Source organism: Sanguibacter suarezii NBRC 16159 (assembly GCF_001552735.1).
In the GTDB taxonomy this organism is placed as follows: Bacteria; Actinomycetota; Actinomycetes; order Actinomycetales; family Cellulomonadaceae; genus Sanguibacter; species Sanguibacter suarezii.
Window position 1 is genome coordinate 57083 of sequence record NZ_BCRT01000015.1, and the last position, 230686, is coordinate 287768.

General features: G+C 71.0%; 210 protein-coding genes and 5 tRNA genes (1 of these 215 only partly in view). 66 read left to right on the plus strand and 149 right to left on the minus strand.

The genetic code is table 11. The annotated features are described in order from the left end of the window. From SS2_RS09550 to SS2_RS09600, 11 genes are all read right to left on the minus strand, one after another. On the minus strand, positions 1-273 hold the 5' end (the start) of the coding sequence (locus SS2_RS09550) for a UDP-N-acetylmuramoyl-tripeptide--D-alanyl-D-alanine ligase (RefSeq protein WP_066463442.1). 1128 nt of this gene lie to the left of the window's left edge; 273 of the gene's 1401 nt are visible here — the first part of the coding sequence; it begins with the start codon at positions 271-273; the stop codon falls past the left edge of the window. Next, positions 270-1919 (minus strand): UDP-N-acetylmuramoyl-L-alanyl-D-glutamate--2,6-diaminopimelate ligase, encoded by a 1650-nt coding sequence (locus SS2_RS09555; RefSeq protein WP_066463444.1) that lies wholly within the window; start codon positions 1917-1919, stop codon positions 270-272. Before SS2_RS09555 ends, SS2_RS09550 begins: the two co-directional genes overlap by 4 nt. A gap of 77 nt (positions 1920-1996) precedes the next feature. Further along, positions 1997-3733 (minus strand): peptidoglycan D,D-transpeptidase FtsI family protein, encoded by a 1737-nt coding sequence (locus SS2_RS09560; protein WP_245643488.1) that lies wholly within the window; start codon positions 3731-3733, stop codon positions 1997-1999. Between the two features lie 130 nt (positions 3734-3863). Next, on the minus strand, positions 3864-4349 hold the full coding sequence (locus tag SS2_RS17960) for a hypothetical protein (protein WP_066463446.1): 486 nt from the start codon (positions 4347-4349) through the stop codon (positions 3864-3866). Continuing rightward, entirely contained in the window at positions 4315-4743 is a 429-nt protein-coding gene (gene ftsL / locus SS2_RS09570) for a cell division protein FtsL (protein WP_066463448.1), read from the minus strand. The genes SS2_RS17960 and ftsL overlap by 35 nt, the downstream gene beginning before the upstream one ends. A gap of 2 nt (positions 4744-4745) precedes the next feature. Continuing rightward, complete coding sequence (rsmH, locus tag SS2_RS09575; RefSeq protein WP_066463455.1) at positions 4746-5765, minus strand: 16S rRNA (cytosine(1402)-N(4))-methyltransferase RsmH; 1020 nt, start codon at positions 5763-5765, stop codon at positions 4746-4748. Between the two features lie 209 nt (positions 5766-5974). Continuing rightward, entirely contained in the window at positions 5975-6409 is a 435-nt protein-coding gene (mraZ, locus tag SS2_RS09580; RefSeq protein ID WP_066463860.1) for a division/cell wall cluster transcriptional repressor MraZ, read from the minus strand. A gap of 497 nt (positions 6410-6906) precedes the next feature. After that, positions 6907-7410 (minus strand): SCO2097 family morphological protein, encoded by a 504-nt coding sequence (locus SS2_RS09585; protein ID WP_369405211.1) that lies wholly within the window; start codon positions 7408-7410, stop codon positions 6907-6909. An 83-nt stretch (positions 7411-7493) separates the two neighbouring features. Beyond that, the gene (locus SS2_RS09590) at positions 7494-8312 is read right to left on the minus strand and encodes an aggregation-promoting factor C-terminal-like domain-containing protein (protein ID WP_066463462.1); all 819 of its coding nucleotides are present in this window, start codon (positions 8310-8312) and stop codon (positions 7494-7496) included. A gap of 588 nt (positions 8313-8900) precedes the next feature. Next, positions 8901-10040 carry a DNA polymerase IV gene (gene dinB / locus SS2_RS09595; RefSeq protein ID WP_439646299.1) on the minus strand — a complete coding sequence of 380 codons (1140 nt, stop codon included), beginning with the start codon at positions 10038-10040 and terminating at the stop codon, positions 8901-8903. 77 nt (positions 10041-10117) lie between these two features. Beyond that, positions 10118-10639: an SAV_6107 family HEPN domain-containing protein gene (locus tag SS2_RS09600; protein ID WP_066463464.1), complete on the minus strand. Its 522-nt coding sequence runs from the start codon at positions 10637-10639 to the stop codon at positions 10118-10120. 420 nt (positions 10640-11059) lie between these two features. Between SS2_RS09600 and SS2_RS09605 the strand changes: the two genes are divergently transcribed. Beyond that, complete coding sequence (locus tag SS2_RS09605; RefSeq protein ID WP_245643490.1) at positions 11060-11887, plus strand: spermidine synthase; 828 nt, start codon at positions 11060-11062, stop codon at positions 11885-11887. A gap of 63 nt (positions 11888-11950) precedes the next feature. Here SS2_RS09605 and SS2_RS09610 read toward each other — a convergent pair whose 3' ends face one another. From SS2_RS09610 to SS2_RS09625, 4 genes are all read right to left on the minus strand, one after another. Beyond that, on the minus strand, positions 11951-12904 hold the full coding sequence (locus tag SS2_RS09610; protein WP_174523196.1) for a PAC2 family protein: 954 nt from the start codon (positions 12902-12904) through the stop codon (positions 11951-11953). A gap of 134 nt (positions 12905-13038) precedes the next feature. After that, complete coding sequence (locus SS2_RS09615) at positions 13039-13488, minus strand: response regulator (RefSeq protein WP_066463468.1); 450 nt, start codon at positions 13486-13488, stop codon at positions 13039-13041. A gap of 31 nt (positions 13489-13519) precedes the next feature. Next, the gene (locus SS2_RS09620) at positions 13520-15100 is read right to left on the minus strand and encodes a sensor histidine kinase (protein WP_066463470.1); all 1581 of its coding nucleotides are present in this window, start codon (positions 15098-15100) and stop codon (positions 13520-13522) included. After that, positions 15097-16359 (minus strand): PP2C family protein-serine/threonine phosphatase, encoded by a 1263-nt coding sequence (locus SS2_RS09625; RefSeq protein ID WP_245643492.1) that lies wholly within the window; start codon positions 16357-16359, stop codon positions 15097-15099. The genes SS2_RS09620 and SS2_RS09625 overlap by 4 nt, the downstream gene beginning before the upstream one ends. Before the next feature lie 175 nt (positions 16360-16534). Between SS2_RS09625 and SS2_RS09630 the strand changes: the two genes are divergently transcribed. Both SS2_RS09630 and serA read left to right on the plus strand, forming a co-directional pair. After that, on the plus strand, positions 16535-18781 hold the full coding sequence (locus SS2_RS09630) for a HelD family protein (protein WP_066463474.1): 2247 nt from the start codon (positions 16535-16537) through the stop codon (positions 18779-18781). Positions 18782-18844: 63 nt separating this feature from the next. Continuing rightward, positions 18845-20056: a phosphoglycerate dehydrogenase gene (serA, locus tag SS2_RS09635; protein ID WP_066463479.1), complete on the plus strand. Its 1212-nt coding sequence runs from the start codon at positions 18845-18847 to the stop codon at positions 20054-20056. 163 nt (positions 20057-20219) lie between these two features. Here serA and SS2_RS09640 read toward each other — a convergent pair whose 3' ends face one another. Continuing rightward, the gene (locus SS2_RS09640; protein ID WP_066463482.1) at positions 20220-20408 is read right to left on the minus strand and encodes a DUF5302 domain-containing protein; all 189 of its coding nucleotides are present in this window, start codon (positions 20406-20408) and stop codon (positions 20220-20222) included. 146 nt (positions 20409-20554) lie between these two features. On the opposite strand from SS2_RS09640, the gene SS2_RS09645 reads away from it, so the two are divergent. Then, complete coding sequence (locus tag SS2_RS09645; RefSeq protein ID WP_066463486.1) at positions 20555-21595, plus strand: aldo/keto reductase; 1041 nt, start codon at positions 20555-20557, stop codon at positions 21593-21595. A gap of 80 nt (positions 21596-21675) precedes the next feature. Here the strand turns inward: SS2_RS09645 and nrdR are convergent, their stop codons facing one another. Next, positions 21676-22212 (minus strand): transcriptional regulator NrdR, encoded by a 537-nt coding sequence (gene nrdR, locus SS2_RS09650; protein ID WP_066463488.1) that lies wholly within the window; start codon positions 22210-22212, stop codon positions 21676-21678. Between the two features lie 392 nt (positions 22213-22604). Continuing rightward, the gene (locus SS2_RS09655) at positions 22605-22994 is read right to left on the minus strand and encodes a hypothetical protein (RefSeq protein WP_157607282.1); all 390 of its coding nucleotides are present in this window, start codon (positions 22992-22994) and stop codon (positions 22605-22607) included. A 682-nt stretch (positions 22995-23676) separates the two neighbouring features. Here SS2_RS09655 and lexA point away from each other — a divergent pair. Further along, positions 23677-24405 (plus strand): transcriptional repressor LexA, encoded by a 729-nt coding sequence (lexA, locus tag SS2_RS09660; RefSeq protein WP_066463863.1) that lies wholly within the window; start codon positions 23677-23679, stop codon positions 24403-24405. 77 nt (positions 24406-24482) lie between these two features. On the opposite strand, the gene SS2_RS09665 is transcribed toward lexA, so the two are convergent. From SS2_RS09665 to hflX, 3 genes are all read right to left on the minus strand, one after another. Further along, positions 24483-25487: an L-lactate dehydrogenase gene (locus tag SS2_RS09665; RefSeq protein ID WP_066463492.1), complete on the minus strand. Its 1005-nt coding sequence runs from the start codon at positions 25485-25487 to the stop codon at positions 24483-24485. Between the two features lie 43 nt (positions 25488-25530). Continuing rightward, on the minus strand, positions 25531-27633 hold the full coding sequence (locus SS2_RS09670; protein WP_066463494.1) for an ATP-dependent DNA helicase: 2103 nt from the start codon (positions 27631-27633) through the stop codon (positions 25531-25533). Between the two features lie 96 nt (positions 27634-27729). Then, on the minus strand, positions 27730-29277 hold the full coding sequence (gene hflX / locus SS2_RS09675; protein ID WP_066463495.1) for a GTPase HflX: 1548 nt from the start codon (positions 29275-29277) through the stop codon (positions 27730-27732). 132 nt (positions 29278-29409) lie between these two features. Here hflX and SS2_RS09680 point away from each other — a divergent pair, with 132 nt between their 5' ends. Beyond that, positions 29410-30057: a class I SAM-dependent methyltransferase gene (locus SS2_RS09680; protein ID WP_066463496.1), complete on the plus strand. Its 648-nt coding sequence runs from the start codon at positions 29410-29412 to the stop codon at positions 30055-30057. 77 nt (positions 30058-30134) lie between these two features. On the opposite strand, the gene dapF is transcribed toward SS2_RS09680, so the two are convergent. Together dapF and miaA are read right to left on the minus strand one after the other, a co-directional pair. Further along, positions 30135-31136: a diaminopimelate epimerase gene (gene dapF, locus SS2_RS09685; RefSeq protein WP_083942099.1), complete on the minus strand. Its 1002-nt coding sequence runs from the start codon at positions 31134-31136 to the stop codon at positions 30135-30137. Beyond that, complete coding sequence (gene miaA, locus SS2_RS09690) at positions 31133-32101, minus strand: tRNA (adenosine(37)-N6)-dimethylallyltransferase MiaA (RefSeq protein ID WP_066463497.1); 969 nt, start codon at positions 32099-32101, stop codon at positions 31133-31135. Before miaA ends, dapF begins: the two co-directional genes overlap by 4 nt. A gap of 161 nt (positions 32102-32262) precedes the next feature. Between miaA and SS2_RS09695 the strand changes: the two genes are divergently transcribed. From SS2_RS09695 to SS2_RS09705, 3 genes are read left to right on the plus strand one after another with little or no spacing between them, the layout of a single operon-like run. Further along, on the plus strand, positions 32263-32733 hold the full coding sequence (locus tag SS2_RS09695) for a type III secretion system chaperone family protein (protein ID WP_066463498.1): 471 nt from the start codon (positions 32263-32265) through the stop codon (positions 32731-32733). Between the two features lie 24 nt (positions 32734-32757). Continuing rightward, the gene (locus SS2_RS09700; protein ID WP_066463500.1) at positions 32758-34650 is read left to right on the plus strand and encodes an HSP90 family protein; all 1893 of its coding nucleotides are present in this window, start codon (positions 32758-32760) and stop codon (positions 34648-34650) included. Then, complete coding sequence (locus SS2_RS09705) at positions 34647-36560, plus strand: hypothetical protein (RefSeq protein ID WP_066463503.1); 1914 nt, start codon at positions 34647-34649, stop codon at positions 36558-36560. Before SS2_RS09700 ends, SS2_RS09705 begins: the two co-directional genes overlap by 4 nt. 24 nt (positions 36561-36584) lie before the next feature. Here the strand turns inward: SS2_RS09705 and SS2_RS09710 are convergent, their stop codons facing one another. After that, on the minus strand, positions 36585-37211 hold the full coding sequence (locus tag SS2_RS09710; RefSeq protein WP_157607283.1) for a hypothetical protein: 627 nt from the start codon (positions 37209-37211) through the stop codon (positions 36585-36587). Between the two features lie 103 nt (positions 37212-37314). Here SS2_RS09710 and SS2_RS09715 point away from each other — a divergent pair, with 103 nt between their 5' ends. Then, the gene (locus tag SS2_RS09715; protein ID WP_066463505.1) at positions 37315-37947 is read left to right on the plus strand and encodes a type III secretion system chaperone family protein; all 633 of its coding nucleotides are present in this window, start codon (positions 37315-37317) and stop codon (positions 37945-37947) included. Then, a complete protein-coding gene (locus SS2_RS09720) occupies positions 37944-38501 on the plus strand; it encodes a type III secretion system chaperone family protein (protein ID WP_066463506.1) in 558 nt (185 codons plus the stop codon). Before SS2_RS09715 ends, SS2_RS09720 begins: the two co-directional genes overlap by 4 nt. 31 nt (positions 38502-38532) lie before the next feature. Here the strand turns inward: SS2_RS09720 and miaB are convergent, their stop codons facing one another. Continuing rightward, entirely contained in the window at positions 38533-40242 is a 1710-nt protein-coding gene (gene miaB, locus SS2_RS09725; protein WP_083942100.1) for a tRNA (N6-isopentenyl adenosine(37)-C2)-methylthiotransferase MiaB, read from the minus strand. 135 nt (positions 40243-40377) lie between these two features. Here miaB and SS2_RS09730 point away from each other — a divergent pair, with 135 nt between their 5' ends. The 4 genes from SS2_RS09730 to SS2_RS09745 all read left to right on the plus strand — a co-directional run bounded on the left by SS2_RS09730 (position 40378) and on the right by SS2_RS09745 (position 43686). Then, positions 40378-41157: an amino acid ABC transporter ATP-binding protein gene (locus tag SS2_RS09730; RefSeq protein WP_066463507.1), complete on the plus strand. Its 780-nt coding sequence runs from the start codon at positions 40378-40380 to the stop codon at positions 41155-41157. A gap of 57 nt (positions 41158-41214) precedes the next feature. Continuing rightward, complete coding sequence (locus tag SS2_RS09735) at positions 41215-42087, plus strand: glutamate ABC transporter substrate-binding protein (RefSeq protein WP_066463509.1); 873 nt, start codon at positions 41215-41217, stop codon at positions 42085-42087. A gap of 106 nt (positions 42088-42193) precedes the next feature. Next, positions 42194-42844: an amino acid ABC transporter permease gene (locus SS2_RS09740; RefSeq protein WP_066463867.1), complete on the plus strand. Its 651-nt coding sequence runs from the start codon at positions 42194-42196 to the stop codon at positions 42842-42844. After that, positions 42841-43686: an amino acid ABC transporter permease gene (locus tag SS2_RS09745; RefSeq protein ID WP_066463511.1), complete on the plus strand. Its 846-nt coding sequence runs from the start codon at positions 42841-42843 to the stop codon at positions 43684-43686. The genes SS2_RS09740 and SS2_RS09745 overlap by 4 nt, the downstream gene beginning before the upstream one ends. A gap of 50 nt (positions 43687-43736) precedes the next feature. Here SS2_RS09745 and rny read toward each other — a convergent pair whose 3' ends face one another. The 4 genes from rny to SS2_RS09765 form a co-directional block, all read right to left on the minus strand. Then, positions 43737-45203, minus strand: coding sequence for a ribonuclease Y (gene rny / locus SS2_RS09750; protein WP_066463868.1), 1467 nt, complete (start codon positions 45201-45203; stop codon positions 43737-43739). A 134-nt stretch (positions 45204-45337) separates the two neighbouring features. After that, entirely contained in the window at positions 45338-45859 is a 522-nt protein-coding gene (locus SS2_RS09755) for a regulatory protein RecX (protein WP_066463516.1), read from the minus strand. 62 nt (positions 45860-45921) lie between these two features. Then, a complete protein-coding gene (gene recA / locus SS2_RS09760) occupies positions 45922-47004 on the minus strand; it encodes a recombinase RecA (RefSeq protein WP_066463518.1) in 1083 nt (360 codons plus the stop codon). A 203-nt stretch (positions 47005-47207) separates the two neighbouring features. Further along, positions 47208-47441 (minus strand): DUF3046 domain-containing protein, encoded by a 234-nt coding sequence (locus SS2_RS09765; RefSeq protein ID WP_066463520.1) that lies wholly within the window; start codon positions 47439-47441, stop codon positions 47208-47210. A 155-nt stretch (positions 47442-47596) separates the two neighbouring features. On the opposite strand from SS2_RS09765, the gene SS2_RS09770 reads away from it, so the two are divergent. Further along, positions 47597-52645: an Lhr family helicase gene (locus tag SS2_RS09770; protein WP_157607295.1), complete on the plus strand. Its 5049-nt coding sequence runs from the start codon at positions 47597-47599 to the stop codon at positions 52643-52645. A gap of 97 nt (positions 52646-52742) precedes the next feature. Here the strand turns inward: SS2_RS09770 and SS2_RS09775 are convergent, their stop codons facing one another. The 3 genes from SS2_RS09775 to pgsA all read right to left on the minus strand — a co-directional run bounded on the left by SS2_RS09775 (position 52743) and on the right by pgsA (position 54446). Beyond that, entirely contained in the window at positions 52743-53078 is a 336-nt protein-coding gene (locus SS2_RS09775; RefSeq protein WP_066463521.1) for a helix-turn-helix domain-containing protein, read from the minus strand. 295 nt (positions 53079-53373) lie between these two features. Continuing rightward, a complete protein-coding gene (locus SS2_RS09780; protein ID WP_439646300.1) occupies positions 53374-53862 on the minus strand; it encodes a CinA family protein in 489 nt (162 codons plus the stop codon). Beyond that, positions 53859-54446 carry a CDP-diacylglycerol--glycerol-3-phosphate 3-phosphatidyltransferase gene (gene pgsA, locus SS2_RS09785; RefSeq protein WP_083942103.1) on the minus strand — a complete coding sequence of 196 codons (588 nt, stop codon included), beginning with the start codon at positions 54444-54446 and terminating at the stop codon, positions 53859-53861. The genes SS2_RS09780 and pgsA overlap by 4 nt, the downstream gene beginning before the upstream one ends. Positions 54447-54504: 58 nt before the next feature. Between pgsA and SS2_RS09790 the strand changes: the two genes are divergently transcribed. Continuing rightward, positions 54505-55830 carry a CapA family protein gene (locus SS2_RS09790; protein WP_066463525.1) on the plus strand — a complete coding sequence of 442 codons (1326 nt, stop codon included), beginning with the start codon at positions 54505-54507 and terminating at the stop codon, positions 55828-55830. Positions 55831-55893: 63 nt separating this feature from the next. Here SS2_RS09790 and SS2_RS09795 read toward each other — a convergent pair whose 3' ends face one another. The 4 genes from SS2_RS09795 to dapA all read right to left on the minus strand — a co-directional run bounded on the left by SS2_RS09795 (position 55894) and on the right by dapA (position 62873). Further along, positions 55894-58590 (minus strand): FtsK/SpoIIIE family DNA translocase, encoded by a 2697-nt coding sequence (locus SS2_RS09795; protein ID WP_066463526.1) that lies wholly within the window; start codon positions 58588-58590, stop codon positions 55894-55896. A gap of 324 nt (positions 58591-58914) precedes the next feature. Then, positions 58915-60054, minus strand: a complete 1140-nt coding sequence (locus SS2_RS09800) for a hypothetical protein (protein ID WP_157607284.1) — start codon at positions 60052-60054, stop codon at positions 58915-58917. Positions 60055-60282: 228 nt separating this feature from the next. Further along, on the minus strand, positions 60283-61974 hold the full coding sequence (locus SS2_RS09805) for a ribonuclease J (protein WP_083942105.1): 1692 nt from the start codon (positions 61972-61974) through the stop codon (positions 60283-60285). Next, the gene (gene dapA / locus SS2_RS17755; RefSeq protein ID WP_066463532.1) at positions 61971-62873 is read right to left on the minus strand and encodes a 4-hydroxy-tetrahydrodipicolinate synthase; all 903 of its coding nucleotides are present in this window, start codon (positions 62871-62873) and stop codon (positions 61971-61973) included. The genes SS2_RS09805 and dapA overlap by 4 nt, the downstream gene beginning before the upstream one ends. A 183-nt stretch (positions 62874-63056) precedes the next feature. Between dapA and SS2_RS09815 the strand changes: the two genes are divergently transcribed. Next, a complete protein-coding gene (locus tag SS2_RS09815) occupies positions 63057-63842 on the plus strand; it encodes a polysaccharide deacetylase family protein (RefSeq protein WP_066463535.1) in 786 nt (261 codons plus the stop codon). 6 nt (positions 63843-63848) lie between these two features. On the opposite strand, the gene SS2_RS09820 is transcribed toward SS2_RS09815, so the two are convergent. Continuing rightward, entirely contained in the window at positions 63849-64379 is a 531-nt protein-coding gene (locus SS2_RS09820; protein ID WP_083942106.1) for a dihydrofolate reductase, read from the minus strand. Then, positions 64376-65197, minus strand: coding sequence for a thymidylate synthase (locus SS2_RS09825; protein WP_066463537.1), 822 nt, complete (start codon positions 65195-65197; stop codon positions 64376-64378). Before SS2_RS09825 ends, SS2_RS09820 begins: the two co-directional genes overlap by 4 nt. A 128-nt stretch (positions 65198-65325) precedes the next feature. Here SS2_RS09825 and SS2_RS09830 point away from each other — a divergent pair, with 128 nt between their 5' ends. Beyond that, the gene (locus SS2_RS09830; RefSeq protein ID WP_066463539.1) at positions 65326-66798 is read left to right on the plus strand and encodes an NAD-dependent succinate-semialdehyde dehydrogenase; all 1473 of its coding nucleotides are present in this window, start codon (positions 65326-65328) and stop codon (positions 66796-66798) included. Between the two features lie 32 nt (positions 66799-66830). Continuing rightward, complete coding sequence (locus SS2_RS09835) at positions 66831-67340, plus strand: GNAT family N-acetyltransferase (RefSeq protein ID WP_066463541.1); 510 nt, start codon at positions 66831-66833, stop codon at positions 67338-67340. A 140-nt stretch (positions 67341-67480) separates the two neighbouring features. On the opposite strand, the gene SS2_RS09840 is transcribed toward SS2_RS09835, so the two are convergent. From SS2_RS09840 to SS2_RS09875, 8 genes are all read right to left on the minus strand, one after another. Beyond that, positions 67481-67927 (minus strand): hypothetical protein, encoded by a 447-nt coding sequence (locus tag SS2_RS09840; RefSeq protein WP_066463542.1) that lies wholly within the window; start codon positions 67925-67927, stop codon positions 67481-67483. A gap of 7 nt (positions 67928-67934) precedes the next feature. Continuing rightward, positions 67935-68711, minus strand: a complete 777-nt coding sequence (dapB, locus tag SS2_RS09845; protein WP_281178681.1) for a 4-hydroxy-tetrahydrodipicolinate reductase — start codon at positions 68709-68711, stop codon at positions 67935-67937. Positions 68712-68905: 194 nt separating this feature from the next. Further along, the gene (locus SS2_RS09850; protein ID WP_066463543.1) at positions 68906-69511 is read right to left on the minus strand and encodes a DUF4126 domain-containing protein; all 606 of its coding nucleotides are present in this window, start codon (positions 69509-69511) and stop codon (positions 68906-68908) included. Between the two features lie 132 nt (positions 69512-69643). Continuing rightward, positions 69644-70969: a M16 family metallopeptidase gene (locus SS2_RS09855; RefSeq protein WP_066463544.1), complete on the minus strand. Its 1326-nt coding sequence runs from the start codon at positions 70967-70969 to the stop codon at positions 69644-69646. A 1-nt stretch (position 70970) separates the two neighbouring features. After that, positions 70971-73190, minus strand: a complete 2220-nt coding sequence (locus tag SS2_RS09860; protein WP_066463545.1) for a polyribonucleotide nucleotidyltransferase — start codon at positions 73188-73190, stop codon at positions 70971-70973. A gap of 231 nt (positions 73191-73421) precedes the next feature. Further along, a complete protein-coding gene (gene rpsO / locus SS2_RS09865; RefSeq protein ID WP_066463546.1) occupies positions 73422-73691 on the minus strand; it encodes a 30S ribosomal protein S15 in 270 nt (89 codons plus the stop codon). A gap of 128 nt (positions 73692-73819) precedes the next feature. Then, positions 73820-74497 (minus strand): LuxR C-terminal-related transcriptional regulator, encoded by a 678-nt coding sequence (locus SS2_RS09870; protein WP_066463548.1) that lies wholly within the window; start codon positions 74495-74497, stop codon positions 73820-73822. Beyond that, positions 74494-75738 carry a sensor histidine kinase gene (locus tag SS2_RS09875; RefSeq protein ID WP_066463877.1) on the minus strand — a complete coding sequence of 415 codons (1245 nt, stop codon included), beginning with the start codon at positions 75736-75738 and terminating at the stop codon, positions 74494-74496. The genes SS2_RS09870 and SS2_RS09875 overlap by 4 nt, the downstream gene beginning before the upstream one ends. 160 nt (positions 75739-75898) lie before the next feature. Here SS2_RS09875 and SS2_RS09880 point away from each other — a divergent pair, with 160 nt between their 5' ends. The 3 genes from SS2_RS09880 (at position 75899) to SS2_RS09890 (ending at position 78397) form a co-directional block, all read left to right on the plus strand. Beyond that, a complete protein-coding gene (locus SS2_RS09880) occupies positions 75899-77020 on the plus strand; it encodes an FtsX-like permease family protein (protein WP_066463550.1) in 1122 nt (373 codons plus the stop codon). 59 nt (positions 77021-77079) lie between these two features. Continuing rightward, a complete protein-coding gene (locus SS2_RS09885; protein WP_066463552.1) occupies positions 77080-77790 on the plus strand; it encodes an ABC transporter ATP-binding protein in 711 nt (236 codons plus the stop codon). Positions 77791-77869: 79 nt separating this feature from the next. Next, the gene (locus SS2_RS09890; RefSeq protein WP_066463555.1) at positions 77870-78397 is read left to right on the plus strand and encodes a DinB family protein; all 528 of its coding nucleotides are present in this window, start codon (positions 77870-77872) and stop codon (positions 78395-78397) included. 15 nt (positions 78398-78412) lie between these two features. Here SS2_RS09890 and SS2_RS09895 read toward each other — a convergent pair whose 3' ends face one another. The 9 genes from SS2_RS09895 to rimP all read right to left on the minus strand — a co-directional run bounded on the left by SS2_RS09895 (position 78413) and on the right by rimP (position 88444). After that, positions 78413-79984, minus strand: a complete 1572-nt coding sequence (locus tag SS2_RS09895; RefSeq protein ID WP_066463558.1) for a DUF6297 family protein — start codon at positions 79982-79984, stop codon at positions 78413-78415. After that, positions 79984-80712 carry an ABC transporter ATP-binding protein gene (locus tag SS2_RS09900; RefSeq protein ID WP_066463560.1) on the minus strand — a complete coding sequence of 243 codons (729 nt, stop codon included), beginning with the start codon at positions 80710-80712 and terminating at the stop codon, positions 79984-79986. Before SS2_RS09900 ends, SS2_RS09895 begins: the two co-directional genes overlap by 1 nt. A 6-nt stretch (positions 80713-80718) precedes the next feature. Continuing rightward, the gene (locus SS2_RS09905; protein ID WP_066463561.1) at positions 80719-81678 is read right to left on the minus strand and encodes a bifunctional riboflavin kinase/FAD synthetase; all 960 of its coding nucleotides are present in this window, start codon (positions 81676-81678) and stop codon (positions 80719-80721) included. 109 nt (positions 81679-81787) lie between these two features. Next, a complete protein-coding gene (truB, locus tag SS2_RS09910) occupies positions 81788-82759 on the minus strand; it encodes a tRNA pseudouridine(55) synthase TruB (RefSeq protein WP_066463563.1) in 972 nt (323 codons plus the stop codon). Positions 82760-82791: 32 nt separating this feature from the next. Beyond that, entirely contained in the window at positions 82792-83274 is a 483-nt protein-coding gene (rbfA, locus tag SS2_RS09915; protein WP_066463565.1) for a 30S ribosome-binding factor RbfA, read from the minus strand. A gap of 116 nt (positions 83275-83390) precedes the next feature. Beyond that, the gene (infB, locus tag SS2_RS09920; protein WP_066463567.1) at positions 83391-86276 is read right to left on the minus strand and encodes a translation initiation factor IF-2; all 2886 of its coding nucleotides are present in this window, start codon (positions 86274-86276) and stop codon (positions 83391-83393) included. Positions 86277-86366: 90 nt separating this feature from the next. Further along, positions 86367-86801, minus strand: a complete 435-nt coding sequence (locus SS2_RS18135) for a YlxR family protein (protein WP_369405212.1) — start codon at positions 86799-86801, stop codon at positions 86367-86369. Continuing rightward, positions 86779-87906, minus strand: a complete 1128-nt coding sequence (nusA, locus tag SS2_RS09925) for a transcription termination factor NusA (RefSeq protein ID WP_066463569.1) — start codon at positions 87904-87906, stop codon at positions 86779-86781. The genes SS2_RS18135 and nusA overlap by 23 nt, the downstream gene beginning before the upstream one ends. A 1-nt stretch (position 87907) precedes the next feature. Next, positions 87908-88444 (minus strand): ribosome maturation factor RimP, encoded by a 537-nt coding sequence (rimP, locus tag SS2_RS09930; RefSeq protein ID WP_066463572.1) that lies wholly within the window; start codon positions 88442-88444, stop codon positions 87908-87910. A 160-nt stretch (positions 88445-88604) separates the two neighbouring features. Between rimP and SS2_RS09935 the strand changes: the two genes are divergently transcribed. Next, a complete protein-coding gene (locus SS2_RS09935) occupies positions 88605-89774 on the plus strand; it encodes a ferritin-like domain-containing protein (RefSeq protein WP_157607285.1) in 1170 nt (389 codons plus the stop codon). Positions 89775-89937: 163 nt separating this feature from the next. Here the strand turns inward: SS2_RS09935 and SS2_RS09940 are convergent, their stop codons facing one another. The 12 genes from SS2_RS09940 to rpsB all read right to left on the minus strand — a co-directional run bounded on the left by SS2_RS09940 (position 89938) and on the right by rpsB (position 102604). After that, a complete protein-coding gene (locus tag SS2_RS09940; RefSeq protein ID WP_066463579.1) occupies positions 89938-91713 on the minus strand; it encodes a proline--tRNA ligase in 1776 nt (591 codons plus the stop codon). 54 nt (positions 91714-91767) lie between these two features. Beyond that, the gene (locus tag SS2_RS09945; protein WP_066463581.1) at positions 91768-92679 is read right to left on the minus strand and encodes a GNAT family N-acetyltransferase; all 912 of its coding nucleotides are present in this window, start codon (positions 92677-92679) and stop codon (positions 91768-91770) included. An 84-nt stretch (positions 92680-92763) separates the two neighbouring features. Next, complete coding sequence (gene ispG / locus SS2_RS09950; RefSeq protein ID WP_174523198.1) at positions 92764-93897, minus strand: flavodoxin-dependent (E)-4-hydroxy-3-methylbut-2-enyl-diphosphate synthase; 1134 nt, start codon at positions 93895-93897, stop codon at positions 92764-92766. A gap of 106 nt (positions 93898-94003) precedes the next feature. Continuing rightward, positions 94004-95320, minus strand: coding sequence for a M50 family metallopeptidase (locus tag SS2_RS09955; protein ID WP_066463592.1), 1317 nt, complete (start codon positions 95318-95320; stop codon positions 94004-94006). 82 nt (positions 95321-95402) lie between these two features. After that, positions 95403-96590 (minus strand): 1-deoxy-D-xylulose-5-phosphate reductoisomerase, encoded by a 1188-nt coding sequence (dxr, locus tag SS2_RS09960; RefSeq protein ID WP_066463594.1) that lies wholly within the window; start codon positions 96588-96590, stop codon positions 95403-95405. A gap of 4 nt (positions 96591-96594) precedes the next feature. Continuing rightward, complete coding sequence (locus SS2_RS09965; protein WP_066463601.1) at positions 96595-97146, minus strand: DivIVA domain-containing protein; 552 nt, start codon at positions 97144-97146, stop codon at positions 96595-96597. Next, positions 97143-98234 carry a dual-specificity RNA methyltransferase RlmN gene (rlmN, locus tag SS2_RS09970; protein WP_066463602.1) on the minus strand — a complete coding sequence of 364 codons (1092 nt, stop codon included), beginning with the start codon at positions 98232-98234 and terminating at the stop codon, positions 97143-97145. The genes SS2_RS09965 and rlmN overlap by 4 nt, the downstream gene beginning before the upstream one ends. Before the next feature lie 147 nt (positions 98235-98381). Continuing rightward, entirely contained in the window at positions 98382-99236 is an 855-nt protein-coding gene (locus SS2_RS09975; RefSeq protein WP_066463603.1) for a phosphatidate cytidylyltransferase, read from the minus strand. Beyond that, positions 99236-99793: a ribosome recycling factor gene (gene frr, locus SS2_RS09980; protein WP_066463604.1), complete on the minus strand. Its 558-nt coding sequence runs from the start codon at positions 99791-99793 to the stop codon at positions 99236-99238. The genes SS2_RS09975 and frr overlap by 1 nt, the downstream gene beginning before the upstream one ends. A 78-nt stretch (positions 99794-99871) precedes the next feature. Next, positions 99872-100627 (minus strand): UMP kinase, encoded by a 756-nt coding sequence (gene pyrH, locus SS2_RS09985; RefSeq protein WP_245643497.1) that lies wholly within the window; start codon positions 100625-100627, stop codon positions 99872-99874. A 133-nt stretch (positions 100628-100760) separates the two neighbouring features. Continuing rightward, positions 100761-101600 (minus strand): translation elongation factor Ts, encoded by an 840-nt coding sequence (tsf, locus tag SS2_RS09990; protein ID WP_066463605.1) that lies wholly within the window; start codon positions 101598-101600, stop codon positions 100761-100763. A gap of 89 nt (positions 101601-101689) precedes the next feature. Next, positions 101690-102604: a 30S ribosomal protein S2 gene (rpsB, locus tag SS2_RS09995; RefSeq protein WP_066463607.1), complete on the minus strand. Its 915-nt coding sequence runs from the start codon at positions 102602-102604 to the stop codon at positions 101690-101692. A 512-nt stretch (positions 102605-103116) separates the two neighbouring features. Between rpsB and SS2_RS10000 the strand changes: the two genes are divergently transcribed. After that, positions 103117-103779 carry a M23 family metallopeptidase gene (locus tag SS2_RS10000; RefSeq protein WP_066463609.1) on the plus strand — a complete coding sequence of 221 codons (663 nt, stop codon included), beginning with the start codon at positions 103117-103119 and terminating at the stop codon, positions 103777-103779. 7 nt (positions 103780-103786) lie between these two features. On the opposite strand, the gene whiG is transcribed toward SS2_RS10000, so the two are convergent. From whiG to ileS, 30 genes are all read right to left on the minus strand, one after another. Next, entirely contained in the window at positions 103787-104749 is a 963-nt protein-coding gene (gene whiG / locus SS2_RS10005; protein ID WP_083942110.1) for an RNA polymerase sigma factor WhiG, read from the minus strand. 17 nt (positions 104750-104766) lie between these two features. Beyond that, on the minus strand, positions 104767-105699 hold the full coding sequence (locus SS2_RS10010; protein ID WP_066463612.1) for a tyrosine recombinase XerC: 933 nt from the start codon (positions 105697-105699) through the stop codon (positions 104767-104769). Between the two features lie 159 nt (positions 105700-105858). Then, positions 105859-107073 carry a DNA-processing protein DprA gene (gene dprA, locus SS2_RS10015; protein ID WP_066463613.1) on the minus strand — a complete coding sequence of 405 codons (1215 nt, stop codon included), beginning with the start codon at positions 107071-107073 and terminating at the stop codon, positions 105859-105861. Then, positions 107070-108605, minus strand: coding sequence for a YifB family Mg chelatase-like AAA ATPase (locus tag SS2_RS10020; RefSeq protein ID WP_066463614.1), 1536 nt, complete (start codon positions 108603-108605; stop codon positions 107070-107072). Before SS2_RS10020 ends, dprA begins: the two co-directional genes overlap by 4 nt. After that, complete coding sequence (locus tag SS2_RS10025) at positions 108605-108961, minus strand: YraN family protein (RefSeq protein WP_066463615.1); 357 nt, start codon at positions 108959-108961, stop codon at positions 108605-108607. Before SS2_RS10025 ends, SS2_RS10020 begins: the two co-directional genes overlap by 1 nt. 130 nt (positions 108962-109091) lie before the next feature. Beyond that, on the minus strand, positions 109092-109391 hold the full coding sequence (locus tag SS2_RS10030; protein WP_066463616.1) for a DUF2469 domain-containing protein: 300 nt from the start codon (positions 109389-109391) through the stop codon (positions 109092-109094). 7 nt (positions 109392-109398) lie between these two features. Beyond that, a complete protein-coding gene (rnhB, locus tag SS2_RS10035; RefSeq protein ID WP_066463617.1) occupies positions 109399-110142 on the minus strand; it encodes a ribonuclease HII in 744 nt (247 codons plus the stop codon). Further along, on the minus strand, positions 110139-110858 hold the full coding sequence (gene lepB / locus SS2_RS10040; protein ID WP_083942111.1) for a signal peptidase I: 720 nt from the start codon (positions 110856-110858) through the stop codon (positions 110139-110141). Before lepB ends, rnhB begins: the two co-directional genes overlap by 4 nt. 190 nt (positions 110859-111048) lie before the next feature. Continuing rightward, a complete protein-coding gene (gene rplS / locus SS2_RS10045) occupies positions 111049-111408 on the minus strand; it encodes a 50S ribosomal protein L19 (RefSeq protein ID WP_066463622.1) in 360 nt (119 codons plus the stop codon). A 223-nt stretch (positions 111409-111631) separates the two neighbouring features. After that, complete coding sequence (trmD, locus tag SS2_RS10050; RefSeq protein WP_066463624.1) at positions 111632-112408, minus strand: tRNA (guanosine(37)-N1)-methyltransferase TrmD; 777 nt, start codon at positions 112406-112408, stop codon at positions 111632-111634. Further along, positions 112409-113002, minus strand: coding sequence for a ribosome maturation factor RimM (rimM, locus tag SS2_RS10055; protein ID WP_066463626.1), 594 nt, complete (start codon positions 113000-113002; stop codon positions 112409-112411). A 186-nt stretch (positions 113003-113188) separates the two neighbouring features. Beyond that, a complete protein-coding gene (locus tag SS2_RS10060) occupies positions 113189-113428 on the minus strand; it encodes an RNA-binding protein (RefSeq protein WP_066463628.1) in 240 nt (79 codons plus the stop codon). Beyond that, the gene (gene rpsP / locus SS2_RS10065) at positions 113428-113883 is read right to left on the minus strand and encodes a 30S ribosomal protein S16 (protein ID WP_066463635.1); all 456 of its coding nucleotides are present in this window, start codon (positions 113881-113883) and stop codon (positions 113428-113430) included. The genes SS2_RS10060 and rpsP overlap by 1 nt, the downstream gene beginning before the upstream one ends. Positions 113884-114106: 223 nt before the next feature. Next, complete coding sequence (locus tag SS2_RS10070; protein ID WP_066463636.1) at positions 114107-115210, minus strand: amidohydrolase family protein; 1104 nt, start codon at positions 115208-115210, stop codon at positions 114107-114109. A 32-nt stretch (positions 115211-115242) separates the two neighbouring features. Next, positions 115243-116826 (minus strand): signal recognition particle protein, encoded by a 1584-nt coding sequence (ffh, locus tag SS2_RS10075; protein WP_066463637.1) that lies wholly within the window; start codon positions 116824-116826, stop codon positions 115243-115245. An 81-nt stretch (positions 116827-116907) separates the two neighbouring features. Beyond that, entirely contained in the window at positions 116908-118749 is a 1842-nt protein-coding gene (locus SS2_RS10080) for a [protein-PII] uridylyltransferase family protein (protein ID WP_066463638.1), read from the minus strand. Positions 118750-118762: 13 nt separating this feature from the next. Beyond that, positions 118763-119101: a P-II family nitrogen regulator gene (locus SS2_RS10085; RefSeq protein ID WP_066463641.1), complete on the minus strand. Its 339-nt coding sequence runs from the start codon at positions 119099-119101 to the stop codon at positions 118763-118765. Continuing rightward, on the minus strand, positions 119098-120408 hold the full coding sequence (locus SS2_RS10090) for an ammonium transporter (protein ID WP_066463648.1): 1311 nt from the start codon (positions 120406-120408) through the stop codon (positions 119098-119100). Before SS2_RS10090 ends, SS2_RS10085 begins: the two co-directional genes overlap by 4 nt. A gap of 145 nt (positions 120409-120553) precedes the next feature. Next, the gene (ftsY, locus tag SS2_RS10095; RefSeq protein WP_066463649.1) at positions 120554-121798 is read right to left on the minus strand and encodes a signal recognition particle-docking protein FtsY; all 1245 of its coding nucleotides are present in this window, start codon (positions 121796-121798) and stop codon (positions 120554-120556) included. Positions 121799-121869: 71 nt separating this feature from the next. Next, complete coding sequence (locus tag SS2_RS17400) at positions 121870-122391, minus strand: hypothetical protein (protein WP_066463651.1); 522 nt, start codon at positions 122389-122391, stop codon at positions 121870-121872. A 102-nt stretch (positions 122392-122493) separates the two neighbouring features. Next, entirely contained in the window at positions 122494-126117 is a 3624-nt protein-coding gene (gene smc / locus SS2_RS10105) for a chromosome segregation protein SMC (protein ID WP_066463653.1), read from the minus strand. A 179-nt stretch (positions 126118-126296) separates the two neighbouring features. After that, on the minus strand, positions 126297-126731 hold the full coding sequence (gene ndk, locus SS2_RS10110) for a nucleoside-diphosphate kinase (RefSeq protein ID WP_066463655.1): 435 nt from the start codon (positions 126729-126731) through the stop codon (positions 126297-126299). 64 nt (positions 126732-126795) lie between these two features. Next, positions 126796-127131, minus strand: a complete 336-nt coding sequence (locus SS2_RS10115) for a DUF4233 domain-containing protein (protein ID WP_083942112.1) — start codon at positions 127129-127131, stop codon at positions 126796-126798. A 121-nt stretch (positions 127132-127252) separates the two neighbouring features. Further along, positions 127253-129010 (minus strand): MDR family MFS transporter, encoded by a 1758-nt coding sequence (locus tag SS2_RS10120; RefSeq protein WP_083942113.1) that lies wholly within the window; start codon positions 129008-129010, stop codon positions 127253-127255. A 33-nt stretch (positions 129011-129043) separates the two neighbouring features. Then, positions 129044-129649, minus strand: coding sequence for a TetR/AcrR family transcriptional regulator (locus tag SS2_RS10125; protein WP_169796288.1), 606 nt, complete (start codon positions 129647-129649; stop codon positions 129044-129046). Positions 129650-129778: 129 nt separating this feature from the next. Continuing rightward, positions 129779-130495 (minus strand): dihydroxyacetone kinase phosphoryl donor subunit DhaM, encoded by a 717-nt coding sequence (gene dhaM / locus SS2_RS10130; RefSeq protein ID WP_066463659.1) that lies wholly within the window; start codon positions 130493-130495, stop codon positions 129779-129781. After that, positions 130492-131133 (minus strand): dihydroxyacetone kinase subunit DhaL, encoded by a 642-nt coding sequence (gene dhaL, locus SS2_RS10135; protein WP_066463661.1) that lies wholly within the window; start codon positions 131131-131133, stop codon positions 130492-130494. The genes dhaM and dhaL overlap by 4 nt, the downstream gene beginning before the upstream one ends. Before the next feature lie 57 nt (positions 131134-131190). After that, a complete protein-coding gene (gene dhaK, locus SS2_RS10140; RefSeq protein WP_066463663.1) occupies positions 131191-132186 on the minus strand; it encodes a dihydroxyacetone kinase subunit DhaK in 996 nt (331 codons plus the stop codon). Positions 132187-132249: 63 nt separating this feature from the next. Continuing rightward, positions 132250-133650: a bifunctional folylpolyglutamate synthase/dihydrofolate synthase gene (locus SS2_RS10145; protein ID WP_066463665.1), complete on the minus strand. Its 1401-nt coding sequence runs from the start codon at positions 133648-133650 to the stop codon at positions 132250-132252. Beyond that, positions 133647-136991: an isoleucine--tRNA ligase gene (ileS, locus tag SS2_RS10150; RefSeq protein WP_066463667.1), complete on the minus strand. Its 3345-nt coding sequence runs from the start codon at positions 136989-136991 to the stop codon at positions 133647-133649. Before ileS ends, SS2_RS10145 begins: the two co-directional genes overlap by 4 nt. Positions 136992-137342: 351 nt before the next feature. Between ileS and SS2_RS10155 the strand changes: the two genes are divergently transcribed. Next, complete coding sequence (locus SS2_RS10155; RefSeq protein WP_066463668.1) at positions 137343-140090, plus strand: cation-translocating P-type ATPase; 2748 nt, start codon at positions 137343-137345, stop codon at positions 140088-140090. A gap of 6 nt (positions 140091-140096) precedes the next feature. Here SS2_RS10155 and SS2_RS17405 read toward each other — a convergent pair whose 3' ends face one another. From SS2_RS17405 to SS2_RS10170, 4 genes are all read right to left on the minus strand, one after another. After that, on the minus strand, positions 140097-140273 hold the full coding sequence (locus SS2_RS17405) for a hypothetical protein (protein ID WP_157607286.1): 177 nt from the start codon (positions 140271-140273) through the stop codon (positions 140097-140099). A gap of 276 nt (positions 140274-140549) precedes the next feature. Beyond that, complete coding sequence (locus SS2_RS10160) at positions 140550-140780, minus strand: helix-turn-helix domain-containing protein (protein ID WP_066463669.1); 231 nt, start codon at positions 140778-140780, stop codon at positions 140550-140552. Then, entirely contained in the window at positions 140780-141451 is a 672-nt protein-coding gene (locus SS2_RS10165; protein WP_066463670.1) for a hypothetical protein, read from the minus strand. The genes SS2_RS10160 and SS2_RS10165 overlap by 1 nt, the downstream gene beginning before the upstream one ends. Positions 141452-141558: 107 nt before the next feature. Then, positions 141559-142353 (minus strand): SDR family NAD(P)-dependent oxidoreductase, encoded by a 795-nt coding sequence (locus SS2_RS10170; RefSeq protein ID WP_066463671.1) that lies wholly within the window; start codon positions 142351-142353, stop codon positions 141559-141561. Between the two features lie 164 nt (positions 142354-142517). On the opposite strand from SS2_RS10170, the gene proC reads away from it, so the two are divergent. The 5 genes from proC (at position 142518) to SS2_RS10195 (ending at position 146951) form a co-directional block, all read left to right on the plus strand. Continuing rightward, complete coding sequence (proC, locus tag SS2_RS10175) at positions 142518-143342, plus strand: pyrroline-5-carboxylate reductase (protein WP_066463676.1); 825 nt, start codon at positions 142518-142520, stop codon at positions 143340-143342. Positions 143343-143529: 187 nt separating this feature from the next. Further along, positions 143530-144615: a putative F420-0 ABC transporter substrate-binding protein gene (locus SS2_RS10180; protein WP_066463889.1), complete on the plus strand. Its 1086-nt coding sequence runs from the start codon at positions 143530-143532 to the stop codon at positions 144613-144615. 2 nt (positions 144616-144617) lie between these two features. Then, positions 144618-145703, plus strand: coding sequence for a putative F420-0 ABC transporter permease subunit (locus tag SS2_RS10185; protein WP_083942114.1), 1086 nt, complete (start codon positions 144618-144620; stop codon positions 145701-145703). Then, positions 145700-146482 (plus strand): putative F420-0 ABC transporter ATP-binding protein, encoded by a 783-nt coding sequence (locus SS2_RS10190; protein WP_369405213.1) that lies wholly within the window; start codon positions 145700-145702, stop codon positions 146480-146482. Before SS2_RS10185 ends, SS2_RS10190 begins: the two co-directional genes overlap by 4 nt. A 103-nt stretch (positions 146483-146585) precedes the next feature. After that, positions 146586-146951, plus strand: a complete 366-nt coding sequence (locus SS2_RS10195; protein WP_066463891.1) for a VOC family protein — start codon at positions 146586-146588, stop codon at positions 146949-146951. A gap of 42 nt (positions 146952-146993) precedes the next feature. On the opposite strand, the gene SS2_RS10200 is transcribed toward SS2_RS10195, so the two are convergent. The 4 genes from SS2_RS10200 to SS2_RS10215 all read right to left on the minus strand — a co-directional run bounded on the left by SS2_RS10200 (position 146994) and on the right by SS2_RS10215 (position 151426). Next, positions 146994-148025 (minus strand): LacI family DNA-binding transcriptional regulator, encoded by a 1032-nt coding sequence (locus SS2_RS10200; RefSeq protein WP_245643503.1) that lies wholly within the window; start codon positions 148023-148025, stop codon positions 146994-146996. A gap of 24 nt (positions 148026-148049) precedes the next feature. Next, positions 148050-148988: a carbohydrate ABC transporter permease gene (locus SS2_RS10205; protein ID WP_083942115.1), complete on the minus strand. Its 939-nt coding sequence runs from the start codon at positions 148986-148988 to the stop codon at positions 148050-148052. A gap of 2 nt (positions 148989-148990) precedes the next feature. After that, entirely contained in the window at positions 148991-149962 is a 972-nt protein-coding gene (locus tag SS2_RS10210; RefSeq protein ID WP_066463685.1) for a carbohydrate ABC transporter permease, read from the minus strand. Positions 149963-150094: 132 nt separating this feature from the next. Beyond that, entirely contained in the window at positions 150095-151426 is a 1332-nt protein-coding gene (locus SS2_RS10215) for an ABC transporter substrate-binding protein (protein ID WP_066463686.1), read from the minus strand. 192 nt (positions 151427-151618) lie between these two features. Between SS2_RS10215 and SS2_RS10220 the strand changes: the two genes are divergently transcribed. Next, positions 151619-153712 carry a beta-galactosidase gene (locus tag SS2_RS10220; RefSeq protein WP_066463687.1) on the plus strand — a complete coding sequence of 698 codons (2094 nt, stop codon included), beginning with the start codon at positions 151619-151621 and terminating at the stop codon, positions 153710-153712. Positions 153713-153796: 84 nt separating this feature from the next. Here the strand turns inward: SS2_RS10220 and SS2_RS10225 are convergent, their stop codons facing one another. Continuing rightward, positions 153797-154228, minus strand: coding sequence for a CoA-binding protein (locus SS2_RS10225; RefSeq protein WP_066463688.1), 432 nt, complete (start codon positions 154226-154228; stop codon positions 153797-153799). 64 nt (positions 154229-154292) lie between these two features. Further along, a complete protein-coding gene (locus tag SS2_RS10230) occupies positions 154293-155966 on the minus strand; it encodes a DHA2 family efflux MFS transporter permease subunit (RefSeq protein WP_066463690.1) in 1674 nt (557 codons plus the stop codon). Between the two features lie 105 nt (positions 155967-156071). Between SS2_RS10230 and SS2_RS10235 the strand changes: the two genes are divergently transcribed. After that, a complete protein-coding gene (locus tag SS2_RS10235) occupies positions 156072-156656 on the plus strand; it encodes an HhH-GPD-type base excision DNA repair protein (protein WP_066463692.1) in 585 nt (194 codons plus the stop codon). A gap of 18 nt (positions 156657-156674) precedes the next feature. Next, on the plus strand, positions 156675-157724 hold the full coding sequence (locus SS2_RS10240) for a zinc-dependent alcohol dehydrogenase family protein (RefSeq protein ID WP_066463693.1): 1050 nt from the start codon (positions 156675-156677) through the stop codon (positions 157722-157724). A gap of 77 nt (positions 157725-157801) precedes the next feature. Here SS2_RS10240 and SS2_RS10245 read toward each other — a convergent pair whose 3' ends face one another. From SS2_RS10245 to SS2_RS10255, 3 genes are all read right to left on the minus strand, one after another. Continuing rightward, complete coding sequence (locus SS2_RS10245; protein ID WP_066463696.1) at positions 157802-158596, minus strand: coenzyme F420-0:L-glutamate ligase; 795 nt, start codon at positions 158594-158596, stop codon at positions 157802-157804. Then, the gene (locus tag SS2_RS10250; RefSeq protein ID WP_066463697.1) at positions 158593-159591 is read right to left on the minus strand and encodes a TIGR03557 family F420-dependent LLM class oxidoreductase; all 999 of its coding nucleotides are present in this window, start codon (positions 159589-159591) and stop codon (positions 158593-158595) included. The genes SS2_RS10245 and SS2_RS10250 overlap by 4 nt, the downstream gene beginning before the upstream one ends. Before the next feature lie 148 nt (positions 159592-159739). Next, the gene (locus tag SS2_RS10255; RefSeq protein WP_083942117.1) at positions 159740-161668 is read right to left on the minus strand and encodes a DUF4914 family protein; all 1929 of its coding nucleotides are present in this window, start codon (positions 161666-161668) and stop codon (positions 159740-159742) included. Between the two features lie 204 nt (positions 161669-161872). On the opposite strand from SS2_RS10255, the gene valS reads away from it, so the two are divergent. Genes valS through SS2_RS10270 form a run of 3 tightly spaced genes read left to right on the plus strand, consistent with a single transcriptional unit; the run spans position 161873 to position 166882 of the window. Beyond that, on the plus strand, positions 161873-164584 hold the full coding sequence (valS, locus tag SS2_RS10260; RefSeq protein WP_066463698.1) for a valine--tRNA ligase: 2712 nt from the start codon (positions 161873-161875) through the stop codon (positions 164582-164584). Between the two features lie 48 nt (positions 164585-164632). After that, positions 164633-166432 (plus strand): AMP-dependent synthetase/ligase, encoded by a 1800-nt coding sequence (locus tag SS2_RS10265; RefSeq protein ID WP_066463699.1) that lies wholly within the window; start codon positions 164633-164635, stop codon positions 166430-166432. A gap of 3 nt (positions 166433-166435) precedes the next feature. Further along, on the plus strand, positions 166436-166882 hold the full coding sequence (locus tag SS2_RS10270) for a hypothetical protein (RefSeq protein ID WP_066463701.1): 447 nt from the start codon (positions 166436-166438) through the stop codon (positions 166880-166882). Between the two features lie 56 nt (positions 166883-166938). Here SS2_RS10270 and SS2_RS10275 read toward each other — a convergent pair whose 3' ends face one another. The 7 genes from SS2_RS10275 to SS2_RS10305 form a co-directional block, all read right to left on the minus strand. Next, the gene (locus tag SS2_RS10275; protein ID WP_066463703.1) at positions 166939-168138 is read right to left on the minus strand and encodes a baeRF2 domain-containing protein; all 1200 of its coding nucleotides are present in this window, start codon (positions 168136-168138) and stop codon (positions 166939-166941) included. A gap of 115 nt (positions 168139-168253) precedes the next feature. Continuing rightward, positions 168254-168607, minus strand: coding sequence for a chorismate mutase (locus SS2_RS10280; RefSeq protein WP_066463704.1), 354 nt, complete (start codon positions 168605-168607; stop codon positions 168254-168256). A gap of 4 nt (positions 168608-168611) precedes the next feature. Further along, the gene (gene clpX / locus SS2_RS10285; RefSeq protein ID WP_066463707.1) at positions 168612-169892 is read right to left on the minus strand and encodes an ATP-dependent Clp protease ATP-binding subunit ClpX; all 1281 of its coding nucleotides are present in this window, start codon (positions 169890-169892) and stop codon (positions 168612-168614) included. Between the two features lie 178 nt (positions 169893-170070). After that, complete coding sequence (locus SS2_RS10290) at positions 170071-170769, minus strand: ATP-dependent Clp protease proteolytic subunit (RefSeq protein WP_066463708.1); 699 nt, start codon at positions 170767-170769, stop codon at positions 170071-170073. Positions 170770-170809: 40 nt separating this feature from the next. Further along, positions 170810-171433 (minus strand): ATP-dependent Clp protease proteolytic subunit, encoded by a 624-nt coding sequence (locus SS2_RS10295; RefSeq protein WP_066463714.1) that lies wholly within the window; start codon positions 171431-171433, stop codon positions 170810-170812. A 190-nt stretch (positions 171434-171623) separates the two neighbouring features. After that, complete coding sequence (gene tig, locus SS2_RS10300) at positions 171624-173009, minus strand: trigger factor (protein ID WP_066463894.1); 1386 nt, start codon at positions 173007-173009, stop codon at positions 171624-171626. A 296-nt stretch (positions 173010-173305) separates the two neighbouring features. Continuing rightward, positions 173306-173379 (minus strand) — tRNA-Pro (locus tag SS2_RS10305). Positions 173380-173551: 172 nt separating this feature from the next. Between SS2_RS10305 and SS2_RS10310 the strand changes: the two genes are divergently transcribed. The 7 genes from SS2_RS10310 (at position 173552) to SS2_RS10340 (ending at position 178824) form a co-directional block, all read left to right on the plus strand. Further along, positions 173552-173625, plus strand: a tRNA-Gly gene (locus tag SS2_RS10310). Between the two features lie 188 nt (positions 173626-173813). Further along, positions 173814-174119 (plus strand): hypothetical protein, encoded by a 306-nt coding sequence (locus SS2_RS10315; RefSeq protein ID WP_157607287.1) that lies wholly within the window; start codon positions 173814-173816, stop codon positions 174117-174119. 474 nt (positions 174120-174593) lie between these two features. Beyond that, the gene (gene cysK / locus SS2_RS10320; protein WP_066463718.1) at positions 174594-175529 is read left to right on the plus strand and encodes a cysteine synthase A; all 936 of its coding nucleotides are present in this window, start codon (positions 174594-174596) and stop codon (positions 175527-175529) included. Between the two features lie 110 nt (positions 175530-175639). Then, the gene (gene epsC / locus SS2_RS10325; protein ID WP_066463719.1) at positions 175640-176224 is read left to right on the plus strand and encodes a serine O-acetyltransferase EpsC; all 585 of its coding nucleotides are present in this window, start codon (positions 175640-175642) and stop codon (positions 176222-176224) included. A 144-nt stretch (positions 176225-176368) separates the two neighbouring features. Next, the gene (locus SS2_RS10330; protein ID WP_066463721.1) at positions 176369-176722 is read left to right on the plus strand and encodes a GntR family transcriptional regulator; all 354 of its coding nucleotides are present in this window, start codon (positions 176369-176371) and stop codon (positions 176720-176722) included. Next, the gene (locus SS2_RS10335; protein WP_066463723.1) at positions 176719-177717 is read left to right on the plus strand and encodes an SdpI family protein; all 999 of its coding nucleotides are present in this window, start codon (positions 176719-176721) and stop codon (positions 177715-177717) included. Before SS2_RS10330 ends, SS2_RS10335 begins: the two co-directional genes overlap by 4 nt. A 63-nt stretch (positions 177718-177780) precedes the next feature. Further along, complete coding sequence (locus SS2_RS10340) at positions 177781-178824, plus strand: LLM class F420-dependent oxidoreductase (RefSeq protein ID WP_066463725.1); 1044 nt, start codon at positions 177781-177783, stop codon at positions 178822-178824. On the opposite strand, the gene SS2_RS10345 is transcribed toward SS2_RS10340, so the two are convergent. Then, on the minus strand, positions 178821-179144 hold the full coding sequence (locus SS2_RS10345; protein ID WP_066463730.1) for an MGMT family protein: 324 nt from the start codon (positions 179142-179144) through the stop codon (positions 178821-178823). The two genes, SS2_RS10340 and SS2_RS10345, sit on opposite strands and share 4 nt — an antisense overlap. Positions 179145-179224: 80 nt before the next feature. Between SS2_RS10345 and SS2_RS10350 the strand changes: the two genes are divergently transcribed. Continuing rightward, the gene (locus SS2_RS10350) at positions 179225-180544 is read left to right on the plus strand and encodes a GNAT family N-acetyltransferase (RefSeq protein ID WP_066463732.1); all 1320 of its coding nucleotides are present in this window, start codon (positions 179225-179227) and stop codon (positions 180542-180544) included. A 19-nt stretch (positions 180545-180563) separates the two neighbouring features. Here SS2_RS10350 and SS2_RS10355 read toward each other — a convergent pair whose 3' ends face one another. After that, entirely contained in the window at positions 180564-181565 is a 1002-nt protein-coding gene (locus SS2_RS10355) for an Fpg/Nei family DNA glycosylase (RefSeq protein WP_066463733.1), read from the minus strand. Between the two features lie 3 nt (positions 181566-181568). After that, the gene (locus SS2_RS10360) at positions 181569-182018 is read right to left on the minus strand and encodes a ribose-5-phosphate isomerase (RefSeq protein WP_066463735.1); all 450 of its coding nucleotides are present in this window, start codon (positions 182016-182018) and stop codon (positions 181569-181571) included. 102 nt (positions 182019-182120) lie between these two features. On the opposite strand from SS2_RS10360, the gene SS2_RS10365 reads away from it, so the two are divergent. Beyond that, positions 182121-184121, plus strand: coding sequence for a M13 family metallopeptidase (locus SS2_RS10365; RefSeq protein ID WP_066463737.1), 2001 nt, complete (start codon positions 182121-182123; stop codon positions 184119-184121). Between the two features lie 21 nt (positions 184122-184142). On the opposite strand, the gene SS2_RS10370 is transcribed toward SS2_RS10365, so the two are convergent. The 3 genes from SS2_RS10370 to SS2_RS10380 all read right to left on the minus strand — a co-directional run bounded on the left by SS2_RS10370 (position 184143) and on the right by SS2_RS10380 (position 186007). Then, positions 184143-184745 carry a DUF6636 domain-containing protein gene (locus SS2_RS10370; RefSeq protein WP_066463738.1) on the minus strand — a complete coding sequence of 201 codons (603 nt, stop codon included), beginning with the start codon at positions 184743-184745 and terminating at the stop codon, positions 184143-184145. Between the two features lie 93 nt (positions 184746-184838). Further along, positions 184839-185366 (minus strand): pyridoxamine 5'-phosphate oxidase family protein, encoded by a 528-nt coding sequence (locus tag SS2_RS10375; RefSeq protein ID WP_217995590.1) that lies wholly within the window; start codon positions 185364-185366, stop codon positions 184839-184841. After that, a complete protein-coding gene (locus SS2_RS10380; protein WP_066463740.1) occupies positions 185363-186007 on the minus strand; it encodes a mycothiol-dependent nitroreductase Rv2466c family protein in 645 nt (214 codons plus the stop codon). The genes SS2_RS10375 and SS2_RS10380 overlap by 4 nt, the downstream gene beginning before the upstream one ends. Positions 186008-186250: 243 nt before the next feature. On the opposite strand from SS2_RS10380, the gene pepN reads away from it, so the two are divergent. Continuing rightward, on the plus strand, positions 186251-188803 hold the full coding sequence (gene pepN / locus SS2_RS10385) for an aminopeptidase N (protein WP_066463743.1): 2553 nt from the start codon (positions 186251-186253) through the stop codon (positions 188801-188803). A gap of 103 nt (positions 188804-188906) precedes the next feature. On the opposite strand, the gene SS2_RS10390 is transcribed toward pepN, so the two are convergent. The 3 genes from SS2_RS10390 to malQ all read right to left on the minus strand — a co-directional run bounded on the left by SS2_RS10390 (position 188907) and on the right by malQ (position 193924). Beyond that, complete coding sequence (locus SS2_RS10390) at positions 188907-189638, minus strand: DUF5701 family protein (RefSeq protein WP_066463745.1); 732 nt, start codon at positions 189636-189638, stop codon at positions 188907-188909. Between the two features lie 110 nt (positions 189639-189748). Further along, a complete protein-coding gene (locus SS2_RS10395; RefSeq protein WP_066463747.1) occupies positions 189749-191677 on the minus strand; it encodes an ABC transporter ATP-binding protein in 1929 nt (642 codons plus the stop codon). 105 nt (positions 191678-191782) lie between these two features. Further along, positions 191783-193924: a 4-alpha-glucanotransferase gene (malQ, locus tag SS2_RS10400; RefSeq protein WP_066463750.1), complete on the minus strand. Its 2142-nt coding sequence runs from the start codon at positions 193922-193924 to the stop codon at positions 191783-191785. Positions 193925-194022: 98 nt separating this feature from the next. Between malQ and SS2_RS10405 the strand changes: the two genes are divergently transcribed. After that, complete coding sequence (locus SS2_RS10405; protein WP_066463755.1) at positions 194023-194934, plus strand: mechanosensitive ion channel family protein; 912 nt, start codon at positions 194023-194025, stop codon at positions 194932-194934. A gap of 13 nt (positions 194935-194947) precedes the next feature. Here the strand turns inward: SS2_RS10405 and SS2_RS10410 are convergent, their stop codons facing one another. Both SS2_RS10410 and SS2_RS10415 read right to left on the minus strand, forming a co-directional pair. Then, positions 194948-195409, minus strand: coding sequence for a PTS sugar transporter subunit IIA (locus SS2_RS10410; protein WP_245643505.1), 462 nt, complete (start codon positions 195407-195409; stop codon positions 194948-194950). 88 nt (positions 195410-195497) lie between these two features. Then, the gene (locus SS2_RS10415) at positions 195498-195728 is read right to left on the minus strand and encodes a PTS sugar transporter subunit IIB (protein WP_066463756.1); all 231 of its coding nucleotides are present in this window, start codon (positions 195726-195728) and stop codon (positions 195498-195500) included. Between the two features lie 114 nt (positions 195729-195842). Between SS2_RS10415 and ptsP the strand changes: the two genes are divergently transcribed. The 4 genes from ptsP to SS2_RS10435 all read left to right on the plus strand — a co-directional run bounded on the left by ptsP (position 195843) and on the right by SS2_RS10435 (position 200049). After that, positions 195843-197534 (plus strand): phosphoenolpyruvate--protein phosphotransferase, encoded by a 1692-nt coding sequence (ptsP, locus tag SS2_RS10420; protein WP_066463757.1) that lies wholly within the window; start codon positions 195843-195845, stop codon positions 197532-197534. 114 nt (positions 197535-197648) lie between these two features. After that, complete coding sequence (locus SS2_RS10425) at positions 197649-198050, plus strand: globin (protein WP_066463759.1); 402 nt, start codon at positions 197649-197651, stop codon at positions 198048-198050. Positions 198051-198085: 35 nt separating this feature from the next. Next, positions 198086-198988 carry an acyl-CoA thioesterase gene (locus SS2_RS10430; protein WP_066463900.1) on the plus strand — a complete coding sequence of 301 codons (903 nt, stop codon included), beginning with the start codon at positions 198086-198088 and terminating at the stop codon, positions 198986-198988. A gap of 20 nt (positions 198989-199008) precedes the next feature. Beyond that, the gene (locus SS2_RS10435; protein ID WP_066463760.1) at positions 199009-200049 is read left to right on the plus strand and encodes a DNA topoisomerase IB; all 1041 of its coding nucleotides are present in this window, start codon (positions 199009-199011) and stop codon (positions 200047-200049) included. On the opposite strand, the gene SS2_RS10440 is transcribed toward SS2_RS10435, so the two are convergent. The 9 genes from SS2_RS10440 to SS2_RS10480 form a co-directional block, all read right to left on the minus strand. Further along, positions 199976-200479, minus strand: coding sequence for an acyl-CoA thioesterase (locus SS2_RS10440; RefSeq protein WP_066463762.1), 504 nt, complete (start codon positions 200477-200479; stop codon positions 199976-199978). The genes SS2_RS10435 and SS2_RS10440 overlap by 74 nt on opposite strands. A gap of 64 nt (positions 200480-200543) precedes the next feature. Further along, positions 200544-202163 (minus strand): GTPase, encoded by a 1620-nt coding sequence (locus SS2_RS10445; protein WP_066463765.1) that lies wholly within the window; start codon positions 202161-202163, stop codon positions 200544-200546. Then, on the minus strand, positions 202160-204295 hold the full coding sequence (locus tag SS2_RS10450; RefSeq protein ID WP_083942118.1) for a dynamin family protein: 2136 nt from the start codon (positions 204293-204295) through the stop codon (positions 202160-202162). The genes SS2_RS10445 and SS2_RS10450 overlap by 4 nt, the downstream gene beginning before the upstream one ends. Positions 204296-204342: 47 nt before the next feature. Next, positions 204343-206025, minus strand: coding sequence for an energy-dependent translational throttle protein EttA (gene ettA / locus SS2_RS10455; protein ID WP_066463769.1), 1683 nt, complete (start codon positions 206023-206025; stop codon positions 204343-204345). A gap of 261 nt (positions 206026-206286) precedes the next feature. Next, a complete protein-coding gene (locus SS2_RS10460) occupies positions 206287-206865 on the minus strand; it encodes a single-stranded DNA-binding protein (protein ID WP_066463771.1) in 579 nt (192 codons plus the stop codon). Between the two features lie 78 nt (positions 206866-206943). Beyond that, positions 206944-208518, minus strand: a complete 1575-nt coding sequence (locus SS2_RS10465; RefSeq protein ID WP_066463772.1) for a GTP-binding protein — start codon at positions 208516-208518, stop codon at positions 206944-206946. Positions 208519-208556: 38 nt separating this feature from the next. Continuing rightward, positions 208557-210149 (minus strand): GTPase, encoded by a 1593-nt coding sequence (locus SS2_RS10470; protein WP_157607288.1) that lies wholly within the window; start codon positions 210147-210149, stop codon positions 208557-208559. A gap of 184 nt (positions 210150-210333) precedes the next feature. Further along, positions 210334-211257 carry a tyrosine-protein phosphatase gene (locus SS2_RS10475; protein WP_066463777.1) on the minus strand — a complete coding sequence of 308 codons (924 nt, stop codon included), beginning with the start codon at positions 211255-211257 and terminating at the stop codon, positions 210334-210336. Positions 211258-211330: 73 nt separating this feature from the next. Beyond that, positions 211331-212368 (minus strand): NAD(P)/FAD-dependent oxidoreductase, encoded by a 1038-nt coding sequence (locus tag SS2_RS10480; RefSeq protein ID WP_083942119.1) that lies wholly within the window; start codon positions 212366-212368, stop codon positions 211331-211333. A gap of 100 nt (positions 212369-212468) precedes the next feature. Here SS2_RS10480 and SS2_RS10485 point away from each other — a divergent pair, with 100 nt between their 5' ends. Beyond that, entirely contained in the window at positions 212469-213065 is a 597-nt protein-coding gene (locus SS2_RS10485) for a helix-turn-helix domain-containing protein (RefSeq protein ID WP_066463779.1), read from the plus strand. On the opposite strand, the gene SS2_RS10490 is transcribed toward SS2_RS10485, so the two are convergent. The 3 genes from SS2_RS10490 to SS2_RS10500 form a co-directional block, all read right to left on the minus strand. Next, the gene (locus SS2_RS10490) at positions 213066-213881 is read right to left on the minus strand and encodes a phosphatase PAP2 family protein (RefSeq protein ID WP_083942120.1); all 816 of its coding nucleotides are present in this window, start codon (positions 213879-213881) and stop codon (positions 213066-213068) included. Between the two features lie 197 nt (positions 213882-214078). Beyond that, complete coding sequence (locus SS2_RS10495; RefSeq protein ID WP_066463781.1) at positions 214079-214471, minus strand: DUF1048 domain-containing protein; 393 nt, start codon at positions 214469-214471, stop codon at positions 214079-214081. Between the two features lie 2 nt (positions 214472-214473). Beyond that, on the minus strand, positions 214474-214836 hold the full coding sequence (locus tag SS2_RS10500) for a PadR family transcriptional regulator (protein WP_066463783.1): 363 nt from the start codon (positions 214834-214836) through the stop codon (positions 214474-214476). A 170-nt stretch (positions 214837-215006) separates the two neighbouring features. Here SS2_RS10500 and SS2_RS10505 point away from each other — a divergent pair, with 170 nt between their 5' ends. Both SS2_RS10505 and SS2_RS10510 read left to right on the plus strand, forming a co-directional pair. Beyond that, positions 215007-215303: a DUF2277 domain-containing protein gene (locus tag SS2_RS10505; RefSeq protein ID WP_066463785.1), complete on the plus strand. Its 297-nt coding sequence runs from the start codon at positions 215007-215009 to the stop codon at positions 215301-215303. 44 nt (positions 215304-215347) lie between these two features. Beyond that, a complete protein-coding gene (locus tag SS2_RS10510; protein WP_066463787.1) occupies positions 215348-216373 on the plus strand; it encodes a zinc-dependent alcohol dehydrogenase family protein in 1026 nt (341 codons plus the stop codon). A 30-nt stretch (positions 216374-216403) separates the two neighbouring features. Here the strand turns inward: SS2_RS10510 and SS2_RS10515 are convergent. After that, positions 216404-216476 (minus strand) — tRNA-Arg (locus SS2_RS10515). Positions 216477-216543: 67 nt separating this feature from the next. On the opposite strand from SS2_RS10515, the gene rnhA reads away from it, so the two are divergent. From rnhA to SS2_RS10540, 5 genes are read left to right on the plus strand one after another with little or no spacing between them, the layout of a single operon-like run. Further along, a complete protein-coding gene (rnhA, locus tag SS2_RS10520) occupies positions 216544-217032 on the plus strand; it encodes a ribonuclease HI (RefSeq protein WP_066463789.1) in 489 nt (162 codons plus the stop codon). After that, positions 217029-217709: a class I SAM-dependent methyltransferase gene (locus SS2_RS10525; RefSeq protein ID WP_066463791.1), complete on the plus strand. Its 681-nt coding sequence runs from the start codon at positions 217029-217031 to the stop codon at positions 217707-217709. Before rnhA ends, SS2_RS10525 begins: the two co-directional genes overlap by 4 nt. A 3-nt stretch (positions 217710-217712) precedes the next feature. Further along, complete coding sequence (locus SS2_RS10530) at positions 217713-219173, plus strand: class I adenylate-forming enzyme family protein (protein WP_066463793.1); 1461 nt, start codon at positions 217713-217715, stop codon at positions 219171-219173. A 10-nt stretch (positions 219174-219183) separates the two neighbouring features. Beyond that, entirely contained in the window at positions 219184-219951 is a 768-nt protein-coding gene (gene map / locus SS2_RS10535) for a type I methionyl aminopeptidase (protein WP_066463794.1), read from the plus strand. Positions 219952-219982: 31 nt separating this feature from the next. Next, the gene (locus tag SS2_RS10540) at positions 219983-221188 is read left to right on the plus strand and encodes a thiolase family protein (protein ID WP_066463795.1); all 1206 of its coding nucleotides are present in this window, start codon (positions 219983-219985) and stop codon (positions 221186-221188) included. Between the two features lie 33 nt (positions 221189-221221). Here SS2_RS10540 and SS2_RS10545 read toward each other — a convergent pair whose 3' ends face one another. After that, the gene (locus SS2_RS10545) at positions 221222-221920 is read right to left on the minus strand and encodes a phosphatase PAP2 family protein (RefSeq protein WP_066463796.1); all 699 of its coding nucleotides are present in this window, start codon (positions 221918-221920) and stop codon (positions 221222-221224) included. Positions 221921-222064: 144 nt separating this feature from the next. On the opposite strand from SS2_RS10545, the gene SS2_RS17410 reads away from it, so the two are divergent. From SS2_RS17410 to SS2_RS10555, 3 genes are all read left to right on the plus strand, one after another. After that, a complete protein-coding gene (locus SS2_RS17410) occupies positions 222065-222232 on the plus strand; it encodes a hypothetical protein (protein WP_157607289.1) in 168 nt (55 codons plus the stop codon). Between the two features lie 81 nt (positions 222233-222313). Then, on the plus strand, positions 222314-222973 hold the full coding sequence (gene orn / locus SS2_RS10550) for an oligoribonuclease (RefSeq protein ID WP_066463798.1): 660 nt from the start codon (positions 222314-222316) through the stop codon (positions 222971-222973). 94 nt (positions 222974-223067) lie between these two features. Next, positions 223068-223143: transfer RNA gene (locus SS2_RS10555), tRNA-His, on the plus strand. 187 nt (positions 223144-223330) lie between these two features. Here the strand turns inward: SS2_RS10555 and SS2_RS10560 are convergent. From SS2_RS10560 to SS2_RS10575, 3 genes are all read right to left on the minus strand, one after another. After that, complete coding sequence (locus tag SS2_RS10560; protein ID WP_066463800.1) at positions 223331-224242, minus strand: ATP-grasp domain-containing protein; 912 nt, start codon at positions 224240-224242, stop codon at positions 223331-223333. Positions 224243-225255: 1013 nt separating this feature from the next. Then, complete coding sequence (locus SS2_RS17415) at positions 225256-225954, minus strand: hypothetical protein (protein WP_157607290.1); 699 nt, start codon at positions 225952-225954, stop codon at positions 225256-225258. 108 nt (positions 225955-226062) lie between these two features. Then, on the minus strand, positions 226063-226629 hold the full coding sequence (locus SS2_RS10575) for a hypothetical protein (RefSeq protein WP_157607291.1): 567 nt from the start codon (positions 226627-226629) through the stop codon (positions 226063-226065). A 215-nt stretch (positions 226630-226844) separates the two neighbouring features. Here SS2_RS10575 and SS2_RS10580 point away from each other — a divergent pair, with 215 nt between their 5' ends. Both SS2_RS10580 and SS2_RS17760 read left to right on the plus strand, forming a co-directional pair. Then, the gene (locus SS2_RS10580; RefSeq protein WP_066463806.1) at positions 226845-227378 is read left to right on the plus strand and encodes a hypothetical protein; all 534 of its coding nucleotides are present in this window, start codon (positions 226845-226847) and stop codon (positions 227376-227378) included. 144 nt (positions 227379-227522) lie between these two features. Next, positions 227523-228536 (plus strand): DUF2510 domain-containing protein, encoded by a 1014-nt coding sequence (locus SS2_RS17760; RefSeq protein WP_217995591.1) that lies wholly within the window; start codon positions 227523-227525, stop codon positions 228534-228536. 217 nt (positions 228537-228753) lie between these two features. Here SS2_RS17760 and SS2_RS10590 read toward each other — a convergent pair whose 3' ends face one another. Next, complete coding sequence (locus tag SS2_RS10590; protein WP_066463809.1) at positions 228754-229200, minus strand: hypothetical protein; 447 nt, start codon at positions 229198-229200, stop codon at positions 228754-228756. 163 nt (positions 229201-229363) lie between these two features. Between SS2_RS10590 and SS2_RS18245 the strand changes: the two genes are divergently transcribed. Beyond that, complete coding sequence (locus tag SS2_RS18245; RefSeq protein ID WP_083942121.1) at positions 229364-229720, plus strand: tyrosine-type recombinase/integrase; 357 nt, start codon at positions 229364-229366, stop codon at positions 229718-229720. Positions 229721-229734: 14 nt separating this feature from the next. On the opposite strand, the gene SS2_RS10595 is transcribed toward SS2_RS18245, so the two are convergent. The 3 genes from SS2_RS10595 to SS2_RS10605 form a co-directional block, all read right to left on the minus strand. After that, positions 229735-229810, minus strand: a tRNA-Lys gene (locus tag SS2_RS10595). 127 nt (positions 229811-229937) lie between these two features. Beyond that, positions 229938-230159, minus strand: coding sequence for a hypothetical protein (locus SS2_RS10600; RefSeq protein ID WP_066463810.1), 222 nt, complete (start codon positions 230157-230159; stop codon positions 229938-229940). A 179-nt stretch (positions 230160-230338) separates the two neighbouring features. Then, positions 230339-230635, minus strand: a complete 297-nt coding sequence (locus SS2_RS10605; protein WP_083942122.1) for a GroES family chaperonin — start codon at positions 230633-230635, stop codon at positions 230339-230341. Positions 230636-230686: the final 51 nt, after the last annotated feature.

The window sequence follows — 230686 nt, forward strand, 5'->3', positions numbered from 1 at the left end:
GAGCAGACCCAGGGCGCGAGGCACGTCGTCGACGACGACGGCAGGGACGCCCTCGACGTGGCGTCCGGCCAGGACCAGCGTCGCTCCACCTGCCACCGCGGCAGCGGCGTGGTCGTGGCCGTCGGAGGTCTCTCCGACGAGCGCGACGAACAGGCTGCCCGGGGCGACTGTGCGTGAGTCGATCACCGTTGGACCGGCAACCCGGGTGTCAGGAGCCGCCTCGAGGCGGCCACCCGTGAGCTGCGCAACTTCCGCTGCGGTCAGATCGATCACTTGCTGAGCTCCTTCATCATGTCATTCCTGCGAGCCGCAGCTGCGGCTCGCGCCTCGACGCGGTCGTCGAGGGGGTGGTTCACCCCGTTGATCTCCTGCCACACCTCGTGGCCTCGACCCGCGACCAGCACAGTATCCTCGTCCCGCGCGGCGGCGATCGCCTGGGCGATCGCTCGGGCACGGGGAGCGATCTCGAGCACCTCGACCTCGCGTGCACCGTCGTGACCGGCGTGGGTCCCCTGGGCCAGGCCGGCTGCGGCCGCCCGCGCCCCCGCCAGCACCTGCTGACGGATCTGCGAGGCGTCTTCCCCGTGCGGGTCGTCGTCGGTGACGACGACGACGTCCGCCAGGCCCGCGGCCACCGCACCCATGATCGGGCGCTTGGTCGTGTCACGCTCGCCGGTCGCGCCGAAGACCACCACCAGACGTCCTGCGGTGGTCGGGCGCAGGGCCGAGATCGCCAGCCCCAGCGCGTCCGGGTTGTGGGCGAAGTCCACGATCACTCGCGGGTCCCGCGCCACAGGCTCCATCCTGCCAGGAACGGCGGCGTCCACTCCCCCGGCGGCGTCCAGCGCCGCTGTGAGGACGGCCACGTCGACCCCGCTCTCGATGATCATCACCAGAGCCAGGGCCGCGTTGGCCACGTTGAACCCGCCCGGCAGCGACGTGGCGGTCCTCAGCGTGCGGCCGTCACGGTGGCGCAGGGTGAAGGCGGAGCCGAGCGGCTGAGCCACCACGTCCAGGACGGACCAGTCCGGCTCTGGAAGCGCGGGGCTCGCCGGTCCGCCGTCGGCGGTGCGCAGCGTCACCATGGGGATGGGCGCCTCGGCGGCGAGCCGCTGTCCCCACTCGGAGTCGACGATCACGACGCCGCGGCGGGCGCGTGCGGGGGTGAACAGCTCGGCCTTGGCGCGGAAGTACCCCTCGAGGTCTCCGTGGAAGTCGAGGTGGTCCTGGCTGAGGTTCGTGAAGGCCGCCACGTCGAAGACGATGCCGTCCACCCGGTGCTGGACCAGCGCGTGCGAGGACACCTCCATGGCGAGGGCGTCGACGTGGTCCTCGCGCATGACCGCCAGCACACCCTGCAGGGCCGCTGCGTCAGGGGTGGTGAGCCGACTGGGCAGGACGCGGTCGCCGGAGCGCGTCTCGACCGTGCCGATCAGGCCGACCGTGCGACCGAGCGTGGAGAGGACGTGGTCGAGCAGGTAGGTCGTCGTGGTCTTGCCGTTGGTGCCGGTGACCGCGAAGGTGGTCAGGGCGTCGCCCGGACGGTCGTAGAACCACACGGCGACCGCACCCAGCAGCGTGCGCGGGTCAGCGCCCGCGGGCATGGTCAGGACGGGGAGGTCGGGGCAGGTGCCGTCCGCGACGGCGGCGGCCACGAGCTCCCGGCCGGCGGCGTCGGTGAGCACCGCAGCGGCCCCGGCGCGCACGGCCTGGCCGGTGTACCGGGCGCCGTGGGCGGCCGTGCCCTGCAGCGCCACGAAAAGGTCCCCGGGGACGACGTCGGCGCTGCTGGCGGCCACCCCGGTGATGCTCACCGCGGCGTCGGCGGGCGCGGACCCGAGGTCCAGGGCGAGGGCGAGGTCTCCTAAGGACCGTTCGCGTGGCGCGGTCGGACGCATCGGGCCCTGCTCGGAAGTCATGGGTGCCAATCTATCGCGGGTGAGGCCACATCCTGGGGTCCGCACCCACCCGCCGGGTGAGCGCGGCACCCCGGCCGTCACCAGGTTGTCGGGTAGAGATCAGGGGTGGTCCCGCTCGGCACGACGCCGAGCTTCTGCAGGGCGAAGGCCGTGACCTCGGCAAATACCGGAGCGGCGACCACGCCGCCGTAGACGGAGGCGGTGGGGTTCTCGATGAACACACCCACCGCGATGCGTGGGTCGTCGGCCGGAGCGACGCCGATGAAGGAGGCGAGGATGCCGTCCAGCTGGCCCGAGGGGCCGGGGATCTGAGCCGTGCCCGTCTTGCCAGCGACCCGGTAACCGGAGATCTCCGCGCCCGCACCGGTGCCGTCCAGGACGGCCGACTCGGTCATCTTCAGGACCTGCTCCGCCGTGCTCGGGGAGACCACCTGGACCCCCTCGGGCTGGACCGCGGGCGTGTAGACCCCTGCCGCGTCGGTCGTGCCGGCGACCAGGTGCGGGGCCATCCGCACCCCCTTGTTGGCGATGATCGCGAAGACGTTCGTGGCCTGCAGCGCGGTGACCGAGAAGCCCTGGCCGAAGAGGACGGCGTACTTCGTGCTGCCGTCCCACTTGTCTGCGTCAGCGAGCAGGCCCTTCTCCTCACCGGCCAGCTCGATGCCGGTCTTGGACCCGAACCCGAACTTGGTGAGGTAGTCGTGGCGGACCTGCTGGGGCAGCTCCTGACCGATCATGACCGTGCCGGTGTTGGAGGACTCCGCGAGGATGCCGGTGAGCGTCCACTGCGCGTCCTCGTGGTCGTGGGAGTCCCGGAACGTCTGGTTGTTGACGGTCGTGTAGCGGTCCGGGACGAGGAACTGGTCGGTGGGCGTCGCCAGGCCGGTCTCGATGAGCGCGGCCATGGTGACGATCTTCGCCGTGGAGCCGGGGTCGAAGATCGACGAGATCGCCTTGCTGCCACCGAAGCCGTCCGGGTTGTTCGGGTCGATCGACCCGGCGTCGGCGAGGGCGTAGACCGCCCCGGTCTTGACGTCGATGACGACGAGGTATCCCCCGGTGCCACCCATCGTGGCGATCTGCTCCTCCAGGGCGGCTGCGGCCATCCACTGCAGGTCGCGGATCATCGTCAGGGTGACGTCGTCGCCGGGGACCGCCTCGGTGGAGGACTGCTGACCGGTGGGGATGACGTGCCCGGAGCGCCCACCTTCGTAGGTGGTCGAGCCCGACGTGCCGGAGAGGATGTCGTTGAGGGAGTACTCCAGCCCGGACTGTCCGTTGCCGTCCTTGCCCGTGAAGCCCACGATGTTGCCACCGGTGGTGCCTGCCGGGTAGGACCGCTGCGGCTGGGACTCAGCGAAGATCCCGGAGATCTTCAACGCCTTGACCGCGTCCCACGTCTCCTGAGAGACGTCGAGCTTGATGACCTTGTGCTGGTTCTTGTCTCCGTTGAGCTGGGCGGCCAGCTCGGGCGCGGAGAGCCCCAGGACCGGCGCGAGCAGGCGCGCTGCCTCTGTCGGTCCACCCCTGACCGTGCCGTCGACCGAGTGCTTCCACGCGGCGATGAGCGGCTGGTCGGCGAAGATGTTGTACCGGTCCACCGAGGTCGCCAGGACGTTGCCGTCCAGGTCGGTGATGTCCCCGCGCACCGCGGGGATGACGATGGTGCGCGTGCGCAGGTTCTGCGCCTCGGCCGCCAGCGCAGGACCGAGGTAGGTCTGCACGTAGACCAGCCGGCCGGTGAAGACCATGAGCACGACGAGCACGACGATGCCCAGCACCCGGATCCGGCCGTTGGGGTCGCCGGTGCGCACCGGCTTGGGCGGCTTCGGGGGTCTGGGGGGCCTAGGAGGCTTGGGGCCTCGTCGCGAGAGGGTCGAGCTCGCCTCGCTGCGCAGGGTCACAGCGGCCTTCGTCCGCGCCGTGGCACCGTTCCGGCGGCGCTCAGGCTCGCGCGGGGTGCGGGCGCCTGCTGCCCTGGCCTGCGCGCTGCGTGGGGCGCGCGACGTCCGCGGGGACGCCTCGCGCTGGGGCGCGCCGCGTGGGGTAGTTGCTCGTGGCGTGGTGGTTCGCGGCGTGGCTGAACGCTGCGTGGCTGAACGCTGCGTGGCTGAACGCTGCGTGGCTGAACGCTGCGTGGCTGAACGCTGCGTGGTGGACCGCGCTGACGTGGTCGCCCTCGGGGTGGCTGGCTTGGAAGCGGCTGGCTTGGAAGCAGCCGATTTGGAAGCAGCCTGCTTGGAGGCTCCCGATGGTGAGGAGGTTGCCTTCGAGGTGGTCGATCGCGCCGAGGCAGGCCGTGGCGCGCCAGAGCGCGGTGCGGTCTGCGACGTCGTCGTGCGTGCCCGCCCCGCCGACGACGAGGTGTTCCCGCCGCCCGGAGGGCGAGCAGCCGTCACTGCGCCGCCCCCGCAGGAGCGGCAGCACCACCGAAGATCGACTCGTCGGAGAGGCGGAGGATGCCGGGGTTGGCGACCTGAACCATCCCCAGGTCCTGAGCCTGCGCGGCCAGCGCCTGCGGCGAGGTGAGAGCGTCGAGCTCAGCCCGGAACCGGTCGGCGACCTGCGCCTGCACGGCGAGCTCACGCTTGATGCGCTGCGCCTCGTAGGAGCCGTCAGCCATGGCGGTGTTGAGCACCAGCGTGCCCAGCAGCGCGGCCGCGAGGATCGCGATGCAGGTGAGCACGAAGGGGACCCGGCTCCGCGCGTGGACGGGAGCCTGGACCAGCCGCAGCCGCGGGGCCGACTCGCTCGGGCGTGCCGCCGGCGCCGTGGTCTCCCGGACGGGAAGAACGCGCGCAGCACTGGCCTGTGCAGAACTCATGATCAGCGCTCCGATCGATTCTTCATGTGGGCGGGGGTAGGACGGACACGTTGTGCGGCCCGCAGCCGGACCGATGCCGAGCGGGGGTTGCGCGCGAGCTCAGCCTCGTCGGCCTCCTCGGCGCCACGGGTCAGCAGCGTCAGGTACGGCTTGTGGGTCTCGGGCTCGACCGGGAGGTCCGGTGGGGCGCTCGACGTCGCGCCACGGGCCAGCTCGCGCTTGGTCAGGCGGTCCTCGAGGGAGTGGTAGGACTCCACGACGATCCGTCCGCCGACGGCGAGGGCGTCGACGGCCGCCGGGAGCGCCCTGGCCAGTACCTCCAGCTCACCGTTGACCTCGATGCGCAGCGCCTGGAACGTCCGCTTGGCCGGGTTGCCCTGGCCCTTGCGGGTCGCTGCCGGGATGCACGCACGGACGAGGTCGACGAGGGCGGCTGACCGCTCCCAGGGAGTCGTCTGGCGACGCGCCACGATGGACCGGGCGATCTTGGAGGCGTAGCGCTCCTCGCCGTACTCCCGCAGGATCCGTGCCAGGTCACGCTCGTCGTAGGTGTTGAGGACCTGCGCCGCCGTCAGCTCGGCGGTGGAGTCCATCCGCATGTCGAGCGGGGCGTCCTGAGCGTAGGAGAAGCCCCGCTCGGACTCGTCGATCTGCAGCGAGGAGACGCCCAGGTCCATGAGGATCCCCTGGGCAGACGGGATGCCGAGGTCTGCCAGGACCTCACCGATCTCGTCGTAGACGGCGTGGACCCCGGTGAACCGGTCGCCGAACTGCGCCAGACGACGTCCGGCGAGGGCGAGGGCCTGAGGGTCACGGTCGATGCCGATCGCGCGCACCTCGGGGAACCGGCGCAGCACCTCCTCGGTGTGCCCACCCATGCCCAGGGTGCAGTCCACATAGACCGCTCCGGGCGCCTCGAGGGCAGGGGCGAGGAGATCGACGCACCTCTCGAGGAGAACAGGAACATGACGGTCTGCGGCATCACCGGACGGCTGCGTGCCGTCCTCGTCTGCTGGCGCCATGCTTCGTCCTCCTGCTCTGCCGATGGTCGGTCCTCGGGAACCGCTCGTTGTCCGGGTCTCACGCACTGTCTGCACTTCTGGTTCTGCTGGCACTGCGTCCAGGACGCCCGATCAGGTCTCCCTCCGCGACTTTCTGACACCGGGGAAGTGCGTCAGACCGAGCGGGAGGAGGCCTCATCGTGCGTACTGCGTAGTGCGTGCTGCACCTGCTAGAAGCGCAGGTTCGGCAGGACTTCCTCGGCGGTGTCGGCGTATCCGGCTTCCTGCTCTGCCAGATAGGCGTCCCACGACGGGGCGTCCCAGATCTCCACGCGGGTACCGGCTCCGATCACCGCGACATCCCTGCCGAGCCCCGCGTACTCGCGGAGATTGGCCGGGATAGAGATCCGTCCCTGCTTGTCGGGCATCTCATCACTGGCTCCCGAGAGGAAGACACGCAGGTAGTCACGCGCCTGCTTGCTCGTCACGGGGGCCTGCCGGATCTGCTCGTACATGCGACGAAACTCGTCCATCGGCAACAAGAAGAGGCAGCGTTCCTGTCCCCGTGTCATCACCAGGCCCGGCGCAAGCTGGGCCCGGAACTTCGCGGGGAGGATCAGTCGTCCCTTCTCGTCAAGACGAGGTGTGTAGGTCCCCAGGAGCAGGCTGGGCGAGCCGCCGAACAATTCGCTCACGGCCCTTCCTTTCTGCTCCAGGTGGCTCCACGGTACTCCACTTCCCTCCACTCCTCTCGAGCGAACACGAAAAATTCACCCATGGACCATCAAAGATGCAGGTCACATGGGTGGAGAGAAGTGGAGGGAGTTGCGCCAGCCGGGGTGTCGAAGGGGCGCTGACACGCCCTCCAGGTCCGCCTCACCACGAATCCAGGGCAGGCACATCCCGACGAACGGCGCCAAACCGGCGCCTCGGCACTGCGGTGTGCGGACCGGTGGAGGGATGTGGATGGGACGGGTGGAGGGATCTGGACACCGGCGATCCGGACCTGCGCACCGACCGAGCCAGACGGCGACACAGACAGAAGGAGCCAGCTGCTCAGCAGCTGGCTCCTTCTCGAAAAAGCTCTTGATCTAGGGGAACATCTGAACGGAGATCGGATCTCGTCGACCGGATCGACGAGCGCTCATACCGGCGCAGCGGATCAGGCCCCGCGACGGCGGTCCCACCGTGCCTCGAGACGCTCCATGAAGGAGCCGTGGCGCTTGGACTTGCCCTTCGAGGACTTGGCGACCTTGGCCGGGGTGACCCGACCAGACTCGGAGACTGTCCCTAGCGGCCCCACAGCACGCCGCTTGGGCGGCGTGAGGGCATAGGTGACGGCGGCGAACATGATGATGAATCCAAGGACCCCCACCCAGGGCACCGACTGTGCCGCACCGAGCACCAGGGCGAGAAGACCGGCCACCAAGCCGAGGCCGGCGACGACATATCGCGCACCGGAGCGCGATGTCGTCGAGGTCAAGGTCGTGGCGAGCCGTGGATCGTCAGACGTGAGCTCTCGCTCCATCTGTTCCAGAACACGTTGCTCGTATTCGGACAGAGGCATCGCTACCCCCGCACATTTCTTGAGGTGGACCTTGTCATACACCAGGATAGTTCGACATCCCAGAAGACGGTAGTCGTGCCCGCGCCCGTGACGGGACATGGTCGCGTCACGGGCGCAGGCACCTCACCGGTCGAGCACGCCGAGCCGTCGGATCAGGCTCGGCGACCCGGGGACGGGCTCGCTCAGTACCAGTTCACAGCCACGCTGTGGTTCCAGGCGGCGCACGGCGTGCCGTAGGTCGACTTGATGTAGCCGAGCCCCCAGATGATCTGGGTGCGCGGGTTCGTCTGCCAGTCGGCGCCCGCACTGGCCATCTTCTTGCCAGGGAGAGCCTGCGGGATGCCGTAGGCGCTCGACGTGGGGTTGTCGGCGTTCACGCGCCAGTTGGACTCCTTGGTCCACAGCTTGTCGAGGCAGGCGAACTGGTCCGAGCCCCAGCCATACATGCTGGCAGCCAGCTCTGCACCGAGGGCGCGGGCTGCGGCCGGGGTGCTCGCCGCGGCGGCAGCCTGAGCAGCGGCAGCCTCAGCAGCAGCGGCTTCCGCAGCAGCAGCCTCAGCAGCGGCAGCCTCAGCGGCAGCAGCTTCCGCGGCCGCAGCCTCAGCAGCGGCAGCCTCAGCGGCAGCGGCCTCAGCAGCAGCAGCCTCGGCAGCCGCGGCCTCAGCAGCGGCGGCAGCCTCTGCGGTCTGCTGGGCTGTCGTACGTGTCTGGTCGGTCAGTGCGACGACGTGGTCCAGGCTGAGTGCCTTGTAGTCGGCGAGCTGGGTGACGCTTGCCTCGAGAGCGGTCGTGTCGACCTTGGAGGCGGCGGTCGCGAGCACGTCGTTCGCGGACGTGATGGTGGCCTCTGCCTCTTGGTGAGCGGCGGCAACCTCGGCCTCCGAGGGCCCCGTGGCCTCCTCGACTGCGGTCTCGTCCTCCGCTTCCGACTGGTCGGTCGAGGCGGGCGAGATGAAGAGGAGGGCGACGAGGGCGGCGACACCGACGAGGCCAGCCACCATGAGGGTGATGATCTTCGTGACGTTACTGGTCGTTGCGGTAGTGAGATGACGCTGCACAGAATTCCAATGCTTGTTCGGACCTGGCGCGGGCCGCTCTCAAGCGTGACCGCAGCGGCGCACGACAGATACGTGCTCCGCACAGGCTGAGTCGGCACACGAGCGTGCCGGTCGGCCGGCGCGTGGTGGCATCCGTCGACGTGCGAGAAAGCCGCGCTGGCCACTGCCGGCGGCCTCGCGGGAGCGAGCCGGGGCAGGGCGGTCCACCGACGGGCGGCGGACGCTGGTCACCTTGGACATCAGGGCCGGTCGCGATCTGCGACGGACCTGAGCTGGTACCCACTCCGTGGTGGGACCTCGTCGCTCAGAGGCGACGTGCGGACGAGGTCGAGGTGCTCGACACCATCCTGTGTCTGTCCGAGGACAGCCCGACACAGAGCCAGCTGCTCGTCGTCGGGCCTGGTTGACGCTCGGACCGTCGCGGTCCTCATCGGTACCGCAACTCAAGGTGACATAAATATGCTACACGTCGTTATCACGAAGACAAGGGGTCTGCTCAGATCTCTGCGCCTGGCGCGACCGGGCCCTGGATCAGCCCGCCGCAGCCGGCCCGATCGCCGAGCGACCGAAGCGGGACCTGACCTGGTCGATCGCAGCGTCAGCAAGTCGCTGCTGGTCCGTCTTGCCCTCGACCGCATCCTCGAGAGTGAGTTGCAGCACAGCACTCGACCGCCGCTCGAGCCCTTCCCCCCGCACACCCACGAGCCGGACCGGGAGGCCGCGCAGGTCGACAGAGGACATGAGCTCGCGGGCCACGAGGTAGATCTCGTGACCGCTGTCGGAGGGAGAGACCAGCGACCGCGACCGGGTCAGAGTCCGAAAGTCGCTCGTGCGCACCTTGACGCTCACCGTCCGCGCGAGAACCTCCTGCGCCCGCAGACGATGACCGCACCGGTCCGCCAGCTCAAGAAGCTTCGACTCCACCAGGGACAGGTCGTAGACGTCCTTGGCAAAAGTGGTCTCCGCCCCGACGCTCTGTTCGGTGCGCGTCGGCTCGACCGGTCGCGGGTCACGACCCCATGCGAGGTCGTGCAGGTGGGCGCCTGCGGCCGCTCCGAGGATCTGGCGCAGCACGAGCGGGTCCGTGTCCGCGAGCTCGGCGACCGTGGTGATCCCCCACCGGGCGAGGTTCTCCTCCGTCTTGCCGCCGACTCCCCACAGGGCGCCGACCGGCAGCGTCCGCAGGAAGGGCACGGTCGCCTCCTTGGGCACGAGCATCATCCCGTCGGGCTTGGCGTGCGTCGAGGCGAGCTTGGCGACGAACTTCGATGACGCGACCCCCACCGAGCACGTGATGCCGATCTGGGTCTGGACGCGTTCCCGGATCTGCTGGGCGATCGCCGTCGACGAACCGAGCCGACGGCGAGCACCGCTGACGTCGAGGAATGCCTCGTCGACGCTGATCGGCTCGACGAGCGTGGTGACCTCGCGGAGGATCTCCATGAGCTGGGCAGAGGCGTCCCGGTACGCGGCATGGTCGGGCGGGATGTAGATCGCCTGCGGGCACAGGCGTCGAGCGGTGCTCACCGGCATGGCCGAGCGCACTCCGAAGGCGCGGGCCTCGTACGTCGCGGCGAGGACCACGGAGCGCTCCGCCCCGGCCACCACGACAGGACGCCCACGCAGGTGCGGACGCCGAGCGACCTCGACCGAGGCGAAGAAGGCGTCCATGTCCACATGGAGGATGGAACAGTCGGAGTCTTCGGTCCCCCAGGACCTGTTGGCCTGGGGGGAGCGTGGACCTCGGCTCATGACGCCCACGCCATGCCGGCCCTGGCGGAGCGCAGATCGGCGTAGGGGTCGATGCCGATCCGTCGGCACACCTCGTCCCTGAAGTCTTCGGTGGCGTTGACCCACGTGGTCGCGAGGGCGTCGTCGACGCTGTCGACCCCGGCGTCGAGGGAGGCTCGGATGGGGGCGCCGGTGGTGAAGAACGCCGCCCACGGGGCACACTCAGGCACCGCGGCAGTCAGCCTGTCCCATGCGCTGCGCGGGCGGCCGCGAGGCGGCCGCGCTCCCGCGGCCGCCAGCAGTGCGCCGGCGAGACGCAACGCACCGAGGTGGGCGTGCAGGAACCGGTCCGCAGGGTCAGTGGCGAGCTGCGCGGCGACCAGCTCTGCGTCGCACCGCGCGACCAGCTCGACCGCCGCCGGGTCGACGGCTGCCGGGTCGACGGCTGCCGGGTCGACGGCTGCCGGGGTAGCGGCGGGCGCGTCAGTTGGAGCCGTGCCAGCACGAGCAGTGTCAACGGCAGCAGCCTCGGCCGGCACGGAGCCGGGGCGAGAAGTGGCTGCGGCCGCACGCCGGTCGAGAACCGTGGAGGGCGGGGCTGGTCGATCGCACCCGCCCGGGGCAATGCCGTGGGCCGGGCGGGCGGACCGCGCGGCGTGGGCAGCGCGCCCATGACGCGCAGCGCCGACCGGGCGCGCAGGGGAAGCGGCCGTCGCGGTCGAACCCGCTGACACCACCGCGGTCGTCGTCGTCCCTGACCGATCCATCCCGACCACCTCCTGTATCCATTCTCGAACGGGCGTTCGACTCCTGTCAAGAGATCGAGCGGCGTCTACCCTTGCGTCATGGCCCGTCGCTCTTCTCGTCACTCATCATCCACCGGACCACTGACAAAGAGGTCGGCGCAGCCCGCACTCCCCCAGGGACCGATCGAGACAGACTCAGGAATGGTCGAGCTCGTGCCCGACCGCGACGACCCACGAGCCCTCACGGTCATGATCAACGGCGTCCCCAGCTCGTTCATCGACCTCGACGACCCGCGCAACGTGGGCTTCGAGTACATGGACATCATGTGCGCGGTCCTGGACCACACCCGGACCGGGGCCCTCGACGTCGTCCATCTCGGGGCCGCCGGCTGCGCGATGGCGCGATCCATCGACGCCACCCGCCCCGGGTCACGCCAGATCGGCATCGACATCGATGCCCGGCTCATCGACCTGGCCCGGACGTGGTTCGACCTGCCGCGCTCACCCCGGCTGCGACTGCGGGCCGGGGATGCTCGCGCCCAGCTGGCGACGCTGGCCACGGCGAGCGCCGACGTCGTCATCCGGGACGTCTTCGCCGGGGACACCACACCCGCGCACCTGCTGACGCAGGAGTTCGTCGCGGACGTGCTGCGGGTCCTGCGCCCCGGTGGGATCTACCTCGTCAACTGCGCCGACCGTCCTCCGCTGGACGGAGCACGCGCCGAGGTCGCCACGTTGCGGGCAGCCCTCGAGGCGGCGCGCCCCCCGGTGGAGGATGTCACGATCCCCGGTGAGGTCGGGATCATCTCAGAACCGGCGCTGCTCAAGTCCCGTCGCTACGGCAACCTCGTGCTCGTGCTCGTCGCTGCGTCGTCGGGCACCGACGCGCAGCAGCCAGGGCCCGACGGCGTGCTCGGCTCGGCGGGCCTGGCGCGCGCACTGCGCACCCTGGCCGTGCCGGCGCAGATCTTGCACACCGAGGCCGAGACGGCGAAGTTCGCCGGCCAGGCCCGGGTGTTCCATGACGCCGTGACGCCGTAGCTGCCGGGGCGGCGGCCGCGGCGTCCGTGGCGAGGCCACGCCCGCCAGGCTGCGAGCGCCGGGTCAGGCGCTCGGGCTGTCCGGGCTCTGCTGGGCGAGGAACCGCTCAAACTCAGCGCCGATCTCGTCGGCGGTGGGAATCGGGGCGGAGTCGGCGAGCAGGCTCTGGCGCTCGGCGGCGCGGGTGAAGGCGTCGTACTGCTCCTCCAGGCCGCGGACCACCTCAGCGACCTCCGGCGACTGCTCCACCTGACGGGCGACCTCCTCGCGCGCCTCCTCGGCCGCCTCCTCGAGGTCGGTCACCCGAAGGTCGAGCCCGGTCGTGGCCTCCACCTTGGTCAGCGCGATGATCGCGGCCGGCGGGTAGGAGGACTGGGCGAGGTAGTGCGGCACGTGCACGGCGTAGCCGAGGGAGTCGTGACCGCGTTCGCCGAGGCGGAACTCCAGCAGGTTGGCGACGGTCGCCGGGACGGCGACGCGGCCGAACCACGAGGACGCGTTGGCGATGAGCTCGTCGCGGGAGGCGTGAGGGGTCACGGACAGGTCGCGGGTGTGCGGGACCCCCATGGGGATGCCGTACATGCCGATGGTCATGGACACGTCGAAGCGGTCGACCAGGTCGATGACGGCCGCGACGAACCGTTCCCACTGGAGGTCGGGCTCGGTGCCGTGGAGCACGAGGAACGGGGTCTGCTCCGCGTCGTGGGCCAGGTCGATGGCGATGGTCGGCGCCTCGTACTCGACCCAGGCGTTCGTGTCGAAGGTCATGGTGGGGCGCTTGGAGCGGTAGTCGACCAGCTGGTCGGCGTCGAAGGTCACCAGGCGGGTCGTCTCTCCCAGGCCGAGCAGGTGCTCGACGGCGATCGTCCCGGCGCTCCCGGCGTCGACAAACCCTCGCAGCGCGTTGATCAGCACCGGTCCGGTCGCGGGAGTGTCACTGCGGACGTCGGCGTCACGCACGCCGAGCCTCGCCTCCACCTCGGTGTCGATCTCATAGAGCCCACGGGGGTCGAGCACGATCTACCTCCAGTCCACAGTCGGTCAGTCGTTGACAAGAACGCCGTCCGCACTGCATTTCTTCCCGGGGCACCCAGCGCCCTCCACCCGCGCCGTCGGGGCCGAGCGCGAACCAGCCGCGACCGCAGGCGTCCTCACCGGCTCGGTAGGCGCACCACGCTGACGAAGAAGTCGTCGATCCGATGGACCACCTCGGCGAAACCGTCGAAGTCGACGGGCTTGGTGACGAAGGCGTTGGCGTGCAGGGAGTAGCTCTGGATGACGTCCTCCTCCGCCTCGGAGGTCGTCAGGACCACGACCGGGATGATGCGCAGCACAGGGTCCGACTTGAGCTCGGCGAGCACCTCACGGCCGTCCATGCGCGGCAGGTTGAGGTCGAGGAGGATGAGGTCGGGCGTGACCGCCGCGGTGTGCGTGCCTCGCTTGCGGAGGTAGTCCATGGCGCTCTCGCCGTCGCTGACCACCGTCACCCGGCGGGGTGTGGCGCTCTGGTCGAAGGCCTCGCGGGTCATGAGCACGTCGCCCGGGTCGTCCTCGACCAGCAGGATCTCGATCATCCGTGTCGTGCCGGTCACGTCGGTCATAGGTCCCGGCTCTCTCGTGGCGGCATGAGCCCTACGGTACGCGAGGTATGTCGGGAACGGTCCAGACGACGCTCGTGCCGGTCAACGGCGGGGTACGGGAGGTGTCGATCCAGATCTCCCCGCCGTGGTACTCGACGATCTTCTTGCACAGGGCCAGCCCGATCCCGGTCCCGTCGTAGACGTCCTTGGGGTGGAGACGCTGGAAGATGACGAACACCCGGTCCACGTACTTGGCGTCGATCCCGATCCCGTTGTCCGTGCACCACAGCTCCCACCCGCCCGCGCGCCGCTGCGCGCCGATGCTGATCCGCGGCGTACGGGCAGGGTCGCGGAACTTCAGCGCGTTGCCCACGAGATTCTGGAAGAGCTGGACGAACAAGGTCTGCTGCCCGACCACCGTGGGCAGCTCGCCGACCTCCACCTCGGCCCCCGTCGCGGCGGTCACCGCGTCGAAGGTGGACACCGCCGTGCGGCACGCCTCGCCGAGATCGACCGGCGCAGGATCCTCGTGCACCCGACCGACCCGGGAGAAGCCGAGCAGGTCCTGGATGAGCTGCTGCATGCGCTTGGCGCCGTCGGCGGCGAAGTCGATGTACTGGTCGGCGCGCTCGTCGAGCTGCCCGCCATACCGCTTGCGCAACAGCTGGGTGAAGCTGGCGACCTTGCGCAGAGGTTCCTGCAGGTCGTGGGAGGCGACGTAGGCGAACTGCTCGAGGTCCCGGTTCGACCGGCGCAGCTCCTCCGCCTGCTCGGTGAGGTGCTGGTGCGCCGCAGCGATCTGCTGGGCTGACTCCTGCGCGACGGCCATCTGGTCGACGAGCTCGACCCGCATGGCATCGACGGCGCGGGCCAGCGCAGCGATCTCCCCCGGGGCGCGGGTGCGCACCTCCTGGGTCAACGCTCCCCCGCTCACCGCCTCCGCCTTCGAGGCGAGGTCTGCCAGCGGCTCCACGATCCTGCGCTGCAGGGTGAACCAGAGAGCCAGCCCCACCGCGAGCGCCGCGACGGTGAGCAGGACCACGGTCATGAAGAGGTTGAGGTTCCACCGCATGAACTGCTCGTTCGCGGTGGAGCGCGCCTCGGCCAGATCCGCGGCCAGCTCGTCAGCGGTCTGCTGCGCCTCGGCGAAGAGCGCGTCCCCCACGGAGATGAGGTCCGGTGGCACGGCCGCGGTGCCACCTGCGCTCACCGCCTCGACCGCCGGTCCCACAAAGGCCGTCCGCCAGTCCTCGATCTGACCGACGAGCGTCTCGAAGGAGGCGACCATGTCGTCGTCAGCCCCCAGGTCGTCCACCAGGAGGGTGTGCACCTTGGCGGCCTCGAGATCGGGGCCGTCGATGATGACGTCGAGCGCCGGCTGGTACCCGGTGGCCTGATACGTCTGCAGAGCAGTCCTGGCGTCGGACAGCCAGGCGCGCACAGAGTGGTTGAAGCCGATGGCCTGGGAGTAGGTCGTCGACACCCGGTGCTGGAGGGTGAGCACCTGGGAGACGGAGTAGACAGCGCCGCTGACGATGAGCAGCAGGACCACGCCGCCGGTGAGCAGGGTGACCCGCAGCTGGCGGCTCAGGGTCCGGGCCGAGGACCGGTGGGGCTGGTCGGGGGTGGTCATCGCCACTCCGCGGAGTCGGCCAGGGTCGACGACCGCCGGACGGCATCGCCGTCGATGAGGCCGGGCCACCCGAGGATGAGCACTGCGGCGTCGTCGACCAGGCGCCCGCCGTGGAGGTCGTGCACCCGGCGCAGGATCCGTTCGGTGAGACCGTCGGTGCCCAGCAGGTACTCCGCGCTGACCGCCTCGAGCAGGCCGTCCAGGCCGATCCGGGGTCGCGGCAGATGCAGGGTGACGGGACCGTCGCGCAGGTCCCTCGCCACCGGGGCACGGTCGAGGACCGTGGCCTCGAGCAGACCGTCGGTGTAGAGCATGAGCCACCAGGTGTCCTCGAACTCCAGGCGCTGCGCGTGCCACGAGGTGTCGAGCGGGATACCCAGCGCCCGCCCGCGCGCGGTCGGTTCGATCGTCGTCGCCTGCGCACCGAGCAGGATCGGGGCATGGTGACCGGCGAGATAGAGGTCTGCGGACCGCCGGTCGGCGGACAGCACCAGCTGGCACAAGGTGGTGAAGGTCTCGGGCTTGGACCGTTCGATGACCATGACGCGCTCCACGAGCGGGAGGATGGCCTCGTCTGGAGTCTCGGCGAGCACGAGGGTGCGCCACGCGGTGCGCAGCGTCGCGCCCAGCGCCGCCTCAGCCGGCCCGTGCCCGGCGACGTCGCCGATGACGGCGGCCACCGTCCCGTCCGCGCGCTCGACCACGTCGTAGAAGTCACCGCCGAGCAGCCCGTCGCCGCCTGGCAGGTACCCGACGTGGACGGCGAGGTGAGGGTCGACCAGCGCCGGGGTCGGCAGCAGTGCACGCTCCAGGCGCGCCGTCTCGTGGGCACGGACGGTGTTGCGGTAGATCGTCCGCTCCTGCTCGTCGGACAACCGCCGCTGCACGGCGTACCGGACCGCCCGGATGAGCAGGTCCGGACCCACCTCCTGCTTGACGAGATAGTCCTGGGCGCCGGCGGCCACCGCCTCGATCCCCAGGTCTGACCCGGTCATGCCGGTGAAGACGACAAGAGCGGGCGGCGCCGGCGTCTCGTGGATGCGGAGCACCCCGGAGACGCCGTGGGCGTCGGGGAGCCCGAGGTCGAGCAGGACGCAGTCGACGTCGAGCATCGTGAGCGCCTCGTCGATGGTCCGGGCGCGGCTCAGGATGACCGCGGCGCCTGCGTCCTCGAGCATCGCTTCGACGAGGATCGCGTCACCGTCGTCGTCCTCGACGACGAGGATCCGGATGGGCTTGTCCTGGCTGGCACGGCTCACACACAGCCCCTCCCGTTGTGATGTCCCGTCGTCCGTCCCCCGATGGTAGAGCGTCCCTCGCCCTTCTCACCGGCACAGATAGGTCCTGGCGTGGCGATCAGGGATACTGGACGGCCGTGACCATGGGCTGTCACGGTGTGTGCCGGGACGAACGCCGGCTGCTGGGAGGAGAAGCGTGACTGATCAGTCCGACGAGATCCGGATGGAGCAGCAGGCGGTCGACGTGCGGTACGCACGGCTGGACGAGCTGCGCGCCGCGACCCGGGCTCGGCTGGCCGCGGTCCGCCGCAGCGGCCCCTCGGGGTCGCCGCAGAACCGCAGCGAGCGCGACGCCTTCGCGACCCTCTACGAAGACCGCTCGGCACTGCTGGAGGCTGTCGAGGACCGGCTCTGCTTCGGCCGGCTCGACTTCGACGACCAGGTCACCCGCTACATCGGCCGGATCGGCCTGACCGACGAGCAGCACACCTCGATCCTCACCGACTGGCGCGCCCCCGCAGCCCAGGCCTTCTACCGTGCCACCGCTGCCCACCGTGACGGTGTGTTCCGTCGTCGGCACCTGGTGACCTCCGGGCGCACGGTGACGGGTCTGGAGGACGAGATCCTCGACCTGTCCCTGCCCGGCAGCCACGTCAGCGAGCTCAACCTGTCCGGGGAGGGCGCGCTGCTGGCGGCCCTGGCCGCCGGACGAACCGGCCGCATGGGCGACATCGTCGCGACCATCCAGGCCGAGCAGGACACGATCATCCGGTCGGACCTGCAGGGCGCGCTCGTGGTCCAGGGTGGTCCCGGGACCGGCAAGACCGCTGTCGCGCTGCACCGCGCCGCCTACCTGCTCTACGCCCACCGCAGGTTGCTCGAACGCTCCGGTGTGCTGCTCATCGGTCCGAGCCAGTCCTTCCTGCGCTACATCGACCAGGTCCTGCCCTCCCTCGGTGAGACGGGCGTGGTGAGCACGACGATCGCCGATCTCATCCCCGGGCTCTCCGCGCGCGCCACGGAGCCGCCGCGCACCGCCGAGATCAAGGGCCGCGCCGTGTTCGCCCAGATCATCCGCCGGGCCGTCTCGGCACGCCAACGGGTCCCCGCCCAGGACACCCGGCTGCGGGTGGACGGGCACGACATCGTCATCCGTCGGCGGGACATCCGTGACGCGATCTCCAAGGCGCGCCGCAACCACAAGCCCCACAACCAGGCGCGGGTGACCTTCGTGCGGGAGATGCTCTCCCGCCTCGCTCAGCAGTACGTGGACCAGATGTCCTTCTCGATCGAGAAGGACGAACGGGCTGAGGTCATCGAGGAGCTGCGCACCACCCGGGAGATCCGGATCGCGCTCAACCTCGCGTGGATGCCGCTCACCCCGGAGAAGCTCATCGAAGACCTCTTCGCCAAGCCGCACCGCCTGGCCCAGGTCGCCCACGAGCTCTCCGACGCCGACCTGGCAGCGCTGCAGCGTCCGGCCGGCTCCCCGTGGACCGAGTCCGACGTGCCGCTGCTCGACGAGGCGGCCGAGCTGCTCGGGGAGGACGACCAGGCCGCGAAGGCCCAGGCACGCCGGGACGCGGAGCAGCGCGCCGAGAGCCTCGACTACGCCCGCCAGGTGCTGGAGAACTCCGGCAGCGGCGGTGGCCTGGTCAACGCCGACGTCCTCGCCGACCGTTTCGCCTCCGGGGGCGCCTACCTCACCACAGCCGAGCGCGCCGAGAAGGACCGCACCTGGACCTACGCCCACCTCGTGGTCGACGAGGCGCAGGAGCTCTCGGCGATGGCCTGGCGCGCCCTCATCCGCCGGTGCCCGTCGCGGTCCATGACCATCGTGGGTGACGTCGCACAGACCTCCTCCCCCGCCGGCGCACGGTCCTGGGCGGCGATGCTCACTCCCCTGCTGCGCGACGCGTGGCGGATGTCCGAGCTCACCGTCAACTACCGCACCCCCGAGGCGATCGCCACGGCAGCCCGGTCCATGGCGCTGGCCGCCCGGCTGCCGGTCTCCCCGCTCACCTCCGCCCGCGAGATCCCCGGCGCGCTGCAGATCCACCCGGCCGAGCCCGGCCAGCTGCGCGCGCTCACCCTGGACCTGGCCCTGCGGACCGTCGCCGAGGTGCGCACGGGCAGCGCGGGTCAGGTGGCCGTCGTGGTCCCCGCCGAGGAGACGCACGAGGTCCGGGCCGCCCTGCTCGACCAGGGCGTCGCCCGCGGCGACGACCCGACCGGCCTGCAGGACGCCGTCGTCGTGCTCAGCCCGGCCCAGATCAAGGGGTTGGAGTTCGACGCCGTCATCCTGGAGGAGCCCGCAGACATCTTCGCCGGACCGGGCGGGGCGTCCGACCTGTACGTGGCCATGACCCGCCCGACGAAGTTCCTGCACGTGACCCACTCCCGTCCGCTGCCCCCCGGCATGGAGGGCTCAGCACAGCCCTGAGCACCTCGTCCACGTGCCAAGACCCGTTTGGTCATTCCTGCGGGCAAGGAGCACTATGACCTAGTGCTGAAGGCCCTCCTCCTCGAAAATGTCCACCCACTCACCATCGAGATCCTCGCTGCTCACGGGATCGAGGTGGAGACCCGCTCCGGTGCGCTGGACGAGAACGAGCTGATCGACGCCCTCGACGGTGTCCACATCCTCGGGATCCGGTCCAAGACCCAGGTGACCGCCAAGGTCATCGAGGCGTCCCCGGAGCTGCTGACCATCGGTGCCTTCTGTATCGGCACCAACCAGATCGACCTCAAGACCGCCGCGAACCACGGCGTCGCCGTGTTCAACGCCCCTTTCTCCAACACGCGCTCCGTCGTGGAGATCGCCCTCGCCGAGATCATCTCGCTCACCCGCCGGATGACCGAGCGCGACAAGGCGCTGCACGCCGGCATCTGGGACAAGTCCGCTGAGGGCTCCCACGAGGTGCGCGGTCGCACCCTGGGGATCATCGGCTACGGCAACATCGGCACCCAGCTCTCCGTCCTGGCGGAGAACCTCGGGATGTCGGTCGTCTTCTACGACACTGCCGAGAAGCTCGCTCTGGGCAACGCGCGCCGGCTCGGCTCCCTCGACGAGCTGCTCCAGGTCGCCGACATCGTGACCCTGCACGTCGACGGACGCAGCGGCAACGCCGGCCTGTTCGGCGAGGACCAGTTCGCGATGATGAAGCCCGGCGCGATCTTCCTCAACCTCTCCCGCGGCTTCGTGGTGGACACCCACGCCCTGCGTGAGGCGATCCTGTCCCGCCACCTCGCCGGTGCAGCGATCGACGTCTTCCCCTCCGAGCCCAAGAAGCGCGGCGACCAGTTCGAGTCCGAGCTGCGCGGCCTGCCGAACGTCATCCTCACCCCGCACATCGGCGGATCGACCCTGGAGGCGCAGGAGTCGATCGGGGAGTTCGTGGCCAACAAGATCAAGGACTACGTCCGCACGGGGACCACGACGCTCAGCGTCAACATCCCCAACCTCGCCCTGGAGAACTCCACCGGCGTGGCGCGGGTCGCCCACCTGCACCGCAACACCCCGGGCGTGCTGGCCGCGGTCAACAAGACCCTGGCCGAGCACGGCACGAACATCGAGGGTCAGCTGCTCGCGACCCGCGGAGAGGTCGGCTACGTGGTGACCGACGCCGGCTCGGTCCTGGAGGCAGCGGTCATCGACGCGCTGCGCTCGATGGACCAGACCATCAAGCTCCGCGTGCTCACCGGGGCGCAGCGCTGACGGTGATGTGACGAGGAGGCGCCCGGCGCCTCCCGCAGACGACGATGGGCCCTGTCCGTGAAGGACAGGGCCCATCGTCGTCTGCTCGTGATCTGTGACCCCGCGTGCGCAGCGTCTCAGATGCGGGCGTCAGCGGTGCGTCGTGCTCACCGGTGCGTGATGCTCACCCAGACTTGCGGCGGAAGACGCGCTTGGTCTTGCCTGCCGTCTCGGAGCCGTGGACGGTCCCGGTGTTCGAGGACCCCTCGGCGCTGCGGTGCTGGCCGGCGTTCTTGCGGTCCAGCGCCTCCTTGAACTTGGCCTTGGTGTCATCGCTGACCGTCGCGTCGTGCTCAGAACTGTCCTGCGTCATAGCACCGGACCTCCTTGGGTAGATGTCGGCTGCACACGTGGTGCACCGTCAAGACTTCCCTACTTCGTCGAGCAGCGCCATCGAATTCTCCCCGACGGCATCTTCCGAGGTAGGTCCCCTAGTATCGCAGCGGTACGGTGGTGGCCATGACCTCCACCGCCAGCGCCCAGCCCGGCATCCCGCTCCGGCGGCTCGGCGCCAGCGGACTGGCCGTCCCCGTCGTCAGCCTCGGTCTGTGGCAGAACTTCGGTGACGCAGGTGCGCTGGAGACCCAGCGCCGCATCATCGTGCACGCGATCGAGGCGGGCGTGGTGCACATCGACCTCGCCAACAACTACGGCCCTCCGCCGGGCGCCGCTGAGACGGTCTTTGGCCAGGTCCTGGCCCGCGACCTCCCCGGGCGCCGGGACGAGCTGCTCATCTCGACCAAGGCCGGGTACCGGATGTGGCCGGGACCCTACGGGGAGGGCGGGTCTCGCAAGTACCTGCTGTCCTCGCTGGATCAGTCCCTGGCCCGCCTCGGGCTGGACCACGTCGACATCTTCTACAGCCACCGGTACGACCCGTCCACCCCGCTCGAGGAGACGATCGGGGCACTGGCCACGGCCGTGAGCTCAGGTCGTGCCCGGTACGTGGGGATCTCCTCCTACTCCGCCCGGCGCACCCGCGAGGCGCTCGACGTCGCGGACCGGCTCGGTGTGCGCCTGAGCGTCCACCAGCCGTCCTACTCCTTGCTCAACCGCTGGATCGAAGACCCTGACTCGAGCGGCGAGTCCGTGCTCGACGTCGCCGCAGCCGCCGGCCTGGGGGTGCTCGCCTTCTCCCCGCTCGCGCAGGGGATGCTCACGTCGAAGTACCTGACCGGCGTGCCGAGCGAGTCCCGCGCCGCCCGCGGCGGGTCGCTGCCCACGTCCTACCTGACCCCGGAGAACCGGGCGGCGATCGCTGCGCTGGCGCAGATCGCGGCGGACCGCGGTCAGAGCCTGGCGCAGATGGCGGTGTCCTGGTGCCTGCGCGACCCGATCGTGTCAGGGGTGCTCGTGGGAGCCCGCACGACGGACCAGCTGGACGAGAACCTGCGGGCGGTGGAACGCCTGGACTTCACCGACGCCGAGCTCGCAGCGATCGACGAGTGCAGCGTGGACGGCGAGATCAATCTCTGGGCGTCACGGTCCAGCGACCTGTAGACCGACTGGGCCAGGCCCGCATCCGGCGCCGGACCAGGGTCCGGCGCGGCGCGGCCGTCAGCACGACGGCCGCCGAGGCGTCAGGAGTCCCGGGACGTCTGGGACAGATCGGCAGCGGTCTCGGTCTGCTCTGTTCCGTCGGCGTCTCCGGCCTCGCTCCGGGCTGAGGCTTCGTGCTCGGCGCGCAGCAGGTTGATCGCGGCCTCGAAGTCCTCGAGGGAGTCGAAGCCCTGATAGACGCTCGCGAACCGCAGGTAGGCCACCTCGTCGAGCTCGCGCAGCGGCCCCAGGATGGTCAGCCCGATCTCGTAGGCGTCGAGCTCGGCCATGCCGGTCGCGCGCACGCTCTCCTCGACCCGCTGGGCCAGCAGAGCGAGGTCGTCCTCGCTCACTGGGCGGCCCTGGCACGCCTTGCGCACACCGTTGACGACCTTCTCGCGGCTGAAGGGCTCGGTCACCCCGGAGCGTTTGACCACGGACAGGCTGGCTGTCTCCAAGGTGGTGAACCGGCGGTTGCAGGACGGGCACTGGCGGCGACGGCGGATGGAGGCGCCATCGTCCGAGGTTCGGGAGTCGACGACGCGGGAGTCCGAGTGACGACAGAACGGGCAGTGCACACACGCCTCCAGAGAACCGGGGTCTTGCACGAGCGTCCGCCCGGGCGAGAGGACACCTGCAAGAATACGCGCCACTGTGTATGCGCCGCATACGGCGAGGTACGGGCTGCGAACCCGACGACGGGGACAGACGGACGACGACAGAGACAGACGAGGGCGGCCACCTGAGTGACCGCCCTCGTGGGACGCCCCGTCCCCATCCGGTGCGTCGCGACTCGCCTCGCGCTGCCCGGGATGCTCTGCATGCCATTCCATGGCAGAAGCGCTCGCGCGCCACATCCATGCCCTCGTCGACCGGCCCCCCAGCCGGCTGATGAGGTACGGCTAACTTAGGTCAACCTAAGTGCGGGGAGCAAGCACACGCCGCTGACGTCTCACATCGCGAGAACTCGTCAGCCTCGCACCGGCAGCAGGATCTGTTCGCCAGCCCACAGGGAGGCAGAGGCGCGTCCGTTGACCTCGATGATCAGCTCGACCACATCACGCAGGTCGTCACCGGGCAGTGCGATGGTCTCAGCGAGGCCCCACAGGTTCTCCCCCTCGGTGACCGTGTGGGGCACCACCTCAGGGGGCAGCTCCGGCGTGCTCGCCAGGGCCCCTCCCCCCATGACGGCCATGCCGGTGGCGACGGCGAGGGCGGCGGACCACAGCACCCATCGCCCGCGTCGGGTGAGCTCGAGATCAGTCAGGGAACCATCAACCGAGGCGCTGGCTACCCGGCGGGCCCGGGCGGCGGCGCGCTCTTGCGCGGCGAGCCTCCGGCGCGCGACCCGCTCGGACACGCGCCCTCCGGGCGCGGCAGGCAGAGCCTCGCGGGACCCGGGACCACCGCCCGCCGGCGCCCCCTGCGCGCCCCCCTCCAACCGAGGTCGCAGCGGCACGACGCGAGCAGGCCGGACCGAGGCCACCGGTGCGAGAACCGCTCGCGCGGGTGCCGATGCCGGAACTGTCCTGTGCGCCAAAACGAGCACCTGTCCCATGACCACTCCATCTCTCCGGCGCACAACACCTGCGCATCTCCGTCAGGGCTTCTGTCCGGCCTGTGCCGACGCCCCGCTCACCACATCTGCGTACTGCTCACACGCTGCTCACGCGCTGCGAGCGGCGATCACTACGGCTCACCGCGGCCGCTCATCGCTGCCGACGCCTGGCCACCCATCACTCGTACATCTGTTCGTAGTACAACTGTACGAAGATCTCGGCGGAAAGCAAGAGCCAACGACACCCAATCTCGAACAGCTGTTTGAGATGTGGCCGCCTGCGGCCTAGACTGGATCAAGCCCGCGAAGGAGACTTCACCACGAGCCACTGACATCCCCGGGTGACGTGGCTCCGCCGGCGGCCGGATGTCCTTGTGGTGACGGCCCCGTGTTCCCTCCAGGCGCCCGAGCTCGAGCAGAGACCGCATCACAACCGGAGGTCACCGTGGCACCCAACGAGTCCAGCGCGGCAGGTGCTGCGAGCGTGACGCAGCTGGCCCCGCACCCCGGCGGGCCGGACTGGCGCACCACCGAGGTCGGTCCGGACGGTCTGACCGCCCGTCAGCGCCGCATCCTGGCGACCATCGCCGACTCGCTCAAGACCCGCGGCTACCCGCCCACCATGCGTGAGATCGGCGAGTCGGTCGGTCTGACCAGCCCGTCCAGCGTCAAGTACCAGCTGACCGCGCTGGAGACCAAGGGCTACATCCGGCGCGACCCGCACCGCCCGCGGGCGATGGAGATCGTGCACCCCGACCACATGGTCGGCGAGAACGCCCGGACGACCTCCGCGGAGATCACTGGTCCCTACGCCACCGAGTCCGGGCCGGACCGGCAGACCCCGTCCTACGTCCCGCTCGTCGGACGCATCGCCGCCGGTGGCCCGATCCTGGCCGAACAGGTCATCGAAGACGTCTTCCCGCTGCCGCGGCAGCTCGTCGGCGACGGAGAGCTCTTCATGCTCAAGGTGACCGGTGAGTCGATGATCGACGCCGCCATCTGCGACGGCGACTGGGTCGTCGTCCGGCGCCAGCCGGTGGCCGAGAACGGTGAGATCGTCGCCGCGATGATCGACGGCGAGGCTACTGTCAAGACCTTCAAGCGGATCGACGGACACGTGTGGCTGCTGCCCCGCAACCCCGCCTTCTCCCCCATCCTCGGCGACGAGGCCACCATCCTCGGCCGGATCGTGTCGGTCCTGCGCAGCCTGTGACGCGCTGCCCCACGGGCACCACGAACGAAGGGCTCCTCACCTGCGGGTGAGGAGCCCTTCGTTCATGTGCAGGGAGGTCAGAAGCCGAACTTGCGCGCCACGTCCTTGAGCGCCGTCGCCGAGTGCTGCAGCCCACGGATCTCCAGTGGGGACAGCGGCACGGCCAGCCGGTCGGTGCAGCCGCGGCGCCCCACCACGGACGGCACCGACAGGCAGATGTCGGAGATCCCGTAGTAGTCGTCGAGCAGGGTCGAGACGGGCAGCACACGGTGCTCGTCGTTGAGCACCGCCTCGATGATCCGGCTGCCGGCGAGGGCGACGGCATAGTTGGTCGCCCCCTTGCCCTCGATGATCCGGTAGGCGGAGTTGACCACCTCGTGCGCGATCTCCTCCCGGGCCTCGACCGTGAGCGGTCCCCGTCCGTCCACCCCGCTCCAGTCCAGCAGCGGCACGCCACCGATGGTCGCCGAGCTCCACAGCGGGATCTCGCTGTCCCCGTGCTCGCCGGCCATGTACGCGTGCACGTTCTGCACCGCAACCCCGCAGTGCTGGGCGATGAGGTAGCGCAGTCGCGAGGAGTCCAGGACGGTGCCCGAGCCGAAGAGCTGGGTGGGCGGCAGGCCGGAGATCTTCAGCGCGGCGTAGGTGACGATGTCTACCGGGTTGGTGACCATGACATAGGTCGCGTTGGGCGCGACGGCCTGGAGCTCCGGCAGGATCTTGGAGACGAGGCTGATCGTCGCCTCCGCCAGGTCGATGCGCGTCTGGCCCGGCTTCTGCTTGGCGCCTGCGGTGACCATGATGACGTCGGCGTCCGCGCACACGGCGACGTCGTCGGAGCCGATGACCTCGGCCATCGGCATGAACTGGATGCCGTGGGCCAGGTCGAGAGCCTCGGCCTCGACCTTGGCCTTGTTGATGTCGTAGAGCGCGACGGTCCGCGCGGAGCCGCGCATGAGCGCGGCGTAGGCCATCGTCGAGCCCACCGCTCCGGCGCCGACCACGGCGACCTTCGTCGTCTTGCGGGCTGCGGGGGCCGCGGGGGCCTCAGCTGATGATCCGGAACGCTCGGCGTCGCTCATGCTTCCTCCACAGGAAAGTCGGGTGCGCACGGTGGTGCTGCCCTCAGCCTAGAGCCGCAAGCCGCTCCAGCGCAGAAGTCGCCACCTGTCGATCAGTGGTCTGCCAGAAGTCTGGCAGCGAGTTGACCAGGAACGACGCGTACCGAGCGGTCGCCAGACGTGGATCGAGGACCGCCACCACGCCGCGATCAGACGTCGTGCGGACCAGCCGTCCGGCGCCTTGGGCCAGCAGCAGGGCGGCGTGGGTGGCCGAGACCTGCATGAACCCGTTGCCCCCGTGGCTCTCGATGTAGCGCGCACGCGCCGCCTTGACCGGGTCGTCCGGGCGGGGGAACGGGATCCGGTCGATCATGACGAGCTGGCACGCGGTACCCGGTACGTCGACCCCCTGCCACAGGGACAGGGTGCCGAAGAGGCAGGTCGCGTCGTCGGCGGCGAACTCACGGACGAGGGTGGGCAGCTGGTCGTCTCCCTGGCACAGGACCGGGAAGTCCACCTGCTCCCGGACGAGCTCGGCGGCACGCTCGGCGGCGCGGCGGGAGGAGAACAGCCCGAGCGTCCGCCCGCCCGCGGCCTTCATGAGCGCGACCATCTCCTCGACCTGGTCGTCCGTGGTGGCCTGCTGACCCGGTGTCGGCAGACGCTTGGCGATGTAGAGGATGCCCTGACGCGGGTAGTCGAAGGGGCTGCCCACGTCCAGCCCGCGCCACGGCAGGGAGGCCTTGGGCGGGGTCTCGTCGCTCTCCCCCGCCGCGCGCTCCAGCCCGACGGCGCGCGCCACAGGCTCGAAGGAGTCACCCAGGGCCAGGGTCGCCGAGGTGAGGATCCCGACCTTCTCCTCCCACAGGTTCGTCCGGATGAGGCCGGCCACCCCGAGCGGGGCGGCGTGCAGCTTGGACATCCCGGCACCGAAGCCGCCCTCACCCCCGCGCGAGCACCACAGCACGTCGAAGCCCGAGTGGTCGGCGGCCATGCGCTCGGCGGTCTCGAAGACCAGCAGCATGCTCGAGGAGGCCATCTTCAGGCCGCTGCTCGCCGACCCGGCGTCCGCGCTCGCTCCCTTGCCTGGCTCGGGCTTGAGGGCGCTGAGCACCGCCCGCGCCGCGTCGCGCACGCCGGCCACGGACAGCCGGGCACCCTCGGGCAGCCCGTCCGGGAAGCGTTCGGCCGGCAGACCGGCCAGCACGGAGCCGAAGTCCGCCGCGGCGGCGTCGAGGTCCGTCGTGGGGATCCCGCCGTGCCGGCGAGCCTGACGCGCGGCGTGCTCGATCGAGGCGACGGACAGCTCGGCGGTCGCGGCGGCGGTCACCCGGTCGGAGAGCTCGTGCGCCTCGTCGGCGATGACCACGGAGTGCTCGGGCAGCACCCCCGGGGAGCCGGTGGCCGCGATGCCGAGCATCGCGTGGTTGGTGACCACGACGTCAGCCTCCCGGGCGATGCCGCGGGCTCGCTCGGGGAAGCAGTCGTCGATGAGGGGGCACTTCTGCCCCAGGCACTCCAGGGAGGTGACCGAGACCTGGCGCCAGGCCCGGTCGCTCACACCTGGGACGAGGTCGTCGCGGTCGCCGGTCTCGGTCTCGGCTGCCCACTCGCGCAGCCGGAGGATCTGCTTGCCGAGCCCCGCCGCGCCGTCGGCTCCGCCAGCAGGTGCGGGACTGCCCGCGGTGAGCGGCTCGGTCGGGCCCTCGCTGCGCGGCATGTCGAAGAGCGTGCCGGCGTCGTCGGGCGGGTAGCCGCCGGAGATCTTGTGCAGGCACGCGTAGTTGTGCCAGCCCTTGAGCAGCGCGAGCTCAGGACGGCGCGGGAGGTGCGGGGCCAGCGTCTTGGCGACGAGGGGAAGGTCGCGGGTCATGATCTGGCGCTGCAGGGCCAGCGTCGCCGTCGAGACGATGACGCGCTCGTCGGTGGTCACCGCGTGATGGACGGCGGGGACGAGGTACCCGAGGGACTTGCCGGTGCCGGTGCCCGCCTGGACCAGGAGGTGCTTCTTGGTCGCCATGGCCGTGGCGACCGCGTCGGTCATGTCGTGCTGGCCGTCACGGCGGGCACCGCCGAGCGCACCGACTGCGAGGTCGAGCAGCTGGTGGACGTCCGCCGCAGCGGAGTCCGCAGAGCCGGCGCTGTCGGGATTCTGGGCGTCGCTCACCCGTGGAGTCTACGCACCGCGGAGCCCTGTGAGGCGCGCCACAGGGCACTGTGCACAGCCCACGGACGGTGGGCGGGCGCGCGGCCCGCCCACCTGTCAGGGCTGGACAGCGACCGCTGCGAGCTCGGCTGCGAGCGCGTCGTCGACCCGTCCGCGCACGAGGGTGCCCTCACCCACGTGCTCGATGTGGTCGATCTCTCCCTCGAGGTGGACCCGGTTGACGAGGTCGCCACGGCTGTAGGGCACGACGAGGTCGATCGAGACGCCCGGGTGGGGCAGCGACGCGTCGATGAAGGCGAGCAGCTCGTCGATGCCCTCCCCCGTGTGCGCCGAGACGACGATGGTGTTGCGCTCCCGGCTGCGCAGCCGGGCGACCGTGTCCGCGGTGGCGAGGTCGGCCTTGTTGAGGACGATGACCTCGGGGACGTCGAGCGCCCCGGGGATGTCCGCCAGGACGTGGCGCACCGCCGCGATCTGCCCTTCCGGGTCGGGATGGGAGGCGTCGACGACGTGCAGCAGGAGGTCGGAGTCGGCCACCTCCTCCAGGGTCGAGCGGAAGGCCTCGACGAGCTGGTGCGGCAGGGCGCGCACGAAGCCGACCGTGTCGGCGAGGGTGTAGATGCGACCGTCGGCGGTCTTGGTCCGGCGGACCGTGGGGTCCAGCGTGGCGAACAGCGCGTTCTCCACCAGCACCCCGGCGCCGGTGAGCGCGTTGAGCAGGCTCGACTTCCCGGCGTTGGTGTACCCGGCGATGGCGACCGAGGGGATGGAGTTGCGCTTGCGGTTGGCCCGCTTGGTCTCGCGCGCGGGAGCCATGGCCTCGATCTCGCGGCGCAGCTTGGCCATCCGGTTGCGGATACGTCGGCGGTCCAGCTCGATCTTCGTCTCACCGGGTCCGCGCGAGCCCATGCCGGCACCGGCGCCACCCACCTGGCCACCGGCCTGGCGGGACATCGACTCGCCCCACCCGCGCAGGCGCGGGAGCAGGTACTCCAGCTGCGCGAGCTCGACCTGGGCCTTGCCCTCCCGGGACTTGGCGTGCTGGGCGAAGATGTCGAGGATGAGCGCGGTGCGGTCGACGACCTTGACCTTGATGATGTCCTCGAGCGCACGGCGCTGGGAGGGAGCGAGGTCGCCGTCGATGACCACGGTGTCCGCCCCGGTCGAGGCGACCACGGCAGCGAGGTCGGCGGCCTTGCCCGAGCCGAGGTACGTGCCGGGGTCCGGGGTCTGGCGGCGCTGGAGCACGCCGTCGAGCACCTGGGAGCCGGCCGTCTCGGCGAGGGCGGCGAGCTCGCGCAGGGAGATCTCGGCCTCCATCGCGTCGCGGGACCACAGCCCCACCAGGACGACCTTCTCCAGGCGGAGCTGGCGGTACTCGACCTCGGTGACGTCCTCGAGCTCGGTCGACAGGTTGGCCACTCGGCGCAGGGCGGTGCGCTCGGCGAGCTCGAGCTGGTCACCGTCGCTGGAGGAGTGCTGCGTGCCGCCCTCGGCGCGGGCGGTCCCCGCGCGGGCCAGCACACGAGCGACGACGTCGCTCGCGACGTCTCGCGCCGAGACCGCAGCACCGGACCCGCTGGTCTCGTCTGGTCCAGACGGCTCCTGCGGAGAGGTGGGGTGCGGTTCGTGGCTGTTCGTCATGCATGTCCTTCGATCGTGCCGCTGTGGGGTGTATCTAAGGTTCCCACGTCGAGCGGCTCGGACCGAAGTGTTTTTGCGGACAGAGGAAACCCTCGTCCCGTGCGCCCGCCCGCTCGCCTACGATTACCGGTTGTGAGCGACGACAGCACGGACCACTACTTCACTGCCCAGCCGGCCAGCCCGGACGAACGCCGGACCCTGCCGGTCGTGCTGGACGGCCAGCCCTACGAGGTGGAGACCGCCGGTGGGATCTTCTCCCCCGGACGGATCGACCTGGGCACCTCGGTCTTGCTGCGGACCGTGGCCGACCCGCCGACCGGCGACGTGCTCGACCTGGGCTGCGGCTGGGGTCCCATCACGTTGACCATGGCTCTGCAGAACCGTCAGGCCACCGTGTGGGGAGTCGACGTCAACGACCGTGCGCTCGACCTGCTGCGACGCAACGCCGAGCGGCTGGGCCTGACCAACGTCCGGGCCGCCCGCCCCGAGGAGGTGCCCGACGACGTGCGGCTGGCGGCGATCTGGTCCAACCCCCCGATCCGGGTGGGCAAGGAGGTGCTGCACTCCATGCTCGACACGTGGCTGCCGCGCCTGCTCCCCGGGGCCAGCGCGCACCTCGTGGTGCAACGCAACCTCGGCGCCGACTCCTTGCAGGAGTGGATGGCGCGCCGCTACGGGGCCGACGCCGCCTTCGAGAGCGCGGTGGGTCCGTTCACGGCGAGCGTCTCCCGGCTCGCGAGCGCCAAGGGCTTCCGCGTCATCGAGGTCACCCGGGTCTGACCGCTGAGGCGTCGTCGCCGCGGCGGTCACAGGCTCGGCGGCCTCAGAGGCCCGGCGCCGTCACAGGTTCGGCGCCGTCACAGGTTCGGCGTCGTCCTCAGGCGCCCGTCGGCGACGAGCACCGCGGGACCGGCCAGCTCGACGTGCCCGTCGGGGAGCATGGTCACGCGCACGGTGCCTCCCGGAACCTCGACGAGCCAGACGTCCGGCGCGCCGTCCCCGGCCCAGGCGCGAACGGCCAGCGCCGCCGCGCAGGCGCCCGTCCCGCAGGACCGGGTCTCCCCCACCCCGCGCTCGTGCACGCGCATGCGCACCCGCCCGACGACGGAGCCGTCCACCGAGGTCTCCTCACCCAGCGGCACGACCAGCTCGACGTTGGTCCCCTGCGGCGGGGTGGGCACCACGACGGGCGCCCGGGTGAGGTCGGCACGGTCGAGGTCCGCCACGGACGCCAGAGCGAGCACCGTGTGCGGGTTGCCCAGGTCCACGCTGAGGGCCGGGCGGGGCACCTGGGCGCCGCCAGGCTCCAGGCCGAGGACGCTCACCTCAGCGTCGAAGCCGTCGTGGACGGCCTCCTCACCACCGGGGAAGGACCACACACCCATGTCGACGGCGAACCAGCCGTTCGCCTCCTTGCGCACCCGCCGCACCCCAGCGCGGGTCCCCAGGACCAGCTCGTGGCCGTCGCCGAAGTAGGCAAGACCGAGGTCTTCGAGGTAGGCCGCGAAGACTCGCACGCCGTTGCCGCACATCTGGGCGATCGACCCGTCGGCGTTGCGGTAGTCCATGAACCAGACCGCGTCGGGGTCCTGCCCCAGGACGGCCCGGCCCTCGGGCAGGGCGGCCGAGGGCACCACACGGATCACGCCGTCGGCGCCGATGCCGGCCCGGCGGTCGGTGAGCTCGCGCACCATGGCGGCGGTGAGCTCCATCCGGGCGTGCCGGTCGTCGAGGAGGACGAAGTCGTTCTCGGTGCCGTGCCCCTTGGTGAAGGACAGGTCTGCCGCGTGCTGCGAGTCGGTGCCCTCGGTGCCCGGGGCGGTCGCGACAGAGGTCAGGTCACGGTTCTCGATCGTCATGAGCCAAGACTACGACGCACCGGGTCAGATCCTGGGGCGGGTGCCTGCCCGGCGTCGGCCGCGGCCACGACCGCGAGCGCCTGCTCGAGCAGGTCCGGTGTGCCGGCATCGAGCCAGGTGACCCGGGGGTCTCGGCCGAACCAGCCCATCTGCTTGCGGGCCAGGCGCCGGGTGTTCGCCGTGACGTCCGCGCGCGCCTGCTCCTCGGTGATCTCCCCGGCGAGGTGGGCGAGCACCTCGGCGTAGCCGACGGCGCGGGAAGCGGTGCGTCCCAGGCCGTGCGCGGCCAGCGTGGCCACCTCGTCCACGAGCCCCGCCTGCCACATGCGCTCCACCCGCTCGGCGACCCGGGCGTCGAGCACCTCGCGGTCGCAGTCCAGCCCGATCTGCACGGCCGGACGGACGTACTCCTGCCGGGGCAGGTTCGCGGTGAAGGGCGCACCGGTGATCTCGATGACCTCGAGCGCACGCACGATCCGCCGCGTGTTCTTGGGGCCGATCGACTGCGCCGCGGCCGGGTCCGCGGCCTTGAGCTCCTCGTAGAGCGCCCGGGTACCCTCGCGGTCGGCGCGCTCCTCGAGGGCGGCGCGCACCGCGGGGTCGGTCCCGGGGAAGGTCATGTCGTCGAGCAGGGCTCGCAGGTACAGCCCCGAGCCGCCGACGACGATCGCCCGTGCGCCGCGGTCGGCGATCGCGTCGAGGTCGGCGCGGGCCGCGCTCTGGTAGCGGGCCACCGAGGAGTCCTCACGGACGTCCAGCACGTCCACCTGGTGGTGGACGATGCCGCGGCGCTGGTCGAGGGGAACCTTGGCGGAGCCGATGTCCATCCCGGTGTAGAGCTGGTAGGCGTCGGCGTTGACGATCTCGGCGGGAGGACCTCCGGCGGGGCTCAGCGCCTCGGCGAGATCCAGGGCGAGGTCGGACTTTCCAGTGGCCGTAGGGCCTACGACAGCAACGATCAGCACACCGTGACGGTACCTTCTTTGTCGGGCGTCCTTGGTGTTGTCAGCCCGAGCACCTAGGCTGCACTACGCATGCGTGATCTTGTGGACAGCCCTCGCGGTTCCACGCCCAGCACGGCAGCACGACGTCGACCGGCCTCACACGAACTCAGGAGATCATCACGATGGGGTTCTTCAACAAGCCCGAAACCGATACGTCGCTGGCCGCCAGCGGTGAGAACCTGCCGCTGACGCGCGCCCGGATCGAGGCGTACCTCACCTCCCAGGACTGGTCCTTCGGGGTGGACCCGGACGGTGACGTCGGTGGCCAGTGGGACGACAACGTCTTCTACTTCTTCCAGATGGGCGAGGACCAGGAGGTCCTGCAGGTCCGCGGACGGTGGAAGCACTCCTTCCCGGCCAGCCGCGAGGCCGAGTTCGCGCTGCTGCTCAACGAGTTCAACCGTGACCTCATCTGGCCCAAGATGTACGCCCGGGTCGAGGAGGACGAGCTGGGCATCTACTCCGAGGTCTCCACCGACCTCGAGCACGGGGTGAGCGACGCCCAGCTCGGCCAGCTCATCTCCTGCGGCCTGTTCACCGGGCTGCGCGCCTTCGAGCGCATCGCCGAGCGTCTGGGCATCCCTGAAGAGTGACCTGCTCTCCGTGAACGGAGCACCATGAGCCAGACCTTCCAGGTCGACCTCGGAGGGATCGTCGACCTCCTGGCCCGCCACCTGTACTCCAGCCCGCGCGTCTACCTGCGCGAGCTGCTGCAGAACGGGGCGGACGCGATCACCGCGCTCGACGAGCTGCGACCACCGGCCTCGGACCTGGGCATGGACCAGAGCAGCCCGCCGCGCAGGATCACGCTGCGTCCGCTGCCCGACGGCGGGCTCGAGGTCACCGACACCGGGGTGGGGCTGACCCTTGCCGAGGCCGAAGAGCTGCTCGCGACCATCGGTCGCAGCTCCAAGCGGGACCTCGAGCTGGGCACCGGGCGCGAGCAGTTCCTCGGCCAGTTCGGCATCGGGCTGCTCTCGGCGTTCATGGTCACCGACGAGATCGAGCTCGTCTCACGCTCGGCACGCGACCCCCAGGCCCCGGCGATCGTGTGGCGGGGCCACGCGGACGGGCGGTACTCCCTGACCGAGATCGCTCCGCACGACCTGCGGCACCCACCGACCACCGGCAGCACCGTGCGGCTGCGACCGCGGCGGGACATGGAGCACTGGCTCGAGGCGGCCACGGTCGAGTCGCTGGCCCGCGACTACGGCTCCCTGCTGCCGATCGAGCTGGTCATGGAGATGCCGCAGCCGTCTGGACGGCCGACCACCCGCCGGCTCAGCGAGCCGGACTTGCCCTGGGAACGCACCTTCTCCACCCCGCGAGCGCGCGAGCTGGCGCTGCGGGCCCACTGCGAGGCGACCCTCGGCTTCACCCCGCTGGCGGCCATCAACCTGGACATCCCCATCGCCGGTCTCAGCGGCGTGGCGTACGTGCTCCCCTCAGCCGTGTCACCCACGACCTCCGCCGCGCACCGCGTCTACCTCAAGCGGATGCTGCTGGGCACCACGGTCGACGACCTGCTGCCGCCGTGGGCGTTCTTCGTCCGGTGCGTCCTCAACACCTCCGCCGTGCGTCCCACAGCCTCGCGTGAGGGTCTCTACGAGGACGACATCCTGCTGGCCACCCGCGAGGCACTCGGTGCACGCATCCGCCAGTGGACGCTGGAGACCCTCTCCCTGCGCGACGGCGGCTCGGACCAGCTCCTCGCCGTGCACCACCTCGCTGTCCGGGCCCTGGCCCTGGCTGACGACGACATGCTCGACCTCGCCATCCACGTGCTGCCCTACGAGTGCACGACCGGCACGGCCACCCTGGCCGAGATCCACGCCGAGCAGGGCCACATCCGCTTCGCGCCCACCCTCGAGTCCTTCCGGCGCATCGCGCCGGTGGCGCGCGCCCAGAACCTCACCGTGGTCAACGCCGGCTACGTCTACGACGCCGACCTCCTCGAACGGGTCCGCAGCCGCCGACCGCGCTGGACGGTCACCCCGATCACCTCGACCGACGTGTCCCAGGCCCTCACCCCGCTCGACCCGCTGCGCCACCTCGAGACCCTCGACGCCCTCGAGGCGGTCCGCACGGCGGTCCGCCCCCACGGCTGCGACGTCGAGCTGCGTGCCTTCGAGCCGCACGAGACGCCGTCCCTGCTGCTCGACGACCGCGACGCCGAGCACGCCCGGTCCGTGGCGCAGACCATCTCCCAGGCCCCGGACCTGTGGGGCGGCGTGCTGGGGCAGCTCCCCACGTCGTCGGCCGTGCGACGCCTCGTGCTCAACGACGCCAACCCCGCCGTGCGAGACGTCCTGGAGGCCCCCGACGCCCAGGTGCGCACGGCCGGCGCGCAGGCCCTCTACGTCACCGCTCTGCTCATGTCCGGGAAGCCGCTGAGCGTGAGCGAGGCGACGGTGCTCAACGGTGCGCTCTCGACCCTGCTGCGCAGCGCCGCCGCGCCCGGCACTGATCCTCCACCCACGCCCGGCGAGGCCGGAGGCTCCCGCTCATGACGCGCACGCTCGAGGACGCCAACCACGCGATCACCGCGACCCGCCGGATGCCCTTCGGCCTGGCCCGCAACGAGGTCGCCGCCGAGCTCGTGCGCGAGATCGACGCCGAGGGGCCCGAGACGGCGCTCGCCTACGCGCTGTTCGCGCTCGTGGAGTCCTACGCCTTCAGCCAGGAGGTCGAGAAGGCGTACCTGCCCTTCACCCGATCCGTCCGGCTGTGGGACGAGCGGCCCGAGCTGTTCGACGCCGACGACACCCACTCCTTGTTCTGGTCCTTCAAGTGGATGGTCGGGGACCTCATGAGCTACCCCGCCATCCCCGCCGCGCAGATCCAGGCCACCCTCGCGGACATGGAACGTCGCTACCTCCTCGCCGGCAACGGGCTCAGCGCCGTCAACCACCTCCTCTTCGAGTGGCACCACCTGCTCGGGGACGACGAGGCCGGCCCCAGCTACGAGCGATGGGTCACGACCGAGCGGGACGCCTTCTCCCAGTGCCCCGCCTGCGAGCCCGGGGACCGCACGACGTACCTCTTCGCCCAGGGCCGCGTCGAGGAGGGCATCCGTCTGCTCGAGGAGGCCCAGCGGTCCGGTGCGACGTGCCGCACGGAGCCCGCCGACATGCTCTCTCAGCTCCAGCTCGCCTACCTCGAGGTGGGTGACGCCGAGGGCGCCGCCCGCGCGCACCGGCACGGCCTGGCCACCCTGGACAGCAGCGGCGAGATGCCCAGCGCCCGCGGGCGTCACATCCAGTTCCTGGCCCGCACCGGCAACACGACGGCCGCGCTGCGCTTCCTCGAGCGCTACCAGAGGCTCCTCACCGGTGCCGAGACACCCCGAGGCCGGTGGGCCTTCCTGACCACGGCCGGCGTGGGCGTCGCCGCGCTGCGTGCCACGGTCCCGGACACCCCCCTCGCGCTCGACGCCGTCGAGGCAGCAACCGTCGGCGAGCTCGACGACTGGATGCGAGCGCAGGCACTGTTCCTGGCCGCGCAGTTCGACGAGCGCGGCGGTACCTCAGCCATGACCGAGAGGACCCTGCACGCCTGGTCGGGGACCCATGTCCGGGTGCCGGTCGACCTCACCGTCCTCGCCCTGGACCCCGCCGATCACATCTCCGGCCGCCGGCCCGGGGACGACGATGCGTCCGAGCGCTCCGGCCCTGCTGTCTCGGACGTGCGCCCGTTCATCGCCCGGGCGGGCATCGGTCCGGACTCTCTCGTCCACCAGGCCGAGCTCCTCACCGGCACCGACCCCGTCTCCGCCGCGCGTCTGTACGCCCACGCCAGCTCCGCCTTCGCCGAGGCCGGAGAGCATGAGGCGGCCGGGTTCGCGCTGGCTGAGGCGGCGATGCTCAGCGACCAGCTCGGCGACAGCGACGGGGCGGCCGCGACGATCGACGCCGCGGTGGCCCTGCTCCAGACCGCTGGGACAGGTCTGGAGTACGTGGGGCCCGTCATCCGGGTCGCTGCCCGCCTGTCTGGCGCGATCGGCGCCTGGGGACCTGCCACGGACCTGCTCGACTGGGCCCTGACGGAGGCGGAGGGGGCCTCTCCCACAGCTGCCCTCGCCCTCGAGCGCGCCCACCTGCTCGACACCCGAGCACGTGTACACGCCTCCCGGGGAGAGGGTGCTGCGGCCCTCGCCGACGCCTGCACCGCTGCCGAGGCCTTCACCGCGCACCACCGCACCGCCGATGCCGCCCACGCGTCCTGGCTGGCCGGCACGATCGAGCTGGGGGCGGGACGCCCCGACGCCGCGGTGACGCACCTGGAGTCCGCGGCCCAGGGCTTCACGCTGGTCCGCGCGCGCGAGCAGCAGGCCGAGGTCCTCGGGCAGCTCATCCAGGCGCTCACCGCCCTGGGCCGCGCCGACGACGCGGCCGTGCTCGTGCGGCAGCTCGCGGGGTAGCCCCCCGCAGCACGCACCCGTCGATCAGCTGACGCCGGCGAGCTCGCGGAGCACCTCGTGGTAGAGCGCGTGCGTCCGCTCCTCGGCGAGGGCGAGGGCGGCTGGTGCCCCCACCGGGAGCACGCCGTCTGGCCGAGCGCAGGCGAAGACCACCAGGTGGGGCCCCACCAGCGCCGGATGCGTGATCGGTGCGAGGTCGCTCGATGCCGTCGGTGCCGTCGGGGCCGACCCGCCCGTCACGGTCTGCGCCGAGACTCCCGCCTCCGCGCCGATCTCGTGCGTGGTGATCTCCCGGGTCCACCCGGCCAGGCGGAGCAGCGCCACCGCGGCCGAGGCCGTCACGTGCAGCGCGGGTTCGTCGGAGATGGCGCCCAGGGCAGCGAGGGCAGGCGACGCCGGCACCGCGGGGCCGGCGAGGTACCCGCTCGCGCCGAGATCGGGCTGGGCTCCCGTCGTCGTACGGGTCTGGAGGGCGGGTGCCACGACGGTGACCGTGCCCCCGGGCACCAGGACCGCCTCCAGGGCGGGCCGCAGCGCCGCGAGGACCTCCTCCCGGCGCTCGGCGAAGACGTCCAGGCGCCCGGTGACGCCGGGCAGCAGCGCCAGGCTCAGGTCATGTCGTTGCACGGTGAGGGTTGCGGTGGCTGGCACCCGGCCCACGCTAGCCGATGGTCCTCAGGTGCGCGGTGGTCCCCGCCGTGAGCCCAGGGATGACCGGACGGCGACGACGCAGCGGCGACGGTAGGCTGGTCGCATGGGGTTCTTCAGAGATCGCAGGCGCCGCACGGCTGACGGGTCCGGTCCCCACCGCTCGCCGCACGAGGCACCCACCGACCGCGCCGCGACTGCGTCATCGTCTGCAGCACAGCCACCTGACCTGGCCGGGGACGAGGTCGAGGCCATGCTCATGGAAGGACTCGGCGCCCTGCGGATCGCCGACACCGACACCACGCACGCCCCAGGTCCGCTGACCATGGCGCGCATCGTCGACTGGATCACGGACTACGGCTACACGTACTTCATCGACTCCGACGGAGACATCGGAGGGCTGTGGCACTCCCGGTTGTTCTACTTCCTGCTGTTCGGCGGTGAACGCGAGATCCTCCAGGTCCGCGGGCAGTGGAACCGGGAGATCACCATCGACCGGATCGAAGAGGTCCTCGACTTCTGCAACGAGTGGAACACCGACCGCATCTGGCCCAAGGTGTACTTCCGGGTCCGTGACAACGGCATGATCCAGGTCTACGGCGAGGTGTCGGTGGACTTCGAGCACGGCGCCAACGACGAACAGCTCGACCAGGTCCTCACCTGCGGGCTGAGCACCGGCGCGATGCTCTTCGACGCGCTCGACGCCCTCTACCCCGACCCCGCACAGGTGGCACCATGAACGCCCGCCAGCGATCGCCGTGGCTCGCCCGGATCCTCGCCAAGTCCCCCAGCCCGACGCCGGCCCCCGCCCCGCGGGTGCCCGTCGAGCTGCCGACCCCGCTGACCCGTGACCGGGTCGGTGCCTACCTCACCCGTCGCGGGTACACCTACCGCCTCGACGAGGACGGTGACATCACCGGCACCTGGGACGGCAACCGGTTCTGGTTCCTGCTCCTGGGGACCAAGCAGGAGATCCTCCAGGTGCGAGGACGCTGGCACCGCCCGCTCCCCGACTCCGGCCGGCTCGCCGCCCTGCAGATCATCAACGACTGGAACCGCGAGCGCATCTGGCCCAAGGCCTATCTGCGCAGCGAGCCCACGGGACTGGCCCTCTACACCGAGGTGTCGGTGGACTTCAGCCCAGGCGCGACCAAGGACCAGCTCGAGCAGATGGTGGCCTGTGGTCTGGGCACCTCGATCCAGCTGTTCACCTCCGTCTCGGCGCTGCTGCCGCCGGACAACCCCGACGACCTCGAGGGCATGGACGACAACGGGGCGTTCGGGGAGGACTAGCGTCCGGAGGTCTGGCCCTCGGGACGACTGGCTAGGGCCGATGTACGGTCGGCAGCCCCAGGACCACCGGTCCCCCGGCCGCGGGCGTACCGGCGGCTGGCCCGTGGCTGTGGGTGTCCTCCCCCAGACCAGCCCGAGCCTTCTCGCGCTGCACCCACGCGTCTCCGGCGCGGGTGCGTCGCACGGCGTAGACGGCCTGTGCGGGGTCCGCAGCCACGGCTGAGTCAGCCACCAGGTGGTACGGCGCGGAGTGGGTGACGCGCACGGTGACCACGTCGCCGGGACGCGGCAGCTGCGCGTCGACGTCGTCGGCCAGACGCGGGTCAGCGGGGTCCACGTCAGACCGGCTGGAGTCGGCAGCGCTCGTCTCGCTCGCGAGCGCGGACGTCAGGTGAGCCGGCAGCGCGAGGTGCACCAGGCGGTTGTCCGCGGCGCGTCCGGTGAGACGGTGGGTCTCCCCGTCCTTGCGACCGGCTCCGTCGGTGATCAGCACCTCGACCGTGCGACCCACCTGGCGTGCGCTCTCCTGGGCGGAGATCTCGTCCTGGAGGGCCATGAGGCGGACGTAGCGTTCCTGGACGACCTCCTTGGGGAGCTGGTCGGGCAGGGTCGCAGCAGGGGTCCCTGGACGCTGGGAGTACTGGAAGGTGAACGCTGAGGCGAAGCGGGAAGCCTCCACCACGCGCAGTGTCTCGGCGAAGTCCTCCTCGGTCTCGCCGGGGAAACCGACGATGAGGTCGGTGGTGATCGCGGCGTCGGGCATGGCGGCGCGGACCCGGTCGAGGATGCCGAGGAACTTGTCCGAGCGGTAGGACCGGCGCATGGCCCGCAGGATGCGGTCCGACCCGGCTTGCAAGGGCATGTGCAGCTGCGGCATGACGTTCGGCGTCTCGGCCATGGCCTCGATGACGTCGTCGGTGAAGGCCGCCGGGTGCGGGGAGGTGAAGCGCACCCGCTCCAGGCCCTCGATCTCACCGCAGGCCCGCAGCAGCTTCGCGAAGGCGCCCCGGTCGCCGAACTCGACGCCGTAGCTGTTGACGTTCTGGCCGAGCAGGGTCACCTCGATCGCACCCTGAGCGACGAGCGCCTCGATCTCGGCGAGGATCTGGCCGGGTCGGCGGTCGCGCTCCTTGCCGCGCAGGTGCGGGACGATGCAGAAGGTGCAGGTGTTGTTGCACCCGACGCTGATCGAGACCCAGCCGGCGTAGACCGACTCACGACGGGTGGGCAGGGTCGACGGGAAGACCTGCAGCGACTCCGCGATCTCGACCTGCGCCGCCTCGTTGTGCCGGGCGCGCTCGAGCAGCACCGGAAGCGCGTCGAGGTTGTGGGTGCCGAAGACGACGTCCACCCACGGCGCCCGCTCGACGATCCCGGAGCGGTCCTTCTGCGCCAGGCAGCCGCCGACGGCGATCTGCATCCCCGCGCGGCGGTTCTTCAGCGCGGCGAGCTGGCCGAGGTTGCCGTAGAGCTTCGTCGAGGCGTTCTCGCGCACGGCGCACGTGTTGATGACCACGACGTCGGCCTCGTAGCGGGCTGCGTCGGCGTCGGAGGCCTTGTGATAGCCCGCCTGCTCGAGCATCCCAGCCATCCGCTCGGAGTCGTGGACGTTCATCTGGCACCCGAGGGTGCGCACGAGGTAGGTGCGGGGTGCCCGCAGGCCGCCCTCGGCAGCCTCCACGGCGGGCGCGGGGAGGTCCAGGAGGGGCAGGGAGGCGGGGGTGGAGGCGTTCGCAGACATCGCCACAAGGATACGTCGCATCCCCACCACGGGGATGCTTGCCGTGGTCAGCGCGGTGCCCGGCCCCGCGATGTCGTTACAGGACCGAGACCATGAGCAGTCGCCGATGCCGCACCTGTCCCCTACGTTCTACACATGGACGCCACGAATCCATCCACTTCGGGCACGACGGATGCCCGGCGCGCCCTGGTGCGCCTCGTCGACGTCAACAAACACTTCGGTGACCTGCACGTGCTCAACGACATCAACCTCACGGTCACCCAGGGCGAGGTGGTGGTCGTGGTCGGCCCGTCAGGATCGGGGAAGTCCACCCTGTGCCGGGTGATCAACCGCCTGGAGACCATCGACTCCGGGTTGATCGAGGTCGACGGCACACCGCTGCCCGAAGAGGGCAAGGCCCTCGCCCAGCTGCGGGCCGACGTCGGGATGGTGTTCCAGTCCTTCAACCTCTTCGCCCACAAGACCGTCCTGCAGAACGTCACCCTCGGCCCGACCAAGGTCAAGAAGATGCGGTCGGCCGAGGCTCGGGAGCTCGCCATGACGCTGCTTGAGCGGGTGGGGGTGGACTCTCAGGCCAACAAGATGCCTGCTCAGCTCTCCGGCGGGCAGCAGCAACGGGTGGCGATCGCACGGGCGCTGGCCATGCACCCCAAGGTCATGCTCTTCGACGAACCAACCTCGGCCCTGGACCCGGAGATGATCACCGAGGTCCTCGACGTCATGGTGGGCCTCGCGACGGACGGCATGACGATGATCGTGGTGACCCACGAGATGGGCTTCGCGCGCAAGGCCGCGGACCGCGTCGTCTTCATGGCTGACGGCAAGATCCTCGAAGAGTCCCAGCCGGAACAGTTCTTCACCGCCCCCACCTCTGCCCGCGCCCAGGACTTCTTGTCCAAGATCCTCTTTCACTGAGTACTGCTCGGCACCACCATCGACGGCCCTGGCGGCCACGACCTGAAGGAGAAGACCATGATGCGATCACGAACCATCCTCGTCGCCGCCGCAGCAGCCGCGCTGGTGCTGGCTGGCTGCGGCGACGACGACAACACCGCGTCCGAGACCACCACGACGAGCGCGGACACCAGCGCCTTCCCCGAGGGGAGCACCATGGCTCGTCTCGCGGACGCCGGCACCATCACCGTCGGGACGAAGTTTGACCAGCCGCTGTTCGGCCTGGTGGGACCGGACGGAGAACCGGTCGGCTTCGACGTCGAGGTCGCCAAGATCATCGCCGGCGAGCTGGGCATCGACCCGGATGACATCACGTGGAAGGAGACGGTGTCCCAGAACCGCGAGGCGTTCATCCAGGACGACCAGGTGGACATCGTCGTGGCCACCTACACGATCAACGACAAGCGCAAGGAAGTCATCGACTTCGCCGGGCCGTACTACATCGCCGGCCAGTCCCTCATGGTGCGGGCCGACGAGGAGTCCATCGCATCCTCCGACGACCTGGCGGGCAAGACGGTGTGCTCGGCGGAGGGCTCCACCCCCGCCAAGAACATCGAGGACAACTTCCCCGACACCACGCTGCAGGTCTTCGCCCAGTACACCGACTGCCTCGACCCGCTGCGCAACGGCCAGGTGGACGCGGTGACCACGGACAACGTCATCCTGGCGGGATACGTCTCGGAGAACCCTGACGACTTCAAGATCGTCGGCGAGCAGTTCACCGAGGAGCCCTACGGCATCGGCCTGAAGCTGGGCGACGAGGAGTTCCGGACCTTCATCAACGACACCCTCGAGGCGTCCTTCGAGGACGGCCGGTGGGCCACCGCCTGGGAAGAGACCGCCGGGTCGGTCCTGCCCACACCGGACCCGCCGACGGTCAACCGCTACTGAGCCCGTCGTCGTCCGACCGGGCGGTGGGCACCGCGCGCCGCGGTGCCCACCGCCCGGACCACCATCTGGGTGACCGCCGCCCAGGCCATGAGGGAGGGAGGTGACCGTGGACGCCCTGATCGACTCGATCCCCCGGTTCGTCGACGGCTTCGAGATGACGCTCCTGCTCGCCGTGGTCTCGGGGGCGCTCTCCCTCGTCCTAGGTGTCGTCCTCGCAGCGCTGCGCGTCGCGCCGCTGCGGAGCCTGCGCGTGGTGGCCACCGTCTACGTGGAGACGGTCCGCAACACGCCTCTGACTCTCGTCTTCATCTTCTACGTCTTCGTCCTGCCGACGCTGGGCTTCGTGCTGCCGCTGGGCCGGGTCCCCGCGATCATCGCGCTGACGACGTACACCTCCGCCTTCGTCTGCGAGGCGGTGCGGTCCGGGATCAACAGCGTGAGCACCGGTCAGGCCGAGGCGGCGCGTGCGATCGGGCTGGGGACGGTGGCCACCCTGCGCCTGGTCGTGCTGCCGCAGGCGCTGCGCAGCGTCGTGCCGCCCCTGATCAACGTGCTCATCGCACTGACGAAGAACACCTCGGTCGCGGCCGGGTTCGCGGTCATCGAGCTCACCTCCACCGGACGCTCGCTGGCCCGGGACAACCCCTCTGACGTCCTGCTGCTGCTCGGCGGCATCGCGGTCTGCTACCTCATCATCACCATCCCCGCCGGCCTGGCGGCCGGTGCCGTCGAACGCAGGGTGGTGTTCAGCCGATGAGCGGTTCTGTCCTCTACGACGCGCCCGGGCCCCGGACCCGCAGGATCGAGCGGCTGGCGTCGATCGCCCTCGCCGTGGTGATCGTCGCGGTCCTCGCCTGGCTCGTGGTGTCCCTCGCGCGCCGTGGCGTGCTCGACGACCGGTGGGAGGTGCTCACCGACCCGCCCAAGCAGCAGACCGCGTCCGACGTGTGGCGTTCGCTGATCGTGGTCGGGCTCGGGGCGACGCTCCGAGCGGCGGTGGTCGCCGCTCCGCTCGCCCTCGTGCTGGCGCTGGTGCTCGCGGTGCTGCGCACCTCTCGCTTCGCCATCGTGCGGCGTCCTGCTGTGGTGGTCATCGAGGTGCTGCGCGGCATGCCCGTGCTGCTCATGATGTTCTTCGGGCTGCTGGGGTTCGGTCTGTCGTCCTTCGAGGCGGTGGTCTTCGGCCTCACGCTCTACAACGCCGCGATCATCGCGGAGATCCTGCGGGCCGGGCTCATCGCCCTGCCCCACGGCCAGGTCGAGGCGGGGATCTCGATCGGCCTGACCCGCGGTCAGACCCTGAGGATCATCGAGCTGCCGCAGGTGGTCCAGCTCATGCTGCCCAGTCTCATCAGCCAGTTCGTGGTGCTGCTCAAGGACAGCTCGCTCGGCTTCATCGTCGGCTACGGGGAGCTGCTGTCGGTGATGAAGAACAACTACAGCTTCTTCGGGGACACGTCCCGGCTCCCGCTCTTCGTCGTCGTCGTCGGGATCTACCTCGTCGTGAACATCACGCTGTCCCGCATCGCGGTGTACACCCAGCGCCGCCTCTCCTCGCGGATTGCGACACCCGTCGACGACTTGACGGTCGTGCGATAGAGGCCTGCGTCAGGTGGTGGCGTCAGCCAGCCTGCGTCAGGCAGCCTGCGTCAGCCGGCTGTGGCGGTCGCCCGCAGCTCGCGCACCACGGTGATCGAGACCTCACCCGGGTAGCTGAGGTCCGTCTCGATGTGCTTGGCAATCGTGGCGGCCAGCCCAGGCAGGTCCTCGTCGGAGACCTCGTGGGGCTCCACGACGACGCGGACCTCGTGCCCGCTGGCCATGGCCAGCGCCTTGCGGACCCCGGTGTGGGCGCTCACGAGCTCCTCGAGCTGCTGCATCCGCTCGACGTACCGGTCGAGGTCGTCGCGGCGGGCACCTGGTCGGGCTGCCGAGCACGCGTCGGCGGCCTGCACCAGCACCGCCTCGACCGAGGTGGCCTCGACCTCGCCGTGGTGGGCGGCCACGGCGTTGACGACCACGGCAGACTCCATCGCGCGTTCCACCAGCCGCGCCCCGGCCGTCGCGTGGGACCCGACCGACCCGGCGGGCAGTCCCTTGCCGATGTCGTGCAAGAAGGCTGCTCGCCGCGCGAGCTCGACGTCTGCGCCGATCTCGGCTGCCATCGTCGCTGCGATCAGGGCAGACTCGACGCTGTGCTCGAGGACGTTCTGGGAGTAGGAGGAGCGCAGCCGGAGCCGCCCCATGGCCTCGATGAGCTCTGGGGCCAGGCGGTGCACGCCGCTGCGGTCGGCGGCGTCGTGGCCGGCAGCGACGGTGCGCGCGGGTGCGCCGTCGAGGGCCTGGGCGTAGGCGGCCTCGATCCGTTGCGGATGGATGCGCCCGTCGTCCATGAGCAGCCGCATGGTGACCTCGGCGACCTCACGGCGCTCAGGATCGAAGCAGGACAGCTGGACGGACTCGGAGTCGTCCTCGAGCAGGACGTTGACCCCCGTCACCGCCTCGAAGGTGCGGATGTTGCGCCCCTCCTTGCCGATGATCCGTCCGCGCATGTCCTCTGCCGGGAGGGGCAGCACCGTCACTGCCGCTGCCGAGCTGGTGGGCACTGCCAGGCGCTGGACTGCGGTAGCCACGACGTGCCGGGCGCGGGCGTCTGCGCGGGACCGCGCTGCCGCCTCGACCCGGTGCACCGAGGCAGCTGCGTCCTGGACGGCCTGCTGGCGCATCTGATCGACGAGGCGGGCGCTGGCCTCCTCCTGGGAGAGCCCGGCGACGACCTCGAGCTCGCGCACCAGCCGTGCGTGCAGTCGCGCCCGTTCTTGGGCGGACTGGACGGTCAGGCGTTCGACCTCGGCCGCGCGGGCCTCGGCCTTCTCGGCCAGCTCCTCAGCCCGAGAGCGCTGCTTGTCCAGGCGACGCTCGCCGGCTCGCACCTCGTCCATGCGCCGCTGTGACTCGGCGTCACGCTGCTTGGTGGTCTCGCGGAGGTCGGCCACGTCCTCGGCGGCCTGGGCGCGCACGGCGGCGGCCTCTCGGCGAGCGACCTGCACGAGCAGCAGCGCCACGAGCGAGGTCCCGAGGAGTGCTAGGAGGACTCCGAGCTCACCTGCGGACATGCCCTCACCTGCTCCCGTGATCTCCGATGCCACCGGCACCCTGCTTGGACCCGACCCATCATGGCTGACCTGCGGGTCGTGTCCGGGTCAACACACCGTGCGGCCGCCATGCGGTCGGCCAGGCCGATCAGAGGCTAGACGTCCCACTCACGGTCAGCGTCGTCGCCTTCCTCGGCGAGGGCTGCGCGGATGCTGGTCATCGCGATGCCCGGGGAGTAGCCCTTGCGGCCGAGCGCCCCGAGGGCGCGTCGGATCCGAACCTCGGGGCTCAGCCCAGCGGTGCGGCGCAGGCGACCACGGGCCAGCTCCAGGGCGGCCTGGCTCTCGTCCTCGTCGTCGAGCTGGTCGAGCGCGGCCTCGGCCACCGGACCGGAGATCCCCTTGCGGTTCAGCTCCTGGGCGATCGCGCGACGGGACTGCTTCTTCTCGGCGAAGCGGGTCCGCACGATCATCGCCGCCAGCTCGCCGTCGTCGAGCAGGCCCACCTGCTCAAAGCGGTCGAGGAGCCGCTCGGTGATGGACTCGTCCACCCCTTTGGCCGCCAGCCGCTGAGCCAGCTGCGCGCGGCTCTTCGGTGCGGCGGTCAGTATTCGCAGCGCCAGCTCGCGGGCGTGCTCTTCCTGCTCAGCCAGGCTGGGAGGTGGCGCGGGGGCCACGTCCGGCTCCTCTTCCCCAAGAGACTGTGGACGGGACCCCCGCGTCGACTGGCGCATCGGACTCAGGCGTCAGCCTTCTTGGACTTGGCTGCGGCACCGGCCTTGGCGGCAGGGGCTGCCGGAGCTCCCTCGGCGGGCGCGTCGACGCGGGCGCCGATGCCGAGCTTCTCCTTGATGCGCTTCTCCAGCTCGTTGGCGAGGTCCGGGTTGTCCCGGAGGAACCCACGAGCGTTCTCCTTGCCCTGTCCGAGTTGGTCACCGTCATAGGTGAACCAGGACCCCGACTTGCGCACGAAGCCGTGCTCCACGCCCATGTCGATCAAGCCACCCTCGCGTGAGATGCCCACGCCGTACAGGATGTCGAACTCGGCCTGCTTGAAGGGCGGGGCCATCTTGTTCTTGACGACCTTGACGCGGGTGCGGTTACCGACCGGCTCGGTTCCCTCCTTGAGGGTCTCGATGCGTCGGATGTCCAACCGGACCGAGGCGTAGAACTTGAGCGCCTTGCCACCGGTGGTGGTCTCGGGCGAGCCGAACATGACACCGATCTTCTCGCGCAGCTGGTTGATGAAGATGGCGGTCGTGCCGGACTGGCTCAGCGCACCGGTGATCTTGCGCAGGGCCTGGGACATGAGTCGAGCCTGCAGGCCGACGTGGCTGTCACCCATCTCGCCCTCGATCTCCGCCTTCGGCACCAGGGCCGCGACGGAGTCGATGACGATGACGTCGATCGCGCCGGACCGGATGAGCATGTCGGCGATCTCGAGCGCCTGCTCCCCGGTGTCCGGCTGGGACACCAGCAGCGCGTCCGTGTCCACGCCGAGCTTCTTGGCGTAGTCAGGGTCGAGAGCGTGCTCGGCGTCGATGAAGGCGGCGATGCCACCGTTGCGCTGCGCGCTGGCGACAGCGTGCAGGGCGAGAGTCGTCTTACCGCTGGACTCCGGTCCGTAGATCTCCACCACGCGACCGCGCGGCAGTCCGCCGATGCCGAGCGCGACATCGAGAGCGATGGATCCGGTCGGGATGATCTCGACCGGGGCGCGTCCCTCGTCACCGAGACGCATGATCGAGCCCTTGCCGAAGTTGCGGTCGATCTGGGCGAGGGCCGCTTCGAGGGCCTTCTCGCGATCTGCTGGTGCGGGCATGTCTGCCACCTCTACGTCTGGGAGCGGTATCCCGCTCGGTGTGGTGCCTTGAGTTCTACGGTCTCGACGTTACGTCGAGCCTCTGACATTGCCGCCGGCCCGCCGCGACCGTGTGGACGGCGCTCGACCTGATCGACCTGTGTTCCATGATAGCCGAACATCTGTTCGAGGGCTATCGCCTCGGCGGTGTCTGCGTGGGCCGGTCAGCGCGGCGGCGGGGCCTGGCGGTTGACGTCGGTCCCCCAGCGGCGCGCGTCGGGCACGTCCATCGCGTCGCACAGGGCGTGCCAGACCACCCGGGGCTCCACACCGTCCTCGATGGCCTGTTCCACCGTGCGCTCACCGAGCGCGCTCAGCACCTGGTCAGCAGCCAGGGTGCGCCCGTAGGCGGGCCCGAAGACCTCGTCGACCAGCTGCCAGAACTCTCGATTTCGCACGCTCTAGGGTGCCACGGCACACGGCCTGCGGTCACCCTGTCTCGCCCCCGGTGCCCGTCTGGCGACAGCCCCGAGGCCCTCACCTCGGCCTTCAGGCTCCCTCTGTCGGTGGTTGCGGCAACAATGGCAGGGTGCTGACCGACCCGGACGACCAGATCAACCCGGCGCTGCTCCGTTTCGCCCCCGCGACAGCCGCCTGGTTCTCCCGTGCCCTCGGGTCCCCCACCCCGGCCCAGGCCGGTGCGTGGGCAGCCGTGGCCGCGGACCACCATGCCCTCGTCGTCGCACCGACCGGGTCGGGCAAGACCCTCGCCGCCTTCTTGTGGGAGCTGGACCGCCTGCTCGATGCCGGCGCCCCCGAGCCGGCACCGGCGCGCCGGTGCCGGGTCCTGTACGTCTCCCCGCTCAAGGCCCTCGCCGCCGACGTCGAGCGCAACCTCCGTGTTCCCCTCGCGGGGATCGCCGCCACGGCCGCCCGGCGCGGGGAGGACATCCGCCCGGTGACGATCGGCATGCGGACCGGCGACACCCCGCCCGCCGAGCGACGCCGCTTCGCCGTCGCCCCGCCGGACATCCTCATCACCACCCCGGAGTCGCTCTTCCTCATCCTCACCTCGGGCGCACGCGCGGGGCTGAGCGGGGTGGACACGGTCATCGTCGACGAGATCCACGCTGTGGCCGCGACCAAGCGCGGTGCGCACCTGGCAGTGTCCCTGGAACGGCTGGACGAGCTCACCGACGCCCCCGTCCAACGCATCGGCCTGTCCGCCACGGTCACCCCGGTCGAGGAGGTCGGACGGTTCCTGTCCGGGCAGCGGCCCGTGGCCGAGGGCGGGCGGCCGGTCGACGTCGTGCAACCAGGGTCGTCCAAGACCATCGAGATCGACGTCGTCGTCCCCGTGCCTGACCTCGGGGACCTGCGCACAGCGCCCACCCGCCCCGCACTCGGCGGCGTGGACGCATCCGCCGCACGGGCGGTGGGCGCCGGCCCGTCGCCCACCGTGGAGCCGGCTACGGAGCTGGCAGCGGCGCCGGCAGCGGGAGGCGCTCGCCCGGTCCGGCCCTCGGTGTGGCCGCACGTGGAGGAACGCGTCGTCGACCTCGTCGCCCAGAACCGGTCCACCCTCGTCTTCACCAACTCTCGGCGCGGCGCCGAGCGCCTGACCACCCGGATGAACGAGGTCTGGGCCGAACGTCAGGGCGAGGAGGTCAGCGACCCCGGCGAGCGTCACACGGCCGAGATCCAGGCACAGTCGGGAGCCTCGGCCGGCGTTCCCGCGGTGCTCGCCCGAGCCCACCACGGCTCCATGAGCCGCGCCGAGCGCACGCTCACCGAGACCGAGCTCAAGGAGGGCCGCCTGCCCTGCGTGGTCTCCACCTCCTCGCTCGAGCTGGGCATCGACATGGGAGCCATCGACCTCGTCGTCCAGATCGGCGCTCCGCCCTCCGTGGCCAGCGGCCTGCAGCGGGTGGGTCGAGCCGGGCACCAGGTCGGCGCGGTCTCCCGCGGTGTCGTCTTCCCCATGCACCGCGGCGACCTGGTTCCCTGCGCAGTCATCGCCGAACGCATGCGCGCGGGCACGATCGAGGCGCTCACCCCGCTCAACAACCCGCTCGACGTGCTGGCCCAGCAGATCGTGGCCATGGTGGCGGTGCAGGACCGCACGGTCGACGAGCTCGGTCAGGCGCTGCGCCGGTCGGCACCTTTCGCCGCCCTCGGTGACGGTGTGCTGCACGCCGTCCTGGACATGCTCTCTGGCCGGTATCCGAGCGAGGACTTCGGTGAGCTGCGAGCGCGCCTGGTCTGGGACCGCACCACGGGCGTCCTGACGGCGCGCCCTGGCGCCCTGCGGCTCGCTGTGACCTCCGGAGGGACCATCCCTGACCGTGGGCTCTACGGCGTGTTCCTCGCGGCCGGGGCCGACGGCACCGACGGCACCGGAAGCGACCGACGTGCGCGGGGCGGCAAGCGGGTCGGCGAGCTGGACGAGGAGATGGTCTACGAGTCGCGGGTGGGAGACACCTTCACCCTCGGGTCGAGCACGTGGCGCATCGAGGAGATCACCACCGACCGGGTGCTGGTCACCCCGGCACCCGGGGTGCCGGGCCGGCTGCCCTTCTGGAAGGGCGACTCCCCCGGTCGCCCCGCCGAGCTCGGCCGGGCCATCGGCGCCTGGCTGCGCGAGGCGGCCGCGGTGGTGAGCCCCGTACCGCCGCGGGCAGCACCAGAGCCGATGTCAGAGCCGGCACCGCCGTGGCCCGGGCTCGACGCGTGGGCCGGCGACAACGTCACCTCCTACCTCCGGGACCAGATGGCCGCCACAGGCGTCCTGCCGGACGACCGCACGATCGTCGTCGAGCACTTCCGCGACGAGCTGGGTGACTGGCGGGTGGTGATCCACTCCCCGCACGGGGCGAAGGTCCACGCGCCCTGGGCCCTGGTCCTCGCCGCGCGGATCCGTGACCGCTTCGGGGTCGACGCGGCGGCCATGCACTCTGACGACGGGATCGTGCTGCGCCTGCCCGACCTGGACGCGGTGGAGGCCGGACGCGAGCCGGGGCTGGGGGCCGCACTGACCGGCGGCGGCCAGCGCAGGACCAACGCGGGCGGCTCTGCCACCGGCGTCAGCGGCCTCACCGGCGACCGGGTGGTCCTCGACCTCCCCGACCTGCTCATCTCCCCCCAGGAGGTGCAGGACGAGGTCCGTGGCGAGCTCGGGCAGTCGGCGTTGTTCGGCGCCCGCTTCCGCGAGGCTGCGGCCCGTGCCCTGCTCCTCCCGCGGCGACGACCCGACCGGCGCCAGCCGCTGTGGCAGCAGCGCCAGCGCTCAGCGCAGCTGCTCGCCGTGGCCTCGGCCTACCCGGACTTCCCGATCGTCTTGGAGGCCGTGCGCGAGTGCCTGCAGGAGGACTTCGACATCGCCTCCCTCACCGCCCTCATGGCGGAGATCGAGGACGGCCGGGTGCGCATCGTGGAGGTCACCACGCCGGCGCCGTCGCCCTTCGCCCAGTCCCTGCTCTTCGGCTACACCACGCAGTTCATCTATGACGGCGACGCGCCTCTCGCCGAGCGACGCGCCGCCGCCCTGACCCTCGATCCTGACCTCCTCGCCGAGCTGCTCGGGCAGGACGGCCAGGCGCAGATCGCGGACCTGCTCGACCCCGAGGCGGTGCTGCGCACGGAGGCGGAGCTGGGCGGGCTGGCCGAGGAGCGGCAGGCGTCGAGCGCCGAGCAGGTCTGGGACCTGCTCCACCGGATGGGTCCGTTGACCTCCGCCGAGGTCGCCGCGCGGACCCGCGCGACGGTGCGCGAGGAGGTCGCGCCATGGCTGGCACAGCTGGAGGACGACCGACGCGTCTTCCGTGTCGTGAGGACGGACAGCTCGGCTCCCGGCGGCCGGACGCCCGCCGTCACTCCTGGTTCCAGCGAGGGTGAGGACCTGTGGGCGGTGGCCGAGGACGCCGGGCGGCTGCGCGACGCCCTGGGCACCGCCGTCCCGGCCTGGATCCCGCCTGCCCTCGCCGCGCCGGTGCCCGACGCGCTGGGTGACCTCGTCCGACGGTTCGCCCGGTCCCATGGCCCCTTCACCGCCCGTCAGCTCGCCGCGCACCTGGGCGTGGGAGTGGCCGTGGTGGACCCGGTCCTGCGCCGCCTCGTCGCCGCACGCACCGTGATCACCGGGCGGCTGCGCCCCGACGAGCTCGGCGGCACCAGCGAGGACTTCTGTGACGCTGACGTGCTGCGCACCCTGCGGCGGCGGTCCTTGGCCGCGCTACGCGCAGACGTCTCCCCGGTGCGTCAGGAGACGCTCGGTGCATTCCTGCCCCGGTGGCAGTCGGTGGGTGAGCTGCGCGGAGTGGACGGGCTGTACCGAGCCATCGAGCAGCTGACCGGGGCAGCGCTGCCCGCCTCGGCCGTCGAGTCCCAGATCCTGCCCGCCCGTGTCGTGGACTATGTCCCCGCCATGCTCGACGAGCTGACCGCCTCCGGTGAGGTCCTGTGGTGCGGGCACCGCGAGCTTCCCGGGAACCGGGGCGGCACGGATGCTCTCATCAGCCTGCACCTGGCAGCCTCCGCGCCGCTCACCCTGCCGCCCATCGACCCGGAGCGCACTGCCGCCGTCCGCTCTGACCTCCACGTACGCCTGCTCGAGCTGCTCACCGGCTCCGGCGGGTTCTTCCTCGGCCTGCTCACGACCGCGGTCGGGGCGGGAGTCAGCGAGACGCTCTCCGCGCTGTGGGACCTCGTCTGGGCAGGCCTGGTCACCAACGACGGGCTCGGTCCGGTGCGCAGCCGACTGGGTCACCGCGCTCCCGGGCGGCCGAGCGTCCGCCCGCGCCCGCTCGGACGGCGCCCGCACCTGGCCTCGTTGCTCCCACCGGCCGGCTCCCGGGGCGCGGGAGGCACCGGGGCCGCCTCCCTCGCGGGCGAGGCCGGCGGCGGGCGGTGGTCTGCCCTGCCTCCCCGGGAGACCGACCCGACGCTGCGCACCCACGCCCAGGCCCTGGTGCTGCTGGAGCGGCACGGCGTGCTCACCCGCGCAGTGGCTCCCTCGGAGAACGTCGCCGGGTCCTACGGGGACATCTACCGCGTGCTGGCGGCGCTGGAGACGGCCGGACAGGTCCGCCGCGGGTACTTCGTCGAGCACCTGGGCGGGTCGCAGTTCGCTCTCGCCGGAGCGGTGGACCGGCTCCGCGAGGCAGACACGGACCTGGACGCCGAACGCAGCCGCGACGACCGTCGGACTGCGACGTGCCTGGCAGCGACAGACCCGGCTAATCCCTACGGCGCGGCGCTGGCCTGGCCGGTCCCGGGCTCCCCCGGACCGGCGGCCAGCGACGACGACGCCTCCGCGGACGACGCCTCCGCCGACGACGCGGACGCTGACGCAGCGACCACGCACCGGCCGGGGCGAAAGGTCGGCGCGACCGTCGTGCTCGTCACCGGTGAGCTGGTCCTCTACCTCGAGCGGGGCGGTCGCAGCCTGCTGACCTTCACCCGCGAGCAGACCGTGCTCGATGCCGCGGCCCGAGAGCTGGCGGCAGCGGTCACGGCAGGACGCCTGGGCACCATCCGTCTCCAGCGGCTCGACGGGCAGGACGCCCTGCAGGGCGCCTCGGGGGCGGCTCGCCCGCCGGCGCTCGAGGCCGTGCTGCGTGCCGGGTTCCGGGTGACCCCAGCCGGCGTCCGTCTCGGTCGCTGACGCGGCCCCAGAGACCGGCCCGAGAGACCGGCCCCAGAGACGACTGAACCCCGCGCCTTGTGGGCACGGGGTTCAGGGTGGTTCTGTGGATCAGGACTCAGCCGATCGGCTGGAGGTCCTTGCCCGCGTGACTCAGTCCGCGGTCGTGGCGGCCCATGGCCGCGAGGTCTGCGGGAACCGTGTCGGGGATGACAAGGCCCTCAGCGATAGCGATCCGGTCGCTGACCTCACGCAAGATGAGTGAGAGCGGACGGTCGAGTGCTTCGCAGATCGAGCCGAGCAACTCCGACGAGGCTTCCTTCTGACCGCGCTCGACCTCGCTCAGGTATCCGAGCGAGACGCGAGCCGCCGAGGACACCTCTCGGAGCGTCCGTCCCTGCAACTGTCGGGCATCCCGGAGAACATCTCCGATCTCCCTACGTAGTAGAACCATCTGACGACCCCCTCTCGTGTCCTGTGCTTCGTGTGGTCCAGCAACCGTCACCGTTGAGAGTGTCTTGGGGTTCTCGGAGATGACTGATGTCTTCCTACCGTACCCTGACTGCCCTGCAACAGGCCCTTCGGAGGCCTTCGTGGTCCCAAACCTTGACCTTTTCATCACATGAGCTGGGCGCTCTGCGCTGCGATTGTTCATCACATCTTGTCCAACGTCGCAGGCGTCGACCTTGTTCCCCGGGCTGCTCCGGGGCGCTCCGGCACCCCGTGGGCGGACATCACAGGCCCTCCCGTCATGTGCTGACGACGTCGCGGAGCAGGGCCAGCGCGGCCTGCACCGTCGCGGCTCGCACGGCAGCCCGGTCACCGTCCAGCACGAGGGCACGCACCTGCGAGAGGCCTCCGCGGACGTCGACGGCGACGAAGACGGTGCCGGGCGGCTGACCGTCCTGCGGGTCCGGACCGGCCACCCCGGTCGTGGCGACACCGACGTCGGCCCCGAGCCGGTCCCGGACACCGGCGGCCATCTGCAGCGCGACCTCGGGGTCCACCGCGCCGCGCGAGTCGAGCAGCGCCGGGTCGACGCCCAGCAGCGCGGACTTCAGATCGGTTGCGTAGGCGACCACAGCGCCCCGGAAGACGCTCGAGGCTCCGGGGACGTCGACCAGCGTGGCGGCGAGCATGCCGCCGGTGAGGGACTCTGCCACCGCGAGGCTGCGCCCAGCCCGGCCCAGCGACGCCAGCACCTGGGCCGCCGTCGCATCGACCGGCACGGCGTTCACGCCTGCTTCGTCGCCTTGGCGGACCTGCTGACCTGGACGCCCTTGATGACGTAGTCGACGCCGGTCACCACGGTCACGGCGAGAGCCAGGCCCATCACCGCTGCCCCGATCCAGGTCACGAACTCCGGCAGATGGTCGATCGGCAGCAGCAGGATCGCGATGGCCACCGACTGCAGGACCGTCTTGAGCTTGCCTCCGCGGGAGGCCGGCATGACGACGTAGCGGAGCATGAAGAACCGCATCGCGGTGATCCCCAGCTCGCGGACGAGGATGACGATGGTCACCCACCACCACAGGTCACCGAGCACCGACAGCAGCACCAGGGCGGTGCCGATGAGCACCTTGTCCGCGATGGGGTCGAGGATCTTGCCCAGGTCGGTGACGAGGTTGTTCTTGCGGGCGAGATACCCGTCCAGGCGGTCTGTCGCTGCGGCGAGCCCGAAGATCGCGGTGGCCACCAGCCGCCAGGTGACGGTGTGCCCGCCGTCGGCCAGCAGCGCCCAGGCGAAGACCGGGACCATGGCGATGCGCGCCATGGTGATGATGTTCGGGGCGTTCCACGGCGAGGGCTTCTGTGAAGTCACCCCCCCAGCCTAGGCGCACTTCCCGCAGTTCAGACGCACGAACCAGTATGGTCAGCGCGTGAACAGACGGCATGCGCGCGCGCACCGCACCCGCCCGTGGGGCTCCCTCCTCGTGAGCGGCGTGGTCGCAGCGGCGGTCGCCGCGTCCACCGCCGTGGCCCTCCAGCCTGGCGATGCGGCGCCCCAGGCCGCGCAACAGCCCACCCCGTCGTCGTCCACCCTGCCCAGCACCGGGTCGGTCACGCCGGAGCCGACGGCCCCAGCGCCGCTGCCCAGCTCGGAGCCCGCGCCTCTCCCCGACGCGGAGTTCACGATCGTGGCTGCTGGCGACGTGCTGCCGCACGTCCCCGTGCTGCGATCGGCCGGCAGCGGCGACGGCTACGACTTCTCCCCCCTGCTCGCCGCGCTCGATCCCTGGATCGCCGGGGCCGACCTGGCCCTGTGCCACTTCGAGGTCCCGGTCGCTCCGGCGGGCGTGGCGCCGTCCGGCTATCCCCTGTTCGGGACCGTCGCCCAGCTCGTCGAGGACCTCGCGGGCCAGGGCTGGGACGGCTGCTCGACCGCGTCCAACCACTCGGTCGACCGCGGCTTCGCTGGCCTGACCGCGACGCTGGACGCCTTCGACGCCGCAGGGCTGGGCCACGTGGGCACCGCGCGCACCGAGGGCGAGGCGCTGCAGCCTCAGCTCTACGACCTGGAGCGTTCCGGCCAGACGATCACCGTCGCCCAGCTCGCCGCCACCTACGGGACGAACGGGCTCCCCGTCCCGGCGGACGCTCCGTGGTCCGTCCAGCTGGTCGACGCCGACCAGCTCGTCGAGCAGGCGCGCGCGGCACGGGAGGGTGGTGCCGACCTCGTGGTGGTGAGCGCCCACATCGGCACCGAGTACCGCACCGCACCGACCCCGGAGCAGGTCGAGCTGGCGACGGCGCTGGCGGCCTCGGGCGAGATCGACCTGTACATCGGCCACCACGCGCACGTGCCTCAGCCGATCGAGCTGCTGGGCGGCGGCCGCGACGGCGCCGGGATGTGGGTCGCCTATGGGCTGGGCAACATGATCTCCAACCAGGACGCCGGCTGCTGCGTGGCCGAGAGCGCCTCGGGCTTGCTGCTCACCGCGCGCGTCGTCAAGCCGTCAGACGGTCCCGCGCGGGTCGCCGCGGTCGAGTGGACCGGTGTGAGCGTGGACCGCGTGGCAGGCCACCGCATGCAGCTCCTGCACGACGCCGCAGCGACCGGGGCAGGCACGCTCTCCACCGCGCAGTGGCAGGCCCGCTACGACGCGCTCCGTGAGGCTGTGGGCGCCCAGGCGCCCGAGCGGACCACACCGGCGTCGGCGACCGGGGACGCCGCGACCGTCGTGCCCCGCATGCCGCCCGGCTGACCGGGCGTCACAGCAGCACAGCAGCACAGCGGCCCCACGACCACAGCAGCGCGGTCAGCGCGGTCAGCGCACCGGCCCGGTCCACCCGTCGTCGTCGGTGTCAGCGCTGTCGTGATAGTCGACGGCCTCGGGCGGCATCCCCGCGTTGATGTCCTCGTAGCCGTGGGCCGACGGGGCGTCGTCGTAGTCCCGGGACGACGCGGCGCTCGCCGGAGCCTGCGCCGGGGCGTCGCCGCTGCCCCCGCGCAGCATCTCCAGCGTGCCGGGCAGGTCGTCGGGCTGGACGAGCACGTCGCGGGCCTTGGACCCCTCGGAGGGACCGACGATCTCCCGGGACTCGAGCAGGTCCATGAGCCGCCCCGCCTTGGCGAAGCCGACCCGCAGCTTGCGCTGCAGCATGGACGTCGAGCCGAACTGGCTGGTCACGACGAGCTCGGCGGCCTGCAGCAGCAGGTCGAGGTCGTCTCCGATGTCCTCGTCCACCTGCTTCTTCGTCGCGACCACCGTGACGTCCGCCCGGTAGACCGGCTTGAGCTGCGCCTTGACGTGCTCGACGACCGCGTGCACCTCGCTCTCCCCCACCCAGGCGCCCTGGACACGGATCGGCTTGGAGGAGCCCATCGGGAGGAAGAGCGCGTCACCCTGACCCACGAGCTTCTCCGCGCCCGGCTGGTCGAGGACGACTCGGGAGTCGGCGAGGGACGAGGTCGCGAAGGCGAGCCGTGAGGGCACGTTGGCCTTGATGAGACCGGTGACCACGTCCACGCTCGGACGCTGGGTGGCCAGCACCAGGTGGATGCCGGCGGCACGGGCGAGCTGGGTGATGCGCTGGATGGAGGCCTCGACGTCGCGCGGGGCGACCATCATGAGGTCGGCGAGCTCGTCGACGACGACGAGCAGGTAGGGGTACGTGGCAATCTTGCGCTGCGACCCGGGCAGCGGCTTGATCTTGCCGGCCTTGACCGCGACGTTGAAGTCGTCGATGTGCTTGTATCCGAACATCGCGAGGTCGTCGTAGCGGGCGTCCATCTCGCGGACCACCCACTCCAGCGCCTCCGCGGCCTTCTTGGGGCTGGTGATGATCGGGGTGATCAGGTGCGGGATGCCCTCGTAGATGGTCAGCTCGACGCGCTTGGGGTCGACGAGCACCATGCGGACCTCCTCGGGCGTGGCCCGCATGAGGATCGAGGTGATCATCGAGTTGACGAAGCTCGACTTTCCGGCGCCGGTCGCACCGGCCACGAGGATGTGCGGCATCTTGGCGAGGTTGGCCACGACATAGCCGCCCTCGACGTCCTTGCCGACACCCATGATCATGGGGTGCTCGCTGCGGCGGGCGACGGCCGAGCGCAGCACGTCCCCGAGCACGACGGTCTCACGGTCGGTGTTGGGGATCTCGATGCCGATCGCGGACTTGCCCGGGATCGGGGACAGGATCCGCACGTCAGCGCTGGCGACCGCATAGGCGATGTTCTTGCTCAGTGCGGTGACGCGCTCGACCTTGATCCCTGAGCCGACCTCGACCTCGTAGCGGGTGACCGTGGGGCCACGGGTGAACCCGGTGACCTTCGCGTCGATGTCGAACTGCTCGAAGACACCCGTCAGGGACTCCACGACGCGGTCGTTGGCGGCTGAGCGGAGCTTGTGCGGGGCTCCCTTGACGAGCACGTCCTCGTCCGGGAGGACGTAGACGGTGTCGCCGTCGAGCATGGGCTGCTCCCCGCGCGGGAGCGCCGTGGTGGGCGGGGCGTCGAGGGTGCGGTCAGGGACGGTGGCGATCGCAGCGGTCTCGGCGTCGCCGGAGCTGCGCCGATCGGCGCCTGCTGCCTCGCCGAGGTGATCGGTCTCCGGCTCGGCGTAGACGTCAGCGGGGTCGCCTGCGTCGGCGGTCCGCCCGGAGCGGGCGGGCCGGGCGGCACGCGCGGAGCGTCCCGCCTGTTCCTCGAGCACCGCTGTCTCGTGGAGCTCGCGCTCGAGGGCGGCTGCCCGCTCGAAGGCCTCGTCCCCGACGTACCCGCCAGGCAGCAGCTCGGTCGGCTCGTCGTCGGTGGGTTCGCTGCGGGGCTTGCGGGCCAGCTTCATGCGGCGTCGCGGCTTCGTCGCGACCTCTTCGGTGCCGTCGTGGCGCAGCACGCCCTCGGCCAGGTCGAGCCCGTCGTCGTCGCTGTCCGCGGCGGCCTCGGCAGCCGCACGGTCGTGGCCGGTGAGCCGGTCGTAGACGCCGCGCAGACGTTCGGGGATCGCGTGCACCGGGGTCGCGGTCACCACGAGCACGCCGAAGAAGGCGAGCAGCAGCAGCACCGGGATCGCGAGCCACACCGTGAGCAGAGACACCAGCGGCTGCCCGACGGCGAAGCCGACGATCCCGCCGGCCACCCGCAGGCCCTCGAACCCGTCTCGCACGTCCGGGCTGCCGGACTTGATGTGCACGATCGCGCAGACGGCGAGGGTGATGGCGGTCAGCCCGATCGTCATCCGGGAGGTCGCCTCCCGCTTCTCGGGGTGACGCATGATGCGCACGGCCATGCCGAGCAGCAGCAACGGCATCACCACCGCGACGACGCCGAAGGTCCCGGCCACCACGACGTGCAGCGCGAGCCCGGCCGTGCCTTCCACGCCCCACCACTCCCGGGCAGCGATCACCAGTGCCAGGGCGAGGAGCAGGAAGGCCAGCCCGTCCCGGCGATGGGCAGGGTCCAGGCCGCGAGCATCGCGGCCGACCCGTCGTGCTGTTCCGCCCACGAGGTGTGCAACTCCCATCCATGCGCCGCGTACGGCTCTGATCGGCCACGGACGCTGGGCTGCGGGAGCCTTCGCGGTGGCCGGCTTCTTCGTCGTGTTCTTCGTCGCCGGACGACCGGCGGCTGGTCTCCCCGCGGCCGGTCTCCCGGCAGCCGACTTCCCCCGCCCGCCCGCGGGCGTGCTCGAACGCTGGGAAGGAGTTGCTCGGGAGGCCATGGGAGCCAATCTAGTCGCGCGGCACGGCCCGCGAACGGATTCACCGGGTGCGTGTTCGTCTCACCTCACGCGCACGAGGGGCCGCCTGCGACGCAGGCGGCCCCTCGGTCGGTGTGAGCGTGCAGGTCAGGATAGGGCGAAGTACGCCTCTTCGTCGTCCCACCACAGCTCGACGCGCCACACGCCGCCAGCGACCTGGTCGGTCGGGACGGTCACGCACAGGTTCCCGGAGGCCGAGGCGTCGGTGTAGAGCTCCTGGTACAGGTCGAGCTCGTTGGGCAGCGTCGCGTAGTTGCACTTGTCGTCGTAGGTGGTGCCCGCGGCGCTGACGAAGACCCACTCCAGGTCCCCGACGGAGCTGCGGTCATCACCGGTGAAGGTCACGGTGGCCGGAGCCATGACGTAGGACGTCCCGGCCTCGGGCGCGTAGTACTCGCCGGCCACCGGGGAGATCTCAGCCCAGGCGTCCGGGTTGGTCGCGCCGAGCGAGACCGTCCAGGTGCTCAACGTCGCCGCCGCGCCGGCCGCGAGCGGCTCGCCCCGGGTCCCGTTCGCGCCGGGCGCAGCGGAGGCCGAGGCGCTCGCCTCGTCGCTCGGCTCCTCGCTCGGCTCCTCGCTGGGCTCCTCGGACGGTTCCTTGCTGGCCTTCTCCGAGGCCGTCGGCTTCGACGACTTCTCCGACTGCGAGCTGGCCTTGGTGTCGTCGCCGCCGATGACTCCGGTCGCGATGAGCACCCCGAAGATCGCGAGCAGCGCCACGACGGCGATGATCACGGGGATGAGCCACTGCTTGCCGCCAGACGGCGGCCCGGCGGGCGGGAAGCCGTCCGGACCGGTCGGTCCACCCTGCCACGCACCGGGCTGGGGCTGACCGCCCGGGGCCGCGCCGAAGCCGGCGGGCGCGGGAGCGGAGGTCGCATAGCCGGCGGGGCCGCCGAACGCTGCCGGTCCACCGAAAGCCGGCGGGGCGGTGTCGGGAGCCGAGACGTGCTTGTCGAAGGACGGGGCGTCCTGCTGGGACGGGAGCGGCTGCGTGGCCGAGGCGTCCGGCGCGGCGAAGCGGGAGACGTCTGGAGCGCCGGGGGCCGGTGGCACGGGAGGCGCGGGCGGGACGGCGGAGCCGGCGGTCGTGGCGGCGTCGTCGATCCACAGCTGCCATCCGGGCGGGGGCGGCGGCCAGGACGGGTCGGGAGCCCATCCGGGGGGCGGCGTCCAGCCCTCGGGAGCAGGCGGCCATCCCGGCGGTGGATTGAAGCGAGCAGCCATGAAGGCCCCTTCCAACAGCGGCGCGCGGTGCGCAGGTGACGTCGACGTCGTGCGGCGACAGCCGGAGGGTTGGTCCGGCTGGTCTGCGAAGACCGGGATCAGGCTACACGGAGGCGCCTGCCACATATGCACTCATCAGGCATGACACGAGGGGGAGGACTCCCCATCGACCCCACCGGGATGCTCGGTCACCACTCGCACCCGGGTGCGGGCGCGGTCACACTGCGGTCACACCGCAGTGACCACCGAGACGATCATCGGCCGACGCCGCAGGCTCCCCCACACCCAGCGGCCCACCGCTCGGCGCATGGTCTGCTGCAGGAGATGGACGTCGATGGCACCAGGGGTCGAGACCGCCTCGATGTCCGTGACGATCTGCGCCCGGATGTCGGTGAACACCGCCTCGTCCTCGGCGAATCCCCGGGCGACGACCTGCGGTCCCGCGGCGACGAGTCCCGTCTCCTCGTCGACGACGACGAAGAAGGACACGAAGCCCTCCTCCGCCAGCACCAGGCGGTCCTTGAGGTCGCTGCTCGAGAGCAGCCCCACGCTCGACCCGTCGACGTAGACGTGCTCGCTGGGCACCGAGCCCACGACGGTCGCGACGCCGTCGCGCAGGTCCACGACGACACCGTCCTCCACGAGCACGACCCGCTCGGGCGCGACGCCGCTGGCGATCGCCAGCCCGGCGTTGGCCACCAGGTGACGGGGCTCCCCGTGCACCGGCATGACGTTCTTGGGGCGGACCACGGTGTAGCAGGTGAGGAGCTCGCCGGCGCTCGCGTGACCGGAGACGTGGACCTTCGCGTTGCCCCCGTGCACCACCCGCGCGCCGAGCCGGGTGAGGCCGTTGATCACCGCGAAGACCGAGTTCTCGTTGCCGGGGATGAGCGAGGAAGCCAGGATCACCGTGTCCCCGGGTCCCACCCGGACCTTGTGCTCGCCCCGGGCGATGCGCGACAGCGCGGCCATCGGCTCCCCCTGTGAACCGGTGCACATGAGCACCACCTCGGAGCTGCTCAGCGCCTCGGCCGCGGTGGCGTCGACGAGCAGCCCGTCAGGCACGTGCAGGTAGCCGAGCTCAGCCGCGAGCCCCATGTTCCGCACCATCGACCGGCCCACGAAGGCGACCCGGCGCCCGTGCCGGGCGGCGGCGTCGAGCACCTGCTGGACGCGGTGGACGTGGGAGGCGAAGGAGGACACCACGATCCGCTGGTGTGAGCTGGCGAACACCGCGTCCAGCACCGGCCCGATCTCCCGCTCCGACGCCAGGAAGCCGGGGACCTCGGCGTTCGTGGAGTCGACCATGAATAGGTCCACCCCCGTCGCGCCGAGGCGGGCGAAGGCGGCCAGGTCGGTCACCCGCCCGTCCAGGGGCAGCTGATCCATCTTGAAGTCGCCGGTGTGCAGCACCGTCCCGGCCCCGGTGGTCACCGCGACCGCGAGCGCGTCCGGGATCGAGTGGTTGACCGCGACGAACTCGCAGGAAAACTCCCCCAGTGCGGCGGTCTCCCCCTCGGTGACCACCTGCAGCACCGGGGCGATGCCGTGCTCGACGAGCTTGGCCTCGACCAGCGCGAGGGTGAGCCGCGAGCCCACCACGGGCAGGTCCGGGCGCAGACGCAGCAGGTAGGGCACCGCGCCGATGTGGTCCTCGTGCCCGTGGGTGAGGACGACGGCCTGGGCGTCTTCGAGGCGGTCGGCGATCCAGGTGAAGTCCGGCAGGATGACGTCGACGCCCGGCTGCCCCTCCTCGGGGAAGAGCACCCCGCAGTCGATGATCAGCAGCTGACCGCCGTACTCCAGGACCGCCATGTTGCGGCCGATCTCGCCGAGCCCGCCGAGGGCGACGACCCGCAGGGTGCCGTCAGCGAGGGCGGGCGGGGGCGCGGTGGGGCGGGCGAAGGTGGGCACGGTCAGACGAGCCCGACGCCGCGCAGCGCCTTGCGGACCAGCTCGGTCTCCTCCGTGGTGGCCGGCACCTGGGGCAGGCGCAGCGTCATGGTCGGGATGAGGCCGAGCTCGACCAACGCCGCCTTGACCATGACGACGCCGAACCCGGCGCCCATGATCGCGTCGATGACCGGCACGAGGGCGGCGAACTGGGTGGCCGCGGCGGCGGTGTCGCCGGCGCGGAAGGCTTCCCCGATCGCTGCCAGCTGCGGACCGACGACGTGCCCGACGACGGAGACCAGGCCCACCGCGCCGTGGGCGAGGAAGGCGAGGTAGAGGGCGTCGTCCCCGGAGTACCAGGCCAGGTCGGTCCGGGACATGTTGGCGACGGCGCCGTAGACGTCACCGGTGGCGTCCTTGACCGCGACGATCTTCTCGTGGGCGCTGAGGCGCTCGTAGGTCTGCGGGGCCAGGCGCACGCCCGAGCGTCCGGGGATGTCGTAGAGCATGACCGGCAGGTCCGTGGAGTCCGCGATGGCCACGGTGTGCTGGTAGATGCCTTCCTGGGAGGGGCGTGAGTAGTACGGGTTGACCACGAGCAGGCCGTGGGCTCCGGCCTCGGCGGACTGCTCGGCCATCCGGATGGAGTGGTCGGTGTCGTTGGACCCGGCGCCGGCGACGATGACCGCGCGGTCACCGACCGCGTCGACGACCGCGCGCACGAGCTCGGCCTTCTCGGGGGCGTGAGTGGTCGGCGACTCCCCTGTCGTGCCGTTGAGCACGAGCCCGTCGTGGCCGTTGTCGACCAGGTGGCGGGCGAGGGTGACGGCCGCGTCCAGGTCGAGGGACCCGTCCGCCGTGAAGGGCGTCACCATCGCGGTGAGCAAGGTTCCGAAGGGCTGGGTCTGCGTGGAGGGAAGCGCCATGGCACAAAACTACCGTGAGCACGGGCTGTGCGTGCGCCTGCTCAACACGCCGACCATCCAGGTCGTCGCAGATCAGGACAACAGACCGATACCCTGTGCAGCGCCCCGCCAGTCGACGGGCCGGGCGCCGTGTCCCCGAGGCCGTGTGGCCGTCACGTCGACATCTCTGGAGGACTCCCCGTCATGGCGCACGTCATCAGCCGCCGTCAGCTGCTCGGCGCCTCCGCGCTGAGCGCGGTCTCCGCATTGGCCGTCATGGGAGCCGCCGGTCCGTCTTCTCCCCTGCGCCCGGCCCGCAAGTCCCCCACCGACCGCGTCCCACCGCGGCGGGAGACGTCGACCGCGCCGGCCCGGACCGAGGTGTTCTGGCGGGTGAGCACGGCCGACAAGCTCGTCGCACTCACCTTCGACGACGGCCCCGATCCTCGCTGGACCCCGCTGGTCCTGGACGCGCTGGCCGACCACGGCGCCCAGGCCACCTTCTTCCAGATGGGCGACGCCGTGCGGGCGCACCCGGCGGTGACCGAGGCGGTCCATCCAGCCGGGCACGAGGTGGCCAGCCACTCCGCGCGCCACACCGACCTCACCGACCTCAGCTATGACGAGCTGTGGGACAACCTCACGCTCACTCACGAGGCGATCACCGACGTCACGGGCACGCCACCCACGCTGCTGCGGCCCCCGTACGGACGGATCGACTCCCTGGGCCTCTTCGCCGCGGCTGAGCTCGGGTACCAGGTCGCCCTGTGGTCCCACCACCTGCCGACCTGGGACGCGGAGGCCAAGGTCGATCTCGACGTCGCCACCGCCAGCCCGGGCACGATCATCTTGTGCCACGACGGCCGCGGTACGCCGGAGGAGGCGCTGTACGTGGCGGTGCGGCGCCTGCTCAGCGAGCTGACGGCGGACGGGTACGCCTTCGTCACCGTCTCAGACCTGCTCGCCGCATCGCAGTCGGTCGCCGTCTAGGTCAGCTCAGGCTGTGCGCGTGTAGCGCAGGAAGCGGTAGCGCACCCTGGAGGCAGCCACCCGCCAGCCGTCGCTGTCGACGGCGTCGTCGGGCCCATAGCCTGCCAGCAGCGGTTGAGGCGCCCACTCAGCCCCGATCACCGGGGCGAAGGCATCCCCGGGGACGTCGAGGTCGATCTCGGTGACCATGAGGAGGTCGGCGTCGTCGATGGTGGCTGCGTAGATCTGCGCCCCGCCCATGACCCACGTGCGCCCTGGGCCGGCCGCGGCGCGCCCGGCCTCGATCGAGTCCACCACGAGGGCGCCGGGCGCCTGGTAGCCCGCCTGGCGGGAGACCACGACGTTGGAGCGGCCGGGCAGCGGCCGGAAGCGCTCAGGCAACGACTCCCACGTCGCGCGGCCCATGAGGACCGGCGCGCCGGCCGTGGTGCGCCGGAAGTGGGCGAGGTCCTCGGGCAGGTGCCAGGGCATGACGCCGTCGGCGCCGATCACCCCGGCGCGGGCCTGCGCCCAGACCAGGGCGAGGGAGTCGCTCACACCGCCACCGTCGCCTTGATGGCGGGGTGGTGGAGGTAGTCGGTGACCTGCACGTCGTCGAAGCCGTAGTCGAAGAGCGAGGCGGCCTTGCGCAGCTCCAGGCGCGGGAAGGGGTACGGCTCCCGGGAGAGCTGCTCGGTGACCTGGTCGAGGTGGTTGTCGTAGATGTGGCAGTCGCCACCGGTCCAGATGAAGTCCCCGACCTCCAGGCCCACCTGCTGGGCGACCATGTGGGTGAGCAGCGCGTAGCTGGCCACGTTGAAGGGCACGCCCAGGAAGAGGTCGGCGGAGCGCTGGTAGAGCTGGCAGGACAGCCGCCCGTCCGCGACGTAGAACTGGAAGAAGGCGTGGCACGGCATGAGGGCCATGGCGTCGAGCTCGGCGACGTTCCAGGCCGAGACGATCATCCGGCGTGAGTCCGGGTTGGTGCGCAGCGTCTGCAGCACCTGGGTGATCTGGTCGATGTGCTGGCCGTCCGGCGTCGGCCAGGAGCGCCACTGCACGCCGTAGACGGGACCGAGGTCGCCGTCGGCGTCGGCCCACTCGTTCCAGATCCGGATGCCGTTCTCCTGCAGCCACGCCACGTTGGACTCCCCGCGCAGGAACCACAGCAGCTCGCCCACCACGGACTTGAGGTGGACCTTCTTGGTCGTCACGAACGGGAAGCCCGCGCGCAGGTCGAAGCGCATCTGGTGGCCGAACACGCTGCGGGTACCGGTCCCGGTGCGGTCGGACTTGGGAGTGCCGGTCTCCATGACCAGACGCAGGAGGTCCTCGTACTGGGTGGGACGGGGTGCATCGTGGGGAGCGCTCGTCATGGCTGCCATCCTAGATCGCACCGGTCTCCCCGCACGCACGCGACTGCCCCGCGGCGCGGCTGGTCTCGTCGCGGCATGCCCGGGCTCGTCGCGGCGCGGCCCTGGGCGGTCGCGACGATACTGGGCAGATGGACACCTCCGTCATCCCACCCACCCTCGCATCGCACCTGCCCACGACGCTGCTCATCGACGGCGAGTGGGGTGCGTCCTCCACCCGGACCACCTTCGAGGTGAGCAACCCGGCCACGGAGGAGTCGCTCTTCGACGTCTCCGACGCGAGCCCCGCCGACGGCCTCCGCGCGCTCGACGCCGCCGCCGGCGCCGCTGCGCAGTGGCGCACCACACCTCCACGCGTCCGCTCGGACGTGCTGCGCGAGGTCTTCGACGTCATCACGGTGCGCGCCGCGGACATCGCGGCGCTCATCACCGCGGAGTGCGGCAAGCCCTTCGCGGAGTCCCAGGCCGAGGTCGCCTACGGCGCGGAGTTCATCCGGTGGTACTCCGAGCAGGCGGTGCGCTCCCCCGGTCTGGTGCGCACGGCGCCGGCGGGCACCGGGACCCAGCTGGTGCGCAGCCGGCCCGTCGGGCCGGCGCTGCTCATCACGCCGTGGAACTTCCCCCTCGCGATGGTCACCCGCAAGATCGCGCCGGCCCTGGCCGCCGGGTGCACGGTGGTCATCAAGCCCGCCCGGCTCACCCCGCTGACCACGCTGTACGTCGCCGAGATCGTCCGTGAGGCGCTCGCCTCACGCGGGCTGCCAGCCGGAGTGATCAACGTCGTGCCGACGTCGTCCTCGGGCGCGGTCACCGAGCCGATCCTCGCCGACCCGCGGCTGCGCAAGCTGTCCTTCACCGGCTCCACGCAGGTGGGGCAGGGCTTGCTGCGAGCGGCGGCGACCGGGGTGCTGCGCACCTCCATGGAGCTCGGCGGCAACGCTCCCTTCCTCGTCTTCGCCGACGCCGACCTCGACGCCGCGGTCTCTGGGGCGATGACCGCCAAGATGCGCAACTCCGGGCAGACCTGCGTCGCGGCGAACCGCTTCCTCGTCGAGGCCTCGGTCGCCGAGGAGTTCACCGAGCGGCTCCGGGCGGCCTTCGACGCCCTCGTCGTGGGCGACGGCTCGGTGCCCGACGTCACCGTCGGCCCCCTCATCGAGGCGGCTGCGGTCGACAAGGTCGACGCGGCCGTCCAGCAGGCCGTGGACGACGGCGCGCGTGTGCGGATCGGCGGCAGCGCGCCGTCTGGCACAGGGCACTTCTATCTCCCGACAGTGCTCAGCGACGTCTCACCGGAGTCCGTGGTGGTGACCGAGGAGACCTTCGGGCCGGTCGCGCCGGTGGTGACCTTCGGCTCCGAGGAGGAGGCGCTCCAGCTCGCCAACGGGACCGAGTACGGGCTGGTGGCCTACGCCTACACCCGTGACCTGGGCCGGGCGATGCGCCTGACGGAGGAGATCGAGGCCGGGATGATCGGCATCAACCGTGGCCTCGTCTCGGACGCGAGCGCGCCCTTCGGCGGGCTCAAGCACTCCGGGCTCGGCCGCGAGGGCGGGGAGGCAGGGATCGAGGAGTACCTGGAGACGGTCTATGTCGCGATGTGAGGTGCGTCTCGGACGCGCGATAGGGTCACCGCATGGCACTGTTCACAGAATCGGCTGACGTCTCCGTCCGTCCGGCCCAGCCCGAGGACGTCGACGCGGTCACCGACGTCCAGCTCGCCGCCTGGCGGCTCTCGCACGACAGCGTGCTCGGCGAGGACGTCATGGCGGCCCTGGACGTGGCGCGCATGCGCGAGCAGTGGGCGGCGGCCATCACCGCCCCACCCGGGCCAGGATTTGCCGTGTTCGTCGCGTGCCGCCGGGCCGACGTGGTCGGCTTCGCCGCCGTGGGCCCGGGCCAGATCGTCGCGTTGGAGGTGCTGCCGGAGGAGCAGCGCTCCGGTCACGGCTCGCGTCTGCTCTCGGCGGCCGTCGACCGCATCCGGGCCGATGGCGCTGACGAGGTGAGTACCTGGGTGCTCGACGAGGACCCCGCCCGCGAGCAGTTCCTCTCCGGCGCAGGCCTGGGCCCCGACGGCCGACGCCGCACCCTGGCCACCGGCGTCCGCGACGTCACCGAAGCCCGCTGGTCCGCCGAGCTCTGACCCACCCGGCCCGCGCGCCCGCTGGCCCCGCTGGCCCTGCCAGCCCCGCTGAGTGCACGGTAATGTCCGCGACACGCCGGTGCGACACGCCCGTTATCGTGCACTCAGCGGTGCGGGTGGGGCGCTGGGGGTGGGATGGGTCAGCGGGTTCGGTAGAGGCGGGCTGCGGTGCGCAGGGCGGACCGGGCGCGCTTGCGGTCGCGGGCGGCGTCGTAGGCGAAGGCCACGTTGTACCAGGCCTTCCAGCTCTCCGGCTCAGCCTCCACGCGCTCGCGCATCACGACGAAGGCCGCATCGGCCGCGTCCCGGTCGATCCGTCCCCCGGGCGAGCGCGGCAGGTCGTCCACCGGCAGCTCGCCGGCCGCGGCCAGCTCGTCAGCCATCCGCTGCACCACGACTCCCAGCCACCACTCCCGGGCGATGAGCGCGACCGCGAGCAGCGGGATGATGAGCACGCCCACGCCGATCGCGATGCCGACCGGTTCTCCGGTCCCCATGAGTGCCTGTGCCCGGCCCCAGATCGCGTAGACGTACAGCGCGAGCAGAACTGTGACCGCGACCGCGCCGAGCAGCGCCTTCTTGTTCATCGCCGGCTCAGGACAGGTCGAGGACGTTGTCCAGGCCGACGGTCAGGCCTGGGCGGGAGACGACCTCGCGGATCGCGAGCAGCACACCAGGCATGAAGGACACCCGGTCGAAGGAGTCCTGACGGATGATCAGCTGCTCACCGGCGTTGCCGAAGAGGATCTCCTCGTGGGCCACCAGCCCGCGCAGCCGCACCGCATGCACCCGCACGCCGTCGACGTCGGCCCCGCGGGCCTCGAAGCCCGTCTCGGTCGCGTCGGGGCTGGGCGCGACGCCGGCCTCGGCACGGGCCGCCGCGATGGCGGCGGCGGTGTGGCGGGCGGTGCCGCTGGGGGCGTCGACCTTGTCCGGGTGGTGCAGCTCGATGACCTCAGCGGACTCGAAGTAGCGTGCGGCCTTGGCGGCGAAGGTCATCGCGAGGACGGCGCTCAGACCGAAGTTCGGGGCGATGAGCACGCCGAGGCCCTGGCTCGCAGGACCCTCCTGGGCGAGATGCTCGGCAACCCGGCCGCGGGACTCCTCGGTCCAGCCGGTCGTGCCGACGACCGCGTGGATCCCGGCGTCGATGAGCGCGTGCACGTTGGCCTCGGTCACCGCGGGGATGGTGAAGTCGACTGCCACCTGGGCGCCGGAGTCCGCGACGACGGAGAAGTCGTCGCCCGCGTCGAAGCGTGCCACGAGCTCGAGGTCTGGGGCGGCCTCGACCGCCGCGCACACCGTCTGGCCCATGCGGCCGGCGGCACCGAGCACCGCGACCTTGATCGTCTGAGTAGCTGAGTCAGTCACGAGGCAAGGATATCCGCCCGGTCGTGATGGTCGGCCTTCCCTGGTGCCCGGCGGTCAAGGTCACCTGGTGAGGCCGATGAGAGTGCATCGACACCAGGGGCGAGCCGCTCGGCGAAGCCCATCGGCACTCCGACCGCGCGTCCTGTCGCCTCTCATGCTCTGGGCGGTGCTCGCCTCGCGCGAGCGCCTGTCCGTCAGGGCGACGGGAGGGGTGTCGGTCTGAGGCTCCGGCGTCGAGCCCGGCGCCACAGGCGCACGGCGATCACGAGTGCGACGACGAGCGCCACGAGCGCGATCACCGGTGCCACCAGGGCCAGCAGGGTCATGCCCGCTGATGCCCCGTCCTCGAGGGAGCTCACCACCACGCCGCCCACCCCGAGGGTCGCGATGTTGATGGCTGGACGCGCCGAGGACTTGAGCAGGTGGACACCGAGGGCGATGAGGACGCCGACGACGATCGGCAGCCACCGATCGGTGTCCAGGACGTCCGAGGGCGCATCGACCGCGAAGGTCTGCGAGGCGGAGCCGGCTCCGAAGACCACGCCGCCCGCGCTCGGGCGCACAAGAGTCTGGATGACGTCGTTGACGGAGTCCACAGCGGGGATCTTGTCCGCCACCACCTCGATGACCAGCAGCAGCCCCAGCCCGGCGAGCAGCCACTCGTCGGTGAGCCATTCCCACGCCGGCGGCAGGGTCACGACCGAGGTGAAGCGCGCGAGGAGGCCGACGAGGATGAGCGGGACGTAGGCGTTGAGCCCGGCCGCCCCGGAGAGCCCGATCCCGGTGATGAATCCCAGCATGCCGGTCCCTCCTCAAACAGAAGCGTCGATCGCGATCAGCGGAGTCTATCGCCGGGTCTCGCCGAGCCGCAGGCCCCCCAGAGACACGTGTGGCCGGTCGCTCGCGCGACCGGCCACATCCGTCATGGTGGATCAGTCCCCGAAAGGCCCGACGCGCACGGTCGACCGGGGCCGCGCGGCGAGGTCCTTGGCCAGGGCCTGCACCTCGTCCGCGGTCACGGACCGGATCCGGTCGAGCGACTCGGCGACGCTGAGCAGCTCACCGGTCACCAGGTCCGCCTTGCCCAGGCGGCTCATCCGCGAGCCGGAGTCTTCCAGCCCGAGGACAAGTCCACCGGAGAGCTGGCCGACGCTGCGCTCGAGCTCGGCCGTGGTGATCCCCGAGTCGGCGAGGTGCTCCAGCTCGCTCACGAGGAGCTCGCTGACCTCGTCGACCTTCGCCGGGGTGCACCCGGCGTACAGCCCGAAGGTGCCGATGCCTCCGTGGCTGGAGGCGAAGGAGTACGTCGAGTACGCCAGGCCACGCTTCTCACGGATCTCCTGGAAGAGACGCGAGGACATGCCCCCGCCCAGGACCGCGCTGAGCACCGACAGGATGAACCGTCGGTCGTCCGTGGCGGAGATCCCCGTGGAGCCGATGACGACGTTCGCCTGCTCGACGGTGCGCCGGATGGTCAGCTCGGTGCCGACCTCTCCGACGCCGGTGATGTCGGAGGAGTCACGCCGCGCCCGCGGCGTGGCCCCGGCAGCCAGGTCCCAGCCGCCGTCAGACAGCGCGGCTTCCACCTGCGCGCAGAGGGCGTCGTGGTCGACGCCGCCCGCGGCGGAGATGACCAGCGTCTCCGGCCGGTAGTGCCACTGGTAGTGCTCCCAGACGGCGGAGCGCGGCACGGCGTTGATCGTGTCCGGGGTGCCACCGATGGGACGGCCGAGGGGGTGCCCGGCCAGGACGGCCGCGGCGAACTCCTCGTGCGCGACGTCGGACGGGTCGTCGTCGTTCATCGCGAGCTCTTCGAGGATCACTCCTCGTTCGGTCTCCAGCTCCGCCTCGTCGATGCGGGCCGAGGTGACCATGTCCGTGATGACGTCCACGGCCATCGGCAGATCGGAGTCGAGCACCCGCGCGTAGTAGCAGGTGTGCTCCTTGCCGGTGCCAGCGTTGGCCTCGCCGCCGACGGCGTCGAAGGCCTCGGCGATGTCCATCGCGCTGCGGCGCTGGGTGCCCTTGAACAGCAGGTGCTCGAGGAAGTGCGTCGAGCCGTAGTGGCCGCTGGTCTCGTCACGCGAGCCAACTCCCACCCAGGCGCCGACGGTCGCTGAGCGCAGCCCGGGCATGTGCTCGGTGAGCACCCGAACCCCGCCGGGCAGGACGCTGCGACGGATCGTCGCACCGTCCTGCCCGGCGGTCAGCTCGTTCGCCGGCGAACCGGCAGGGGCGAGCGGAAGGTTCCAGGGCACGTCAGACGTCTGCCCCGGCGTCGGCCGACTCAGCGGCCGCCTCGTCGATCACCGCGTGCAGCGAGAGCTTGCCGCGAGGGTCGACCTCACCGATCTCGACCTGGACCTTCTGGCCGATGGCCAGGACGTCCTCGACGTTCTCGACACGCTTGCCACCGACGAGCTTGCGGATCTGGCTGATGTGCAGCAGTCCGTCCTTGCCCGGGGAGAGGGAGATGAAGGCACCGAAGGACGTGGTCTTGACGACCGTCCCGACGAAGCGCTCACCGATCTCCGGCACGTGCGGGTTGGCGATCGCGTTGATCGCCGCGCGCGCGGCCTCTGCGGACGGGCCGTCGACCGCACCGATGTACACGGTGCCGTCGTCCTCGATGGAGATGTCCGCGCCGGTCTCCTCCTGGATCTGGTTGATCATCTTGCCCTTCGGGCCGATGACCTCGCCGATCTTGTCTACGGGGACCTGGACCGAGATGACGCGAGGAGCGAAGGGGCTCATCTCGTCGGGCACGTCGATGGCCTCGGCCAGGACGTCGAGGATCGCGAAGCGGGCGTCGCGGGCCTGGGTCAGCGCGCCGCCGAGGACCGAGGCGGGGATGCCGTCGAGCTTGGTGTCGAGCTGGATGGCCGTGACGAACTCACGGGTACCGGCGACCTTGAAGTCCATGTCACCGAAGGCGTCCTCGGCTCCGAGGATGTCGGTCAGGGCCGCGTAGCGCGGGGTGCCGTCGACGACGTCGGAGATGAGGCCCATGGCGATGCCGGCGACGGGTGCGCGCAGCGGCACACCAGCGTTGAGCAGCGACAGGGTCGAGGCGCAGACGGAGCCCATGGAGGTGGAACCGTTGGAGCTGAGAGCCTCAGAGACCTGGCGGATCGCGTACGGGAACTCCTCACGGCTCGGCAGCACCGGCATGAGGGCGCGCTCGGCGAGTGCGCCGTGCCCGATCTCACGACGCTTGGGGCTGCCCACGCGACCGGTCTCACCGGTCGAGTACGGCGGGAAGTTGTAGTTGTGCATGTAGCGCTTGCGCGTCTCCGGACCGAGGGAGTCGATCTGCTGCTCCATGCGGAGCATGTTCAGCGTGGTGATGCCCAGGATCTGGGTCTCCCCGCGCTCGAAGATCGCCGAGCCGTGGACGCGAGGGACAACCTCGACCTCGGCGGACAGCGTGCGGATGTCGGCGAGGCCACGGCCGTCGATGCGAACACCGTCGGTGAGGACACGCTGGCGGATGAGGTGCTTGGTGACCGCGCGGAAGGCTGCGGACAGCTCCTTCTCGCGACCCTCGAAGCGGTCTCCCAGCGTCTCCAGGACGCCGGCCTTGAGCTCGTCCAGGCGAGCCTCGCGGGTCTGCTTGTCCGCGATGGTCAGCGCCTTGGCGAGCTCGGTGGTGACCTCGGCCTCGACGGCGGCGTACGCGTCGTCCTGGTAGTCCAGGAACAGCGGGAACTCCTGGACCGGCTTGGCGGCCTTGGCGGCCAGAGCGGCCTGAGCCTCGCAGAGCTGGCGGATGAAGACCTTGGAGGCCTCAAGACCCTCGGCGACGATGGCCTCGGTCGGGGCGATGGCGCCCTCGTTCTTGATGAGGTTCCAGGAGTTGTCGGTGGCCTCGGCCTCGACCATCATGATCGCGACGTCGTCACCGGCGACGCGACCGGCGACGACCATGTCGAAGACAGCCTTCTCCTTGTCGGAGTACTTGGGGAAGGCGACCCACTGGCCGTCGACCAGGGCGATGCGCACGGCACCGACGGGGCCGGAGAACGGCAGGCCGGACAGCTGCGTGGACAGCGACGCGACGTTGATCGCGAGGGTGTCGTAGGCGTCGTCGGGGTGCAGCGAGAGCACGGTCACGACGACCTGGACCTCGTTGCGCAGACCCTTGGTGAAGGTCGGGCGCAGCGGGCGGTCGATGAGACGGCAGGTGAGGATCGCGTCGGTCGAGGGACGACCCTCGCGGCGGAAGAACGAGCCCGGGATGCGGCCCGCGGCGTACATGCGCTCTTCGACGTCGACGGTGAGCGGGAAGAAGTCGAACTGGTCCTTGGGGTGCTTGCCCACGGTCGTGGCCGAGAGCAGCATGGTCTCGCCGTCGAGGTAGGCGACGGCGGAGCCGGCAGCCTGACGGGCCAGACGGCCGGTCTCGAAGCGGACGGTGCGGGTGCCGAAGCGCCCGTTGTCGATGGTGGTTTCTACAAATTCGATCTCGGGACCCTCCATGGGTGCCCTCCTCTGTGACGAAGGATCCGTCGCGCTGTGCCCTGGCGGTCTTCGATCGAGGTTCACGGAGCAGTTCTGGCGCATGTGCGCGCTGCTGCCGGGACCCACTACCGAGGACCGAACAAGGGCATCCGAGACGGACCGGATGGGTGAAGCTGTTCAGGTGTAACTCAGTTATACCGAACTAGCCCGGCCCCTAAAGTGCAAGGGACCGGGCTATGAAGCATGCTGTCAGCGACGCAGACCGAGACGCTCGATCAGGCTGCGGTAGCGGTTGATGTCAACCTTCTGCAGGTACCCGAGGAGGCGACGGCGCTTTCCGACGAGGAGAAGCAGGCCACGACGGCTGTGGTGGTCGTGCTTGTGCTCCTTGAGGTGCTCGGTGAGGTCCTTGATGCGCTGCGTGAGCATCGCAACCTGAACCTCAGGCGAACCGGTGTCGCCCTCAGTGGTGGCAAACTCGGTCATGATGGACTGCTTGGTGGCAGTGTCGAGGGGCACGGCTCTCCTTGGTGTGTATCGTTGCGCGGCGCTCTGGGGCATTTCCACCCGAGCACTATCTGTCCGCGGCCGATCTAACGGCGTTCGAAGTCTAGCAGCATGACGGGGCGGTCCGCTGAGAGGGCCGTCTACCGCTCGGCTAGCACGCCCTGCTCCCGTGCCCGCGCCACCGCGGCGGTGCGTGACTGCACCCCGAGCTTGTCGAAGATGTGCACCAGGTGCGTCTTGACGGTCGCCCTCGACAGGAAGAGCTCGGCCGCGACCTCGTCGTTGGACCTGCCGGCCGCCACGAGCTCGAGCACCTCGAGCTCGCGCCGGGTCAGGGACACCGACGGGGCGCGCAGCCGGCCCAGCAGCTTGCGCTGCACGAGCGGGCCGAGCGCGACCTGACCGGCGGCGGCGGCCCGGATCGCGGTGGTCAGCTCCTCGGTCGGGGCGTCCTTGAGCAGGTACCCCGTCGCGCCCGCCTCCACGGCGGAGAGGATCTCGGCGTCGGAGTCGTAGGTGGTGAGGATGAGCACCGGCGGACCGGCGATCGCACTCAGCTCCGCGGCAGCCTGCGCCCCGGTCATCCGGCCCGGACCGAACCGCAGGTCGAGGCAGACGACGTCGGCGCTCAGGCCGCCGCGGACCGCCGCGAGCAGGTCCTCTGCGGTGGGGAACTCCGCCACCACGGACATGTCAGGCTCGGCGTCGATCACCGCGCGCAGCCCGGCGCGCACGATCGGGTGGTCGTCGGTGAGCACGACGGCGAGGGGTGCGCCGTGGCCTCCTGGTGCGCTCGCTCCGGTCTGAGTCCCCGTCATCGCTCCACCTCGTCGCTCTGCGGCACGGCCGGCACCGGTGTGCCGGTGAGGGGCACATGGACCGCGAGCGCAGTCCCCGCTCCCCCAGGGGCCGACTCCACCGTCAGCGTCCCGCCGAGCTCGGTCACCCGCGACCGCATGGCCGGGAGCCCGAACCCGCCTGCGCCCACCGCCGGACGCTCGGGGTCGAAGCCGCGACCGTCGTCCACCACGTCCAGGACCACGCCGTCGTCGAGGTAGGTGACCGTGAGATCCGCGCGGGTGGCCCCGGAGTGCTGGATGACGTTGGCGGCGGCGGACTGGGCGATGCGAAGCAGCGTCGCCTCCACGGTGAGCGGCAGCTCACGCGGGTCCCCGCTCACGCTCACGTGCCAGTCGATGCTCGACCGCTGAGAGGACTGCGCCGCCAGGCGCTCCAGCGCCCCGGCCAGCGAGGTCGTCTCGAGGCCGGAGGGCGCCAGTGCCTTGACCACGCGGCGCGCCTCGTCGAGGTTCTCGTGGGCGGTGTCGCGCGCGAGGGCGATCCGCTCCCGCGCGGTGGCGACGTCCGCCTCCTCGAGCGAGCGGTCTGCCGCCCGTAGCAGGAGGTTGATGGAGGAGAACCCCTGGGCGAGGGTGTCGTGGATCTCGCGGGCGAGCCGCTCACGCTCGGCCGCGGTCGCCTGCTCGCGCTCGGCGCGGGCCAGCTCCGACCGCGTCCGCGTCAGCTCGGCGATCACTGCCTGGCGCTCCTGGGACTCGCGGACCACCGCCTCGAAGCCGAGCACCACGGCGACCGCCACCGCGGCTCCGACGACCGGGCCGAACACCGAGCCGACCGGCGTCAGCCCGTTGTGCAGCGCTCCCAGGACGGCGAGCACCGTCGTCGCCGCGACCGCAGCGGTGCCGCGACGCGGGCCCAGGACGTGCATCTGCAGGAACATCAGCGGGAAGGCGATCCACAGCGCTGCGTCGCCGAGCAGCAGCAGCCCTGCCCACGCCACGATGAGCGCGATCATCCACGCCCCACCGGGCCACAGCTGACCGCGCGGGGCGTCGACCGAGGAGTCGGCCACGTGGACGGTCAGCCGGCCAGCCACATAGACGCAGGCGAAGACGAGGACACCGGCAGCCAACCAGCCGCGCGGCGTCTCCCCCTCGGTGACCGACAGGACGAGGAGCAGCACCACGAGCGCGCCGACGAGGACGTCCAGGCTGACCTGCAGCCCGCGGGCTGCCTTGATGACGTCGTGGGGTCTCACCGCTCCACCGTATCCACGGTCGAGCTCCACGCATCAACCAAAGGGTGGAGATCGCGGTCCATCTCGCGGCGCCGAAGGAACGTCCGCCCGCCTGATCTACACGGCGACCCCGCGCGACAGGCTGGAAGCAGTCACCGTCCCGTCCACGAGAGGACCTTCCATGTTCGTCGCACTCAGAGACCTCCGGTTCGCCAAGGGCCGCTTCCTCCTCATGACCTCCGTCATCGCGCTCATCACGGTGCTCGTCGGCTTCCTGGCGAGCCTGACGGCCGGGCTCGGGAGGGCGAGCACCTCCGCGGTCGTCGACCTGCCTGCCACCTACCTGTCCTTCGCTCAGGCACCCGGCTCGGACCCGAGCTTTACCGAGTCCCAGGTCGACCGGTCGCAGTGGGAGGGCTGGTCCCAGGTCGCCGGAGTCGAGGGCGCCGAGCCGCTCGGTGTCGCGCAGACCCGGGCGACCCTCGAGGACATGACGGCGGCGGTCACCGCCTTCGGCCTCCAGCCAGGCTCTGAGCTGGCGCCGGCCGCGGTGTCCGAGGGCCAGGTGCTCGTGTCCGCCGGCGCCGCCGAGGCGCTCGACGCCAGCGACGGAGCGTCGTTGACCATCGGCCAGCAGTCCTTCACCGTCGAGGTCGTCGACTCCGACGCGGAGTACGCCCACACCCCAGTCGTGTGGGTCTCGCTCGCAGACTGGCAGGCGATCGGTGCGCGCGGCGGGAGCAGCGCGGACGCGGCTGCGGGTGCGTCCGCGGATGCCGCCAGCCTCGTCGCGACCGTCGTCGCTGTGCAGACCACCGACGGCTCGGCGCTGCCCGGCGACGTCCTCACCGCAGCCGACGACGAGCTCGCGACCCAGACGCTGGGCCTGCAGGACTCCCGCTCGGCGATCAGCTCCTTCGCGGCCGAGAACCTCTCCCTGACCATGATGCAGACCTTCCTCGTGGCGATCTCCGCCCTCGTGGTCGGCGCGTTCTTCACGGTCTGGACCATCAACCGCGGCCGTGACATCGCGGTGCTCAAGGCCCTGGGCGCATCCAACGGATACCTGCTCAAGGACGCGATCGGGCAAGCGCTCATCGTCCTGCTCCTGGGCACCGGCACCGGCGCAGCCCTGGCCGGAGGACTCGGCCTCCTGGCGGCCCAGGTCATGCCCGTCGTCATCGGCGTCAGCACGATCGTCGTCCCCGCTCTGCTCCTGGCGGCGCTCGGCCTGGTCGGCGCGCTGCTGGCGGTCGTGCGGATCACCCGCATCGACCCGCACGCGGCCCTCGCCGCCCGCTGATCGACCTGCCCCGCCGTCCGCCTTCCCACTCAGTCAGTCAGTCAGCAAGAAAGGCCACCATGCTCACCCTGGACCACATCACCCTCACCTACCCCGACGGGGACCGCGACCTCGTCGCGGTCGACGACGTCAGCCTCACCGTGGCCCCCGGGACCGCGACGGCGGTCCTCGGCCCGTCCGGGTCAGGCAAGTCGAGCCTGCTCGCGGTCGCCTCCACGCTCACCCGCCCCACCCAGGGGCTCGTGCGCATCGGCGACGACGTCGTCAACGCTCCCGCCGGTCACCCCGAGGCCGCGCCCGACGCCGTGAGCGCCCGCCTGCGACGCGAGCGGATCGGCATCGTCTTCCAGCAGCCTCAGCTCATCGACTCCCTCACCGCCGTGGAGCAGCTCGAGCTCATGGCGCACCTGCAGGGCAGGTCACCACGCTCGGCCCGCAGCCGGGCGATGGAGCTGCTCGACGCCGTCGGGCTGGCACCGTGGGCCGCGAAGCGTCCCGCGCAGCTCTCGGGAGGCCAGCGCCAGCGCGTCGCGATCGCCCGGGCCATGATGAGCTCCCCCGAGGTGCTGCTCGTCGACGAGCCGACCTCGGCCCTCGACCACGACCGCGGTATCCAGATCGTCGACCTCATCACCACCCTCACCCGCGAGTCCGGCGCGGCGACGATCATCGTCACCCACGACGAGGCGACGCTGGCCTCTGTCCCGACGAGGATCCACCTCGCAGACGGACGGATCACCGCTGGGGCCGACGCCACCCGCTCGCGGTGACCTGCGTCCGCACGGTTCGCTCACGCCCCGCCGGGACGGACCTCTGGACCGGCCTGTGAACAGTGCCTATGCTGCCGCCATGACCATCTCACCGGACACGAAGAACTGGACCTGGGTGACCGAGCGGGCCTGCCCGGAGTGCGGCTTCGACGCCTCAGCCATCACGCTCGACGACGTGCCCGGCCTGCTCCGTGACGCGGTCGCGCTGTGGCCGGCGATCCTCGAGCGCGACGACGTGGCCACCCGGCCCGACCCGCACACGTGGTCCGCCCTCGAGTACGGGGCCCACGTCCGGGACGTCATCGACGTCTTCACCGAGCGGTTCGCCCGGACGCTGGACGAGGACGACCCGCTCCTGGAGAACTGGGACCAGGACGCCACTGCGGCCGCCAGCCGCTACGACGAGCAGGACCCCCGTGCGGTCTCTGCCCAGCTGGTCACGAGCGGTGAGGCCCTCGCGACCACGCTCGCGGCGATCCCGCAGTCACAGGCCGGGCGCACCTGCCTGCGCAGCGACGGGTCCCGGTTCACGGTCGACTCCCTCGCCCGCTACTTCATCCATGACGTCGTCCACCACCTGTGGGACGTCTCGCGCCCGCTCCCCTGACGCGCCGCAGGCCTGTCACGCGTCTGCGCGCCGGACGACCGAGCTCGCTGCGAGCGCCGCACCCGAGAACAGCACCTGCATCCCGACGATCCCCCAGGCCGGAGTTCCGGCGACCACCGCGACGAGCAGCGGGAGGGCGCCCGCGACGGCGAGGTCGGGGCCGCGGGTGACCATGGACAGCGCACCGGTCGGCACCGCCCCCGCAGGGGTGGCCAGCAGCGGGGCTGACCACTGCGGCGGCTCCCGGTAGGCACCACGCACGGCGCCTGCAGCGAAGCACCCGGCGGCGGCCAGCAAGAGCGCGAGCCACCGCGGGTCGTCGAGCACCAGAGGCGAGCAGCCGAGACCGCAGCTGATCAAGGCCATCGTGGCCGGCACCACGGCACGCACCGACCGGGTCGCTCGCGCGCTGAGCGGCAGCAGCGAGTCGAGCACCGGTGAGCCCTGGGCCGCACGCGCGCCCTGGGCCCCCAGCTGGGCGCTGCGGATCCCCACGGCCAGGAGCACCACCGCGTGCCCCAGACCTCCAGCCAGCGCCGGGATCTCTCGAGCGAGGACGACGAGCGCACCGAGGCCCACGGCCTGGGCGACCAGGACCGGGTTCCGCGCCACAGCGAGCACCTCGGCAGCCAGCAACGCGGTCACCGGCCCGCGCACCCACCGCAGCCCGGCGGGACGTCGGGGCGGTCGCCGTACCCCGGGACCGTCAAGGGCTCGGCCGAGCTCACGCAGGTCGAGGGAGACCATCGCGGTGCCAGCCTGCTCCGCCACCGAGGTCGCAGACGTGAGCGTGCGCGACCCCAGCCCCTCCAGCCCGCGGTGCCACCTGTGCACCCCCGCCAGGAGCAGGCAGCCAGCCCCGCCGAGCACCACCGCGGCAGCCCGTCCCCCACCCCACCAGGGCGCGTCCCAGCCGGCTCCCTTCCCGCCGCCCGGGTCTGCGGCGCCAGTCACCACGAGCATCACGCCCAGCACAGGTGTCAGTGCCAGGACGAGGTCACCCGTCACGACGATCGCCGCCAGCACCGACCGGCGGTGCTGCAGAAGACCGACCGCGGTCACCACGAGTGCGCCGCACAGCATGCCGGTGACGGCGCTCGTCGTCAGGCTCCGCGGCGTGACAGGCACGCCGGTCGACGCCGTCACCAGCGTCACGAAGGCAGCACCCGACACCGACCACAGCCCGAGCGCACGCACCAGGCGCACCGAGAGCAGGCTCGTGCGGTCCACGGGCATCGGCATCCACCAGCGCAGGCCGGCGCCGGACACCGCCACCGGGCCGAGCCGCGCCGCCATCGTGGCGGCCAGCGCGAGCCCGGCGACCAGCAGGAGCATCCGCAGGGCGGGGAGCGCGAGCCCGGGCGCGGCCACGTCCTCCGGCGCCGCGAGCACGAGGTCACGGACCACCCCGGCCGCTCCGACGACCAGGCCGACGGTGATCGCCGCGGCGGTCACCAGCCAGAGCCCGTCGGTCAGGACCGTCACCCGCCGCGCTGTGCGGTGCGAGGCTGCCACCCTCGCTGTCAGGTCCCGGATCTCGGCACCGCTGAGCTCCTCGTCCGGGTCCGTCTCGAGCCGGGGCAGCATCACAGACCGCGGGCCAGCGCGGCCACGGCCGCTGCGGGAGACAGCACCTCGCACACGTCGTCTGTCACGAGAAGAGCCGGGGCGCCTGTGCCCTCCAGGAGATCCTCGTCGTGCGTGGCGAAGACGATGCTCACCCCGCGAGCGGCATCCTCGCGCATCAGCTGGGCGAGGGTGCGCCGCATGCGGACGTCCAGGCGCTGCTCCGGCTCGTCCAGGACGAGGAGCCTGCGCGGTCTGGCGAAGCCCGCGGCGAGCAGCAGGCGTCGACGCTGCCCGGAGGACAGCGACTCCGGGACGGCACCGGCCTGCCCGGTCAGGCCGAACTGGTCGAGCAGCTCGTCGACCACGGTCCCGGCGGACCGCACCGCGTGCCCGCGCGCGGTGAGGACGAGGTGCTCCCGGGTCGTCAGGCCGGGGAAGTAGGCATCGGCGTCCAGGACACCGGCGACGTGGCTCCGGAAGGCGCGTTCACGTTCGTCGACCTCACGGCCGAGCACCTCGACCGTCCCGGCGAGCGGCTCCAGCAACCCGAGCACGGCTCGCAGCAGCGTCGACTTCCCGCTCCCGTTCGCGCCGATGACCGCGAGCATCTGACCGGCACCGACCACGACGTCGACCGGAGCGCACACGGGCGCGCCGGCATACCCGACGCTGAGGCCGTCTGCGCGCAGGACCGCGCCGGCGGCGAGGGTCTCGGCCGCAGGGGGTACCGCGCGCTCGGCGGACACCGGGTGCTATCCGCCGGCGGGACCGGCGGCCAGGATCTCCCGGGCCCGCGCGACGTCGTCGTGCATCTGGACGATGAGGGGCTCCAGGCCGTCGAAGCGCAGCGTGGGACGCAGCCGCTCGACGAGCTCGACGACGATCTCCTCGCCGTACAGGTCCAGGTCCGTGCGGTCCAGGACGTAGGCCTCGACGCGACGTTGGACACCGTCGAAGGTGGGGTTGGTGCCGATGGAGATCGCGGCCGGCAGCACCGCGTCGTGGGTGGCGGACGGGCGGCGCACCCACCCGGCGTAGACGCCGTCGGCGGGGACCATGCCCTCCGCGTCCGGGCTGAGGTTCGCGGTCGGGAAGCCGAGCTCGCGGCCCCGTGCGTCCCCGTGCACGACGACGCCGCGCAGCCGGTGCGGGCGGCCCAGCACGTGCGCGGCACCGGCCACGTCTCCGGCCAGCAGCAGCTCACGGACCCCTGAGGAGGACCAGCGTGCCGTCCCGTCGCTGCCGACGTCGCCGATCACCTCGACCGTGAAGCCGAGGTCCTGGCCCAGCTCGATCATCGTGGCGAGGGTGCCGGAGTTGTTCAGCCCGAACCGCACGTCCCGCCCGACCGCCACGGTGCACGCACCGAGGGCGCCGACGATGTACTCCGCGACGAACTCGCGGGGGGTGAGCCGGGCGAGCTCGAGGGTGTAGGGCACCACGAGCACGGCGTCAAGGCCCGCCTGCTCGAGCAGGTCGAGCCGGTCGGTGAGGCCGCAGATGAGCGGCGGCGCCTCGGCGGGGCGGTGCACCTGCGCCGGGTGCGGGTCGAAGGTGATCGCGACCGAGCGCGCGGAGAGCTCGCGGGCACGGTCGACGAGACGCGTGATGACCTGCGCGTGACCGCGGTGCACACCGTCGAAGTTGCCGATGGTCACCACGGACGGCCCGACCCCCGCAGGGACCTGGCTCAGACCATTCCAACGCTGCACACGAACTCCTGATGATCGACGCGGTGGGAACCGCAGGGACAAGCCTGCCACGGCGCTCGCGCTGACGTGGCACCCGACCCGTCTGAGGGACGGCGAGGTGACCGATGCCTCACCGTGCCGGGGCGAACACCACGACCGGCTGGGACCTCTCCTGGGACTCGTCGAGCAGGGCGACGAGCTCGTTCTCCGGGCTGATCCCGGCGTGCGTGCCCCGTGCGTCGCCCAGCGGGACGAGACGCTTGCCGTAGCCCAGCGCGACGACCTCGTCGTCGGTGAGGTCGCGCACCGGGAAGGTCGCGCGAGCGGCGTCGGCGAGCGGCATGACGTCGATGACGCCGTTGCGCTCCACCTGCTCCTCGAGGGACTCCAAGGACTGGGCGGCGTCCAGGCGGTAGCCGCCCACCCGGGCGCGACGCAGCATCGTCAGGTGACCCCCGGTGCCCAGCGCCTCACCGAGGTCGCGGGCCAGCGCGCGGATGTAGGTCCCCGAGGTGCACACGACCGTGGCGTCGACGTCGAGGACGGGCACGCCGTCCACGACGGTGGTGCGCTGGTCGGTGATCTCGAAGCGGCGCACGGTCACCGGGCGCGCGGCCAGCTCGACCGTCTCCCCCGCCCGGACCCGGGCGTAGGCCCGCTGACCGTCGACCTTGATCGCCGAGACCGAGCTGGGCACCTGGTGGATGTCGCCGGTGAGGGCGGCCACCGCGCCGGCCAGCGCAGACGCCTCGACGTCACGAGCGCCGGCAAGGGTGGTCACCTCACCCTCGGCGTCGTCGGTCGTGGTGCCCACCCCGAGCCGGATTGTCGTGGCGTACTCCTTGTCCTCCCCCACCACGTAGGTGAGCAGGCGGGTCGCCCGCCCCACCCCGATGACCAGCACGCCGGTGGCCATCGGGTCGAGCGTGCCGGCGTGCCCCACCTTGCGGGTGGCGGCCAGCCGCCGCATCCGCGCGACCACGTCGTGACTGGTCCAGCCCTGCGGCTTGTCGACGACGACAAAGCCGTCGGGAGCGCTGGGTCGGCGCTCCCGCACGGGTGCCTGCGTCGGGCGTGCGGGCTGCTGGTCGTGGGAGGTCATGGGGTCTCCAGGTCAGAGGTCTTCCGAGAGGGTCAGACCGCGGGCGTCGCGGCGGCGTCGTCCTGGTCGTCCCCGTCGGACTCGGCGGACTCGTCGTCGCCGGCCTTCTTGTACGGGTCGGCGTCGCCGGCGTACGTGGCGTTCTCGCGCAGCGCGGCGAGCTCGGCGTCGCGGCGGCGGGCCTCCAGGAGCACCTCACCGAACTTCTCGGCCGTCTCGGGCACGGAGTCGAGGTGGAACTCGAGGGTCGGGGTGAGGCGGATCCCGGTCTGCTTGCCGACCTCGGAGCGGATCATGCCCTTGGCGCTCTCGAGCGCCGCAGCGGTGCCCTGACGGGCTTCCTCGTCGCCCATGACGGTGTAGAACACCGAGGCGTTCTGCAGGTCACCGGTGACGCGGACGTCCGTGACGGTCACGAAGCCCAGGCGGGGGTCCTTGATCCGGGTGTCGAGCATCTGGGCGACGATCACCTGGATGCGTTCGGCGAGCTTGCGCGCGCGGGGGTGGTCAACCATGACAGCTTCCTTTCGTGGTCGCACGCGTCCTGGACGCGTGCGTAGAGAGACGACGACGCCGGTCCCGGCGCGGCACTCGGGTGAGCGCCGCGCCAGGACCGGCGTCAGAGGAGAACTCAGGAACGCGGCTTCTCGCGCATCTCGAAGGTCTCGATGACGTCGTCGACGCGCAGGTCGTTGAAGGAACCGAGTCCGATACCGCACTCGTAGCCCTCGCGAACCTCGGTCGCGTCGTCCTTGAACCGCTTGAGCGACTCGACCGTGAGGTTGTCCTCGACGACCGTCCCGCCACGAAGGACACGGGCCTTCGTGTTGCGACGGATCGTGCCGGAGCGCACGAGGCAACCGGCGATGTTCCCGAACTTCGAGGAACGGAAGACCTCGCGGACCTCGGCGGTGCCGAGCTGCGCCTCTTCGTACTCGGGCTTGAGCATGCCCTTGAGCGCTGCCTCGACGTCGTCGATGGCCTGGTAGATGACCGAGTAGAACTTGATCTCGACACCCTCGCGGTCGGCCAGCTCGGCCACCCGCTCGCCGGTCTTGACGTTGAAGCCGATGATCACGGCGTTGTCGACCGTGGCCAGGTTGACGTCGTTCTGCGTGATGGCACCCACACCGCGGTGGATGACGCGCAGGTCGACCTCGTCGCCGACGTCGATCTTGAGCAGAGCGTCCTCGAGCGCCTCGACGGCACCGGAGACGTCACCCTTGAGGACCAGGTTGAGAGTCTCGACCTTGCCCTGCTGGAGCGCCTGGGTGAAGTCCTCGAGGCTGATGCGCTTGCGACGCTTGGCCAGGAGGGCGGCACGCTCGGCGGACTCACGCTTCTCGGCGATCTGACGAGCCGTGCGGTCGTCGGGCGCCACGAGGAACGTGTCACCGGCGCGAGGCACGGAGGTCAGACCGAGGACCATGACCGGACGGGCCGGCGTCGCGGCCTCGACGGGCTCGCCGTGCTCGTCGAACATCGCACGGACGCGGCCGTAGGCCGTCCCGGCGACGATCGAGTCGCCGACGTGCAGCGTTCCGGACTGCACGAGCACGGTCGCGACCGCACCACGTCCCTTGTCCAGGTTCGCCTCGATGGCCACACCGCGGGCGTCCTTGTTCGGGTTCGCACGCAGGTCGAGCGAGGCGTCTGCGGTGAGCAGGACCGCGCCGAGCAGCTCGTCGATGTTCAGACCCTCGCGAGCGGAGACGTTGACGAACATGGTGTCGCCGCCGTACTCCTCAGCCACGAGGTTGTACTCGGTGAGCTGCTGACGGATCTTGTCCGGGTTCGCAGACTCCTTGTCGATCTTGTTGACCGCGACGACGATCGGCACACCGGCGGCCTGGGCGTGGTTGAGCGCCTCGACCGTCTGCGGCATGACACCGTCATCTGCTGCGACCACGAGGATCGCGATGTCGGTGACCTGCGCACCACGGGCACGCATGGCGGTGAACGCCTCGTGACCGGGGGTGTCGATGAAGGTCAGCGCGCGGTCGACGCCCTCGTGCTCGTGGTGGACCTGGTAGGCACCGATGTGCTGGGTGATGCCACCGGCCTCGCCGGAGACGACGTCGGTGCGACGGATCGCGTCGAGCAGTCGCGTCTTACCGTGGTCGACGTGGCCCATGACGGTCACGACCGGAGGACGCGGCTCGAGCTCTTCGTCGCCCTCGGCGTCCAGCTCGGCGTCGAGGTCGATGTCGAAGCCGCCGAGCAGCTCGCGGTCTTCCTCTTCAGCCGAGACCATCTCGATGACGTAGCCGAGCTCGGCTGCGAGGGTACCGAAGGTGTCCTCGTCGAGGGACTGGGTCGCGGTCGCCATCTCACCGAGGTGGAAGAGCACCGTGACCAGGCTCGCGGGGTTCGCGTCGATCTTGTCTGCGAGGTCGTTGAGCGAGGAGCCGTGACGCAGGCGGACGACGGTCTTGCCGTTTCCGCGAGGAACCTGCACGCCACCGAGGGACGGTGCCTGCATCTGCTCGAACTCTTGACGCTTCGCCCGCTTCGACTTCCGTCCACGGACGGGACGGCCTCCTGCACGGCCGAAGGCACCCTGCGTGCTGCCACGCCCGGCGCCACCGGGACGGCCACCGCCACCGGGACGACCAGCGAAACCGCCACCGGTACCAGGTGCGCCACCAGGCGCGCCGCCGGGGCCACCGGTGCCGCCGCCGGGACGGGTGAAGCCACCACGGCCACCGCCTGCGCCGCCACCGGGGCGACCAGCGCCACCACCGGCGCCTGCACGCTCACCCGGACGGCCGACGGCCGCGCTGCGGCCGGGCATCATGCCCGGGTTCGGGCGGGGAGCCCCCGGACGCGGTGCCGGAGGACGAGGTCCGCCCGAGCGTTCGGTGGTGTTGGACGCAGCAGCCGCCGGGTTGACGTTCTCCGTGCGCTCGGCGCGCTCGGGACGCTGTCCCGGGCGCGGCATGCCCTGGCTCGTGGCGAAGGGGTTGTTGCCCGGACGCGGCGACCCGGAACGGGGCGCTCCCGACCGCGGCATGCCCTGGCTCGTGGCGAAGGGGTTGTTGCCCGGACGCGGGGCGCCCGGTCGCGGTGCACCAGGCGCCGGAGCGGCAGGTGCAGCGGGTGCTGCCTCGGCGGCCGGTGCTGCCGGCGCGGGGGTCGCGGCGGCAGGCTTGGGGCCGGGGGTGGCGGCCGGAGCAGCAGCGGCGGGGGCTGCGGGTGCCGGAGCGGCAGGTGCAGCCGGCGCCGGAGCGGCCGGGGTGGCGGCCGGGGCCGCAGCAGCGGCCGGAGCGGCGGGTGCAGCCTCAGCAGGCGCAGCGGCCGGCTTGGCCGGACGCGGTGCTGCGGGCTTGCTGGCCTCGGGCTTGGCCGAGGCGCTCTCGGACACCGGGAAGGCGTCGCGGAGCTTACGAACCACGGGCGGTTCGATGGTTGATGATGCTGATCGGACGAACTCACCGAGCTCGGTCAGCTTGGTCATGATTGTCTTGCTTTCCACCCCGAGCTCTTTTGCGAGCTCGTAGACGCGGACCTTAGCCACAACTCTCCTGTCTTGGTCCACCCAAGGCAGGGAGGACCGTCGTTAGTACTGGGAACTCATCGCTGAGTACTCATCGGGTGCCCATCGGCTTCATAACCCGCTTCCTTGTCGACGTGTCGTGCTGACGTGGGACACGGATCCCAACGTTCGGGTCAAGTCTTCAATTCCCGTCGACGCACGGAGCGCACGGGGGAACGCATTACGCCGGATAGCCAGCTCCCCACACTCGGTGGAGGCGTGCAACCAAGCACCACGACCCGGAAGGACGCGGCGGAGGTCCGCCACGACACCGAGGGTGCCAGTGGTCTCGCTCCGACCCGCCACGAACCGGATCATCTGCGCCTGGGAGTCACGCTGACGACACCCAACGCACGTTCGTACCGGCCCGCTGCCTTCGACCGAGCTGGTCGAGGGTGCAGCAGACCGAGCGGACGCACGTGTGGACGTCGGGTTTGGTGACCCAGACTCCGACAGTCTACCGTGCCGACCCACCGCGCGTGACCTAATTCTCGTCGGAGGTGCCACGATCGTCGGTCTCAGGCGCGCCGCCGTCGGACCGGATGTCGATCCGCCAGCCCGTCAGCTTGGCGGCCAGACGGGCGTTCTGCCCCTCCTTGCCGATGGCCAGAGAGAGCTGGAAGTCCGGCACGATCACCCGTGCGGCACGGGCCTCGGCGTCCACGACAGTCACGGACGTCACAGTGGCCGGGGACAGCGCGCTCGCCACGAAGGCGGCCGGGTCCTCGTTGTAGTCGACGATGTCGATCTTCTCGCCGTGCAGCTCGGCCATGACCGCGCGCACCCGCTGACCCATCGGGCCGATGCAGGCACCCTTGGCGTTGAGGCCGGCCACACGTGCCCGCACAGCCATCTTGGTGCGGTGCCCCGCCTCACGGGCGATCGCCACGATCTCGACCGACCCGTCGGCGACCTCGGGGACCTCGAGCTCGAAGAGCTTCCGGACGAGGTTGGGGTGGGTGCGGCTCAGAGAGATCTGCGGCCCCTTCATCCCGCGGGAGACGTCGAGCACGTAGGCGCGCAGCCGCTCGCCGTGCACGTAGCTCTCCGTGGGCACCTGCTCGTGGGCACCGAGGACGGCCTCGGTCCCGCCCACGTCCACCAGGACGACCCGAGGGTCGTTGCCCTGCTGGATGACGCCGGCGATGACCTCGCCCTCCTTGTCCCGGAACTGGCCCAGGACCTGGTCGTCCTCGGCGTCACGCAGACGCTGGAGGATGACCTGGCGCGCGGTCGACGTGGCGATCCGCCCGAAGTTGCTCGGGGTGTCGTCGAACTCGGGGCCGAGGGTGCGGATCATCCGCGGCGTCTGGGCCGCTGCCCGCGCCGCTGCGGCGGCCTCTGCCTCGTCGTCGTCGAGGTCCTCGTCCTCGTCCGACTCCTCGGTGGCAGCCGGCGGGGTCCACGACGGGTCCTCGATCTCGTACTCCTCGCGAGCCCACACCGTCACGTGGCCGGTCTTGCGGTCGACCTCGACCCGTGCCGTGCGCTGAGCGTCGGGGGTGCGCTGGTAGGCGAGAGCGAGCGCCTGCTCGATCGCCGAGATGAGCACGTCGAGGCTGATGTCCTTCTCACGCTCCAGCATGCGGAGCGTACTCATGTCGATGTCCATCTCAGACCTCATCATCCATCTGGTCGGAAGAGTCCGACCCTTCAAAATCTACGAATTCGCTCTCATCGATCGAGGCGGCGCGCTTGAGCTCGACCTCGACGCGGGCGGTGGCGACGTCGCCGTGGGACACCGTCTGCTCACCGTCGTCGAAGACCAGCTCGTCGCCGTCGACGGCCGTGAGGCGCCGGGTGAAGCTCGTGCCGTCCTGCAGCGTGACAGCGACCATCCGGGTGCGCGCCCGCTTGAAGTGGCGCAGCTCGGTCAGCGGGCGGCTCGTGCCCGGGGAGGACACCTCGAGGGTGAAGGCCCCCGGCAGCGCGGGGTGCACGTCCAGCAGGTCGGAGATCTCACGGGAGACCTCGGCGACCTGGTCCAGGCTCAACGAGCCGGACTCGTCCTCACCGAGGTCGACGATCACGCGGACCACGGTGCGCGCGCCCGCAGGCGCGACCTTGACCTCTTCGAGAACCAGTCCTGCGTTCTCGACAGCGGGGCGGACCGCCTCCGCCACCTTGTCTGCGGTAGAAGATGCCACCATCAGTTCACTCCCGTCGGCTCCATAGCCCACCGGGCATGGATCAGACCGGTGTGTTGTTGTCACTACTGAGGACAAGACTACCGAGTCCGCGACCGGGTACCGCACGGCGACCTCTGCGCAGGCTCGCACCGGCGCTGCTCCCACCCGCGCACATCCGAGCATGACATCATCGGTGGCGATGAACACCGCCCCGCACTCCCCCGTCTGCGCCGCACAGACCTGCGGATCTCTCCCCGTAGCAGCGGCTCCGCCTGCTCGCCAGCGCACCCGTGCCGCGAGCGTGATGATCAGCACACTGCTGGCGCTCCTCGTGCTGAGCGGCTGCGGCCTGCGGCTGGAGGGCCCCGGCCCCGTCGAGCCGGTGCCCGACGCCGACGAGGTGTCGCGTCAGGCGATGGTCGCCGACGCCCTCGCCGTCCAGGACGCTGCCTCCCAAGCCCTCGCCGGGGTGGGCGCCGAGTCCCCCGAGGCCGCCGGGCTCGCCCAGATCACCGACTTCGCCGACCTGCACATCGCCGCCCTGGGCGGGGTGTACTCCTCGGGCATCGCCGAGGACCCCGACAGCGGCTCGGGCGACCAGGGACAGACCGAGCTCGAGCCAGGGTCGGTCCCCTCCGGCGACGCCACCGCCACGGCGCCCGTCACGCCGACGGCAGACCCCGCGCCCGCCACGACCTCGGACGTCGTCGCGCTGCTCGCGCAGTCCGCCGCCCGGGCCCGCGGATCGCTCGCCACCCCCACCGACGGTCTCCTCGCGCGGGTGTACGCCTCGGTCGCGGCGAGCCAGCTCGACAGCGCCCGCGCCCTCGCCGCCCAGACCGGCGCGGAGCTGGTGCTGCCGGAGGCCTTCAGCACGCAGATGCCGACGGCGCTGCCGCTGAACCTCTCCGCGACCGACCTCACCACGGTCGTGCGCAGCGAGGACGCGGCCGGCTTCGCCTACGAGGTGATCGCTGCCCGGCTGTCCGACGGCCCGCGCGCACTGGCGCAGGAACGGGCCCGGGTGCACCGGGAACGGGCGCAGACCTGGGCCGAGCTCGCCTCCCTCGACGGCACCGCGTCCGACCCGCGTGAGGTCGCCTACGCCCTGCCCACGACCGCGGACGGGGCGTCGGTGGTCACCTCGGCCGAGGCCATGGCCGAGCTCGCGGTCGACCTCGAGGAGACGTTGGCCACGACCTACGCGACCTTCACCGGGCAGGTCGACGCCGAGAACCGCGCCGCCATGGCCGACCTCCTCGTGGACTCCAGCGCAGCCGCCCGGGCCTGGGGAGCGCCCCTGGCGCCCTTCCCCGGCATGCCCGAGCAGTCCGACCCCACCGGTTCCTGACCCCGCCGCTTCCTGACCCCGCCGGCTCCCCACCCGCCGTCCCCTCGGCACAGAACAGAAGCCTCTGCCGTGACCGACAAGGTCACGGCAGAGGCTTCTGTTGTGAAACGGGTGGGCTGCCGCCGCCGCAGGGTGAGTGCGGGAGCGGCAGGCCCCTCGACGGCTACAAGGCGTCGATGATCTCCGCGATGCGGTCGGTGGCCTGGTCGACGGGGACCTGCTCGGACTCCCCGCCCACGCGCGGGCGGACCTCGATGACACCCTCGGCCAGGCCGCGGCCCACGACGACGACGAGCGGCACACCGAGCAGCTCGGCGTCGGCGAACTTGACCCCGGGCGAGACCTTGGGGCGGTCGTCGTAGAGCACCTCGACGCCGCGCGCCGAGAGGGTCTGCGCGATCGACTCGGCAGCCTCGAAGACGGCCGGGTCCTTGCCGGTCGCCACGACGTGCACCTGGGCCGGTGCCACGTGCGCCGGCCAGGCCAGGCCCTTGTCGTCGTGGTTGGCCTCGGCGAGGGCCGCCAGGGCGCGGGTGACGCCGATCCCGTAGGAGCCCATGGTCACCGTGACCTGCTTGCCGTTGACGTCGAGGACCTTGAGCCCCAGAGCGTCGGCGTACTTGCGTCCCAGCTGGAAGATGTGGCCGATCTCGATGCCACGGGCCAGCTCGAGGGGGCCGGAGCCGTCGGGAGCAGGATCCCCGGCACGGACCTCGGCGCACTCGATCGTGCCGTCGGGGGTGAAGTCACGCCCGGCCACGAGGTCGAAGACGTGCTTGCCTGCCTCGTCGGCGCCCGTGATCCAGGAGGTCCCCGTGACGACCCGCGGGTCGACGAGGTAGCGGATGGCGGTCTCGACGCCGGTGGTCAGGCGGCCGACGGCCTTGGGGCCGATGTAGCCCTTGACCAGCTCGGGGTTCTTGGCGAAGTCGCCCTCTCCCGCCGGCTCGACCTCGGCCGGCGCGAGCGCCGCCTCGAGACGCTTGAGGTCCACCTCACGGTCACCGGGCAGGCCGACGACGAGCAGCTCGCGGCTGCCGTCGGGCTGCGTCACGGCGAGCACGACGTTCTTCAGGGTGTCCGCAGCGGTCCACTCGCGACCGTCGGCCCGGGGGTGCTTGGCGTTGGCCAGCTCCACGAGCGAGGCGATCGTGGGGGTGTCAGGGGTCTCTTCCACGTGCGCGGCAGCCGCGCCGGAGTAGTCGAGCGGCTCGGGGACGACGGTCACCACGGCCTCGACGTTGGCCGCGTAGCCGCCGGGCGAGCGGACGAAGGTGTCCTCGCCGATCGCCGTCGGGGTGAGGAACTCCTCGCTGCGCGAGCCGCCCATCGCCCCGGAGGTCGCTGCGACGATGACGTACTCCAGGCCCAGGCGGGTGAAGATCCGCTCGTAGGCCGCGCGCTGGGCGAGGTAGGAGGCCTCGAGCCCGGCGTCGTCGATGTCGAAGGAGTAGGCGTCCTTCATGATGAACTCGCGTCCACGGATCAGCCCTGCGCGGGGACGAGCCTCGTCGCGGTACTTGGTCTGGATCTGGAACAGCGTGACGGGCAGGTCCTTGTAGGAGGAGTACAGGTCCTTGACCAGGAGGGTGAACATCTCCTCGTGGGTGGGGGCCAGCAGGTACTCCGCCTCACGGCGGTCCTTGAGCCGGAAGAGGTTGGGGCCGTACTCGGTCCAGCGACCGGTCGCCTCGTAGGGCTCGCGCGGCAGCAGCGCGGGGAAGTGCACCTCCTGCGCTCCGGCGGCCTCCATCTCCTCGCGGACGATGGCCTCGACCTTGGCGAGCACCCGCAGGCCCAGCGGCAGCCAGGTGTAGATGCCCGGGGCGGCGCGGCGGATGTAGCCGGCGCGCACCAGCAGACGGTGGCTGGCGACCTCGGCGTCAGCCGGGTCCTCGCGCAGCGTACGGACGAACAGTGTGGAGAGGCGAAGCAGCATGTGCTGAGCCTAGTCGCTGCTGACAACTCGCCGGGACAGCGGGGCCGCTCCCGCTCAGAACAGGACCGTGGCGAAGGTACCGACCTGCTCGAAGCCCACCCGGTGGTAGGCCGCAAGGGCACGGGCGTTGTAGGAGTTGGCATAGAGGGAGACGATCCCCGCCGCCTCCGAGCGAGCCGCGGCGACCACAGCGGCCATCCCGGGCTCGCTGTGCCCGCGCCCCCGGTGCCGCGGGTCCACCCAGACTCCTTGCACCTGCGCGACGGCGCTGGTCACCGCGCCGAGCTCAGCCTTGAACACGATCTCACCGGTCCGCTCCCCCGGCTGCGGGACGGGGCCGGGCACCGGGCGAGCCGCCCGGGCGATGAACGCCCGGCGCTCCGTCACCAGGCTGCGCACCCGCTGGGTGTAGGCCCGCCCGGAGTAGGTGATCGGTGAGTAGCCGACCTCTTCCTCGAACATCGCCACGCAGGCGGGCACGAGGTCATCGAGGTCGTCGAGGGTGGCATGGCGGACGCCGGGGTCAGGCTCGATGAGCGGGTCGCCGGCGATCCGCAGCGACGGCTGGTCGGACCGGACGTCGCGGGGCGCTGACCACGCGTGCTCCAGCCGCCGCCACAGCCCGAGCACGGCGTCGGCCGGCCCGGCGATCGAGGAGCACTGACGCCCCTGCAACCGCGCCTGGTGGGCGAAGGCGTCGAGGATCTCGGCGTCGGGGCTCGGCACCACCGGGACGAGGTTGGCGCCCGCCCAGCAGACGGCCTCGAGCGGACCGGTCGCGGGGAAGCCCCACACCTGGCCCGTGCCGCGCTGCAGCGGCTCGGCGATGCACGCCTCGATCCGGCTGGCAGCCAGGACCGAGGCCACAGGATCCTGGGCGCAGACGGCCAGCGCCTGGGGCAGCTCGTGGTCGTCGAGGACGCGGACAGCGGGCGAACGGCGAGACGACAGGCGCAACGGTCTCATGACGCCTCCTTCTTCCCGCCCGGCGGCCTCGCGGCCTCCGGCCACCCGGTCCGCACCCTCACGTCCGTCAGTGCTGATGCTGGTTCAGCCGACCGTCACGGTCGGCGCACCACCCTCAGCGGTCTTCTCCATGGTCTCAGCGATCCGCATGGCCTCTTCGATGAGCGTCTCGACGATGAGCGCCTCGGGAACGGTCTTGACGATCTCGCCCTTGACGAAGATCTGCCCCTTGCCGTTGCCGGAGGCGACCCCCAGGTCTGCCTCGCGGGCCTCTCCGGGCCCGTTGACGACGCAGCCCATGACGGCCACGCGCAGCGGGACCTCGAGCCCTTCCAGGCCCGCGGTGACCTTCTCGGCCAGCGTGTACACGTCCACCTGGGCCCGCCCGCAGGACGGGCAGGAGACGATCTCGAGCTTGCGGGGGCGCAGGTTGAGGGACTGCAGAATCTGGATGCCCACCTTGACCTCCTCGACGGGAGGAGCGGACAGGGACACCCGGATCGTGTCGCCGATGCCCTGGGACAGCAGCGCCCCGAAGGCGGTCGCGGACTTGATGGTGCCCTGGAACGCCGGACCCGCCTCGGTGACTCCCAGGTGCAGGGGCCAGTCGCCGCGCTCGGAGAGCAGCTGGTAGGCGCGCACCATGACCACCGGGTCGTTGTGCTTGACGGAGATCTTGAAGTCGTGGAAGCCGTGCTCCTCGAAGAGGGAGGCTTCCCAGACGGCGGACTCCACGAGCGCCTCGGCGGTCGCCTTGCCGTACTTGGCCAGCAGACGCGGGTCGAGGGACCCGGCGTTGACGCCGATCCGGATCGAGACGCCCGCGTCGCTGGCGGCCTTCGCGATCTCCTTGACCTGGTCGTCGAACTTGCGGATGTTGCCGGGGTTGACGCGCACAGCCGCGCAGCCGGCGTCGATCGCGGCGAAGACGTACTTGGGCTGGAAGTGGATGTCGGCGATGACCGGGATCTGGGACTTCGTCGCGATGGCCTTGAGGGCCAGGGCGTCGTCGCTCGTGGGGACGGCCACCCGGACGATGTCGCAGCCGGCCGCGGTCAGTGCCGCGATCTGCTGGAGCGTCCCGTTGATGTCGGTCGTCTGCGTCGTACACATGGACTGCACGCTCACCGGAGCGTCGCCCCCGACGTCGACCTTGCCGACCTTGATCTTGCGGGTCTTGCGCCGGGGCGCGAGGACGGGCGGGGGGGCTGCGGGCATGCCAAGACTGATCGGAAGACTCACGGAACCAGTATCCCCCTCCTCAGGCCGTGCACCGACCCGACACGGACCTTCGTGCCCGACGCATACACGATCCGCCCACTCCTCACATGATCTGGATGGGTTTGACGATGTCCGCGTAGATGAGCAGCACGCCCATGCCCGCGAGCAGCACGAACACCCCGTAGGCCAGCGGCATCATCCGTGCGGTGTCCGCCGGGAGTGGACGCGGCTTGCCGCGCCAGCGTGCGACCTGGCGGCGCCCGCCCTCGTAGAGGGCGCCCACCACGTGCCCGCCGTCGAGCGGCAGCAGCGGGATGAGGTTGAAGGCGAAGAGGGCGATGTTCAGCCCCGCGACGATCATGAGCAGGTTGGCGGTCCGCATCTGCAGGTCGTAGCCCTCGACGTCCGCCGAGGCGATCTCACCGGCGAAGCGTCCGATCCCCACGACGCCCACGACGGAGTTCACGTCCCGCTCCTCGGTGCCGAAGGCCGCCTGAGCGACGTCGACAAGACGCTGAGGCAGCGTGAGGATGACCTTGGCGGTGGCTTCCAGGCGTTCGCCGATCATGGCGGGCACGACGGTCGCCGACTGCGGGATGAGCTCTTCGGTGGGGCCGATGCCGAGGAAGCCGACCGGGGCGGTGGCAAGCTCGCCGTCCTCGTCGTAGACGAGCAGACCGGCGTCGTCCACGACGGGGCGCTCGGCGACCACCGGCGTGACCGTGGTCTCGACGCGGCTGCCGTCGCGCTCGACGACGATGGGCGTCGCCTCGGGGCCGGTGTCGGCGATGCGGGAGGCGAGCTCGTCCCACGTGGAGACCGGCTCGCCGCCGTACTCGACGATGGTGTCCCCCGGCTGCAGACCGGCGGCGGCCGCCGGCGCCGGAGTGTCGGTCGGGGAGCACGTGGCGTCGGCCGGCGCGTCCGCCGGGAGCACGCACTCGGCGACGGAGTCGAGGGTGGTGGTGGGTCCGAAGGTCCCGAAGCCCACGACCACGGCGGTGAACAGCACGACCGCGATGAGCAGGTTCATCACCGGCCCGCCGAGCATGACGACGAGCTTCTTGGGCGCAGAGAGGTTGTAGAAGGCGCGGTGCTCCTCCCCCGGGTGGATCTCTTCGGTGCTGGCGTCCCGGGCGGACTGGATGAGCTCGGCGAAGCGGCCCTTCTTCGCCGTGCGCCGCGGGTCGCCGGGCGGGTACATGCCCACGAGGCGGACGTAGCCGCCCAGGGGGATCGCCTTGATGCCGTACTCGGTCTCACCCCGGGTGCGCGACCACAGCGTGGGCCCGAACCCGACCATGTACTGGCTGACCCGCACGCCGAACTTCTTCGCGGGAACCATGTGCCCGACCTCGTGCAGGGCGATCGAGACGAGCAGACCGACGACGAGCACGAGCACGCCCACGAGGTAGGCCATGATTTCTCCTGATGCTGGGTGAGAGACCGGTCCACCACATGATGCCGGTAGTTTCTGAGAGCTTGCCGAGAGGCTCGAGCGCCTAGCGCCGAGCCAGCAGCTCCAGTGCACGACGCCGCGCCCAGACCTCCGCCTCGAGCACCGCCTCGAGGGAGAGGGTGCTGACCGAGTGGTGCTCGGCGACGACCTGCTGGACCGTGTCGACGATGTCGAGGAAGCCGATCCGACCCGCCAGGAACGCCGCGACGCACTCCTCGTTCGCGGCGTTGTACACGGCCGGGTACGTGCCCGAGGCCTCGGCCACCTCGCGGGCCAGGCGCACAGCACCGAAGACCGTCTCGTCGAGGGGCTCGAAGGTCCATGACGTGGGGTCCGCCCACGCGCAGGGGACGGCGACGTCGGGGAGCCGCTCGGGCCAGCTCAGCCCGAGGGCGATCGGCAGGCGCATGTCCGGCGGGGAGGCCTGGGCGATGGTCGATCCGTCGACGAACTCCACCATGGAGTGCACCACCGACTGCGGGTGCACCACGACGGTGATGTCAGCCACCGGCACGTCGAAGAGCAGGTGCGCCTCGATGAGCTCCAGCCCCTTGTTCATGAGCGTCGCGGAGTTGATGGTCACGACCGGCCCCATGGACCACGTCGGGTGGGCGAGGGCCGCCTGGGGCGTGACGGACTTGACCGCGTCGCGGACCCAGCCGCGGAACGGGCCGCCGGACGCGGTGAGGATGAGGCGGCGCACCTCGCGCGGGGCGCCCGAGCGCAGGCACTGGGCGATCGCGGAGTGCTCGGAGTCCACGGGGACGATCTGGTCGTCGCGGAGCTGGGCGTCCTTGACGAGCTGCCCACCCACCACGAGGGACTCCTTGTTGGCCAGGGCCAGCGACGACCCGGCCGTCAGCGCGGCCAGCGTGGGGCCGAGCCCCACCGACCCGGTGATGCCGTTGAGCACGACGTCGGCCCCCGCGCCGGCGAGGGTGGTCGCGGCCTCGGGGCCGGTGAGCACCTCGACCGGTCGGACCAGCCGGCCGGTCTCCCGCTGGCGCGCCGCGATGCGCTCGACGAGCGCCTCGCGGCCTGCGGGCTCGGCGATCGCGACGACCGGCACGTCGAAGTCGACCACCTGCTCCGCGAGCAGCTCGACCGATGCTCCCCCGGCGCTGAGGGAGGCGACCTCGAACCGGTCGCGGTGACGGGCCACGACGTCGAGGGCCTGGGTCCCGATCGAGCCGGTCGACCCCAGCAGGGCGACGCTGCGCGAGGACGACATCTGGCTACTCGACACCGAGCAGGACCTCGACGGCGCGGGCGAAGAAGGCGTCGACGGGCGCCTCGGCGTACCCGCCACGGCCCTTGCGGCGACGGAAGACGGCGCTGCGCACGTCGTGCGCGGAGATCGCGGCGGTCCGGTCGAAGTAGGTGACCAGACGGTCGCACAGGTCGTCGACGTCGTCGGTGTCGTAGGCGGGCTCGCCGCGCTCGGCCCGGGCGAAGCGGTCACCGGCCGGACGGGCCAGGCGGCCGTAGAGCGACTGGGCGCGCTCGGCCAGGTCAGCCATCCACGCGTCGGAGCCGCGAGCGAGGGTGAACTCATAGCGCTGACGAGCGACGAAGGCGCTCTCCAGGCGTGCCAGCGCGGCGTCGACCTCGGCGGTGGAGTAGCCGCCGCGGGTCAGGTCGAAGGCGCAGGTCTGGATGTCTCGACTGGTCAACGGCTCCGTCGCGGAGCCCTCGTACACCTCGCGGGCATGATCGAAGAAGTCGTCGACCTCTTCGGTGTCATAGCCGACGCGCAGCTTGGAGACCGTTGAGAACACCTTTGTCATGACGCTTCCTCCGCAGCGAGCTGCCCGCAGGCACCATCGATGTCGCTGCCGCGGGTGTCACGGATGGTCGTGGGGATGCCGTGACCTCGCAAGCGTGCCACAAACTCGTCCTCGACCGCAGGATCGCTCGCCGTCCAGATGGACCCGGGTGTCGGGTTGAGCGGGATGGGGTTGACGTGCACCCAGCCCTGTCCGCGGGCGGTGAGCTTCTCCCCCAGCAGGTCCGCCCGCCACGCGTGGTCGTTCATGTCGCGGATGAGCGCGTACTCGATGCTCACGCGGCGTCCGGTGACCTCGAAGTAGTTGCGTGCGGCGTCGAGCACCTCGTCGACGGACCAGCGGGTGTTGATCGGCACGAGGTCGCTGCGCAGCTCGTCGTCGGGGGCGTGCAGGGAGAGCGCCAGGGTGACCGGGATGCCCTCCTTGGCCAGCTTGTTCATCGCCGGGACCAGGCCCACCGTCGAGACGGTGATGTTGCGGGCGGACATGCCCAGCCCGTCCGGGGTCGGGGCGATCGCCTGGCGCACGGTGCCCATGACGGCCTTGTAGTTGGCCATCGGCTCGCCCATGCCCATGAAGACGAGGTTGTTCAGGCGGGTGGGGCCACCGGGGATCTCGCCGTCGGCGAGGGACTTCGCCGCGAGGCGGATCTGCTCGACGATCTCGGCAGTGGACAGGTTCCGGGTCAGGCCCAGCTGGCCGGTGGCGCAGAAGGGGCAGGCCATGCCGCAGCCGACCTGGCTCGAGACGCACAGGGTCGAGCGGTTGGTGTACCGCATGAGGACCGACTCGACCTTGACCTTGTCGTGCAGGTGCCACAGCGTCTTGACCGTGGTGCCGCCGTCGGCCTCCATCGTGCGCACCTTGGTCAGCAGCTCGGGGAAGAGCTGGGAGACCAGGTGGTCACGGCTGGCCTTGGGCAGGTCAGTCATGTCCTCGGGGTCTGCGGTGAGGTGCGTGAAGTAGTGGTTGGCCAGCTGCTTGGCGCGGAAGGGCTTCTCCCCCAGCGCGGTGACCGCCTCGATCCGTTCCTCGGGGGTCATGTCCGCGAAGTGGCGGGGAGCCTTGCCGCGCTTGGGCGCGGCCATCGTCAGGGAGAGCGGCGTCTTCAGGCCTGCCGACTGGGCAGCCGTCAGTCCACTCGTTTGCGCAGTCTCTTGTCCAGCCATGTTCACAGTCCAGTCACTTGCAGTCAGATGTGCGGCGGGGCCGGGTCACGACACCGCCGCGGGAGGTCAGGTCGCCACGTTGGGGGCGACGGAGAACAGGAGGTAGACGAACGGTGCTGTCAGGAGCATCGAGTCCAGCCGGTCCAGGACCCCGCCGTGGCCAGGGAGCAGCGTCCCCATGTCTTTCAATTCTAGGTCGCGCTTGATCATCGACTCGGCGAGGTCACCCAGCGTCGCGGTGAGCGGGGTGAGGAAGCCGAGCGTCAGGCCGATCGCGGGGTTGATCTGGAGCACGAACACCGAGCCCACCAGCCCGACGGCGAGGGCGAGCACGAAGGACCCGGCCAGACCCTCCCAGCTCTTCTTCGGGCTGACGGTCGGTGCCAGCGGGTGGCGACCGAAGCGCACCCCCGCGAAGTAGCCGCCGACGTCGCTGGCCACTGCGAGCAGGATGAACAGCAGCACCTGCTCACGGCCGTTGTCCGCAGCCAGCATGAGCATGACGAACCCCGCCATGAGCGGCAGGTAGGCGGCGGCGAAGATGCCCGCCGCGGCGTCGCGCACGGCGGCGGTCCCGCCGCCGTCGACCACACGCCACACGACCAGCCCCGCCACCGTGAGGATGAAGGAGACCATGAGGGCCTCGGAGCCGGCGGTGTAGGTCGAGATGAGCATGCCAGCCGTGCCGACCCACAGGGGCAGCAGCGGGATGTGCACGCCGCGGCGGGCGAAGGCGTGCGAGAGCTCCCACAGCGCCGCGCCGATCGCGAGCAGCGCGAAGACGATGAACACTTCCTTGCGGAAGTACAACGACCCGCCCACCGCGGCGAGCAGGGCGAGCCCGACGGCGATGGCGACGGGCAGGTTCCTGCCCCCGCGTGAGACGACGGGGACAGCCTCGGAGGAAGCTGGCTCGGTCATCAGACTTCGAGCAGCTCGGCTTCCTTGTTGGCGAGCAACGCGTCGACGGCCTCGACGTGGCGCTTGGTGATGGCCTCGAGCTCCTTCTCAGCGCGCGCGCCCTCGTCCTCGCCGGCCTCGCCGTCCTTGACCAGACGGTCAAGGGTCTCCTTGGCCTTGCGGCGGACGCTGCGCAGGGAGACGCGGGCGTCCTCGGCCTTGGTCTTGGCGAGCTTGACGTACTCCTTGCGACGCTCCTGGGTGAGCATCGGCAGCACGATCCGGATGACGTTGCCGTCGTTGCTCGGGTTCACGCCGAGGTCGGAGTCGCGCAGCGCACGCTCGATGCCGGCCAGCGCCCCCTTGTCGAAGGGCGTGATGAGGATGGTGCGGGCCTCGGGGGTGTTGAACGAGGCGAGCTGCTGCAGCGGGGTCGGCGCGCCGTAGTACTCCACGACGATCCGGGAGAACATGGCCGCGCTGGCGCGCCCGGTGCGGATGCTCGCGAAGTCGTTCTTGGCGACCTCGATCGCCTTGTCCATCTTGTCCTCAGCCTCGAGGAGAGTCTCGTCGATCACCGGTACTCCTTCATCACGATTGAGCGCCACACGGTCGGCGTGGCAGGGTCGTGGCTGACACTCGTCAGCCATCTGGCTTCAGTCTGCGGTGAGCAGCGTGCCGATCTTCTCACCCAGCAGCGCTCGGGTGACGTTCCCAGGCGTGTCCATGCCGAAGACGCGCATGTGCACGTCGTTGTCCCGGCACAGGCTGAGCGCGGTCGCGTCCATCACGGCGAGGCCCTCCACGAGAGCGTCGGTGTAGGTGAGCTGGTCGAGCTTGACCGCGTCGGGGGTGGTGCGAGGGTCGGCGGAGTACACGCCGTCGACGCCGTTCTTGCCCATGAGCACCTCCTGGCAGTGGGTCTCCAGGGACCGCTGCGCAGCGACGGTGTCGGTCGAGAAGTACGGCATGCCGGCGCCGGCGCCGAAGATCACGACGCGGCCCTTCTCGAGGTGACGGATGGCGCGCAGCGGGATGTACGGCTCGGCGACCTGGCCCATGGCGATGGCGGTCTGCACCCGGGTGCTGACTCCGGCCTGCTCGAGGAAGTCCTGCAGCGCGAGGCAGTTCATGACCGTCCCGAGCATGCCCATGTAGTCGGCGCGGGAGCGGTCCAAGCCCTGCTGGGAGAGCTCGGCGCCACGGAAGAAGTTTCCTCCTCCGACGACGATCGCGACCTGCACGCCCGCTGAGACGGCGTCGGCGATCTCGGCGGCGACGCGCCGCACGACAGCGGAGGCGAGGCCGATCTGGCCGCCGCCGAAGGCTTCGCCGGAGAGCTTGAGGAGCACCCGGCGTGCCTCGCCCGGGTGAGCGTCGCTCGTGGTCGTGTCGATGTTGCCCTGGTTCACGTGTGTTCCTATCCCGCGTGTCGTGCTGTGGTGTCGTCTAGCGGTGACGTCGGGCGGTATCCCCGCGGGCCGTGCCACTGTGTGCGGAAGCCCGGCCCGCAGATGCTGCGGGCCGGGCGACCGGTGATGCGTGTCAGGAGCCGACGCGGAACCGCACGAAGCTGGTGGCGGAGCCGCCGACCTCTTCGAGGGTCTTCGCAACCGTCTTCTTCGGGTCCTTGGCGAGCGGCTGCTCGAGCAGGACGACGTCCTTGAAGAACCCGTTCAGGCGTCCCTCGATGATCTTCGGCAGCGCAGCCTCAGGCTTGCCCTCGTTGCGCGAGGTCTCCTCGGCGATGCGACGCTCGCTGGCGACGACGTCGGCGGGGACGTCCTCGCGGCTGAGGTACGTGGGGGTCATCGCGGCGATGTGCTGGGCGATGTCCTTGCCCACGGCGGCGCCGGCCTCGTCCGTGCCCACCAGGACACCGATCGAGGGCGGGAGGTCCGTGCTCGTGCGGTGCAGGTAGCTGGTGACCTTGGGGGCGCTCACGCTCGCGACGCGGCGCAGGACGATCTTCTCGCCCAGCGTGGCAGCGGTCGTGCTGATGAGCTCGGCCAGGGTCTGCCCGTCGGCGTCGGCGGCCAGGGCTGCCTCGGTCTCGGTGGCACCGCTCGCGACGACAGCGGCGAGGACCTGCTCGGACAGTGCGATGAAGTTGTCGCTCTTGGCGACGAAGTCGGTCTCGGAGTTGAGCTCGATCATCGTGCCGACCTCACCCGCGTCCGTGGGGGTGACGACGAGGGCGACGAGGCCCTCGGAGGTCGCGTTGCCTTCGCGCTTGCTGACGCCCTTGAGACCCTTGATGCGGATGATCTCGAGAGCCTTCTCAGCGTTGCCGTCGGCCTCGTCAAGAGCCTTCTTGACGTCGAGCATGCCGGCACCGGTGCGCTCGCGCAGTGCCTTGATGTCAGCGGCGGTGTAGTTCGCCATAGTCTTTGTGTCCTTTTGCGTGAAGAGACGGGTTCTACAGGTCGGGTGGCCGTCTGAACGAGTTCAGACGGCCACCCGGAACGCACTACCTACTTGGACTCTGCCTCGTCGGCAGCAGCCTCGGCTGCGGGAGCCTCAGCGGCGGGAGCCTCGGCAGCAGCCTCAGCGGCGGCCACCTCCTCGACGACCTCGGCGGGCGCGTCGGCGGAGACGACGACCTCGGCCTCAGCGGCGACGGGAGCCTCGAGGAGCTCGCGCTCCCACTCGGCCAGCGGCTCAGCGGCTGCACCGGCGTCGCTGCCGGACTTGCCGGCGTGACGCTGGATGAGGCCCTCGGCGACCGCGTCCGCGATCACGCGGGTGAGCAGCGCGACGGCGCGGATGGCGTCGTCGTTGCCGGGGATCTTGTAGTCCACGACGTCGGGGTCGCAGTTGGTGTCCAGGATCGCGACGATCGGGATGCGCAGCTTGCGCGCCTCGTCGACGGCCAGGTGCTCCTTGTTGGTGTCCACGATCCACACGGCGGAGGGGACCTTCGCCATGTCGCGGATGCCGCCCAGGGTCTTGGCGAGCTTGTCACGCTCGCGACGCATGATGAGCAGCTCCTTCTTGGTGAAGGAGCTTCCAGCGACGTCGTCGAAGTCGATCTGCTCGAGCTCCTTGAGGCGCTGCAGACGCTTGTTGACGGTCTGGAAGTTGGTGAGCATGCCACCGAGCCAGCGGTGGTTGACGTAGGGCATGCCCACGCGCGCAGCCTGCTCGGCGACGGGCTCCTGAGCCTGCTTCTTCGTTCCGACGAAGAGGATCGATCCACCGTGGGCGACCGTCTCCTTGACGAACTCGTACGCGGTGTCGATGTAGGACAGCGACTGCTGGAGGTCGACGATGTAGATGCCGTTACGCTCCGTGAAGATGAACCGCTTCATCTTCGGGTTCCAGCGACGGGTCTGGTGTCCGAAGTGGACACCACTGTCGAGGAGCTGGCGCATGGTCACAACGGCCATGGCACTTCCTTTCGATGCGATCGGGACTTGGTCCCTCATCGCACGCATGTGTGGCGGTCCTCGCGGACCGCATATCGGTTGCCGGCGCCTCCGGTTCGAAGGACGCCCCTAGCACCAAGGTCGACGACGCCGGGTTGCCCCGGACCGCTGTCGTCGCGCCTGACCGGCTCGGCCGGTCGACTGGTGCGTGAAGTCGATCGTCGGCCGACCGCCCCCGATCTCCCGGGAGCAGCACGAACATGACGATCGCATCTATCAGTCTACCTGACTTCATCCCTGTGGATGGACAGGCCTGCGCACAGCCGCCCCGGCGCTCTCCCTCGGCCCAGGTCGCCTCACGGCACGATCAGGCCATGCACTCCGAGCACCCCGCCCCCGCCCCACGTCTCGCCCGTCCTCATGGCAGGCCTCGTGCCCGCCCGACGCGGCACCGCGGGGCTCCGCGACGCTCTCAGGCTCCGGGGATACCCTCGCCGCGTCGCCTGGGTGGTGCGACTCGCCGCAGGCTCGCCGTGGCGCTCTGCGCACTGCTCGCCGTCGCGCCCACGGCAGGCGCAGCCGGTGCCGCGGGCGGGCCGCCGCACGCGCGGGCGGACGCGGTCCTGGTCACCGCCGATCAGGTGACGAAGGTGGGCCCACCGACCGGAGCGGGCTATGCCCTTCCCGTCCCAGGGGCCGGGGCACTGACAGGTCGCAGCCGTGCGGAGCTCCTCGATCAGGGGATCGTGCTGCACGAGTTCGTCGATCCCGGTCCTGCCTGGGGCGCCGGGCACCGAGGCGTCGACCTGTCACTCCCCGCCTCCTCGGACGTGCTGGCCCCCCGGGCGGGGACGGTGACCTTCGCCGGTGTGGTCGTCGACCGTCCGCTCATGGTCATCACCCATCCGGACGGGCTGCGGTCCACCCTGGAGCCGGTGGCGGCCGGCCATGCCGTCGGCGCTCGGGTGGAGGCCGGCGCCGTCGTGGGCGTGCTGGCGCCCGAGGCGTCGACGCACTGCGCCCCGGCGCACTGCCTGCACTGGGGCGTGCGCCGCGGCGAGGAGTACCTGGACCCGCTCCTGCTGCTCGGGGTCGTCGAGGCCGTCGTCCTGCTCCCGAGGGAGCAACGTCGTCGCGCACCCCGTGGGGCCACACGCAGGCGAACCGCGCTCCCCGGTCCGGACGGGGGGCAGTGAGCTGCAGTCAGCTGCTCTCGCTCTGGGTGAGCTTGGCCCGCAGGCGGATCATCGCGGCGGTGTGCATCTGGGAGATCCGCGACTCCGTCACGCCCAGCACGCGCCCGATCTCAGCCAGGGTCATGCCTTCGTAGTAGTAGAGCACCAGCATGATCTTCTCGCGCTCACCGAGCTGGTCCATGGCGCGTGAGAGCAGGAACTTCGTCTCCTTCGCCTCGAAGGTGCCGGCCGGGTCATGGGTCTTGGCACGCTGGACGGTGTCCAGCACGCTCACCTGGTCCATGCGCTCCCCGGCGCCCAGCACCTCGTCGAGGGCGACCAGGTTCACGGTGGACACCTGGCTCTGGATGGCCCGCAGCTCAGCCAGCGGGATCTCCATGTGCGCGGCGATCTCGGTGGCCGACGGCGCGCGGTGCAGCGTGCCCTCCAGCTCGGCGTGGGCGCGGTCGACCGCACGGGCCTTGGACCGCACCGAGCGCGGGATCCAGTCGACGGCGCGCAGCTCGTCGAGGATGGCACCGCGGATGCGGGAGTTGGCGTAGGTCTCGAACTTCACGTCGCGACCGATCTCGAACTTCTCGATCGCGTCGATGAGGCCGAACATCCCGTAGGAGACGAGGTCGGCGTGCTCGACCGAGCTCGGCAGCTTCATGCCGACCCGCGAGGCGACCATCGCCACGAGCGGGGCGTAGTTGAGGATGAGGCGCTCACGCAGGGATGCGACCTTGGTCGCCTTGTACTGCTCCCACACCTCGAGGATCTCGTCCTGGGCGACGCGGTCCCGACGGTCCTGGGACGCGTCCACCGGGGCCTGCCGGGTCGCACCCGCGCGCTGGGCAGCCTGGTCGAGGCGCTCGTGCAGCAGGCCGGACCGCGCCGGGCGCGACGTCGTCTGCGCGGGCTGGTCGCCACGGGAGGCGACGGTCACCGCGATGGGCGGAGCCGTGGCGATGGCGCTCGAAGCTGTCATGGTGGACTCGAACTCTCTTATGCGCGCGGGTGCGCGAGCTGATAGGACGACCGCAGCCGTTCGGCGGAGACGTGGGTGTACCGCTGGGTGGTGGCCAAGGTCGCGTGACCGAGGACCTCCTGCACGGTGCGCAGGTCGGATCCGCCCTGCAGGAGGTGGGTCGCGGCCGAGTGGCGCAGGTCGTGGGGGGCGACGTCGTCGACGCCGGCGATCGCGGAGAGCCGGTGCACGGCGTCGCGCACCTGGCGCTGGCCCCAGCGCTGACCCCGCTGACCGACGAAGAGCGCGTCCGCGGTGGACCAGGTGGCCAGGGCAGGACGTCCGCGCTCGAGCCAGGCTCGCAGCGCCGCAGCGGCCGGGACACCGAAGGGCACGATGCGCTCCCGGTCTCCCTTGCCCAGCACACGGACGGACCGCTGGTCGAGGTCGACGTCGCGGACGTCGAGGTCGACGATCTCCCCGACGCGGGCACCGGTGGCGTAGATGAGCTCGACGCAGGCCCAGACGCGCAGGTCAGCGGGCCCTCCCTCGACGGCGAGGTCCCGGGCGGCGTCCATGAGCGTCGCCGCGCTGTTCACCGCGAGCACGGTCGGCAGCACCTTGTGCTGGCGCGGGCTGGCGAGGCGGGCTGCCGGGTCCTGCTCGATCCGTCCGGTCCGCGCGGCCCACTCGAAGAAGGTGCGAGCGGCGGCGCCGCGCCGGGCCACGGTCGAGCGCGACAGCTGGCGGGAGGCCATCTCGGCGAGCCACCCGCGCAGGGTCGACAGCTCCATCTCGGCGTAGGACTCCACGCCCTGCCCCTGGGCGAAGAGGAAGAGCTGCTCGAGGTCCGAGGTGTAGGCGCGGACCGTGTGTGCCGAGAGGCCGCGCTGCGCGCTCAGGTGCAGCGCGAAGTCGCCCAGGACGTTGGGCACCTCGCTGCTCTGCGAACCATCGGCTACCGACTGCATGGCATTACGGTGGCGGTTCTGGGCACAGGATTCAAGATGCAGACCGAGAGGAATCGTGCAGTCATGTCCATTTTAGGATGCCTTCGTATGAAAAACTAGGGGTAAATGGCAGGCATCCAAACAAATTTCACCCTCACTGTGACTAAATGATCAACGTTTTCACGTTACCGTACGTCTCCAGCCTGCGCCGTCGCGGCGGACGAGACCGGTGAGCTCGAGCCTGCCGAGCCCTGCGAGGCCCTCCGCAGGACTCACCCCGGCTGCTCGCACGATGGCCTCGACCTCGGCTGCGCGGCGTACCGGAACAGCCTCGAAGACGAGGGCCGTCGCCGGGTCGAGCCCGTCGTGGGGCCGGTGCGCCGCCCGCTCGCGAGAGTCCTCCCGCGCTCGAGCCGCCACCCCCTCCTCCCCCAGGCCACCGGCCAGCTCGCAGACCTCGTCGGTGTCGGTGACGCAGACCGCGCGTCCCTCCCGCAGCAGCCGATGGCACCCCGCCGACGCCATCGACGTCACCGGCCCCGGGACCGCGCCCACCGGACGGAGCAGGTCCACGGCCAGCGCCGCGGTGGCCAACGACCCAGACCGCCAGGCAGCCTCCACCACGACCGTCGCCGAGCCGGCCGCGGCGATGAGCCGGTTGCGCTTGAGGAACCGGACGCGGCTGGGGACCGAGCCCGGAGGCACCTCGCTGATGAGCAGCCCCGGCCCCTGCGTCACCGCCCGGAGCAGGTCGGCGTTCCCGGCCGGGTAGAGCCGGTCCACGCCGCCGGCCAAGAAGGCCACGGTCGCGCGGCCCGCCGCGAGCGACCCCCGGTGCACGGCGGCGTCGATGCCGTAGGCGCCACCGGAGACCGTCGTGAAGCCGCGGTCCCCCAGGCCGAGGCTGAGCTCCGCAGCTGTCCGCTCCCCGTAGTCCGTGCTCGCCCGCGCCCCCACCAGCGCCACCGCCCGTTCCAGCGTCGCCGCCACGGGGGCCTGCCCCCGCACCCACAGGCACATCGGAGCACCGGCGCCCAGGTCGGTGAGCCGGCGCGGCCACTCCGAGTCCTCCGGGACCACGAGCCGGCCGCCCAGGCGCGAGAGCACGCTCAGCTCACGGCGCGGGTCGAGCCCCGCCAGACGCGGTTGCCACCGCGCGACCGCGCGTTCCATGCGGCCACGCGCGCCGGCGTCGGGCACGTCGAGGTGGTCGCACAGACGCCTCACGCCGTGGCGGACCGACGCGGGGCCGGTGTCCATGGCCGTCAGCCAGCGCAGTGCCGCGACCGGGCCGACGCCCGCCACGAGGGCCCCGGCGACCACGTCCCCGGGCTCGACGATCCTGCTCCAGGCCGCCCTGGCCAGGGTGACCTCTGCCAGGTCGAGGGCGGTCACTGCCCGTTCCCCCGGGTCCGCAGCGCGAGCGCCTGGCCGATGTCCACCGCTGCGGGCGCTCCCCGCCCGGCGAGGTCCGCCAGGGTCCAGGCCACGCGCAGCACCCGGTCCGCGCCACGCAGGCTAAGCGTGCCGCGCTCGAGCGCGCGGTCCAGATCACCGAGCAGCGACCGGTCCCCGCCGAGCCGGGCGCGCAGCCAGGTGCCGGGCACCTCGCTGTTGGTGGTCCAGGACGTCCCGGCCAGGCGGTCGAGCGCGGCGGCCCGGGCCGCGGCCACCCGCGCCGCGACCTGCGCCGTCCCTTCCCCTCGCGCCTCGGCGGTGACGTCGAGCCGGGTCACCGGGTGGACCTCCACCTGCAGGTCCACCCGGTCGAGCAGCGGCCCGGACAGTCGCGCGAAGTACCGTCGCCGCGCCATGGGGGTGCACGTGCAGTGCAGACCTTTGCCGATCGCCAGGCCGCAGGGGCACGGGTTGGCCGCCAGCACGAGCTGGAACCGCGCGGGGTACCGGGCACTGCCCGCCGCGCGCTGGATGACCAGCTCGCCGTGCTCGAGCGGCTGGCGCAGGGTCTGCAGCACCCGAGGGGAGAACTCCGGAGCCTCGTCCATGAAGAGCACGCCGCGGTGGGCCCGGGACGCTGCCCCCGGCCGGGGCACCCCCGACCCTCCGCCGACCACGGCTGCCGGGGTCGCTGTGTGGTGGGGGTCTTCGAAGGGTGGGCGGACCATGAGGCCGTCACTCGGGTCGAAGGTCCCCGCGATGGAGTGGACCGAGGTCACCTCGACCGCCTCGGCCTCGGTGAGGTCCGGCAGCAGGCCGGGCAGGCGCGCAGCGAGCATCGTCTTGCCCGTTCCGGGCGGCCCCACCATGAGCAGGTGGTGCCCGCCGGCAGCGGCCACCTCGAGCGCCGCGCGCGCCTGCAGCTGCCCGACGACGTCGCGCAGGTCCACGCGCTCCCCCGGCGGCGGCGCGGCGACCGGGAGGAACGGCCTGGCGGTGGCGGCCGGGACTGCCACCTGCGCCCCGTAGGCGTGGGCGACCTCGGCCAGGGTGTGGACGGCGAGGATCGTCGCGCCCGGGACCAGGCGCGCCTCCGCCTCGTCCTGGGCAGGAACGACGAAGCGGGTGACACCGTGACGCAGGCCCGCCACCACCGCGGGCAGCACCCCGCGCACCGAGTGCACCCGACCGTCCAGGCCGAGCTCACCCAGGTGCACCACCTGCGCCGGCGCGCTCGGGTCGATGAGGCGGGCACCGGCGAGCATCGCGACGGCGATCGCGAGGTCGTATCCGGAGCCCGTCTTGGGCAGGGAGGCCGGGGAGAGGTTGACGGTGACCTTGCGCTGGGGCAGCACGAGGCCGGCCGAGGACAGGGCTGCCCGGACCCGGTCACGGGACTCCGCGAGGGCGGCGTCGGGCAGGCCGACGAGGGAGAAACCAGGGACCGAGGCCGCGAGGTGCGCCTCGACCTCGATCACGTGCCCGCGCAGCCCGAGCAGCGCCACCGCGAGGGTGCGCCCGAGCGCCATCAGCTGATCCCCGTGATGTGCTCCACGCGCGCGCCGGAGGGCACGAGGATCACCGCGAGGACGTCGATGCGCACCGAGGCCGCTCGCGGGGAGTGCTCACCGAGCCACTGCCCGGCCAGCCGCTTGAGCCGTGCCAGCTTGGCGGCGGTGATTGCCTCGGCCGGGTGGCCGAAGCCCAGCCCCGAGCGGGTCTTGACCTCCACCACGACGATCTCGTCGCCGTCTCTGGCCACGATGTCGAGCTCGCCGCGGGTGCCCCGCCAGTTGCGGTCGACCAGGACGTACCCGGCGTCGACGAGGTACCTCGCCGCGATGTCTTCCCCGTGGCGACCGATCGTTGCTCGGCTCGTTGTCATGACCCACCTCCGGCACCCACTGTGGGTGGGCGGCCGGCGAGGGCGCGTGCTGGGGGCTCACCGCAGTGGATTCAGCCCGGCGAGCACGACCTGTGGAGGACGTCTGTCCCAGCCACCGCCGTGCCCGGCGTCAGAGCTCGAGCTCGGCCTGGATCAGCTCTTCGACGTTGACGTCCTTGAAGGTCACGACCCGCACGGACTTCACGAAGCGCTTGGAGCGGTACACGTCCCACACCCACGCGTCGCTCAGGCTCAGCTCGAAGTACACCTCGCCCGCAGCCGACCGCACCTGCAGGTCCACGTTGTTCGCGAGGTAGAACCGTCGCTCGGTCTCCACCACATAGGCGAAAAGCCGCACCACGTCGCGGTACTCGCGGTACAGCGCGAGCTCCATGTCGGTCTCGTAGTTCTCTAGGTCCTCAGCGCTCACTGCACCATCATGGACCATCGACCCCTGCTCGGGGCGCACCGCCCACGCCGGGAAGGTTCCAGCTGACCCGGTGCAGAGGGCTGGGACCCAGGGTCGTCAGCGCCGCGACATGCTGGGAGGAGCCATATCCCTTGTTCCCCACCCAGCCGTACTCGGGGTGGACCTTGGCCAAGGAGGTCATCTCCGCGTCGCGGGCGCACTTGGCCACGACGCTGGCGGCCGCGACCGAGGCGCACGACAGATCAGCCTTGACCCGGGTGTGGACCCAGGGCGGGTGGTAGTCGCGCGGCGCAGGGGCCGCGGGGGCGTCGTCGAGCAGGCTGAGCAGGTCCGGCTCGGGCTCGGTCAACCAGTCGTGGGAGCCGTCCAGCAGCACCACGTCGACGGCACCGACCACCCGGGCCACCTCCGTCAAGGCACGCTGCCCGGCCAGCCGCAGCGCCCGGATGATGCCGAGGGCGTCGATCTCGGCGGGCGTCGCCGACCCGACCGCGTAGGCCAGCGCCCAGGCGTCGATGAGCGGGAGGTACTCGGTGCGGGCGCGGGCGGTGAGCACCTTGGAGTCGGTCAGCCCGACCGGGCAGGTGCCGGTCGCGGCGTCGACCACGCACACGCCCACGCTCACCGGGCCGGCGAGGGCACCGCGGCCCACCTCGTCCATGCCGGCCACCAGCCGTGCCCCACCGGCCAGCAGCTCGCCCTCGTGGGTGAGGTCAGCGAAGACCGGGGGGACTTTGACGCGCTTGGTCACGGTTCTGGGACGTCCTCGAAGGTCTCACCGGGGTTGCGCAGCCAGCCCACGCTGCTCAGTGGCCACACCTTGACGAAGGCGGTGCCCACCACGTTGTCCACGGGCACGAAGCCGCCGCCGGGGCTGCCGCCGTTGTAGCGGGAGTCGGAGGAGTGGGCGCGGTTGTCGCCCATCACCCACAGGAAGTCGTCGGGCACGATCTGGTCGAACTCGATGACCGAGGGCACCGAGCCGGGCTTGAGGTACGGCTCGTCGACGGGTTCGTCGTTGACGGTGACGCGCCCCGCGGAGTCACAGCACCTGACGTGGTCGCCGCCCACCCCGACCACACGCTTGACGAGGTGCTCGCCCGCGTCCTGGGGCAGCAGCCCGACGAAGGTGAGGCCGTCGGTGACAGCCTGCTGGAACGGGGTCCGCTCAGGGGTGGCCATGCCCTGCAGCCACGTGCCGGGGTCCTTGAACACCACGACGTCCCCGCGGTGGACGTCGAAGACGCCGGGCACCATCTTGGAGACGAGGATGCGGTCCCCCTCCACGAGGGTGTCCTCCATCGACCCGCTGGGGATGAAGAAGGCCTGCACGAAGAACGACTTGATGATCCAGGACAGCACGAGGGCGCTGACCAGGATGATGAAGACCTCCTTGAGGAAGGAGCCCTTCTTCGGCTTGGGAGTCGCGATCTGCTCTGCAGCCTGTTCGTCGGAGGTCACCCGCATACTGTGCCACCTCTCGGCTCATTCATCGAACGCTCGGACGCCGACCTGGTGGCCGGCGGAGCGGGACGTGCCGACGGGCGGCCACCGCGTGGGTGACCGCCCGTCGTCGTGCTCACATGCCCTGCACGTCTGTCGACGTGCGGCCAAGCTCAGCGGACCCGCGCACCGTCACCGGCGCCCGGGTGCCACGTCACTTCGCGGGGAACGCTTCGCGCTTCTCCTTGATCTTGGCCTTCTTGCCACGGAGCTTGCGCAGGTAGTACAGCTTCGCGCGACGGACGTCACCGCGGCTGATGACCTCGATGGACTCGATCGAGGGGACGTTGATGGGGAACTTGCGCTCCACACCGACACCGAAGCTGATCTTGCGGACGGTGAACGTCTCGCCGACGCCGCCGCCGTGGCGGGCGATGACGACGCCCTGGAACGCCTGGACGCGGGAGCGGGTGCCCTCGACGACCTTGACGTTGACCTTGACGGTGTCGCCGGCGCGGAAGGCCGGGATGTCGGTACGCAGCGATGCTGCGTCGACCAGGTCGAGCTTCTTCATGTGTTCTCCCCGCCCTGCCACAGGTCAGGAGCGTGTTGTGGGCCGCGCACGAGGCGAGACCGTTTCGCAGATGAGGTTGGATCCGCACCGACCGGCATGGCGAGCTCGGCGAGCTCGTCGTGTCGGGCTGGTGCACGTGCTGAGGTGGACGCCCCTGTGGCAGAGTCCGGTCCAGCACACACCAAGGACACATTCTGCCACACCCGTCGAGGGCGGGCGCTCCTCAGGACCGGCGCAGCGCGCCGTCGGGCCCGGGGAACCAGCCGTGCCCGGCCAGCAGCGCGAGGTCGGCCTTGTCCAGGCTGCGCGGGTCGAGGGCCTCGATCATGTCGGGGCGGCGCTCGATGGTCCGCTCGATCGCCCGGTCGCGGCGCCACCGCACGATCTTGGCGTGGTGACCGCTGAGCAGCACCTCAGGGACGTCCAGGTCCGCCCAGGACGGGGGCTTGGTGTACACGGGGTACTCGAGCAGGCCCGCCTCGCCGTGGGACTCCTCCACGAGGGAGGCCGGGTTGCCGATGACCCCGGGGAGCAGCCGCGCGACGGCCTCGATCATGACGAGGGAGGCGACCTCACCGCCGTTGAGGACGTAGTCCCCGATGGACATCTCCCGCACGGTCCCGCCGGCGCGGCGGTGCCGCTCGGCGACCCGGGCGTCGATCCCTTCGTAGCGTCCGCACGCGAACACCAGCTGGGGCTCGCTCACCAGGGACTCCGCCACCCGCTGGGTGAAGGTCTCCCCCGAGGGCGTCGGGACGATGAGCGTCCCACCGGGCTGGAGCACCTCGTCGAGGGCGGCTCCCCACACGTCCGGGCGCATGACCATGCCCGCTCCGCCCCCGAAGGGCGTGTCGTCGACCGTGCGGTGACGGTCGGTGGTCCAGCTGCGCAGGTCGTGCACCCCGAGCTCGAGCAGGCCGGACTGGGCCGCCTTGCCCACGAGCGAGAGGCTCAGCGGTGCGAGGTAGTCGGGGAAGATCGAGATGACGTCGATGCGCATCTAGCGGTCACCCTCGTCGTCGCTCGCACCGTCCGTGCCGTCGGCGTCGCGCTCCTCGGTGCCTTCGGGGAGGGCGACCTCCAGGTTCTCCGCGTCCCGGGCCAGCAGCCCGCCGGGCGGGTCGAGGACGACCTTGCCACCGGCGACGTCGACGACCGGGACCATGACGCGCACGAAGGGCACCAGGGTGCGCGTCCCGTCCGTCTCACGCAGCACGAGCATGTCCGAGGCGGGCAGGTGCTCGAGGCCGATGATCTCCCCGACCACCGTGCCGTCGGTGAGCTCGGCGCGCAGCCCGTTGAGCTCGTGGGGGTACCAGGCGTCCTCCTCGTCGGAGACGTCGGCGTCCACGACCAGCTCGATGCCGCGGGCGTTCTCGGCCGCGGTGCGGTCGGTCAGCTCGGCGAAGGTCACGTGCCAGCGGCCGTTCTGGATCCGGCTGGCGGTCACCGTCAGCGGCCCGGCCTCAGCGGGCACCGTGCGCAGCACCTGCCCGACGGCGAAGCGCTGCTCGGGGTCGTCGGTGCGCAGATCCAGCGCGACCTCTCCGCGCAGGCCGTGCGCACGACCGATCTTGGCGACGGTCAGTTCCATAACCACTCCTTGGGCTGTCGGCACAGCAGGCGGTGCGCGGCATCGGGTTCAACAGGTCTAACAAGGATTCATCAGTCTCGTCCCTGGCACCCGACGCGGGTACCTGGATCAAGACAGACCGAGGCCCGGCTGCCTCACGGCGGCCGGGCCTCGGGTCAAGCTCGGGTGTCGCAGAAGCCGATGGCCTCAGCGACGATCCACGTCGACGACGTCTACGCGGACTGAGGAGTCCCCAGCCAGCGCACCGACGACGGTACGCAACGCTCGCGCGGTGCGACCTCCTCGGCCGATCACCCGGCCGAGGTCCTCGGGGTGAACCCGGACCTCGAGAAGTTCGCCACGGCGCACGGCCTTGGCGTTCACTTGCACGTCATCGGGGTTGTCCACGATGCCGCGCACCAGGTGCTCGAGAGCGTCAGCCAACATCAGACCTGCTCCTCCGCGGGAGTCTCAGCCTCGGCGGCGGGCGCAGCGTCAGCGGCGGCGGTCGCAGCAGCGGCAGCCTTCGCCTCGGAAGCCTTGGCCTTGATCTTCTCGGCGTCGGACGCAGCAGCGGCGACGGCCTCGGCGACAGCCTCAGCCGACGGAGCGGCCTTGGTGCGCAGGGTGCCCTCGGCGCCCGGCAGTCCCTTGAACTTCTGCCAGTCGCCGGTGATCTTGAGCAGCGCAGCGACCTGCTCGGTCGGCTGTGCGCCGACGCCGAGCCAGTACTGTGCACGCTCGGAGTCGATCTCGATGAACGAGGGCTCCTCGGTCGGGTGGTACTTGCCGATCTCCTCGATCGCGCGGCCGTCACGCTTGGTGCGTGAGTCAGCGACGACGATGCGGTAGTACGGAGCGCGGATCTTGCCGAGACGCTTCAGACGAATCTTGGTGGCCACAGTGGTGGTCTCTCCTGGTTCTGATGAATGGGCGGACGTTGCTGCTACCCGGTGGGGCCGGGCGGCGCTTCGGTCCAGGACACGGCTCTGCACGGAGAGAGGGGCCGAACAAGCCGAGTACAGGGGGTGATTCTGCCAGAGATCGCCGCCAGATCCAACCGCGACCCGCTCAGCACGTCGGATGTCCCGGGTGGGCGCTCGACCCTCCCCCGCCACCGCGCGCTCAGCGCCGGCCGACCAGCCGTCCGCGCAGGATCACCGCGAGCGGCGTGCGCAGCACCGTGATGGAGGTCCGCGGGTCCGCGGCGTAGACCACGAGGTCAGCGCCGGACCCGTCGACCAGCTCCCCGAAGCCCAGGTAGGACCGCCCCTGCCAGCTCGCGGCGGCGACGACGTCGGCGGCCGGGATGCCGGCCCTCACGAGCTCGGCGCACTCCGCGGCGATCTGTCCGTGGGTGATCGTGCCGCCGGCATCCGTGCCGACCAGCAGCTGCACCCCGGCCTCGTAGAGCGCGGCGACGTGCTGGTAGCGCCGGTCGTGCATGGCCCTCATCCGGGCTGCGTAGACGGGGAACTTCTCCGCCGCCTGCGCGGCGATCGCGTCGAAGCGTCCCACCTGCAGCAGGGTCGGCGTCACGGCGACCCCGCGCCGCACCACCTCGTCGATCTGGCTGCCGGTGAGCCCGGTGCCGTGCTCGAGGCAGTCCACGCCCGCGGCGAGGAGGTCGTCCACGGCCTCGGTCGCGAAGGTGTGGGCGGTGACCCGGGCCGCTTCCGCGTGCGCGGCGGCGACGGCTCCCGCGAGGTCCTGCGCCGACCACAACGGGGTGAGGTCGCCGTGGTCCCGGTCGATCCAGTCGGCCACGATCTTCACCCAGCCGTCCCCGGCCGCTGCCTCCTGCGCGACGGCGGCGGGAAGGTCCGAGGGCAGCTCCAGCTCGCGGCCGAAGCCGCGCAGGTAGCGCTTGGGCAGCGCCAGGTGCTGGCCGCAGCGCAGGATCCGCGGCAGGGCGTCGTCGTCGTCCATCCAGCGGGTGTCCACCGGCGAGCCGGCGTCGCGGATGAGCAGCACGCCCGCGTCGCGGTCGGCGAGGGCCTGCTCGCGCGCCTGCTCACCGGTGACCGCCCCGCCCGGACCCAGTCCGACGTGGGCGTGCACGTCGACCAGGCCCGGCACGGCGTAGCCCTCCAGGTGCACCGTCTCGGCGCTCAGCCCCGAGGGCCGGGTGAGGCTGATCACGCCGTCCTCGACCCAGACCTCACCGACCTCGCGGCCGGCCCCGAGCGTGACGGAGCCGTGCACGTGCAGGACCGGTGGCTGGCTCATCCGCGCTCGTCTCTTCAGATCACAGCCCTCGATCAGCGACCGAGGAACTTCTCCAGGCCCGGCGGCAGCTCGAGCGGCCCCTGCTGGTCCGCGGGCTTGCCCACACCGAAGGCGGAGCCCGGTGCGGCGGTGGGAGCCTCGGCCGCCGCGCGCTGCTCGGCAGCACGCTTGGCCGGGTTCCCGGACTTGCTCTTCTTGCCGCGCTGGGCCGGCGCCTGCTGGCGTCCACGAGCCTTCTTGCCACCCATGCCCGGCAGGTTGCCCATGCCCGGCATCGCCATGCCACCGCCGCGGCTCATCTGCCGCATCATCTTCTGGGCGCCGGCGAAGCGGTCCAGCAGCTGGTTGACCTCGGTCGTGGTGACACCCGAACCCTTGGCGATACGTGCACGCCGCGAGCCGTTGATGATCTTGGGGTTCTCCCGCTCGGCCGGGGTCATGGAGCGGATGATCGCCTCGACCCGGTCGACCTCGCGCTCGTCGAAGTTCTCCAGCGCCTCACGCATCTGGCCCATGCCCGGGAGCATGCCCAGCATCTTCTTCATCGAGCCCATGTTGCGCATCTGCTGCATCTGGACGAGGAAGTCGGCGAGGGTGAAGTCCTTGCCGGACGCCATCTTGTCCGCCATGACCTGCGCCTGGTCGGCGTCGAAGGCCTTCTCGGCCTGCTCGATGAGGGTGAGCACGTCACCCATGTCGAGGATGCGCGAGGCCATCCGGTCAGGGTGGAAGGCCTCGAAGTCGGTGAGCTTCTCACCGGTCGAGGCGAAGAGGATCGGACGGCCGGTCACGCGGGCCACGGACAGCGCCGCACCACCGCGGGCGTCGCCGTCGAGCTTGGACAGCACGACGCCGGTGAAGTTCACGCCCTCGGCGAAGGCCTGCGCGGTCGCGACCGCGTCCTGGCCGATCATCGCGTCGATGACGAAGAGGATCTCGTCCGGGCTGGTCGCGTCGCGGATGTCAGCAGCCTGCTGCATGAGCTCGGCGTCCACGCCGAGCCGTCCGGCGGTGTCGATGATGACCACGTCGTGCTGGCGCGCGCGGGCGGTCTCGACCCCTGCACGGGCGACGGCGACCGGGTCGCCGGCGGAGACGCCCGACTCCCCCTCAGACCCCTGGTTGCCCGGGCTCGGTGCGTAGACCGGCACGCCGGCGCGCTCCCCCACGACTTTGAGCTGGGTCACGGCGTTGGGGCGCTGCAGGTCAGCGGCAACGAGCAGCGGCGTGTGACCCTGCTCGCGCAGGTTGAGCGCGAGCTTCCCGGCCAGCGTCGTCTTACCCGCACCCTGGAGGCCGGCGAGCATGATGACGGTCGGGGGGTTCTTCGCGAAGTTCAGTCCGCGGCTCTCCCCGCCCAGGATCGCGACGAGCTCCTCGTTGACGATCTTGACGACCTGCTGGGCGGGGTTGAGCGCCCCGGACACCTCCGAGGACAGGGCGCGCTCGCGCACGGTCCCGGTGAACTCGCGGACCACGGGCACCGCGACGTCGGCATCGAGCAGCGCCCGGCGGATCTCGCGTACGGTCGCGTCGATGTCGGACTCGGACAGACGTCCCTTGGTCCGCAGGTTCTTGAAGGTCGATGCCAGTCGATCTGACAGAGTGGCGAACACCGTTGCAATCCTCACCGTTCGCTCGTGACTTCACGCGAGGCCCCGCCCGCGGGCGGCGCTGCACGTGTCTAGTTGAAGCGCTCAGACTACCGGGTGATGCCCCTCGCCCGCGCTCGGGTCAGCGCCGAGGGCTGCCATCCCGCGTCGGAACAGGTCGTCGACGAGGCTCGCACGCCAGCTGGTCCACGTCGTGGCGCCGAGAGACGACCCGTCTGCCTCCGTCAGCGCACGCAGCACCTCGAGCAGCTCAGCACGATGGTCGACGGCGCTCAGCAGCTCCTCGATCGTGGCCGGGTCGTCCGGGTCGTGACTGACTGCCAGTCGGGACAGCGTCAGGTGATGGGCGACCATCCGCTGGACGTCGTCGACCACGTGCTGGTCGAAGCCCATCCGCCCCACGATCGCCGGGACGAGCTCTGCCCCGGTGACCGAGTGGTCGGTGGACCCCGCCCGCTTGCCGATGTCGTGCAAGAAGGTCGCCAGCAGCAGCACGTCGGTCAGCTCGACGTTCTTGCGCCAGTGCCGGGCCCGCGCCGCCACCTCGATGAGATGTCGGTCGACGGTGTGCCGGTGCACCGCCGCGCGCTGCGGCCGGTTGCGCACGCCCGCCCACTCCGGGATCCAGCTCGTGACCACCCCGGCCAGGTCGAGGGCCTCCCAGACGGGGATCTGCGCCGCCCCCGAGCCGAGCACGGTGAGCAGCGAGGTGCGCGCGGCCCGTGGCCACGGCACCGGCAGCGGCGGGCACTGGGCCAGGCTCGTGACCGAGACCGGCGAGATGGTCAGACCGGTGCGGGCCGCGGTCGCGGCCGCGCGCAACGCCAGCAGCGGGTCGTTGGCCGGGTTCGCGGCGATGGCCAGCACCAGCTCGCCGTCGTGCTCGACGAGGCCGTCCCCGACCGAGCGCAGCCGCGGGGCCGCGCGGCGCCCGCGGATCATCAGCGGACGGGTGACCAGTGGACGCTGGAGGGCCTGGCGGGCTCGGCGCACGGTCGTGTCCAGGCCGTAGGAGATCTCCCGGCCCGCCTCGGCGAGGCTGGCCAAGAAGTCGTCGGACTCGGGGTAGCCGCACAGTGCGGCGACCTCGTCGAGGTCGGCCAGGCCCAACCGGTTGGTGCGCCGGCGGGTGGTCAGCTGGAGGGCGTCACGGGCGTCGAGGAGGTGGGCGTAGGCGCGGTCGACGGCCCCGTGCGGGCGGTCGGTGAGCCAGGTGGCCGCCAGCGCGGTGAGGACGACGGCGTCGCGGATGCCCCCGCGGGCCTCCTTGAGATCGGGTTCGATGAGGTAGGCGAGCTCGCCGTGGCGGGCCGCGCGCACCTTCGCCGAGGCGAGCAGCTCGGGCAGGCGCCGGCGGGACGCCGCACGCCAGTCGGTGAGCACCGCTGACGTCGCTCGGTGCGCGACGACGGTGTCCCCCGCGATGGGCCGCACGTCGAGCATGCCGATCGCGGCGGGCAGGTCCTTGGAGGCGACCTGCCGGCACTGGGCCAAGGACCGCACGGAGTGGTCCAGGTCGAGGCCGGCGTCCCAGATCGGGTACCACAGGCTCTGCGCGAGGGCCTGGAGCTCCTCGGCGCCGTGGCTGCGGCCGTCATGGATGAGGACGAGGTCCAGGTCGCTCGTCGGGCCGATGTCCCCGCGGCCCAGGCTGCCCACAGCAGCCAGGGCGACGCCGGTGGGGTCGATGCTCGTGGTGGCCTGGTCCCACAGGGCGGAGAGCTCGGTGACGACGAGGTCGACCAGGGCCGCCCGGCGGACGCGCCCCTGCTCGGGTGAGGTGCGGCCCCCGGGGCGGGGGCCGCTGTGGCGGGCGGCGAGGTCGAGCATCTGGGACCGCAGGCCCCGCACCGTGGAGAGGTGCGGGGCCTGCGGGGACTGCTCGCCACCACTGGGCTGGGGCCGTGGCTGTGGCTGGACGGGCATGGGCGGGAGTGCCCTAGAGGGCGGCTGCGCCGTGCTCGCCGGTGCGGACCCGGGCGACGTCGTCGACCGGCACGGTCCAGACCTTGCCGTCACCGATCTTGCCGGTCTGGGCGGCCTGCACGATCACACCGGTGACCACGCCTGCGTCCTCGTCCTCGACGAGGACCTCGATGCGGACCTTGGGCACGAGGTCCACGGTGTACTCGGCACCGCGGTAGACCTCGGTGTGGCCCTTCTGGCGGCCGTAGCCGCTGGCCTCGCTGACGGTCATGCCCCGCACGCCGGCCGCTTCCAGGGCCGACTTCACGTCGTCGAGACGGTGGGGCTGAATGATTCCGGTGACGAGCTTCATGACCTGACCTCCGTAATGACCCGGCCGCCGCCGAGCGTCTCGTACGCGCCTTCGCCGTGGACCGCGAGGTCGATGCCGCCGACCTCGGCGTCCTCGCTGACCCGCCATCCGAGCGTGTTCTTGATGATCAGCCCGATCACCAGGGTGACCACTCCGGAGAAGATCATCGCGACCACGGCGATGACGACCTGGACGACCAGCTGGTCGAATCCTCCACCATAGAAGAGCCCGGTCTCGGTGGCGAAGAATCCGACGCCGACCGTACCGACCAGGCCACCGACGAGGTGGACGCCGACGACGTCGAGGGAGTCGTCGTAGCCGAAGCGGTACTTCAGTCCGACAGCCAGGGCGCAGAGGGCGCCGGCGATCGCACCGAGGAAGATCGACCCGACCGGGCTGAGCGCTCCGGCGGCGGGGGTGATGGCGACCAGACCGGCGACCACGCCGGAGGCGGCGCCGAGGGAGGTGGCGTGCCCGTCGCGGATCTTCTCCGTGATCAACCAGGCAAGCATCGCCGCGGCGGCTGCGGTGGTCGTGTTGACCCAGGCGAGACCGGCCGTGGCGTTGGCGCCGAAGGCAGATCCTGCGTTGAAGCCGAACCAGCCGAACCACAGCAGGGCTGCGCCGAGCATGACGAAGGGGAGGTTGTGGGGCCGCATGGGCTCCTTGCCGAAGCCCTTGCGAGCACCGATGAGGAGCACGAGCACCAGGCCCGCGACACCGGCGTTGATGTGGACGACCGTGCCGCCGGCGAAGTCGATCGGTGCGACCGAGGCCACGCCGTCGGTCGTGCCGAAGATCGCGGCTGCGATGCCGTCAGGCGAGGCGGAGAGCAGGCCACCGCCCCAGACCATGTGCGCCAGCGGGAAGTAGGACAGCGTCACCCAGATCGCGACGAAGACCATCCAGCTGCCGTACTTGACGCGGTCTGCGATGGCGCCGCTGATGAGGGCGGTGGTGATGATGGCGAAGGTCACCTGGAAGGCGACGTCGACCACCTGCGGGTAGTTGCCCAGGGTGCTCGACACGGCCTCACCGGCACTGTCGAAGATCGTCCCGGACAGACCGAACTGGTCGAAGGGGTTGCCGATGATGCCACCGACGTCGGTCCCGTAGGACATCGACCAGCCCCACAAGACGTAGATGACTCCGATGACGCCCATGGCGCCGAAGGACATCATCATCATGTTGAGCACGGACTTGGCGCGGACCATGCCGCCGTAGAAAAAGGCCAGGCCAGGTGTCATGAGGAGCACGAGCGACGCTGAGGTCAGCATCCACGCGGTAGCTCCGGTATCCCATTCCATCGGATCATCTCCCATCCCAGCCGGGCGGCCGGTCAGGACAACTGTGCTGGAGCAGGATTTCGGCTACCGTGCGCCGGTGTTTCGCGGCTGTGACGAGATGACCACGCAGGTAAACGTTGTGTTACGTGGCCATCTCGTCCGTCGCTCAGCCCTGCAGCAGCCCGTCGACGAAGTCCTCGGGGACGAAGGGCGCGAGGTCGTCGGGGCCCTCACCCAGGCCGACCAGCTTGACCGGGACGCCGAGCTCGCGCTGGACGGCCACGACGATGCCGCCCTTGGCGGTCCCGTCCAGCTTGGTCAGCACGATCCCGGTCACCCCGGCGACCTCGGCGAAGACGCGGGCCTGGTTGAGGCCGTTCTGGCCGGTGGTCGCGTCGAGCACGAGCAGCACCTCGGTCAGCGGGGCCTCCTTGGTGATGACCCGGCTGATCTTGCCGAGCTCGTCCATGAGCCCGGCCTTGTTCTGCAGGCGGCCGGCGGTGTCCACCAGGACGACGTCCACCCCGCGCGTGCGCCCGGTCCGTACGGCGTCGAAGGCGACCGCGGCCGGGTCGGCGCCGTCCTTGAAGGAGCGGACGGTCTCGACGCCCACGCGCGCGCCCCAGGTGGTGAGCTGGTCTGCGGCCGCGGCGCGGAAGGTGTCCGCCGCGCCGAGGATGACCTCGTTGCCCTCCGCGACGAGCACCCGGGTGAGCTTGCCGACCGTGGTGGTCTTGCCGGTGCCGTTGACGCCGACGACGAGGACGACCGCGGGGACCTTCTCCCCCGCCTCGTCCGTGCCGGGGGCGGTGTGCAGGCTGCGGTCCAGGGTCGGGTCGACGAGCCGGATGAGCTCGGTGCGCAGCATGGCGCGCACGCTGGCGGGGTCCTTGACGCCCTGCACGCGCACCTGGGTGCGCAGCGCGTCGATGAGCTCGGTGGCCGGTCCCGTCCCGACGTCGGCGAGCAGGAGGGTCTCCTCGAGCTCGTCCCAGTCGTCCTCGGTCAGGTGGTCGCGGGAGAGCACGGCGAGCAGCTTGGCACCCAGCGGGGAACCAGACCGCGCGAGACGGTCGCGCAGCCGGGCGAGGCGCCCGGCAGGCGCCTCGGGGACCTCGACCGCGGGGACGACCTCGGTCTCGACCTCGTCCACGGTTCCCGACGGCGCGGGCTCGACAGCGTCGACCGCGGTGTCCGGGCTAGCAGGGCCGCCAGGGCTATCAGGGCCGGGTTCCAGGACGTCGGTGGACGCCGGTGCCCCTGCGGAGATGCCCGTGTCCGGACCTGATGACCGGGGCGGTTCGATCGTGGGTCGCCTCGGGCGTTCCCTCGAGGAGGAGTATCCCCAGAAGCCCAGTCCGACGAGGACGAGGACGGCAAGTGTTATCCAGAGCGGCAGCAGATCATTCACGCCTGAAGTCTCTCAGGAGAGGGCCGGTGCCCGCACCACGGGGGGCCTGCCGCGTGGAGGCGCGCGCCGGGCTAGCGGCGCAGGGAGTGCAGCGCGTCGCTCAGCTGGGCGGCGTCGAGGTAGGCGGGCTCGGAGGTGGCCGTGGCCTCGAAGAACTCCTCGAAGGAGGTGTTCGACTCGGCGGGGTCGCGGTCGAGCCGGCTGGTGGCCGGTCGCGGCGGGACGGTCCTCGGCGCTGTGGTGGGTGCCGGGGTCGACGCTGCTGCGGGCGCGGGCGCGGGCGATGCGGGTGCTGCGGGCGCTGCGGCGGTCTGTCCTGCTCGGGGGTGACCGGCCGTGCGACCGGCCGTGGCCCGCGGTGCGGAGGCATCGGCGTCGGGCGTCGCGCGGTGGCGCAGCCGGGCGAGGCGGGCGCGCGTGGTTGCCGTGGCCGAGAGGAAGTCCTGCCACAGGGCGGACCAGGCGGAGGTGGGCGCTGCGTCGTCGCCGTCGTCGGAGTCGTCCCGGTCGGCCGGGGAGAGGATCCCGGCGAGCATGAGGACTCCCACGGCGACGGCGAGCGTCACCAGCAACCACACGTACATCTCGACCATGGTCCAGTCGTAGCATGTGTCATGGGCGGACGTCGGGTGGGCGCGGCGTGCATGCGATGTCCCCGTGCCATGCGCACCCAATCTTCACGCGCGGCGCGGGTCTCAGGCGTCGACCGGCTCGGTCAGCCGCTGGCTGATCACCGTGGTGACCCCGTCCCCGCGCATGGTCACGCCGTAGAGCGCGTCGGCGATCTCCATCGTGCGCTTCTGGTGGGTGATGACGATGAGCTGGCTGTCCCGCTGAAGCTCGGTGAAGATGCCCAGCAGCCGGCCGAGGTTGGTGTCGTCCAGGGCCGCCTCGACCTCGTCCATGACGTAGAACGGGCTGGGTCGAGCCTTGAAGATCGAGACGAGCAGCGCGACCGCGGTGAGCGAGCGCTCACCTCCGGAGAGCAGGGACAGTCGCTTGACCTTCTTGCCGGCCGGCCGCGCCTCGATCTCGATCCCGGTGGTGAGCATGTCGTCGGGGTCGGTGAGCACGAGGCGCCCCTCCCCGCCCGGGAAGAGACGGGGGAAGACCTCGGCGAACTGCGCCTCGGTGTCACGGTAGGCCTCGGTGAAGACCTGCTCGACCCGCTCGTCGATCTCCCGGACGAGCTCCATGAGGTCCGCGCGCGAGCGCTTGAGGTCGCTCAGCTGCTCGGAGAGGAAGGCGTGCCGTTCCTCGAGCGCCGCGAACTCCTCCAGCGCCAGCGGGTTCACCTTGCCCAGCGCAGTCATCGCCCGTTCTGCCGAGCGCAGCCGCTTCTCCTGCTCCAGGCGCACGTAGGGACGTCCGGCGGGCTCATCGGTCTCCGGGTCCCGGTCGCCGTCAGCGGGTGGGACCGGGACGGGCAGGTGCGGCCCGAACTCCTCGATCAGCGTCTGCGGGTCCAGCCCCAGCTCCTGCGCGGCGCGGTCCTGGAGGGTCTCGACCCGCAGCTGCTGCTGCGCGCGCGCGACCTCGTCACGGTGTGCGGAGTCGGTGAGCTCACGCAGGTCCGCGGTGAGGGCGTCCACGGCGGTCCGCAGCGTCCCGCGCTGGGCCTCCCGCGCGCCTCGGGCCGCCTCTTCGGCGTCCCGGTGCGTCGCGGCGCGGGCGATCGACCGCTCGAGGTGGGTCAGGGTGGCCTCCGCCGCGTCACGGACGGTCCGCGCGCGGGCGATCTGCTCACGGCGTCGCAGCTCCCGCTGCGCTGCGCGTTCCCGCGCGGCGCGCTCGGTGGCCGCCGAACGCTCGAGGGCCTGCGCGCGACCGGCGACCGCACGGGCGCGCTCCTCGCTCGTGCGCAGCGCGAGCCGCGCCTCGGTCTCCAGGGAGCGGGCCTGGACCGCCTGGGCGCTCGCCCGGTCCCGGTCGGCGGTGCAGGCGGCGAGGGCGTCCTGGCTGTCCTGCGGCGCGAGCTGGGCGGCCTCGTAGCGCTCGGTGAGCTCCGCGAGGACCTCCCGCTCCTGGCTGAGCGCGCGGCCGGCGGCGTCCAGGCGGTCCTGGATCCGTGCCGACTCCTCGCCCGCGGCCCGCGCGGCGGCACCGAGCGCGCCGAGCTGGTCGGCGACCGCCGCGATCGCGGCGTCGGACTCGTTCAGACGAGCGAGGGTGAGGTCGTGGCGGCGGCGGGCGCTGTCCTCGCGGGCGAGGGCCTCCACCCGGGCGTCGTGGGCGCGGGCCAGCCGCTCCTCGGCGTCAGCCTGGGCGGCGCGCGCCTCGTCCAGGGCCGTCTGCAGGTGCAGCACGCTGGGTGCGGCCGCGGAGCCGCCCCACGCCCGGTGGGCGCCGAGCACGTCGCCGGCGCGGGTGACCGCGGTGACGCCGGGGTGGGCGGCCACCACCTGCTGGGCGTCAGCGAGGTCAGCGACGATCAGGACGCCCGTGAGCAGGCGCTCCACGGCCCGGCGGACCGAGGCTGCCGGGTGCACCACGGTCGAGGCCCACACGGCACCGTCAGGCAGCCCGGCGGCGCCGATCAGCAGGTCCTCGTCCACGGGGATGTCACCGTCACGATCACCGGCGGCGTCACTGGTCGCATCACCGGTCGCGTCACCGACGACCAGGCTCGCACGGCCGGCGTCGTCGGCGCGCAGCAGGCGGATGGCGTCGACGGCTGCCTCCGCGGATTCGACGGCGACCGCGTCGGCGTGCGGGCCGAGGGCAGCAGCGACCGCGTCGGCGAAGCCAGGGTCCACGCTCATCAGGGCGGCCATCGAACCGAGGGTCCCGCGCAGGGAGTCCGCGGCGAGCAGGGCTCCGGCGCCGTCCTTGCGGGTCAGGCTGAGCTCGAGGGTCTCGGCGCGGGTGCGCCAGGTGACCCCGTCCCGCTCGGCCTCCTCACGCTGCTGGAGCACCTCGCGCAGCGCCTCGGAGGCGGCGTGCAAGGCGGCGACGGCCTCCTCGTGGTCGGCGTCGAGGTCTTCTTCGCCCTGCGTCGCACCGGCGGCCTGGGTCTCGAGCACCTCCACGTCGCCCCGCGCAGCTGCGCCACGCTCCAGCGCGGCGTCGAGGGAGGCGCGCAGCCGGCCGATCTCCGCCTCGGTGGCGGCGGCCGCGGACTGGCGGGCGGAAACCTGTCCGGCAAGCCGCGCCAACCCTTCACGCTGGTCGGCGACCCCGCGCTGGACGGCGGCCAACGCCTTCTCAGCAGCGGTGGTGGCGTCCTCAGCCGCGACGCGGGCAGCAGTGGCCTCGCTCAGGCGCGCGGTCCGCGCGGCCACCTCGCGGGCGAGCTCGGCGTCGCCCGCGCGCGCCCGGGCGGCCTGGGCCTCGAGCTCGCGGGGGTCCTGCCCCGGGGACGGAGCGGGCTCAGCAGCGAGCAGCCGCAGGCGGTCGGCAGCCAGGGTGCGGGTCCCGGTGAGGCGGTCGCGCAGCGAGCCGAGCGCGTACCAGGTGGCGTTGGCCTCGGCCACGGCCGGACCGGCGGCGCTGATCTGCTGCTCGAGGGCGGCGAGCTCTGCCCGGCGCTCCGCCAGCTCACGCTCGACCTCACCGGCCCGGGCGCGCAGGGCGCTCTCGTCGGCGATCTCCTGGGCGAGGCCGGCGGTGAGCTGGGCGAGGTCGTCTGCCAGCAGCCGTGCCTTGGCGTCACGCAGGTCGGCGGCCACGACGGCGGCCTTGCGGGCCATCTCGGCCTGGCGGCCGAGCGGTCCCAGCTGCCGGCGCAGCTCCGCGGTGAGGTCGCCCAGGCGCAGCAGGTTGCCGGACATCGCCTCGAGCTTGCGCAGGGCCTTGTCCTTGCGCTTGCGGTGCTTGAGGACGCCGGCGGCCTCCTCGATGAAGCCGCGGCGCTCCTCGGGGGTGGCGCGCAGCACGGCGTCGAGCTGGCCCTGGCCCACGATGACGTGCATCTCCCGGCCGAGGCCGGAGTCGGAGAGCAGGTCCTGGATGTCGAGCAGGCGGCAGGAGGAGCCGTTGATCGCGTACTCCGAGCCGCCGTTGCGGAACAGCGTTCTAGTGATCGTCACCTCGGCGTACTCGATCGGCAGCGCGCCGTCGGTGTTGTCGATGGTCAAGGACACCTCGGCGCGGCCCAGCGGCGGGCGCCCGGCGGTGCCGGCGAAGATGACGTCCTCCATCTTGCCCCCGCGCAGGGTCTTGGCTCCCTGCTCCCCCATGACCCAGGCCAACGCGTCGACGACGTTGGACTTGCCCGAGCCGTTCGGGCCCACGACGCAGGTCACCCCGGGCTCGAAGCGCAGCGTCGTCGCCGAGGCGAACGACTTGAAGCCGCGCAGGGTGAGTGTCTTGAGGTGCACGCCCCACAGACTAGTAGCCGCACCCGACACCCGGGAGCCTCCCCGCCCTGAACGCGGCACGCCTGCCGGCGCTCTGGCGGCGGCAGGCGTCCCGCGCTCAGCGCAGGGGCAGGAGATGGAGCGAGGCCCTCAGATGCCGGGGGTGCGGTGGGAGGGCGCGCTGAACGGGTCTGCCGCGATCAGAGCGCGGGGAACCAGAGGGCGATCTCGCGGGCTGCGGACTCCTCGGAGTCGGAGCCGTGAACGAGGTTCTGCTGGACCTTCAGGCCCCAGTCGCGGCCCAGGTCACCACGGATGGTGCCGGGGGCGGCCGTCGTCGGGTCGGTCGTGCCGGCGAGGGAGCGGAAGCCGGGGATGACGCCCTGGCCCTGGGCGACGATCGCCAGCAGCGGTCCGGACTTCATGAACTCTACGAGGGGCGCGAAGAAGGGCTTGCCCTCGTGCTCGGCGTAGTGGGCGGCGAGGAGCGCGTCGTCCGCGGTCTTCAGCTCGACGGCCACGAGCTCGTAGCCCTTGGCCTCGATCCGGCGCAGGATCTCCCCGCTCAGGCCCCGGCGGACGCCGTCGGGCTTGACGAGGATCAGGGTACGGGAGACTGCTGAGGAGGTGGTCATGGCTCAAACCCTAACGGGTGCGGCCCCTCTCCCCACCAGCGACGACCCGGCCGGGCCGTCCGGTTCAGGTGACGTTCGGCGCCTGGTCGGGGTGCGCGGCGTCGTACTCCGCGCGCTCCCGGTCGATCTTGGCGCCCAGCCACAGCGAGACGGCCCACAGGGCCACGAACACCGCCGCGACGGGGAACATCAGCGGGATGACGAAGCCGATGGCCAGCACCGGCAGCTGCACCACGGACCCGGCGACGTAGCCGCCGGGGGCGTTCACCAACCTGCTCAGAACCACGAGCACGAGGGTGAGCACTCCCCCGGCAAGCCACACCTGCGACGACGGTGCGCCGGAGAGCTTGTCCGCGACCAGAGTTGCAAAGAACACCACGAAGGCCTCCAAGATCAGCATCGTGGAGGTGAACTGTGGCTTCGCAGCCTTCTTCCTCACGATCCTCGGCGTCGCAGGCGACGTGCCCGAGGGGTCCCCGGCGGGACCGGACTGCACAGGCAACTCTGGTGAACTCACAGTTTCAGGATACCGAAGGCCCGGTGCCGCTCGGGTCACGGCGAGCGGTGTCGCCCGTGTCGGTCGTCACCTCCGCGGCCGGTCCGCCGGCCGCCTCGTCCGTGCCCGGTCCGCCGACCAGCACGAGGTCGGCATCGTCGCCGGTGGTCGCGCCCTCACCGAGCGCGGCAGCTCCCTCGACCGAGAGCGCCTCGCCGCGGGCCACCATCCCCGCCTCGGTGGACAGCTTGACCTCACGCAGGAACAGCGTGAACAGGAAGCCGATGGCCAGCAGCGGCACGAGGTACCAGAAGGCCGGGGCCAGGGCGTTCGCGAAGCCGTCGATGACCCCCTGCTTGAGGGGCTCGGGGAAGGTCTGCACGGCGGCCGGGGTCACGCCCGTCGGGTCCAGCAGCGCGGCCTGCTCGGGCGGCACCGAGGTGGCGACGCCGACGAGGTTGTCTGCCAGGCGGCCCGTGAAGATCGTGGAGAACACGGCCACGCCCACGGCCGCGCCGATCTCGCGGAAGAAGTTGTTCGAGCTCGTGGCCGTCCCGATCTCCCGGGGGTCGACTGCGTTCTGCACCGCGAGGACGATGGTCTGCATGACCAGGCCCAGGCCTGCCCCCAGGACGAAGAGCATCATCCCGAAGACGACCAGGGAGGTGTCGCCCTTGATCTGGGTCAGGGCCACCAGACCGACCGTGGCCACCGCCATGCCGGCGATCGGGTACTGCTTGTAGCGTCCGGTCTTGGTGATGAGGATTCCGGAGCCGATCGCGGTGATCATCATGCCGACCATCATCGGCAGCATGAGGAAGCCGGACTCGGTCACCCCGGCTCCGGAGGACATCTGCAGGAAGGTCGGCAGGAAGCTCAGGGCGGCGAACATGCCCATCCCGATGACCAGGCCGACGATCGTGGAGATGGTGAAGGTGCGGTTCTTGAACAGGTGCAGCGGGATGAGCGGCTCCTGCGCCCGGCGCTCCACGACGATGAACAGCGCGGTCCCCAGGACCACGGCTGCGGCGAGGGCGAGCAGACCGGTGTGCGACCAGTCGTACGACGTCTGACCGCTCCAGCTGGTCCAGCTCGTGATGAGGACCAGGCTCGAGGTCGCCACGACCATGAGGAGGATCCCGGCGACGTCGATCTTCTTGCCGGAGCGGTGCGAGGGCAGCTTGAGGGTGACCCAGGCGGTGATGAGCGCCGCGATGCCGATCGGGATGTTGATCCAGAAGCACCAGCGCCAGTTGGCGTGGTCGGTGAACAGCCCGCCCAGCAGCGGGCCGATCACGGCAGAGAGGCCGAAGAGCGCACCCATCGGTCCCATGTACTTCCCGCGCTCCTTGGCCGGGACGATGTCCGCGATGATCGCCTGCGACAGGATCATCAGGCCACCGCCGCCCAGGCCCTGGACCCCGCGCCAGAAGACGAGCTGGCCGAAGTTCTGGGCGAAGCCGGCCCCGGCCGAGGCCAGGGTGAACAGCCCGATCGCGAAGAGGAACGGCCAGCGCCGGCCCCACAGGTCACCGAACTTGCCGTAGAGCGGCATGACGATCGCGATCGCCAGGATGTAGGCGGTCATCAACCAGCCCTGGTGCTCCACGCCGTTGAGCTCACCGACGATGGTCGGCATGGCGGTGCCCAGGATGGACTGGTCGAGGGAGGACAGGAACATCGACGCCAGGAGGGCGCCGAAGATCGTCCACACGGTGCGGGGGTTGAGCACGACGAGAGGCTTGTCCTCGGCCGTCGCGGTGGCGGGAGGGGATGCTGCCATGAGGTGTCCTCTTCTGAGTTCTGTGGTCCTGGATCAGTCGGTCGCGAACAGGGCACGCAGCTCTGCGACGGCGACTGACACGTAGGTGAATGGTGGGTCTGTGCGGCCGGCGGCTTCCCAGTGGGTCAGGGCAGAGCGGACCATGACCGTGACGATCATCGCGGCGTTCTTCTCTGCGGGCCCCACCGTCTCGGCGCCGTTGCGGCGCGCGACGAGGTCCTCGACCAGCCCGCACCGCTCTTCCAACCAGGCCATGTGCCGGAGGAGGAGCTGCGGTTCGCGGTGGACGAGCTGCATGGTCTGACTCATGCGCTCGGGATCGAGGGGGACGTCGGCGAGCTGGGCGGTGGCCAGCTCGGCGCAGTCCAGCAGCAGGTTCCCGGTCGGCCCGCCAGCGACGAAGGTCGCGGCCGCCTCGGGGTCGATCTCCCAGGGGGCGATGCCGAGCACGGAATCGATCTTGGAGTCGAAGTAGTTGAAGAAGGTCCGGGGCGAGACCCCGACCTGGTCGCAGATCATCTCGACCGTCACGGCGTCCAGCCCGTGCTCGTGGACGAGGTCGTGCGCGGCGGCCACGAGCGCTTCTCGTCGCGCCGCCTTCTTGCGCTCGCGCAGGCCGCCGGGGGGGCTCTGCGTCACTGGCTCACGGGTGGGGTGCATCCGAAGAAAATACACTCACTGCAGTTTTGCAGTCAATGCAACTTTGACCCGACGACGCGTGTTCCACGTCACCCGCCCCCACGCGGGCTCCCGAGCCTCCTGGGCGGGTCAGAGCTCGCCGAAGCCGCCCTCGATGGCCTCGACGACCGCAGCGACAGCCTCCTGCGCCTGCGGTCCGGTGGCGGTGAGCACGAGCCCCGCTCCTCCGGTCGCACCGAGCTTCATGAGCTCCAGGACGCTCGCCCCGTTCACCCCGTTGACCGTCACCGTGGCGTCGAAGCCGGCGATGAGCCGGGCGAGCACCGCGGCCGGCCGCGCGTGCAGTCCCATCGGGTTGCGCACGACGACGGTCCGCTCGACCACCCCGTCGGCTGCGGTGCGCTCGGGCGCGCCGTCGCCGGCTGCGTTCTGCCCGCTCTCGCCGCCGGAACCCACGAAGGTGCTCCCGGCGTGCTCGGCCGAGGCGAGCACCTGCTCGATCGTGCCCCCGCCGTGGGCGGTCACCGCTGCGGCGACCGCACCCTCGACGAAGGGCGCGTCCGCGAGGACGACGTGCTGGGCGTCATCGGCCAGGACCTCCAGGACGGACTCCACCGTGAGGATGGCCGAGCCGAGGTCGGCCAGGACCACGACGCCGTCCGCCGCGGCCAAGGCCTCTGAGACCGCCCCGTAGACGCGGTCGAAGCTTGTGCCGAGGGCACCGTCGTCCATCCCGCCGGCGGCCAGCAGCAGCACCTGCGGCGCCATCTGCTGGGCGAGCTCGACTGTCCCCTGGGCCAGACGCTGAGAGTGGGAGACCAGGACCAGTGCCACACGCGCCTTCATGCCGCGTCCTCGCTGGCCCGCACCGCTGCCTGCAGCAGGATCACGCTGGAGGCCGCGCCAGGGTCCTTGTGACCGGCGCTGCGCTCACCGAGGTAGCTCGCACGACCCTTCGTGGCCACGAGCGGGATCGTGGACTCCGCACCCGCTGCGGCGGCCTTCTCCGCGGCGACGAGCACCTCCTCCGGGCTGGCACCGGCATCGGCGGCGGCCACCGCGGCGTCGACCGCCGGGGACCACGCATCGACCATCGTCTTCTCCCCGACCTGGGCCTTGCCGCGCGCGGTGATGCCCTCCAGGGCACCCTCGAGCAGGGCGACCACGGCGTGGGAGTCGAGCTCGGGCAGGCCGCTGACCTTCGCCGCCCGCAAGAACGCCGTCCCGTACAACGGGCCGGAGGCACCGCCCACCGAGGACATCAAGGTGGTGGCGATGGTCTTGAGCACGTCGCCGATCATCTGAGGTGGCTCGGTGACCGCGTCGAGCTTGGCCACGACCGCCTGAAAGCCGCGGTTGAGGTTCTCCCCGTGGTCGCCGTCACCTATCTGTCGGTCGAGCTCGACGAGCTCGACCTTGGCGTCGGCGATCGACCTCGCGGCCTCTCGCGCCCACCGCTGTGCCCATGCCACGTCCAACGTCATTCCTGCCTCAGTCCCTCTCTAGACAGCCGTGCCGCTCTCAGCGGCGGTGCACCGACCTCACCAGCGCAGCGCGGCGGTGTGGACCGGTGCGTCCCACAGCTCGGTGAACTCCTCGTCCAGACGGAGCACGGTCACCGATGCGCCCTGCATCTCCAGCGACGTCACATAGTTGCCGACGAGCGAACGCGCCACGGTGATGCCGCGTTCGGTGAGGAGTCGGTGTGCCTGACGATAGACCACGTACAGCTCCGACAAGGGCGTGCCGCCCATACCGTTAACGAACAGCAACACATCCTCGCCGCGACCGACCTCCAGGTCCTCCAGGATCGGGTCGACGAGCATGCCGGTGATCTCGTCCGCGGACGCCGCCGGGATGCGGCGGCGGCCGGGCTCCCCGTGGATCCCGATCCCGATCTCTACCTCGTCCTCGGGCAGGTCGAAGCTGGGACCTCCCACGTGCGGGACCGTGCAGGCGGTCAGCGCCACCCCCATCGAGCGGACGTTGGCGTTGACCCGGGCGGCGATGGCCGCCACGGTCGCGAGGTCGTCGCCGCGCTCGGCAGCCGCACCGGCGATCTTCTCCACCGCGACGGTGCCCGCGACCCCGCGCCGTCCCGCCGTGTAGAGGGAGTCCTTGACCGCCACGTCGTCGTCGACGACGACGACCGCGACGGTCACGCCGTCCTCCTCGGCGAGCTCGACGGCAGTCTCGAAGTTCAGCACGTCGCCGGTGTAGTTCTTGACGATGGCGAGCACCCCGCTACCGCTGTCCGCTGCCACCAGGGCAGGCACGATCTGGTCCGGGGACGGCGAGGTGAACACCGCGCCGGGGACCGCCGCGTCGAGCATGCCGACGCCGACGAAGCCGGCGTGCAGCGGCTCGTGACCGGCGCCGCCGCCGGAGACCAGGCCGACCTTCCCGTGCACGGCCCCGCCGCGGCGCAGCACCAGCAGCGGGTCGGTGCGGACATCGACGATGTCCGCGTTCGCCCAGCCGAAACCTTCGACCGACTCGGCAACCACGTGCTCGGGATCGTTGATGAGCTTCTTCATGACTTGCCCTTCATCGCGCGTCAGCCAGGTACGTTCATTGAAGCACCGCCGACGCGGGGCTGCTCACCCAAGCCCGAGCAGCATCCGCGCCTCAGCGACGAGGATGACCGAGCCGGTGACCAGCACGCCCGTGCCGGTGCCCACCCCGGTGGTGTCCTCGCTCTCGGCGCGCCCGGCCGCCACGTCGATCGCGTCGTCCAGCCGGGGTGAGGCGTGCACCCGGTCCTCGCCGAAGATCTCGATCGCGAGCTCCTCGAGATCGTCGACGTCGTGGGAGCGGACCGAGGAGGACTGCGTCACGACGATCTCGGCCAGCAGGGGCTCGAGCAGGGACAAGATGGTCTCGGCGTCCTTGTCCTCCAGGATGCCGACCACCCCGACGAGCCGGGAGAACTCGAATGACTCCTCGATCGCGTCGACGAGCACCTGCGCACCGGCGCCGTTGTGCGCGGCGTCGAGCAGGATGGTGGGGCTGGAGCGGACGACCTCCAGGCGGCCCGGGGAGTCGGTCGAGGCGAAGGCCGCCCCGACGACGTCGCCGTCGAGCGCCCCGCCGCCGGAGACCAGCGCCTCGGTCGCGGCCAGCGCGAGCAGGGCGTTGTGCGCCTGGTGGGCGCCGTAGAGCGGCAGGAAGATCTCCGTGTACAGCCCCGCGGGGGTGCGCAGGCTGAGCAGCTGCCCGCCCACGGCCGGGAACCGCTCGGCGACCTCGAGGTCGATGCCCTCGCGCAGCACCCGGGCGCCGCGCCGGGCGGCCTCGCCCAGGACGATCTCCTCGGCGACCGGCTTCTGCTCGGCGAGCACGACGGTCGCCCCGTCCTTGATGATCCCGGCCTTCTTCTCCGCGATCTCCTCGATCGTGTGCCCGAGCCAGCCCTGGTGGTCCAAGGAGATCGGGGTGATGATCGCGATGTCACCGTCCACGACGTTGGTGGAGTCCCACAGCCCGCCCATACCGACCTCGATGATCGCGACGTCGACCGGAGCGTCGGCGAAGGCCGCGAAGGCCATCACCGTGAGCACCTCGAAGAAGCTCAGGCGCGGACCGCCGGCGGTCTCGGAGACCGCGTCGACCATCTCGATGTAGGGCTCGACGTCACGGAACACCTCGATGAAGCGCTCGGCGCTGATCGGCACACCGTCGATCGCGATGCGCTCGGTGACCGAGCTCAGGTGCGGGCTGGTGAACCGGCCGGTGCGCAGCCCGTGCTCGCGCACGAGGCTCTCGAGCATCCGGGAGGTCGACGTCTTGCCGTTGGTCCCGGTGAGGTGGATGGAGCGGTAGGCCTTCTGCGGGTCGCCGAGCAGCTCGCACACGTCCCGGACGCGGTCGAGCGTGGGGTCGATGTCGTGCTCGGGCGCCCGGGACATGATCTCCCGGTAGACCGCGTCGAGCTCGGCCTGGACCTCGGGGGGGACGACGGGGCCGGTGTCCCGGCGCCGTCCGTTCTTGCGGGTGCTCACGCGTCGGCTCCGTCTGTGGTGTCCGGCGTGGTCGCCGTGACGGCGACCCGCCGCTCGGGGGTGGGTGACGTCTCCAGGACGATCTCGACCGCGAGGGTCTCGCGGGCGATGAGGTCGCGGTGCTCGTCGACCGCTCGGACCCACTCGGCGGGGACTGCCAGGGAGGCCACGATGCGGTCGCCGACGTTGAGGCCGGCGGCCTTGCGGGCGTCCTGGACGTCGCGGACGACGTCCCGGGCGTATCCCTCACCGAGCAGGGCGTCGGTGAGCTCGAGGTCGAGGACCACGAAGCCACCGTCGGGCAGCACCGCGGCGGCCACCGAGGCGCCGGAGTCGTCGTCGGTCTGGGCAACGACGGTGACGAGCTCGTACTCGCCCTCGACGAGGGGCACCTCGCCGTCGGCGGTGCGCACCACGACCGTGCCGTCGCCGTCCTCGAACCACTCCCCTGCCTTGGCGGCCTTGATGGCTGCCTGGACGCCGCGACCCAGCCGCGGACCGGCGGCGCGAGCGTTGACGCTGAGACGACGCGAGATCCCGAAGGACTCCGCGGCGCCCTCGGCCAGGGGCACGAGCTCGACGGACTTGACGTTGAGCTCACCCATGAGCAGGTCGGTGTACGGCTCGAGGGCCGCGGTGTCCTCGACCACGACGGTGAGGGCCGCCAGCGGCTGACGCACGCGCAGCTGGTGGGCCTTGCGCAGACCGAGGCTCAGGGACACGATCGAGCGGACCGTGTCCATGGACGCGACCAGGGCCGGGTCGTCGGCGAGCACCAGCCCGTCCTGGGTCGGTGCGCCGTCGGCGCCGGTGAGCACCGGCCAGTCGGTCAGGTGCACGCTGCGCCCGCCGGTCAGGCCGCGCCAGACCTCTTCGGAGAGCAGCGGCGCGAGCGGGGCCATCACCCGGGTGAGGGTCTCCAGCGCGGTGAACAGCGTGTTGAAGGCGTTGTCGTCCTCAGCCCAGAACCGGTCCCGCTGGGTGCGCACGTACCAGTTGGTCAGGGTGTCCAGGTACTGGCGCACGGTCTCGCAGGCGCCTGCCACGTCGAAGACGTCGAGCTGGGCCTGGACGTCGGCGACGAGGTTGCGCGTGCTCGCGAGCAGGTAGCGGTCCATGTCGGGGAGACCGGCGACCTCCTCCGGGGTGATCCGGCGTGCGGTGTAGCCCGCCCCCGAGCGCGCAGCGCCGGCGTACAGCGTGAAGAAGTAGTACGTGCTCCACACCGGCAGCAGCACCTGACGCACCGAGTCGCGGATGCCGTCCTCGGTCACCACGAGGTTGCCCCCGCGCAGGATCGGGGAGCTCATGAGGAACCAGCGCATGGCGTCGGAGCCGTCACGGTCAAGGACCTCGGAGACGTCGGGGTAGTTGCGCAGCGACTTGCTCATCTTGCGGCCGTCGGAGCCGAGCACGATGCCGTGGGAGACGGCGTTGCGGAAGGCCGGCCGGTCGAAGAGCGCCGTGGCGAGGACGTGCAGGGTGTAGAACCACCCGCGCGTCTGACCGATGTACTCCACGATGAAGTCACCCGGGTAATGGTGCTCGAACCAGTCGGCGTTCTCGAAGGGGTAGTGCACCTGGGCGAAGGGCATCGAGCCGGAGTCGAACCACACGTCGAGGACGTCGGGGATGCGGCGCATGGTGGACTTCCCGGTGGGGTCGTCCGGGTTGGGGCGGGTCAGCTCGTCGATGAACGGCCGGTGCAGGTCGGTCACCGGCACCCCGAAGTCTGCCTCGAGCTCCGCGAGGGATCCATAGACGTCGATGCGCGGGTAGTTCGCGTCGTCGGAGACCCACACCGGGATGGGCGTCCCCCAGTACCGGTTGCGGGAGATGGACCAGTCGCGGGCGCCGGCCAGCCACTTGCCGAACTGCCCGTCCTTGATGTGCTCCGGGGTCCAGGTGATCTCCTGGTTGAGCTCGACCATGCGGTCTCGGATCTTCGTCACCGAGACGAACCAGCTGGAGACCGCCTTGTAGATGAGCGGGTTCCGGCAGCGCCAGCAGTGCGGGTAGGAGTGCTGGTAGGTCTCGTGCCGCAGCACCAGGGCACGGCGGGAGGCATCGATGCGCGCCAATGGGCCGGTGCCGTCCTTGAGGTCCTTGATGATCTGCGGGTTGGCGTCGAAGACCTGCTCGCCCGCGTACTCGGGGACGGCGACGGTGAAGCGCCCGCGGGCGTCGACCGGCACCACGGTGGCGATCCCGGCCTCCTGGCACACGGCCATGTCGTCCTCGCCGAAGGCGGGGGCGAGGTGGACCAGGCCGGTGCCGTCCTCGGTCGTGACGAAGTCCGCAGCGAGGATCTGGTGGGCCGCGGCGTTCTCGGGGTCACCGGCGAAGTAGTCGAAGACCGGGGCGTAGCGGCGCCCGGCCAGCTCGGAGCCCTTGACGGTGCGCACCACGTGCGAGGCGGCGTCGTCGGAGAGGTCGAGCTCCTTGGCGTAGGCGCCCAGGCGCGCGGCACCGAGGATGACCGTCGAGCCGGCCAGCGCGGACTGCGGACCGGGGGTCACGGCGACGTAGTCGACCTCCGGGCCAACGGCGACGGCGAGGTTGGACGGCAGCGTCCACGGCGTCGTGGTCCAGATGAGGACGACCTCGTCGGTCGGCTCGCCGGCGGCGTCCAGCAGACGCAGCGCGACCGTCAGCGCCGGGTCCTGACGAGACTGGTAGACGTCGTCGTCCATGCGCAGCTCGTGGTTGGACAGCGGGGTCTCGTCGCGCCAGCAGTAGGGCAGCACGCGGTAGCCCTCGTAGGCCAGGCCCTTGTCGTAGAGCTGCTTGAAGGCCCAGATGACGGACTCCATGAAGGAGACGTCGAGGGTCTTGTAGTCGTTGGCGAAGTCCACCCAGCGCGCCTGCCGGGTGACGTACTGCTTCCACTCCTCGGAGTACTTCATGACCGAGGTGCGGCAGACGTCGTTGAAGGCGGCGATGCCCATGGCCTCGATCTGGGACTTGTCCGTGATCCCCAGGGTCCGCTCGGCCTCGAGCTCGGCGGGCAGGCCGTGGGTGTCCCAGCCGAAGCGGCGCTCGACCTTCTGCCCGCGCATGGTGCGGTAGCGCGGCACGACGTCCTTGGCGTAGCCGGTGAGCAGGTGCCCGTAGTGCGGCAGACCGTTGGCGAAGGGTGGGCCGTCGTAGAAGACGAACTCGTTCGAGCCGTCCTGACCTGCCGGACGCGCGTCGACGGAGGCCTGGAAGGTCCCGTCCTTCTTCCAGTACGCGAGCACCTGCTCCTCGAGGGCGGGCAGGTTCGGCGAGGCGACCACGCCCGTCTGGTCGGGGCGGTGCTTGGGGTAGCTGTGCTGAGAGTTCTGGGCTGAGCTGGACATGAGGCGGGCTCCTGGGTGGTCCGAGTGGTGCACGTGCCGTGCGAGGACGACGCCGGACGCTCTCGCGCCGTGCCGCGGTACCACCCCGCTTGCCGCCCCACACTGCTGGGCGACCTCTCATGCCGGCTGTGACGGGCCTTACCCGTCCGGTTCTACTGGGGCGACGCCGTGCGGCGCGCCTGTTCTTCCGGAGGCTCACCGGTGATGGCCGGGTCGATGCCTGTGCACCCATGATACCCGGCATCCTCCCGTGGCTGCCATCCCTCCCACGCTGTCCGCGACCAGCCCGGACCGCGGTGTTAGTGTCCCAAGGACTGAGCTTCTCCCCGCTGCTGCCACGGAGGCCTCACCATGACGACCACCGCACCCGACCACCCACGCGCGCACAAGGTGACCACCCCCTGGTCCCTCCCGGGGCCGGCGGTGCTGCGGTCCGTCGCCAGCTCCCCGGACGGGCTGACCGGTGAGGAGGCCGGCGCCCGGCTCGCCCGGGACGGGCGCAACGAGCTGCCGGAACCGGCGCAGCCCTCCGCCCTCAAGCGCCTGCTGAGCCAGTACGCGGACGTGCTCATCTACATCCTCGTCGCCGCGGCCGTGCTCAAGGCCGTCACCGGCGACTGGGTCGACTTCACCGTGATCGTCGTGGTCATCGTGGCGACCGGTCTCATCGGGTTCATCCAGGAGGGACGGGCCGCGTCGGCGCTGGCCGGGCTGCGCACGATGCAGTCGCTCAGCGCCCAGGTGCGCCGCGACGGGGACTGGGGCGTGGTCGACTCCGCGACCCTCGTGGTCGGCGACGTCGTGCGGGTGCGCAGCGGGGACCGGGTACCGGCCGACGTCCGCCTGCTGTCCTCGACCGGGCTGCAGGTCGACGAGTCCGCACTCACCGGAGAGTCCGTGGCCGCCACCAAGTCCGACGACCCCGTCCCGCCCGACGCGGGCATCGGTGACCGGACGTCGATGCTCTACTCCGGGACGATCGTGACCGCCGGGGCCGGCGAGGGCGTGGTCGTGGCGACCGGCGCCGGGACCGAGATCGGTCACATCTCGGCTCTGGTCAGCGAGCAGGAGACGACGGACACCCCGTTGTCGCGCCAGCTCGCGCACCTGGGCAAGCAGCTGTCGATCCTCATCGGGGTGCTCGCGGTGGTCATGCTGCTCGTCGGCCGGCTCGTGCACGGGCTGGACACCGACGAGCTCATCTCCGCGGCCATCGGCTTCGCGGTGGCCGCCGTCCCGGAGGGCCTGCCCGCACTGGTGACCATCACGCTGGCGCTCGGCGTCCAGCAGATGGCCCGCAACCGGGCGATCACCCGCAAGATGGAGGCGGTCGAGACCCTCGGCTCGACCACGACGATCTGCTCGGACAAGACCGGCACCCTCACCCAGAACGAGATGACGGCTCGCACCGTCGTCACGGCTGCGGGGACCTACACCGTCGAGGGCACCGGCTACGCCCCGGTCGGGCGTATCCTCACCGCCGACGGCGCACCGGCTGACCTGGGCGCCCACCCTGACCTCGCCGCCTTCGTGCTGGCCGCGGCCCTGTGCAACGACGCCCACGTCGAGCCGGCGGGCGACGGCTGGCGGGTGGTCGGTCAACCGACCGAGGGTGCCCTCGACGTGCTCGCCGCGAAGTCCGGTGTGGACGTCGGAGCCGTCCGGGTAGCCGCGGTGCCCTTCGAGTCCACCCACAAGTTCGCCGCGACCCTGGACGAGGTACCACCCGGCGCGGGTCCCGGCGGCGTGAGCCGCGTCGTGCACGTGGTGGGTGCCCCGGACCGGCTGCTCGACCGCTCGAGCACCGAGCGCTCCCCCGGTGGCGAGACGGTCGCGTTGGCGCGGGACGCCTGGGAGGAGCGCATCGACGCGCTGTCCGCCCGTGGCCTGCGCGTGCTCGCCGCAGCCGTCCGCCCCGCCGAGGGCGTCGACGACCTCAGCCTGAGCGACCTCGAGGGCGGGCTGACCTTCCTCGGTGTCGTCGGCATCGTCGACCCGCCTCGCCCCGAGGCGACCGCGGCGATCGCGGAGGCGCACGCCGCGGGCATCCGGGTGAAGATGATCACCGGCGACCACCGCGGCACGGCGACGGCGATCGCCCGCGAGCTCGGCATCGCCCCCAGCCAGGGCCCTGTGCCCGCGCTGACCGGCGCGGACCTGCAGGCCATGGACGACGACGAGCTGCGCGAGGTGGTCCGTGACATCGACGTCTATGCCCGCACCTCCCCCGAGCACAAGCTGCGGATCGTGCGTGCCCTGCAGTTCCACGGCGAGGTCGTGGCGATGACCGGGGACGGGGTCAACGACGCCCCGTCGATCACCCGGGCGGACGTGGGGGTCGCGATGGGCATCAAGGGCACCGAGGCCACCAAGGAGGCCGCGGACATCGTCCTGGCCGACGACAACTTCGCCACGATCGAGCGGGCCGTGGAAGAAGGGCGGCGGATCTACGACAACATCCGCAAGGCCGTCGTCTTCCTGCTGCCCACCAACGGCGCGCAGTCCCTGGTCATCCTCGTCGCGGTGCTGGCCGGGCTGGCACTGCCGCTGTCGCCGGTGCAGATCTTGTGGATCAACCTCGTCACCGCCCTGACCCTGTCGCTCACCCTCGCGGGAGAGCCGGCCGAGCCAGGCATCATGCGCCGAAAGCCCCGGTCGCCCTCCGAGCAGGTCCTCTCCGGCCGCGCCCTCGCGCTGGTGCTCATCGCCTCGGTGGTCATCGGTGCCGCGACGCTCCTGGTCTACCTGCTGGAGCGGGACCGGACCGATGACTACGCCGTCGCGCAGACCTCCGCGGTCATGATGCTGGCCCTGGGCCAGCTCGCCTTCCTGCTCAACTGCCGCCTGCTCAACGGCTCCGCCTTCACCCGGCGGGTACTCACGGGGAACCGGAGCCTGTGGGTCTCGGCGGGCGCGCTCCTCGCGCTGCAGCTCGTGTTCACCTACGCGCCCTTCATGCACACGTGGTTCGACTCCGCCGCCATCGGGGCGCGCAGCTGGCTGCTCACCGCTGCGATCGCCGTCGGGGTCTTCGTGGTGATGGAAGGGGCCAAGGCCGTGGTGCGCCGCGTCGCCGACCGGGAGACCCCCGGCGGCTGACCGGCCCTACCGCGTGGCGCGCTCCCCCGGGCGGTCGCCCGCGCGGCGGCGCCGCTCGCTGTAGGCGGAGATGTCGCGGGCGACCATCGACTCGATGGTCACGACCGACAGGTCGAGGTCGAGGCCCAGGTCGAGGGTGAGGTCGGAGGCCTCGTGGGTGCGGTCGAGGGAGAGCGTGGTCATGGTGGGTCCTTGCGGTGCGGGCTGGTGCCTGGACGTACCGCGATCACGCAGGATCGTCGGTGGTCAGGCCGGTCGGTCGGAGGCGGTGGGCCTCAACAACACGCAGCCGCGCACGACTCCGACGCACGACCGGGCACCCGCGCGGCAGGCGCGGGGACGGTCAGCTCGGAGAAGGTCACGCGCCGATCATGCCAGCCCGACGAGCGCCGGCACAACCGCCGTCTCGGTCCGCGGACCTGGTGCTGTGGCTCCGGGTGCCCGCGGCTCACCGCCGGCTCAGCCGTCGAGGGCGACCTCGAAGAGATCACCCGGCGTGCATCCGAGCGCCTCGCACAGCCGCGTCAGGGTGCTGAAACGGATCGCCCGCGCCCGGTTGTTCTTGAGGATGGAGAGGTTGACCACCGAGACCCCCACCCGCTCGGAGAGCTCGACGAGGGTCATCCCTCGCGCCTCCAGGAGGGCATCCATCCGGCACACGACGGCATGGTCGTCGTTCTGGTCGCCCATCAGATGATGCCGTCCTGGTCCCTCGCGAGCCGGGCGCCGCTGCGCAGGGCGACCTGCATGCAGACGCAGAAGAGCATCGCGGCGTAGGCGATCCACACGGCCGAGCCCGAGTCAGGGTTCGGGGCCCGGTGCCCCTCCCACCCCAGGGCGGCGATGACCCAGTTGGTCCCCATGTGCCGCAGGATCTGCGGACCGGCCGCCACGGCGAAGACCACGATCGTGAAGGCGTTGACCAGGCGCAGCGTCGCCGGAGCGAAGACCCGCCCGTCGGAGAGGTTGCGGGCGATCAGCGCGAGCATGACGACCACAGCGCACCACAGGACGGTCTGCAGGCCGTCTGCGACCCAGACCAGGGCGACGGCGCCGCCCGGCAGGGCGTCGGCGGCGACCGTCGCGGTGAGGGTCCCGGTGGGGACGAGGTCGATGCCGGACGGCGGTTGGGCGAGGGTCACCCCGTCGACCTGCTGCAGGGCGACCTCGATGAAGCCCTCCTGCCACTGGTAGGTGGCCGCGAGGAGGTAGGAGACGAGGAGCGCCACGACCCCTAGGCCGCAGGCGACGACGATGCCGATGAGGCTCTGGCGGTCCTTGGGGGTCTGGTCGGCGAGGGTGGACAGCGGGGCCGGCAGCTCAGGGCTCCGGCCTGCGGGTGGGGCGTCGTTGGCATCCATGACAACACCATATCGTTCATCGATACTAACGACAATCGATATGCAGGGATCGAGGTGTCAGGACCGGCATCCCGCCGCGTGACGACGGCGGCCAGCCCCCGTCCGGCTCAGGAGCTGCGGCGCGCCACCTGCGTGTTGGAGACCTGGGCGCGCGGACGGATCATGAGGTGGTCGATGTTCACGTGGTGCGGACGGGTCAGCGTCCAGGTGATCGCGTCGGCGACGTCGTCGGCGGTGAGCGGCTCGTCGACACCCGCGTACACGGCGTCCGCCTTGGCCTGGTCCCCGGCGAAGCGGGTGAGGGAGAACTCCTCGGTGCGCACCATCCCGGGGGCGATCTCGATGACCCGCACCGGCTCCCCCACGAGCTCCAGGCGCAGCGTGTCGGCGATGACGCGCTCGGCGTGCTTGGCAGCCACGTACCCGGCGCCGCCGGGGTAGGTGCCGTGCCCAGCGGTCGAGGTGAGCACCACGACGTCGCCGCGGCCGGAGTTGCGCAGCGCGGGCAGCAGCGCCTGCGTCACCGCGAGGGTCCCGAGCACGTTGGTCTCATACATCCGCCGCCAGCGGTCGAGGTCGGCCCCCTCCACCGAGTCCGTGCCGAGCGCGCCGCCGGCGTTGTTGACCAGCGCGTGCACCGGTCCGCCCGCGGCGACCTCCTCAGCCAGCCGTGCGACGTCGGCGGCGGCGGTGATGTCCGCGACGACGTAGCTCGTCCCGGTCTCCTCCGCGAGCGCCGCGAGGCGGTCCGCACGGCGGGCCACGGCGACGGTGTCCCAGCCCAGCGCCCGCAGCCGCCGCACGGTCGCCGCCCCGATGCCCGACGACGCGCCGGTCACCACCGCGCGCAGGGCGGCGGGCGTCGTGGCGCCAGTGGGCTGGGTCGGTTCGGGCGCGGTCATGAGGACTCCTCGTGGGTGGACGGTGCCCGGCACGGGTGAGCGGGTACGGTACTTGTTCTAGCACGCCAGGTGCGCTCTGCCTGCGCGCACGTCATGCCGTCTCGGCTGGCGGCAGTGCCCGCCGGGCCCGGCGGGCTCCGCACACGCTCTGGAAGGACGACGACATGACAGTCGGATTCATCGGCACCGGGAACATGACCACCGCGATCGTGCGCGGGATGGTCGCCGCCGGCTTCGTGCCCGCCTCGGAGATCGTGGTCTTCGACCCGAACGCGCACAAGCGCGAGGCGCTCGCCCGCGACCTGGGGGTCGTGGCCGTGGAGTCCAACGAGGCTCTCGTGGCTGCGAGCGACGTCGTCGTGCTCGCGGTCAAGCCGCAGGTGCTGCCCGGGGTGCTGGCCCCTCTCGCGGCGCAGATCGCCGACCGCCGCCGGGTGGTCGTCTCGATCGCCGCCGGCACGACGCTGGCCAAGCTCGACGGGCTGCTCGCTGTCGAGGGCACCGAGGCCGGAGCCACGCCCGTGGTGCGTGTCATGCCCAACGTCAACGCGATGATCGGCGCCGGCATGGCGGCCGTGTGCGGCAACGCGGCGGCGTCGAGCGACGACGTGGCCTTCGTCGTGGCGATGTTCACCTCGGTGGGCGCGGCCATCGAGCTGCCCGAGGCTCAGTTCTCCACCTACACCGCCATCGCCGGGAGCTCTCCGGCCTTCGCCTACCTGTTCATCGACGCCCTGGCCCGCGCGGCCGTGGCCGCCGGGATGGGCAAGGAGCTCGCCACGCAGATCGCCGCGCAGACGGTGCTCGGCTCGGCTCAGATGGTGCTGGAGTCGGAGAAGTCCCCGTGGGACCTCATCGACACGGTCTGCTCCCCCGGCGGCACCACGGTCGCCGGGCTGCTGGCCCTGGAGGACCGGGCCTTCCTGTCCACCGTGGCCCATGGGGTGGCCGCGACCATCGCCCGCGACCAGGAGCTCACCGCGGGGTGATCTCCGACTGCCGGGCCGGTGGGGGCGCGAGCAGAGCGCTGTGGCGGGCGGACCGGGGCGAGTAGTCTTGGACCTGATCCCGGGCCTGATTTGGTCTGGTGGCGCGGCTCGGTCTTGAGTCGCTGATCTCCGGTGCGCTGTCGTCGCGCCTCCCGCTGACATCCCACTCCTCCGGAGATCATTCGTGCTGCTCACCACCCGTACCGCCGTCCCCCGCCCTCGCACGCGCGTCACCGGGCTGGCACTCGCTGCCGCCCTCACCGTCGTGCTGGCCTCCTGCTCGTCGCCGGACCCCGAGCCGGCCGCTGCCGGCGGGTCCGCGTCGCCGTCCGACGACGCCTCCGCGACAGCCGCTGCAGCCCAGCCCACGAGCTACCCGCTCACCCTCGACAACTGTGGCGTCCCGGTCACCATCGAGGCGGCCCCGGAGACGGTCCTGACGATCAAGTCGTCCACGACGGAGATGCTGCTCGCCCTCGGCCTGGTGGACACCATCGCCGCGACGGCCTTCCCCGACGGTCCGGTCGCCGACTGGCTCGCCGACGCCGCCGCGACCAACCCCGCCGTGGCCACCCCGCTGAGCGAGAAGGCCCCCGGGCCCGAGGCCGTGACCGAGGTCGAGCCTGACCTGGTCTACGCCGGGTGGGAGTCCAACCTCACCGCCGAGAGCGCCGGAGACCGTGGCACCCTGGCCACCCTCGGCGTGGCCACCTACGTCTCCCCCTCGGCCTGCAAGGAAGCCGCCTACCAGCCGAACCCGCTGACCTTCGACGACGTCTTCGCCGAGATCACCGAGGTGGGGACCATCTTCGACGCCGCCGACGCCGCCGCCGAGCTCGTCGCCGACCAGCGCGCCGAGCTGGCTGCCATCACCCCGGACGACCGCGGCCTGACGGCCCTGTGGTACTCCTCCGGCTCGGACATCCCCTACGTCGGTGCGGGCATCGGGGCACCGCAGATGATCATGGACGCCGCCGGGCTGACGAACATCGCCGCCGGCATCGCGGACACCTGGGGCCCCTTCGGCTGGGAAGAGGTCATCGCCGCCGACCCTGACGTCATCGTGCTCGTCGACTCCGCGTGGGGCTCGACCGAGAAGAAGATCGCCCAGCTGGAGTCCAACCCGGCCACCGCGAACCTCACCGCCGTGCAGGACAAGTCCTACGTCGTGGTGCCGTTCCCGGCCACCGAGGCCGGCGTGCGCAACGTCTCGGCCGCGGCGGACATCGTCGCCCAGCTCGCCGCCCTCCCGCTGACCCCCGCCGCTGGCTGACCATGGCCACCACCACGACCGCCCGGCCACCCGCCCCCGCCGCCCCTGCCCGACGCCGCTCCGCGCGGCCAGGCGTGTGGCTGGGCGGGGCGGCCGCGGCGCTCGTGGTGACGGTGCTGGTGGCCGTGACCATCGGGACCGCGAACCTGTCCGTGGCCGAGGTGTGGCGATCCATCGCCTGGCACGTCACCCAGGCCCTCGGGCTGGGCGACGCGGTCTCGGTGGACCCGTTGAGCCGCCTGCGGGACGGCATCGTGTGGGAGCTGCGCCTGCCCCGGGTGCTCACCGCCGCCGCAGTGGGGGCCGGGCTCGCGCTGTGCGGGGTGGTCATGCAGTCCCTCACCCGCAACCCCCTGGCCGACCCCTATCTCCTCGGCCTGTCCTCAGGAGCCTCCCTCGGCGCCGTCGCCGTGCTGGTCCTGGGCCTGAGCGTGCTGCTCCCGGTCGCCGCCTTCACCGGGGCGGTCCTGGCCCTCGCCGCGGCCCTGGCCCTGGCCGGGGCGCTGGGCACCATCACCCCCACCCGCACCATCCTGGCTGGGCTGGCGATCAGCCAGCTGTGCGCGGCGGCGACGTCGTTCATCATCTTCTGGTCGGCGACCGGGGACTCCTACCGGGAGATCCTGTCCTGGCTCATGGGGTCGGTGGCCGGGGCCACGTGGTCCTCGGTCGCGATCGCCGCCGGGGCGGTCGTCGTGCTCGGCGTGCCGCTCGCCCTGAGCGGGTCGGTGCTGGACGCCTTCACCTTCGGCGACACGGCAGCCTCGGCCCTGGGCGTCTCGGTCAAGGGCACCCGGTGGGTGCTCCTGGTGGCGGTCGCACTGCTCACCGGTGCGCTCGTGTCGGTGTCCGGGTCGATCGGCTTCGTCGGTCTCATCCTGCCGCACGCCGTGCGCCTGGTCACCGGTGCCCGGCACCGGCTGCTGCTGCCGTTGTCCGCCCTGTGCGGGGCGACCTTCCTGGTGTGGGCGGACACCCTGGCCCGGACCGTCTTCGCCCCGCGGGAGGTACCGGTGGGGATCATCACCGCGGCGCTGGGCGCACCGGTCTTCGCGGTGATCCTGTGGCGTGGGAGGGAGCGGGTATGAGCGCGATGGACGGCCTCGCGGTCGAGAGGGTCACCTGGTCGATCGGGGACCGGCTCATCGTCGACGGGATCGACTGCACCGCGCCCGCGGGCGCCGTGACCGGGCTCATCGGGCCCAACGGCTCGGGCAAGTCCACCCTGCTGCGCGTGCTCGCTGCGGTCCAGTCCCCTGACGCCGGCCGCGTGCTGCACGACGGCGAGGACCTGCTCGCGCTCGGGCGCCGGCGTCGGGCGCGGCGCCTGGCCTTCGTGGAGCAGGAGGCCGCGACCGACCTGCCGCTCAGCGTGCTCGACGCCGTGCTGCTGGGCCGCATCCCCCACCGGTCGCTGCTGGCCGGGGACTCTGCGGCCGACGTCGCGGTGGCTCGCGAGGCGCTCGCCCGCGCCGGGGTGAGCGAGCTCGCCGACCGGTCGCTGGGCACCTTGTCCGGCGGGGAGCGCCAGCGGGTGCACGTCGCCCGGGCCCTCGCCCAGGAGACCCCCCTGCTGCTGCTCGACGAACCCACCAACCACCTGGACATCGCCGCGCAGCTGTCTGTCATGACCGTGCTGCGCAAGCTCGCCGCGGACGGTGTCACGGTGCTCACCGCGCTGCATGACCTCAACCTGGCGGCCGGGTCCTGCGACCACGTCGTGCTGCTCGCCCAGGGCCAGGTGGTGGCCGCCGGCAGCGTGGCGCAGGTGCTGGTGCCGCAGGTGCTCGAGCCGGTCTACGGGGTGCGGTGCGACGTGCTCACCCACCCGCGGACCGGGCGTCCGGTGCTGGTCTTCGGGGAGTGACCGCTCACCGTCTCCGCCCTGCAGCGGCTCTCTCGCAGCCGTAGCGTGGACGGGACGGCTCCTGCCGGCGTCGTCCTGGAGAGTGGAGAGAGTGGAGACGATCATGGCTCACGGCGACATCACGCACATCGACATCCCGGTCAGCGACGTCGCTCGCGCGACCTCGTTCTACAGCTCGTTGTTCGGCTGGGACATCGAGGAGGTCCCGGGCTTCGAGGGCTACCCCATGTGGCAGGCGCCCAACAAGATCAGCGGCGGCGGCCTCGCCCCGCGGGAGGACGGCTTCACCGCCCCGCGCAGCTACGTCGAGGTCGACTCCGTCGACGACTCCCTCGCCCTGGCCAGGAAGCTCGGCGGGAAGGTCCTCATGGAGAAGATGGAGATCTCACCGACCAGCTGGTGGGCCGTCGTCGAAGACACCGAGGGGAACCCGATCGGCATGTACGAGGGCACCACCTCGATGGAGTGAGGCCTGGTCCCATCCACGGAGTGGGTCCCAGGCCGCGCCCGGCTAGGCGGAGTCCCGCACCACCAGCGAGGTCTGCAAGGTCATCGCCGCCGGGGCCTCGCCGTCCATCACCTCGAGCAGCAGACGCACCATCTCGGCGCTGATCCGCTCGAAGGGCTGACGCATGGTCGTCAGGGCCGGGTGCAGCGCCGCGGCGACGCCGGAGTCGTCGAAGCCGCCCACCGCGATGTCCTGCGGCACCCGGCGTCCCGAGGACTGCAGCGCCACGAGGGCGCCGGCGGCCATGAGGTCGGAGGCCACGAACACCGCGTCGATGTCCGGGCGACGCTCGAGCAGCTCGAGCATCGCCAGCCGCCCGCTCTCGCGGGAGTAGTCCCCGTGTGCCACGAGGCTCTCGTCGAAGCGGTCACCGAGCACGTCCCGGTAGCCCTCCAGGCGCAGCGTGCCACCGGAGGTGTCCATCGGGCCGGTGATCGTGGCGATCCGCGAGTGACCGGAGTCCAGCAGGTGCTGGGTCATGGTGCGCGCTCCGGCCCGGTCGTCGGCCGCGACGTAGCCGACCTTGCCCTCGTAGCCGAGCGGGATGCCGCACGCCACGGTGGGGATCTTGTGCTTGAGCAGCTCCCCGACCATCGGGTTGCCCTGGTGGGAGCTGATGAGCAGCACCCCGTCGACGTGCCCGGCCGCGACGTAGGACGCGATCCTGCGCCGTTCTTCAGCCGTGCCGGCGAGCATGAGCAGCAGCGGGATCTCCCGTTTTGCCAGCTCGTGGGCGGCCCCCCGCAGCAGGATCGAGAAGTTGGGGTCCTCGAAGAGCAGGTGCTGCGGCTCGGTGAGCAGGAACGCCACCGAGTTGGACCGCCCCGTCACGAGGCTGCGGGCGTGCTGGTTGGCCGAGTACCCGGTGGTCCGGATGGCCTCCTGGACGGCGACCAGCGCCTCCGGGGAGACCCAGTGACCTCCGTTGATGACTCGAGACACCGTCCCGCGGGAGACACCGGCTGCGGCGGCGACGTCGCGGATCGTGGGACGGCGCCGCGGCGCGCCACCGGGGGTCTTGCCCGATTCCTTCACAGGACGAGAGTCTACTGACATGACTCAGGCCTTCACTCCCCCGGCGGCCAGGTCGACCTGCCAGTAGCGCTGCAGGACGAGGAACAGTGCGATGAGCGGGATGATCGACAGCAGCGCGCCGGTGATCACCAGGGTGTACAGCGCCGGCTGGGAGGCTCCCTGGTTGAGCAGACCGGACAGGCCCACGGTGAGCGGGAAGAGCTTGTCGTTGCCGAGCATGATGTACGGCAGCATGAAGTTGTTCCAGATGGCCACGAACTGGAAGAGGAAGACCGTCACCAGGCCGGGCATCATCATCGGCACCGCGACCTGGAAGAAGGTGCGGGTCTCGCTGGCGCCGTCGGTGCGTGCCGCCTCGACGATCTCGTCAGGCACCGAGGCCGCGGAGTAGATGCGGGCGAGGTAGATGCCGTACGGGCTGATGATCGAGGGCAGCAGGACCGCCCAGTAGGTGTTCGTCAGGCCGATCTGCGCCAGCAGCAGGTACTGCGGGATGGCCAGCACCACACCGGGGACCAGCACGCCGGCCAGGAGCACGTTGAACACCGCGGACTTGCCGCGGAAGCGGTACTTGGCCAGGGCGTAGCCGGCCATCGCGGAGACGACGACGGAGAGGATCGCCCCGACGCCGGCGTACAGCGCGGTGTTGAGCATCCAGCGCCAGAACAGCCCGTCGCGGTAGGCGGCGAGGTCACTGATGTTGGTGAGCAGGTGCGTCGAGGGGGCGAAGGTGAAGGAGGAGAAGAGCTCTCGTCCGGACTTCGTCGCGGCGACGAGCACCCATGCCACGGGCAGCAGGCAGTAGGCGGCCCCGACGAGCAGGATCGCGGTGGCTGTCCCGCTGGGACGCTCGCCGGCGCCGCGGACGGTGGTGCGGTTCGCGCGGGCGGCCCGGCGTCGGGCGGGGGCGGTGACTGCGGCGTCTGCGGAGCGGGCGTCACGAGTGGGGGTCTGGGTGCTCATGGTCACTTCTCCTGGCCGAAGGCGCGGTTCTGGACGAGCCTCAAGAACCCGAACGAGAGGACAAAGGTTGCGAGGGCGATGATCACGGAGGTCGCTGCAGCCGAGTTGAGGTCGCCGCGGATGAAGGCGTCGCGGTAGACCTTCATGAGCGGGGTCCACGTGCTCGAGATCGTGTTGCTCAGCGGCTTGAGGGTCGTTGGCTCGGCGAACACCTGAAGGGTGGCGATCATCGAGAAGACGCAGGTCATGATGATCGAGGGGATGACGGAGGGGATCTTGATCCGGGTGGCGATCTGGATCTGCGTGCACCCGTCGAGCTCTGCCGCCTCGTACTGCTCGGTCGGGATGGCCTTGAGCGCGGTGTAGATGACCACCATGTTGAAGCCCACACCTCCCCAGATGGCGATGTTCGCGACGGCGAAGATCACCAGGTCGGAGGAGAACAGGGAGGGCACCTCCCAGCCGAGCTTGTCGAAGACGTAGTAGAACGGGCTGACCCCCGGCAGGTACAGGAAGCCCCACAGCAGCGAGGAGATGACCGCGGGCACCGCGTAGGGCAGGAAGATCGAGACGCGGGAGAAGGTCTTGGCCCGGCTGCGCCGGGCATCGAGCAGGAGCGCGAAGACCAGCGCCAGGCCCAGCATGATCGGAACCACGAGGAGGCCGTAGAGTCCCACGCGGCCGACCGAGGCGAGGAACTCAGGGTCGGAGAGGGAGTTGACGTAGTTGGTGAAGCCGTTCCACACCTCGGTGCGCGCGCCCTTGCCCAGACCGAGCCCGCTGACCTTCTCCGCCCGGAAGCTCAGGTACACCGAGTAGCCGATGGGCAGCGCCAGGAAGAGCGCGAACAGGACGATCGCCGGGGCGAGGAAGGCCCAGGGGGCCGCAGCCTTGCGCTGGAAGCCGGGCTTGCGGCGTCGGGCAGGGACTGTCGGCGGTGCTGTGGTGCCCGCACGCGGGTGGGTGGTGCTCACGTTCTCTCCTTCGACCTCAGGTCGGGGACTGCTTCACGGGTGCTGCTGGACAAACCTGGGTCGGGCGGGGCCGGTGGACCACGCGCCACGGCGGCCGCCCGCCTCCGCGTGGGAGGCGGGCGGCTGCACGGGTCACTCCTTGACGTTGAACCCGGAGTTCTTGAGGTCCTCCAGGGTCACCTTCTGCATGGAGGCGACCGCGTCGAGGAACTGCGACTTCGACTTCGACTCTGCGGCCTTGCCGAACTCGTCGTTGTACGCGGAGTACGCGACGTTGACGTTGGGGCCGTAGGTGAAGCTGCCAGCGGTGCTCGCGGTCTCGCCGGCGATGGTGAAGAAGTCCGGCTGGTTGGCGAAGAACGCCGGCGGCTCAGCCAGCGCGCCGGCCTGGGCCGGGGAGTACGCCGGGTAGATGCCGGCCTCGGCGACGAGCGCGTTGACGGCGTCCTGGTCGGTGTTGAGCCAGGTGACGAACTTGGCGGCCTCGACAGGGTACTTCGACTGCGACGTCACGGCCGTGGCCGAGCCGCCCCAGTTGCCGGTGGCGGGCTCGGCAGAGTCCCACTGCGGCATGGGAGCCATCTCCCACAGGCCCTGGGTGTCGGGGGCGTTGCCCTCGAGGACCCCAGGGGCCCACACGGCGGACAGCCATCCGACCTCGGTGCCGTTGTTCAGCGCGGCGTTCCACTCCGGGGTGTACATCGGCTTGTTGTTGATGACTCCGGACTCCACGAGCCCGCCCCAGTAGTCGGCGACCTTGGTGGTGGCCTCGTCGTCGACCGAGACGGTCCAGGCGTCCCCGTCGATGCCCCACCAGGACGCACCGGCCTGCTGCGCAAGACCGGTGAACCAGCCCGCGTCGGTGGCGGAGAAGGTGCCGAGGTAGACGTTCGGGTCGGCCGCGTGGATGGTCGCGGCCGCGGCGGCGTACTCCTCCCACGTGGTCGGTACCTCGATGCCGAGGTTCTCGAAGACGTCGGCACGGTAGTAGAACTGCATGGGGCCGGAGTCCTGCGGGACGCCGTAGACGGCCTCGGAGCCGAGGGTCACCGCGTTCCAGACCCCCTCGGGGAACCCGTCGGCGACGTCGGAGCCGACCTCGCTGGAGATGTCGGCGAGGGCGTCGGAGGAGACCAGGGTGGGGATCTTCTGGTACTCCGCCTGCATGATGTCCGGTGCGCCGGAGCCGCCCTTGATCGCGGTGAGGAGCTTGGTGACCGCGGGGTCTCCACCGTCCTGCTTGTTGACCGTGACCTGGATGTCGGGGTTCTCGGCATTCCAGAGGCTGACGACCTTCTCCATGTTCGGGGCCCAGGTCCAGAAGGTCAGCTCGACCTTCTCCCCCGCAGCGGCACCCGAGGTGCCGGTCGACCCGCTCGAGCTGTCGGTGCTGGAGCAACCGGTGACCAGGAGCGCGGCGGCTGCGAAAGCGGCTGCTGCCTTGAAACCTGTGGTCAGGCGCATGAATCCTCCTCATTAAGGACCGCCGCACGCCTGGAGTGGACCGGGCGCCTCACGACGATGTGAACAACTGTGCACGGTCACAGTACATTGAGCGGAGCCTCGCTTGTCAACACGGTCATTGATCGTGTTACCTAGTCGTTGCACGGCCAATGAAGACTGTGATCGTGCACAGGATTGCACCTAAGGAGTGTCATGACGTCTGCACAGCACCGTCCGGTGGGCCCCCGCTACGAGGGATGGCTGACCGGGATCGACTCGATCTGCTACGGCGGGGACTACAACCCCGAGCAGTGGCCCGAGGAGGTGTGGGAGCAGGACGTCACTCTCATGCGCGAGGCAGGTGTCAACCTCGTGAGCATCGGGATCTTCAGCTGGGCCCTGCTCGAGCCGCGCGAGGGCGAGTTCGACTTCGCCTGGCTGGACCGGCTCATCGAGCTGCTGCACGCCAACGGCATCCACATCGACCTGGCCACCCCCACTGCTTCCCCGCCGGCGTGGTTCTTCCACGCCTACCCCCAGGCGCGCGTGGTCACCCGCGAGGGCACCGTGCTGGGCTTCGGCTCCCGTGGCATGGCCTCCCCGTCCTCCCCCGACTACCGTGCGGCGGCCCTGCGGATCACCGAGGCCCTGGGTGACCGCTACGGCTCGCACCCCGCCCTCGCGCTGTGGCACGTCCACAACGAGTACGGCGCCCCCGTCTCCGAGGACTACTCCCCCACCAGCGCCGCGGCCTTCCGCGACTGGCTGCGCGCCCGCTACACCACCCTCGACGGCCTCAACGCCGCCTGGGGCACCCGGTTCTGGGGCCAGGTCTACGGCGAGTGGGAGCACGTCGGCGTGCCGGCGGCGACCCCGTCGGTGGCCAACCCGGCCCAGCGGCTGGACTTCGCCCGGTTCACCAACGACTCCCTCCTGGCCTGCTTCACGGCCGAGCGCGACGCGCTGCACGCCCGTTCCCAGGCCCCGGTGACCACCAACTTCATGGCCGCCGAGTGCCCCTCGACCGACCTGTTCGCCTGGGGCCGGGAGGTCGACGTGGTCTCCAACGACCACTACCTCACCGCAGCCGACCCTCGCTGCGAGGTGGGCCTGGCCCTGGCGGCCGACCTCACCCGCTCGGTGGCCGGCGGGAAGCCGTGGATGCTGCTCGAGCACTCCCCGTCCGGGGTCAACTGGCAGCCGCGCAACGTCGCCAAGCGCCCGGGCGAGATGGCTCGCAGCGCCTTCTCCCACGTGGGACGTGGCGCAGACGCGGTGATGTTCTTCCAGTGGCGGGCCTCGCGGTCCGGCGCGGAGAAGTTCCACGGCGCGATGCTCCCGCACGCCGGGACCTCCTCCCGGGTGTGGCGCGAGATCGTCGCCCTGGGCGCCGACCTCGCCGCCGCGAGCGAGCTGGTCGGCTCCCGGGTGAGCGCCGACGTCGCGCTGCTGTGGGATCAGGAGTCGCTGTGGGCGCAGGGGCTGGAGTGGCGACCGTCCGTCGACGTCGACGCCCGCGAGCGCATCAACACCTTCTACGACCGGTTCTGGCGCGACGGCGTCCAGGTGGACTTCGCCCACCCGTCCCAGGACCTGTCCGGCTACAAGCTCGTCGTCGCCCCGGCGTCGTACCTGCTCACGGCGGAGTCCGCAGCGAACCTCACGCGCTTCGTCGAGGGCGGTGGCACGCTGCTGGTCTCGTTCTTCTCCGGGATCGTCAACGAGTTCGACGCCGTCCACGAGGGCGGGTTCCTCGCCCCGCTGCGCGACGCGCTCGGGGTGACGGTCGAGGAGTTCCTGCCGCTGCGGGCGGGCGAGACCCTTCAGGTGGCGCTGGACGACGCCGGCGTGGCACCCGGCCTGACCGGCACGCTGACCGCGTCGGTGTGGGCCGACGACCTCACCCTCGCCGGGGCGAGCGTGGTGGGCACCTACCTCGACGGTCCCGCCCCCGGCGCGCCGGCCATCACCCGCAACACCCACGGCAGCGGGACCGGGTGGTACCTGTCCACCCAGCTCGACGTCGACGCGCTGGCGACCGTGCTGGCCCCCGTCTACGCCGACGCCGGCCTCACGCCCAGCGGGCTGCCTGAGGAGCTCGAGGTGATCCGCCGCTCCGGCGCGGCCGCGGACTACGTCGTGGCCATCAACCACGGCAGCTCCCCGCTGTCCGTGGAGAGCTCAGCCGCGCTCGGGACGCCGGCCGCCGGCGCCACCGACCTCATCACCGGCGCCGAGGTCGACGCCGACGTGAAGGTCGAGGCCGGCGGGGTCCGGGTGCTGCGGGTCCCTCGCGCGATCAGCTGATCGCGTCCACCTGACCGGGGCGACCTGGTCAGGGCTCCGGCGCCGCCCTGCCAGAGCCCTGACCGGGTCGCCTCTTCTTTACCCTCACGCCGCGGGACCCGTGCGGTCAGCCATCCGGGGCACCTCGATCGCCGGGCAGGTGTCCATGACGACGTCGAGCCCGGCTCGGGCGGCACGCTCGGCCGCCGCCTCGTCGATCACCCCGAGCTGCAACCACACGGCCTTCGCGCCGACGGCGATCGCCTGGTCGACGACGTCGCCGGCCAGCTCGGAGCGGACGAACACGTCGACGACGTCGATCTGACCGGGCACGTCGGCGAGGGTCGCATAGCCGCGGGCGCCGTGCACCGTCTCGGCCTTGGGATGCACCGGGACGATCTCCATGCCCAGCCCCTGCAGGTAGGACGCGATGCCGTAGGCCACCCGGTCGGGGTTGTCCGAGAGCCCGACCACGGCCCACCGGCCAGGCTCGGTCAGCAACCGTCGGATCACGTCGGGGTCGTTGGTGTGTGTCATGCCCCTACGCAACCACACCCCGCTCCTCGGCGACACCGGCCGCGTCCCCGGGGGCCGGTGCGCCTCATTCGCGCGTCCGCACGTCCGCGTCGGTGCTCGGCTCGGGGTCGCGGCGACTCACGATGAGCACCCGGGTGGCCGAGGCGAAGCCCAGGACGACGAAGACCAGGGCAGCCAGGAGCGCCCACCGGCTCCCGTCGGCGAAGCCTTGGGCAAGGGCGTCGGTCGCCTCCCGGGTCCGGTCACCGAGCGGGCTCGCCGTCCCCTGGTCGCGCAGCGCCGTGATGGTCGACCCGGCGGAGCTCTTCGTCCCCTCCGCCAGCTGGGACGCCTCCTGGGCGCTCAACCCAGGCACCTTCTCCAGGGCAGCAGGGAGGGAGTGGGTCAGCCCGGCTGCGAGCGCCGCCCCCGCGACAGCGGCACCGAGGGCAGCACCGACCTGCCGGACGGTGGACTGGGTCGCCGAGCCCTGACCCGAGGCATTGACCGGCACGTCGCGCAGCACGGTGCTGGTCAGCTGGGCGGAGGCCAGACCGAGGCCCAGGCCGTAGACCGCCAGGAGCGCGGCCACCCACCACCCGGAGACGGAGTCGGAGAGCACGAGGGCGACCGCGCAGATCCCGACGCTCTCCAGGCCGAGCCCGATGAGCACGACCTTCGGCGCTCCGTACCGTGCCGCGAGGTGGCGGGCCGAGGCCCCGGAGAAGAAGGCACCCAGGGCCATCGCCGCGAGGACGAGGCCGGCGCCCATGGTGCTCAGACCGAGCGCGTTGACGAGGAAGAGCGGCAGCACGAAGACGATGGCGAACTCACCGACCGCGACGGTGGCGGCGGTGACGTTGCCCCAGCTGAAGGTCTCGATCTCGAAGAGGTCGAGGTCGAGGATCGCGGAGCGATGCACCCGGGCCCGGTGACGCTCCCAGACGACGAACGTCGTGAGCGCGACCACCGCCACCGCGAAGAGCGGAGGGATGATCGAGATCGGCCAGGTCTCAGGCCAGGTGAGGCCGGCGACGGTGAAGTCCTTGAGCGGCTTCCACCATCCCAGCGTCGACCCCTCGATGACCGCGAAGACGAGCGCTCCCAGACCGACGGCACTGAGCAGCAGTCCGTCGACGTCCACCCCGCGGGCGTGCTCGCCGCTGCGGGTCTCCGGGACGGTGAGCAGAGCCCCGACGAGGACCGCCAGGCCGATCGGGATGTTGACCCAGAAGATCCACTCCCAGGAGAAGTACGTGGTCAGCCACCCGCCGAGCAGCGGGCCCACGGCTGCTGCCCCGGAGATGACGGCGCCCCAGATACCGAAGGCGACGGCGCGGTTGCGTCCCCGGAAGGTCGCGTTGACCGTCGACAGGGTGCCCGGCAGGATGCATGCGCCCCCGACGCCCTGGACCACCCGGGCCACGATGAGCGACTCCGCGCTGTTCGAGGTGGCGGCCATGATCGACCCGATCATGAACACCACGAGACCGCCGATGAAGACGCGACGCCGCCCCGTCCGGTCACCGAGCCGTCCGGTGCTCAGCAGCAGCGCCGCGAAGACCACGGAGTACAGGCTGTTGACCCACTGGCTGTCGGTGAGGTCGAGGGACAGGTCCTCGATGATCGTGGGGAGGGCGACGCCGACGATCGTCCCGTCGATGACGATCATCGACAGCCCGGTCGCGAGGACCCACAGCCCGATCCACTGCCGCGTGCTCACCTCGGGGGTCTGGGGGGCTGCCTCGGAAGCTGTCACGTCTGCGCTCCGATCTCGGATGCCGCGCCCTGGCCAGGCACCTCAGCCCATCATCCGCCGACCTGTCCGGGGGTGCAGCGGGAAGCCCGCTGTCATGATGGACCGATGACGACTCCCGACCTGTGGCTCACCGGCGACCACGACGCCGACCGTCTGCTCTCGACCGACCCCTTCGCCCTGCTGCTGGGGATGCTGCTGGACCAGCAGGTGACCATGGAGTCCGCCTTCGCGGGCCCGCTGAAGATCGCCGAGCGGCTGGGATCCCTCGATGCGGCCGAGATCGCCGCCTCCCCGCCGCAGGACTTCGCCGCGCTCTGCGCCACGCCTCCTGCGGTGCACCGCTACCCGGGATCGATGGCCGGCCGGATCCAGGCGGTGGCCCGCACCGTCGTCGACTCCTACGGCGGTGACGTGAGGCGGCTGTGGACCGACGGCGATCCCGACGCCCGGGAGGTGCTGCGCCGGCTCAAGGCGCTGCCCGGCTTCGGTGAGCAGAAGGCTCGGATCTTCCTGGCGCTGCTGGGCAAGCAGTACGGCGTGCAGCCCGCGGGATGGCGCGAGGCTGCGGGCCCCTACGGCGAGGACGGCGCACGACGGTCGATCGCCGACGTCACCGACGAGGAGAGCCTGCGCCAGGTCCGCGAGACGAAGCAGGCCGCCAAGGCGGCCGCGCGGGCGGCTAAAAGCTGAGGATCTAGACTGGCGACCATGCGTGCAACAGTGATCTACGGCGAACGTGACGTTCGCCTCGACGATGTCCCCGATCCCACGATCCTCACCCCGAGCGACGCGGTGGTGCGCGTCGTGGCGTCCTGCGTGTGCGGCTCCGACCTGTGGTCCTACCGCGGCATCGCACCGACTGCGCAGCCGCGCCGGATCGGCCACGAGATGGTCGGCGTGGTGGAGCAGATCGGCTCCGAGGTCGAGACGATCGCCGTCGGCGACTTTGTCATCGCCCCCTTCTACTTCTGCGACAACACCTGCGTGAACTGCGCCAACGGGGTCAGCACCTCGTGCCTGCACGGCGGCTGGTGGGGCTCGGCCGACCGGGACGGTCACCCCGTCGACGCCGCCCAGGGCGAACGTGTCCGCGTCCCCCTCGCCGACGGCACCCTGGTCGCCACTCCCACCATGCCCGACGACGCCCTCATCCCCTCCCTGCTCACCCTCTCCGACGTCATGGGCACCGGCCACCACGCCGCGCTGTCCGCCGGGGTCACCGACGGCAGCACCGTCGTCGTGGTGGGCGACGGCGCCGTGGGCCTGTGCGCGGTGCTCGCCGCCACACGGCTGGGCGCCTCGCGCGTCGTGGCCATGTCCCGCCACGCCGACCGCCAGGCGATCGCCCGGGAGTTCGGGGCGACCGACATCGTCGCCGAGCGCGGCGACGAGGGTGTGGCGCGCATCAAGGAGCTCTTCGGCGGCATCGGACCGGACGCGGTGCTCGAGTGCGTGGGCACCCAGGAGTCCATGGACCAGGCGCTGCGGTCCGTCCGCCCGGGCGGCACGGTTGGCTACGTGGGTGTGCCCAACGGCGGCCCCGAGCTGCCCATCCGCACGCTGTTCAACTCCAACATCGGGGTGAACGGCGGCGTGGCACCAGTCCGCGGGTACATCGAGGAGCTGCTCCCCGAGGTGCTCTCCGGCGCGATCAACCCGGGCCGCGTCTTCGACCTGGAGCTGCCGCTCTCCGAGGTCGCTGAGGCCTATGCCGCGATGGACGAACGCCGCGCCACCAAGGTCCTGCTGCGTCCCTGACACCCACCCGGCCCCTGGCCCCGCTGCTCACGGTGGGGCCAGGGGCTCTCAGGTGCGGTCGGTGTCCTGGCCGGTAACTAGCCGGTAGCCGCCGCGCGGCCCTCGGCCCACCCGCGGGCGTAGGCCTCGGCGCTGCCCTCCCGGAACATGTCCTGCGCCGGGTCGCGGACCAGGACCCGGGCTCCGGGGCCGTCGTCGGGCAGCACGTGCTGGGCCAGGCCGCGGAGCACCGCGACCGGGCGGCCGGCGGCCTTGCCCTTGACGAGCTCGGCGGCTGCGGCAACCTCGTCGGCCACCGCGGTGACGGTCACGGTGAGCTCGCGGCCATGGGAGTCGGTGCCCCCGCGCAGGTCGTCGAGGACCGCGAGGCCGGCGGCGCCGATCGCGATGTCCGTCAGCCCGTTGCGCCAGGCACGCCCGGAGGTGTCGGAGACCACGACGCCCACGCTGACACCGTGGCGCTCGCGCACCGCGGCGCGCAGACGCCGGGCGGAGTCGTCCGGGTCGAGGGGCAGCAGCAGCACGGTCCCCTCGGGGGTGTTGGACGCGTCCACCCCCGCGGCGGCCATGACGAGGCCGAGGCGGTTCTCCACGATCCGCAGCAGACCACCGGGGTGCTCACGGGTGGCGACCACCCGGACCGTCTCGTCGGTGATGGCCTGCTCGCGGTCCTGGGCGGCGATCATCCGCCCTTCTGCCTTGGAGACGATCTTGCTCGTCACCACGAGGACGTCACCGTCGCGCAGGTCAGCCAGGACAGGGGCGAGCACGTCGGCGAGGTCGTCGCCGACGTGGACCTCACCGATCCCCGCAGGCGCCCAGATGCGCAGCTGCGACGGGTCGGCGTCGTGCGGGGTGGGAGCGGCGGTCACCGGCTGAGCTTGGGCAGGACGTCGCGGCCGAAGGTCTCGATCCACTCACGCTGGTTGCGTCCCACGTTGTGCAGGTAGATGCGGTCGAAGCCGAGGTCGACGTACTTCTGGATATTGGCGCGGTGCACGTCCGGGTCGGCGGAGATGACCATCCGCCCCTCGAAGTCCTCGGGCCGGACGAGCTTGGCGATCTGCTCGAACTCGAAGGGCGAGCGGATGTCCGCCTTGGGGAACTTCATCCCGCCGTTGGGCCACTCCGTCATCGCGTTGGCCATGGCGATCTCGTCGGTCTCGGCCCACGACAGGTGGATCTGCAGCACCTTCGGCATGGACTCCGGGTCACGTCCGGACTCCCGGGCCCCGTCGTCGAACTTCCCGAAGAGCATCGAGATCTTCTCCAGCGGCGCGCCCACGGTGATGAGACCGTCGGCGTGCTTGCCCGCCCGCTTCGCCGTGACCGGGCCTGCCGTGGCCACGAGGATCTCCGGGGCTACCTCAGGCATCGTCCACAGGCGCGTGGACTCGAGCTTGTAGAACGGACCGGAGTGCTTGACGTCCTTGCCCGCCAGCGAGGCGGTGAACAGCTTCTTGATGATGTCGATCGCCTCGAACATCCGGTTGATGCGCTCCGGCGCCTCGGGCCAGTACTGCCCGGTGATGTGCTCGTTGAGCGCCTCCCCCGAGCCCAGCCCCAGCCAGTGCCGCCCCGGGTACATCGCTGCGAGCGTCGCAGACGCCTGAGCCACCATCGCCGGGTGCCAGCGGAAGGTCGGCGCGGTCACCCCCGGACCGATGTCTCCGCGGGTGCGCTCACCCAGGGCCGCGAGGACGTTCCACACGAACGCGCTCTGGCCCTGCTGAGGAACCCACGGCTGGAAGTGGTCCGCAGCCATCACCCCGCTGAACCCCTGCGACTCGGCGAACTCCGAGAAGGCGAGGATGTCGGTCGGGTGAAACTGCTCGAGCATCGCGGCATAGCCGATGGTCAGATCCATGCAACGACCTTAGACCCAGCGAGCCCGATCCCACCGCCCAGACGGCTCATTGCCCGGCCTGGACGCGAGAAGAGCGCCACCCGACGGCAGGTCGGGCGGCGCTCTCCCCGCGCTCAGCGGCGCGGTGACGGGTCAGGACGGGCGGAGGTCAGGTGAACAGCGGAGTCAGAGCCGCGTACTCCTCGACCGAGCCGTCGCGCAGGCAGACCTCGATGATCTCGCGGCCCAGCGGGTCGAGGTCGTCGGTGAGGAACTGCGTGAGCTCGCTCTTGAAGAAGTCGGTGATGATCTTCGCCCCGGCGTCGTAGGCCTCCACGCCCACCTGCGACTGGAGCTCGGGGCGCAGGAACGTGGGGCGGATGAGCTGCCCGTCGATCTTCATCTCCTTGAGCGTGTACCCGAACAGCGCACAGCGCGACGGCGTGAGCTCCTCCGCACGCAGCTTGCCGCCCCCGCGACGGGCGAGGTACTCCCGGGTGAGCCACTCGGCCGCGAAGTCGACCTTGTACGCGCCGATGTGCTGGTTGGGGGTCAGCACGTAACGCGTGCGGTCCATGTCCACGAGCTGGCGCAGCAGCAGGTTCGCCGCGGCCACCTTGGTGCCGGTCGCGAAGGGCCAGTACGAGCCGACGCCCTCGGCGACCATGCCGCCGTGGGAGAGCTTGTCGGTCGCGGTCTTGGACTCCCCGATCGAGGGGTTCTTGTCCCCGCGCGGGGCGATGAGACGCCAGATCCACGCCAAGGACGGGGGCACGATGTGCGTCATGCCCATGATCCCGTAGGTCGGGTTCTCCCGGGTGCAGGCCGGCATCCGGGCGCCGAAGGTGCGCACGTCGACCTCCTCGGCCCCGGTGACGTCCGTCATGAGGTGGCGCGGCACGACCACCCGCGGGTTGGGGCAGCGCTTGCCGTTGGAGTCGAGGGTGTGCTCCCACGGCAGCACCGTGGCGTCGGGGACGCCGTGGATGTTGAAGAAGACGAGCGGCTGGTCGGGGTGGATGACGGCGCGCTCGAGGTGCACGTCCTGGCCGTAGCCGGTGAGGTTGTCGACGCGGACGAACCAGCCGTCCTCGGCGTCGGCCACCACGAGCCGGCCGTCTCCGGTCTGCAGGTCGACGTGGCACAGCGTCATGTCGTCGGTGACCGGCGCGAGGGCGCTGGTCTCGCCGAGGGTGATGACGTAGGGCTCGTCGGAGACGACGTTGGTCCCCAGCAGGATCCGGCCGTCCTCCTGGCGGCGGATCTCCTGGCACATCTCGGACTTGCCGCCGCCCGAGGCGCCCTCGTGCATGATGACGGTCTCGTTCTCGTACGGGGTGGTGACACGGACGGAGGAGGCGTGGGCGGTGACCCAGCCCTCCTGCTCACCGACGTCCAGGAGGACGGAGAAGACGCCCTTCTTCGCGCTGGGGCCCGGGTAGAGGTTGTAGGCGAAGACCTCGTGCAGCGTCTCGGAGCGGTCGTGCACCACGACCTGACGGCCCTCGAAGTGCGTGTGCCGGAACGGCGGGGCGACGTAGAGGATGGACCGCGGCTCGAAGGGACCGAGCTCGTCGAAGGTGACCCAGCCCTGCAGGTCGACGAGGGTCAGCGCGAAGAAGGCGGAGTTGACCGGGCAGATCGCCAGCGAGGGGTAGCCGTGCGTGAGGCCACCAGCCTTGAAGGGCACCACGACGAGGTCCTGACCGGCCAGCCAGTCCAGCGTCTCGGCCTTGACCGAGGCGAACTCCGCGCCGAAGACGTCGCGGTAGCGGGGCTTGTCCGTGGGCAGGTCGTCGGCGATGCGCATGCAGTCCGGGTCCCGGCGACGCATGTAGTCCTCGGGGTAGTTCACCGCGATGCCGTTCTTGCACCGCACGACCTCGGCCTCGGGCACCGGCGTGCCGAAGACGTCGTACTCGACCGTGAACCGCGGGCCGCCGTCCGGGCCGAGCGCCAGCTGGTAGAGCTCGTCACGGGAGGTGGGGACGATGACGTTGGCACAGGCGTCCAGGGCGGCCTGGACAGCGGGGGGAAGAATCATGCCTGCGGGGATGGACCCCGTCCCGGACAGAGCCACGCTGTCGATCAGTGTCATAGCTACTCCAAGGTCGGACCTCACGTGAGGGCGTCGGACATCGGCCGAGCGCGGCGATCTCACCCAGGCCTTTGCATGGAGATTACGAGTCGATGACCATGTCAACCAGGGACCTTTGACTAAATCTTCTGCTGGCTCGTTCCGCAGGCCCCGCAGCGGCGGACGAGGACGGGAAGCGCGCGCGAATCTGGGAAGATGGGTCCCATGAGTTCATCTGACACCCCCGCGCCCGCGAACCCCTCGACCCCGCCGCAGTCCCTGGTGGCCACGGTCAAGCAGGTTCCGGACAAGGTCAGCCTGGACGGCCTCGAAGGTCAGTGGGACGCCGCCTGGTCCGCCCAGGGCACCTACGCCTTCGATCGCACCGCTGAGCGCGACCAGGTGTACTCCATCGACACCCCGCCGCCGACCGTCTCCGGCTCGCTGCACGTGGGGCACGTGTTCAGCTACACCCACACCGACGTCATCGCGCGCTTCCAGCGCATGCGCGGCAAGTCTGTCTTCTACCCGATGGGCTGGGACGACAACGGCCTGCCGACCGAGCGCCGGGTGCAGAACTACTACGGCGTGCGCTGCGACCCTTCCCTCCCCTACGTCGAGGGCTACCAGCCGCCGCTCGAGGGCGCCGAGGGCAAGAGCGTCAAGGCCGCCGACCAGCAGCCGATCAGCCGCAAGAACTTCGTCGAGCTGTGCGAGCGTCTCACCGCCGAGGACGAGAAGCAGTTCGAGGCCCTGTGGCGCTACCTCGGCCTCTCGGTCGACTGGAACCACCACTACCAGACCATCGGGCAGACGGCGCAGGCCACCGCGCAGACCGCCTTCCTGCACAACCTGGCCCGCGGCGAGGCCTACCAGGCCGAGGCCCCCGGGCTGTGGGACGTGACCTTCCAGACCGCGGTCGCCCAGGCCGAGCTCGAGGCCCGCGACTACCCCGGCCACTTCCACAAGGTCGCCTTCCACGCTCCCGACGGCTCGAAGGTCTACATCGAGACCACCCGTCCCGAGCTGCTGCCGGCCTGCGTGGCGCTCATCGCCCACCCCGACGACGAGCGGTACCAGCACCTCTTCGGCACGACCGTGCGCTCCCCCCTCTTCGACGTCGAGGTGCCGGTCATCGCGCACACCGCCGCCGAGCCGGACAAGGGCGCGGGCATCGCCATGTGCTGCACCTTCGGTGACCTCACCGACGTGCAGTGGTGGCGCGAGCTGCAGCTGCCGACCCGCTCCATCCTCGTCCGCGACGGCCGGATCACCCGCGAGGTCCCCGAGTGGCTGACCTCCGAGCGCGCCGTCGCGCTGTTCACCGAGCTGCTGGGCAAGACGACCTTCTCCGCCCGCACCGCGATCGTCGACGCCCTGCGTGAGGCCGGCGACCTGGACGGCGAGCCGGTGCCCACCCAGCGCAAGGCGAACTTCTTCGAGAAGGGCGACAAGCCCCTGGAGATCGTCACCAGCCGCCAGTGGTACATCCGCAACGGCGGACGCGACGCGGACCTCAACGCCGCCCTGCTGGCCCGCGGGGAGGAGCTGAAGTTCCACCCCGAGTTCATGGCCGTGCGCTACTCCAACTGGGTGAGCGGGCTCAACGGCGACTGGCTGGTCTCCCGCCAGCGCTTCTTCGGTGTGCCGATCCCGGTCTGGTACCCGGTCGACGCCCACGGCGAGCCGCAGTGGGACGCCCCGATCGTCCCCGACGAGGCCATCCTGCCCATCGACCCGTCCTCCGACGTGCCTGCCGGCTACACCGCCGACCAGCGCGGACAGGCCAGCGGCTTCATCGGCGACCCGGACATCATGGACACCTGGGCGACGTCCTCGCTCACCCCGCAGATCGCCGGTGGCTGGCTCTCCGACCCTGACCTGTTCTCCCGCGTCTTCCCGATGGACCTGCGCCCCCAGGGCCAGGACATCATCCGCACCTGGCTGTTCTCCACGGTTGTGCGCTCCCACCTCGAGCACGACTGCCTGCCCTGGGCCAACGCCGCGATCTCCGGCTGGATCCTGGACCCGGACCGCAAGAAGATGTCCAAGTCCAAGGGCAACGTCGTGACCCCGATGGGGCTGCTGGAGGAGCACGGCTCCGACGCCGTGCGCTACTGGGCCGCCTCGGCTCGCCTGGGCACGGACGCGGCCTTCGAGGTGGGGCAGATGAAGATCGGTCGCCGGCTGGCGATCAAGGTCCTCAACGCGAGCAAGTTCGCACTGTCCTTCGCCGGTGAGGGTGAGGTCAGCCTCGACCCCGCCCGCGTCACCGAGCCGATCGACCGTGCCATGCTCGCCGGCCTGGCCGACGTCGTCGACCGCGCGACCGCGGCGCTGGAGTCCTACGACCACACCCGGGCCCTGGAACTGGCCGAGACCTTCTTCTGGACCTTCTGCGACGACTACCTCGAGCTCGTCAAGGACCGTGCCTACGGTGCCGGTTCCCTCGAGGTCTCCCCCGAGACCGACTCCGCTCGCACCGGCCTGGCCATCGCGCTGGACACGATGCTGCGGCTGTTCGCCCCGGTCCTGCCCTTCGCGACCGAAGAGGTGTGGTCCTGGTGGCGTGAAGGCTCGGTGCACCAGGCCGCCTGGCCGACCTCGGACCGCCTGCGCGAGGCTGCCGGCGACGCCGACACCTCGGTGCTCACCGCCGCCGGTCACGCCCTCGCCGCGCTGCGCAAGATCAAGTCCGAGGCGAAGGCCTCCATGCGGACCCCGATCCTGCTCGCCGAGCTGGCCGTGCCCCGCGCCTACCTGCACGCGATCGAGGCAGCCGTGGTCGACATCCGCGGCGCTGGACGGGTGACCGGCGAGCTCCGGCTGGAGATCGCCGCCGACGGTCAGGGTGACCCGGCCGTCCAGGGTGGCATCGTCGTGGTGCAGTCCGAGCTCGGCGAGGCCGAGACGAAGGTGAAGCAGCCGCGCGCCTGAGTCCCCCGCCACCCCGTTCTGCCGCTCACCGTCGAGAAAGGCGCACCCATGCGCGAGTACACCTCCCCCAGCGTGGCTGATGTCACCGCTGAGACATCGATCAACACCCTGCTCGCCACCCGGGTGGCAGCAGGAGGGGACGGGGTGCTCATCGAGCGCAAGGCCCACCTCGGCGACGCATGGATCGCGATCACCGCGAGCCAGTTCCAGGCGCAGGTCACGGCGGTGGCCAAGGGCCTGGTCGCCCACGGCGTGGCCGTGGGCGACCGGGTCGCGATCATGTCCCGCACCCGCTACGAGTGGACGCTGCTGGACTTCGCCATCTGGGCGGCCGGGGCGGTTCCGGTGCCGGTCTACGAGACGAGCTCGGTCGAGCAGATCCGCTGGATCTGCTCCGACGCGGGCGTACGGATGGCGATCGTGGAGACGACCGCCCACGGCGTGCTCTTCGAGGACGCCCGCTCGACCCTGCCCGGCGTCGACTCCGTCCTGGTCATCGACGAGGACGCGGTCGAGATGCTGCGTGCGGCCGGCACCGAGGTCCCCGACGCCGAGATCACCGCGCGCGCCACGGGCGTGCACGGGTCCGACCTCGCCACGATCATCTACACCTCCGGGACGACCGGACGGCCCAAGGGCGTCGAGCTGACCCACTGGAACTTCGTCTACCTCACGCGCAACGGGGTGGGCGGGCTGGGGCAGATCTGCTCCAGCCCCGGCGCTCGCACGCTGCTGTTCATGCCGCTCGCGCACGTCTTCGCGCGGTTCATCGAGGTGCTGTGCGTGACCTCGGGGGCGGTCATGGGCCACACCCCGGACACCCGCAACCTGCTGCCTGACCTGGCCACCTTCCGTCCGACCTTCCTGCTCGCGGTCCCTCGGGTCTTCGAGAAGGTCTACAACTCCTCCGAGCAGAAGGCTGGGGCCGGCACCAAGCTCAAGCTCTTCCGGTGGGCCGCGAAGGTCTCAATCGCCGCCTCGCGCGCGAGCGAGACCCCGGAGGGCGTCCCCACCGCGCTCAAGGCTCAGCACGCCCTCGCTGGCGCGCTCGTCTACCGCAAGCTGCGCACCGCGCTCGGTGGCACCCAGTACGCCATCTCCGGCGGCGCACCCCTGGGTGACCGGCTGGGCCACTTCTACCGTGGCATCGGCCTGACCATCCTTGAGGGCTACGGCCTCACCGAGACCACCGCACCGACCGCGGTCAACCTGCCGGGCCTGGTCAAGATCGGCACCGTCGGCCCCGCCTTCCCCGGCACGAGCATGCGCATCGACGACGACGGCGAGATCCTCGTGCGCGGCGACCACGTCTTCCGCGGCTACCACAACAACCCCGAGGCCACCGCTGATGCCCTGGTCGACGGGTGGTTCCGGACCGGTGACCTCGGGTCCCTCGACGACGACGGCTACCTGCGCATCACCGGTCGCAAGAAGGAGATCATCGTGACCGCGGGCGGCAAGAACGTCGCGCCCGCCATGCTCGAGGACCGCCTGCGCGGCCACCCGCTGGTCAGCCAGTGCGTCGTGGTGGGCGACCAGCGGCCCTTCATCGCCGCTCTGGTCACCCTGGACGGGGAGATGCTGCCCGGGTGGCTGCGCAGCCACGGTCTGCCCCCGATGGACGTCGCGACCGCGAGCAGCGCCCTGGAGGTGCTCGAGGCTCTCGACCGTGCGGTCGACCGCGCCAACGAGGCCGTGTCCCGGGCCGAGTCCATCCGCAAGATCCGCGTGCTCACCACCGACTTCACCGAGGAGAACGGGTACCTCACCCCGTCCCTCAAGGTGAAGCGGGCCCTGGTGCTCAAGGACTTCCAGCCGGAGATCGAGCAGATCTACGCCGCAGGCTGAGCCGTGGCCCGCAACCCGGTCGTCTCGATCGACGCAGTCGAGGTCGGTCCGCCGGACCTGCCCGCGCAGCTGCCGTGCACGGCCACCTTGTTGCGCATGCTTCCTGGCCCGGACCGCGAGGGGTACGCCCTGGCCTCCCTCGCCCACCCGATCCGCTTCTCCACGACCACGGCGCAGCTGGGCGAGGGCACCTATGACACGAGGCGGCTGGCGGGCGCGGACCCGGCCACCGTCGTCGTGCGCGCGGACGGCTCGGTCGAGGCGCTCGTCTACGGCCTGGTCCTCGCGCCCCGGGTCGCCGGTGCACGGTTCCACCCGGCGATGACGGGCTTCCCGGTGGCCCTGGCCTACATCCTCGACCCGACCCAGCTGCGGGACGCGGCCGTCGACCTCACCAAGGTGCACTACGCCGCGATCGCCCTCATCTCCGTGGTCGACGCGGGCGGCTGAGAGCCCGGGCACGCCGCTGGCCCGGGACGGTCTCCCCGTCCCGGGCCAGCGGGTGGTCAGGCGAGGTTGGAGATGCGGGAGGTGTCCGAGGACAGGCTCGGCGAGAGACCGTCTCCAGGGGTCCCGTCGTCGTGCCAGCGCAGCACCGCGCCCACACCGTCGCTCAACGCCAGGGCGTCGGTGGGGACGAAGGTCAGCCCAGCGTCCTGCCCCAGCGCCGCCCGCACCAGGGCGACCGTGGCCGGGAGCTGGTAGGCACCGTCCTCGACGCCCAGGTCGCCCAGACCGTCGGTGGTCACGGCGAGCTGGAGGGGCTGGGGGCCCACCCACACCGTGAGCCCGGCGAGGTCGGTGTCGGGGCCGTACTCGTCGGAGAGCAGCAGCTCACGGACCTGTCCGCGGGCGAGGACGGCCACCACGCTCTCCAGACCGCTCACGCCGCCGACGTTGCGACCGCGCTCGGACCGGAACTCCTCGAGCATCGCCTCGCGGCGGCGAGCCCGGTACTCGTCGAGGGCGTTCTCGATGTGCGCCTCGAAGGCTGCCTCGTTGACCCCGGAGGCACGAGCCCCGCCGGGGACGTCGACGACGAGCTCGAGGGTCTTCTTGCCGAGCGCCCCGCGCAGCAGCGCGACCGCCCGTACGTCACCGGAGAGAAGGATGAGCTCGGGACGGTGGGCGACCACCTGACGCTCGAGGTCCGCCGCGACCACCTCGGCGTTACGCTCCCAGGAGTCCTCCGCGCGGGTCTCCAGGCGCCGGTTGCTCATGCCTCCGGCGCTCACCTTGCTGATGACGTCGTGGGAGCCCTCGACCGTCTCGGCCTCGGGGTAGGGCAGGTGGCCACCGGCCTCGGCCCAGGTGAGGTCGGCACCCTGCCGGTCCACGACCACGCGGAGGTAGTCGACGGAGTCGTCGGCGGCGCGGGCTGCTTGCAGCAGCTCGGGCACGGGGCCGTAGGTGGCCTTCTGCACGGCAGGAGGGTCCTTGATGACCCGGTCCACGAGGATGCCGTCGGAGGCGTTGGCGACGATGACTCGTCCGTGCGGGCCGCCCACCCGAGTGGGCCTGAGCACCTCGTCTTCGATGATCTGGATGACCTCGGGGGCCGCGCCGTCCTTCTCCAGGGAGCGTCGCAGGCTACGCCATCTCTCACCGACCTCGCGGTCCCCCTCACCGATCCGGGTCGCGTCGATGTAGACGGTTGCGAAGGGGCCGGGAGTTCCCAGAAGCGGCTTGAGCCAGTCAATCTTCATACAAAGACCTCGTGCCTTCCATAGGAGGCGGTCGGCCGGAGCGGTCCGACCGCAGGCACTCCAGTCTCTGTCACCTGCCACACCCTCGCCACTGGGCCCGTGCGCCCTGAACCTGTCAGGAGTAGGTGTCGAGGACCCCTGCGCTGCCGTGCGCAGCGGCGATCCGCTCGTGGTGGCGGATCACCTCCGAGACGATGAACTCGCGGAACTTCTCCGCGAAGGCCGGGTCCAGGCCTGCCTCGAGGGCGATCGAGGTCAGCCGCTCGATCTGCTGCTGCTCGCGCTGCGGGTCGGCCGGGGCCACTCCCCCGTGCGCCTTGAGCTCGCCGACCCGCTGGGTGAACTTGAACCGCTCAGCCAGCAGGTAGACCAGCGCACCGTCGATGTTGTCGATGCTCCCCCGCAGACGCAGGATCTCGTCTCGGATGGTGGGATCTTGGGTCGGGTCGGAGCGTTCGTCCGAGGGCATCGACTCAGGCGCTCTTCTCGCGCGGCGCGGCCTTCCCGCGCGTGCTGCGCGGCACGAGGGTGGGGTAGACGTTCTCCAGGACGACCTCGCCCGTGACGACGACCTTCTCGACGTCGTCGCGGCTGGGGACCTCGAACATCACCTGCTGGAGGACCTCCTCCATGATGGCGCGCAGGCCGCGTGCACCGGTGCCGCGCAGCAGCGCCTGGTCGGCGATGGCCTCGACCGCGTCCGGGGTGAACTCGAGCTCGACGCCGTCGATCTCGAACATCCGCTGGTACTGCTTGACCAGCGCGTTGCGGGGCTCGGTGAGGATCTGCACGAGGGCGGTGCGGTCGAGCGGCTTGACGGTGGTGATGACCGGCACGCGGCCGATGAACTCGGGGATGAGCCCGAACTTCAGCAGGTCCTCGGGCATGACGTCGTCGTAGGCGTCGGACGCCTCGACCGACTGCAGCGGGGCACCGAAGCCGATGCCGTGCTTGCCGGCCCGCGAGGACACGATCTCGTCGAGCCCGGCAAAGGCACCGGCGACGATGAACAGCACGTTCGTGGTGTCGATCTGGATGAACTCCTGGTGCGGGTGCTTGCGTCCGCCCTGCGGCGGCACAGAGGCGGTGGTGCCCTCGAGGATCTTCAGCAGCGCCTGCTGGACACCTTCCCCGGACACGTCACGGGTGATCGAGGGGTTCTCCGACTTCCGAGCGATCTTGTCGACCTCGTCGATGTAGATGATGCCCATCTCGGCCTTCTTGACGTCGTAGTCAGCGGCCTGGATGAGCTTGAGCAGGATGTTCTCGACATCCTCACCGACGTAGCCGGCCTCGGTCAGCGCGGTGGCGTCGGCGATGGCGAAGGGCACGTTGAGCATCTTCGCCAGGGTCTGGGCGAGGTACGTCTTGCCGCAGCCGGTGGGACCGATGAGCAGGATGTTCGACTTGGCGAGCTCGACCTGGGCGGCGTCCTCACCCACGGAGCGCATGCCCTCGCTGGCCTGGATCCGCTTGTAGTGGTTGTACACGGCGACGGCCAGGGAACGCTTGGCACCCTCTTGGCCGATGACGTACTGCTCGAGGAAGTCGAAGATCGCCCGGGGCTTGGGCAGCTCGACGAGGCCGATCTCGGCCGCCTCGGTGAGCTCTTCCTCGATGATCTCGTTGCACAGCTCGATGCACTCGTCGCAGATGTACACCCCAGGGCCTGCGATGAGCTTCTTGACCTGCTTCTGGGACTTCCCACAGAAGGAACACTTCAACAGGTCTGCGCCGTCACCGATGCGAGTCACAGTAGGTCTCCTCCCGGTCCGCCCCCGTGCGGAGCGGATCGTTGCCCGCGCTGACGCGCAGGGTCACGCTGACGCTGGTCCGAATGATCTTGCGTCTATTGCACACCACCGGAGCGCCGATGTCGCCATGGCGCTCCGGTGGGAGCGGGTGTACTTTGTCAGGCTGGTCGAGCCCTGATCAGGCCTTCTTGGCCAGGAGCGGCTTGCGGCTCTCCAGGACCTGGTCGACCAGACCGTACTCGACTGCCTGGTGAGCGCTGAGGATCTTGTCGCGCTCGATGTCCTTGCGGACCTGGGCCTCGTCGCGTCCGGTGTGCAGCGCGATCGTCCCCTCGAGCCACTCCCGCATGCGGATGAGCTCGTTGGCCTGGATCTCGATGTCGGAGGCCTGGGCGTAGCCGCCACCCTCCATCGCAGGCTGGTGGATGAGCACGCGGGCGTTGGGCAGCGCCAGACGCTTGCCCGGCGCACCGGCCGCGAGCAGGACAGCTGCAGCCGAGGCCGCCTGTCCCAGGCACACGGTCTGGATCTGCGACGTGACGTACTGCATCGTGTCGTAGATCGCGGTCATCGCGGTGAAGGAACCACCGGGTGAGTTGATGTACAGGATGATGTCGCGGTTCGGCTCGAGGCTCTCGAGCACGAGCAGCTGGGCCATGACGTCGTCGGCGGAGGCGTCGTCGACCTGGACCCCGAGGAAGATGATGCGGTCCTCGAAGAGCTTGTTGTACGGGTCCTGGCGCTTGAAGCCGTAGGCCGTGCGCTCCTCGAACTGGGGAAGGACGTACCGCGACTGGGGTGCGCCGTAGGGCAGCGCACGTCCGCCGGCGCCGGCAAGGCGCTGCGCGGTCGAGATGAACTGGGACTCAATGCTCATGGGGATACTCCTCGAACTCAACAGGGGGCGTGCGGCGGACTCAGGAGCTGATCGTGCCGCCGCCGCCGGGGACCGACCCCGCGTGCGTCACGACGCGGTCGATGAACCCGTACTCGAGGGCCTCGGACGCGGTGAACCACCGGTCGCGGTCAGAGTCGGTGGTGATCTGCTCGGTGGTCTTGCCGGTCTGCTCAGCGATGAGCTCGGCGAGCACACGCTTCATGTGCAGGATGAGCTCGGCGTTGATCCGGACGTCGGTTGCCGTCCCACCCACACCGCCGGAGGGCTGGTGCATCATGACGCGGGCGTGCGGGGTCGCGTAGCGCTTGCCCTTGGCACCCGAGGAGAGCAGGAACTGCCCCATCGACGCCGCCATGCCCATCGCCACGGTCGCGACGTCGGGCTGGATGAACTGCATGGTGTCGTAGATCGCCATGCCCGCGGTGATGGATCCACCGGGAGAGTTGATGTAGAGGAAGATGTCCTTGTCAGGGTCCTCCGCTGCGAGGAGCATCATCTGGGCACAGATGGCGTTCGCGTTGTCGTCGCGCACCTCGGAGCCGAGCCAGATGATGCGCTCCTTGAGGAGCCGGTTGTAGATGCTGTCATTCAATCCAAGGCCGGCTACGTCACCGCGTGCTGCCATTGGCATCTGCTCGTTCACGCCATCTCCTTCGTACTCCATGCTCAACCTTGCGTTGCAGTGACCCTAACGCGCCACGTGCCGGAGTTTCGTCCCTGAACTGTGCTGTTTCGCTTTGGGCGCACATACCCGCCCGCCCCCGGACACGGACGGCCCCGCCTCCACAGGGGAGACGGGGCCGTCCGATCAGCGGTTCAGCAGGAGCAGAAGGTCAGGCCTTCTCGTCCGTGGCGACCTCGGCCGACTCCTCGACCTCGACGGTCTCAGCAGCGTCGTCCGCGGGAACCTCAGCGGCTCCGGCAGCCTCGACGGCTGCGTCGTCCTCGTCCGAGCCGATGAACTCGGACAGGTCGACGGTGTTGCCCTCGCCGTCGACGACCTCGACCTGGCGCAGCGCCACGGCGAGGGCCTTGGAACGAGCGACCTCGCCGACCATCGCGGGGATCTGGCCGTTCTCGTCGATCGTCTTGATGAAGGTGTTCGGGTCCATGCCGTACTGGCGGCTCGCGTTGACGAGGTAGTCCAGCAGCTCGTTCTGACCGACCTTGATGGCCAGCTTCTCAGCCAGGGTGTCCAGGACGATCTGGTTCTTCAGAGCGGTCTGGGTCTCGGCGAGGACCTCGGCGCGGTGCACCTCGTCCTCCAGGCGTCCCTCACCCTCGAGGTGACGGACGATCTCGGCCTCGACGACGCCCGCGGGCAGCGGGACCTCAGTCTTGGTGAGCTCGGCCAGCAGCTGGTCGCGGGCCTGGACGGCCTGGTTGGACTGCTTGATGTTGGCGGCCTGCTCGCGCAGGTCGTCGGTGAGCTCGGCGAGGGTGTCGAACTCGCTCGCCAGCTGGGCGAACTCGTCGTCGGCCTCGGGCAGGTCGCGCTGCTTGACGGTGGTCGCGACGACCGTGATGTCAGCGTCCTTGCCCTCGTGCTCGCCGCCCGCGAGGGGGGCGGTGAAGGTCGTGGTCTCGCCGGCGGACAGACCGGTCAGCGCCTCGTCCAGGCCCTCGAGCATGTTGCCCGAGCCGATCTGGTAGGAGATGCCGGAGACGGTGTCGACCTCTTCGCCGTCGACCTTGGCCGTCATGTCGAGGACGACGAAGTCGCCCTCGGCTGCCGGGCGGTCCACGCCCACGAGGGTGCCGAAGCGCTCACGCAGGGCGTCCAGGCGAGCCTGGACGTCCTCGTCGGTGACGGTGACGTCGTCGACGGTGACCTTGATGGAGGACAGCTCGGGGAGCTCGACCTCGGGGCGGACCTCGACCTCGGCGGTGAAGTGCAGCTCGCCGTCGGTGCCCTCGAGGTCGGGGACCTTGATGACCTGGACGTCAGGCTGGCCGAGGGGGCGGATGTCGGTCTCGTTCACTGCCTGGCGGTAGAAGCCGGACAGGGACTCGTTGATGGCGTGCTCAAGAACCGCACCGCGGCCGACTCGCTGGTCGACGATGCGTGCAGGCACCTTGCCCTTGCGGAATCCGGGGACGGAAATCTGCTCGGCGATGTGCTTGTACGCGTGATCGATGCTCGGCTTGAGCTCGTCGTACTCCACCTCGACGGTCAGCTTGACCTTGGTCGGGTCCAGGGTCTCGACGGCGCTCTTCACTTCGATGATCTCCAACTTGCTCGACGGCATGCCGATGACCCGGCACGGACACTGCTAGAAGTTCTCGGGGGTTCCCGGGACGCCGTCTCAGTCGAGACGACCTCGCCCACGGGTCACACTCGCCCATGAGTAACCAGTAGATGGTACGCCACACAGCGTAGTCGTCGACAGCGGTCGGCACGAGGGGCGAGCAGGTGACCGGTACGGTCACCGGGGCCTTGGCCGCTGCGGGGCTGTCACGGCGGAAGGCCCGGGCGCGAGTCGAGTTCTCCAGCGCGCGGGCCTTCCACTGCGAGTCGGGGTGACAGGATTTGAACCTGCGACCTTCCGGTCCCAAACCGGACGCGCTACCAACCTGCGCCACACCCCGTTTGCCCCGCGTTGTACCCACCCGTCGGGTGAGCACTCGGGCAAGCATAGTAGGAAGTTCTCGGTGCCGGGAACCACCAAAACCTTTGCTAGGGTGTTCCAGCAGGTTCTTTCCAGGACCCCTGCGACGTGGTCGGCATCGTCCACATCGTCGCAGATCGGGAGAATCCAGCGCGGGCGTAGCTTAGTGGTAAAGCCTCAGTCTTCCAAACTGATGATGCGAGTTCGATTCTCGTCGCCCGCTCCACGCATGACAGCAGTGCACGAGCACTCACGAGCCAGGTCAGAGGACACGTTCTCTGACCTGGCTCGAGTGCTTTCCAGGCCCCGTTGCTGCCGCCCGAGCGATCCACCACCACACCAACCCATGGCCGTCGATGGCACAAACACTGTCAGCACTTGACGATCTCTTGACAAAAGTCGATGCTGTACCGCATGACGATCATGACCAGCCTCGCCGAGCGCCGGACCGACATGCATGCCCGGGTCCCCCACGTGCGCCGTCGCGCCACCGTCGCGACAGTGCGCCTCCGCCTGCTCGACGGCGCTGCGCCCGGCGGTCAGCTCTCCGGGGCGGTCCGCCACGCGGTCGAGGCCCATGGCTCGTTGACCTCCGCCCAGCGCCTGTCCCTCACGGCGCAGTCGGACCTCCCGCGTCTGTACACCCCGGTCGAGGCGGACACCCTCACCCACGCTCTCCTCGCCGCTGGCGCTCGTGTCGCCGCCGTGACCGGCGCCTGACCGCTCGCGGTCCACCATCGTCGCTGCTCACAGCGTCCAGCCCGCAGACGCATCGTTGCACCTTCCCCGCACTGTGGATACAGTCAATGGTGCAGCCCTCGCGCTGCCCTCCCGCACCTGACCGGTGCGAAGGTCAGGACCACCAGGGAAGGACGCGCAGTGAGCACCCAGGCCACGACCTCGATCAGCCGCTTCGTCGCGTCGTCGTGCCCGGTGTCCTGTCAGTGTCTCTAGAGCGTTGACCCGTTCCGGCACCTGCCGACCGTCAATGCTCCACACCCCCGCGTCCTCGCGCTGAGCCACCCCCTTCCTCTGCCCCACGGCACCCCTGCACCTGTGCACCTGTGCACCGTCGCCCGGGAAGGCCGTCCGGTCAGTCGCGCGGACCGTCCTCATCGCACCCGCCGTCTCTCACGGCACGCTTCTCCCCCGTCACGGCCGCACCGGCCACTCTCTGAGAACAGGACTCCACTCATGGCACGGATCTACGACGACGTCACCAAGCTCGTGGGCAACACCCCGCTCGTGCGCCTCAACCGGCTCGCCGAGGGCGTGGGTGCCACGGTCGTCGCCAAGCTCGAGTACTACAACCCGGCCAACTCGGTCAAGGACCGCATCGGCGTCGCGATCATCGACGCCGCCGAGGCGTCCGGCGACCTCAAGCCGGGCGGCACCATCGTCGAGGCCACCTCCGGCAACACCGGCATCGCGCTCGCCTTCGTCGGCGCGGCGCGCGGCTACAACGTCGTGCTGACCATGCCGGAGACCATGTCCAAGGAGCGGCGTGCGCTGCTGCGCGCCTACGGCGCCGAGCTCATCCTCACCCCGGGCTCTGAGGGCATGAAGGGTGCCGTGAACAAGGCGAACGAGATCGCCGCCGAGCGCCCGGGCGCCATCCTGGCCCGCCAGTTCGCCAACGAGGCCAACCCCGCCGCGCACCGCGCCGGCACCGCCGAGGAGATCTGGGCGGACACCGACGGCGAGATCGACATCTTCGTCGCCGGCATCGGCACCGGTGGCACCATCACCGGAGTCGGCCAGGTGCTCAAGGAGCGCAAGCCGAGCGTGCAGATCATCGCCGTCGAGCCGGCCGAGTCCCCGATCCTCAACGGCGGCGCCCCCGGCCCGCACAAGATCCAGGGTCTGGGCGCGAACTTCGTCCCCGAGATCCTCGACACCACCGTCTACGACGAGGTCTTCGACGTCGACGCCGACACCTCGGTCGAGTACGCGCGCCGCGCAGCCAAGGAAGAGGGCCTGCTCGTGGGCATCTCCTCGGGCGCCGCCATCTACGCGGCCCTGGAGATCGGCAAGCGCCCGGAGAACGAGGGCAAGCTCATCGTCGTGGTCGTCCCGTCCTTCGGCGAGCGCTACCTCACCTCCATCCTCTACGCGGACCTGCTCGACTAGTCCCACCCGGCGGGCGCCGCTGCCGAGCGGCGCCCGCACCACCGCAGCACACCGCAGCACACAGAAGCACCGCACCACCTCGCCGTCCCCCACCGAAGGACCCACCTCGCATGTCTGGCCCGATCGACGCTTGGCAGCTGCTCCAGGAGGACCTTCAGGTCGCCCGGAACCGCGATCCCGCAGCGCGCAGCTCCCTCGAGGTCGCGCTGCTCTACCCAGGCGTCCACGCGGTGTGGGCGCACCGCCTGGCCCACCGGATGTGGCGCCACCCCGGGCTGCGGCTCGGGGCGCGGATCGTGTCCCAGCTGGCCCGGTCGGCCACCGGGATCGAGATCCACCCCGCGGCGACCGTGGGACGCCGGTTGTTCATCGACCACGGGATGGGCGTGGTGATCGGTGAGACCGCGGTCATCGGCGACGACGTCACGCTCTTCCACAGCACCACCCTGGGCGGCCGGTCGATGACGCACGGCAAGCGCCACCCGACGCTGGGCAACCGGGTCGTGGTCGGGGCGGGAGCCAAGGTGCTCGGCGCCGTGTGGGTGGGCGACGACGCCCAGATCGGCGCGAACGCCGTCGTGGTCAAGGACGTCCCCGAGGGCGCCGTCGCCGTCGGGGTGCCGGCGAAGATCAAGTCCCGTCCACAGTCCTCCCCCACGGTCGAGCACTGCGAAGACCCCGCCATCTTCATCTAGTCCCTCCCTCAGCACGCATGACGACGCGGGCCCGGTGCACAGCGCACCGGGCCCGCGTCGTCGCTCCTGCGGCCTCATCGCGCACGCTGGCCTCAGCACGCCCGCTACTTGTACTAGTTGCAGTAGAACAACTACAGTAAGCCCATGCTCTTCCGTATCGACCCCGCCGCCTCCGAGCCGCTCTTTGCGCAGCTCGCGAGCCAGGTCCGCCTCGCCGCAGCCCGCGGGGACCTGCGCTCCGGGGAGCGGCTGCCTGCTGCCCGGGACCTCGCCGAGTCCCTCGACCTCAACGTCCACACGGTGCTGCGCGCCTACCAGGACCTGCGGGACGAGGGCCTGATCGACCTGCGGCGCGGCCGCGGCGCCGTCGTCACCGACCGCGCGGAGGCCGACTACGCCGGCCTCCGGGCGGCGCTGGCCGTCGTCGCGCAGGAGGCCCGAGCCCTGCAGCTCTCTCCCGAGACCACCCTCGCCCTGCTCAAGGAGACCCTCGCATGACCCGCCCCACCACACCCTCCCCGTCCGCGCACCGCCTGTCCTCAGCGCTGCTCGGGCTCGTCCTGCCGCTGGTCATCCTCGCGGGGGCCGCAGCTCTCGCGTGGTCCTGGAAGGACGCGCTGCCCGATCCGGTCGCCACGCACTGGGGCTCCGACGGCGTCGACGGCTTCTCCAGCCTGGCCGGCGCTCTCGCTGGCGCGACCGGCATCGGAGCCGGCGTCGTCGTCCTGCTGTGGGCCCTGTCCTGGCGCGCGGGCTCGGCGACCTCCGCGCGGCGGATGCTCAACGCCACCACCACATGGGTCGCGGCGCTGCTGGCGGTCGTCCTGCTCGGCTCCCTGCACCTGCAGAAGGGCCTGACCGACGCGAGCGAGGTCGGCGGGATCGGCGCGGTCATGGCCGCGGCCTTCGCGATCGCCACCGTCGTCGCCGCCGTGGTCTACGTGCTCACCCCGTCCGGCCAGCACGCACCCGGCGCCGTCGCCGTCCCGGACGACGCGACCCGCCTGCCCCTGGGTGAGGACGAGCGTGCCGTGTGGTTCCAGCGGGCCCGCGGTGGCCCGGGCATCGTCGTCGGGTTCGTCGCCGCCGCTGCCACGGCGGTCTCCGCCGCTGCCACCGGGGACTGGTGGATGCTCCTGGTCACGGCGGGCCTCGTGGTGCTCGTGGCAGCCATGTTCAGCTGGGTCGTGCGGGTGGACGAGGCCGGCCTGCGCGTGCGGTCCGCCATCGGCGTCCCCCGCACCACCATCCCCCTCGCCCAGGTGGTCCTCGCCAGCGCGACCACGGTGCGCTGCTTCGCCGAGTTCGGCGGCTGGGGCTGGCGCACGGCGCGGGACGGACGCACCGGGATCCTGCTGCGCTCGGGCGAGGCCCTGGAGGTCACCCGCACCGACGGCAGCGTCTTCGTGGTCACGATCGACGACGCCGAGACCGCGGCATCGCTGCTCAACACGCTCGCCGACCGCGTCCGCCCGTCCGCACCGGTCGAGTAGGCTCGCTCCCCCAGGGCGGGGACCACGACGGTCCCGGCCACAGCCTCGACGACGAGGAGAACCATGCGCTTCGGACTGCACACCGGATACTGGTCAGCCGGTCCCCCGACCGGGATCGCCGAGACCGTCCAGGCCGCCGACGACCTGGGGATCGACTCCGTCTGGACGGCTGAGGCCTACGGCTCCGACGCCCTGACCCCCCTCGCCTGGTGGGGGGCACGCACCCAGCGGATCCGGCTGGGCACCGCCGTCATGCAGATGTCCGCTCGGACCCCCACGGCCGCCGCCATGGCCGCGCTCACCCTGGACCACCTCTCCGGCGGCCGGTTCATCATGGGCCTGGGCGTCTCCGGCCCGCAGGTGGTCGAGGGCTGGTACGGCCAGCCCTACGCCCGTCCGCTCGCCCGCACCCGGGAGTACGTGGACATCGTGCGTCAGGTGCTGCGCCGGGAGGCGCCGGTCACCTACGACGGCGCGTCCTACCAGCTGCCCCTGAGCCCCGAGCGCGGGGGCGGCGGCCTGGGCAAGGCCCTGCGCTCCACGGTCCACCCGCTGCGCACCGACCTGCCCATCCACCTGGCCGCCGAGGGCCCCAAGAACATCGCCCTGGCCGCTGAGATCGCCGACGGCTGGCTCCCGCTCTTCTACTCCCCGCGCCTGGACGACGAGTTCCGCACGCTGCTCGACGACGGCTTCGCGCGGCGCTCCCCCGCGCTGTCCGCTGCGGCCGACTTCGAGGTGTCAGCGACCGTCCCCGTCGTGGTGGGCGACGACGCCGAGCGTGCCGCCGACACGATCCGCCCCTTCCTCGCCCTGTACATCGGCGGGATGGGGGCCAAGGGCGCGAACTTCCACCGCAACGCCGTCGACCGGCTGGGGTACTCCGAGGTCTGCGACGAGGTGCAGGCGCACTTCCTCGCCGGCGACAAGGACCGCGCCGCCGCAGCGATCCCGCTCGAGCTCGTCGACGACGTCGCACTCGTGGGCCCGACCGAGAAGATCGCCCGCGGCCTGGCCGCGTGGTCCCAGACCGCGGTGACCACGCTCATCGTCCAAGGCGACCCGCGCACGCTCGAGACCCTGACCTCGGTGCCCGCCGAGCTCTAGCCCAGAGCCTCGGGACCCTGCCTGACGCGCGCCGCGCCGAGTGCCACCCGCGCGCCGTCGGGCGAGAGCGGGCAACCCTCCCGGCGCAACCGGTCCAGGGCGAGCGACCGCTTGTGAGCGGGCGGGTAGCCGGACGCGTTGACCACCCGCCACCACGGGAGGCCGCCACCCATCTGCCGGAGCACCGTGCCGACCTGACGCGGACCGCCACGACCCAGCACCTGCCCGACGACCTCGGCGACGTCGCCGTAGGTCATCACCCTCCCCGCCGGGATGGCCTCGACCACGTCGAGGACCCGCTCGCGATATTCCTCGTCCACGACACCACCCTAGGGTCTCCTCGCAGGTGACGGGCGGGAAAGAAGTGGTCAGGGCGGCACCGGACGGGGATCATGGGGCCATGACGTTCCCCGACGGCTACCGCCTCATCCCCCTTCCCCAGTCCCGCCACGCCGACCTGCTCGACCTCGACTCGTGGTCCTTCCCGACGCCGCACTCCGTCGAGGACCTGCTCAAGCTCCCGTCCCCGCTGAGCTGGGACCGCACGGTGGCCGTCGTCTCCGAGGAGCCCGACGCACAGGCTGTGCCCATCGACGGCGCGGTCCCGGTCACCGAGACGGTGGTGGCCATCCACTCCTCCTACCCCTTCAGCCAGTTCCCCGTCCCCGGGGCGCAGATCCCCGTGGGCGGCCTCACCTGGGTCGGGGTGCACCCGCAGCACCGCCGCAAGGGGATCTTGTCGGCGATGATCGACGCCCACTTCCAGCACTGCATCGACCGCGGCGAGGCGGTCTCGGCCTTGTTCGCCGCCGAGGCCGGGATCTACTCCCGCTTCGGCTACGGCCAGGCCGCCAACGACCTGCGGGTCACGATCCCTCGCCGCGCCCCGCTGCGACCGGTCGAGGGCTCCGGCGACCTCACCCTGCGCCTGGAGAAGTACGACGCCGCCCGGCACAGCGACCTCGTCGCCGCCGTGCACGCCGAGGCCGGACGCCATCCCTCGCCCGCATCAGGGGTCAACCGCCCTGGCTGGGCCACCCGTGAGACCGCTGAGCTGCGCGCCACCTATGACGACGACCCAGCGATGTTCCGGGACGGGCGCGAGTCCCGCCGCATCGCGATCGTGGAGTCCGACGGCGAGCCTCGCGGCTACGCCACCTTCCGCCGCAAGGTCGACTGGCAGGTGCGCGGCCCGCGCGGCACCGTCGCCGCCGGGGAGGTCGTCGCCCTCGATGCGGCCGCGGCCCACCGGCTGTGGTCCACGCTGCTGGACCTCGACCTCTCCGACGAGCTCGAGCCGTTCCTGCTGCCCACCGACGACGCGATCATGTCGCTGCTCATCGACCCTCGCTCGGCCCAGCCTCGCATCGCCGACAACGTCTGGGTGCGCATCATCGACATCGCCGCGGCGCTGTCGGCGCGCCAGTACGCCACGGACATCGACGTCGTGCTGCAGGTCAGCGACGAGCGGCTGCCGGCGAACGCAGGGACCTGGCACCTGCGCGGCACCGGCTTCAGCGCCGCGACAGCGACTCCCACCACCCGGTCCCCTGACCTCAGCCTGTCGATCGCCGAGCTGTCGCGGGTCTACCTGGGCGGGTTCTCGCTCGCCAGCCTGGCCGCGGCCGGCCTGGTGACCGAGCACACCGAGGGCGCGCTGGCGGCAGCGTCCGCCGCCTTCGGGTGGCCGGTGGCTCCCGCCTGCAGCTGGGTCTTCTGAGGCGAGGGCCAGCGCCGGCTCAGCGTTGGCAGGTGGGGCACCAGAAGAGGTTGCGAGCGGCGAGCGGTGCCAGGGCCACCGGCGTGGAGCAGATGCGGCACGGCAGGCCGTCGCGCTGGTAGACGTAGAAGGAGTCCTCCCGCGCGACCGCCCCCGGCTCGGCGTCGGTGTTCTGCCGCGCCAGCCGGCGCCCGACGTCGGGCGTCGCCCCGCCGGCGCGGTCCTCGGGCCGGGTGGTGACGATCGCGCCGGTGCGCACGCCGTCGGCCATGAGCTCGGCGGTGTCCTGCCAGATCTCGCGGACCACCTCGCCCGGGACCGTGGTGCCGGGGGCGAGCGGAGCCTGCCCGGCCCGGAAGAGCACCTCGGCCCGGTAGATGTTGCCCACCCCGGCGATGACGTCCTGGTTCATGAGGAGGACGCCGATCGGAGACCGCGACCGGGCGACCGCGTCCACGAAGCGCTGCGGGTCGCTGTCGGGGCGCAGCGGGTCGGGCCCCAGACGGCGCTGGACCGCACGCGCCTCGGCGGTGCTGAGCACCTCGCAGGCGGTGGGCCCGGTGAGGTCGGCGCAGGCCCTCTCGGACTCCAGACGCACCCGCACCGCCCCGCGCGGGGCGGGTGGTTCCCAGTCGCCCAGGGTCACCGCTGCGGGCGCAGCACTCTCAGCGCCGCCACCGCCAGCAGCCGCCAGCACGGTCTCACGCTCCCCGACCCGCTTGCGCGGTGCCCCGATGGCGTGCACGACCGCGGTGGCCGGGTCCCCCGCGAAGGTCCAGGCCCCGTAGAGCCCCAGGTGGACCCGCAGCCACAGCAGGTCGTCCGGGTCGCCGTCGGGCGAGGCCGCGAAGCCGAGGAACATCTGCTTGCCGTAGGCCTCGCTGGCGACCAGCACCCGTGCGTCGAGCAGCGCCGCGCCGGCCGCGAAGCGACCCTGCGGGCTCGACAGACGCACCTGTGCACCAGCGAAGAGCTGCTCGAAGGTCTGGGCGAGGCGATGGACGGTGTGCCCCTCAGGCATACGTCAGCGAGCCGCCTCGTACGCGGCCAGCTGGTCGATGCGACGCTGGTGACGGGCGTCTCCGCTGAACGGCTCGGCCAGGAAGGCGTCGACGAAGGACGCCGCCTCGGCGAGGGTGTGCTGGCGGCCGCCGATCGCGATGACGTTGGCGTCGTTGTGCTGACGCCCCAGGCGGGCGGTGTCCAGGTTCCAGGCGAGCGCCGCGCGGACGCCGACCACCTTGTTCGCGGCGATCTGCTCGCCGTTGCCGGACCCGCCCAGCACCACCCCGAGGCTGCCGGGCTCGGCGACGACGGCCTCGCCCGCCGCGAAGCAGAAGGAGGGGTAGTCGTCGAGGGCGTCGTACTCGTGCGCACCGTGGTCGACGACGTCGTGGCCCGCGGTGGTCAGGTGCTCGACGAGGTACGTCTTGAGCTCGTAGCCGGCATGGTCGGAAGCAATGTGAACGCGCATGAGGTCAATGATGCCGCATCGCGCCGGGCGCCACCGCGCGCGCCGCCTCGTGGACCTCCCCGTCCCCGCGGCAGATCCGTCCGCACCGACTAGCCTGGGGCGATGACGACGCATGAGACCCACACACCCGCGGCCCGGTCCGGCATCTGGCTCGATCAGGTCGACCCGCAGACCCGTCCCCAGGACGATCTCTACCGCCACGTCAACGGGCGCTGGCTCGCCACGCACGAGATCCCGGCCGACCGGTCCTCCGACGGCGCCTTCCGCGCCCTCTACGACGAGGCCGAGACGCAGGTCCGGGCCATCATCGACGAGCTCGGCGGCGGTGAGGACCTCACCGGCGTCTCCGCCCAGATCGGCGGGCTCTACGCGAGCTTCATGGACACCGAGACGGTCGAGGCCGTCGGCCGCGGGCCGCTCGTCCCCGACCTGGCCCTGCTGGACACCGCCACGAGCGCCGCCGAGCTGACCGGCGTGCTCGGTGCGCTGCAGCGCACCGGCGGTGCCGGCGCCTTCGGCTTCTGGGTCGACAACGACGCCAAGGACCCCGAGAAGTACGTCGTGTACCTGTACCAGGCCGGCCTGGGCCTGCCCGACGAGTCCTACTACCGCGAGGACAAGTACGCCGAGACCCGCACGAGCTACCTGGCCCACGTCGCCCGGATGCTCACGCTGTCCGGCGTCGTGCACCCCGAGGCCGCCGAGGCCTCGGCCGAGCGCCTGCTCGCCCTGGAGACCGCGCTGGCCACCCACCACTGGGACGTGGTCGCCGACCGCGACTCCGAGCTCACGTACAACCCGATGACCCTCGCCGGGCTCGCCGAGGCGGCTCCCGGCTTCGACTGGTTCGCCTGGGCCTTCGCCGTGGGCGCCCCCGCCGGCTCCCTCGACGACGTCGTGGTCCGCGAGCCGGGCTTCTTCACCGGCTTCGCCGAGCTGTGGCAGTCGCTGCCGCTCGAGGACTGGAAGCTGTGGGCGATCTACCACCTCGTCACCGCCCGCGCCCCCTACCTGTCGACGGACTTCGTCGAGGCCAACTTCGACTTCTACGGCCGGACGCTGTCCGGGGCGCAGGAGGTCCGCGACCGCTGGAAGCGCGGCGTGTCACTGGTGGAGGGCGCTCTCGGTGAGGCGGTCGGCGAGGTGTACGTCGCCCGGCACTTCCCCCCGGCCCACAAGGAGCGCATGGACGTGCTCGTGGCCAACCTCATCACGGCCTACCGCGAGTCGATCACCCACCTGGACTGGATGGGCCAGGAGACCAAGGTCAAGGCGCTGGCCAAGCTGGCGGCCTTCACCCCGAAGGTCGGCTACCCGGTGAAGTGGCGCGACTACTCCGCGCTGACCATCGACCCGCGCGACCTCGTGGGCAACGTCCGCCGGTCCAACGCCTTCGACCAGGACCGCGAGCTGGCCAAGATCGGCAAGCCGATCGACCGCGACGAGTGGCACATGACCCCTCAGACGGTCAACGCCTACTACAACCCCTCGATGAACGAGATCGTCTTCCCCGCCGCGATCCTGCAGCCCCCGTTCTTCGACCCCGAGGCCGAGGAAGCCGCGAACTACGGCGGCATCGGCGCGGTCATCGGCCACGAGATCGGTCACGGCTTCGACGACCAGGGCTCCAAGTACGACGGCGCCGGTCGCCTGGAGGACTGGTGGACCAGCTCCGACCGGGCGGAGTTCGACAAGCGCACCCGTGCGCTCATCGACCAGTACGACGCCTTCCACCCCGCCCAGCTCGACGCCGACCACCCGGTCAACGGCGCGCTGACGATCGGGGAGAACATCGGTGACCTGGGCGGTCTGTCGATCGCCCTCAAGGCCTACCAGATCGCCCTCGGCACGGACCTCGCCTCAGCCCCTGTGGTCGACGGCCTCACCGGCGCGGAGCGGGTGTTCTTGTCCTGGGCGCAGGTGTGGCAGACGAAGATGCGTGACGAGGCGATGATCCAGCGCCTGGCCACCGACCCGCACTCGCCCGCGGAGTTCCGCTGCAACGGCGTGGTGCGCAACCTCGACGAGTTCCACACCACGTACAACGTGGGACCGCAGGACGCCTTGTACCTCGCCCCCGAGGACCGCGTGCGGATCTGGTGATCTGAGCACGCGGCCGGGAGGTCACAGGCGCGTGACGCCGGCACGGGCCAGGGTGAACCCCTGGCCCGTGTTGGTGTTGGAGCACGTCATCCCGGCCTCGGTGCTCTCGCACTCGAAGTTGTTCACCGCGACGGCGTCGCCGTAGGCGAGCACGGGGACCTCTGCGGCAGCCTTGGCGGGCTTGTCGCTCACGCACGGGGTGCTCACCCCGGAGGTGCTCAGGGACACGACGTAGCCGGTGACACCCTCGCAGCCGTCGGCGGCGACCGGCTCTGCCGCGAGGGTGGCGATCGCGCACTCCGCGCCCTCGGGCGTCAGGGTGCAGGTGATGTTCCCCGACGGGGAGGCGACCTGCTTGGCGTCCGCGCTCAGCGAGGCCGACGGGCTGGGTGCGGGGGTGGCCTTGTCCGAGGGCTCCGCGCCGGGGGTGGTCGAGCTGCTCGCCGAGGAGGACGCCGACGTCTCCTCGGAGGCTGGCGAACCGTCAGAGCTCATGGCGATGCCCAGAGCGATGGCAGCGATGACGAGCAGGACGTCGAGGACGATGAAGGCGATGATCGCCGGCGGCAGGCCGCGGCGTCCAGACGTGCCAGGGGTCCTCGACGGTGGGGTGGTGCCAGTCATACGGTCTTCCTCCGGTGCTCTCGGTTCACGGAGCAGCATGCCATGCCGCTCCCGCCGCGACCGAACCCGAGCACGACCGAGCGACCCGCCGGGTCAGGTCCGCCGGATCGTGGAGACCGCCTCGCCGGAGCGCCACGTCGTGATGACCAGCGCACCCCCGTCGTCGGCGACCTCGGTCAGCGTGACGGCCTGGAGCCGGAGAAAGAACAGGTGCAACGGCTGCGGGACGTCGTTGGCGGCGAGGAAGGCGTCCAGCACGGCTCCCTCACCCACCTCCACGACCAGACCGCTGACCTTCGCGTCGCCGCCACGCATCGTCCCGTCCCCGGGGTTGGAGTGCAGCGCGAAGCGGGGGTCGGCGCGCAGGTCCTCGGCCTTGCGGGCGCCGAGCATGGACCCCAGCCACAGCTCCTCCCCCCACCAGCCGACCTCGGTCCCGCTGACCCGTGGGGCACCGGAGGCGGTGAGCGTGGCGAGGACGTGGTGGGTGTGGGCGGTGAACCGCGCCGCGACGCGGTCGGTGAGCTCGGTCGCCTGCCGTGCCGCCTCGGCCCACGCCACCGGCGGGCCCGAGGGGGCACGCCGGACCGTGCGACCCAGGGTGATCGGGATGCCGCTCACTCGAAGACCGGGCCCTGCGTCCGGGTGCGCTTGAGCTCGAAGAAGCCCGGGGTGCCAGCCACCAGGACGCACCCGTCCCAGAGACGACCGGCGGCCTCCCCGCGCGGGGCGGGGGTCACCACGGGACCGAAGAAGGCGACGCCGTTGAAGGACACCACGGGGGTCCCCACGTCTTCGCCGACCCGGGAGATCCCGTCCTGGTGGGAGGCGCGGAGCTCGGTGTCGTAGCGGTCAGAGGTCGCGTAGGCCGCGAGCTCGGTCGAGAGCCCGACCTCCTCGAGCGCCTCCACGAGCACCGCGTCGATGTCGCTGCGCCCACCCGGGTGGATCCGGGTGCCGATCGCGTCGTAGAGCGGCTTGACGACGTCGTCGCCGTGCTCGATGCGGGCGGCGGTGATCACCCGGACCGGACCCCAGCCCGCGTCCAGCATCTCGCGGTACTCCTGCGGGAGGTCTCGGCCCTCGTTGAGCACCGACAGGCTCATGACGTGCCAGCGCACGCGGATGTCGCGGACGGTCTCCACCTCGCCGATCCAGCGGGAGGTCATCCATGCCCAGGGGCAGATGGGGTCGAACCAGAAGTCGGCCACGTCCAGGGTGGTACCGGCGTCGGCGGCGGTCTCAGCAGCGAGGGAGGTCATGGTGCTCCAAGGGTGGGCTCTCCGGGCGGCGGGCGGCCCGTGCGGAAGAGGATGGTTCGCACCCTTCCTAACGTGCACGGACGATGCTTCATTCCAGGTCGAGGCGGCTATCTCACCATGGTGGCGGCCCACCCGTGAAATGATCGACGTGGGCCGCATCAGGCCCGACCACCAGGTGACGGGTCACTCGCTGCGCGCTCACAAGCCGCGGCCGACCTGCGCCGCAGAGCCGAGGAGGCGTCCGTGCCCGGAGAGAACCTGACCCGTACCGAAGCGAGAGAGCGCGCTGGCGTCGTCTCCGTCAGCTCCTACGAGGTCGCGCTCGACCTCACGACCGGACCGGAGACCTTCGCCTCGACCACCGTGGTGACCTTCACCGCCGAGCCCGGGGCGAGCACCTTCATCGACCTGGTGGCGCCCACCGTGCACGAGGTCACCCTCAACGGCGTGAGCCTGGACCCCGCCGACGTCTTCGCCGACTCCCGGATCCAGCTCGACTCCCTCGCTGAGTCCAACGTCCTGCGCGTGGTGGCCGACGCCGCCTACACGAACTCCGGTGAAGGACTGCACCGCTTCGTCGACCCCGTCGACGACGAGGTCTACCTGTACTCCCAGTTCGAGGTCCCCGACGCACGTCGCGTCTACGCCGCCTTCGAGCAGCCCGACCTCAAGGCGACGTTCCAGCTCACCGTGACCGCGCCGGCCGCGTGGCACGTCGTCTCCAACTCCCCCACCCCCGAGCCGGTGCCGGCCGGGGAGGGCACCGCGACGTGGACCTTCGAGCCCACCCCGCGCATCTCGACCTACATCACCGCGATCGTCGCCGGCCCGTACGTGGTCGAGCGGTCCGAGCTGACCAGCAGCGACGGCCGGGTCATCCCGCTCGGGCTGTTCGTGCGCGCCTCCCTCGCCGAGCACCTCGACGCGGAGTACATCTTCGACACCACGCGCAAGGGCTTCGCCTTCTACGAGGAGAAGTTCAACTACCCCTACCCCTTCGCCAAGTACGACCAGCTCTTCGTGCCGGAGTTCAACGCCGGGGCGATGGAGAACGCGGGCTGCGTGACCTTCACCGAGACCTACGTCTTCCGGTCCAAGGTCACCGACGCCATCAAGGAGCGCCGGGTCGTGACGATCCTGCACGAGCTCGCGCACATGTGGTTCGGCGACCTGGTGACCATGCGCTGGTGGAACGACCTGTGGCTCAACGAGTCCTTCGCCGAGTGGGCCTCCACCCTGGCTACCGCCGAGGCCACCGAGTGGCACGGGGCGTGGACCACCTTCGCCGCGATGGAGAAGTCCTGGGCCTACCGCCAGGACCAGCTGCCCTCGACCCACCCGATCGTCGCCACGATCAACGACCTCGAGGACGTCCAGGTCAACTTCGACGGGATCACCTACGCCAAGGGCGGGTCGGTCCTCAAGCAGCTCGTGGCATGGGTGGGCATCGACGCGTTCATGGCCGGTGTGGCCCAGTACTTCGCCAAGCACGAGTACGGCAACACCGAGCTCGTGGACCTGCTCACCGAGCTCGAGGCGACCAGCGGTCGTGAGCTGGGCACGTGGTCGCAGCTGTGGCTGGAGACCGCCGGCGTCAACACCCTGCGCCCCCAGATCACGGTCGACGAGGCCGGGGTCATCACCGACTTCGCGGTGCTGCAGAGCGCCGTCGCGGAGTACCCCACCCTGCGCCCGCACCGCCTGGCGATCGGCTTCTACGACGTCGACGCCTCCGGCGCGCTGGTGCGCACCCACCGTCACGAGCTCGACGTCGACGGGGAGTCCACCTCGGTCCCCGAGCTCGTCGGGCGGACCCGCCCCGCGCTGGTCCTCATCAACGACGACGACCTGGCCTACGCCAAGATCCGCCTGGACGACGCCTCCCTCGAGGTCGCGATCGAGCACCTGGCAGCCATCGCCGACCCCTTGGCCCGGTCCCTGGTCTGGGGCTCGGTCTGGGACGCGACGCGCGACGGCGAGATGCCGGCCAGCGACTACGTGCGCCTCGTCCTGGGCAACATCGCCACCGAGACGGAGTCGACGACGATCCGCACCACGCTCGCCCAGCTCGCCCTCGCGGCGCGCAGCTACGTGGCGCCGGCCCGCCGGGCCGAGACCGTCGCCCAGGTGGGTGACGGCCTGTGGGCCCTGGCCCAGCAGGCCGAGGCCGGCTCGGACGCCCAGTTCCAGTTCGTCAAGTACTTCGCGAACGTGGCCAGCACCGACGAGCACGCCCGCGTGCTGCGCGCGCTCCTCGACGGCGACGTGACCCTGGACGGCCTGACCATCGACACCGACCTGCGCTGGGAGCTGCTCGAGGGCCTCGTGCTGCGCGACGCCGCCACGCAGGACGAGGTCGACGCCGCTCTGGAGGCTGACAACACCTCCAACGGTCAGCAGTCGGCGGCGCGGGCCACCGCGGCCCACCCGACGTCGACCGCCAAGCTCGCTGCCTTCGCGTCCCTGGTGGGCGACGACAGCGTGCCCAACGCGATCGTGCGTGCCACGACCATGGGATACGGGCACGTCAACGACCCGTCCTCGCTCGCAGACGTCGTCGAGCCGTACTTCGCGGCGATCGAGGGCATCTGGGCAGACCGGAGCTACCACATCGCCGAGACGATCGTGGAGGGCCTGTTCCCGGCCGCGCTGGCCGACGAGCGCCTGCGCGACGCCGCGCAGTCGTGGCTGGACTCCCACCCCGACGCCGCGCCCGCCCTGCGCCGGCTCATCGTGGAGAGCCTGGCCGGGGTCGAGCGCGCGCTGCGCGCCCAGGAGGTCGACGCCCGGGCCTGACCGCAGTCGGCCTGAACGCACGCACGGCAGGGCCGGTGGTGGGGACTCCCCATCCCCGGCCCTGCCGTTCGTCAGGCGCGCTCGCCCCGCGGCCCCGCCGGGCTCAGACCAGCCGGCTCCCCGCTGAGGCGGACCCCAGCCAGGTGTGCGGGTTGCGGTCCCAGCACCAGCCGAGCTTGGGCGCCTTCTGGCTGATCCAGACGGCCGGGACGCGCTGGTCACCGCGGCGGCTGCCGAGCAGCGAGAAGCACTTGTTCGTGCGGAGCATGTCGGGGCGCTGGGTGACCAGCGCGATCCCCTCGGCGATGGTCAGCGGGGTGCGCCCCCGCCCGCGGATCACCCCGAGCGCCGTCTCGGGGGTGACGTTGCACAGCTCGCTGCCGGTGTCGATGTCGGTGAGCAGGTATGCGGTCACCGGGCCACCGGCGTCGGGCACCTCCAGGCCGTCGATCGGGCGGTAGCCGGGCAGCTCCTCGGGGGTGAGCATGAGCGTGGCCGGGCGGGTGCCCAGCCGCATCTGGGCGGCCGCCTCGGCGAGCGGCAGGCTACCGGCGACGACGAGCACGAAGGGGACGTAGTCCTCGGGGGTGGTCACCGTGGACGACACGGGCAGCCCGCTGCCCGCCGGTGCCAGGTCGAGGGACCCGACCCCATCGGCCAGCGGCGCGAGGGCCTCGACGAAGGCCTCCGGCTCGATCCCCAGCATCGCTGGATAGCCGCGCTCGAGCAGGACCTCCACCTGGCGGGAGAGCTCAGCGGCAGCAGCGCCAGTGGCGCCCTGACCAGGCTGAGTTCCTGAGGTCGCAGCGGACGGGGTGGCGACGGAAGCAGACATGGGTCCTCCTCGGCATGAGCAGCTCGTGGACAGGAACCAACGCCTGAGCGCCCTCGGCTATTCCTCAATCGGTCGCCGGCGCCCTTCCCGGCAATCCGTGACCGCCTGCGTCAGGCCGAGAAACCGAGCTGACGCAGCCGCTTGCGGTCCTTGAGCGAGGAGCTCGCCTGCAGGGCCAGCAGCTCGGAGTAGATCCCTCCGCTGACCGCCAGCTCCTCGGGGGTGCCCACCTCGTCCACCCGGCCGTCGCGCAGCGTGACGATCGTGTCGACCGCGGAGATGGTCGAGAGCCGGTGGGCGATGATGATCGACGTGCGGTCGACCATGAGCTCCTCCAGCCCGGCCTGGACCAACCGCTCGGACTTGGTGTCCAGCGCAGACGTCGCCTCGTCCAGCACGAGGACCGGTGCGTCCTTGATCATCGCGCGGGCCACCGCGATGCGCTGCTTCTGCCCACCGGACAGCTTCAGCCCGCGCTCACCGATCGTCGTGTCGTACCCGCCGGCGAAGGCGGAGACGAAGTCGTGCGCGTGCGCCCGGGTCGCTGCCTCGACGATCTCGGCGTCGGTCGCGTCGTCGCGCCCGTAGGCGATGTTCTCCCGGATGGTCCCCGAGAACAGCGACGCCTCCTGGAAGACCACCGCGACCTGGCGTCGCAGCTCGTCGAGCGGCACGTCAGCGACGTCACGCCCGGCCACCCGCAAGGTCCCCGACGTCGGCCGGTAGAAGCCGAGCAGGAGGCTGACCAGCGTCGTCTTGCCGCCGCCGCTCTCGCTGACCAGGGCCACCCGCTCGCCCTTGTGCACCGTGAAGGACACGTCCCGCAGCACCTCAACGCCCTCGTCGTAGGCGAAGGACACGTGGTTCAGCTCCACCACCGGCGCGCCGTCGGGCACCGAGACCTCGGCTCCGGGAGCCGCGCCGGTCCGGGGCGGTGCGGCGGCGACCACGACGGCGTCGCCGGCGGCCACGGAGTCGCGCTCCTCGGCGGAGGTCGCCTGCGTCACCGGTGCGGGCGGCGCGGCGATCTCCGCGTCCGCGACGAGCAGCAGCGGCTCGTCACGGTCGGCCGGCTCAGCCATGACCGCGAAGTAGTCCTTCGACCCGGCGACGGCCCGCTGGGCGGTGTCGATGAGGTAGCTCATCATCGTCACCGGCGCCTTGGCCATCGCCACGAGCTGGATGAGCAGGACCATGTCTCCCACGGAGAAGGTGCCCCGGGCGGTGCTGACGAAGAGGATGACGTAGATGGCGAAGAACACCACGTCGAGGAAGCCGCGGCGGATCGCGTCCATGACGTGCCAGTAGCGCGACTGCCCACGCGTGGTCCCCACGGTCCGCGCGAAGCGCCCCGCGAAGAGGGACAGCTCGCGACGCTCGGCGGTGAAGCTCTTGACGACGTTGATCTGGCCGACCACCTCGGCGAACCGGCCTCCGGCGAGGTCCACCTGCTCGTTCTTCTCCCCCTCCATGACCTGCCACTTCTTGCTGGTCATGGCGGTCAGCCCGACGTACACCGGGAAGACGAGGGCGAGCAGCAGGGCGAGCGGCCAGGAGTAGCTGGCCGAGATGACCAGGACCGCGAGGACGGTCAGCAGCATCGGGAAGAAGTTGTTGGCGAAGTTGTTGAGGAAGCCGGTGGTCTCGGTGATCGACCGGGTCAGCCGGCTGATGATCGATCCGGTCACCTGGTCGTCGAAGTACCGTTGCGGCAGGCCGAGCAGCTTGGCGAAGTACCGGGTGGACAGGATCTGACGCATCCGGGCGGCCATGACGTCACCGAGGTACCCGCCGATGTTCGCCACGGTGGAGCTGACCAGGTCAGCGACCAGCAGCGCGACCGCCAGCCATACGACCGTGGTGATGACGCCGTCGTCCGCTGCGCCCTGAACCACGTCCACGACCGTGTCGATGGCCGCCTTGAGCACGAAGGGAGTGACCAGGCTGGCCGCCGTCGCGATGAGGGAGCAGACGACGATCCCCACGTAGAACGGCCAGAGCACGCGGGTGGCGCGCAGGATCGAGACAAGGCTCCGCACAGTTCTCCTCCGATGGTGACGACCCTCTATCTTCCCCCATCGTCACGGCTCCAGGGACGAGCGGGCGGGGCGCAGGGGCGCTGGCAGAGGTGCGTCAGCCGCGGGTCAGGAGGGCTGGCCGTCCTCGTTCATGACAGCCGCCAAGGACCGCAGGCGAGCGTTGTCGAGGAGGTCCTCGATGAGCACGACGTTCCCGCTGGAGTCTCCCAGCGGGACCTTCCAGTTCGGGTACTCCTGGTCGGTCCCGGGCTGGTTCTGCGCCCGCCGCTCCCCCACCGCGTCCGCGAGCGAGACGCCGAGCAGCACCGCGGGCGTGCCCATGATGTAGCGGTGCAGCGCCTCGACGAGCTCGCGCTCGGACGGGTCGTCACCGATCAGGCCACGGGTCGCCAGGGCGAGGATCATCTGGTCCCGCTCCCGGCGCGCCTGCTGACGCACGATCTGGACCGGGTCGGAGAGCAGGCCCAGCCGGTCGCGCAGCTCGACGTGCTCACCGGCGAGGTAGCCGGCCGAGGGCGGCAGGTCGTGGGTGGTCACGGTCGTCAACGACAGCGTCCGGAAGTGCTCGGGTGCGAGCGGGCGCCCGTCGGGCTCCTTCTCGAACCACAGGATCGACGTGCCCAGGATGCCGCGCTCGGTGAGGTAGTCGCGCACCCACGGCTCGACGACGCCGAGGTCCTCACCGATGACGATCGCATCGGCGCGGTGGGCTTCCAGGCACAGGATGCCGATGAGCGCCTCGTGGTCGTAGCGCACGTAGACGCCCTCGTCGGCCCCGTTGCCCGCCGGGATCCACCACAGCCGGAACAGCCCGATGACGTGGTCGATGCGCAGCGCACCGGCGTGCCGCAGGACGGTGCGCAGCAGGTCACGGTAGGCGGCATAGCCGGTGCGGGCCAGCTCCTCGGGGTGCCACGGGGGCTGGGACCAGTTCTGTCCCTGCTGGTTGTACATGTCCGGGGGCGCGCCCACCCCGATGTCCTGTGCCAGGACCCCGGCCAGCGCCCACGCGTCCGCGCCGTCAGGGTGCACGCCCACGGCGAGGTCGTGCATGATCCCGATGGACATCCCGCCCTCGAGGGCCGAGCGCTGGGCCTGCTCGAGCTGGACGTCGGCGACCCACTGCAGCCAGCAGTGGAAGTCGATCTGCTGGGCCAGCTCCGCGCGCAGCGCGGCGGTCTCCGGGCTGGTGACGTCGCGCAGCGCGGCCGGCCAGGTCTGGCCGACGAAGTGCTCGGTGAAGGCGCACCAGGCGGCGAAGTCTTCCAGGCCCCGGCCCTGGGAGGCGCGGAAGTCCTCGAAGGCCGTCTGACGGGCCGCGGAGCGCGGAGCCTCGAAGACGACCTGCAGGGCTGCCTTCTTGGCGTCCCAGGCCGCGTCCCGGTCGATGGGTCCGGGGTCGGTGCTCAGCTCGCGCACGCCCTCGGCGGACCACTCGACGATGGAGCGGTCGGCGGCTGAGAGGTAGGCCGTCTCGCGGATGTCCTCCACGCGCAGGTACAGCGGGTTGATGAAGCGCCGGCTCACCGGCAGGTACGGCGAGGGGGTCATCGGGGTGGTCGGCTCGGCGGCCGCCACCGGGTTGATGAGCAAGAAGTCCGCGCCGAGGGTCTTCCCCCCGATCCACGCCAGGTCGGCGAGGTCGGCGAAGTCGCCCACCCCCCAGGACTGCCGGGAGCGGACGGAGTACAGCTGGGCCATGAGGCCCCAGGACTGGTGCCCGGCGACCTCGGCAGGCAGCTCGAGCCGTTCCGGGGTGACCGCGAGCGTCGCCCGGGACTGTCCGTCCGGGGTGAGTGCGCGGATCTCGTGCCAGCCGAGCGGCAGGGTCCGCGGCACCTCGAACATCGCTCGCCCGATGGTGCGCCCGTCGACCGTGCGCGGTTCGGTGTACAGGTCGATCTGGTGCAGGTCGATGCGGCCGCCGTGGTCTTCCAGCTCGATCCACACCTCGACCGGCATGCCGTCGGTGACGTGCACCGGGAACTTCTGGGACTGGCCCTCGCGGAGCACCAGGGTGGCGGGGAGCATCCGGCGCCAGGGAGCGTCCACGACGCTCGCGAGGGCGACGTCGATGCGCTCCGGGGTGCTCGCGTCGACGCCGAGCGCGGCGAGCACCGCGACGAGGGTCTGGGCGGAGGCGGTGAGGTGGTCGCCGTGGAAGCCGTAGTGGTCGGGCGAGACACCATACGCACGCGCGAGGTCGATCAGCGCAGGTGAGGGCGATACGTGCTCAGCAGGGTCCACGAGTGAATCTTGCCAGAGAGCGCACCGATGAGCAGCAGCGGGCACCGGCGCGGCGAAACCTGGGAGTGTGATCTTGGTTCGCTCGGTACCCTTCCCCCATGCACTTCTTCGCCGCCACCACCGATGAGTTCGACGTGACCAGCGCCCGCTCCTGGCTCACCTGGTTCACCGGGACTCCGCTGCGACTCCTGGTCATCGTCCTCATCGGGGTGGTCGCCCTCCTCATCGTGCGGCGTCTGGTCAACACCCTGACCGAGCACCTGGCCGAGGGCACCCTGCTCAACCGGCGCGGGCTGCGCGAGCTCGGCGGGACCGACGTCGGCGCCGCGCTGCTGCGCGCCAACCCTCTGGCCACCGCCCGGCGTGCCCAGCGCGCCCGGACCATCGGCTCCGTGCTGCGCTCGACGGCCACCCTCGTGATCGGCTCGATCGTGGTGCTCATGGTCCTCGCCGAGGTCGGGATGAACATCGCGCCGCTGCTGGCCTCGGCCGGTGTGGTGGGTGTGGCGCTCGGCTTCGGTGCCCAGAGCCTCGTCCGCGACTTCTTGTCGGGCATGTTCCTGCTGCTGGAGGACCAGTACGGGGTCGGGGACACCATCACCGTGGGCGACGTCTCGGGGACCGTCGAGGCGGTCGCGCTGCGGATCACGAAGATCCGCGACGACTCCGGCACCCTGTGGTTCATCCGCAACGGCGAGATCCTCAAGGTGGGCAACCGCACCCAGGGCTGGTCCCGCGCGGTGGTCGACGTCGAGCTGGCCTCCAGCACCGACCTCACCCAGGCGCGCGCTGCTCTGGCCCGCGCCGGGGAGCGCGTCAAGGCTGACCCCGTCCTGGCGGGCTACCTGCTGGAGGACCCGCAGGTGGTGGGGATCGAGTCCCTCGCGGCCGGGTCGGTGCTGCTCAAGGTCCAGGTCCGCACCAACCCCGCCATGCAGTGGGACGTCGCGCGGGCGCTGCGGGAGGCCGTGCGCCTCGAGCTCGGCACAGCGGACATCCAGCTGGCCTGACTCCCCGGCTAGGTCAGGAGGGGCTGCGCCACTCCAGCAGCGGGTCGCCGCGACGCACCGTCGCACCGGGGGCCACGAGCGCGGTCACCTGCGCCGCGTCGCCTTGCAGCGCGACCACCGGGCACACGGTCGCCAGGCCGGCCGCGGAGACCGCGGACGGGTCCCAGCTGAGCACGTGCTGCCCGACGACGACCTCCTCGCCCACGGCGACGAGCACCTCGAAGCCCGCGCCCTTGAGCGTGACGGTGTCGATGCCCAGGTGGACGAGCACCGTGCGGGAGTCAGGCGTCTGGAGGGCGAAGGCGTGCGGGAAGAGCGAGGCGACCGTCCCCGAGACGGGGGCGACGACCACGCCGTCCACGGCTCCCTCGGCCAGCGGCTCGATGGCCAGGCCGGGGCCCACGATCTCCTGGGCGAAGACCGGGTCGGGGACGTCGGCCATGGCCACGACCTGCCCGGAGACAGGAGCGACCATGCTCATCACCGTGGGCGGACCCACGGGAGGAGCATGGTCGCGATCCTTCGACTCAGACACGAACGGCCCGGTCAGCGCAGATCAGCGCTCAGCGCAGGGCGTCGAGCTCTGCGGCGAGGTTGTCCGCCTCGGGTCCGACGATGACCTGGACGACCTTGCCGGAGCGAACCACACCGAAGGCGCCAGTTGCCTTGAGGTCGGTCTCGCTGACGAGGTCCGGGTTGGTCACCTCGACCCGCAGACGGGTGATGCAGGGCTCGAGGTCAACGACGTTGGCCTGTCCGCCGAGGGCAGCGAGGATCTGCTGTGCCTTGCTCATAAAGGAAAACTCCTGGTCTGGAGAGCTGTCGATCGGGTACTAGGTCCTAGAGTAGTCGCCCTTGCCGCCAATTACTGCGAGACTGCCTGTGAGCATGCTGATCAGGAGGTTCTCATGACCGCGCCCACTCCCCGCACCGTCGCTGGGATCGGAGTCTGCCCGGGGCTCGTCGCCGGCCCCGTCGTCCACATGCCTGAGCCGATCGCCGAGCCGGCGCCTGGACTGCGTCTCTCCCCGCGCGACAGCCCGGCGGCGCGCGCCGAGTCCATCCTCGAGGCCAGCACCCTCGTAGCAGCCGACCTCGACGCCGCCGCGGAACGCGCCACCGGTGACTCCAAGGACCTGCTGGAGGCGACCGCTGCGATCGCCGCAGACCCGACCCTCGTCGCCGACGCCCAGCGCCGCGTCCTGGAGGACCACCTCGTCCCCGAGCGAGCCGTGTGGGAGGCGGCCGAGGAGGTCGCCCAGCAGTTCCAGGCCCTCGGCGGGTACTTCGCCGAGCGGGTCGTGGACATCGTCGACATCCGCGACCGCCTGGTCGCCGCACTCACCGGGCGCCCGCGCCCGGGGGTGCCGACCTGGGATACGCCCTTCGTGCTCGTCGCCCTCGACCTCGCTCCGTCCGTGACCGCCTCCTTGGACCCGTCCAAGATCCTGGCGATCGTCACCGACGGTGCGGGCCCCACCTCGCACACCGCCATCATGGCCAACGCCAAGGGGATCCCGGCCGTCGTCGCCGCCGCCGGCGCGCACGCGCTGCTCGTGGACGGCGAGACGGCACTGGTCAACGGGTCCACCGGCGTGGTCGTCGCGGACCCCACCCCCGCCGAGCTCGAGGCCGTGACCACAGCGGCCGCGCGCGCACGCACCTTCTCCGGCCGGGGGCAGACGCGCGACGGTCACCCTGTCCAGCTGCTCGCCAACATCGGCGACCCGAGCGAGGCCGCCCCCGCCGCGCGGGCAGGCGCCGAGGGCGTGGGGCTGTTCCGGTCGGAGTTCTGCTTCCTCGACCGTGAGCTGCCACCGACCATCGAGGAGCAGGTCACCGCCTACCGCCGGGTGTTCTCTGAGTTCGGCGGGCGCAAGGTGGTCATCCGCACCCTCGACTCCGGGGCGGACAAGCCGCTGCACTTCCTCGTCGCCCACGACGAGCAGAACCCGGCCCTGGGAGTGCGCGGTCTGCGCACCGCGGCCCGCTCCCCCGAGCTGCTCGACGACCAGCTCGAGGCGATCTCCCGCGCCGCCGCAGCCGAGCAGGCCGAGGTCTGGGTGATGGCCCCGATGGTCTCGACCGTCCCCGAGACCGAGGCCTTCGTGGCCGCCTGTACCGCGCACGGCCTCGACACCGCCGGGGTGATGATCGAGGTGCCCAGCGCGGCCTTGCTCGCCGGTCCCATCCTGGCCCGTGCCCAGTTCGCCTCGATCGGCACCAACGACCTCACCCAGTACGCCATGGCCGCGGACCGGCTGCTCGGCTCCCTCGCCGAGCTCTCCGACCCGTGGCAGCCGGCTGTGCTGCACCTCATCGCCGCGACCTGCGCCGGCGGCGCCCAGCAGGCCCGACCGGTCGGTGTGTGCGGGGAGGCCGCGTCGAACCCGGTGCTCGCCGTCGTGCTGGTGGGCCTGGGCGTGTCCTCGCTGTCGATGACCCCGCGAGCGCTGGCCGACGTGGCCGAGGTGCTCTCCCAGGTGGACCTGGCGCTGTGCGAGGAGGTGGCTCAGCTCGCACTGACCGCGGAGACGGCGAGCGACGCCCGCTCGATGGTGCGCTCACGCCTGCCGATGCTGGCCGAGCTGGGGCTCTGACCGGCTCCGGGACCACGTCCGGTGGCCCGCTGCGCTCTGGGGCGACGGGACCTGTGAGGCACAGCACCACCGCCGTGGCGGCACCGCCTCTGCGTTGTTTGGGATAGTGGACCAGTGACCGACACTTCTTCCCCGCGCGCGGACTCCTTCTACGAGCTCGTCGGCGGGCACGAGACCTTCGTCAAGCTCATCGACGTCTTCTACGACGGCGTGGCCCAGGACGAGGTGCTGCGCCCGATGTACCCCGAGGCGGACCTGGGACCAGCCAAGGAACGCTTCCTGCTGTTCCTCGAGCAGTACTGGGGCGGCCCGACGACGTACTCGGAGAACCGCGGGCACCCGCGGCTGCGGATGCGTCACGCCCCGTTCAAGGTCAACCCGGACGCCCGCGACCGCTGGCTCGCGCACATGCGCGTGGCGGTCGCCGCGATCGACCTCGCTCCCCTGCACGAGGCCACCTTGTGGGACTACATGGAACGCGCCGCGCACTCCATGATCAACACCTTCGACGAGTAGGAGCGCTCGTGACCGAGCCCCAGGACGTGACCGGCGTGGACCTCGCGCACACCCCCGACGCGGAGAGCATCGCCAAGGACCCGCTCGGGCACCTGCTCACCGTGCTCCAGCTGGAGTATCACGGTGCCGAGACCGGTGAGGACGTCTACGCCGGGGAGAGCATGCACCAGCCCAACGGCCGCGTGTACGGCGGGCAGGTGCTGGCTCAGGCGCTGCTGGCCGCGGGTGCGACCGTGGACCGTCGACGCTTGCCGCACTCCCTGCACGGGTACTTCCTGCGTGCCGGTGACATCCACCAGCCGGTCGACTTCTCCGTCGAGCGGCTGCGGGACGGCCGGTCCTTCAGCGCCCGGCGCACCCACGCCTACCAGGGCGGCAAGGCCATCCTGTCGATGATCTCCTCCTTCCAGGAGGACCAGGACGGCTTCGAGCACTCCACACCGATGCCTGACGTGCCCGCCCCCGACGAGGTGCTCTCCGCCCAGGAGCTGCTCGGCGGGATCGACCACCCGGTCGCGGACTTCTGGTCCCGCCAGAGCGCCTTCGACCTGCGCCACGTCGAAGGGGCGCTCTACCTGGGCTCCTCGGGCGAGGCCACGCACCAGCAGGCGGTCTGGATGCGCTCGCGCGGACCGGTCCCCGACGACCAGCTGCTGCACCGCGCGCTGCTCGTCTACGCCTGCGACCAGATCATGCTCGAGCCGGTGCTGCGCGCGGGCGGGCACAGCTGGATGACCCCTGGGCTGAGCGTCGCCAGCCTCGACCACGCCATGTGGTGGCACCGCGACGTCCGGGTCGACGAGTGGCTGCTCTACGTCCAGTCTTCCCCCTCCGCCCAGGGCGGGCGCGGGCTCGGGGCCGCCCGGGTCTTCTCCCAGGACGGCACGCTCGTGGCGTCCATCGCCCAGGAAGGCATGGTCCGGGTGCCGCAGGACTGACCCCGGGGCACACTGTCTCCATGCCCCGCCTGCGCCATGTCTCCGTCACCGATCCCGGGCTGAGCCGCCGCCGCACGCGCGGCGGGTTCGTCTTCCTCGCCGCCGACGGATCACGGATCACCGACCCGGAGGTCATCGACCGCTGCGCAGGGCTCGCCATCCCGCCAGCCTGGACTGACGTCTGGATCTGCGCGAGCCCGTCCGGCCACCTGCAGGCCTTCGGCCGGGACGACGCCGGGCGCGGGCAGTACATCTACCACCCGCAGTGGGCGGCCAAGCGGGCACGGGCCAAGCACGACCATGTGCTCGAGGTGGCCACCCGGCTGCCGGCGGCTCGCCAGAAGGTCGCCCAGGACCTCGACCTGCCGGGGATGCCACCGGCCCGGGTGCATGCCCTCGCCTTCCGGCTGCTCGACGTCGGCTACTTCCGCATCGGGTCCGAGGCCTATGCCGAGCGCAACTCGAGCTTCGGTCTGGCGACCCTGCTGCGCGAGCACGTGACGGCCAGGCGCGACGGCACGGTGCGGTTCCGCTTCCCCGCCAAGTCCGGCCAGGAGTGGGACCTGCGGATCGAGGACCCCCAGGTCCACGCGGCGGTGCGCACGCTGCTGTCCCGGCGCGGCGGTGAGCGCCTGCTCGCCTGGCGGGCGACGGGCCGCCCGGTCGCCTGGCACCAGGTGACCTCCGCCGAGATCAGCGCCTCGCTCAAGGAACGCCTCGGCACCGACGTCACCGCCAAGGACTTCCGGACCTGGCACGCGACCGTGCTCGCCGCGCGGCTGCTGGCCGAGGCGGGAGACGCGCCGAGCAGTGCGCGCGCCCGCCGTCGCGTGGTCACCGCCATGGTGCGGGGAGTCGCGCAGGAGCTGCGGAACACACCGGCCGTGGCGCGGTCTGCCTACATCAACCCGCGGCTGGTCGACCTGTGGGAGCACGGCATGCACATCCCCCAGGCGCAGTCCCGGGCTGACGCCGAGCCGGCTGTGCTCACGCTCCTCGCCGACGAAGCACCGCGGGAGCCTCGACGTACGGCTCCCACGCGGCGCGTTCGAGCGTCGTGATGCGGCGTGGTGACTGGGTGACCGCGTCGACAAGGACGATGGTCGTGGTGGCGCGGGCGCAGGGCTTGCGGGGCTCAGGTGAGGCGCTCTGGGCACTCTCGGGGCGGACCGCGTCGAAGACCTCGTAGCAGACCTCCAGGCTCGCGCCCCCGATGTGCCCGATCCACATCTGCACCGTGATCGGGTCCCGGGCGTAGCCGAGGGGACGCAGGTACTCGATCTCCTGGCGCGCGACGAGCGTGTGCGAGGACGCCTGCGGCCCGGACTCCAGCACCGCCGTCGGCCACGGGTCGTCCTGGGCCTCGGGGTGCCGCCAGAAGGCGGTGATCCGAGCCTCTTCGAGGAGCCGGAACATCTCGACGTTGTTCACGTGGCCGTAGGCGTCGAGGTCGGACCAGCGCAGCCGGACCGGGATGTGGAGGCGAGTCATGGTCCTACCGTAGACCCGGCTCCGAGCACCGCGTGCGGCTCGGGATCGGCACCGGCGCCCACACCTACCGGCCGGCGAGGACGGCCGCCGCCCGGCACTCGTCGAGCAGCAGCCGCTGCGCCTCGACCGGCTGGATGACCGCCTCGCCGGCCACCTCCGCGATCTGGACGGCGAGCCTGCGGGCAGCCCGGCGCGCGAGGCGGTTCGCATCGACGAGGGCAGCCACCCGCGAGACCAGGGCGAAGACGATGCCCAGCCCCAGCCCGGCCACCACCATGAGGGTCGGGATGGGGAAACCCTCGCCGCCCGGCGTCGCGGTGATGGGCAGCTGGATGAAGGCCAGGACGGCGAGCACCGCGAGCCAGATGAGCCCCACGAGGAAGACCCCGAGCAAGAACCACTGCACGGCCGCGGCCACACCCCACCACCACGAGCGCGCCTCGGCGTCCAGCTCGGTGCGCGCGACCGCCTGGTCCAGGGCGTCGGGCAGCGCCTCGTCATGGACGACGGCGCGGGTGGCCATCACCCAGCCGGGCGGCGCGCCGGCCGAGGCGGCGTCGACATAGCTGCGGACGGCGGTGTGCGTGCGGGCGGCCATCGCGGCGTCGGGAGGCGGTAGCGAGGTCCGCACGAGGTCGGTGCGCGTGGTCGTGCGGTGCAGGTTGAGCCGGCGCAACGGGTCCGGCCGCAGCCGCCCGATCCACCGGGTCAGCGGCCACCCGGTCGCCGCGCGGGCACGGTGCAGGGCAGAGCCGTGCACCGCGTCGACCACCACGTCGGTGCGGGCGGCCACCGAGAGCGCGTCGAGCAGCTCGCGGCGAGCGGCGGCGCTGGCCCGGCTCTCGTGGGAGGTCCCGCACTCGGACTCGATGAGCGCCGCAGCACCGCGCACGTCGGCGAGCAGCCGGTCGGCGGCGGCGGCCCGCTCGGCCGCCGCCTGCGCCATGAGCTCGTGGAGCTCGCTCATCCCCTGGCCCGTCACGGCAGAGAGCCCGAGCACGCTCGCCCCGGCGAGGCCATCGGCGACCGCCAGCCGGCGCAGGTCCGCCAGGCAGTGCGCCTGGTCCTGCGGGGCGAGGCGGTCGATCTGGTTGAGCACGAGCACCACGACGCCGGCGTGCCCGGCGAGCGGGCGCAGGTAGCGCTCGTGCAGCACGGCGTCGGCGTACTTCTGCGGGTCCATGACCCACACCAGAAGGTCAGCGCGCTCAAGGAGGCGGTCAGCGCGGATCCTGTGCTCCACGACCACCGAGTCGTGGTCGGGGAGGTCGAGCAGGACCAGTCCCTGGTTCTCCCCGCTCGCGGGCAGGTAGCTGCGCTGCCCTACCTCCAGCCAGTCGAGGAGCTGGTCGGCCTCACGCCGGTCACCACCCTCGACGTCCCACACGGCCGCGACAGGGCGCGAGGTGGTGGGGCGGATGATGCCCGGGCGGGAGATCTGCGCACCGGCGAGTGCGTTGAGGATGGTCGACTTCCCGGACCCGGTCGATCCGCCCAGGGCGACGACCGTGTGCGCGATCGAGTGGCTCAACCGCGCGCGGGCGCGCTGGACGACCCGGTCGCCGCGCTCGACGACCTGAGGGCTGAGCCACTCGCGTCCGGCCTCGAGCGCAGCCTCGAGGGCCTGCACCCGCAAGGTCAGGGACTCGGCGCGGCGCTGGGTGACGGGTGCGAGGGACTTCACGAGTCACTCTCCCCGGAAGCTCCGGTCGTGCCTGTCGTGCCTGTCGTGCCCGGGCGCGGCTTGCGGCGCCACCACCGGCCACCGGCCCGTGGCGCGGGCCGCTCGTCGACCACGGCCAGCTCGAGGGCGGGGCGGGCGTAGGGGTTGGAGGTGATGGGCAGGTCGGCGCCGCGCAGGTGGCCCGACCGCGCCGGGTCCGTCTGCGAGCCGTCGGGGCTGCCCGCGCCGATGTCCCCCGACAACGGGACCTGCGTGGGGTTCGACCGGGTGCTGGCGGCACGGGCCGCCCGCTCGGTCGCGGCGGTCCGCTGGACGTCCAGGGCCGCCGCGCGCAGCTGTGGTCCATGGTCCAGGTCCACGCCGTGGCCGGGCGGCGCCTCGTCCAGGAGGGAGGTGAAGCGCTCAGCCTGCCGGGACAGGACCGCATCGACGCGCGCGTCGAGCAGCTCTTGGGCTGTGCGCGCCAGGGACCGGACAGCCTCGTCGCCGAACACCGCCTCGAGCAGCCGCTGGGCGAGCACCGCCGAGCCCCCGGCGATGCCGACCTCGGCCCCGGTCAGCCCTCCGGTCGAGGCGAAGACGACGATCATGAGAGCCGCACCTGCACCGTTGACTCCGATGGCCAGGGTGCGGGCACGCCCGCGCTTGTCCGCACCGCTCTCGGTGACCAGACCGAGGACGTCCCCCTGCCACCCCCGGACCGCTTCTGCGAGCTCCTGAGGCAGGCTGGCCGAGGCGCGCGACAGCGCCAGCCCGTCGAGCAGTGCGGCACCGGCCGGGTCAGACCGCCAGGCGCTGTGGGTGCGTTCGGAGGCGCGGTCCGCCGCGTCGAAGATGATCGCCTCCAGGCTGTGCCCGATCGCCGTGCTGACCTTGGGCGCCGCAGCGGGACGGCCGCGGAGGTATCCCGACACGCGGTCGCGAAGGGCTCCGAACTTCTGCTCCACGCCCCGCATGAAGTCACCGGTCCCCACGAAGTCCTGCCACCGCGAGAGCACCTCCCCGCGCAGCATCGACCCGTCCGAGGTCGCCCGACGCACCTCGCGTGCGGCCTCGGCGTAGCAGGCCGTGACCGAACGTCGCAGGGCGGTCTCGGTCAGCACCTGGGCGTCGGCGGCGTCAGCCAGGGCCATGGTGCGGGCGGACAGGTCGTCGATCACCCCGTCGCGGGTGGCGGCGATGACGGCGCGCCGGGCCCCGTCGTCGCTGCCCATGACGGTGAGCCAGCGCGCCAGCGGCGCGACCTCCGTCACCGGGAGCATCCCGTCCACCAGCGCGGACTCCCGGAGCAGGAACACCGGCGCGTCGCCCAGGCCCTGGTCGACGAGCATCTCGCGCAGGTGGTCGACGACCATCTCCGCCCCAGGGTCGACGCGGTCCACGACGAGCGCCACCTGGGCGTTGCGGGCGGCGCCCGCGCTGAGCAGCTCCCACGGGACGGCGTCGGCGTACCGGGCGGCGGTGGTGACGAAGAGCCAGAGGTCGGCGGCAGAGAGCAGCTGGGCGGCGAGCTCGCGGTTGCCCACGACGACGGAGTCGACGTCGGGGGCGTCCAGCAGGGCCATGCCCTGGGGCAGCACGTCGGTAGCGACCAGGCGCAAGGACCGCGGATCGCCGTCGCGAGGGTGGTCCCCCGTCGGCGCGGGAGCCGGGTGCGGGGCCGGTTCGGTACCTGGTTGAGCGACAGGTGAGGTGCCCGGTGGGGCGAAGGAGGCGACGGGCGTCTCCCGGGCGAGGTGCGGGAACACGCGCTCGGAGGTGAACCACTGCGCGTCGAGGGGGTGGTGGACGAGCACCGGTGAGCGGGTCGTGGGCCGCAGCGCACCGGGAGTGGTGACGTGCTGGCCGAGGATCGAGTTGACCAGCGTCGACTTCCCCGCCCCGGTCGACCCGGCGACCACCACGAGCAGCGGAGCCGACTCCGCCTGCAGGCGCGGCAGCAGGTAGTCGTCGAGCTGGTCCAGGACGGCCTCCCGCTCACGGCGGGCATCGGCGGCGGTCACGGTCTCCAGCGGCAGGCTGAGCGTCTCGATCTCCCGGCGCAACGTGCTGAGTGCGCCGACAAGATCGGCGACGCCGGAGGATTCTCCGGCGTCGCCGATCACAGCATGGTCACCCGACACGTCAGACATGGTTGAAGTCTGCCGGAAAAGGGTCCCACGCACCGCACGAGCGGGTGTCAGTCGCGGGTGAGTTTGCGGTGGGTGACCCGGTGCGGACGAGCCGCGTCGGGGCCCAGACGCGCAACCTTGTTCTCCTCGTAGGAGGCGAAGTTGCCCTCGAACCAGTACCAGTTGCCCGGGTTCTCCTCGGTGCCTTCGTAGGCGAGGATGTGCGTGGCCACCCGGTCGAGGAACCACCGGTCGTGGGAGACCACGACGGCGCAGCCGGGGAACTCGAGCAGAGCGTTCTCGAGCGAGCCGAGGGTCTCCACGTCGAGGTCGTTGGTGGGCTCGTCGAGCAGGAGGAGGTTTCCACCCTGCTTGAGGGTCAGCGCCAGGTTCAGACGGTTGCGCTCACCACCGGAGAGGACCCCGGCCGGCTTCTGCTGGTCCGGACCCTTGAAGCCGAAGGCTGCGACGTAGGCGCGCGAGGGCATCTCGACGTTGCCGACCTTGATGTAGTCGAGCCCGTCGGAGACGACCTCCCACAGGGTCTTCTTGGGGTCGATTCCGCCACGAGACTGGTCGACGTAGGAGATGGAGACCGTCTCACCGACCTTCAGCTCACCGCCGTCGAGAGGCTCCAGGCCCACGATGGTCTTGAACAGCGTGGTCTTACCCACACCGTTGGGACCGATGACGCCGACGATGCCGTTGCGCGGCAGCGTGAACGACAGGCCCTCGATGAGCGTGCGCCCGTCGAAGCCCTTCTGCAGGTCCTTCGCCTCGATGACGATGCTTCCCAGGCGCGGGCCCGGCGGGATCTGGATCTCTTCGAAGTCGAGCTTGCGGGTGCGCTCGGCCTCGGTCGCCATCTCTTCGTAGCGGGCCAGACGGGCCTTCGACTTGGTCTGGCGGCCCTTGGCGTTCATCCGGACCCACTCGAGCTCGTCCGAGAGACGCTTGGCGAGCTTCTGGTCCTTCTTGCCCTGGACCTTGAGGCGCTCGCCCTTCTTCTCCAGGTACGTGGAGTAGTTGCCCTCGTAGGGGTACAGGCGGCCGCGGTCGACCTCACAGATCCACTCCGCGACGTGGTCGAGGAAGTACCGGTCGTGGGTCACCGCGAGGATGGCACCGGGGTAGGACGACAGGTGCTGCTCGAGCCAGAGCACAGACTCGGCATCGAGGTGGTTGGTGGGCTCGTCCAGGAGCAGCAGGTCAGGCTTCTCCAGGAGCAGCTTGCACAGCGCCACACGGCGACGCTCTCCACCGGACAGGACCGACACGTCGGCGTCCGGCGGGGGGCAGCGCAGCGCGTCCATGGCCTGCTCGAGCTGGGCGTCGAGGTCCCAGGCGTCGGCGTGGTCGAGGGCTTCTTGCAGCTCGCCCATCTCGGCGAGGAGCTTGTCGAAGTCAGCGTCCGGCTCAGCCATGAGGGCGGAGATCTCGTTGAAGCGGTCGAGCTTCGCCTTGATGTCCGCGACGCCTTCTTCGACGTTGCCCAGGACGGTCTTCTCTTCGTTGAGCGGCGGCTCCTGCAGCAGGATGCCGACCGTGTATCCGGGAGACAGACGTGCCTCACCGTTGGAGGGCTGCTCGAGGCCCGCCATGATCTTCAGGATCGTCGACTTACCGGCACCGTTGGGGCCGACCACACCGATCTTCGCTCCGGGGAGGAAGTTCAGCGTGACGTCATCGAGGATGACTTTGTCGCCGTGCGCCTTGCGCGCCTTGTACATGGAGTAGATGAACTCAGCCACTGGCTCTCGGTCCGCCTCATGTTCGATTGCGCTGCAGCGGGTTCGCTCGCGCGGGTCAGGGGGTGCACCCCCTCCGCCCAGCGCGAGCGTCCACGTGCGCGGGTGCAGTGCTGAGCGTCTGGAGAGGTGCTCAACCCCACAGTCTACGCGGTCGGGGCGAGGTGTGCTCGTAGGCGAGCACGCTGGTGGCGAACGCGGGGGCACCCGGTCTCCCGTCGGGTCCGGCCCGGCGCAGACCGGCCGGACCCGACGAGTCACCGGCTACGCCGCGGACGACGTGGCGCGCAGATCGGTGTCGCTCTCGCTGTCACCGTTGCTGGCGCCGTCACCGTTGCCGTCGCTGTCGCTCGTGAGCGAGTCGCTCCCGGGCTCCTCGTCCGTACCGGCCACTGCCCAGGGGTCTGCTGCCCCCTCCCCGGTCGCGGACTCCCCCGCGTCTGCCCCGCGCTGCGCGGACGACGGCTCCCCGGCCTTGGTGTGCACGGTGTGACGGAAGGTCGCCTGACCGCGGGCCAGGTCCGGCCCGACCGCGTCCGCCTCGATGACGAAGGTGGTCCGCGGACCGTCCGGGGAGTCCCAGGTCTCAGAGGTCAGCGTGCCGTGCACGACGACGGGGTCGGAGCGCCGCAGCGACTCCGCGACGTTGATCGCCATGGACCGCCAGGCCTTGACCGTGAACCAGGTGGTCAGACCGTCGACCCAGGCCTCCTCGGCGCGGTTGTAGTAGCGCTTGGTGCTGGCCAGGCGAAAGCTCGTGAAGTCGGTGCCGCTCTCCGAGACGAAGTGCTTGGGATGGGTGCCTACCCACCCCGTCACGGTCACCTTGGTGTCTGTGCTCATGGATCCTCCAGCGACGGGGGACGCGTGTGGTCCCGTGTGCTGTCAGGATCCGGTCCCGGGCCGACGGAGCGCTGGCGCTCAGCCCAGAGTGGGGGGCAACGGCGGCCAGGGCTGCACTGTGGGGAACGACTCCCGAGCGGAGAGAGCGGACTCGCGGACGTGGCGGTGCTCGGTGAGGATGCGCTGAGCCGGCGCGGCCAGGGTGGTCTCCACCACCTCGCGCAGGGCGGCGAAGGCTGCCTCACGCACCTGCTCGGCCCGCTGCTCGGCGAGGGTCGCTCGCTTCCGCGCGCCGATCATCAGGCAGCTCACCGACGCGACGGCAGCCAGGAGGGTGGCGCCCACGGCCACGAGCGGCCACGGGTCGGCGACGTCAACCAGCCCGAAGGCGAAGGCGCCGGTCACCAGCGCGCCGAGCAGGGCGACACCTGCGAAGACCCAGCCCAGCAGCCGGGCGCGACGGGCGCCCACGGACCGCTCGGTGGAGATCGGCACGCCGTCGAGGGCGTCGATCAGAGCGGCGGAGATCGCGTCCTGGTCCGGGACCGCGTGGTCCACGGACTCGGCCCAGGCGGGGCGCATGCCTTCGCTGACGCGGGTCACCCAGCGACTGCGGATCACCCGGATGGCGGACTCCTGGGGTCGGCGGAAGCTCGGCACGCGGTCACCGTCCGAGCCGAAGCGCACGGTCGAGCGCACGTCGTCGACCACGGCGGCGACGCCGACGGCCACGGCGACCCGGTCCACCTCACCGTCCACGAGCGGCTCGACGCTCTCCAGCACGGTGGCCGGGACCTCCTCGGCGATCCGGCGGCCCTCCCGGTCGAGCTCGTCGGCGAGCCGGCTCGCGGCGACCGAGCGACGGGCCACAGCCTCGCGCAGCGTCTCGCGGAGCTCGTCCACACCTTCCCCGGTCTTGGCGGAGATGGTGCGCACGTCCACCCCGACCAGACCGTCCTCGGCGAGGAGCCGGGCGACGTCGGCGACGAGCGCGGGACGGCCGGGCTCGGCGACGGTGTCGATCTGGTTGAGAACGACGATCATCGATGCCTCGGCGCCGGCGAAGGACTGCAGGTACCCGGCGTGCAGTGCCTCGTCGGCGTACTTCTGCGGGTCCACGACCCAGATGAGCAGGTCGACCAGCGGCAGGATGCGGTCGACGATCTCGCGGTGCTTGGGCTCGATCGAGTCGTGGTCGGGGAGGTCGAGCAGGATGAGCCCGGCGAGGGAGGCCTCCTCGGCGCCGTCGAGGGCGCTGTCGCGGCTGATCCGGCGCTCGGGATCCACCTCGAGCCAGTCGAGCAGGGCCGTGGCGCCGTCGCTCCACGCGCAGGCGGTCACGCGGGCCGTGGTGGGGCGCCGCACGCCCACGTCGGCGAAGGTCAGCCGGGAGATCGCGTTGAAGGTGCTCGACTTGCCGGAGCCGGTGCCGCCGGCCAGCGCGACGATCGTGTGGTCGACGCCGAGGGCCAGGCGCTCGTCCGCGCCGGCCAGGACGGAACGGGCGCGGGCGACCACGCGCGGGTCGAGGCGGTCCCCGCCCACGTCCAGGGCTCGGCGCAGGTTCGCCACGTGCTGGGCGTAACGCTCACCGTCAGACGTCGTCGACTGGTCGCTCGGGGTGCGATCAACGGCCGGGTCGGTCTGTGTCACGGGCTGCTCCTGTGGTGCGGCGAGAGGTGCGGGCGGTCTCAGGTGAGCTGCGCAAGCTCGGCGAGGCGAACGCGCAGTCCCACTGCGGCGTCGTCGGCCAGTGCTGGTGCGGCGAGCGCGCGGCGGGTCGGGAGGATCTCCCGCTCCACCAGAGTAGCCGCGGAGTCTGCGAGCTCGCTCGTGACCTCCGGGCTGAGGTCCCGCCCGGCGTTGCCGAGCAACCGGCCGATGAGCTCCTCGGCCGGGGCCAGCCCGACGGCGGAGGCGAGCAGCACGGCTGTCAGGCCGCCACGCCCGAAGGCCCGCAGGGCAGCCGCGTTCTGCTTGCTCGCCGCGGGGTCGATCGCGGCCACCCGGTCCGCGGCCGAGGCGATCCAGAAGTCGACGGCCGCGCGGGCGGCGCCTTCGCGTGAGGTGGCGGTGGTCGCGTCGTCGACCTGGGCGAGCAGGCTCTCGCCTCCGTCCACCGCGCCGAGGGCCTCGCGCAGCGCGGCGTCGGCGTCGTCGACGGCTGCGGTGAGGGTCGCCGTCGCGGCGCGGCGCACCGCCTCGACCAGCTCAGCCAGCTGGGCCTCGCGTGCCCGGCCGCGGCGCGCGGAGCCGCGGGCCGTGCCCGAGCGTGAGATCGCCCGGTCCAGGCGGGCCGGGCGCAGCAGCTGCGACCACTGCGACTCCACGGCACCCTGGGCGAGCTTGCCGGACTCGATCGCCTGCCGGACCTCCTTGGCCACCGGCGGCAGGGCCGCCTCGGCCACCTCGTGCAGCCGCTGACCAGCGACGAACTGGTTCTCCACGTGCTCGCTGAGCTCTTCGATCCACGGCGGCAGGGCGGTCAGCGCGCCGCGCAGCGTGCGCAGGATCACCGTGCGTGCACGGTCGGCGCCGCCGAGGGTGCGCAGCCAGCGTTCGATCGCGGCCACCTCGGTGGCGGGCAGCAGGCCCTCGTGCGGGCCGGCGTCGGGCACGACGAAGAGCGGGGCGTTGTCCATGTGGTGCTCGCGCAGGCGGTTGAGCAGGTCGCCGCGCACGGTCTTGAGGGAGGCCTGCGGCGCCCGGTTGAGGACCATGGCCACGGTCGCCCCGCGGTGGGTGGCGCCCTCGAGCGCCTTCCACGGCAGCGCGTCGCCGTAGCGGGCCGCGGTCGTCACGAACAGCCACAGGTCCGCGCCCTCGAGCAGGCGGGCGGCGGTCTCCCGGTTGGCGTCCAGGACGGAGTCGAGGTCGGGGGCGTCCAGCAGAGCGATGCCGCGCGGGACGTTGGTGCTGGTCACCGACCGGACGGTGCGCACGAGCGGGGTGTCGGCGACGATCTCGGAGTCAGCCGGGTTGAAGACGACGACCGGCTCACGGGTGGTGGGTCGGATGACCGACGCCTCGGAGATCTCTTCCCGCAGGAGCGAGTTGAGCAGGGTGGACTTCCCCGCCCCGGTGGACCCGGCGATGACGACGACCGCGGGGGCCGAGAGCTCCTTGAGCCGCGGCAGCAGGTGGTCGTCGAGCTGGGCGACGAGCCGGGACTGCTGGGTCCGGGCGTCGTCGGCGCCGTCGATCTCGAGGGGGAAGTCCAGGGCGGCCACCTCGCGTCGCAGGTCGGTCACGACGTCGAAGACGGTGAAGTGCGGCTCGAGCACATCGACGCCTCGCGAGGTATGACGCCCCGCTCGAGCACTCGAGGGCTGGTTGCCTGGGCCGCTGCTGGTAGTCACCCCACGATTGTCCCGTGCAACCGGGAGGAGGCCAAACGCGCGCGCCGCAGCGCGCAGAACTCGCGTGGACAGGTGCGACGCGCACCGCGCGCGCCGCAGCGTCCGCAGGTCACGCCGGAGCGACGCCGAACCGTGCGCGCAGCAGCGCCCGCAGGTCCGCGTCGACCCCGATGGCGTCGAGGTAGGCGGTGAGCGAGCCGTAGCTGCGCTCGACCTCCTCGTGCGCGGCGGCCAGGTACTCCGGGCGCACCGTGAGGACGGCCTCCCACAGGGCGGCGTCGACGCCGGGGATGACGGGCATCGCGGCCGCGAGCTCCGTGGCAGCGCCGGCGGAGAGCAGGTACTCCTGGAGGATCTGGTCGGAGGGCACCGAGCAGACCGCCTGCGCGAGGGCGACGATCCACCCGGTCCGGTCCTTGCCTGCTGAGCAGTGGACGAGGACGGCGTGGGTCGAGGAGGCGATGGCGGTCAGCGCCGTCCCGACGGCCTCGTGGGCCGCAGGGTCGGTGACGAAGCGGCGGTAGATGCCCGTCATGATGGCCTGGCCGAGCTCGGCCGGGTCCGCGGTGGCAGCCACCCCCGACCCGACCAGGGTGGCAAGCACCCGGGCCATGTCCGCACCGGCTACCTCGCTGGCGACCTCACCGGTGGCCTCCGCGGGCGCCTGCGGGACGGGCAGGGCGTCATCCTCGCCGTCCGCGAGCGCGGGGGCCTTCTCCGGGTGCGGCGTGCCGAAGGGCAGGCTGAGCACCTGCGTGCTGGCGGGCACGACGTCAGCCCCGTCGCGGGCGACCTCCTGCGGGCTGCGCAGGTCCAGCACGGTCCGCACGTCGTAGTCGTCCAGGACGGCCACGCCGGCGGGCTGCAGAGCGGCCAAGGAGGCCGTGCGCAGCAGGACGCCGGTCGCCAGGGGGACGCTGGACCCCTCGGGGACGGCGCGTCCGCCGACGTCGCGGGCGTTCCACGTCCCCGGGATGTCGAGGGCAGGACCGGTGGTCCCGGTCTCACGGTCGGTCATGAGCTTGTCGGTCATCACGGTCCTGCCTCTCGAGGTCTTCGGGCGTCTTCACCCTACGCGGGGAGCGCCCCGGGCGGGCGCTGCCACGTCACCGGGACCGGTAGGAGTCCACCGCGGCACGGAGCTCGGCTGCCATGAGGTCGGCGTTGATGGCTGCTCCGACCATGAGCCCGCGTGCGGCCGCGACGGCCACCTGCGCCGTGAGGTCGCTGACGTTCCCCGCGGCCCAGACACCGGGGACGGAGGTGAGGCCGGTCTCGTCGGTCGTGACGCTGGTCCCCAGGCCCAGCGGATGCTCGGCGGTGGCCACCCCGAGCATCCTCGCGAGCTCGGTCCGGGCGGAGAACCGCGGCCCGACGACGAGGGCCTGGACGGCGTGGCGCGCGCCGTCGGCGAGCAGCACGGCCGCGAGCGCGTCGTCGTGCACCTCGAGGCCGGCGACCGCGCCGGGGACGACGGCGACGCCGCGCGCGGCGAGCTGCTCTGCCTCCTCCGCGGTGGGTGCGGCCCGCCCGTCGAGGAAGAGCGTGATGTGCTGGCTCCACTGACGGAACAGCAGGGCCTGGTGGACAGCCATGGGACCGCTGGCGAGCACGCCGATGACCTGGTCGCGCACCTCCCAGCCGTGGCAGTAGGGGCAGTGCAGCACGTCGGTGCCCCACCGCTCGCGCAGGCCGGGGACGTCGGGCAGCTCGTCGGCGAGGCCGGTGGCCAGCAGCAGCCGCCGCGCGCGGACGCGGGTGCCGTCGTCGGCCACGAGGTCGAAGCCCTCGCCCGTCGCAGTGCCGCTCGCAGTGACGGACGGGGCGACGGACTCGACGCTCGCTCCCAGGACGGTGCCGCCGTAGCGGAGGACCTCCTCGCGGCCGAGTCGCACCAGCTCGGCCGGGCTCAGTCCGTCGCGGGTGAGGACGTTGCGCACGCCGGCGGCGGGCAGGTTGCGCTGCTGACCGGCGTCGACGACGAGCACCGTGCGGCGGGCACGGCCCAGCGCGACGGCTGCGCTCAGCCCCGCCGCGCCGCCACCGACGACGACGACGTCGTAGGTGAGGTCCCCGGGCTGGGGTGAGCTCGGGTCAGGCTGGTCGGCCGGGTGGTGCGGGTGGTGCGGGTGGGACTGGTCCATGGTGGTCTCCTCGTGCGGCGTGGGTGGCGACGGTCGTCCCAGGGTGTCCCGCCCGCGCTGAGAACAGCAAGGAACTTTGCCGGAGTGGCAAACTGGCTCCATGGCACAGACCCCCACGACAGACTCCGACGACGTGCTGGCTGCAGTCGGCCCACGGCTGCGCGCCCTGCGCACGGCTCGACACCTCACCCTCGCCGAGCTGTCCTCGACGACGGGGATCTCGGTGAGCACCCTGTCCCGGCTCGAGAGCGGGCAGCGGCGCCCCACCCTCGAGCAGCTGCTCCCCCTCGCCAGGGCGCACGGTGTGCCGCTCGACGACCTCGTCGGGGCGCCGGCCACCGGCGACCCACGGATCCACATCCGCCCCATCTCCCGTCACGGCATGACGATCCTGCCGCTCAGCCGCGGGGCGGGCGGCGTGCAGGTCTTCAAGCACCTGCTCCCGGCCGGCCCCACGCTCCCCGTCGTCTCTCAGCAGGTCCACGAGGGGCACGAGTGGGTCTACGTCATCCGCGGACGGCTGCGTCTGGTGCTCGGCGAGCACGACCTCGTGCTGCCTGCGGGCGAGGCCGCCGAGTTCGACACCCGGACCCCGCACTGGTTCGGCCGGGCGGACGAGCAGGCCGTGGAGTTCTTGAGCCTCTTCGGTCCGCAGGGTCAGCGGATGCACGTGCGGGCGCAGACCACCCGCCCCTGATCAGGGCTGGGGCTGTGACGGACGGGGCTCTGGGCGCTCGCCGCGCCCGGCCACCAGCCAGCAGACCAGCGCCGCGAGCCCGACGACGGCCCACCCGGCGATGATGTCGAGGGTCCAGTGGTTCGCGGTCCCCACCACGACGGTGGCGGTGATGAGGGCGTAGGTCACGCCGGCAACCTTCCAGGCCCAGTGGCAGGAGACCGCGAGCGCGGCGAGGGCGACCCACAACGACCAGCCGGCGTGCATGGACGGCAGGGCCGCGAGCTCGTTGGTGTGCTCGCCCCAGCCGCCGGGCACCGAGACGTCAGCGCCCCACCAGCCGTACTGCGAGGTCTGGACGAGGACGTCGATGTAGGGCGTGCCGGACAGCCGCGGCGGGGCGGTGGGCACGAGCAGGTACATGACCAGGGCGCAGCCGGTGGCCAGGACGAGCGAGGAGCGCAACCACCCGTAGGAGCCTGGGCGGTGCAGGAAGAGCAGGACCAGGACCGCGCCGGTCACGACGAAGTGCGCCGAGGCGTACCAGAAGGAGAAGGAGATGCTCAGCCACTGCGACCCCGCGACGATCTGGTTGAACCCAGCCTCGACGTCCAGGCCCAGCGGGCGTTCCCAGACCAGCAGCTGACGCGCGACCCCCAGCGCCGAGGTCAGGGACCCGTCGGCCATGAGCCGGACCATGGAGTAGGCGGCGTAGAGGATCCCGAGCAGTGCCACCTCGCGCACGCCCCGCATCACACCAGCCCAGCGGTCCTCGCGCGCAGGCACGTCGACGCCCAGCATCGTCTCGGCAATGTCGTATGTCTGCTCACTGGTCATCGGTCCGTCGGTACCCCTGCTTCGATGCCATCCGGGCGCTCCCGGCAATTGGTCTCGCTCACTTTGACAGAATCCGGGGTCCAGGTCATCCACCGAAAGGCGGATGTCGGGCAGGAGATCTGTCTCACTCGCTCCGTCGTGAGAGTGACCAGAGCGCGCGAGAGGGCGCGGGAGAGGGTGCAGGAGGGTGCGGGCCCTCAGCGACTGCCGTGGTCAGACCCTGTGGAGGGCTCCTCACCGGCCGCCCGGTCGATGGTCTCCACGAGCCGGGCGCGCTCCTTGTTGATCCACTGGCCGTCGGAGTAGTTCGCGATGAACATCTCCGCGAACTCGACCGGGTCGTCCCCGACCACGTCGCGGATCGGGGTGCCGTCAGCCGCCGCGCCCTCGACGAGGTCGGCGAGGTCCTCCATCATCTGCATGAGGACGTCGCCCTTGACGATCGCCCCGGCGTAGGTGAGGTAGCGCTCGAGCCCATCGATCGCAGTGCGGTAGGCGGCGGGGAGCTGGTCCTTGCGGGCCTTGTACTGGCGCCAGCGCTTCTTGTCCTCCAGCGAGCCGGTGACCCGCTCGATCCATGCTGCGGCCATGACTACTCTCCTTCGTCCTGCGGGTGGTCGTTCTGGGGGTGGACCTGCTGCCGGAGCCGGTCGATGTGCGCTGCGAGGAAGCTCCAGTTCAGCCAGAACTCCTCCAGGTACGCGCTGCCCTTGGGGTTGAGCGAGTAGACCTTGCGTGGTGGGCCCTTCTCCGACGGGACCTTCTCGACGTCGACGAGGCCGCGCTGCTCGATCCGCACGAGGAGCGCGTAGACGGTGCCCTCGGCGATGTCGGAGAACCCCTCCTCGCGCAGCCTCGCGGTGATCTCGTAGCCGTAGGCGGACCGTGTGGCCAGGACTGCGAGGACGATGCCCTCCAACGTGCCCTTGAGCATCTCGGTCATCTGCTTGCTCATCCACTCCCCCTCGGCCCGCCCAACAACCCAGCAATCCAGCAACTTAGCAACACTGACTACCAGTAGATAGTATCGCCAAGTACCGCCTGAGGGAAGACCCGATCCGGCGCACCGCAAGCCCCTCGCTCGTTCCACCGCGCGGGCCCGACCGATCGGATTACAGTCGCTGTATGTGCCGAAACATTCGGGTTCTCCATAACTTTGAACCACCCACGACGGATGCTGAGATCCACGAGGCCGCCCTGCAGTTCGTCCGCAAGGTCAGTGGGTCGACCCGCCCGTCCCGCGCCAACGCCGAGGCCTTCGACAGGGCGGTCGAGGAGATCACGCTCGCCACCCGTCGCCTGCTCGACGACCTCGTCACGCATGCCCCGCCGAAGAGCCGCGAGGCCGAGGCCATCAAGGGACGCGAGCGCCACGAGCACCGGATGGAGCGCGAGGTCCGCACCCGGACCGGCTCGCTCTAGGCGCGACCGAGCGGAAGCACCCACCGCCGATGTGAGGAGCCACGATGCGTGGAGTCATGCTGTACGGACCGTCAGACGTCCGGATCGAGGACCGTGCCGACCCGCGGATCGAGGAACCCACCGACGCGGTCATCCGGGTCACGGCGACCTGCATCTGCGGATCAGACCTGTGGCCCTACCGCGGCGCCGAGCCGCTGCTCACCACGCCGCAGCCGATGGGCCACGAGTACGTCGGCGTGATCGAGGAGATCGGCGACGCGGTGACGACCCTCTCGGTCGGGGACTACGTCGTCGGGTCCTTCGTCGCCTCGGACAACACCTGCGAGATCTGCCAGGCCGGGTACCAGTCCAGATGCATCCACAACGTCATGATGGGCTCGGTCGGCACGCAGGCGCAGCGGGCTCGCATCCCGCTCGCGGACGGCACCCTGGTCGTCACCCCCGGCACACCCGACCCGGACCTCGTCCCCTCGCTCCTCGCCGCCTCCGACGTGCTCGGCACCGGCTGGTACGCCGCTGTCTCCGCCGGAGCCGGACCCGGCCGCACCATCGCCGTCGTCGGTGACGGCGCCGTCGGCCTGTCGGCCATCCTGGCGGCCAAGCAGCTGGGGGCGGAGCGCATCATCGCCTCGAGCCGTCACCCCGAGCGAGCGGAGCTGGCGCGCGCCTTCGGGGCCACCGACGTCATCGACGAGCGGGGCGACGACGCGATGGCCCGGATCCGGGAGATGACCGGCGGCTACGGCGCTCACGGGACAGCCGAGGCGGTCGGCACCCAGGAGTCGATGCTGCAGGCCATCGGGTCCACCCGGCCCGGCGGGTACGTCGGCTACGTCGGCGTCTCGCACGGCGTCGTGCTGGACGGCCTCGACCTGTTCTTCGCCAGCGTGCACCTGCACGGCGGTCCGGCCCCGGTCCGTCAGTACCTGCCCGAGCTCATCACGCTCATCTGGGACCGCACGATCGACCCGGGACGGGTCTTCGACCTCACGCTCCCCCTCGAGCGGGCCGCCGACGGCTACCGGGCGATGGACGAGCGCCGCGCCATCAAGGTGCTGCTGACGGTGTAGAGGACTGTGACTGCGCAGACGACGGTTGGGTGCCCCCGACAGGACTCGAACCTGCGACCTAGAGATTAGAAGGCTCTTGCTCTATCCACTGAGCTACGGGGGCACGGAGATTCTATGCGACCGCGCACCCTGGGCACACGCGCCCGCCGACGCCTGGGATGATGGCTGCCATGACGTTGCAGACTCCTCCCACAGACGCCCTGCCCACCGGATCCCCCGTGGAGATCTGGACCGACGGAGCCTGCAAGGGCAATCCGGGCGTCGGCGGCTGGGGCGCATGGCTGAAGTCCAACGGCCACGAGCGTGAGCTCTACGGCGGTGACCCGCTGACCACGAACAACAAGATGGAGCTCACCGCCGTCATCGAGGCGCTGCGAGCGCTCAACCGTCCGTGCGTGGTCACCCTGCACGTCGACTCCACCTACGTCATGAACGGCATGTCCAAGTGGATCGCCGGGTGGAAGCGCAACGGCTGGAAGACCGCGGACAAGAAGCCGGTCAAGAACGTCGAGCTGTGGCAGGCCCTGGACGAGCAGGTCGCCCGGCACACCATCACCTGGAAGTGGGTCAAGGGCCACTCCGGCGACGTGGGCAACGAGAAGGCCGACGAGCTCGCCAACCGTGGTGTCGACGAGGTCCGTGCGGCGGCCCGGCGATGACCGGCCAGCACGCCCCCGACGCCTCCCACGACCACTCCCACAACGACGACGCCGAGCCTCGCTGGGACGCCGCCGCCTGGGACGAGCGCTACAGCGAGCGCCAGATCGTCTGGAGCGGGAACGTCAACCCGTGGCTCGAGGAGGTCACCGCGCCCTTGACCCCCGGCCGTGCGCTCGACGTCGGCTGCGGTGAGGGCGCGGATACCGTGTGGCTGGCCGACCACGGCTGGACCGTGACCGGAGTGGACATCTCCGGCGTCGCGCTGGCCCGCGCGCAGGCGCACGTCGACACCCTCCCCGACCCCTCCCGGGTCACCCTGGAGCGTCGCGACCTGGCCGAGTGGACGCCGCCCGCGGGCGGCTTCGACCTCGTCTCGGCGTACTTCTTCCACCTGCCCGTCGACGTGCGCGACGCCGTGTACCCCCGCCTGGTCGCCGCCGTCGCCCCCGGCGGCACGCTGCTGCTCGTGGGTCACGACGCCGCCGACGCCGAGGCCCTCGCCCAGCGCCCGCATGCCGAGATGCTCTTCACCCCGGAGCTGCTCGCGGCCTACGTGCCACCGTCCTGGCAGGTCACCGCGGAGCGCCGGACCCGGCTCGGCCGGATCCACGGCGGTGAGCCCGGCCAGATGGGTGAGGTCACCGACTCCGTCCTGGTCGCCGTCGCGCCTGCCTGACCCGTGCCCGTCGCCCGGCAGGTCCTCGCCCACGCAGCCGCAGCCCCCGAGCGGGTGGCCGTCCGCTCGGACGCCGCGCCCCCGCTCACCTACGCCGGGCTCGCCGCTCGCGCACGAGCCGGCGCCGCCGCCCTGGCCCGCGACGGCGTGCGGCCCGGTCAGGTGGTGGCGATCGACCTGGCCGGAGCCACGGACACCCTCGTCGCACTGCTCGCGGTCGATCTCGCCGGAGCCGTCGCGCTCATGTGCGACGGCTCCTGGACGCCCGCCCAGCGCTCGGAGATCCTCGCCGCAACCGGGCCGGACCACCACCTGACGACGCTGAGCGCCGTCGATCTCCCCGCGCCCGAGGCGCCCGTCGAGGTGAGCGACGACGATCTCGCCTGGGGCGGGTTCACCTCGGGCAGCACCGGGCGCCCGCGCGCCGTCGTGCGCAGCCGCGGATCGTGGACCCGGTCCTTCGCCGCCACCTCCGACCTCACCGGGATCAGCGCGGGCGACACCGTCCTGGTCCCGGGACCGCTGTCCACCTCGTTGTTCTGCTTCGGTGCGGTGCACGCCCTGGCAGCAGGCGCCACGGTCCGCCTGACACCGAGCATCGCTGCCGCCCTGGGCGGCGTGGGCGGTGTGGGCGGGCTGAGTGACTGCGACGTCGTCCACCTGGTCCCCGGTGCACTGGGCACCGTCCTGGACGCGCTCGACTCCCCCGCTCCCCCGCCGTCACGGCTGCGGACCGCGGTCGTGGGCGGCGCGGCGCTGCCAGCATCGGTCCGCGAGCGGGCGGCTGCCCACGGCATCTCGGTCATCGCCTACTACGGCGCGACCGAGCTGTCCTTCGTTGCCGCCGACCCTGACGGTAAGGGGCTGCGGGCCTTCCCGGGCGTCGAGATCGAGGTCCGCGACCCGAGCACCGGTCAGCCCCTCGCCAGCACCTATCCTCTCGGACAGGTGTGGGTCCGCTCGCCCTGGATCGCCCACGGCTACCTCGCCGGCGCCGCCGGACCGTTGCGCACCGCCGACGGGTGGGCCAGCGTCGGTGACCTCGCTGAGCTGACCGCACCTCCCGCCTCCCGCCTCGTGCTGCGCGGCCGGGGCACCGGCGCGATCGCAGTCGGCGCCGCGACCGTCGTCCCCGAGGACGTCGAGGCGGTCCTGCGGACGGTCCCCGGGGTGGCCGACGTGGTCGTCCTGGGCACCCCGCACCCGCGGCTGGGGCAGGTGGTGACGGCCGTCGTCGTCGGGCAGGACGGCGACCCCGACTGGGCCGCGCTGGAGCGCGCGAGCCGGGAGGCGCTGAGCCCAGCCCAGCGTCCGCGGCGCTGGTTCGCCGCCGCGACACTGCCGGTGACGGGCACCGGGAAGCCAGCGCGCGCCGTCGTGCAGGACGGGCTGAAGGACCAGGACCCGGCGTACCGGCCAGCACGGCACGGGCCCCCGACATCGTCGGGCGCACAACGGCATTAGGCTCATCCGTGTGATTGAGATGAAGACCCCAGCCCAGATCGACATGATGCGTGAGACCGGCCGCGTGGTCGCCCGTGCGCTCGAAGCCATGCAGCAGGCCGCGCAGATCGGGGTGACGCTCAAGGAGATCGACGCCGTGGGCGCGCAGGTCCTCGCCGATGCCGGCGCCACCTCCCCGTTCCTCAACTACCACCCCGACTGGTCCCCGGTGCCCTTCCCCGGGTCGACCTGCACCTCCGTCAACGACGCGATCGTGCACGGCATCCCCACCGACTACGCGATCGCCGACGGCGACCTCGTCAGCCTCGACTTCGGCGCTGTGCTCAACGGCTGGTGCGGCGACTCCGCGCGCAGCTTCATCGTCGGCACCCCGCGTCCGGGCGACCAGGAGCTCATCGACGTGACCAAGGCTGCCCTGGACGCTGGCATCGCCGTTGCCCAGGTCGGCAACACCATCGGGGACATCGGCTACGCCGTGTCCAAGCTTGCCCGCAAGGCCCGCTACGGCAATCTCGAGGACCACGGCGGCCACGGCATCGGCACCGAGATGCACATGGACCCCTTCGTCCCCAACGAAGGCCGCCGCGGCAAGGGCCTCAAGCTCACCCCCGGCCTGGTCATCGCGATCGAGCCGATGTTCATCGCCGACGGCCGCAGCGACTACAAGCACGACGCCGACGGCTGGACCCTGCGCACGGTGCGCGGGGCCCGCGCGGCGCACTGGGAGCACACCATCGCGATCACCGAGTCCGGTCCGCGGATCCTCACGGCGCTGTGACCCTGCCGACCCGGCTGACCTCGCCCACCCGGTGACGGTCGTCGTCGCCGCGCGGCGCAGCCCCATCGGCACCGCCGGTCGGGGGCTGCGTGCGCTGCTCGCCCACGAGCTCGCCGCTCCCGTCCTGGCCGCCGTGCACGACGACGCCGCTCGCACCGGCCTGCTCGGCGCGGACGGCGCAGCCCGCTCCCCGGGGGACGTCGTCCTGGGCAGCTGCACCGGGCCGGGCGGCAACCTGGCCCGGGTCTCGGCCCTGGCGGCGGGCCTGGGCACCGCAGTGCCCGGCCTCACCGTGGACCGCCAGTGCGGCAGCGGCCTCGCCGCGATCCTCACCGCCCACCAGGCGATCACCGCCGGGGACACGGACTACGTGCTGGCGGGCGGGGTGGAGAGCGCCTCCACGGCGCCCCACCGCGCGCACCGCCCCGGCGCCGCGCCCTCCCGCGACAACGTCGCGGCCCAGCCCTACGCGCGGGCGCCCTTCGCCCCGCCCGGCTTCCCCGACCCGGACATGGGGCCTGCGGCCGACGATCTCGCCGCCGCCCGGTCGGTGTCCCGCGTGCGGCAGGATGCCTACGCCGCCGCCTCGCACGCCAAGGCGCTCACCGCCCAGGCTGCGGGCACCTTCGACCGCGAGCTCGTGCCCCTCCCCGACCTGGCCCGCGACGACCGGCCACGCCGCCTCGACGTGGCGATCCTGGCGAAGATGCGCCCGGCCTTCACCTCCGGCGGTTCGGTCACCGCCGCCACCGCCAGCCCGATCAGCGACGGCGCGAGCGCGGTCGCCCTCGTGTCCGACGCCGCGTGGTCAGCCACCGGTGCCCCGGGCGTCGGGCGGGTGCCCGGGCTGCGGATCGTGGCGGGCGCCGTCGTCGGCTGCGACCCTGCCCTGCCCGGCTGGGGCGCGGTACCCGCGATCGAGGCCGTCCTGGCCCGGGCCAGGCGCACGGTGAGCGAGGTGGCGGTGATCGAGATCGTCGAGGCCTTCGCCGCGCAGGTCCTCGCCACCACCGACGCCCTCGGGCTCGACCCGTTGGGCGCGGACTCCGGTCGCGTGTGCCCCGACGGCGGGGCGCTCGCTCTGGGGCACCCGTGGGGAGCCAGCGGCGCCGTCGCGGTCACCCGGTTGTTCTCCACGCTGGTGGTCGGTGGTCACCCCGCCGGGACGCTGGGGCTGGCGGCCGCGGCCATCGGGGGCGGGATGGGCATCGCGATCGTCGTGGAGGTCGTGCGGTAGGGACGCCCTCGTCGAGGCCCCGTCTCTGGCGTATCAGTCCGCGCGGTCGCCGAGCGGCTTCCGGTCGGTCCAGTGGTAGACCATCACCACCGCGCCCAGCACCGCGAGAGCCAGGCAGACCGCTGCGAGCACGTCGGTGACGAAGTGGTAGCCCAGGTACAGCCGGCTGAAGGCGACCAGCGCGATGACCACGACCGCCGTCGCCGTCCAGACGAGGGCGACGGTGCGCGAGTGGTGACGGGTCCACACGAGGTATCCGCTGACCAGCACGAGGGTCGCTGCCCCGATCGTGTGCCCTGAGGGGAAGGAGAAGGAGGACTCCACCCCGGGGACGCTCATGAGCCCCTCGGGCGGGCGCGGACGGGCCACGAGCGCCTTGATGAGCACGGAGATCGCGGTGGCGGTGAGCATCGCCGCCACGAGCAGCAGCGGGTCGCGCCAGCCGCCCGAGACCTTCGCCCAGACGAGGCAGCCGATCGCGACGATGATCGGCAGGACCACCGGGCCGAAGAGGTTGGTCACCACGGTGAGGACCGTCGTCGCCGTGGACGAGCGGTTGTCCGCCAGCCACTCCAGCACCGGGGTGTCCAGGGCAGCGAGGTCGTCCTTCTCGTAGACCGCGTCGAAGACGACGAAGAACCCGACCACCCCCAGCACCACGAGGATCAGGCCGGGCAGCACGGTGACGAGCACGGCGGTCACGGAGCGACGATCGATGGTGGGGGAATCCATCCGATGACCTTACAACGGCGAATCCGCACAAAAAGACGTGCACTCATGAGGACGGCCGTGATTGGCTGTGGCCACACCGCGGTGACGTCAGGGCAACGGAGTCGACGCCTGAGCCCCTTCCATCACACGTCACGGAGAACCACCATGAACTACCCCGGTTACGAGCTCATCGCCCCTGGATATGAGCTCATCGCCCTCGAACGCATCCGACTGGCCAAAGAGCTCGAGCTCGACGGCCGTCTGAGCGGCCAGCTCATACCGCGCACCCCGCTCATCCAGCGGGTGAAGCGACTCGTCAAGCGCTCCGCGTGAGCGCCTCCCGCGCCTCGTCGGCCGGTGCCCCTCACGGTCCCGCCGACGAGGCGCTCTCATGCACCCCGTAGGCTGAGGGGCGTGGCAACGACACCAACCAATGACCGGATCGTCTGGATCGACTGCGAGATGACCGGGCTCGACCTCGGCGCGGACGCCCTCGTGGAGATCGCAGCGGTCGTCACCGACTCCGAGCTCACCGTGCTCGGCGAGGGCATCGACATCATCGTCAAGCCGCCCGCCGAGGCGCTCGAGCAGATGAATGACTTCGTGCGGGACATGCACACCAGCTCGGGTCTGCTGGCCGAGCTGGAGAACGGCACCACCCTGGCCGACGCCGAGGCTCGCGTGCTGGACTACATCCGCACCTTCGTGCCCGAGCCGGGCAAGGCCCCGCTCGCCGGTAACTCCGTCGGCACGGACAAGATGTTCCTGGACCGCGACATGACGGAGCTGTCCTCCTACCTGCACTACCGGATCATCGACGTCTCCTCCATCAAGGAGCTCGCGCGTCGCTGGTACCCGCGGGTGTACTTCGCCTCCCCCACCAAGAACGGTGGGCACCGCGCCCTGGCGGACATCCTGGAGAGCATCGATGAGCTGCGCTACTACCGCGCCGCGCTCTTCGTCCCCCAGCCCGGCCCGGACACCCAGACCGCCCGGACCCTCTCGGCGAAGATCGCTGCGACGTCGGTGTCGGGGACTCTGTCGGTCCCGAAGAACTTCGTCCCGGGTGTTTGACGTACGTCACACCCGCGAAGGCCACCGCGTGTTCTCGGCACCCGAAAAAGCCAGGTAGACTTCTTCACGGTTCGCAGTACAGGAACTGTTCATGGTGGGTATAGCTCAGCTGGTAGAGCACCTGGTTGTGGTCCAGGGGGTCGCGGGTTCAAGTCCCGTTACTCACCCCATGCGAAAGGCGCCTCACGGAATTCCGTGAGGCGCCTTTCTCGTTCCCGGCGCGTACCGGCTCATTCCTCTGTCGTCCCTTGTCGACCTCTGTCGCCCTCTGTCGACAATCCGCCCCGCGCCGTGCCAGAGACAGCAGAGGGCGGAGGCTCGCGCCTCCGCCCTCTGTCGTGCCCTGCCGCCTGCGGGCTACTTCGTCTGGGCCCGCGCCACGATCGCGTCGGCGAAGCGGTCCGGGGCGCCCTGCGCCTTGTTGAGGAACAAGGTCGGCTCGGTGAACTCGAGCTCGAGGAGGATCGGGTCGCCGTCGTCGCCGGGCACGAGGTCGATGCGCGCGTAGAGCAGCGAGGCGGCGGACTCGCCGAGGATCTCGTGAGCTGCCTGCAGGGCGCGCTCGCCCAGGGCGAGCTCGGCCTCGGTCGCCTCGATGCTGCGCATGACCTCTTCCTGGTACAGCCCCTGGGTGGGGCGGTGACCTCGGGTGAGCATGGCGTTCTTGCGCACCGCGTGGGAAAACTTCCCCTCGAAGAAGATCAGCCCGGTCTCCCCCACCACATCGATCTGGTTGAGGTAGGGCTGGACCATGACGTGACGGCCCGAGCGCAACAGGTCACGGGCGTGCAGGATCGCCTCGCCGCGGGCCTTGGCGGTGTTCTCCTGGTACCGGGCGGTGTCCCGGGCGCCGGCGCTCACGGTGGGCTTGATGACGTAGTCGCCGTGCGCGGGCAGGCGGGTGTGGATGGCCTGGGAGGTGAGGTGACGGTCCGGGTCCAGCCACAGGGTCCGCACGATGGGCAGACCCATCTCGCCCAGGGTCTTGAGGTAGTACTTGTCGATGTTCCAGGCCAGCACGTCGGCGTCGTTGGCGAGGCGGGGCACGGTCTTGGCCCACGCGATGTACTCGTCGCGGCGCTGGGAGTAGTCCCAGGTGGATCGGATCACCACGAGGTCAAAGCTGTCCCAGTCCACGTCTGGGTCGTCCCAGACAGCGGCAACGGCCTCGACGCCGCGGTCCGCGAGCGCGCCCAGCAGCGGGGCGTCGTCGGGATCGAGGTCAGGCAGGACGGAACAGGTCGCAAGGGCTACACGGGTGGTCGGCACCTTGACAGGATACCGACCGCGCCTGAGTTTGCGGCGACTGTCGTCGTGGGCGGGCCTGATGTGGGGCTCCTCACATCACGTGCACTCACCCGGCGCAGCCATGAAAAGCAGCAAGGCCCGGAACCGTGTGAGGTTCCGGGCCTTGCGTTTGTACGCCATCCTGGACTCGAACCAGGAACCCGCTGATTAAGAGAGCGCTGATCGGCGTACTGTTTCAGACCGCCCGCGTCAGGATGGCGGAATTCCGCGCGTCTCACGGTCGAAGAAGACCCTTAGAGGCACCCCGTTCGGACCTGATCTGCATCTACGACGTACGTGCCATTGGGGTCCGCGAGCTGCGCGCTACGGAGGTGGCCGTTGCGCAGCCGTTTACGGACACCGGAGCAGGTGATCCCGAGTAGTGCTGCGGTTTGCTCGACGCTGTACCCACGGCGCATCCACGTTGGGGACGTTGCCGCGTTGGCGGGGTCGAGGGACTGCAGGATCTCGTCGCGGATCAGCTCCGGCAGGACGACGGGGAGCACAAGGCCCTGGGTTGACGCTGCAGCGGCTCTGCGCAGTGCGCGGTCCCCGGTTTGCAGCGTCAACGCCAGGAGAGCCCCGCACTCAGCGGGCACCTTGATGAGCACTTCACGTCCATCCACACTGAGATAGTCACCCGTGGGGTGTGACGCGTCCGTGAACGGCGACGGGGAGCTGAGCTGGCCGCTCAAGGCAGCACGACACGGCGCCGATGGTGTAGTCACACCGGCGAACCAGGGGATGCTGTGTCGAATCTGGGATAGACGAAAAGCGACCGCAGAGCCGTCAAGGCTCCAGGGCCAGCCCCGAGGCCAAGTGAGCACGCTGCGTCCGGTGTTCGACACAGCCGAAACTACTGGCCCTGGTCATTGACCGGTGGCGACCCAACCCGACCGCCCCGCACGCCCCGCACGCTTGGAACGCCCGCTCGTCGAGAATTGAGGAGCGGAGGAGCGACTAGGCGCTCTCGCTGCTCCCTCTTGGGGGTGAGGTCAGGCGCCGCCGAACTCAGGAATCAATTGCCGACAGCGGATGGTCTCCAAGAGTTCAAACGCGATCTGCCTGACGCAAGGCAGGATCGGGTCATCCTCGACCGCTCGTTCGCCGTCGACGTCGCCAATCATCCAGCCGAGCGTCTCGCCGGCGGCCAGAGCAGCGATCCGATCTTGAGTGTGCGGATCAATGTGCGCTCCCCCTTCCTTGTTGGCGAGCGCCATTACAAGATCCTTACGAGAAAAAATCTCACCAGACCCGTCGCGGACAACCAGCATCGTCCACCATTCTTCAAAGGGCCGAGCCGCATACCCTCCTGGACGTGGTGGCCCGTCGTCAAGCATCGGCTCGTATGATGCAACGACGCGCCCTTGATCATCAACAACGGTTGACCTCATCATTAGGAACGGCATGAGGGGAAGCGGGTTCTGCATGTTAAGTGAGCCCGCAGTGTCCATGAAGAGCCACTGATTCTTGAAAGCAAGTTGTCCAAGGAGAGACCTGGACATAGAAGTATCGTGAAGCAACGTACGGATCGTGACCGCCAAGCGTTTCGCCTCGTGACGGTGACCTTGGTCGAAGGCGCTAGAAGATGAATGCAGGTAGTAGAGCTGCTCATCGAGGATCTCTAGGAGTCTGTCTCGCGTCTTGACTACCATTGCCACTCCCTGCGATTCCGATGGTGCCAGGCTGTCCATGGCAGCCATCTTCGCAGGCCGACCAACTGGAAGCCTACACGCGTACAATCGCAGCAGCGGGCTCGCCGGTCGGTGCCAAAGTTCTATCCATCAACCTCCGCGGTCCAGTCATCTTGTCGCTCCCGGACCCAACTCAGAACCACGGGGACTCAGCCGATTTGCCATTGAGCACACCTGGTTGAACGACATCGCAACTTCAACGAACAACTTGATCGACTCCAGGAACCACTCGAAGCTCAACCTCTCGGTAGCATCGGCTCGATTCGCTGCTTCGACTATGGCGTCATCAGAGCGCGTCCTGCGCACCGGCCGGTGCCGGAAGTAGTCGCCGCTCCGCTGTGCCGGCCACGCACTGTGGACGACGGCATGCCTGCGCTCCAACGCGCCGATCGCACTATTGAAGTACTTGATAACCTCCGCTACATCGTCGAGTTCACCGCTGCTGTCCCCAGTGACCCCGAGCGCCGCCAAGTGGTCGCGGTCCTCCTTCGCCAGCGATCCGGCGGGCCGGTTGCGGTGCCAATCCTGCCCCTCTCCATGCAGCACCTGGTGCACGTGAAGCAGGTTCTGCTCAACGAGCGCCGCAAGGCATGCGATCCGGCCCACAGCTCCATAGAACCGCTCCTCATGGTTGCCAAGGATCGTTTCTGGGATACCGAAGGCGTCTGCATTCATGGTCCAGATACTGCCCCAGGCGTGACGGATCCGTCACGTCAACCGGTTGGGTCATGCGCGAGGCGCCAACATCAGCGCAGGCTGCCAGGGCGAGTACGGATGGCATGGCCGGAGCCACTGAGCACCTCGAGCGGGCTGGGGCGGTGGGTCCAATCGGCGTCCGGCACCTTCGGCCCATCACGTCAGCACGCCGTGGTCCGTGCCATCATCAGCGCATGACGCTCACCTGGTTGCAAACTCTAGTCATCACCACGGTCCCTGCTGCGGTCACGGCTATTGCCTTGATGGTGCAGAGTCACCTCACGTCGCGAAGTGAGGACCGGCGCATCGCGGCTGCGCGAGGCCACGAGCAGGCGCACGCGCGAGCCGTGCTGGTGCGCGCACTTCACGAGGACGCGCTTCGTCATCTCAACCTGCTCGTGCACGACTGGGGTACCCGGGTCCGTGATCTCACGATCGCGGACCGAAGCGGCAGCTCGGCCCCTTTGATTTCCATGGATGACCCTCGCCGACGCGTGGCCGAGACCTATGACCTGAGCGCTCGACTGGGGCTCGCCGCCTCGGAGGAGTCGTTCGCCGCATTCAAGGCAGCCGTCAACACAATTGGTGAACACCACGCTTCTCTGCTCCAGACGGCATATCTGAGTGGCACAGAGTCACGGGAGGCGCATTGCCACATGGATGAGGCGCTGGAGCTCAGAGACGCATACAGAGTCGCTGCCCGCAAGGACTGCCTGTTCGGCACATAGACCCGAGGGGCGCGCAAGCGCTGGTCGAGAACCGTACGTGCCGCGACTCCCGTGGGGTGTTGCTGTCTGCTGTCAGCAGGGGCGATGCGCTCAAGATGAGAGGTGGATGGACCGATGGTCAGAGCATCTCTCGATTGGGGCAGCATGCGAGCACGTGCAAGTGACACGGTCGTTTTCGAGTTGTGGGGCCAACGCGGCTGGCAGCGGGTCGACGTCGCCGGTACCGGCTACCACCTCGTCGACATCGCAAGGTTCCTGCCCAAGCCGATCCCGGACACCGGTGCCGACGTCGCAGTGTCTGTCCAGCTCATTCCCGACCCGGAGAACCGCCACGACAGGAACGCCGTCAAGGTGATGGCCGGCAACGCGCTGCTGGGCCACCTCCCGGCCGAGCTGGCGGCCGCATACCAGCCGCGCATCGTCGCACTGCTGAAGGGCGGCTACGCACCGCAGTGCGGCGCACGGATTCGCGCATGGCCCGAGGGCAACTGGATGATCGACCACCGAGGCGATAGTCAGCGGGTGGCCACGGACAGGTTCCAGGCGTCCATCGGCCTCGACCTGGCGGAACCGCACATGCTGTTCCCGCTCAACCCACCGCCGACGCCAGCCCATGTCGTGCTGCCGATCGGCCGGTCTGTCCAGGTGAACGGCACAGACGCCCACATGGCGACGCTCCGGCCATGGACACGGCCGGAGGGCGAAGGGTGGGTGCACGTCACGCTGCATGCCATCACCTTGCAGTTGGCTCGGTCGACTCGGCGGGTCGTAGAGGTTCGTCTCGACGGCGATCGGGTCGGGCAGCTGACGCCCAAGATGAGCGGGGAGTTCATCCCGGCAGTCGAAGCCCTCGAGTCGGTGGGACTTGGAACGGCGGTCCGGGCCGTACTGAAGGGCAACGCGTTGAAGGCGGACGTGAACCTGTTCGCGGTGCGGTCGGGCGAACTGTCGCAGGAGTGGCTTGCTGAGGCACTGTCCTCGCGGTCACCTGCGGCCAGCACGCCAAGCCAGAGCCCGGAGCTTGTCGACGTGCTCTCGGCGCTTCCCTCGGAGCCGTCTGCCCCGCCGGCCGGGTGGTACTTGGATCCGTTCGACGGTTCAGTGCTGCGGTGGTGGGACGGTGCGCATTGGACGGATGGCACCCATCCGAACGGGTGAGTGCACCCGGTCCCCCTAAGTCGCGTTCGCCGTCTGATTCGGTATCAGCACTCCCGCCTCTGACCTGCAGAGATACATCCTGTTCTCACGACGTTGTCACAGCATCAGAACGCACGAAAGGCACCCCTCGCCGAAGCAGGAGCGCCCTTCACGTCACCCGGGAGAGAGGCACCAAATCCGCCGCAAGCGCCCTGGCACGCACAACGTACGGACAGCCCTACGACCCGGTTGAACCGCCGGCCTCGATCGCGAGCACGGCCCGCAGCGGTGACCGATCCCCCTCCCCTACCCTCCGGAGCGCCTCACCCAGATCAGCCCGCACAGCGGCATCCGAGACGGTCAGGCCATGAGCTTCGAGCACCAGGCGCACGACGTCGCCCAGCTGCACCTGCTGCTCCTCCAGCCGCAGACGACGCTCATCAAGCCCAGCGTCCTGGACCATCTTCTGCATCTTCCCGGACTCCGTCGCCGCAGCCCGGATCTCCCGCAGCATGGCTACCGGTTCCACGGCACGACCTGTCGACGCCACCCCCTCAAGAGCCCGCAGTACAGAGTCCAGCGTCGTCGCCGCACCCATCAGCGCCTCCGCCGGCGAACGCTCCACCACGTCCCCATACGCCGCCGCCTGAGCCCGCAGCTTCCGAGCCTCCTGGTTCGCCTTCACATGTCGATTCCGACCATGCACCGGGCACACTCCCCCACCCACGACGACTCGCTTGCACTGCTCGCCCGTGCTCTTCGCCTTCGCCGTGCGCCGAGTGCCCATCACGGGAGGTTCCATGAGGTCACCCCTTCCATGAGGTCAGCCCCGAGGCGCCAAGGTCGGGATGGAATGGCGGAGGCCTTTGGTGTCATGGTGCCTGCTGGGCGAGGCGCGCTTCCCGGACGACGCCCATCTGCCCGACGCGGACCGGCGCCGACTGCGGAAGATCCGCCTACATGATCTACATCACGGTGCAGCGTCCATGGCCCTCATGGCGGGTTTCGACATCGCCACAGTGAGCAAGAAGCTCGGGCACTCGAGCATCAGCATCACGGCGGACACCTACACGCACCTGATTGGTGGTGTGGGGCGCAAGATGGCCGACGCTGCGGAGCTGTTGATGCCTCCCAGGAACAACGGTGACAACACTGTGACAACAACCACTCCGAAACGACGAAGCGGCCCTACCCCTGAGGGGTAGAGCCGCTGGTCGTATGGTGCGCCATCCTGGACTCGAACCAGGAACCCGCTGATTAAGAGTCAGCTGCTCTGCCAATTGAGCTAATGGCGCGCGGTGGAAACACTAACAGGCTCTGACCGCTGCAGGCAATCTGGCTTGTTACCCCGTCGAGAACGTTGGGATATCAACGATAATCGCTGATGTCTCGCGGCTTTTCCCCTCGACTTCGGTGATAACTCTACCCCACGTCCAGAGCCTCGGACGCCATGATCTGGTCGGAGTCAGGACCGTCGGGGTTGGCCAGGTCGGCGATGAGGGCCAGCGGGACCCGGTCCTCGACGAGGCGGGCCAGGAGTGCGCTCACGTCTCCCAGGGCGAGGTCGGGCAGGACGGCGTCGAGCTGCGTCCCCCGCGACTCACAGAGTCCCCAACCAACCTCGTGCGACGTCACGCTCGTCATGATGCCTCCCCCTACTCGTTGCCCACCACACTACGAAAGCCGCTCAGGCGCACAGCCACAATGGTGAGAACTGCCCATCGGTCGTCTGCACGCGCCAGACCAGCATGCGGGGACGAGGAGGGCGCCGCGCGGTCAGCGCGCTGCATTCACCTCACCCTCACCCCGACCTCACCTGAGACCTACAGGTAGAGGCCCGGCGTCCCGCCGCTCTCGGCGACCTGGGAGACCGCGTGCACGTCCTTCTCACGCAGCAGCACGTACTGCGCGCCGCTGATCTCCACCTCGGCCTTGTCCTCGGGGTCGAAGAGGATCCTGTCCCCCACGTTGACCTGCCGCACGTTCTCGCCGGCGGCGGCCACCCGGGCCCAGCCGAGGCGCTTGGGGCCCACCGCCGTAGCCGGGATGACCAGGCCCGCTGAGGACTGCCGCTCGGCCGAGTCCACCTCGGGCAGGACCAGCAGGCGGTCGTGCAGCATCGTGACGGGCAGGGCAGGCAGCGGCGCGGATTGAGGACTCACCCTGTCCAC

Coding starts and splice junctions, on each gene's coding strand:
- SS2_RS09555 (WP_066463444.1), bottom strand. CDS start 1,919: ATGACTTCCGAGCAGGGCCCGATGCGTCCGACCGCGCCACGCGAACGG.
- ftsL (WP_066463448.1), bottom strand. CDS start 4,743: ATGAGTTCTGCACAGGCCAGTGCTGCGCGCGTTCTTCCCGTCCGGGAG.
- rsmH (WP_066463455.1), bottom strand. CDS start 5,765: ATGGCGCCAGCAGACGAGGACGGCACGCAGCCGTCCGGTGATGCCGCA.
- SS2_RS09585 (WP_369405211.1), bottom strand. CDS start 7,410: ATGTCCCGTCACGGGCGCGGGCACGACTACCGTCTTCTGGGATGTCGA.
- SS2_RS09590 (WP_066463462.1), bottom strand. CDS start 8,312: ATGGTGGCTGGCCTCGTCGGTGTCGCCGCCCTCGTCGCCCTCCTCTTC.
- dinB (WP_439646299.1), bottom strand. CDS start 10,040: ATGGACGCCTTCTTCGCCTCGGTCGAGGTCGCTCGGCGTCCGCACCTG.
- SS2_RS09615 (WP_066463468.1), bottom strand. CDS start 13,488: ATGACCGACGTGACCGGCACGACACGGATGATCGAGATCCTGCTGGTC.
- SS2_RS09620 (WP_066463470.1), bottom strand. CDS start 15,100: ATGACCACCCCCGACCAGCCCCACCGGTCCTCGGCCCGGACCCTGAGC.
- SS2_RS09640 (WP_066463482.1), bottom strand. CDS start 20,408: ATGACGCAGGACAGTTCTGAGCACGACGCGACGGTCAGCGATGACACC.
- SS2_RS09645 (WP_066463486.1), top strand. CDS start 20,555: ATGACCTCCACCGCCAGCGCCCAGCCCGGCATCCCGCTCCGGCGGCTC.
- SS2_RS09665 (WP_066463492.1), bottom strand. CDS start 25,487: ATGAGCGACGCCGAGCGTTCCGGATCATCAGCTGAGGCCCCCGCGGCC.
- hflX (WP_066463495.1), bottom strand. CDS start 29,277: ATGACGAACAGCCACGAACCGCACCCCACCTCTCCGCAGGAGCCGTCT.
- dapF (WP_083942099.1), bottom strand. CDS start 31,136: ATGACGATCGAGAACCGTGACCTGACCTCTGTCGCGACCGCCCCGGGC.
- SS2_RS09695 (WP_066463498.1), top strand. CDS start 32,263: ATGGGGTTCTTCAACAAGCCCGAAACCGATACGTCGCTGGCCGCCAGC.
- SS2_RS09700 (WP_066463500.1), top strand. CDS start 32,758: ATGAGCCAGACCTTCCAGGTCGACCTCGGAGGGATCGTCGACCTCCTG.
- SS2_RS09705 (WP_066463503.1), top strand. CDS start 34,647: ATGACGCGCACGCTCGAGGACGCCAACCACGCGATCACCGCGACCCGC.
- SS2_RS09715 (WP_066463505.1), top strand. CDS start 37,315: ATGGGGTTCTTCAGAGATCGCAGGCGCCGCACGGCTGACGGGTCCGGT.
- SS2_RS09720 (WP_066463506.1), top strand. CDS start 37,944: ATGAACGCCCGCCAGCGATCGCCGTGGCTCGCCCGGATCCTCGCCAAG.
- miaB (WP_083942100.1), bottom strand. CDS start 40,242: ATGTCTGCGAACGCCTCCACCCCCGCCTCCCTGCCCCTCCTGGACCTC.
- SS2_RS09730 (WP_066463507.1), top strand. CDS start 40,378: ATGGACGCCACGAATCCATCCACTTCGGGCACGACGGATGCCCGGCGC.
- SS2_RS09735 (WP_066463509.1), top strand. CDS start 41,215: ATGATGCGATCACGAACCATCCTCGTCGCCGCCGCAGCAGCCGCGCTG.
- SS2_RS09745 (WP_066463511.1), top strand. CDS start 42,841: ATGAGCGGTTCTGTCCTCTACGACGCGCCCGGGCCCCGGACCCGCAGG.
- rny (WP_066463868.1), bottom strand. CDS start 45,203: ATGTCCGCAGGTGAGCTCGGAGTCCTCCTAGCACTCCTCGGGACCTCG.
- recA (WP_066463518.1), bottom strand. CDS start 47,004: ATGCCCGCACCAGCAGATCGCGAGAAGGCCCTCGAAGCGGCCCTCGCC.
- SS2_RS09775 (WP_066463521.1), bottom strand. CDS start 53,078: ATGGTTCTACTACGTAGGGAGATCGGAGATGTTCTCCGGGATGCCCGA.
- SS2_RS09795 (WP_066463526.1), bottom strand. CDS start 58,590: ATGGGAGTTGCACACCTCGTGGGCGGAACAGCACGACGGGTCGGCCGC.
- SS2_RS09800 (WP_157607284.1), bottom strand. CDS start 60,054: ATGGCTGCTCGCTTCAATCCACCGCCGGGATGGCCGCCTGCTCCCGAG.
- dapA (WP_066463532.1), bottom strand. CDS start 62,873: ATGGCGCTTCCCTCCACGCAGACCCAGCCCTTCGGAACCTTGCTCACC.
- SS2_RS09815 (WP_066463535.1), top strand. CDS start 63,057: ATGGCGCACGTCATCAGCCGCCGTCAGCTGCTCGGCGCCTCCGCGCTG.
- SS2_RS09825 (WP_066463537.1), bottom strand. CDS start 65,197: ATGACGAGCGCTCCCCACGATGCACCCCGTCCCACCCAGTACGAGGAC.
- SS2_RS09830 (WP_066463539.1), top strand. CDS start 65,326: ATGGACACCTCCGTCATCCCACCCACCCTCGCATCGCACCTGCCCACG.
- SS2_RS09835 (WP_066463541.1), top strand. CDS start 66,831: ATGGCACTGTTCACAGAATCGGCTGACGTCTCCGTCCGTCCGGCCCAG.
- SS2_RS09840 (WP_066463542.1), bottom strand. CDS start 67,927: ATGAACAAGAAGGCGCTGCTCGGCGCGGTCGCGGTCACAGTTCTGCTC.
- SS2_RS09850 (WP_066463543.1), bottom strand. CDS start 69,511: ATGCTGGGATTCATCACCGGGATCGGGCTCTCCGGGGCGGCCGGGCTC.
- SS2_RS09860 (WP_066463545.1), bottom strand. CDS start 73,190: ATGGAGGGTCCCGAGATCGAATTTGTAGAAACCACCATCGACAACGGG.
- SS2_RS09870 (WP_066463548.1), bottom strand. CDS start 74,497: ATGACGGGGACTCAGACCGGAGCGAGCGCACCAGGAGGCCACGGCGCA.
- SS2_RS09880 (WP_066463550.1), top strand. CDS start 75,899: ATGTTCGTCGCACTCAGAGACCTCCGGTTCGCCAAGGGCCGCTTCCTC.
- SS2_RS09885 (WP_066463552.1), top strand. CDS start 77,080: ATGCTCACCCTGGACCACATCACCCTCACCTACCCCGACGGGGACCGC.
- SS2_RS09890 (WP_066463555.1), top strand. CDS start 77,870: ATGACCATCTCACCGGACACGAAGAACTGGACCTGGGTGACCGAGCGG.
- SS2_RS09895 (WP_066463558.1), bottom strand. CDS start 79,984: ATGCTGCCCCGGCTCGAGACGGACCCGGACGAGGAGCTCAGCGGTGCC.
- truB (WP_066463563.1), bottom strand. CDS start 82,759: ATGACCTCCCACGACCAGCAGCCCGCACGCCCGACGCAGGCACCCGTG.
- rbfA (WP_066463565.1), bottom strand. CDS start 83,274: ATGGTTGACCACCCCCGCGCGCGCAAGCTCGCCGAACGCATCCAGGTG.
- nusA (WP_066463569.1), bottom strand. CDS start 87,906: ATGGACATCGACATGAGTACGCTCCGCATGCTGGAGCGTGAGAAGGAC.
- rimP (WP_066463572.1), bottom strand. CDS start 88,444: ATGGTGGCATCTTCTACCGCAGACAAGGTGGCGGAGGCGGTCCGCCCC.
- SS2_RS09935 (WP_157607285.1), top strand. CDS start 88,605: ATGACATCATCGGTGGCGATGAACACCGCCCCGCACTCCCCCGTCTGC.
- SS2_RS09940 (WP_066463579.1), bottom strand. CDS start 91,713: ATGCTGCTTCGCCTCTCCACACTGTTCGTCCGTACGCTGCGCGAGGAC.
- SS2_RS09945 (WP_066463581.1), bottom strand. CDS start 92,679: ATGAGACCGTTGCGCCTGTCGTCTCGCCGTTCGCCCGCTGTCCGCGTC.
- ispG (WP_174523198.1), bottom strand. CDS start 93,897: ATGCCCGCAGCCCCCCCGCCCGTCCTCGCGCCCCGGCGCAAGACCCGC.
- SS2_RS09955 (WP_066463592.1), bottom strand. CDS start 95,320: ATGGCCTACCTCGTGGGCGTGCTCGTGCTCGTCGTCGGTCTGCTCGTC.
- dxr (WP_066463594.1), bottom strand. CDS start 96,590: ATGTCGTCCTCGCGCAGCGTCGCCCTGCTGGGGTCGACCGGCTCGATC.
- SS2_RS09965 (WP_066463601.1), bottom strand. CDS start 97,146: ATGACAAAGGTGTTCTCAACGGTCTCCAAGCTGCGCGTCGGCTATGAC.
- rlmN (WP_066463602.1), bottom strand. CDS start 98,234: ATGGCCGCGCCCAAGCGCGGCAAGGCTCCCCGCCACTTCGCGGACATG.
- SS2_RS09975 (WP_066463603.1), bottom strand. CDS start 99,236: ATGACCGAGCCAGCTTCCTCCGAGGCTGTCCCCGTCGTCTCACGCGGG.
- tsf (WP_066463605.1), bottom strand. CDS start 101,600: ATGGCGAACTACACCGCCGCTGACATCAAGGCACTGCGCGAGCGCACC.
- rpsB (WP_066463607.1), bottom strand. CDS start 102,604: ATGGCCGTTGTGACCATGCGCCAGCTCCTCGACAGTGGTGTCCACTTC.
- whiG (WP_083942110.1), bottom strand. CDS start 104,749: ATGACAGCTTCGAGCGCCATCGCCACGGCTCCGCCCATCGCGGTGACC.
- SS2_RS10010 (WP_066463612.1), bottom strand. CDS start 105,699: ATGCAGTCGGTAGCCGATGGTTCGCAGAGCAGCGAGGTGCCCAACGTC.
- SS2_RS10020 (WP_066463614.1), bottom strand. CDS start 108,605: ATGGCGCTCGGGCGCACCCTCGCGGTGGCGCTGCTCGGGCTGCGCGGG.
- SS2_RS10025 (WP_066463615.1), bottom strand. CDS start 108,961: ATGACAACGAGCCGAGCAACGATCGGTCGCCACGGGGAAGACATCGCG.
- lepB (WP_083942111.1), bottom strand. CDS start 110,858: ATGCGGGTGACCTCCGACGAACAGGCTGCAGAGCAGATCGCGACTCCC.
- rplS (WP_066463622.1), bottom strand. CDS start 111,408: ATGAAGAAGCTCGACCTGGTCGACGCAGCATCGCTGCGTACCGACATC.
- trmD (WP_066463624.1), bottom strand. CDS start 112,408: ATGCGCATCGACGTCATCTCGATCTTCCCCGACTACCTCGCACCGCTG.
- rimM (WP_066463626.1), bottom strand. CDS start 113,002: ATGGAACTGACCGTCGCCAAGATCGGTCGTGCGCACGGCCTGCGCGGA.
- SS2_RS10060 (WP_066463628.1), bottom strand. CDS start 113,428: ATGTTGGCTGACGCTCTCGAGCACCTGGTGCGCGGCATCGTGGACAAC.
- SS2_RS10070 (WP_066463636.1), bottom strand. CDS start 115,210: ATGAGCCAGCCACCGGTCCTGCACGTGCACGGCTCCGTCACGCTCGGG.
- SS2_RS10080 (WP_066463638.1), bottom strand. CDS start 118,749: ATGCCCGTCCAGCCACAGCCACGGCCCCAGCCCAGTGGTGGCGAGCAG.
- SS2_RS10085 (WP_066463641.1), bottom strand. CDS start 119,101: ATGAAGCTCGTCACCGGAATCATTCAGCCCCACCGTCTCGACGACGTG.
- SS2_RS10090 (WP_066463648.1), bottom strand. CDS start 120,408: ATGGAATGGGATACCGGAGCTACCGCGTGGATGCTGACCTCAGCGTCG.
- SS2_RS17400 (WP_066463651.1), bottom strand. CDS start 122,391: ATGGTCGAGATGTACGTGTGGTTGCTGGTGACGCTCGCCGTCGCCGTG.
- ndk (WP_066463655.1), bottom strand. CDS start 126,731: ATGACCACCTCCTCAGCAGTCTCCCGTACCCTGATCCTCGTCAAGCCC.
- SS2_RS10115 (WP_083942112.1), bottom strand. CDS start 127,131: ATGCTGATCTTGGAGGCCTTCGTGGTGTTCTTTGCAACTCTGGTCGCG.
- SS2_RS10120 (WP_083942113.1), bottom strand. CDS start 129,010: ATGGCAGCATCCCCTCCCGCCACCGCGACGGCCGAGGACAAGCCTCTC.
- dhaM (WP_066463659.1), bottom strand. CDS start 130,495: ATGAAGGCGCGTGTGGCACTGGTCCTGGTCTCCCACTCTCAGCGTCTG.
- dhaL (WP_066463661.1), bottom strand. CDS start 131,133: ATGACGTTGGACGTGGCATGGGCACAGCGGTGGGCGCGAGAGGCCGCG.
- dhaK (WP_066463663.1), bottom strand. CDS start 132,186: ATGAAGAAGCTCATCAACGATCCCGAGCACGTGGTTGCCGAGTCGGTC.
- ileS (WP_066463667.1), bottom strand. CDS start 136,991: ATGTCCAGCTCAGCCCAGAACTCTCAGCACAGCTACCCCAAGCACCGC.
- SS2_RS10155 (WP_066463668.1), top strand. CDS start 137,343: ATGACGACCACCGCACCCGACCACCCACGCGCGCACAAGGTGACCACC.
- SS2_RS17405 (WP_157607286.1), bottom strand. CDS start 140,273: ATGACCACGCTCTCCCTCGACCGCACCCACGAGGCCTCCGACCTCACC.
- SS2_RS10160 (WP_066463669.1), bottom strand. CDS start 140,780: ATGGGCGACCAGAACGACGACCATGCCGTCGTGTGCCGGATGGATGCC.
- SS2_RS10165 (WP_066463670.1), bottom strand. CDS start 141,451: ATGGATGCCAACGACGCCCCACCCGCAGGCCGGAGCCCTGAGCTGCCG.
- SS2_RS10170 (WP_066463671.1), bottom strand. CDS start 142,353: ATGACCGCGCCCGAACCGACCCAGCCCACTGGCGCCACGACGCCCGCC.
- proC (WP_066463676.1), top strand. CDS start 142,518: ATGACAGTCGGATTCATCGGCACCGGGAACATGACCACCGCGATCGTG.
- SS2_RS10185 (WP_083942114.1), top strand. CDS start 144,618: ATGGCCACCACCACGACCGCCCGGCCACCCGCCCCCGCCGCCCCTGCC.
- SS2_RS10190 (WP_369405213.1), top strand. CDS start 145,700: ATGAGCGCGATGGACGGCCTCGCGGTCGAGAGGGTCACCTGGTCGATC.
- SS2_RS10195 (WP_066463891.1), top strand. CDS start 146,586: ATGGCTCACGGCGACATCACGCACATCGACATCCCGGTCAGCGACGTC.
- SS2_RS10205 (WP_083942115.1), bottom strand. CDS start 148,988: ATGAGCACCCAGACCCCCACTCGTGACGCCCGCTCCGCAGACGCCGCA.
- SS2_RS10215 (WP_066463686.1), bottom strand. CDS start 151,426: ATGCGCCTGACCACAGGTTTCAAGGCAGCAGCCGCTTTCGCAGCCGCC.
- SS2_RS10220 (WP_066463687.1), top strand. CDS start 151,619: ATGACGTCTGCACAGCACCGTCCGGTGGGCCCCCGCTACGAGGGATGG.
- SS2_RS10225 (WP_066463688.1), bottom strand. CDS start 154,228: ATGACACACACCAACGACCCCGACGTGATCCGACGGTTGCTGACCGAG.
- SS2_RS10235 (WP_066463692.1), top strand. CDS start 156,072: ATGACGACTCCCGACCTGTGGCTCACCGGCGACCACGACGCCGACCGT.
- SS2_RS10240 (WP_066463693.1), top strand. CDS start 156,675: ATGCGTGCAACAGTGATCTACGGCGAACGTGACGTTCGCCTCGACGAT.
- SS2_RS10250 (WP_066463697.1), bottom strand. CDS start 159,591: ATGGATCTGACCATCGGCTATGCCGCGATGCTCGAGCAGTTTCACCCG.
- SS2_RS10255 (WP_083942117.1), bottom strand. CDS start 161,668: ATGACACTGATCGACAGCGTGGCTCTGTCCGGGACGGGGTCCATCCCC.
- valS (WP_066463698.1), top strand. CDS start 161,873: ATGAGTTCATCTGACACCCCCGCGCCCGCGAACCCCTCGACCCCGCCG.
- SS2_RS10265 (WP_066463699.1), top strand. CDS start 164,633: ATGCGCGAGTACACCTCCCCCAGCGTGGCTGATGTCACCGCTGAGACA.
- SS2_RS10275 (WP_066463703.1), bottom strand. CDS start 168,138: ATGAAGATTGACTGGCTCAAGCCGCTTCTGGGAACTCCCGGCCCCTTC.
- SS2_RS10280 (WP_066463704.1), bottom strand. CDS start 168,607: ATGCCCTCGGACGAACGCTCCGACCCGACCCAAGATCCCACCATCCGA.
- SS2_RS10290 (WP_066463708.1), bottom strand. CDS start 170,769: ATGAGCATTGAGTCCCAGTTCATCTCGACCGCGCAGCGCCTTGCCGGC.
- SS2_RS10315 (WP_157607287.1), top strand. CDS start 173,814: ATGACGATCATGACCAGCCTCGCCGAGCGCCGGACCGACATGCATGCC.
- cysK (WP_066463718.1), top strand. CDS start 174,594: ATGGCACGGATCTACGACGACGTCACCAAGCTCGTGGGCAACACCCCG.
- epsC (WP_066463719.1), top strand. CDS start 175,640: ATGTCTGGCCCGATCGACGCTTGGCAGCTGCTCCAGGAGGACCTTCAG.
- SS2_RS10330 (WP_066463721.1), top strand. CDS start 176,369: ATGCTCTTCCGTATCGACCCCGCCGCCTCCGAGCCGCTCTTTGCGCAG.
- SS2_RS10335 (WP_066463723.1), top strand. CDS start 176,719: ATGACCCGCCCCACCACACCCTCCCCGTCCGCGCACCGCCTGTCCTCA.
- SS2_RS10340 (WP_066463725.1), top strand. CDS start 177,781: ATGCGCTTCGGACTGCACACCGGATACTGGTCAGCCGGTCCCCCGACC.
- SS2_RS10350 (WP_066463732.1), top strand. CDS start 179,225: ATGACGTTCCCCGACGGCTACCGCCTCATCCCCCTTCCCCAGTCCCGC.
- SS2_RS10355 (WP_066463733.1), bottom strand. CDS start 181,565: ATGCCTGAGGGGCACACCGTCCATCGCCTCGCCCAGACCTTCGAGCAG.
- SS2_RS10360 (WP_066463735.1), bottom strand. CDS start 182,018: ATGCGCGTTCACATTGCTTCCGACCATGCCGGCTACGAGCTCAAGACG.
- SS2_RS10365 (WP_066463737.1), top strand. CDS start 182,121: ATGACGACGCATGAGACCCACACACCCGCGGCCCGGTCCGGCATCTGG.
- SS2_RS10370 (WP_066463738.1), bottom strand. CDS start 184,745: ATGACTGGCACCACCCCACCGTCGAGGACCCCTGGCACGTCTGGACGC.
- SS2_RS10380 (WP_066463740.1), bottom strand. CDS start 186,007: ATGACCTCCCTCGCTGCTGAGACCGCCGCCGACGCCGGTACCACCCTG.
- SS2_RS10390 (WP_066463745.1), bottom strand. CDS start 189,638: ATGTCTGCTTCCGTCGCCACCCCGTCCGCTGCGACCTCAGGAACTCAG.
- SS2_RS10405 (WP_066463755.1), top strand. CDS start 194,023: ATGCACTTCTTCGCCGCCACCACCGATGAGTTCGACGTGACCAGCGCC.
- SS2_RS10410 (WP_245643505.1), bottom strand. CDS start 195,409: ATGGTCGCTCCTGTCTCCGGGCAGGTCGTGGCCATGGCCGACGTCCCC.
- SS2_RS10415 (WP_066463756.1), bottom strand. CDS start 195,728: ATGAGCAAGGCACAGCAGATCCTCGCTGCCCTCGGCGGACAGGCCAAC.
- ptsP (WP_066463757.1), top strand. CDS start 195,843: ATGACCGCGCCCACTCCCCGCACCGTCGCTGGGATCGGAGTCTGCCCG.
- SS2_RS10435 (WP_066463760.1), top strand. CDS start 199,009: ATGCCCCGCCTGCGCCATGTCTCCGTCACCGATCCCGGGCTGAGCCGC.
- SS2_RS10440 (WP_066463762.1), bottom strand. CDS start 200,479: ATGACTCGCCTCCACATCCCGGTCCGGCTGCGCTGGTCCGACCTCGAC.
- SS2_RS10450 (WP_083942118.1), bottom strand. CDS start 204,295: ATGTCTGACGTGTCGGGTGACCATGCTGTGATCGGCGACGCCGGAGAA.
- SS2_RS10460 (WP_066463771.1), bottom strand. CDS start 206,865: ATGAGCACAGACACCAAGGTGACCGTGACGGGGTGGGTAGGCACCCAT.
- SS2_RS10475 (WP_066463777.1), bottom strand. CDS start 211,257: ATGACCGACAAGCTCATGACCGACCGTGAGACCGGGACCACCGGTCCT.
- SS2_RS10480 (WP_083942119.1), bottom strand. CDS start 212,368: ATGGACCAGTCCCACCCGCACCACCCGCACCACCCGGCCGACCAGCCT.
- SS2_RS10485 (WP_066463779.1), top strand. CDS start 212,469: ATGGCACAGACCCCCACGACAGACTCCGACGACGTGCTGGCTGCAGTC.
- SS2_RS10490 (WP_083942120.1), bottom strand. CDS start 213,881: ATGACCAGTGAGCAGACATACGACATTGCCGAGACGATGCTGGGCGTC.
- SS2_RS10495 (WP_066463781.1), bottom strand. CDS start 214,471: ATGGCCGCAGCATGGATCGAGCGGGTCACCGGCTCGCTGGAGGACAAG.
- SS2_RS10500 (WP_066463783.1), bottom strand. CDS start 214,836: ATGAGCAAGCAGATGACCGAGATGCTCAAGGGCACGTTGGAGGGCATC.
- SS2_RS10505 (WP_066463785.1), top strand. CDS start 215,007: ATGTGCCGAAACATTCGGGTTCTCCATAACTTTGAACCACCCACGACG.
- SS2_RS10510 (WP_066463787.1), top strand. CDS start 215,348: ATGCGTGGAGTCATGCTGTACGGACCGTCAGACGTCCGGATCGAGGAC.
- rnhA (WP_066463789.1), top strand. CDS start 216,544: ATGACGTTGCAGACTCCTCCCACAGACGCCCTGCCCACCGGATCCCCC.
- SS2_RS10525 (WP_066463791.1), top strand. CDS start 217,029: ATGACCGGCCAGCACGCCCCCGACGCCTCCCACGACCACTCCCACAAC.
- SS2_RS10545 (WP_066463796.1), bottom strand. CDS start 221,920: ATGGATTCCCCCACCATCGATCGTCGCTCCGTGACCGCCGTGCTCGTC.
- SS2_RS17410 (WP_157607289.1), top strand. CDS start 222,065: ATGAACTACCCCGGTTACGAGCTCATCGCCCCTGGATATGAGCTCATC.
- SS2_RS17415 (WP_157607290.1), bottom strand. CDS start 225,954: ATGGACAGCCTGGCACCATCGGAATCGCAGGGAGTGGCAATGGTAGTC.
- SS2_RS10575 (WP_157607291.1), bottom strand. CDS start 226,629: ATGAATGCAGACGCCTTCGGTATCCCAGAAACGATCCTTGGCAACCAT.
- SS2_RS10580 (WP_066463806.1), top strand. CDS start 226,845: ATGACGCTCACCTGGTTGCAAACTCTAGTCATCACCACGGTCCCTGCT.
- SS2_RS17760 (WP_217995591.1), top strand. CDS start 227,523: ATGCGAGCACGTGCAAGTGACACGGTCGTTTTCGAGTTGTGGGGCCAA.
- SS2_RS18245 (WP_083942121.1), top strand. CDS start 229,364: ATGGAATGGCGGAGGCCTTTGGTGTCATGGTGCCTGCTGGGCGAGGCG.
- SS2_RS10600 (WP_066463810.1), bottom strand. CDS start 230,159: ATGACGAGCGTGACGTCGCACGAGGTTGGTTGGGGACTCTGTGAGTCG.
- SS2_RS10605 (WP_083942122.1), bottom strand. CDS start 230,635: ATGCTGCACGACCGCCTGCTGGTCCTGCCCGAGGTGGACTCGGCCGAG.